The sequence below is a fragment of the Labrys sp. LIt4 genome, assembly GCF_017813775.1.
In the GTDB taxonomy this organism is placed as follows: Bacteria; Pseudomonadota; Alphaproteobacteria; order Rhizobiales; family Labraceae; genus Labrys; species Labrys okinawensis_A.
Window position 1 is genome coordinate 113,723 of the sequence record NZ_JAGIPY010000001.1, and the last position, 226,484, is coordinate 340,206.

211 protein-coding genes, 3 tRNA genes, 2 pseudogenes and 1 riboswitch (2 of these 217 running past the window's edge) are annotated in these 226,484 nt (G+C 64.9%); of the genes and pseudogenes, 89 read left to right on the forward strand and 127 right to left on the reverse strand.

What is annotated here, in order from left to right; all coding sequences use genetic code 11:
• Positions 1–46 carry the final stretch of a precorrin-4 C(11)-methyltransferase gene (gene cobM, locus J8I29_RS00500; protein WP_209430254.1) on the forward strand. The gene continues 716 nt to the left of window position 1, outside the view, so the window shows 46 of its 762 coding nt (coding positions 717–762); the start codon falls outside the window, past its left edge; it ends in the stop codon at positions 44–46.
• 10 nt (positions 47–56) lie between these two features.
• Here cobM and J8I29_RS00505 read toward each other — a convergent pair whose 3' ends face one another.
• Both J8I29_RS00505 and otnK read right to left on the reverse strand, forming a co-directional pair.
• Positions 57–698 (reverse strand): aldolase, encoded by a 642-nt coding sequence (locus tag J8I29_RS00505; RefSeq protein ID WP_209430255.1) that lies wholly within the window; start codon positions 696–698, stop codon positions 57–59.
• Between the two features lies 1 nt (position 699).
• Complete coding sequence (otnK, locus tag J8I29_RS00510; protein ID WP_209430256.1) at positions 700–1,953, reverse strand: 3-oxo-tetronate kinase; 1,254 nt, start codon at positions 1,951–1,953, stop codon at positions 700–702.
• Between the two features lie 556 nt (positions 1,954–2,509).
• Here otnK and J8I29_RS00515 point away from each other — a divergent pair.
• Positions 2,510–3,418 (forward strand): DMT family transporter, encoded by a 909-nt coding sequence (locus J8I29_RS00515; RefSeq protein ID WP_209430257.1) that lies wholly within the window; start codon positions 2,510–2,512, stop codon positions 3,416–3,418.
• A 19-nt stretch (positions 3,419–3,437) separates the two neighbouring features.
• Here the strand turns inward: J8I29_RS00515 and J8I29_RS00520 are convergent, their stop codons facing one another.
• The 3 genes from J8I29_RS00520 to J8I29_RS00530 all read right to left on the reverse strand — a co-directional run bounded on the left by J8I29_RS00520 (position 3,438) and on the right by J8I29_RS00530 (position 5,658).
• Entirely contained in the window at positions 3,438–4,325 is an 888-nt protein-coding gene (locus J8I29_RS00520; RefSeq protein ID WP_105864338.1) for a DMT family transporter, read from the reverse strand.
• Positions 4,326–4,669: 344 nt separating this feature from the next.
• A complete protein-coding gene (locus J8I29_RS00525) occupies positions 4,670–5,197 on the reverse strand; it encodes an SRPBCC family protein (RefSeq protein WP_105864339.1) in 528 nt (175 codons plus the stop codon).
• Positions 5,198–5,310: 113 nt separating this feature from the next.
• A complete protein-coding gene (locus J8I29_RS00530; protein WP_105864340.1) occupies positions 5,311–5,658 on the reverse strand; it encodes a metalloregulator ArsR/SmtB family transcription factor in 348 nt (115 codons plus the stop codon).
• 234 nt (positions 5,659–5,892) lie between these two features.
• On the opposite strand from J8I29_RS00530, the gene J8I29_RS00535 reads away from it, so the two are divergent.
• Both J8I29_RS00535 and J8I29_RS00540 read left to right on the forward strand, forming a co-directional pair.
• Positions 5,893–6,870: an L-carnitine dehydrogenase gene (locus tag J8I29_RS00535; RefSeq protein ID WP_209430258.1), complete on the forward strand. Its 978-nt coding sequence runs from the start codon at positions 5,893–5,895 to the stop codon at positions 6,868–6,870.
• 94 nt (positions 6,871–6,964) lie between these two features.
• Positions 6,965–7,429: a thioesterase family protein gene (locus J8I29_RS00540; RefSeq protein WP_105864342.1), complete on the forward strand. Its 465-nt coding sequence runs from the start codon at positions 6,965–6,967 to the stop codon at positions 7,427–7,429.
• A gap of 162 nt (positions 7,430–7,591) precedes the next feature.
• Here J8I29_RS00540 and J8I29_RS00545 read toward each other — a convergent pair whose 3' ends face one another.
• From J8I29_RS00545 to J8I29_RS00575, 7 genes are all read right to left on the reverse strand, one after another.
• Positions 7,592–8,632 carry a DUF3445 domain-containing protein gene (locus J8I29_RS00545; RefSeq protein WP_209430259.1) on the reverse strand — a complete coding sequence of 347 codons (1,041 nt, stop codon included), beginning with the start codon at positions 8,630–8,632 and terminating at the stop codon, positions 7,592–7,594.
• 92 nt (positions 8,633–8,724) lie between these two features.
• Positions 8,725–9,690, reverse strand: a complete 966-nt coding sequence (locus J8I29_RS00550) for a PDR/VanB family oxidoreductase (RefSeq protein ID WP_209430260.1) — start codon at positions 9,688–9,690, stop codon at positions 8,725–8,727.
• Complete coding sequence (locus J8I29_RS00555; RefSeq protein ID WP_105864345.1) at positions 9,687–10,292, reverse strand: dimethylamine monooxygenase subunit DmmA family protein; 606 nt, start codon at positions 10,290–10,292, stop codon at positions 9,687–9,689. The genes J8I29_RS00550 and J8I29_RS00555 overlap by 4 nt, the downstream gene beginning before the upstream one ends.
• A 203-nt stretch (positions 10,293–10,495) precedes the next feature.
• Positions 10,496–11,632, reverse strand: a complete 1,137-nt coding sequence (locus J8I29_RS00560) for an aminomethyltransferase family protein (RefSeq protein ID WP_245196519.1) — start codon at positions 11,630–11,632, stop codon at positions 10,496–10,498.
• A 159-nt stretch (positions 11,633–11,791) separates the two neighbouring features.
• Positions 11,792–14,065: an aminomethyltransferase family protein gene (locus tag J8I29_RS00565; protein ID WP_280869546.1), complete on the reverse strand. Its 2,274-nt coding sequence runs from the start codon at positions 14,063–14,065 to the stop codon at positions 11,792–11,794.
• 234 nt (positions 14,066–14,299) lie between these two features.
• On the reverse strand, positions 14,300–14,836 hold the full coding sequence (locus tag J8I29_RS00570; RefSeq protein ID WP_105864347.1) for a flavin reductase family protein: 537 nt from the start codon (positions 14,834–14,836) through the stop codon (positions 14,300–14,302).
• Positions 14,837–14,997: 161 nt separating this feature from the next.
• The gene (locus J8I29_RS00575; protein WP_245196520.1) at positions 14,998–16,410 is read right to left on the reverse strand and encodes an acyl-CoA dehydrogenase family protein; all 1,413 of its coding nucleotides are present in this window, start codon (positions 16,408–16,410) and stop codon (positions 14,998–15,000) included.
• A 355-nt stretch (positions 16,411–16,765) separates the two neighbouring features.
• On the opposite strand from J8I29_RS00575, the gene J8I29_RS00580 reads away from it, so the two are divergent.
• Together J8I29_RS00580 and J8I29_RS00585 are read left to right on the forward strand one after the other, a co-directional pair.
• Positions 16,766–18,478, forward strand: coding sequence for an APC family permease (locus J8I29_RS00580; protein ID WP_105864348.1), 1,713 nt, complete (start codon positions 16,766–16,768; stop codon positions 18,476–18,478).
• A gap of 236 nt (positions 18,479–18,714) precedes the next feature.
• A complete protein-coding gene (locus J8I29_RS00585) occupies positions 18,715–18,948 on the forward strand; it encodes a tautomerase family protein (RefSeq protein ID WP_105864349.1) in 234 nt (77 codons plus the stop codon).
• A 19-nt stretch (positions 18,949–18,967) separates the two neighbouring features.
• Here J8I29_RS00585 and J8I29_RS00590 read toward each other — a convergent pair whose 3' ends face one another.
• Positions 18,968–20,401 (reverse strand): DEAD/DEAH box helicase, encoded by a 1,434-nt coding sequence (locus J8I29_RS00590; RefSeq protein WP_209430263.1) that lies wholly within the window; start codon positions 20,399–20,401, stop codon positions 18,968–18,970.
• Positions 20,398–20,640 carry a DUF3297 family protein gene (locus tag J8I29_RS00595; RefSeq protein ID WP_105864351.1) on the reverse strand — a complete coding sequence of 81 codons (243 nt, stop codon included), beginning with the start codon at positions 20,638–20,640 and terminating at the stop codon, positions 20,398–20,400. Before J8I29_RS00595 ends, J8I29_RS00590 begins: the two co-directional genes overlap by 4 nt.
• Positions 20,641–20,891: 251 nt before the next feature.
• Between J8I29_RS00595 and J8I29_RS00600 the strand changes: the two genes are divergently transcribed.
• Positions 20,892–21,089 (forward strand): hypothetical protein, encoded by a 198-nt coding sequence (locus tag J8I29_RS00600; protein ID WP_068287917.1) that lies wholly within the window; start codon positions 20,892–20,894, stop codon positions 21,087–21,089.
• A 244-nt stretch (positions 21,090–21,333) separates the two neighbouring features.
• Positions 21,334–21,513 carry a hypothetical protein gene (locus tag J8I29_RS00605; RefSeq protein WP_105864352.1) on the forward strand — a complete coding sequence of 60 codons (180 nt, stop codon included), beginning with the start codon at positions 21,334–21,336 and terminating at the stop codon, positions 21,511–21,513.
• Positions 21,514–21,717: 204 nt separating this feature from the next.
• Here J8I29_RS00605 and J8I29_RS00610 read toward each other — a convergent pair whose 3' ends face one another.
• The 3 genes from J8I29_RS00610 to J8I29_RS00620 are packed head-to-tail and all read right to left on the reverse strand — an operon-like array spanning position 21,718 to position 24,238.
• Positions 21,718–22,482, reverse strand: coding sequence for an ABC transporter ATP-binding protein (locus J8I29_RS00610; RefSeq protein WP_209430264.1), 765 nt, complete (start codon positions 22,480–22,482; stop codon positions 21,718–21,720).
• On the reverse strand, positions 22,482–23,321 hold the full coding sequence (locus J8I29_RS00615) for an ABC transporter permease (RefSeq protein WP_209430265.1): 840 nt from the start codon (positions 23,319–23,321) through the stop codon (positions 22,482–22,484). Before J8I29_RS00615 ends, J8I29_RS00610 begins: the two co-directional genes overlap by 1 nt.
• Before the next feature lie 8 nt (positions 23,322–23,329).
• Positions 23,330–24,238, reverse strand: coding sequence for an aliphatic sulfonate ABC transporter substrate-binding protein (locus J8I29_RS00620; RefSeq protein ID WP_209430567.1), 909 nt, complete (start codon positions 24,236–24,238; stop codon positions 23,330–23,332).
• A gap of 376 nt (positions 24,239–24,614) precedes the next feature.
• On the opposite strand from J8I29_RS00620, the gene J8I29_RS00625 reads away from it, so the two are divergent.
• Complete coding sequence (locus J8I29_RS00625) at positions 24,615–26,786, forward strand: anthranilate synthase component I (protein WP_209430266.1); 2,172 nt, start codon at positions 24,615–24,617, stop codon at positions 26,784–26,786.
• A gap of 134 nt (positions 26,787–26,920) precedes the next feature.
• On the opposite strand, the gene fabI is transcribed toward J8I29_RS00625, so the two are convergent.
• From fabI to J8I29_RS00645, 4 genes are all read right to left on the reverse strand, one after another.
• A complete protein-coding gene (gene fabI / locus J8I29_RS00630; protein ID WP_209430267.1) occupies positions 26,921–27,760 on the reverse strand; it encodes an enoyl-ACP reductase FabI in 840 nt (279 codons plus the stop codon).
• A gap of 283 nt (positions 27,761–28,043) precedes the next feature.
• A complete protein-coding gene (gene fabB / locus J8I29_RS00635; RefSeq protein WP_209430268.1) occupies positions 28,044–29,270 on the reverse strand; it encodes a beta-ketoacyl-ACP synthase I in 1,227 nt (408 codons plus the stop codon).
• A 420-nt stretch (positions 29,271–29,690) separates the two neighbouring features.
• Positions 29,691–30,197: a 3-hydroxyacyl-[acyl-carrier-protein] dehydratase FabA gene (gene fabA, locus J8I29_RS00640; protein ID WP_105864357.1), complete on the reverse strand. Its 507-nt coding sequence runs from the start codon at positions 30,195–30,197 to the stop codon at positions 29,691–29,693.
• A 196-nt stretch (positions 30,198–30,393) separates the two neighbouring features.
• Complete coding sequence (locus tag J8I29_RS00645) at positions 30,394–31,767, reverse strand: caspase family protein (protein WP_209430269.1); 1,374 nt, start codon at positions 31,765–31,767, stop codon at positions 30,394–30,396.
• A 255-nt stretch (positions 31,768–32,022) separates the two neighbouring features.
• On the opposite strand from J8I29_RS00645, the gene deoA reads away from it, so the two are divergent.
• The 3 genes from deoA to J8I29_RS00660 all read left to right on the forward strand — a co-directional run bounded on the left by deoA (position 32,023) and on the right by J8I29_RS00660 (position 34,840).
• Complete coding sequence (gene deoA / locus J8I29_RS00650; protein ID WP_209430270.1) at positions 32,023–33,348, forward strand: thymidine phosphorylase; 1,326 nt, start codon at positions 32,023–32,025, stop codon at positions 33,346–33,348.
• Position 33,349: 1 nt separating this feature from the next.
• Positions 33,350–34,564 carry a phosphopentomutase gene (locus J8I29_RS00655; RefSeq protein ID WP_209430271.1) on the forward strand — a complete coding sequence of 405 codons (1,215 nt, stop codon included), beginning with the start codon at positions 33,350–33,352 and terminating at the stop codon, positions 34,562–34,564.
• A 138-nt stretch (positions 34,565–34,702) separates the two neighbouring features.
• Complete coding sequence (locus J8I29_RS00660; protein ID WP_181161300.1) at positions 34,703–34,840, forward strand: hypothetical protein; 138 nt, start codon at positions 34,703–34,705, stop codon at positions 34,838–34,840.
• 99 nt (positions 34,841–34,939) lie between these two features.
• On the opposite strand, the gene J8I29_RS00665 is transcribed toward J8I29_RS00660, so the two are convergent.
• From J8I29_RS00665 to J8I29_RS00685, 5 genes are all read right to left on the reverse strand, one after another.
• On the reverse strand, positions 34,940–35,356 hold the full coding sequence (locus J8I29_RS00665; protein ID WP_209430272.1) for a cytidine deaminase: 417 nt from the start codon (positions 35,354–35,356) through the stop codon (positions 34,940–34,942).
• The gene (locus J8I29_RS00670; protein WP_209430273.1) at positions 35,356–36,327 is read right to left on the reverse strand and encodes an ABC transporter permease; all 972 of its coding nucleotides are present in this window, start codon (positions 36,325–36,327) and stop codon (positions 35,356–35,358) included. The genes J8I29_RS00665 and J8I29_RS00670 overlap by 1 nt, the downstream gene beginning before the upstream one ends.
• A gap of 4 nt (positions 36,328–36,331) precedes the next feature.
• On the reverse strand, positions 36,332–37,504 hold the full coding sequence (locus J8I29_RS00675; RefSeq protein WP_209430274.1) for an ABC transporter permease: 1,173 nt from the start codon (positions 37,502–37,504) through the stop codon (positions 36,332–36,334).
• The gene (locus J8I29_RS00680) at positions 37,501–39,018 is read right to left on the reverse strand and encodes an ABC transporter ATP-binding protein (protein WP_105864364.1); all 1,518 of its coding nucleotides are present in this window, start codon (positions 39,016–39,018) and stop codon (positions 37,501–37,503) included. Before J8I29_RS00680 ends, J8I29_RS00675 begins: the two co-directional genes overlap by 4 nt.
• A 295-nt stretch (positions 39,019–39,313) precedes the next feature.
• Positions 39,314–40,324 (reverse strand): BMP family ABC transporter substrate-binding protein, encoded by a 1,011-nt coding sequence (locus J8I29_RS00685; protein WP_105864365.1) that lies wholly within the window; start codon positions 40,322–40,324, stop codon positions 39,314–39,316.
• A 178-nt stretch (positions 40,325–40,502) separates the two neighbouring features.
• Here J8I29_RS00685 and J8I29_RS00690 point away from each other — a divergent pair, with 178 nt between their 5' ends.
• Positions 40,503–40,889, forward strand: coding sequence for a methylglyoxal synthase (locus J8I29_RS00690; protein WP_105864366.1), 387 nt, complete (start codon positions 40,503–40,505; stop codon positions 40,887–40,889).
• Between the two features lie 74 nt (positions 40,890–40,963).
• Here J8I29_RS00690 and J8I29_RS00695 read toward each other — a convergent pair whose 3' ends face one another.
• Positions 40,964–41,431 (reverse strand): SRPBCC domain-containing protein, encoded by a 468-nt coding sequence (locus tag J8I29_RS00695; protein ID WP_209430275.1) that lies wholly within the window; start codon positions 41,429–41,431, stop codon positions 40,964–40,966.
• Positions 41,428–41,766, reverse strand: a complete 339-nt coding sequence (locus J8I29_RS00700) for a metalloregulator ArsR/SmtB family transcription factor (RefSeq protein ID WP_209430276.1) — start codon at positions 41,764–41,766, stop codon at positions 41,428–41,430. The genes J8I29_RS00695 and J8I29_RS00700 overlap by 4 nt, the downstream gene beginning before the upstream one ends.
• A 397-nt stretch (positions 41,767–42,163) precedes the next feature.
• On the opposite strand from J8I29_RS00700, the gene dnaK reads away from it, so the two are divergent.
• The 3 genes from dnaK (at position 42,164) to J8I29_RS00715 (ending at position 46,412) form a co-directional block, all read left to right on the forward strand.
• Entirely contained in the window at positions 42,164–44,065 is a 1,902-nt protein-coding gene (gene dnaK, locus J8I29_RS00705) for a molecular chaperone DnaK (protein ID WP_105864369.1), read from the forward strand.
• A gap of 213 nt (positions 44,066–44,278) precedes the next feature.
• Positions 44,279–45,424, forward strand: coding sequence for a molecular chaperone DnaJ (gene dnaJ, locus J8I29_RS00710; protein ID WP_105864370.1), 1,146 nt, complete (start codon positions 44,279–44,281; stop codon positions 45,422–45,424).
• 118 nt (positions 45,425–45,542) lie between these two features.
• Positions 45,543–46,412, forward strand: coding sequence for an SDR family oxidoreductase (locus J8I29_RS00715; RefSeq protein ID WP_209430277.1), 870 nt, complete (start codon positions 45,543–45,545; stop codon positions 46,410–46,412).
• Between the two features lie 54 nt (positions 46,413–46,466).
• On the opposite strand, the gene J8I29_RS00720 is transcribed toward J8I29_RS00715, so the two are convergent.
• Positions 46,467–47,105: an SH3 domain-containing protein gene (locus tag J8I29_RS00720; protein ID WP_209430278.1), complete on the reverse strand. Its 639-nt coding sequence runs from the start codon at positions 47,103–47,105 to the stop codon at positions 46,467–46,469.
• Positions 47,106–47,246: 141 nt separating this feature from the next.
• Positions 47,247–47,981, reverse strand: coding sequence for a pyrimidine 5'-nucleotidase (locus J8I29_RS00725; protein WP_105864373.1), 735 nt, complete (start codon positions 47,979–47,981; stop codon positions 47,247–47,249).
• A gap of 184 nt (positions 47,982–48,165) precedes the next feature.
• Between J8I29_RS00725 and J8I29_RS00730 the strand changes: the two genes are divergently transcribed.
• Positions 48,166–48,444: a hypothetical protein gene (locus J8I29_RS00730; protein WP_209430279.1), complete on the forward strand. Its 279-nt coding sequence runs from the start codon at positions 48,166–48,168 to the stop codon at positions 48,442–48,444.
• 6 nt (positions 48,445–48,450) lie between these two features.
• On the opposite strand, the gene argB is transcribed toward J8I29_RS00730, so the two are convergent.
• The 3 genes from argB to J8I29_RS00745 all read right to left on the reverse strand — a co-directional run bounded on the left by argB (position 48,451) and on the right by J8I29_RS00745 (position 52,248).
• Positions 48,451–49,341: an acetylglutamate kinase gene (argB, locus tag J8I29_RS00735; RefSeq protein ID WP_105864375.1), complete on the reverse strand. Its 891-nt coding sequence runs from the start codon at positions 49,339–49,341 to the stop codon at positions 48,451–48,453.
• Between the two features lie 93 nt (positions 49,342–49,434).
• A complete protein-coding gene (locus J8I29_RS00740; RefSeq protein ID WP_209430280.1) occupies positions 49,435–50,919 on the reverse strand; it encodes an MDR family MFS transporter in 1,485 nt (494 codons plus the stop codon).
• 195 nt (positions 50,920–51,114) lie between these two features.
• Positions 51,115–52,248: a cyclopropane-fatty-acyl-phospholipid synthase family protein gene (locus tag J8I29_RS00745; RefSeq protein ID WP_348535963.1), complete on the reverse strand. Its 1,134-nt coding sequence runs from the start codon at positions 52,246–52,248 to the stop codon at positions 51,115–51,117.
• 456 nt (positions 52,249–52,704) lie between these two features.
• On the opposite strand from J8I29_RS00745, the gene araD1 reads away from it, so the two are divergent.
• Positions 52,705–53,703 (forward strand): AraD1 family protein, encoded by a 999-nt coding sequence (araD1, locus tag J8I29_RS00750; RefSeq protein WP_348535964.1) that lies wholly within the window; start codon positions 52,705–52,707, stop codon positions 53,701–53,703.
• A 152-nt stretch (positions 53,704–53,855) separates the two neighbouring features.
• Here araD1 and dapE read toward each other — a convergent pair whose 3' ends face one another.
• Both dapE and dapD read right to left on the reverse strand, forming a co-directional pair.
• A complete protein-coding gene (dapE, locus tag J8I29_RS00755; RefSeq protein WP_209430283.1) occupies positions 53,856–55,025 on the reverse strand; it encodes a succinyl-diaminopimelate desuccinylase in 1,170 nt (389 codons plus the stop codon).
• A gap of 92 nt (positions 55,026–55,117) precedes the next feature.
• Positions 55,118–55,984, reverse strand: coding sequence for a 2,3,4,5-tetrahydropyridine-2,6-dicarboxylate N-succinyltransferase (gene dapD, locus J8I29_RS00760; RefSeq protein WP_105864379.1), 867 nt, complete (start codon positions 55,982–55,984; stop codon positions 55,118–55,120).
• 177 nt (positions 55,985–56,161) lie between these two features.
• On the opposite strand from dapD, the gene J8I29_RS00765 reads away from it, so the two are divergent.
• On the forward strand, positions 56,162–57,403 hold the full coding sequence (locus tag J8I29_RS00765) for an aminopeptidase (RefSeq protein ID WP_105864380.1): 1,242 nt from the start codon (positions 56,162–56,164) through the stop codon (positions 57,401–57,403).
• Between the two features lie 18 nt (positions 57,404–57,421).
• On the opposite strand, the gene J8I29_RS00770 is transcribed toward J8I29_RS00765, so the two are convergent.
• From J8I29_RS00770 to upp, 4 genes are all read right to left on the reverse strand, one after another.
• On the reverse strand, positions 57,422–58,045 hold the full coding sequence (locus J8I29_RS00770) for a tyrosine-protein phosphatase (protein WP_245196523.1): 624 nt from the start codon (positions 58,043–58,045) through the stop codon (positions 57,422–57,424).
• Positions 58,046–58,229: 184 nt separating this feature from the next.
• Complete coding sequence (locus J8I29_RS00775) at positions 58,230–59,555, reverse strand: ATP-binding protein (RefSeq protein WP_209430284.1); 1,326 nt, start codon at positions 59,553–59,555, stop codon at positions 58,230–58,232.
• The gene (locus J8I29_RS00780; RefSeq protein WP_209430285.1) at positions 59,555–60,223 is read right to left on the reverse strand and encodes a response regulator transcription factor; all 669 of its coding nucleotides are present in this window, start codon (positions 60,221–60,223) and stop codon (positions 59,555–59,557) included. The genes J8I29_RS00775 and J8I29_RS00780 overlap by 1 nt, the downstream gene beginning before the upstream one ends.
• 75 nt (positions 60,224–60,298) lie before the next feature.
• Complete coding sequence (gene upp, locus J8I29_RS00785; RefSeq protein WP_068288071.1) at positions 60,299–60,928, reverse strand: uracil phosphoribosyltransferase; 630 nt, start codon at positions 60,926–60,928, stop codon at positions 60,299–60,301.
• A 232-nt stretch (positions 60,929–61,160) separates the two neighbouring features.
• Between upp and rpoN the strand changes: the two genes are divergently transcribed.
• Positions 61,161–62,690, forward strand: coding sequence for an RNA polymerase factor sigma-54 (gene rpoN / locus J8I29_RS00790; protein ID WP_209430286.1), 1,530 nt, complete (start codon positions 61,161–61,163; stop codon positions 62,688–62,690).
• Positions 62,691–62,850: 160 nt separating this feature from the next.
• Positions 62,851–63,324 carry an MmcB family DNA repair protein gene (locus J8I29_RS00795; RefSeq protein ID WP_281062583.1) on the forward strand — a complete coding sequence of 158 codons (474 nt, stop codon included), beginning with the start codon at positions 62,851–62,853 and terminating at the stop codon, positions 63,322–63,324.
• Between the two features lie 14 nt (positions 63,325–63,338).
• On the opposite strand, the gene J8I29_RS00800 is transcribed toward J8I29_RS00795, so the two are convergent.
• Positions 63,339–64,031: an alpha/beta hydrolase gene (locus tag J8I29_RS00800; RefSeq protein WP_245196524.1), complete on the reverse strand. Its 693-nt coding sequence runs from the start codon at positions 64,029–64,031 to the stop codon at positions 63,339–63,341.
• A 227-nt stretch (positions 64,032–64,258) separates the two neighbouring features.
• Here J8I29_RS00800 and J8I29_RS00805 point away from each other — a divergent pair, with 227 nt between their 5' ends.
• Positions 64,259–64,765 carry a carbon monoxide dehydrogenase subunit G gene (locus J8I29_RS00805; RefSeq protein WP_209430287.1) on the forward strand — a complete coding sequence of 169 codons (507 nt, stop codon included), beginning with the start codon at positions 64,259–64,261 and terminating at the stop codon, positions 64,763–64,765.
• Positions 64,766–64,780: 15 nt separating this feature from the next.
• On the opposite strand, the gene J8I29_RS00810 is transcribed toward J8I29_RS00805, so the two are convergent.
• Entirely contained in the window at positions 64,781–65,635 is an 855-nt protein-coding gene (locus J8I29_RS00810; protein ID WP_209430288.1) for a hypothetical protein, read from the reverse strand.
• Positions 65,632–66,093: an ABA4-like family protein gene (locus J8I29_RS00815; RefSeq protein WP_209430289.1), complete on the reverse strand. Its 462-nt coding sequence runs from the start codon at positions 66,091–66,093 to the stop codon at positions 65,632–65,634. Before J8I29_RS00815 ends, J8I29_RS00810 begins: the two co-directional genes overlap by 4 nt.
• Positions 66,094–66,164: 71 nt before the next feature.
• Between J8I29_RS00815 and J8I29_RS00820 the strand changes: the two genes are divergently transcribed.
• Positions 66,165–66,839: a TetR/AcrR family transcriptional regulator gene (locus J8I29_RS00820; protein WP_209430290.1), complete on the forward strand. Its 675-nt coding sequence runs from the start codon at positions 66,165–66,167 to the stop codon at positions 66,837–66,839.
• Between the two features lie 116 nt (positions 66,840–66,955).
• On the opposite strand, the gene trmB is transcribed toward J8I29_RS00820, so the two are convergent.
• The 8 genes from trmB to miaB all read right to left on the reverse strand — a co-directional run bounded on the left by trmB (position 66,956) and on the right by miaB (position 75,676).
• Complete coding sequence (trmB, locus tag J8I29_RS00825) at positions 66,956–67,591, reverse strand: tRNA (guanosine(46)-N7)-methyltransferase TrmB (RefSeq protein ID WP_245196576.1); 636 nt, start codon at positions 67,589–67,591, stop codon at positions 66,956–66,958.
• 285 nt (positions 67,592–67,876) lie between these two features.
• Positions 67,877–69,073: a methionine adenosyltransferase gene (gene metK / locus J8I29_RS00830; RefSeq protein WP_105864388.1), complete on the reverse strand. Its 1,197-nt coding sequence runs from the start codon at positions 69,071–69,073 to the stop codon at positions 67,877–67,879.
• 203 nt (positions 69,074–69,276) lie between these two features.
• Positions 69,277–69,690 (reverse strand): helix-turn-helix transcriptional regulator, encoded by a 414-nt coding sequence (locus J8I29_RS00835; protein WP_105864389.1) that lies wholly within the window; start codon positions 69,688–69,690, stop codon positions 69,277–69,279.
• A 230-nt stretch (positions 69,691–69,920) separates the two neighbouring features.
• Complete coding sequence (gene lnt, locus J8I29_RS00840) at positions 69,921–71,480, reverse strand: apolipoprotein N-acyltransferase (RefSeq protein WP_209430291.1); 1,560 nt, start codon at positions 71,478–71,480, stop codon at positions 69,921–69,923.
• Positions 71,481–71,527: 47 nt separating this feature from the next.
• Entirely contained in the window at positions 71,528–72,667 is a 1,140-nt protein-coding gene (locus J8I29_RS00845) for a hemolysin family protein (RefSeq protein WP_105864391.1), read from the reverse strand.
• 11 nt (positions 72,668–72,678) lie between these two features.
• The gene (gene ybeY / locus J8I29_RS00850) at positions 72,679–73,182 is read right to left on the reverse strand and encodes an rRNA maturation RNase YbeY (protein ID WP_209430292.1); all 504 of its coding nucleotides are present in this window, start codon (positions 73,180–73,182) and stop codon (positions 72,679–72,681) included.
• Entirely contained in the window at positions 73,179–74,213 is a 1,035-nt protein-coding gene (locus J8I29_RS00855; protein WP_209430293.1) for a PhoH family protein, read from the reverse strand. Before J8I29_RS00855 ends, ybeY begins: the two co-directional genes overlap by 4 nt.
• Before the next feature lie 26 nt (positions 74,214–74,239).
• Positions 74,240–75,676, reverse strand: a complete 1,437-nt coding sequence (gene miaB, locus J8I29_RS00860; RefSeq protein ID WP_209430294.1) for a tRNA (N6-isopentenyl adenosine(37)-C2)-methylthiotransferase MiaB — start codon at positions 75,674–75,676, stop codon at positions 74,240–74,242.
• Positions 75,677–75,870: 194 nt separating this feature from the next.
• On the opposite strand from miaB, the gene J8I29_RS00865 reads away from it, so the two are divergent.
• Entirely contained in the window at positions 75,871–76,818 is a 948-nt protein-coding gene (locus J8I29_RS00865) for an alpha/beta hydrolase (protein WP_209430295.1), read from the forward strand.
• Between the two features lie 146 nt (positions 76,819–76,964).
• Here J8I29_RS00865 and J8I29_RS00870 read toward each other — a convergent pair whose 3' ends face one another.
• From J8I29_RS00870 to J8I29_RS00885, 4 genes are all read right to left on the reverse strand, one after another.
• Positions 76,965–77,507: a GcrA family cell cycle regulator gene (locus J8I29_RS00870; protein ID WP_105864395.1), complete on the reverse strand. Its 543-nt coding sequence runs from the start codon at positions 77,505–77,507 to the stop codon at positions 76,965–76,967.
• A 279-nt stretch (positions 77,508–77,786) separates the two neighbouring features.
• Positions 77,787–78,578 carry a transporter substrate-binding domain-containing protein gene (locus tag J8I29_RS00875; RefSeq protein ID WP_209430296.1) on the reverse strand — a complete coding sequence of 264 codons (792 nt, stop codon included), beginning with the start codon at positions 78,576–78,578 and terminating at the stop codon, positions 77,787–77,789.
• A gap of 211 nt (positions 78,579–78,789) precedes the next feature.
• The gene (locus J8I29_RS00880; protein ID WP_209430297.1) at positions 78,790–79,377 is read right to left on the reverse strand and encodes an SCO family protein; all 588 of its coding nucleotides are present in this window, start codon (positions 79,375–79,377) and stop codon (positions 78,790–78,792) included.
• The gene (locus J8I29_RS00885) at positions 79,378–79,830 is read right to left on the reverse strand and encodes a MerR family DNA-binding transcriptional regulator (protein WP_105864398.1); all 453 of its coding nucleotides are present in this window, start codon (positions 79,828–79,830) and stop codon (positions 79,378–79,380) included. It abuts the gene before it with no gap.
• 521 nt (positions 79,831–80,351) lie between these two features.
• Here J8I29_RS00885 and J8I29_RS00890 point away from each other — a divergent pair.
• On the forward strand, positions 80,352–82,655 hold the full coding sequence (locus J8I29_RS00890; RefSeq protein WP_209430298.1) for a tetratricopeptide repeat protein: 2,304 nt from the start codon (positions 80,352–80,354) through the stop codon (positions 82,653–82,655).
• Between the two features lie 72 nt (positions 82,656–82,727).
• Here the strand turns inward: J8I29_RS00890 and pdeM are convergent, their stop codons facing one another.
• From pdeM to J8I29_RS00915, 5 genes are all read right to left on the reverse strand, one after another.
• Positions 82,728–83,417, reverse strand: coding sequence for a ligase-associated DNA damage response endonuclease PdeM (gene pdeM, locus J8I29_RS00895; RefSeq protein ID WP_105864400.1), 690 nt, complete (start codon positions 83,415–83,417; stop codon positions 82,728–82,730).
• A gap of 1 nt (position 83,418) precedes the next feature.
• Positions 83,419–86,049 (reverse strand): ligase-associated DNA damage response DEXH box helicase, encoded by a 2,631-nt coding sequence (locus J8I29_RS00900; RefSeq protein WP_209430570.1) that lies wholly within the window; start codon positions 86,047–86,049, stop codon positions 83,419–83,421.
• Positions 86,050–86,216: 167 nt separating this feature from the next.
• Positions 86,217–86,570, reverse strand: coding sequence for a hypothetical protein (locus J8I29_RS00905; protein WP_146127000.1), 354 nt, complete (start codon positions 86,568–86,570; stop codon positions 86,217–86,219).
• Positions 86,571–86,709: 139 nt separating this feature from the next.
• The gene (locus J8I29_RS00910; protein ID WP_105864402.1) at positions 86,710–87,621 is read right to left on the reverse strand and encodes a methyltransferase domain-containing protein; all 912 of its coding nucleotides are present in this window, start codon (positions 87,619–87,621) and stop codon (positions 86,710–86,712) included.
• A 124-nt stretch (positions 87,622–87,745) separates the two neighbouring features.
• Complete coding sequence (locus tag J8I29_RS00915; protein ID WP_209430299.1) at positions 87,746–88,816, reverse strand: purine nucleoside permease; 1,071 nt, start codon at positions 88,814–88,816, stop codon at positions 87,746–87,748.
• Positions 88,817–88,961: 145 nt separating this feature from the next.
• On the opposite strand from J8I29_RS00915, the gene J8I29_RS00920 reads away from it, so the two are divergent.
• Genes J8I29_RS00920 through J8I29_RS00930 form a run of 3 tightly spaced genes read left to right on the forward strand, consistent with a single transcriptional unit; the run spans position 88,962 to position 91,923 of the window.
• On the forward strand, positions 88,962–89,975 hold the full coding sequence (locus J8I29_RS00920; RefSeq protein WP_209430300.1) for a ligase-associated DNA damage response exonuclease: 1,014 nt from the start codon (positions 88,962–88,964) through the stop codon (positions 89,973–89,975).
• Positions 89,972–91,642: a cisplatin damage response ATP-dependent DNA ligase gene (locus J8I29_RS00925; RefSeq protein ID WP_209430301.1), complete on the forward strand. Its 1,671-nt coding sequence runs from the start codon at positions 89,972–89,974 to the stop codon at positions 91,640–91,642. Before J8I29_RS00920 ends, J8I29_RS00925 begins: the two co-directional genes overlap by 4 nt.
• 2 nt (positions 91,643–91,644) lie before the next feature.
• On the forward strand, positions 91,645–91,923 hold the full coding sequence (locus tag J8I29_RS00930; RefSeq protein WP_105864406.1) for a DUF6460 domain-containing protein: 279 nt from the start codon (positions 91,645–91,647) through the stop codon (positions 91,921–91,923).
• Between the two features lie 28 nt (positions 91,924–91,951).
• Here J8I29_RS00930 and J8I29_RS00935 read toward each other — a convergent pair whose 3' ends face one another.
• A complete protein-coding gene (locus tag J8I29_RS00935) occupies positions 91,952–92,737 on the reverse strand; it encodes an aldolase/citrate lyase family protein (RefSeq protein WP_209430302.1) in 786 nt (261 codons plus the stop codon).
• Positions 92,738–92,851: 114 nt separating this feature from the next.
• Here J8I29_RS00935 and J8I29_RS00940 point away from each other — a divergent pair, with 114 nt between their 5' ends.
• The 18 genes from J8I29_RS00940 to J8I29_RS01025 all read left to right on the forward strand — a co-directional run bounded on the left by J8I29_RS00940 (position 92,852) and on the right by J8I29_RS01025 (position 114,196).
• The gene (locus J8I29_RS00940) at positions 92,852–93,634 is read left to right on the forward strand and encodes an IclR family transcriptional regulator (protein WP_209430303.1); all 783 of its coding nucleotides are present in this window, start codon (positions 92,852–92,854) and stop codon (positions 93,632–93,634) included.
• A 130-nt stretch (positions 93,635–93,764) separates the two neighbouring features.
• The gene (locus J8I29_RS00945; RefSeq protein ID WP_209430304.1) at positions 93,765–94,685 is read left to right on the forward strand and encodes a hypothetical protein; all 921 of its coding nucleotides are present in this window, start codon (positions 93,765–93,767) and stop codon (positions 94,683–94,685) included.
• Positions 94,686–94,729: 44 nt separating this feature from the next.
• Positions 94,730–95,677, forward strand: a complete 948-nt coding sequence (locus tag J8I29_RS00950; protein WP_209430305.1) for a DUF6282 family protein — start codon at positions 94,730–94,732, stop codon at positions 95,675–95,677.
• 184 nt (positions 95,678–95,861) lie between these two features.
• A complete protein-coding gene (locus tag J8I29_RS00955; protein ID WP_209430306.1) occupies positions 95,862–97,178 on the forward strand; it encodes an MFS transporter in 1,317 nt (438 codons plus the stop codon).
• Positions 97,179–97,271: 93 nt separating this feature from the next.
• Entirely contained in the window at positions 97,272–98,630 is a 1,359-nt protein-coding gene (locus J8I29_RS00960) for an MATE family efflux transporter (RefSeq protein WP_209430307.1), read from the forward strand.
• Positions 98,631–98,774: 144 nt separating this feature from the next.
• On the forward strand, positions 98,775–100,418 hold the full coding sequence (locus tag J8I29_RS00965; RefSeq protein ID WP_209430308.1) for an ABC transporter ATP-binding protein: 1,644 nt from the start codon (positions 98,775–98,777) through the stop codon (positions 100,416–100,418).
• Between the two features lie 271 nt (positions 100,419–100,689).
• Entirely contained in the window at positions 100,690–101,211 is a 522-nt protein-coding gene (locus J8I29_RS00970; RefSeq protein ID WP_105864412.1) for a MarR family winged helix-turn-helix transcriptional regulator, read from the forward strand.
• Positions 101,208–101,906 carry an SDR family NAD(P)-dependent oxidoreductase gene (locus tag J8I29_RS00975; RefSeq protein WP_105864413.1) on the forward strand — a complete coding sequence of 233 codons (699 nt, stop codon included), beginning with the start codon at positions 101,208–101,210 and terminating at the stop codon, positions 101,904–101,906. The genes J8I29_RS00970 and J8I29_RS00975 overlap by 4 nt, the downstream gene beginning before the upstream one ends.
• A gap of 1 nt (position 101,907) precedes the next feature.
• A complete protein-coding gene (locus tag J8I29_RS00980) occupies positions 101,908–103,239 on the forward strand; it encodes an FAD-binding oxidoreductase (protein WP_209430309.1) in 1,332 nt (443 codons plus the stop codon).
• Between the two features lie 80 nt (positions 103,240–103,319).
• Positions 103,320–104,993 carry a peptide ABC transporter substrate-binding protein gene (locus tag J8I29_RS00985; RefSeq protein ID WP_209430310.1) on the forward strand — a complete coding sequence of 558 codons (1,674 nt, stop codon included), beginning with the start codon at positions 103,320–103,322 and terminating at the stop codon, positions 104,991–104,993.
• 280 nt (positions 104,994–105,273) lie between these two features.
• Positions 105,274–106,224 (forward strand): ABC transporter permease, encoded by a 951-nt coding sequence (locus tag J8I29_RS00990; RefSeq protein WP_105864416.1) that lies wholly within the window; start codon positions 105,274–105,276, stop codon positions 106,222–106,224.
• A gap of 39 nt (positions 106,225–106,263) precedes the next feature.
• Positions 106,264–107,154: an ABC transporter permease gene (locus J8I29_RS00995; protein ID WP_105864417.1), complete on the forward strand. Its 891-nt coding sequence runs from the start codon at positions 106,264–106,266 to the stop codon at positions 107,152–107,154.
• An 11-nt stretch (positions 107,155–107,165) separates the two neighbouring features.
• Entirely contained in the window at positions 107,166–108,488 is a 1,323-nt protein-coding gene (locus tag J8I29_RS01000) for an FAD-binding oxidoreductase (RefSeq protein WP_209430311.1), read from the forward strand.
• A 337-nt stretch (positions 108,489–108,825) separates the two neighbouring features.
• A complete protein-coding gene (locus J8I29_RS01005; protein WP_348535965.1) occupies positions 108,826–110,214 on the forward strand; it encodes an aspartate aminotransferase family protein in 1,389 nt (462 codons plus the stop codon).
• The gene (locus J8I29_RS01010) at positions 110,214–111,602 is read left to right on the forward strand and encodes a glutamine synthetase family protein (RefSeq protein ID WP_209430313.1); all 1,389 of its coding nucleotides are present in this window, start codon (positions 110,214–110,216) and stop codon (positions 111,600–111,602) included. The genes J8I29_RS01005 and J8I29_RS01010 overlap by 1 nt, the downstream gene beginning before the upstream one ends.
• A gap of 1 nt (position 111,603) precedes the next feature.
• Positions 111,604–112,371, forward strand: a complete 768-nt coding sequence (locus J8I29_RS01015) for an SDR family NAD(P)-dependent oxidoreductase (protein WP_209430314.1) — start codon at positions 111,604–111,606, stop codon at positions 112,369–112,371.
• A gap of 15 nt (positions 112,372–112,386) precedes the next feature.
• Entirely contained in the window at positions 112,387–113,427 is a 1,041-nt protein-coding gene (locus J8I29_RS01020) for a histone deacetylase family protein (protein WP_209430315.1), read from the forward strand.
• Position 113,428: 1 nt separating this feature from the next.
• Positions 113,429–114,196 carry an SDR family NAD(P)-dependent oxidoreductase gene (locus tag J8I29_RS01025; RefSeq protein WP_209430316.1) on the forward strand — a complete coding sequence of 256 codons (768 nt, stop codon included), beginning with the start codon at positions 113,429–113,431 and terminating at the stop codon, positions 114,194–114,196.
• Here J8I29_RS01025 and J8I29_RS01030 read toward each other — a convergent pair.
• Both J8I29_RS01030 and rhmD read right to left on the reverse strand, forming a co-directional pair.
• Positions 114,193–114,879 carry a GntR family transcriptional regulator gene (locus J8I29_RS01030; protein WP_209430317.1) on the reverse strand — a complete coding sequence of 229 codons (687 nt, stop codon included), beginning with the start codon at positions 114,877–114,879 and terminating at the stop codon, positions 114,193–114,195. The genes J8I29_RS01025 and J8I29_RS01030 overlap by 4 nt on opposite strands.
• A 319-nt stretch (positions 114,880–115,198) precedes the next feature.
• Complete coding sequence (gene rhmD, locus J8I29_RS01035) at positions 115,199–116,377, reverse strand: L-rhamnonate dehydratase (RefSeq protein ID WP_209430318.1); 1,179 nt, start codon at positions 116,375–116,377, stop codon at positions 115,199–115,201.
• 187 nt (positions 116,378–116,564) lie between these two features.
• Here rhmD and J8I29_RS01040 point away from each other — a divergent pair, with 187 nt between their 5' ends.
• Positions 116,565–117,314: an SDR family NAD(P)-dependent oxidoreductase gene (locus J8I29_RS01040; RefSeq protein WP_105864425.1), complete on the forward strand. Its 750-nt coding sequence runs from the start codon at positions 116,565–116,567 to the stop codon at positions 117,312–117,314.
• A gap of 7 nt (positions 117,315–117,321) precedes the next feature.
• Here J8I29_RS01040 and J8I29_RS01045 read toward each other — a convergent pair whose 3' ends face one another.
• A complete protein-coding gene (locus J8I29_RS01045; RefSeq protein WP_209430319.1) occupies positions 117,322–117,567 on the reverse strand; it encodes a hypothetical protein in 246 nt (81 codons plus the stop codon).
• Between the two features lie 158 nt (positions 117,568–117,725).
• On the opposite strand from J8I29_RS01045, the gene J8I29_RS01050 reads away from it, so the two are divergent.
• On the forward strand, positions 117,726–118,739 hold the full coding sequence (locus J8I29_RS01050) for a histone deacetylase family protein (RefSeq protein WP_209430320.1): 1,014 nt from the start codon (positions 117,726–117,728) through the stop codon (positions 118,737–118,739).
• Between the two features lie 95 nt (positions 118,740–118,834).
• Positions 118,835–119,026 (forward strand): hypothetical protein, encoded by a 192-nt coding sequence (locus tag J8I29_RS01055; RefSeq protein ID WP_105864428.1) that lies wholly within the window; start codon positions 118,835–118,837, stop codon positions 119,024–119,026.
• Between the two features lie 150 nt (positions 119,027–119,176).
• Here J8I29_RS01055 and J8I29_RS01060 read toward each other — a convergent pair whose 3' ends face one another.
• The 5 genes from J8I29_RS01060 to J8I29_RS01080 all read right to left on the reverse strand — a co-directional run bounded on the left by J8I29_RS01060 (position 119,177) and on the right by J8I29_RS01080 (position 123,627).
• Positions 119,177–119,413, reverse strand: a complete 237-nt coding sequence (locus J8I29_RS01060; RefSeq protein ID WP_209430321.1) for a hypothetical protein — start codon at positions 119,411–119,413, stop codon at positions 119,177–119,179.
• A 260-nt stretch (positions 119,414–119,673) separates the two neighbouring features.
• Complete coding sequence (gene nagA / locus J8I29_RS01065; RefSeq protein ID WP_209430322.1) at positions 119,674–120,840, reverse strand: N-acetylglucosamine-6-phosphate deacetylase; 1,167 nt, start codon at positions 120,838–120,840, stop codon at positions 119,674–119,676.
• Complete coding sequence (locus J8I29_RS01070) at positions 120,837–121,847, reverse strand: SIS domain-containing protein (protein WP_105864431.1); 1,011 nt, start codon at positions 121,845–121,847, stop codon at positions 120,837–120,839. Before J8I29_RS01070 ends, nagA begins: the two co-directional genes overlap by 4 nt.
• 14 nt (positions 121,848–121,861) lie before the next feature.
• On the reverse strand, positions 121,862–122,644 hold the full coding sequence (locus J8I29_RS01075; protein ID WP_209430323.1) for a GntR family transcriptional regulator: 783 nt from the start codon (positions 122,642–122,644) through the stop codon (positions 121,862–121,864).
• A gap of 80 nt (positions 122,645–122,724) precedes the next feature.
• Positions 122,725–123,627: an N-acetylglucosamine kinase gene (locus J8I29_RS01080; protein WP_209430324.1), complete on the reverse strand. Its 903-nt coding sequence runs from the start codon at positions 123,625–123,627 to the stop codon at positions 122,725–122,727.
• A gap of 337 nt (positions 123,628–123,964) precedes the next feature.
• Here J8I29_RS01080 and J8I29_RS01085 point away from each other — a divergent pair, with 337 nt between their 5' ends.
• From J8I29_RS01085 to J8I29_RS01105, 5 genes are all read left to right on the forward strand, one after another.
• On the forward strand, positions 123,965–125,221 hold the full coding sequence (locus tag J8I29_RS01085; RefSeq protein ID WP_209430325.1) for an ABC transporter substrate-binding protein: 1,257 nt from the start codon (positions 123,965–123,967) through the stop codon (positions 125,219–125,221).
• A 113-nt stretch (positions 125,222–125,334) separates the two neighbouring features.
• Entirely contained in the window at positions 125,335–126,267 is a 933-nt protein-coding gene (locus J8I29_RS01090; protein WP_209430326.1) for a sugar ABC transporter permease, read from the forward strand.
• Positions 126,268–126,277: 10 nt separating this feature from the next.
• Positions 126,278–127,117 (forward strand): carbohydrate ABC transporter permease, encoded by an 840-nt coding sequence (locus tag J8I29_RS01095; protein WP_105864435.1) that lies wholly within the window; start codon positions 126,278–126,280, stop codon positions 127,115–127,117.
• A 149-nt stretch (positions 127,118–127,266) separates the two neighbouring features.
• The gene (locus J8I29_RS01100) at positions 127,267–128,268 is read left to right on the forward strand and encodes an ABC transporter ATP-binding protein (protein ID WP_105864436.1); all 1,002 of its coding nucleotides are present in this window, start codon (positions 127,267–127,269) and stop codon (positions 128,266–128,268) included.
• A 142-nt stretch (positions 128,269–128,410) separates the two neighbouring features.
• Positions 128,411–129,373, forward strand: a complete 963-nt coding sequence (locus tag J8I29_RS01105; RefSeq protein WP_209430327.1) for a pyridoxal-phosphate dependent enzyme — start codon at positions 128,411–128,413, stop codon at positions 129,371–129,373.
• A gap of 42 nt (positions 129,374–129,415) precedes the next feature.
• Here J8I29_RS01105 and J8I29_RS01110 read toward each other — a convergent pair whose 3' ends face one another.
• The 5 genes from J8I29_RS01110 to J8I29_RS01130 form a co-directional block, all read right to left on the reverse strand.
• Positions 129,416–129,568 (reverse strand): hypothetical protein, encoded by a 153-nt coding sequence (locus J8I29_RS01110; RefSeq protein WP_209430328.1) that lies wholly within the window; start codon positions 129,566–129,568, stop codon positions 129,416–129,418.
• 439 nt (positions 129,569–130,007) lie between these two features.
• Positions 130,008–130,082: transfer RNA gene (locus tag J8I29_RS01115), tRNA-Gly, on the reverse strand.
• A 162-nt stretch (positions 130,083–130,244) separates the two neighbouring features.
• Entirely contained in the window at positions 130,245–130,844 is a 600-nt protein-coding gene (locus tag J8I29_RS01120) for a nitroreductase family protein (RefSeq protein WP_209430329.1), read from the reverse strand.
• 157 nt (positions 130,845–131,001) lie between these two features.
• Complete coding sequence (locus tag J8I29_RS01125; RefSeq protein WP_105861361.1) at positions 131,002–131,493, reverse strand: acyl-CoA thioesterase; 492 nt, start codon at positions 131,491–131,493, stop codon at positions 131,002–131,004.
• A 67-nt stretch (positions 131,494–131,560) separates the two neighbouring features.
• A complete protein-coding gene (locus J8I29_RS01130) occupies positions 131,561–132,586 on the reverse strand; it encodes an NAD(P)-dependent oxidoreductase (protein ID WP_209430330.1) in 1,026 nt (341 codons plus the stop codon).
• 110 nt (positions 132,587–132,696) lie between these two features.
• Here J8I29_RS01130 and apaG point away from each other — a divergent pair, with 110 nt between their 5' ends.
• From apaG to J8I29_RS01185, 11 genes are all read left to right on the forward strand, one after another.
• A complete protein-coding gene (gene apaG / locus J8I29_RS01135; RefSeq protein WP_105861363.1) occupies positions 132,697–133,089 on the forward strand; it encodes a Co2+/Mg2+ efflux protein ApaG in 393 nt (130 codons plus the stop codon).
• A 268-nt stretch (positions 133,090–133,357) separates the two neighbouring features.
• The gene (locus J8I29_RS01140; protein ID WP_209430331.1) at positions 133,358–134,440 is read left to right on the forward strand and encodes a PspA/IM30 family protein; all 1,083 of its coding nucleotides are present in this window, start codon (positions 133,358–133,360) and stop codon (positions 134,438–134,440) included.
• A 13-nt stretch (positions 134,441–134,453) separates the two neighbouring features.
• Positions 134,454–135,119 (forward strand): OB-fold-containig protein, encoded by a 666-nt coding sequence (locus J8I29_RS01145; RefSeq protein WP_245196527.1) that lies wholly within the window; start codon positions 134,454–134,456, stop codon positions 135,117–135,119.
• Positions 135,120–135,125: 6 nt separating this feature from the next.
• Positions 135,126–136,865 (forward strand): flotillin domain-containing protein, encoded by a 1,740-nt coding sequence (locus J8I29_RS01150; RefSeq protein WP_209430332.1) that lies wholly within the window; start codon positions 135,126–135,128, stop codon positions 136,863–136,865.
• 317 nt (positions 136,866–137,182) lie between these two features.
• Positions 137,183–138,415 carry an aspartate aminotransferase family protein gene (locus tag J8I29_RS01155; protein WP_209430333.1) on the forward strand — a complete coding sequence of 411 codons (1,233 nt, stop codon included), beginning with the start codon at positions 137,183–137,185 and terminating at the stop codon, positions 138,413–138,415.
• A 2-nt stretch (positions 138,416–138,417) separates the two neighbouring features.
• Positions 138,418–139,338, forward strand: coding sequence for an ornithine carbamoyltransferase (argF, locus tag J8I29_RS01160; RefSeq protein WP_105861366.1), 921 nt, complete (start codon positions 138,418–138,420; stop codon positions 139,336–139,338).
• Positions 139,335–140,309, forward strand: coding sequence for an Hsp33 family molecular chaperone (locus J8I29_RS01165; RefSeq protein WP_105861367.1), 975 nt, complete (start codon positions 139,335–139,337; stop codon positions 140,307–140,309). Before argF ends, J8I29_RS01165 begins: the two co-directional genes overlap by 4 nt.
• 178 nt (positions 140,310–140,487) lie before the next feature.
• The gene (gene argE, locus J8I29_RS01170) at positions 140,488–141,654 is read left to right on the forward strand and encodes an acetylornithine deacetylase (protein WP_209430334.1); all 1,167 of its coding nucleotides are present in this window, start codon (positions 140,488–140,490) and stop codon (positions 141,652–141,654) included.
• A 4-nt stretch (positions 141,655–141,658) separates the two neighbouring features.
• A complete protein-coding gene (locus J8I29_RS01175; RefSeq protein ID WP_105861369.1) occupies positions 141,659–142,258 on the forward strand; it encodes a flavin reductase family protein in 600 nt (199 codons plus the stop codon).
• 142 nt (positions 142,259–142,400) lie between these two features.
• Positions 142,401–142,820, forward strand: coding sequence for a large conductance mechanosensitive channel protein MscL (mscL, locus tag J8I29_RS01180; protein WP_209430335.1), 420 nt, complete (start codon positions 142,401–142,403; stop codon positions 142,818–142,820).
• Positions 142,821–142,964: 144 nt separating this feature from the next.
• A complete protein-coding gene (locus J8I29_RS01185; protein WP_348535966.1) occupies positions 142,965–144,164 on the forward strand; it encodes a pyridoxal phosphate-dependent aminotransferase in 1,200 nt (399 codons plus the stop codon).
• Between the two features lie 158 nt (positions 144,165–144,322).
• On the opposite strand, the gene J8I29_RS01190 is transcribed toward J8I29_RS01185, so the two are convergent.
• Positions 144,323–145,549: a tetratricopeptide repeat protein gene (locus tag J8I29_RS01190; protein WP_105861371.1), complete on the reverse strand. Its 1,227-nt coding sequence runs from the start codon at positions 145,547–145,549 to the stop codon at positions 144,323–144,325.
• Between the two features lie 308 nt (positions 145,550–145,857).
• Between J8I29_RS01190 and J8I29_RS01195 the strand changes: the two genes are divergently transcribed.
• Positions 145,858–146,067 (forward strand): cold-shock protein, encoded by a 210-nt coding sequence (locus J8I29_RS01195; RefSeq protein WP_068286760.1) that lies wholly within the window; start codon positions 145,858–145,860, stop codon positions 146,065–146,067.
• 352 nt (positions 146,068–146,419) lie between these two features.
• Entirely contained in the window at positions 146,420–148,543 is a 2,124-nt protein-coding gene (locus J8I29_RS01200) for an ABC transporter ATP-binding protein/permease (RefSeq protein ID WP_209430336.1), read from the forward strand.
• Between the two features lie 77 nt (positions 148,544–148,620).
• Here the strand turns inward: J8I29_RS01200 and J8I29_RS01205 are convergent, their stop codons facing one another.
• The 5 genes from J8I29_RS01205 to J8I29_RS01225 form a co-directional block, all read right to left on the reverse strand.
• Positions 148,621–149,085 (reverse strand): META domain-containing protein, encoded by a 465-nt coding sequence (locus tag J8I29_RS01205; RefSeq protein ID WP_105861373.1) that lies wholly within the window; start codon positions 149,083–149,085, stop codon positions 148,621–148,623.
• A 153-nt stretch (positions 149,086–149,238) separates the two neighbouring features.
• Positions 149,239–149,676, reverse strand: coding sequence for a low molecular weight phosphatase family protein (locus J8I29_RS01210; RefSeq protein WP_348535967.1), 438 nt, complete (start codon positions 149,674–149,676; stop codon positions 149,239–149,241).
• Between the two features lie 3 nt (positions 149,677–149,679).
• Positions 149,680–150,168 carry a UPF0262 family protein gene (locus J8I29_RS01215; RefSeq protein WP_181161063.1) on the reverse strand — a complete coding sequence of 163 codons (489 nt, stop codon included), beginning with the start codon at positions 150,166–150,168 and terminating at the stop codon, positions 149,680–149,682.
• A gap of 60 nt (positions 150,169–150,228) precedes the next feature.
• Entirely contained in the window at positions 150,229–151,524 is a 1,296-nt protein-coding gene (gene hisD, locus J8I29_RS01220; RefSeq protein ID WP_209430337.1) for a histidinol dehydrogenase, read from the reverse strand.
• A 126-nt stretch (positions 151,525–151,650) separates the two neighbouring features.
• On the reverse strand, positions 151,651–152,091 hold the full coding sequence (locus J8I29_RS01225; RefSeq protein ID WP_245196529.1) for a DUF2948 family protein: 441 nt from the start codon (positions 152,089–152,091) through the stop codon (positions 151,651–151,653).
• Positions 152,092–152,303: 212 nt separating this feature from the next.
• Here J8I29_RS01225 and J8I29_RS01230 point away from each other — a divergent pair, with 212 nt between their 5' ends.
• Genes J8I29_RS01230 through J8I29_RS01240 form a run of 3 tightly spaced genes read left to right on the forward strand, consistent with a single transcriptional unit; the run spans position 152,304 to position 155,091 of the window.
• Positions 152,304–154,001, forward strand: a complete 1,698-nt coding sequence (locus J8I29_RS01230; RefSeq protein WP_209430338.1) for a thiamine pyrophosphate-binding protein — start codon at positions 152,304–152,306, stop codon at positions 153,999–154,001.
• A gap of 56 nt (positions 154,002–154,057) precedes the next feature.
• Positions 154,058–154,462 carry a cytochrome c family protein gene (locus tag J8I29_RS01235; protein WP_105861375.1) on the forward strand — a complete coding sequence of 135 codons (405 nt, stop codon included), beginning with the start codon at positions 154,058–154,060 and terminating at the stop codon, positions 154,460–154,462.
• Complete coding sequence (locus J8I29_RS01240) at positions 154,459–155,091, forward strand: hypothetical protein (protein ID WP_245196531.1); 633 nt, start codon at positions 154,459–154,461, stop codon at positions 155,089–155,091. Before J8I29_RS01235 ends, J8I29_RS01240 begins: the two co-directional genes overlap by 4 nt.
• A 25-nt stretch (positions 155,092–155,116) precedes the next feature.
• On the opposite strand, the gene J8I29_RS01245 is transcribed toward J8I29_RS01240, so the two are convergent.
• Positions 155,117–155,803 carry a Crp/Fnr family transcriptional regulator gene (locus J8I29_RS01245; RefSeq protein ID WP_105861376.1) on the reverse strand — a complete coding sequence of 229 codons (687 nt, stop codon included), beginning with the start codon at positions 155,801–155,803 and terminating at the stop codon, positions 155,117–155,119.
• 268 nt (positions 155,804–156,071) lie between these two features.
• Here J8I29_RS01245 and J8I29_RS01250 point away from each other — a divergent pair, with 268 nt between their 5' ends.
• The gene (locus J8I29_RS01250; RefSeq protein ID WP_209430339.1) at positions 156,072–157,274 is read left to right on the forward strand and encodes a hypothetical protein; all 1,203 of its coding nucleotides are present in this window, start codon (positions 156,072–156,074) and stop codon (positions 157,272–157,274) included.
• A 19-nt stretch (positions 157,275–157,293) separates the two neighbouring features.
• Here J8I29_RS01250 and J8I29_RS01255 read toward each other — a convergent pair whose 3' ends face one another.
• From J8I29_RS01255 to J8I29_RS01285, 7 genes are all read right to left on the reverse strand, one after another.
• On the reverse strand, positions 157,294–160,086 hold the full coding sequence (locus J8I29_RS01255) for a molybdopterin cofactor-binding domain-containing protein (protein WP_209430340.1): 2,793 nt from the start codon (positions 160,084–160,086) through the stop codon (positions 157,294–157,296).
• 94 nt (positions 160,087–160,180) lie between these two features.
• Positions 160,181–161,023: an FAD binding domain-containing protein gene (locus tag J8I29_RS01260; RefSeq protein WP_209430341.1), complete on the reverse strand. Its 843-nt coding sequence runs from the start codon at positions 161,021–161,023 to the stop codon at positions 160,181–160,183.
• A gap of 166 nt (positions 161,024–161,189) precedes the next feature.
• Complete coding sequence (locus tag J8I29_RS01265; protein WP_105861380.1) at positions 161,190–162,389, reverse strand: amidohydrolase family protein; 1,200 nt, start codon at positions 162,387–162,389, stop codon at positions 161,190–161,192.
• Between the two features lie 255 nt (positions 162,390–162,644).
• The gene (locus tag J8I29_RS01270) at positions 162,645–164,489 is read right to left on the reverse strand and encodes a monovalent cation:proton antiporter-2 (CPA2) family protein (RefSeq protein WP_105861382.1); all 1,845 of its coding nucleotides are present in this window, start codon (positions 164,487–164,489) and stop codon (positions 162,645–162,647) included.
• A 230-nt stretch (positions 164,490–164,719) separates the two neighbouring features.
• Positions 164,720–166,360, reverse strand: a complete 1,641-nt coding sequence (groL, locus tag J8I29_RS01275; RefSeq protein WP_105861383.1) for a chaperonin GroEL — start codon at positions 166,358–166,360, stop codon at positions 164,720–164,722.
• A gap of 42 nt (positions 166,361–166,402) precedes the next feature.
• Complete coding sequence (gene groES, locus J8I29_RS01280; protein ID WP_105861384.1) at positions 166,403–166,690, reverse strand: co-chaperone GroES; 288 nt, start codon at positions 166,688–166,690, stop codon at positions 166,403–166,405.
• A gap of 208 nt (positions 166,691–166,898) precedes the next feature.
• The gene (locus tag J8I29_RS01285) at positions 166,899–167,843 is read right to left on the reverse strand and encodes a DMT family transporter (RefSeq protein WP_209430342.1); all 945 of its coding nucleotides are present in this window, start codon (positions 167,841–167,843) and stop codon (positions 166,899–166,901) included.
• A gap of 475 nt (positions 167,844–168,318) precedes the next feature.
• On the opposite strand from J8I29_RS01285, the gene hemA reads away from it, so the two are divergent.
• The 3 genes from hemA to J8I29_RS01300 all read left to right on the forward strand — a co-directional run bounded on the left by hemA (position 168,319) and on the right by J8I29_RS01300 (position 171,922).
• On the forward strand, positions 168,319–169,545 hold the full coding sequence (gene hemA, locus J8I29_RS01290) for a 5-aminolevulinate synthase (RefSeq protein ID WP_209430574.1): 1,227 nt from the start codon (positions 168,319–168,321) through the stop codon (positions 169,543–169,545).
• Positions 169,546–169,958: 413 nt separating this feature from the next.
• Positions 169,959–170,993 carry a GH25 family lysozyme gene (locus J8I29_RS01295; RefSeq protein ID WP_105861386.1) on the forward strand — a complete coding sequence of 345 codons (1,035 nt, stop codon included), beginning with the start codon at positions 169,959–169,961 and terminating at the stop codon, positions 170,991–170,993.
• Between the two features lie 83 nt (positions 170,994–171,076).
• Complete coding sequence (locus tag J8I29_RS01300; protein ID WP_209430343.1) at positions 171,077–171,922, forward strand: alpha/beta hydrolase; 846 nt, start codon at positions 171,077–171,079, stop codon at positions 171,920–171,922.
• 80 nt (positions 171,923–172,002) lie between these two features.
• Here J8I29_RS01300 and J8I29_RS01305 read toward each other — a convergent pair.
• From J8I29_RS01305 to J8I29_RS01315, 3 genes and pseudogenes are all read right to left on the reverse strand, one after another.
• Positions 172,003–172,203, reverse strand: a pseudogene (locus J8I29_RS01305) (hypothetical protein); the annotation flags it as partial.
• A 52-nt stretch (positions 172,204–172,255) separates the two neighbouring features.
• Entirely contained in the window at positions 172,256–172,414 is a 159-nt protein-coding gene (locus J8I29_RS01310; RefSeq protein ID WP_209430345.1) for a hypothetical protein, read from the reverse strand.
• Positions 172,415–172,476: 62 nt separating this feature from the next.
• Positions 172,477–173,001: a DinB family protein gene (locus J8I29_RS01315; RefSeq protein ID WP_209430346.1), complete on the reverse strand. Its 525-nt coding sequence runs from the start codon at positions 172,999–173,001 to the stop codon at positions 172,477–172,479.
• A gap of 91 nt (positions 173,002–173,092) precedes the next feature.
• Between J8I29_RS01315 and J8I29_RS01320 the strand changes: the two genes are divergently transcribed.
• Positions 173,093–173,995 carry a LysR substrate-binding domain-containing protein gene (locus J8I29_RS01320; protein ID WP_245196533.1) on the forward strand — a complete coding sequence of 301 codons (903 nt, stop codon included), beginning with the start codon at positions 173,093–173,095 and terminating at the stop codon, positions 173,993–173,995.
• Positions 173,996–174,226: 231 nt separating this feature from the next.
• On the opposite strand, the gene J8I29_RS01325 is transcribed toward J8I29_RS01320, so the two are convergent.
• The 3 genes from J8I29_RS01325 to J8I29_RS01335 form a co-directional block, all read right to left on the reverse strand.
• Positions 174,227–174,874, reverse strand: a complete 648-nt coding sequence (locus J8I29_RS01325; RefSeq protein WP_209430347.1) for a glutathione S-transferase — start codon at positions 174,872–174,874, stop codon at positions 174,227–174,229.
• Between the two features lie 95 nt (positions 174,875–174,969).
• Positions 174,970–176,265, reverse strand: a complete 1,296-nt coding sequence (gene murA / locus J8I29_RS01330; RefSeq protein ID WP_105861391.1) for a UDP-N-acetylglucosamine 1-carboxyvinyltransferase — start codon at positions 176,263–176,265, stop codon at positions 174,970–174,972.
• Positions 176,266–176,423: 158 nt separating this feature from the next.
• Positions 176,424–176,585 carry a hypothetical protein gene (locus tag J8I29_RS01335; protein ID WP_181161114.1) on the reverse strand — a complete coding sequence of 54 codons (162 nt, stop codon included), beginning with the start codon at positions 176,583–176,585 and terminating at the stop codon, positions 176,424–176,426.
• A gap of 100 nt (positions 176,586–176,685) precedes the next feature.
• Between J8I29_RS01335 and J8I29_RS01340 the strand changes: the two genes are divergently transcribed.
• Positions 176,686–176,760, forward strand: a tRNA-Thr gene (locus J8I29_RS01340).
• Between the two features lie 231 nt (positions 176,761–176,991).
• Here J8I29_RS01340 and J8I29_RS01345 read toward each other — a convergent pair.
• Both J8I29_RS01345 and J8I29_RS01350 read right to left on the reverse strand, forming a co-directional pair.
• Positions 176,992–177,207, reverse strand: coding sequence for a hypothetical protein (locus tag J8I29_RS01345; protein WP_105861392.1), 216 nt, complete (start codon positions 177,205–177,207; stop codon positions 176,992–176,994).
• 224 nt (positions 177,208–177,431) lie between these two features.
• Positions 177,432–177,680 (reverse strand): hypothetical protein, encoded by a 249-nt coding sequence (locus J8I29_RS01350; RefSeq protein ID WP_209430348.1) that lies wholly within the window; start codon positions 177,678–177,680, stop codon positions 177,432–177,434.
• Between the two features lie 215 nt (positions 177,681–177,895).
• Here J8I29_RS01350 and J8I29_RS01355 point away from each other — a divergent pair, with 215 nt between their 5' ends.
• A complete protein-coding gene (locus J8I29_RS01355; protein WP_209430349.1) occupies positions 177,896–179,329 on the forward strand; it encodes a C69 family dipeptidase in 1,434 nt (477 codons plus the stop codon).
• Here J8I29_RS01355 and J8I29_RS01360 read toward each other — a convergent pair.
• Positions 179,286–180,617 carry a hypothetical protein gene (locus J8I29_RS01360; protein ID WP_209430350.1) on the reverse strand — a complete coding sequence of 444 codons (1,332 nt, stop codon included), beginning with the start codon at positions 180,615–180,617 and terminating at the stop codon, positions 179,286–179,288. The two genes, J8I29_RS01355 and J8I29_RS01360, sit on opposite strands and share 44 nt — an antisense overlap.
• Before the next feature lie 255 nt (positions 180,618–180,872).
• Between J8I29_RS01360 and gndA the strand changes: the two genes are divergently transcribed.
• Positions 180,873–182,297 (forward strand): NADP-dependent phosphogluconate dehydrogenase, encoded by a 1,425-nt coding sequence (gene gndA, locus J8I29_RS01365; RefSeq protein WP_209430351.1) that lies wholly within the window; start codon positions 180,873–180,875, stop codon positions 182,295–182,297.
• A gap of 216 nt (positions 182,298–182,513) precedes the next feature.
• Here gndA and J8I29_RS01370 read toward each other — a convergent pair whose 3' ends face one another.
• The 3 genes from J8I29_RS01370 to J8I29_RS01380 all read right to left on the reverse strand — a co-directional run bounded on the left by J8I29_RS01370 (position 182,514) and on the right by J8I29_RS01380 (position 183,716).
• On the reverse strand, positions 182,514–182,729 hold the full coding sequence (locus tag J8I29_RS01370; protein WP_105861397.1) for a hypothetical protein: 216 nt from the start codon (positions 182,727–182,729) through the stop codon (positions 182,514–182,516).
• Positions 182,730–182,976: 247 nt separating this feature from the next.
• Complete coding sequence (locus J8I29_RS01375) at positions 182,977–183,420, reverse strand: hypothetical protein (protein ID WP_209430352.1); 444 nt, start codon at positions 183,418–183,420, stop codon at positions 182,977–182,979.
• Positions 183,417–183,716, reverse strand: coding sequence for a transcriptional regulator (locus tag J8I29_RS01380; protein ID WP_105861399.1), 300 nt, complete (start codon positions 183,714–183,716; stop codon positions 183,417–183,419). Before J8I29_RS01380 ends, J8I29_RS01375 begins: the two co-directional genes overlap by 4 nt.
• Positions 183,717–184,009: 293 nt before the next feature.
• Here J8I29_RS01380 and J8I29_RS01385 point away from each other — a divergent pair, with 293 nt between their 5' ends.
• From J8I29_RS01385 to J8I29_RS01400, 4 genes are all read left to right on the forward strand, one after another.
• On the forward strand, positions 184,010–185,122 hold the full coding sequence (locus J8I29_RS01385; protein ID WP_209430353.1) for a mandelate racemase/muconate lactonizing enzyme family protein: 1,113 nt from the start codon (positions 184,010–184,012) through the stop codon (positions 185,120–185,122).
• Positions 185,123–185,139: 17 nt separating this feature from the next.
• Complete coding sequence (locus J8I29_RS01390; RefSeq protein ID WP_209430354.1) at positions 185,140–186,009, forward strand: substrate-binding domain-containing protein; 870 nt, start codon at positions 185,140–185,142, stop codon at positions 186,007–186,009.
• 83 nt (positions 186,010–186,092) lie between these two features.
• On the forward strand, positions 186,093–187,085 hold the full coding sequence (locus J8I29_RS01395) for a GntR family transcriptional regulator (RefSeq protein ID WP_209430355.1): 993 nt from the start codon (positions 186,093–186,095) through the stop codon (positions 187,083–187,085).
• Between the two features lie 233 nt (positions 187,086–187,318).
• A complete protein-coding gene (locus tag J8I29_RS01400) occupies positions 187,319–187,528 on the forward strand; it encodes a cold-shock protein (protein WP_105861403.1) in 210 nt (69 codons plus the stop codon).
• Positions 187,529–187,940: 412 nt separating this feature from the next.
• Here J8I29_RS01400 and J8I29_RS01405 read toward each other — a convergent pair.
• From J8I29_RS01405 to J8I29_RS01415, 3 genes are all read right to left on the reverse strand, one after another.
• A tRNA-His gene (locus tag J8I29_RS01405) sits at positions 187,941–188,017 on the reverse strand.
• A gap of 124 nt (positions 188,018–188,141) precedes the next feature.
• Complete coding sequence (locus J8I29_RS01410; protein ID WP_105861404.1) at positions 188,142–188,591, reverse strand: phasin; 450 nt, start codon at positions 188,589–188,591, stop codon at positions 188,142–188,144.
• Positions 188,592–189,242: 651 nt separating this feature from the next.
• Positions 189,243–189,623 carry a phasin gene (locus J8I29_RS01415; protein ID WP_209430356.1) on the reverse strand — a complete coding sequence of 127 codons (381 nt, stop codon included), beginning with the start codon at positions 189,621–189,623 and terminating at the stop codon, positions 189,243–189,245.
• A 181-nt stretch (positions 189,624–189,804) separates the two neighbouring features.
• Between J8I29_RS01415 and J8I29_RS01420 the strand changes: the two genes are divergently transcribed.
• The gene (locus tag J8I29_RS01420; RefSeq protein ID WP_245196535.1) at positions 189,805–192,837 is read left to right on the forward strand and encodes a PAS domain-containing protein; all 3,033 of its coding nucleotides are present in this window, start codon (positions 189,805–189,807) and stop codon (positions 192,835–192,837) included.
• Between the two features lie 22 nt (positions 192,838–192,859).
• On the opposite strand, the gene J8I29_RS01425 is transcribed toward J8I29_RS01420, so the two are convergent.
• The 11 genes from J8I29_RS01425 to J8I29_RS01475 all read right to left on the reverse strand — a co-directional run bounded on the left by J8I29_RS01425 (position 192,860) and on the right by J8I29_RS01475 (position 202,289).
• A complete protein-coding gene (locus J8I29_RS01425) occupies positions 192,860–193,171 on the reverse strand; it encodes a type II toxin-antitoxin system RelE/ParE family toxin (RefSeq protein WP_209430357.1) in 312 nt (103 codons plus the stop codon).
• Positions 193,171–193,449 (reverse strand): type II toxin-antitoxin system ParD family antitoxin, encoded by a 279-nt coding sequence (locus tag J8I29_RS01430; RefSeq protein WP_105861407.1) that lies wholly within the window; start codon positions 193,447–193,449, stop codon positions 193,171–193,173. Before J8I29_RS01430 ends, J8I29_RS01425 begins: the two co-directional genes overlap by 1 nt.
• A gap of 109 nt (positions 193,450–193,558) precedes the next feature.
• Positions 193,559–194,800 carry a Zn-dependent hydrolase gene (locus J8I29_RS01435; protein WP_209430358.1) on the reverse strand — a complete coding sequence of 414 codons (1,242 nt, stop codon included), beginning with the start codon at positions 194,798–194,800 and terminating at the stop codon, positions 193,559–193,561.
• Entirely contained in the window at positions 194,797–195,639 is an 843-nt protein-coding gene (locus J8I29_RS01440; RefSeq protein WP_105861409.1) for a BtpA/SgcQ family protein, read from the reverse strand. The genes J8I29_RS01435 and J8I29_RS01440 overlap by 4 nt, the downstream gene beginning before the upstream one ends.
• Positions 195,636–196,631 carry a ribokinase gene (locus tag J8I29_RS01445; RefSeq protein WP_209430359.1) on the reverse strand — a complete coding sequence of 332 codons (996 nt, stop codon included), beginning with the start codon at positions 196,629–196,631 and terminating at the stop codon, positions 195,636–195,638. The genes J8I29_RS01440 and J8I29_RS01445 overlap by 4 nt, the downstream gene beginning before the upstream one ends.
• Before the next feature lie 3 nt (positions 196,632–196,634).
• The gene (locus J8I29_RS01450; protein WP_209430360.1) at positions 196,635–197,405 is read right to left on the reverse strand and encodes a glutamine amidotransferase; all 771 of its coding nucleotides are present in this window, start codon (positions 197,403–197,405) and stop codon (positions 196,635–196,637) included.
• A 28-nt stretch (positions 197,406–197,433) separates the two neighbouring features.
• Positions 197,434–198,522, reverse strand: coding sequence for a phosphotriesterase (locus J8I29_RS01455; protein ID WP_209430361.1), 1,089 nt, complete (start codon positions 198,520–198,522; stop codon positions 197,434–197,436).
• A 16-nt stretch (positions 198,523–198,538) separates the two neighbouring features.
• Positions 198,539–199,546 (reverse strand): ABC transporter permease, encoded by a 1,008-nt coding sequence (locus J8I29_RS01460; RefSeq protein ID WP_209430362.1) that lies wholly within the window; start codon positions 199,544–199,546, stop codon positions 198,539–198,541.
• Positions 199,543–200,358, reverse strand: coding sequence for an ATP-binding cassette domain-containing protein (locus J8I29_RS01465; RefSeq protein ID WP_209430363.1), 816 nt, complete (start codon positions 200,356–200,358; stop codon positions 199,543–199,545). Before J8I29_RS01465 ends, J8I29_RS01460 begins: the two co-directional genes overlap by 4 nt.
• A gap of 231 nt (positions 200,359–200,589) precedes the next feature.
• Complete coding sequence (locus J8I29_RS01470) at positions 200,590–201,531, reverse strand: substrate-binding domain-containing protein (protein ID WP_105861415.1); 942 nt, start codon at positions 201,529–201,531, stop codon at positions 200,590–200,592.
• Positions 201,532–201,668: 137 nt separating this feature from the next.
• Positions 201,669–202,289 (reverse strand): cupin domain-containing protein, encoded by a 621-nt coding sequence (locus J8I29_RS01475; protein ID WP_209430364.1) that lies wholly within the window; start codon positions 202,287–202,289, stop codon positions 201,669–201,671.
• Positions 202,290–202,506: 217 nt separating this feature from the next.
• A riboswitch (cobalamin riboswitch) is annotated at positions 202,507–202,688 on the forward strand.
• A 42-nt stretch (positions 202,689–202,730) separates the two neighbouring features.
• On the opposite strand from J8I29_RS01475, the gene bluB reads away from it, so the two are divergent.
• Both bluB and J8I29_RS01485 read left to right on the forward strand, forming a co-directional pair.
• On the forward strand, positions 202,731–203,468 hold the full coding sequence (gene bluB, locus J8I29_RS01480) for a 5,6-dimethylbenzimidazole synthase (RefSeq protein WP_245196537.1): 738 nt from the start codon (positions 202,731–202,733) through the stop codon (positions 203,466–203,468).
• A 47-nt stretch (positions 203,469–203,515) separates the two neighbouring features.
• A complete protein-coding gene (locus J8I29_RS01485) occupies positions 203,516–204,151 on the forward strand; it encodes a TerB family tellurite resistance protein (RefSeq protein ID WP_209430366.1) in 636 nt (211 codons plus the stop codon).
• Here the strand turns inward: J8I29_RS01485 and J8I29_RS01490 are convergent.
• Positions 204,144–205,409, reverse strand: a complete 1,266-nt coding sequence (locus tag J8I29_RS01490; RefSeq protein WP_245196538.1) for a hypothetical protein — start codon at positions 205,407–205,409, stop codon at positions 204,144–204,146. The genes J8I29_RS01485 and J8I29_RS01490 overlap by 8 nt on opposite strands.
• A 139-nt stretch (positions 205,410–205,548) precedes the next feature.
• Positions 205,549–206,208, reverse strand: coding sequence for a DUF975 family protein (locus J8I29_RS01495; protein WP_348535972.1), 660 nt, complete (start codon positions 206,206–206,208; stop codon positions 205,549–205,551).
• Positions 206,209–206,843: 635 nt separating this feature from the next.
• Here J8I29_RS01495 and J8I29_RS01500 point away from each other — a divergent pair.
• Positions 206,844–207,497, forward strand: coding sequence for a tetratricopeptide repeat protein (locus J8I29_RS01500; protein ID WP_105861420.1), 654 nt, complete (start codon positions 206,844–206,846; stop codon positions 207,495–207,497).
• Positions 207,498–207,666: 169 nt separating this feature from the next.
• Here J8I29_RS01500 and J8I29_RS01505 read toward each other — a convergent pair whose 3' ends face one another.
• Complete coding sequence (locus J8I29_RS01505; protein WP_209430368.1) at positions 207,667–209,844, reverse strand: malate synthase G; 2,178 nt, start codon at positions 209,842–209,844, stop codon at positions 207,667–207,669.
• Between the two features lie 146 nt (positions 209,845–209,990).
• The gene (locus J8I29_RS01510; RefSeq protein WP_209430369.1) at positions 209,991–211,415 is read right to left on the reverse strand and encodes an MFS transporter; all 1,425 of its coding nucleotides are present in this window, start codon (positions 211,413–211,415) and stop codon (positions 209,991–209,993) included.
• A gap of 200 nt (positions 211,416–211,615) precedes the next feature.
• Here J8I29_RS01510 and J8I29_RS01515 point away from each other — a divergent pair, with 200 nt between their 5' ends.
• Complete coding sequence (locus tag J8I29_RS01515) at positions 211,616–211,891, forward strand: ArsR family transcriptional regulator (protein ID WP_348535968.1); 276 nt, start codon at positions 211,616–211,618, stop codon at positions 211,889–211,891.
• A gap of 140 nt (positions 211,892–212,031) precedes the next feature.
• Here J8I29_RS01515 and J8I29_RS01520 read toward each other — a convergent pair.
• The 9 genes and pseudogenes from J8I29_RS01520 to J8I29_RS01560 all read right to left on the reverse strand — a co-directional run bounded on the left by J8I29_RS01520 (position 212,032) and on the right by J8I29_RS01560 (position 223,130).
• A pseudogene (locus J8I29_RS01520) lies at positions 212,032–213,067 on the reverse strand (alpha/beta hydrolase).
• 77 nt (positions 213,068–213,144) lie between these two features.
• Entirely contained in the window at positions 213,145–214,440 is a 1,296-nt protein-coding gene (gene glcF, locus J8I29_RS01525) for a glycolate oxidase subunit GlcF (RefSeq protein WP_209430370.1), read from the reverse strand.
• Between the two features lie 135 nt (positions 214,441–214,575).
• Positions 214,576–215,751 (reverse strand): glycolate oxidase subunit GlcE, encoded by a 1,176-nt coding sequence (glcE, locus tag J8I29_RS01530; protein WP_209430371.1) that lies wholly within the window; start codon positions 215,749–215,751, stop codon positions 214,576–214,578.
• On the reverse strand, positions 215,748–217,214 hold the full coding sequence (locus tag J8I29_RS01535) for an FAD-linked oxidase C-terminal domain-containing protein (RefSeq protein ID WP_209430372.1): 1,467 nt from the start codon (positions 217,212–217,214) through the stop codon (positions 215,748–215,750). The genes glcE and J8I29_RS01535 overlap by 4 nt, the downstream gene beginning before the upstream one ends.
• 221 nt (positions 217,215–217,435) lie before the next feature.
• Positions 217,436–218,149, reverse strand: coding sequence for a type 1 glutamine amidotransferase (locus J8I29_RS01540; protein WP_209430373.1), 714 nt, complete (start codon positions 218,147–218,149; stop codon positions 217,436–217,438).
• A 90-nt stretch (positions 218,150–218,239) separates the two neighbouring features.
• The gene (locus tag J8I29_RS01545; RefSeq protein WP_209430374.1) at positions 218,240–218,890 is read right to left on the reverse strand and encodes a hypothetical protein; all 651 of its coding nucleotides are present in this window, start codon (positions 218,888–218,890) and stop codon (positions 218,240–218,242) included.
• A 161-nt stretch (positions 218,891–219,051) separates the two neighbouring features.
• Complete coding sequence (locus tag J8I29_RS01550) at positions 219,052–220,422, reverse strand: PepSY domain-containing protein (protein ID WP_209430375.1); 1,371 nt, start codon at positions 220,420–220,422, stop codon at positions 219,052–219,054.
• An 88-nt stretch (positions 220,423–220,510) separates the two neighbouring features.
• Positions 220,511–220,912 carry a hypothetical protein gene (locus J8I29_RS01555; protein WP_209430376.1) on the reverse strand — a complete coding sequence of 134 codons (402 nt, stop codon included), beginning with the start codon at positions 220,910–220,912 and terminating at the stop codon, positions 220,511–220,513.
• Between the two features lie 148 nt (positions 220,913–221,060).
• Positions 221,061–223,130 carry an acetoacetate--CoA ligase gene (locus J8I29_RS01560; RefSeq protein ID WP_209430377.1) on the reverse strand — a complete coding sequence of 690 codons (2,070 nt, stop codon included), beginning with the start codon at positions 223,128–223,130 and terminating at the stop codon, positions 221,061–221,063.
• Positions 223,131–223,385: 255 nt separating this feature from the next.
• Between J8I29_RS01560 and J8I29_RS01565 the strand changes: the two genes are divergently transcribed.
• Together J8I29_RS01565 and J8I29_RS01570 are read left to right on the forward strand one after the other, a co-directional pair.
• Positions 223,386–224,060 (forward strand): hypothetical protein, encoded by a 675-nt coding sequence (locus J8I29_RS01565; protein ID WP_245196539.1) that lies wholly within the window; start codon positions 223,386–223,388, stop codon positions 224,058–224,060.
• 280 nt (positions 224,061–224,340) lie between these two features.
• Complete coding sequence (locus J8I29_RS01570) at positions 224,341–226,206, forward strand: AsmA family protein (RefSeq protein ID WP_209430379.1); 1,866 nt, start codon at positions 224,341–224,343, stop codon at positions 226,204–226,206.
• A 7-nt stretch (positions 226,207–226,213) separates the two neighbouring features.
• On the opposite strand, the gene J8I29_RS01575 is transcribed toward J8I29_RS01570, so the two are convergent.
• Positions 226,214–226,484, reverse strand: the final stretch of a protein-coding gene (locus tag J8I29_RS01575) for a sugar ABC transporter permease (protein ID WP_245196540.1). The gene runs 635 nt beyond the window's last position; the window shows 271 of its 906 coding nt (coding positions 636–906); the start codon falls outside the window, past its right edge — the gene reads right to left on this strand; the stop codon is at positions 226,214–226,216.

The following is a 226,484-nucleotide window of genomic DNA, read 5'->3' on the forward strand; positions in this document are numbered from 1 at the left end:
CTACGACACCGACTACAAGCGGCGCTATCGCGGCTTCGAGGGGTGACGAGCCACCCTCAAGCCTTGCCGAACTGGCTTTCCAGGGCACCGACCTGCGCCGGCGTCAGGGTGCGCACCGCCATGCCGCGGGTGACGATGAAGAGGCGGGCGCTTTCCTCCAGCTCCTCCGCCGCATGGACGGCGGCCTCCAGCGTGGTATCGGCGATGACAGGGCCATGATTGGCCAGCAGGATCGCCTTGTGGCGGGGCGCCGCTGCGGCGATGTGGCGCTCCACGGCCGCATCGCCGGGCGCGGTATAGGGTACGACGGCAAGGTGCCCGATGCGCATGACGAAATAGGGTGTGAGCGGCGGCAGGGCATCGGCAGGATCGACATCGTCGAGGCAGGAAACGGCCGTCGCATGGGTCGAATGCAGATGGACAACCGCCCCGGCCTGCGGCCTAGCTGCGAGCATGGCGCGATGGAGGGGGATTTCCTTGGTGGGCTTGTCGCCATCCCGATGCCGCCATTCCGCATCGAGGCGCGATAGCCTGGCCGGGTCGAGCCGTCCAAGGCAGGAATTGGTCGGGGTCACCAGATAGCCGTCGGGCAGGCGCACGCTGATATTGCCGCTCGAGCCCACGGTGAAGCCGCGATCGAACAGGGATTTCGCCAGGAGGCAGAGCTGTTCGCGCAGGCGATCTTCTTCTTGCGGCATCTCACGCCTTTCCGGCCAGCAGGGTCACGGCCTTGGCAAAGAAGTCCGGGGCGCCGAAATTGCCGGATTTGAGTGCGATCGCAACCGGCTTCGTCCCCCGCAGCTGCAAGGCAGGCACGCCTGGATCGATTTCCGGTCCGATGGCGAGGACGGCATTGCCGAGCGTGCCGGCGACGGCACCCGATGTCTCGCCGCCTGCGGCGATGATCCTGGTAAAGCCGCGCTCGATGGCTATGCGGGCGAGTTCGGCGAACAGGCCTTCGATGCGCTCGGCCAGGACCTGGCGGCCGTGGCGGGCCTGGGCCGCTGCAACCGCTTCCGGATCGGCCGAGGAATAGAGCATCGGCGCGGCGTTCCTGTGAGTCTCGATGAAATCGATAAGGGCATCGAGCTTGAGGCTGCCATTCATCACGGCATCGGCATCGATGGCCCTGTGCGGATGGTCCTGGGCATAGATGTCGACCTGCCGGCGGGTCGCCTGCGAGCAGCTGCCGGAGAGGATGACGGCCGGGCCCTCGGCGCCGGCGAAAGCCGGCGTGGCCCGGTCCGGCGCGATGCCGTAATTGGCCGGCAGGCCCATGGCGATGCCCGAGGCGCCGGTGATGAAGGCGTGGTCGCGAAGGCTGGCGCCCAGCGCGATGAGATCGTCATTGCTGGTGGCATCCGCCACGACCAGGCGCTCGCCGCGGCCTGCGGCTTCCGCAAGCGCGCTCCGGATCGACGAGGTTCCGTCCCGCACCACGGCATGCGGCAGATGGCCGACCTTCAGCGGCGTCTGGCGCTGCAGCCAGCGGCGGATATCGGGATCGGTCATCGGGGTGAGGGGATGGCGCTCCATGCCCGATTCCGACAGGAGGCGATCATGGACGAAGAGATGGCCCTGGTAGAGCGTGCGGCCCGTGCCGGGAAAAGCGGGACAGACCAGCGCCAGGGGGGCGTCGAGCACAGCGAGAACCGCTTCGGCAACAGGACCGATATTGCCCGAAGGCGTGGAGTCGAAGGTCGAGCAATATTTGAACAGGATCTGGCGGGCACCGTTCGCCTTCAGCCAGGCGGTCGCACCCAGGGAAAGCCGCACCGCCTCGGCCGGGTCGATGGAGCGGGACTTCAGCGCGACCACCACCGCTTCGTCATCGTCGGGGGCAGGGCCGGCGGGAACGCCCAGGGTGAGCGAAGTCCGCATGCCGGCGCGCGCCAGCGTGTTGGCGAGGTCGCTCGCACCGGTGAAATCGTCTCCGAAGGCCCCCAACAGCATGGCGTTTCCTGCTTCCGTCGCGCTCTGGTGGCGCCCATCTTGTCGGACAATAGAAAGAGGGGGCGTGGCTGGCAAGGCAGGGCGCGACTCCCGGGCGCCCGATGACCCGTCCCTACAGCAAAGCGCGTTCAAGCGTGAACGCTTATTTGCTCTAACTCATTGTTATGACGCGTCTTTGCGATTCTAGGTGACTCCGTCTAATCGCAAAACGCTAGAGGCGTTAAGTTAGAGCGAATGAGGCGCGACAATACCCTCCCCTTGGGGAGGGTCGGCCTGAAAGGCCGGGGTGGGGTGAGGTGACTCAGCCCCTGATGACGAAAACAGTGAAGTCCTGTGAAGAAGTCATCCCACCCCGACGCTACGCGTCGACCCTCCCCATCGAGGGGAGGGTAAAGAACCAGTGCCTAGCAAAACTACCCTGTGCCCATGGAAAAGTCGTCCGCGCTTCCGAGAGTCTCATTTCCGGCTCGGATCAGCCAGAAATGTCGCGTTTGGACCATTCGATGTTCGCATTCCCGGCATTGTGGAGGTCCTTCGTCCTGGTTGCGTCCTCGTCATGTCTTCCCGCGGCTCCCACCTGTTCGGTGCGTTCCTCGCCCTTGCGGCCGGGACGGTGTTTTCGTTCGGCAGCATCACCATTCGCGAGTCGCCGCATCTGGACGCCGTTCAATATCTGATGTGGCGCAGCTTCGGCCTGCTGCCGCTCGTCGTCGGCGTGGCGCTGTTGCAGGGCAAGTCGCCGCTACGCCAGATGATCTCGGGTGGCTGGCTGGGCCTGGGCGGGGCGCTGTGCATGACGGTGATGGCGGATCTCTTCATCTTCGCCATGAAGACGACCACCATAGCCAATGCATTGCTGTTTTCGAGCGCGGCGCCGCTGATCGGCGCCATATTGGCCCGCCTGATCCTGAAGGAGCGCATCCTCGTCGCCACCTGGTGCGGCATTGCGATCGGAATCGCCGGCCTGCTGATCATGACCTGGGGGGAACTGGGCAGCGGCAATGCCATCGGCAATCTCGCCGCCTTCGGCGTGGGCTTTGCCTACGGCCTCTATTCCATCATTGCCCGGCTCGGGCGCGACAGGGACATGTCGGGTGTGGTGATGGGCTGGGCGGTGCTGACCATCATCACCTGCGGCGCCTTCATGGCGCTGAGGGGCATCACCATCGCCACGCCGATGCTGGAAAACACCTATGCCATGATCCATGGCGCCATCTTCATCGGCGGCGGCATGTATCTGCTCAATGCGGCGGCCCGGCATGTCGGGGCCGGGCAGCTTACCTTGCTGGCCCAGACCGAGATGATCCTCGGGCCGGTCTGGGTCTATCTCTTCTTCGGCGAGGTGCCGCGCCTGACCACCGTCCTGGGGGGCGCGGTGCTGCTCGTCGGTGTGCTCGTCGCAGCCCTCGGGCGCAGCTTCGCCCGCGAGGAGGAGCCGGAGGTGGCGGCGCGCGCCTCGGTGTGACCGGCAGGACTGTACGGGCTCAGGCCGACTTCAGGCGCCAGCCACCGAGAATGTGCCAGATCACGGCCGAGAGCACGATGGCGCCGCCGATGAGGGCGGCCGGGCCCGGATCCTCGGCGAAGATCAGATAGACCCACAGCGGCGCCAGCACCACGTCGAGCGTGGAGATCAGGCCGGATTCGGCGGCGGGAATCCGGCGTGCCCCGGCCAGGAACATGAAGAAGGCCAGGGGAATCGAGGTGAACGCGAACAGCGTCAGCACCACCCAGTCCTGCGCCGTGGCGGTGCCGGGCGAGGCGAAGGGCAGGCCCACCAGCGCCGTGAACAGGCAGCAGAACAAATTGACCGGCAGCATTTCCAGCCCCGGCCGGGCCCGCGCCACCACCGCCACGACGGCAAAGGAGGCAGCCATGCCGAGGGCCATGGCGTCGCCGAAGAGATGGCCGGAGCCGAAGGAGCCGCCCACCATCACGATGACGCCGACGAGTGCGCCGCCGGACGCGATCAGCGTGCGCCGGGAGACCCTTTCGCGCATGATCAGCCAGGCGAGGCCCGCCGCCAGGAAGGGCGTGGTGGCATAGATCACCGATACGTTGGCGATGGTGGTGTGGTAGAGCGCGCCGACATAGAACAGCATCGACAGCGAGGCGCAGGCCGCGATGACGAGGCCGAACCACCCGATCGAGCGGATCGCAGCCAGGCTGTCGGCGCGATGCACATAGACGAGACCGACCGCCATGTAGATTCCGCCGATCGCCGCGCGCAGCGACACGGTCGTCCAGGCATCCACCGTGAGCATGCGGGCGAAGATGCCGCTGATGCTCCAGGCGACGGCGGAAGCGAGGACGAGAAAAACACCGAGCCGATGAACGGAACGGGCGTCGGGCGAGGCGGTGATGGCGGACATCGGAGAACCGGAGGGTGGGAGGACGCAACTCACATGATTTTCAGCGGCACTCCCAACGGGCCGATGAAGGTGTGGTCAACCGCAATCTCCCTGTTTCCGATGCTTCGTTCAAGAGAGGAAAGCTATCTTGAACGACAAGAAGAACTTGATGGCGGCGGCGACACGCAGGCTGTTCTCCCTCTGTCTCGGCATTCTCCGACCGAGCTCCACGCGATTACGACATCGACAACTTCACCTATCCGATGGAGCGGCCGCAATCACTCGGGAGGCCATCCCGGACGCGGCGCAGCACTTCGCGCCGCGCACGGAATGACGCTCACTGGTCTTCGCGGATCATTCGTGGCTCAGCTCGCGCTCATCTTGCTCTCGTAATCGGCCTCGAGCCGGGTGTGCAGGCCCCAGAAGCTCGGCGGCGCGTGTCCGCCGAGGCGGGCGGCGAGAATGTCGAGATGGGTATGCCAGCCGGCGGCGACGCTGATCAGTTCGTCGCGCGTGAGGAGACGGCTATGGGTGATGGTGATATGGGTGCGCCCGAGTTCCGGCTTGAGGTCGATGCGCACCTGGGAGCCGTCCCCCCAGGCATATTCGATCAAAGTCGGCGGTTCGCACGCGATCACCCGTCCGTGCATCTCGACGGTGCCGTTCAGATGCACATATTTGGGGGGCGGCGGGTCGTCGGGTGAGGAGAGGTCGCCATTGCGGAAGACATGGTTGACCCGTCCGCCGGGCTGCAACTCCATCTCCCCGCCGGCCAGCCATTGCTGGCGCTTGTCGGCTTCGGTCAGGAAGGCCCAGACGCGTTCGATCTGTCCGGAAAGAACGCGTTCGATCCGCACGGTCTCGGTGTCGATGATCACGCCGTAGTCGGACATGGTTCAGCTCCCTAGAGTAAAGCGCGTTCATGAACGCTTGTTTTCTTTGACGCTTTGTTTCCACGCGTCTTTGCGAATCTACGGATTCCGGCAAATCGCGAGACGCTTCAGTCTCAGCTCTCTTGAGGATTGGCGATCGCATCCGCGATCAGCAAGGCATCAAGCGTATCGAGCCGCTGATTCCAGAGTTTTTCGTAGAAGCGCATCCATTCCAGGCCGGCATGCAGGGGGCGCGGGTTCAGCCGGCAGGTGTGGGTGCGTCCTTCTACACGGCGCTCCACCAGGCCGGCCTTCTCCAGTACCTTGATATGCTTGGAGGCGGCGGCCAGCGAGATGGCAAAGGGATGGGCGAGTTCGCCCACCTTGCGGGGCTCGGCGGCGAGGCTGCGCAGCATGGCCCGCCTGGTCGGATCGGCCAGGGCATGAAAGACGGCGTCGAGAGGATCCTGATATTCAACCATGTGGTTGAATATCAGCCTTAGTCGGGCAACTGTCAACCAGATGGTTGACTATGGTATCGGACGCGATTTCGAAGTTGGGTCCGATGCTCTGGTTTGCTGTTGCCCGAATGCCCGTGTCCGCTTTTCGGACGAGGCTCCATCTTTCCGTCGCGTTCGGCACCTGCGATGTCGCGCCATGCAAAGGCGTTTCCGGCAAGGCCTTGTCTATTCGCCACCAGCAAGAGGGAGAACTCCATGGCCGCAGCAGCCAAGACGTCCGCAATCAAGACATTTGCAATCGTCGGTACCGGCGTCATCGGTGCCGGCTGGGCGGCCCGGGCGCTCGCGCACGGCCTGGATGTCGTCGCCTACGATCCGGCGCCGGGCGCCGAGGAAAAGCTGCGCGCGGCCATCGACAATGCCTGGCCCGCCCTGGAGAAGCAGGGGCTCGCCGCCGGAGCGGACCGCAAGCGCCTCAGCTATGCCGGCTCGATCGCCGAAGCGGTGGCGAAGGCGGACTTCATCCAGGAGAACGCGCCGGAGCGAGAAGAACTCAAGCAGAACCTGCTGGCCGAGATCGATGCCGCCGCCAAGCCCGGCGCCATCATCGGCTCCTCCACCTCGGGCCTGCTGCCGAGCCGGCTGCAGGCCAAGATGGCCGACCCGACCCGGCTGGTGGTGGGTCATCCCTTCAATCCGGTCTATCTCCTGCCCTTGGTGGAAGTGCTCGGCGGCGAGAAGACGTCGGCGGAGACGGTCGAGGCCGCCAAGGCTTTCTACACCGCGATCGGCATGCGCCCTTTGCATATCAGGGTGGAGATCGAAGGCTTCATCGCGGACCGGCTGATGGAGGCGCTCTGGCGGGAGGCGCTCTGGCTGGTCAATGACGGGGTCGCCACCACCGAGGAGGTCGATGCGGCCGTGGTCTATGGCTGCGGCCTGCGCTGGTCGCTGATGGGCACCTTCCTCACTTTCCACCTCGCCGGCGGCGAGGGCGGCATGCGTCACATGCTGCACCAGTTCGGCCCGGCCCTGAAGCTGCCCTGGACCAAGCTGGTCGCTCCGGAACTCACGGAGGAACTGATCGACCGTGTCGCCGATGGCTGCGAGCACCAGGCTGCCGGCCGCTCGATCAAGGCGCTGGAGCGCCGCCGCGACGACTTCCTGATCGAGGTGATGGCGCTGGCCAGGAAGTACTGGCCGGAGGCCGAGGGGCTGGAGGGGCGGATTTGAGTTTCCGGGTGCGCGGACGTCTCGTCCGCTCTTGGAAGCGGAAAGTTGGTTAGCATGAAGAGCGGACGAGACATCCGCGCACCCGGAGACAGTCATGCACCTTCTCGACGAAACCGTTCGCCCGGAATGGATCGACTATAACGGCCATCTCTATGACGGTTACTACGCGGTGATCTTCGCCAAGGCCGTGGACGAGTTCCTTCCACGCGTCGGCCTGACGCCGGCGGTGCGCGAGACGACGCGCCACACCATCTACACCATGGAGACCCATGTCCGCTTCCTGTGGGAGGTCAAGCTCGGCACGCCCGTCTCGGTGACCTGCCAGGTGCTGGACCTCGACGCCAAGCGCGTCCGCATCTTCCTCAGCATGTACGACAAGGTGCGCAACCTCGTGGTGGCGACCTCCGAGCAGCTCCTGATGTCGATCGACCAGACCGATCAGCCCCATGCGGCGTCCTGGCTGCCGCAGAGCGCGGCGATCCTGGAGGCCCTGCTGAAGGAACATGCCAACCTGCCGACGCCGAAGGATGCCGGGCGCAGCATCGCGATCAAGCGGTAAGCGACGGGACTGCTCTTGAAGTCAAGAGGCGGACGGGACGTCCGCGGTCCCAGCCGCGCTGTTTCCTGCCCGACCTCGGCAAGGTTCGTGCTGGAATCGCCCAGGCTGGGACCGCGGACATCTTGTCCGCCTCTTTCTGTCCTGTGAGCGCGGTGCTCTGCCTCAATCCGGCCAGCCGCCGGGGCTGGTCTCGGCGCCGTCGTCATACTTCGACAGCCACTCCACCGCCGTGTCGCGGAAACGGCTGAGGCCCTTGTAGTCGACCAGTTCGGGCGGCAAGGTCTGCAGCACGCGGTGCAGGCGCCGGCCCCATTTGGGCACGGTCACCAGTTCCTCCAGCTTGATCAGGTAACAGCGGATCGGGAAGACGATGGCGTTGGAGCGCGGCAGGCGGAAGAAGCTCTGCAGCTCCACGCGCAGATGCAGCTTGTTGCCGATATTCTCCAGCGTCAGCGTGGTGCGGTCCTTGCCCCATTTGTGATAGTTCTCGGGCGAGGTATCGAGCCGCGGATTGACCGTCATCGTCCAGTTCAGCCGCCGCGTGGGCGAGCCCTGGCGTAGGTTCAGCATGAATTTGAGGGCGCGCTCGAACACGCCGAGCTGATGGGCCAGCGGCACCGGGCCATGCCATTCCATGAAGTTCATGCCGATGTCGAAATCGAGCGACCAGTCGGCCTGCGTGGTGACGATGCCGGCATCCATCCACAGATTGCCGTCGCGCTGGTCGAGCAGGCAGAAATCGCCCTGGGCCTGGCGGGTGATATATTCCATCGGCCCATAGGGCAGGGTGGCGATGTCGCCGAAGGTGAAGCGGTCGTCGATATCAAGGGGACGGTTGATCCAGTGCCACTGGTCGCCGTTCCGCTCGAGCGTGAAATGCTCGGGATAGGAGGTCGACATGCTCTCCATCAGCAGTTCCAACAGGTCCCAGCCCGCCAGCGTCATGTGCGGCAGGGACTGGCAGCGCAGCGGATCTTCCTTCAGCACCAGCGCCCGGTCGGCCATCTCGGAAACGTAGTGCTCGTCGACGTCGATCGGATGCTCGAAGACCGAACCCTTCGGGCCTGCCGTATGCGGTTCGATATTGACCGCATACATGTAGGTGTCCTTGTCGAAGGGGAAGGGAAAGCGGCGGATCGCGGTTTCCGAATTGCGGAAGGTGAAGTCGTCGCGGAAGGTTTCCTGGCGGAATTGGATGCCCATGGGGATGTCCTTTCCTGGGACCGCCGGCTTTCAGCCGGCTCTTGAAACGGAAGGTTTGGGAAGAGCCGGCTGAAAGCCGGCGGTCCCGGGGATTACAGATCCAAGACCAGCTCCCGGCCCTCGAAGCGCGAGACGCAGGGCATGACCTTGGTGCCGGAGGCCTTGTCGGCTTCCGAGAGGTAATGGTCGTTGTGCAGGAGCGTGCCGTCGCAGGAGAGCACCCGCGTCTCGCATTGGCCGCAGGCGCCCCCGCGGCACAGATAGGGCGCGTCGACGCCGGCAGCCTCGATCGCCTCCAGCATGCTCTGGTGCGGCCCGACCTGGGCCCGCTTGCCCGATTGGGCCAGGGTGATCTCGTAGGGCTTGCCGGAGGCCGGGGCGAGGAATTGCTCGTTGTGCAGGTTCTGCTCGGGCCAGCCTTCATTGCGGGCGGTGTCGAGCACCCATCTGATCATGCCGCCGGGCCCGCAGACATAAAGATGCGTACCGAGGGGCTGGCGGGCGAGCAGGTCGACCAGCGGGATCGCCTCGCCCTTGGCGTCGCGATAGATGTGGACCCGGCGGCCATAGCGCTCGGCCAGATGGGCGAGATAGGCGCCGTGCTCGTCCGAGCGCACGGCGTAATGCAGCTCGAAGGGGCGGTCCTCGTCGGAAAGCTGCGCCATCATCGCCATGAAGGGCGTGATGCCGATGCCGCCGGCAAAGAGCAGGTGCTTCCTGGCGCGCTGGTCTGGCGGGAAGAGATTGACCGGATGGCTGATGCGGATGATGTCGCCGGGCCGGACCCTGCCGTGCAGGAAGAGCGAACCGCCGCGGCCATTGTCGTCGCGCCTGACGCTGATGGTGTAGCAGGCCGTGTCGCCCGGGCGGCTCATCAGCGAATAGGGGTTGCGCCTGAGCGTGGCGCCGTCTTCCATCTCCACCACGACATGGGCGCCGCCCGAGAAATTGGGCAGGGGCGAGCCGTCGACGGGCTTGAAATGGAAGCGCTTGATCTCGGGCGTGACCTGGTGGATCTCGCTGACGCGCACCTCGATTTTCGGGGTCTTGTCACTCATGGAAAGGCCTCCTCGGTCGGCGGAACGACGCCGGGCTCTTCGGCGTCGATGCACACGCCCTGGAATGCGGCGATGCGGCGCGAATAATGGTCGCGCACCAGCAGGGTCAGGCCGCAATGGGCACATTTGACCGGCTGCGTGCGCACATGCTCGGTGATGCCCTTGCAATGCACGCATTGCACCCGGCGTTCCTGCGAGCCGCGATGCTCGGTCTGGATGGAGAGATGGTCGACGCCGGCTTCGATCGCAAGCTTCATGGCCTGGCCGATCAGTCCTTCCGTGCCGGCCAGATAGATCTGAGTGCCCATATGGGCGGTCGCCAGCGTCTGGGCCAGGCGCGGCAGGGCGGCGGCGATGCTCGGGCCCTCATAGTACATGTCGGGGCCGAGTGCCCTGAGCGCCTCGCCCAGATTCTTGGGAGCGGCTCCGCCGGGCACATAGATGATGTGGGCCCTGTCGAGGAAGGCGTTGTCGGCCGTCTTGGCCGCGTCGAGGATCGCCTGGCCACCCTCGGCATCCGCCACGAACAGGTGCCGCTTGGCGCCGGGGCGGATGGCAAGCGTGCCATAGACAGGACGGCTCTTGATGCCGGATACGAGCATGGTTCTTGCAAGTCTCCCAAATGGTGGCGGTCCGGCTATACCCTCCCCTCGACGGGGAGGGTCGGCCTGAAAGGCCGGGGTGGGGTGGAAAGCGCTACGAGGACTAATGAAGGCGCGATTTCGCAAAACGGGTAAATCTCGCGCAACCACCCCACCCCGACGCTACGCGTCGACCCTCCCCATCGAGGGGAGGGTAGCCCGCGTCACGCCGCCGTACGCTTCTTCTTCTCCGGATCGTCGAAGGTGATGGTGTGGGCGATCGCCGGGCATTGCACGTTCTTGCCCTTGACCTCGAGCTTGGTGCCCTGCTTGGCGACGTCGACATCCATGCGGGCGATCGCCATGGAGCGGTTCGTCAGGCGCGAATACATGCCGCAGGTGACCACGCCGACCTTCTTGCCGTTCGCCCACAGTTCGTCGCCGGCGTCGAGGATCTTGTCGGTGTCGGCGAGGACGCCGAAGATCTTGAAGCGCTCCTTGCCCTTGAGGCGGTAGTGCTCCTCGGCGCCGCGGAAGCCGGTCTTGCCGGGCGAGACGGTGAAGGTGAGGCCGAGTTCCCACAGCGTGTCGCCGGGGCCCTCGTTTTCGAAGGGATACATCTGCGAATTGTCATAGGGATAGAACAGCAGATAGCTCTCCACCCTGAGCCAGTCGAGCGCGGTGAAGGAGGCGGGCACGATGCCCATGCGCTTGCCTTCCTTCAGGATGGTGTCCCAGATCTCCACGGCGTCCTCTGCCTTGCAGAAGATCTCGTAGCCGCGCTCGCCGGTATAGCCGGTGCGCGAGATCATCACCGGCTTGCCGAACAGCGTTGTCTGCATGTGGTGGAAATATTTGAGATCCTTGATGCCTGGCACGTGCTTGGCAAGGTATTTCACCGCCAGCGGGCCCTGCAGCGACAGGTCCTGCAGATCGTCGTCGAAGAGAACGGCGACGTTCTTGCCGACGGCATCGCGGGCCATGTCCTCGAAGCCGGTGCCGGAGCCATAGACCGTCATCCAGCTGTTTGGGCCGGTGCGATAGAGGATGCAGTCGTCGGTGAACTTGCCGGCGTCGTTGAGCACGCAGGCATAGGCCGACTTGCCGGGCACGATCTTGCGCACGTCGCGCGTGGTCAGGCGCTGCAGCACCTGGTGGGAATGCGGGCCGACCAGATGGGCCTTGCGCAGGCCGGATACGTCCATCAGCGCCGCCTTGGTGCGGATCGCCTCATGCTCGTCGGCGAGGTCCGACTTGGTATAGGTCCAGGCCGTCTCCATCCCGTTCCAGTCTTCCAGGGTGGAGCCGAGGGCTCGGTGACGGGCTGCGAGCGGCGAACGCCGCCAGGACATGACACTCATGGATGTTCCCTTCTATGGTTTGTCATCCCGTGCTCGTCGCAGCATGAAGTGGTGCGTTGCAGACACAGGACCGTTTGGTTGTCGTGATGCCTTCTTCTTGTCGCGGCCCCGCATCTGCGGAGCAGCATTGCTTGCTGCACCGCGTGCGGGATGACCGCGTTACATCCTCACCCTCGTCTTGTCGGGGTCGTAATGGGCGAAGCGTACGACCTTGGCCTTGAGGCGCTTCTGGTGACCGTCGAGCTTGCCGATTTCGAGTTCGGTGCCGATCTCGCTAGAGCCGATATCGACGCGGGCGAGGGCGATGGTCTTGTCGAGGATAGGCGAACGCATGCCCGACGTGACCACGCCGATGCGGGCGCGCCCGGCATAGACATGATCGCCGTGATGGGCGGTCTCGCGGCCCTCAATCTCCAGGCCGACCAGCTTGCGCTGGGGCTCGGCCTTGCGCTTGACCAGGGCCTCCCTGCCGACGAAGTCCCCCTTCTTGGAGACCAGCGGCACGGTGAAGGCGATGCCGGCCTCGAACGGATCGGTCTCGTCGGAAAATTCGTAATGGGCGAAGATCAGCCCCGCCTCGATGCGCAGCATGTCGAGCGCTTCCAGGCCCATGGGCACCACGCCCAGCGGCTTGCCGGCCTTGAAGACGGCATCCCAGAGAGCCTCGCCATCGCGGGGGTGGCAGAAGATCTCGTAGCCGAGTTCGCCGGTATAGCCGGTGCGCGAAACCACCACGGCCGGTCCCTGGGCATGGCCGAGGCGGCCGACGGTGGAGCGGAACACGCCGATCTCGTTGGCAGCCGGCTGGGCCGGCGGGGTCCAGATGATCTTGGCGATGAGGTCACGGCTCCTGGGGCCCTGCACGGCTAGATTGTGGAGCTGGTCGGTCGAGGAGCGGATCCAGACCTTGAAGCCCTTCTCCTCGGCGAGCTGACGCAGATGCACGCCAACATAGGGATCTCCGCAGACGAGGCGGAACTGCTGCGGCCCCAGGCGGAAGACGGTGCCGTCATCCAGCATGCCGCCATGCGGATAGCAGATGGCGGTGTAGACGACCTGGCCGACCGAAAGCTTGGTGATGTCGCGCGTCACGGCATAGTCGAGCAGCGCCTCGGCATCGGGGCCGAGCACCTCGAACTTGCGCAGGGCGGAGAGATCGATCACCGCCACCTTTTCGCGGCAGGCCCAATATTCGGCCACCGCGCCGTCGGCGAGGAAGGAATTGGCAAGCCAATAGCCGCGATATTCGACCATGCGGCGCGAAAGAGGAGCGACCTTCGAATGGAACGCCGTCTCCTTGGTGAAGACCGGAGGGGAATCGGGTGTCATGCGCGTAGCGATCGCCTTGGGGAATTCGTGATGCGCGTCATAGACGCGGACCTGGATGTCGGTGGGATCCCAGCCATTGGCCGGATCGATGTCGTCGGCACAGGAGGAGGCGGCGCAGGTGAGGTCGATCAGGGCTCGCAGGAGCACATAGTCGCCCGGGCGCGACCAGGGCTCGTCGGCGCTGATGGTGCCGTCATGGTTGACCTGGGTGTTGAAGAAGAAGTTGATCGCCGGCCAGCCGGGACGCGGGGCGATGCCGTCCTGCGCCAGCACCTTGTTGAAGTTCTCCGAGCAGGAATCATGGCCCGGATAACCCATGTCGTCGTAATATTTCATGGTGCAGGCGAGGCCGAAAGTGTCGTGCCGCCCGCAGGTATCCTGCACCACCTCCACCGTGGCGCGCATGCGCTGGTCGAAGAATTTCGAAAACAGCCCGGGCCCCGGATAGGCGCGGCCCATCAAAGTGCGGGTGGCGGTGGCGTCGAGGCCGCATTCGATGCCCTGCTTGAGCAGTTCGCTGTCGAAGGCGAGGAAATCCGAGCATTGGCGCCCGTCGATGTCCATGATCTGGATGTATTGGCCGGCCTTGACCTCGAAGCGCTCGGCGGTCGCGGCCTTGACGCGGAAATCCTGGATGGGCGTGGCCAGAGGCGGTGCCGGCTGGCCCCGCGGTGCGCGGTTCGCCGGCTCGTCGCTGCGGGCGATCTCCAGGTGGAAGTCGGTGGCGGGCACCACCGCATCCGCCGTCGAATTGCCGGCCGGCACGATGAGCACGCAGGTCATGTCCCGCTCGGCCGACAGCGACAGGGCCTCACCAGCCGGGGCATCGGGTCCCGAGATCAGGATGCCGCTGGCGCTGGCCAGATCCCGGCCGGCGAGCTGGTGATGGGTGGCGGCGGCATTCTCATTGGCCGCGATCAGCCCGGCCAGCGCTTCGCGCGGAGCGGCTGGATGGCCAGATGGCAGGCTCTCCTGCGCCGCGAAGGCGTAGAGCAGAGCATTCTGGCCACCTTCCAGATCGGTCAAGCGCAGGCGGTCGCCCTTGCCGAGGGCGAAGACCTGGCTCGATCCGCCGGCGACACGAAGCATTTCGGCTTCAGGCATGATGGGGCCTCGTTGCATAGGAGGAGGAGACTTCAAAGCAGGCGAAGGCAGTGCTGCCCCTCACCCATGCCCTTTCCCCGTCAGAACGGGGCGAGCGGGAGGTCGGCGTTTGCGCGAGATAACAACGGCTGCAGAAGAGGTGCGACGAAAAAGTCCCCCTCGTCCCGTCTACGGGGAGAGGGCAAGGGCGAGGGGCGGCGCAACAGCTGGCGAGATGCCCAACGCCATTCCCCCTCACTCGGCTTCCTCGCCCAGCACCCGGTAGCGGCCGCCGAAGAAGAGCAGCGGCTCGCCCTCGACATTGTGCTCCATGTCGACCACCCGGCCGACGATGATGCGATGGTCGCCACCCTCGTACTGGGCATGATGCAGGCAGTCGAAGGCCGCCATGGTCTCGGGCAGGATCGGTGCTCCGAAGCGCCCGGCCGTATAGGCCACGCCCGACCACTTGTCCTGGCTCTGCCGCGCGAAGCGGGAGGAGAGGGCGCGCTGCTCCTTGCGCAAGACGTTCACGCAGAAGCCCGGCGCTTCCAGGAAGGCCGACAGGCTGCGTGCCGTGTTGGCGATCGAGAACAGCACCAGCGGCGGATCGAGCGAAACCGAGGAGAACGAATTGGCGGTGATGCCGATCAGCCCGGCGGTCGGATGGGCGGCGGTCACCACGGTGACGCCGGTGGCGAACAGGCCGAGCGCCCCGCGAAAGCGCAGGGGATCGATGGTTTCCGGGACGATATCCGCCTTCGCCGGCTTTGTTGCAGAACCCTGGACCATCGTGCCTCATACCCTTACCGACGTCGGCGCTTGCGCTCCGACCCCGGTATATCCCGGATTCGCGTGAATCCGGGAGGTGGTCGGAAACCATAGTGGCCTCGTCGATGCGGAAACCGGAATGGACCGCATGTCCTGCCGAGGATTGCGTCGCCGGCCGCATCTTACGCCGTCTTCCGAATGGCAGGGGGATTGATTTCGGCCAAAAGCCGCTCCGCCAGAGCGCGCTTGGCGTCCACATCCATCTTCTTGATCTCGTTGTTGAGAACGCGCTCGTTGATCGAGGTGTTCCAATAATCGACCGCCTCGAAGCCGAGCAGCGAGGTCTTGCCGACGAATTGCCGCAGCACCTCGTTGGTGGGGCCCATCACCCAGCCGGCCTTGGCATCGCGCAGATAGCGCTCGATCTGCAGCTCCGGCTTGTAACCGGTGCCGCCGCAGGCATGCAGCATCTTGTCGGAGACCGCGGCGACGTTCTTGGCGGCAGCGAATTTCAGCTGCCACAGCCAGTGCAGCAGGCCGGCGCGCGGCAGGAAGGAGACGTCGTTCTTGTGGATCGACCAGTCATTGTTGCCGGTGGCGTCGTCCAGCGCCTTGGCGATGAGGAAATCCATCGAGCGCACCACATTGGTGTCGATGATCGCCTCGCCGACATAGTCCTGGATGGTGGCATAGTCGGCCACCCGCATGCCGACATCCTTGTGGGTCTTCTTGGTGGTGTGCGCCTTGGCAATGTCGATCATGCCCATGGCGATGCCGCTCCAGCAGGCCGAGGAGCACAGCAGGAAGAAGGGATCGACCACCTCGTCGTTGGAACGGGCGCCATCCCCGACCGGGCCGACCAGGCGGTTGCGCGGCACCACCTTGTTGACCTCCAGCGGGCCGGACTGGTTGCCGCGCAGGCCAAGGCCGTTCCAGCTGCCCGGATCGCTGGTGATTTCGTCGCCGAGGATCAAGAAGCAGGAAAGATCGGCGTAGTTGCCGTTGAAATTGGGAGAGGTCGTCTGCACGATGTACCAGTCGGCAAAGCCGCCGGAGGTGGTCCAGGACGCCTTCTTGCGGACGTGCCAGCCCTCCTTGGTCTCCTCGGCGCCCGAGGAGATCGGATACCAGAAATGCGAACCGGTCTCCGGATCGGAATAGGAGAGGGTGCCGATCAGGCAATCCTTGTCGAGACGGCGCAGAATGTCCTTCAGGGCCGCATTGTCGTGGTGGCGCAGCAGGGCTGCGGCGACGGCGCCGGTATGCATGGTGTAGCACATGGCCGTGGAAGCGCAGCCATAGCGGGCAATGGTCTCCACCACCATGGCGACGCAGACGTGATTCTCGCCCTGGCCCCCGAGCTCCCGAGGAACGATCAGGCCCAGAAAGCCGTGTTCGGCCAGGATCTGGAAATTCTTGCGCGGATACGCACGGTTCCTGTCGCTCTCGACGGCGTTGGCGCGCATCTCCGTCTGGCACAGCTCTATCAGCTTGGCCTGCAAGGCCTTCTGGCGGTCGGTCAGCATCCATTGCGGATCCCACTCGAAACCGAGGCCCCAGAACGGCTCATTCCCCCACATCTTGCGTGACGACATACGGGCATCCTTCGAATGGTTCGTCCCGTGCATTTTGCCTGCGCGGTGACGTCTGAAGTTTCCAGAGAAGAAACAAGTTTGTCCAGCAGGAAATTTTGTCAGCTTGAATTCTTTTTGCGAAGCGGCTGCCTACCTCTCTCAGTCCGCTCGTAGAATTGCTCAAAAAACAGGCAGAAAACCGTCATTTTACGGGGAACCGCCAAAAACTAAAGGTTGACGCTTCCTGAGAGTGTGTCAATCTTCACTCATAGGAAAAAAGAGAGACGGTGGGTAAAGACGAGAGCCGCCATGGAACTCTCGCGGCCCATACCGCCCCCAAAGCATCCAGTGCAGTCGATCAGATCCGGGGAACACAATGACGGCGACAACTGACGTAAACGCGAGCGCAGGTGGCGAGAGCCAGTTGCTGCGCCATATCGATTGGCGGGGAGCCTTCTGGGTGGCAAGCGGCGTGCCGCCGCTCGTGCTGTTCTCGATCGGAGGCATCGCCGGAACCACCGGCACGCCCGCCTTCCTGATCTGGACAGCGTCCATGATCATGGGCTTCATCCAGTCCTTCACCTATGCGGAGATCGCCGGCCTGTTTCCCAACAAATCTGGCGGCTCTTCCGTCTATGGCGCCACGGCCTGGCTGCGTTACTCCAAGTTCATCGCGCCGTTGTCGGTCTGGTGCAATTGGTTCGCCTGGTCGCCGGTGCTGTCACTCGGCTGTTCCATCGCTGCCGGCTACATTCTCAATGCGCTCTTTCCAATCCCCGTCTTCACGGATAGTTCGCCCGAAGTCGCGGCCTATATCGCGGCTCATGCCGGCACCGCCCCGGCTGACGCGATCGCGGCGGTAACGGCAGCGGCGACACCGGCGATACGGACCTGGACGCTGTTCAGCCACACCTTTCCGCTTTTCGGTTTCTCCCTCAACTCGGTGTTCTTCATCGGCGCCGCGCTGATGCTCCTGACCTTCGCGATCCAGCATCGCGGCATCCTCGGCACCGCCAACACCCAGAAGATCATCGGCCTGATCGTCATCATCCCGATGCTGATCGTCGGCATCGTGCCGATCATCACCGGGCAGATCAACTGGGCGAATTACTCCCCGCTGGTGCCGCTCGCCACCGCCTATGCGCCGGCGCCCGGCAGTTGGAACGTCGCGGGCTGGACCCTGGTGCTCGGCGGCATGTTCATTGCCGCCTGGTCGACCTACGGGTTCGAGACGGCCGTCTGCTACACCAGCGAGTTCAAGGATCCCGGCCGGGATACCTTCAAGGCCATCTTCTATTCCGGCCTTTTGTGCATGCTGCTCTTCATTCTGGTGCCTTTCACCTTCCAGGGCGTGCTCGGATTGAACGGCATGCTGGCGACCCCCATCGTGGACGGGTCGGGCGTAGCGGCGGCCATGGCCGACATGGTGCATGGCGGCGCCATCATCAGCCAGTTGCTGGTCATGCTGATGATCCTGGCGCTGATCCTGGCCATCATGACCGCGATGGCCGGTTCCTCCCGCACCCTCTACCAGGGCTCGGTGGATGGCTGGCTCCCCAAATATCTGAGCTATGTGAACTCGCACGGCGCCCCGACGCGGGCGATGTGGACCGACCTCATCTTCAACCTGATGCTGCTCGCCATCGCCTCGGCGGACGCCACGAGCTTCTTCTTCATCCTGGCCGTGTCGAATTGCGGCTACATCATCTTCAACTTCCTCAACCTCAACGCCGGCTGGATCCATCGTATCGACAACGGTCACATCAACAGGCCCTGGAAGGCGCCGACCTTCGTCATCGCCATTGGCGCCATCTTTGCCTATGTGAACGCCATGTTCATGGGGGCGGGCGCCAAGGTCTGGAACCCGCTGGCGCTGTGGGCAGGCCTCTTCACCGCCGCCCTCATCATCCCGGTGTTCTGCTACCGGCACTACATCCAGGACGGCGGCAAGTTCCCGGAGCATATGCTGGACGATCTCGGCCTCAAATCCGCCGACCTGCAGCAGAAGAAGGCGGGCATCCTGCCCTACCTCACCCTCGCGGCCGGCCTGGCCGTGGTGCTGCTGGCGAACTGGTACTTCGTCCTCTGACAAGCCATGCAGGCTTGACGTGAACGGGGCGCTTCGGCGCCCCGTTTTGCGTGATGCGCTGCCGGGAAGGGGCCGCTCTCGGACAGGCCGGCCTTGCAGAGCCCCGGTATCAGATCAGAGCGCGGCCAAGCTCCCTGCCGTTTGTCGGAAGTGGCCCTGGCCTGGCCGGCTCAACCGGTTTATGAGCGCTGCTGCATCGTGCCCGTATCGCGGGGCACCGGAAAGCGGAGAGAGCCATGCCCCACCTCATCGTCAAGATGCTGCCCGGCAGGTCCGAGGAGCAGAAGCGCAAGCTCGCCGACGCCCTGACCCAAGCCGTGATCGACAGCCTGAACAGCCAGGAAAAGTCGATCTCGGTCTCGATCGAGGACGTTGCGGAGGACGAATGGACCCAGAAGGTCTACATTCCCGACATCCAGGACAAGCCGGCCCTCGTCTACAAGAAGCCCGGCTACGATCCGTTCGCCTGACGGCGGACATGGCCGGCTCTCAGCGCGCTTCGGCCGCTTCCTCGATCACTCCGGCGATCGCGTCGAGCATGGCGGTGTCGTCGCCGGCCATGCCGTCCATGTCGGCCATGCGGCCGATCACCGTGGCGGCGATCTTTTCCTCCACCGTGTTCTCGGCATAGGCGTAGTAGATCACCGCGCGCTGGCCGTCGCGATGGCAACGTCCCTCGATCTGCTGGAGCTGGATGGCGCTGTGGCGCATGTCGTGCACCACCAGCGAACGCTCGCGTTCCCCGCCCGGCATTTCGCCGCGATGCAGGGAGATCGCCTCGGTGACGGTAAACACCACGGCATCGAGCTCGCCGCGCTGGAAGGCTAGGCGCACCGCCTCGTTGCGCTCGCCGCTCTGGGTGCCGTTGATGGCGTCGACGCGCCAGCCATGGCCCCGCAATTTTTCGACCAGAAGGGCGCTGGTCTCGAGGAAGGCGACGGATATGGCAACCTGCTGGCCGTTGCCGATGAGATCATCGGCGAAATCGGCGGTGCCGGCGATGCGTATGAGGCTGCCCTTCTGACGAAAGCGCAGATCGGCCGCCCAGCCCGCCGCCCGCCGCGTCGAGCCGCCGGCCAGGCCGAGTTCCCGGCGGAATTCGCGCCAGGTCGCCTCGTAGAGGCGACGGCTCTCGGCATCGAGCGCGGTCGGCGTTATCTCGCGCTGCACTTCCGGCCATCCGGCGATCTCCTCCGGCCGGCGGCGCAGGCCGATGGCATTCGGTCCCTTGTAGAGCAGGAAGGACATGGTGCGGCGGTCGTCCTCGTTCGGCTCCCAGGACCAGTTCTTCCAGCGCCCCTTGGCGCGTCCGATGCCGAGCCGCTTCATCAGGGCGCGGAAGCCGTCGAGATCGGCACCGAGGCCCTCGCCCTTTCGCCTGTCGCCCCCTTGCACGAGCAAGCGGGCGAGGTAGGAAAGCTCATGCGGCGCCTGCCCGGCCGTTGCGCTCATATAGAGGGTGAAATCGGCGGCGGCCGCCATCTGGCGGCAGACCAGACCCTGCTGCGAATTGGGGTTGCGGATGCGATGGGCCTCATCGATCACCACCAGAGGCCAGACACGCTTGGGCGTGCCGAGCTTGGCGAGTTCGTTGTTCCTGGCCCTGGTCGAGCGCTTGGTGCTCACCGCAGGCGGCGCCATCAGCGTTTTCGTGCGCTCGAAATTCATCAGGGTGACGGATTTGGCCGGCAGGCCGGCCTGCGCCATGGTCAGGCGCCATTGCGGAATGGCGCCCTTGGGGCAGATCACCAGGATCTCCTCTTCGGGCATGGCACTCAGCGCCAGCCAGGCCGACAGCGTCTTGCCGAGGCCCGTCAGGTCCCCCAAAAGAAAGCCCGGCCGCCCGGCACGGCGGGCGGCGAGGATGGCCTCGCTCGCCTCGATCTGGTGCGGGCGGGGGACGAGGTGGGGTGCCGGGCTCACGCCTCGTCGCGGAAATAGGGCTCGACCGTGCCCTTGAGCTTGATGGTCAGGGGATTGCCGCGCCGATCCTTGGCATTGCCGGCGGCGACCCGGATCCAGCCCTCGCTGACGCAATATTCCTCGACATTGGTCTTTTCGGTGCCGTTGAAGCGAATGCCGACGCCGCGTTCCATCAGGGCCTGGTCGAAATAGGGGCTGTCGGGATTGGCGGCGAGGCGGTCGGGCGGGCTATCGGTCATCGCGTTTCTCTCATGAAGGTGTCAGACGCCGGATTAGCGCCCCGAGGGCGGAATGCCAACGCCTGATGTGAATTTTATGCCGGCGGGCGTGCCTTTCGCCGCAAGGACGTCCAGAGCGTTTTGCGATGTGGTGGAATTACCAGGAATCGCAAAGACGCGTCGAATTATGGAGCTAGAGCAAAGCAGCGTTTCCGTCTAAACGCGCTTTGCTCTAGGAAAGGCTTTGATCTAACGAAACAAGGAGTGGCGCGATGGATGATCGGCCCATGAAGAAGGCCCGTATGCTCGCCGAGATCGCCAGCATCCAGAAGCAGGCCAAGGTCCTGGCGGTGCAGAAGAACCGCGGCGCCCATTACGAGCGCCTGGCCCGCGAGGCGGAGGAACGCGTCGCCAAGTTGCGGGAATCGATCGCGGCCATTGAAGCGGAGCTCGCCGCCGCCAAACAGTGAGGCGCGATGCCATTGGAGTGGCAGGTTGCTGCAAGGCGCGGCATGGCCTGCCTGCGAAGATGTCAATTGCATTGCGGATTTGTGTCAGGAATGCAATATTGCATACGTGTTGAGCCGATTGGTTAAGAACTCGCCATAATCACCCCTTTAGCCATGCGAGCTATGCAATTCGGCATTGCGACGATGGATGTTGCACCGCAACATAGGAAGGTGGATACTCCCTGATAACAAAGGAGTAGTCATCATGATCTTCGCAAGCATCATTGCTTATTTTAAGGACCGCATGGCCAAGCAGGCTGAGTTCCTGCGCCTGCTCGATGAGATCAACAGCCTGTCCGACCGCGATCTGCGTGATCTGCGCGCCGACCGCATGGAAATGATCCGTCACGCTCGCCAGCAGGTCTACGGTGCCAAGGCTGCCTGAACCCCGCCAGCCGTCACCCGACGAATTCCGAACGCGCCGCCTTCTTCCCTGAAGGTGGCGCGTTCTGCTTTTGGAGGGCCAGTCGTTCCCCGTGGGCTTCCGGCATAGGGCGGCTCCATGCCGTGGGCAGGGACCTAGAGCAAGCGCGTTCAAGCGTGAACGCTTATTTGCTCTAACTCATTGTTCTGAAGCGTCTTTGCGATTCTAGGTGACCCCGTCTGATCGCAAAACGCTCTGGCCGTGCAGGGAGCGATCGAGAGCCTTGCGCAAATCGCGCCTGGCCTGTTCGAAGGCCGGGTTATCGCGATCGCGCGGGCGGGGCAGGTCGACGGTAACCATCTCTTCGATGCGCCCTGGCCTCGGCGCGAGGACGATGATGCGGTCGGCGAGCAGCAGCGCCTCCTCGATATCATGCGTGACGAGGAGGAGCGTCTGCCGGTCCTCCAGCCAAAGCCTGGCGACATGGTCCTGCAGGCTGGCGCGGGTCAGCGCGTCGAGGGCGGAGAAGGGTTCGTCAAGGAGAAGAATGCTTGGCCGTGCCGCCAAGGTCCGGGCGATGGCGACGCGCTGGGCCATGCCGCCGGACAATTCCTTGGGCCATCTTTCGCCCTGTCCCTCCAGACCGACGCGCGCGAGGACCTCGTCCACCCGCCTGTCGCGGTCATGCCGAGGCAGGCCAGCCAGGCCGAAGGCGACGTTCCCGGCGACATTCAGCCAGGGCAGCAGGCGCGGTTCCTGGAAGACGAAACCAACGGTCTCGGCCGGGGCGGCGACGGGTACGCCATCGATCTCCACCTGCCCGCGGGTCGCGGTTTCCAGGCCGCCGATCAGGCGCAGAAGCGTGCTTTTGCCGCTTCCCGAGCCGCCGATGATGGCGACGGCCTGGCCGGGTGCGACCGAAAGGTCGATACCGCGCAGGGCCTGCGTGCCGTTGGCATAGATCTTGTCGAGACTGCGTAGCGACAGCATCAGCGGCCCTTGCTGGCGAAACTGTCTACGTGGTGCAGGAAGGGGCGGCTGAGCGCAACCAGGAACATGTCGCTCGTCTTGCCGATCAACGCGAACAGGATGATGGTGGCGACGATCTCGTCGGGTTTGCCCAGTTGCTGGCCATCGACGAGCAGATAGCCGAGCCCTTCGGAGGCTCCCATGATCTCCGCGGCCACCACGAACATCCAGCCGAGGCCGAGGCCAACCCTCAGGGCCGTGACGACCTGTGGCAGGATGGCGGGCAGTAGGATGCGCCGGACCAGCTGCGGCCCCTTCAGCCGGAAGACCTGGCCGACCTCGACGATCTTGCGATCGACCGAGCGGATCGCGCTGGAGACGCCGAGATAGACCGGAAAGAACACGCCGGCAGCGATGAGAATGATCTTTGATTCCTCGAAAATGCCGAACCACAGGATGAAGAGCGGCACCCAGGCGAGGGACGGAATGGCGCGCAGACCCTGCAGCGTAGGGTCGACCAGGGTGCGGAACAGGGACGAATAGCCCGCGGCAGCCCCGAGCACGATGCCGGCGGCAGAGCCGAAGAAAAAGCCGGCTCCCACACGGGCCAGGGTGGCGAGGATGTGGGTGGCCAGATCGCCATTGCGTGCCAGCTCCAGCAGCGTCGCAGCGATGCGGCTTGGCGGCGGCAGCAGCCGCCCGTCGCTCCAGCCGGCATGGACGGCATATTCCCATGCCAGGCCGAGGGTCAGCGGCAGGAGCAGCCCGGCATAAGGCCGGGCGAGGCGAAGGGAGGGCCTGGTCGCCGGTGGCCGTTCTGTCACCGCCTCGCGTGTGGCCGGGCTTTCGAATGCCGTCATGGCCCGGCCTACTGTGTCCGGGCGCCGTAACGCGGGTCGATCAGCCCATCTACCGCCGCGGGCACGTCGAGCTCGGCCTTGATCACGCCGACGCCCTGCAGGGCTTGCCCGGCGGCCACCAGCGTCTGCCGCTGTGCGTCTCCGATCGTGCCGGTCGACAGGTCCGTACGGGTGAGCTGGCGTTCGATCACCGCATGCGGCAGCTTGGCGGCCGTGATCAGGCTCTGCTTGAGATCGGCGGGGTTGGCGAGGGCGTGCCGGCGACCCTTCTCATAGACGGCCAGCACGCGGCGCACCAGTTCGGGATGGGCCACAGCAAAGGCTTCGCGTACATTCAACACGCCCCAGCTGTTGAGGGCGGGATCGCGGAAGAAGAGTCTGGCCCCGTTTTCGACTTCGGCGCTGGCCATGATCGGATCGAGCCCCGCCCAGGCGTCGACATCGCCGCGGACCAGGGCGGCTTTGCCGTCGCCATGCTGAAGCGGCACGAGCGTGATGTCCTTTTCCTTCAGCCCGGCGGAAGCCAGCGCGCGGATGAGGAAGATGTGAGGATCGGTGCCGCGCGTTGCCGCTACGCGCCGGTCCTTGAGATCGGCGATGGCGGCAATGCCGGTGTCGGGGCGTGTCACCAGCGCCGTCCATTCGGGGCGCGAATAGACATGGACGGATTTGATCGGATTGCCGTTGATACGGCCGACCAGGGCGGCCGCCCCCGCCGTCGAGCCGAAATCGATGCTGCCGGCATTGAGAAATTCGAGGGCTTTGTTGGAGCCCAGGGATTGGACCCAGCGCACCGCGATGCCATCGGCCTTGAGCTCCTCCTCCAGCCAGCCCTTGTCGCGGATCAGCAGGCCGACCGGATTGTAGGTCGCGTAGTCGATGCGCAGTTCGGATGGATTATCGGAGGCCCTGGCCATCCCAGCAGCGGCAACGCCACCTGCGGCGAGGGAGGCAAGGCCGGCAATGAAGCGGCGGCGGGTCGGCAGAGCGGGGCGGGACACGGCATATCTCCCAAACGGATCCTCGCTCCATTAATACATAAAGATGGTAGATAAAATAGACAAAAATGGTCTCTTCGTTTTCCGGTGGGGGATTGTTCTCTCGGGGTATGGCTGTTAGCATCCCCTCATGCGCATTTCGTCTTTCTCAGCAAGCTGGTGGTGGCCCGTCTAAGCACGGACGGCCACGCATGATCATTGCTCATCTGGCCGTCCCGGGAGGGGCGGCTTTTGATTTTTGAAGATCAGCGCAGGAGCACCCAACCCGAGACGGCCGTAACTCGGAGTTGGCTCCATGACGGACCATATCTACCACACGGCCGGCGGCATCCGCGTCCATCGCGCCTGCCAGGATCTCGACTACCCCCATGACATGTCGGCCCTCGCTCAACGCCTGGACCGGCAGCGGGGCCTGCTGTTCTCCTCCAGCTACGAGGTGCCGGGGCGTTATCGGCGCGGAGAAATCGGCTTTGCCGATCCTCCGCTGGTCATCACCGGCAAGGGACGGCGCTTTCGGATCGAGGCTCTCAACCAGCGCGGCGCCTGCCTCGTGCCGGTGATCGAGAGGCGCCTGCGCCCGCTTGGCCTCTTGGAGGCTTTCGCCAAAAGCGAGGGCTGTCTCGAAGGCGCGGTACGCGAGGCGGAAGGCGCGTTTGCCGAGGAAGAGCGCAGCCGCCAGCCGAGCCTGTTCTCGCTGCTCCGCGTCGTGATCGAGCTCTTTGCCGCGCCCGATGAGCCCTATCTCGGCCTCTATGGTGCGTTCGGTTACGATCTCGTCTTCCAGTTCGAGCCGATGAGCCTGACATTGCCGCGGGCCGACGACCAGCGCGACCTCGTGCTCTATCTGCCCGACGAGCTGGTGGTGGTCGACCACGCCCGCCAGCGGGCGCAGCGCTTGAGCTACGATTTCAGCGTCGATGGGCGTTCGACCCGAAACCTGCCCCGCGCCACCGAGCCCCATCCCTATCGCCGGCTTTCCGGTCCCGACCTGCCACCCGAGAGCGATCATGCACCCGGGGAATATGCCGCCATGGTCGAACGGGCCAGAGCGGCCTTCGCGCGCGGCGACCTGTTCGAGGCGGTGCTGGGGCAATTGCTTTCGAAACCCTGCCCGGACGCTCCGAGCGCGGTCTTTCGCCGGCTTGCCAATGCGAATCCCTCGCCCTTCGGCGCCTTGATCAATCTCGGCGAGGGCGAGTTCCTGGTGGCGGCCTCGCCGGAGATGTTCGTGCGGGTCGAGGGCCAGCGCGTCGAGACCTGTCCGATCTCGGGCACCATCCGCCGCGGCGCCGATGCGCTGGAGGATGCCGAGCGCATCCGCGAGCTCCTGAATTCCGCCAAGGACGAGGCGGAACTGACCATGTGCACCGATGTCGACCGCAACGACAAGTCGCGCATCTGCGAGCCCGGCAGCGTCAAGGTGATCGGCCGGCGCCAGATCGAGCTCTATTCGCGCCTGATCCATACCGTCGACCATGTCGAGGGGCTGTTGCGGCCGGGCTATGACGCTCTCGATGCCTTCCTCAGCCATGCCTGGGCCGTGACGGTGACGGGCGCGCCCAAGCGAGGCGCGATCCGCCATATCGAGGCCGAGGAAAAGAGTGCCAGGCGCTGGTATGGCGGGGCCTTCGGCTCGATCGGCTTCGACGGTGCCCTGAATACCGGCCTGACGCTGCGCACCATCCGCCTGCAGGACGGCGTGGCGGAAGTCCGCGTCGGCGCCACCTTGCTGCATGACAGCGACCCGTGGGAAGAAGAGGCGGAAACCCGGCTGAAAGCCTCCGCCATGCTGGCCGTGCTGGAGGAGGGAACCTCAACGGCCGATCAAGCGACGGCTCCGGTCCGCAAGGTCGGCTCCGGACCGCGTCTCCTGCTCGTCGATCACGAGGATAGTTTCGTGCACACGCTGGCCGGCTATTTCCGTGCCGCGGGCGCCGAGGTGCTGACCCTGCGCCCGGCTTTGGCGCGGCAGAGGCTCGCGGATGGCGAGCCGGTAGACCTCCTCGTGCTCTCGCCCGGTCCCGGACGGCCCGAGGATTTCGCCATGCACCGAACCCTGGAGCTTGCCTTGCAGCGCGGGCTGCCGGTCTTCGGCGTCTGTCTCGGGCTGCAGGGTATGGTTGAATATTTCGGTGGTCGGCTCGACCTGCTCCCCAGGCCCATGCATGGCAAGGCCTCGCGGGTGGAGGTCGAGGAAGGCAGGCTCTTTGCCGGCCTGCCCGGCAGCTTCTCGGTGGGGCGCTACCACTCCATCCATGCCGACCCGCAGGTCCTGCCGGCGGAACTCCGGGTTACCGCGCGCGACGGCAACGGCATCATCATGGCGGTGGAGCATGCCAGCCTGCCTCTCGCCGCCGTGCAGTTCCACCCGGAATCGGTGATGACCAGGCCGGAGATCGGGCATCGCCTCATCGCGAATGTGCTGGCGATGATCGGCGGTGGAGTCGTGTCGATTGCGGCGGAATGACGGGCTGCACAGCGGCCTGTGGCGCACAATTTCCCAAAAGAGCGGACGCCCTCGTCCGCTCTTGAAAACACCATATCTCGAAAAAGAGGTCGATGGAGGTGCCCGCCTCTCAGGGCCGACGCCAACGCCCCCGCTTACTCGGCGGCGGCCTTGGTCGCCACGCTCGCCTCGGCGGCTTCCTGGGCCTTGAGGGCATCCGGATGCGGCATCGAGATGATGTTGTAGCCGGAATCGACGAAATGCACTTCGCCGGTGACGCCGGTGGACAGATCCGACAGCAGGTAGAGTGCCGAACCGCCGACCTCCTCGATGCTCACCGTGCGCCGCAGCGGTGCATGGGCGCGCTGATAGTTGAACATCAGCCGGGCATCGGAAATGCCGGCGCCGGCGAGGGTGCGGATCGGGCCGGCCGAGATCGCATTGACGCGAACGCCCTGCGGGCCGAAATCGGAGGCGAGATAGCGTACCGAGGCTTCCAGCGCGGCCTTGGCGACACCCATGACATTGTAGTTCGGCATCACCCGCGTGGAGCCGCCATAGGTGAGGGTGAGGATCGAGCCGCCATCATGCATCAGGTCGGCGGCGCGCTTGGCGATCTCGGTGAAGGAGAAGCAGGAGATCACCATGGTCTTGGTGAAATTGTCGCGCGTGGTGTCGGCGTAGCGGCCCTTGAGCTCGCTCTTGTCCGAATAGGCGATGGCGTGGACGAGGAAGTCGATCTTGCCCCATTCCCGTGCCAGCGTGGCAAAGACGCCGTCGACGGAGGCGACATCCTCGACGTCGCAGGGCACCAGCAGGCTGGAGCCGACGCTGTTGGCCAGCGGCTCCACGCGCTTGCGCAGGGCCTCGCCCTGATAGGTGAATGCCAACTGGGCGCCTTGGTCGGCGAGGCTCTTGGCGATACCCCAGGCGATCGAATGATCATTGGCCACGCCCATGATCAGACCGCGCTTACCTTGCATGAGCCCTGTCATGGCCTGCAACTCCAAATCCTGGTCATCGGTGACCGGAGCAAAGCGTCTGGCATGAACGCTGCTTTGCTCTGGCTCCTTGGTGGGACGCGCTTTGCGATTTGACGCGATCTCGTCAAACCGTAAAGCGTTTCAGGCGCAATACGACCAGAATCGGCCGATCAGCCCGCATTTCCGCCTCTTTACCACGTTTCGACAAAGTATCCGGGGTTTTGCTTGGTTCCTGGATCACTTTATCTGTCTCTTTGTTACGCGATATTCCGGCCGGAACAGGCGGAAACTGATCTCAGGCGTCGAGGCGCTTGAAGACCAGGGCCGCGTTGGTGCCGCCGAATCCGAAGGAGTTGGACAGCACATGGCTGAGCTTGGCATTGTCGATACGCTTGCGGACGATCGGCATGTCAGCAAAGGCCGGATCCAACTCCTCGATATGCGCGCTCTCGCAGATGAAGCCATTATTCATCATGAGGAGTGAATAAATTGCTTCCTGCACGCCCGTTGCGCCCTGCGAATGGCCGGTCAGCGCTTTGGTCGCGGCGATCGGCGGGCATTTGTCGCCCGAGCCGAACACCTTGCGGATGGCCTCGATCTCGGGAGGATCACCGGCCGGCGTCGAGGTGGCGTGCGGGTTGATGTAGTCGATCGGCGCCTTGATGTTGGCCAGGGCCATGCGCATGCAGCGCTCGGCGCCCTCGCCCGAGGGGGCGACCATGTCATGACCGTCGGAAGTCGCGCCGTAGCCGGCGATCTCGCCATAGATGCGGGCGCCGCGGGCCTTGGCGTGCTCCAATTCTTCCAGCACCAGCACGCCGGCGCCGGCGGAGATCACGAAGCCGTCGCGATTCTTGTCGTAGGGACGGGAGGCCGTGGAGGGGGTGTCGTTGTATTTCGACGACATGGCGCCCATGCCGTCGAACAGCACGGCCAGCGTCCAGTCGAGTTCCTCGCAGCCGCCGGCGAACATCACGTCCTGCTTGCCGTACTGGATCTGCTCATAGGCATTGCCGATGCAATGGTTCGAGGTCGCGCAGGCCGAGGAGATCGAATAATTGATGCCCTTGATCTTGAACCAGGTCGAGAGCGTGGCGGAGGCTGTGGAAGACATCGCCTTGGGCACGGCGAAGGGGCCGACCTTCTTGGAACTGCCCGACTCGCGCGCCTTGTCTGCGGCCTCGACGATGGTGCGGGTGGAGGGGCCGCCGGACCCCATGACGATGCCGGTGCGCTCGTTGGAGACCTCGTTGGCTTCGAGGCCGGAATCGAGGATGGCCTGTTCCATGGCCACATGGTTCCAGGCGGTGCCGCCGCCATGGAAGCGCATGGCGCGGCGATCGACCACCGAGGCTGGGTCGAGCGTGGGCGCACCATAGACCTGCGAGCGGAAGCCATATTGGGCGAACTGCTCGGCGCGCGTGATACCGGATCTGGCCTCGTGCAGGCTGGAGAGAACCTCCTGCGTCGAGTTGCCGATCGAAGACACGATACCCATGCCGGTAACGACGACACGTCTCATGGCGATCCCTTCCAGTTTCGTCACCCACCCACGATCCTCTCCGAGGAGACCGCCGGGCCGGCACTGCGTTCCCTAGAGCAAAGCGCGTTTAGAGGGAAACGCTGGTCTGCTCTAGCTCTTTGGCTCGACGCGTCTTTGCGATTTGAGGCAACTCCGCCTCATCGCAAAACGCTTGCGCAGAATTTCGCAAGCGGCCCGGTTTTGGGCAAGCTCGGAAATTATGCTCATTGCCCACGAACGGGCAGAGCCCGATCATGGACGATCCAACAAGGCATCGCCCCCGCCGGCGCGTCGAGCGTCAACGGGGCCGCACCCTGCATGTTTCAAGGCGCATTGCAATAGGCGAGCCGAAGCGGGCACGTCCGAAAATGCGCCGAACCGGCGCTGCGCATGGCCAGAAATCAGGCTTTCTACCAGAAATCAGGCCTGGAACAGGCCGACGCGCAGATCCTTGGCCTCATAGATGGTGCGGCCATCGGCCTTTAGCCAGCCGTCCGCGATGCCGAGAATCAATTTACCCTTGAAAACCCGCTTGAGGTCGACGCCATACTCGACCTGTTTGACGCCGGGCAGCACCTGGTCGGTGAACTTGACCTCGCCGACACCGAGGGCGCGGCCCCGACCGGACTGGCCGAGCCAGCCCAGGAAAAAGCCGGTCATCTGCCAGAGGGCGTCGAGGCCGAGGCAGCCCGGCATCACCGGATCGCCCTGGAAGTGGCAGGAGAAGAACCACAGGTCCGGTTTGACGTCGAGCGTGGCGCGTACGCAGCCCTTGCCGTGCGGACCGCCGGTCTCGGAGATTTCCGGGATGCGATCGAACATCAGCATGGGGGGAAGGGGCAATTGCGCATTGCCGGGACCGAACATCTCGCCGCGCCCGCAGGCCAGGAGATCTTCATATTCAAAGCTCGAACGGCGTTCCGCCATTGCGTCTCAGTCCTCATCGACCAGTCAAAACCGTGTGGCCGGGCAGGCGAGCCTGTCCGCTCCACGGCCTCCCCTTAACATAGCAATCCCGCAGCCGAAAGCGGGGGGAGCGCCGCAGGGCCGATGTTGCCCCCTTAAAAAGGACTCAAGCGGTCTTGTCGGACCACCGACGGGCTGGCCGGGAGGGCCTTGCCTGCTATCGCGCCGCCGAATCGTAGCGGAATACCAGCGTATCGTCGCGCCAGCCGGTCTGAGCGCAATCCCTGGCGCGCCGCGGCGCCTTTCCGCGCAGAGTGATGATCGGCGGTTCCCCGGCCGCCGAACCTTCGACGGGATAGGAGATCGGCCCGCATTCGCGCGAGAAGACATAGGCCTGGCCGCGATAGACGCCGCCAGTGGCCGTTCCCTTGAACAGCAGGGCTCCCTTACGGACCCCGGCCTCGGCCAGGCCAGGGCGGGGCGCCTCGTAATAGAACAGGCGGTTGCCCTCGCTCGCCGATAGCGCCACGCGCGAACCATTGTGATTCCAATAGCTCGAGACCGTATAGGGCGGCGGGTCGGCTTTGGCCGGTGCGGGCGCTTGCGAGGCCGGGATCGCTGCCGGCGTGCCGCCCGGTTTGGCCATGGCTTCCAACCGCCGGCGCACCGAGGCGGCGCAATAGCCCTTCGGAAAATTGTCGAGATAGGCCTCGAGCTTGATCGGTGTGGGATCGGTGCCGAGATCGCTGCAGGCGGCCAGGTCCGCCCTGTCGGGGACCGGGCTTCCCGGCGCCAGGGGAGGCTGCTGCGTGGCGATGGGCTCCGACGTGGATATGGCGCTGCCCGACAGATAGAGGTCGCCGAGCAGGGCTTCGTCGACCCACGGTGTCTGACGCTGGCTGGTGGCGGCATGAACGTCCTGGCGCACCAAAGCGAGCATGCGGCGAATTTCGATGCCGGGCTCCGGCAACCGCTTCAGCAGGGCGGCTGCGAAGGGAGAGTGGCCGCCGTCCCCGTCATCGGCGACGGCGTTGGGGCCGGTGGCGAAGGCGACCAGTGTGCCGGTGGTGGCGGCATCGAGCCGGGCAAGGCCGCGCGAGGCGCCGCGGCTTGCGCTCGCCGGCAGCGGATTGTTGCGGCAGGCATCGACCAGCAGGATCTTGGCCTTGGCGCCGGAGGCGCTGAGGATATCGCTGATATCGTCGAGCCTGACCGTCTGCGTGGTGAGATCCACGCGGCTTTTGATGTCGGCGCCGGCGGGGATGAGGAAATTGCGTTGGTCGACCTGCATGCCGTGGCCGGCATAGAACACCAGCGCGATGTCGGCGTCGGTAGCCTCGTTGCCGAACTCGGCCATCGCCTTGAGCATGGCGGCATGGTCGGCGTCGGTGGCGCGGATCACCTTGAAGCCGAGCGGGCCGCCGGCGAGCAGCCGGGCAATGGCATCGGCGTCGGCGACCGGATTGGCGAGGCGGCCGAGCGTGCGATAGTCGCCATTGCCGATGACGAGGGCAACGCGCTTGTCGGCGAGCGCGGCGGTGGTTCCGGCCAGCCAGAACAGACACAACAGCATCAAGCAACGCCGGATCATCGCCCCACCCCGGATTCACGGCAGCACCGGATTAATTGTGGCACGCCTGCCGGGCGCTGGCCAGATCGGCGGGAACAGGCCTATGAGGGCATCAATGACCCAAGCCACATTTTGGTCGCCCGGCATGAGACGCCGGGGCGTCGGTTTACTCGCACACTTTCCTCCGCATGACTTTCTTTCGCGGATCGTGGAGGCTATCGTCGCCGGCTCCATCAACCGGGGCCGCGCGGGACGGGGCCTCCAGGGAGCCTTTCCGTGACCCTTCTTCCCCAGGAAATCATCCGCAAGAAGCGCGATGGCGCGGCTTTATCCGCGGCTGAAATCGAGAGTTTCGTGCAGGGGCTGGTCGCCGGCAGCGTCACCCATGCCCAGGTCGCGGCCTTTGCCATGGCCGTGTTCTTCCGTGGCATGGCGATGGATGAGCGCATCGCCCTGACGCGGGCCATGACCCAATCGGGCAGCGTGCTCGACTGGGGGAGCCTCGACCTGCCGGGGCCGGTGGTGGACAAGCACTCGACGGGCGGCGTCGGCGACAATGTCAGCCTGATGCTCGGGCCGCTGGTGGCTGCCTGCGGCGGCTTCGTGCCGATGATTTCGGGGCGGGGCCTGGGCCATACCGGCGGCACGCTCGACAAGCTCGATTCGGTGCCCGGCTACACCACCCAGCCTGATCTCGACCTGTTCCGCCGCGCCGTACGCGAGGCCGGCACCGCCATCATCGGCCAGACCGCCGACCTCGCCCCCGCCGACAAGACCGTCTATTCGATCCGCGACGTCACGGCCACGGTCGAATCGATCCCGCTGATCACCGCCTCGATCCTGTCCAAGAAGCTCGCGGCGGGCCTGCAGGCCCTGGTGATGGACGTGAAGACGGGTTCCGGCGCCTTCATGCCCACCCTGGAGGGCTCGCGCGAACTGGCCGAATCGATTGCGACCGTCGCCACGGGCGCCGGATTGCCGACCACCGCGCTGATCACTGCCATGGACCAGCCTCTCGCCAGCGCCGCCGGCAATGCCCTGGAAGTCCGCAACGCGGTGGATTTCCTCACCGGTGCGCATCGGGACGTGCGCCTGCTGGAGGTCACCGTCGATCTCTGCGCCGAGATGCTGGTGCTCGGCAAACTGGCTCGGGACACCGCAGAGGGCCAGGCCCGCATCGAGCAGGCTTTGGCGAGCGGACGGGCGGCCGAGCACTTCGCCCGCATGATCGCGGTGCTGGGTGGCCCGGCCGACTTCCTTGAGCAGCCCGAACGCCATCTGCCGGCTGCCCCTGTGGTGAAGCCCGTTTTTGCCGGGACCGCGGGCCGGGTCGGCGCCATTGATACCAGGGCCGTCGGCCTCGTGGTCGTCGCCTTGGGCGGTGGCCGCACCCGCCCGCAGGATGCGATCGACCATGCCGTGGGTCTCACCGGCCTGGCGGAACTCGGTGCCGAGGTCGGGCCCGACCGCCCCCTCGCCTTCGTACATGCCCGCAGCGACGCGGCGGCCGAGGCGGCGGAAGCCGGCCTGCGCGCGGCCTATCGTATCGGAGAGGGCGGGGAAGCCCTGCCGCCGGTACTCGAACGCATCGGAGGAAGCTGAGATGGCCCGCGCACTCGTCCTGGTGATGGATTCCTTTGGCATCGGCTCGGCTGACGATGCCGAACGCTATGGCGATGCGGGGGCCGATACGCTCGGCCATATCGCCGCGGCCTGCGCGGCGGGACGGGCGGGCGAGAACGAGCATCGTACCGGCCCCCTGCGCCTGCCCGTGCTCACGAGCCTCGGCCTCGGCGCCGCGGCGCAGGCGGCGACGGGTACGCTGCCGCCCGGCCTGGAAGGCGGCGTCGCCGAGGGCCTGTGGGGCTATGCGGCCGAGACTTCCAAGGGCAAGGACACGCCCTCCGGCCATTGGGAAATCGCCGGCTATCCCGTGCCGTTCGACTGGGGCTATTTCCCGAAGGAGGTCCCCTGTTTTCCTCCCAAGCTGATCACCGCCATCGTCAAGGAGGCCGGGCTTGCCGGCGTGCTCGGCCAGCGCCATGCCTCGGGGACGGAGATCATCGCCGAGCTCGGTGCAGAGAGCATCGAGACCGGCAAGCCGATCTTCTACACCTCCACCGACAGCGTGCTGCAGATCGCCGCCCATGAGGAGGCGTTCGGTCTGGAGAGATTGCTGTCCCTCTGCGAGATCGCCCGCCGCCATGTCGACCATCTCAATATCGGCCGGGTGATCGCGCGGCCTTTCGTCGGCGACGCCGCCAGCGGTTTCACCCGCACCGCCAACCGGCGCGACTATGCCGTGCCGCCGTCGGCCGATACGCTGCTCGACGTGGCCGAACGCGCCGGGCGCGGCATCATCACCATCGGCAAGATCGGCGACATCTTCGCGCATCGCGGCACCGGCGAGGTCGTCAAGGGCCCGAGCAACGACGCCCTGATCGACCGCACGCTGGAGGCCATGGGGCGCCTGCCCGATGGTGGACTGCTCTTTGCCAATTATGTCGATTTCGACACGCTCTACGGCCATCGCCGCGATATTCCCGGCTATGCCGGCGCCCTGGAGCAATTCGACATGCGCCTCCCGCAGATTCTCTCCCGGCTGGCCGAGGATGACCTGCTGATCATCACGGCCGACCATGGCTGCGACCCGTCCTGGACGGGAACGGACCACACGCGCGAATTCGTGCCGGTGCTGGCGCGTCTCGGCAAGCGTACGGGACCGATCGGCCGGCGCGACAGCTTCGCCGACATGGCCGCCAGCGTGGCGGAGCACCTCAGGCTGGATTGGCAGGGAGCCGGAAAGTCGTTTCTGTAGTTTCGGGTGAGCGGGCGCCCGGAGGCTTACTCACCTCTTCTCAACCATGATTCCAGACGGCGTGGCGAAATCGCGCCGCGTTAACGCCCGAGCACCTGCCGCACTCTCATCATGACCCCCGTTTCGAGGTGGTCGGTGATGATCGAGCGTATGCACATGGTACTCAAGGGCGGCATTTCCGCCGAAGACAGGGCTCAGTTCTGGGTGGGGCTGACGCTCGCCATCGCCACCGTCGTGCTGCTGTTCGCCAGCTTCCTCGATCTGGTGTCGATCTGATACCGACGGTATTGATGCTTGACCGATCGAGCACCGTCATTGCGAGCGCAGCGAAGCAATGACGCCTGAGTCAAACATCGCGACTATTGGTATGAGAGGCTATTCCAGATTTTCAGGGCCGAAGCTCTCGGGCAGCAATTCGTCGAGTGTGAAACTGCGGCGGACGCCTTCGGGACCGGCGACGTGAATGGGGGTCGACGGCGCAGCGAATTCGCGGATGCGCTGGCGGCAGCCCCCGCAGGGCGTGGTCAGGCCCGGCGCGTCGGGATGGGCATCGGTCCAGCCCAGCACCAGGATTTCGGCGATTCCCGTCTCGCCATCCGCCACCATGGCCGAGATGGCGCCGCCCTCGGCGCAGGCCCCGACGGGATAGGCGGCGTTCTCGACATTGCAGCCGGCATAGATCCGGCCCGAACGGCCGCGGATGGCCGCTCCCACCTTGAAGCGCGAATAGGGCGCGTGCGCCTTCTCGCGCACGGCCCTGGCGGCTTCGAACAGATCGGCGAGCGCGTCCATCAGCGTTCCTTGAGGTAGGGGATACCCGCGGCCTTGGGCGGGGTCGCCGCACCGACGAAGCCGGCCAGCATCAGCACGGTGAGAATGAAGGGCAGCGCCGAGATCAGCTCCGAGGGCACCACAATGCCCCCGACGACGAAGCCCGAGCCCATGCGGATCGAGATGGCGTCGAGCAGGCCGAAGAGCAGGCAGGCGCCGAGTGCGGGCCAGGGCCGCCATTTGGCGAAGATCAGGGCGGCCAGGCCCATATAGCCGCGCCCGCCGGTCATGTTGGAGACGAAGGCGGCCGAGTCGGCCGTGGAGAGATAGGCGCCAGCGATGCCGGTCAGCAGGCCGCAGATCAACACGGCCCGGTAGCGCAGCCAGGCCACCGAGATGCCAGCGGTGTCGACGGCCTGCGGGTTCTCGCCGACGGCGCGCAGGCGCAGGCCGAAACGGGTCTTGTAGAGGACCCAGGCCGTTACCGGCACGCAGATGAAGGCGAAATAGACCAGGACCGAATGGCCGGAGAGCACGTCGGCATAGAGTTCGCCGATCACCGGCACGCCCTTGATCGCCTCCGCTCCCGGCAGCGCGATCGGTTGGAAACGGCCATCGCCGCTGAGGCTGGGCGTGCGGCCGCCCTCGCCATACCAGGCATTGCCGATGAAGGCGGTCAAGCCGAGCGCCAGGATGTTGATGGCGACGCCGGAGACGATCTGGTTGCCGCGATAGCGGATGGAGGCGATGCCGTGCAGCAGCGCAAAGCCGATGGAGACGATGATGGCGGCCATCAGGCCGAGCCAGGCCGACCCATAGGTCGCCGCGGTGACTGCGGCGGCGAAGGCGCCCACCAGCATCTTGCCTTCGAGGCCGATATCGACGATGCCCGAACGTTCCGAATAGAGGCCGGCGAGCGCGCAGAGCAGATAGGGCGTGGAAATGCGGATGGCAGCGGCCGCCACGCTGGCGAGCATGATCACGTTATCCATGGCGTCATGCTCCCTTGCCGGCGGGGGTGAACACTCGGAACAGGGCGGCGAGCTGCGGGCGGAACATGGTCTCGAGCGCGCCGACGAAGAGAATGATGATGCCCTGGATCATCACGATCATGTTCTTGTCGAAGACGGGGTTTTCGAAGGAGAGCTCCTGCCCGCCCTGGATCAGCGCGCCGAACAGGATGGAGGCGAGCACGATGCCGGCCGGATGGGAACGTCCCATCAGCGAAACCGCGATGCCGATGAAGCCGGCGCCGGCGGTATAGTCGATGATCATGCGGTGCTGTTCGCCCATAAGCACATTGGCGCCCATCAAGCCAGCCAGGCCTCCCGAGATCAGCATGGCGACGACGATGATTTTCGCGGGTGAAATGCCGGCATAGACGGCGGCCGTCTGGTTGTGGCCGACGGTGCGCATCGCATAGCCGAGCCGCGTGCGCCAGATCAGGGCCCAGACCAGCACGGCTGCGATCAGGGCGATCGGGAAGGCGAGATTGACGAGGGTGAGGTCGAGCTCGATGCCCATGCCGGCCAGGATGTCGCTGACCAACGGCATGCCCGTCGAATCGGGGAAGAGTTCGGACCTCGGCTCGCCGGAACCCGGCTTCATCATCACATTCACCAGCAGATACTGCACCAGCGCGGTGGCGATATAGTTGAACATGATGGTGGTGATGACGACGTGGCTGCCGCGCTTGGCCTGGAGATAGCCGGGAATGAAAGCCCAGGCGGCGCCGAAGACCATGCCGGCGACCATGCCGAGCGGGATGGCGAGGAACCAGGGCAGGCCGCTCAGATGCAGGCAGGCCCAGGCGATGCCGATGCCGGCGATCTGGCCCTGGCCGTCCGCGCCGATATTGAACAGGCCGGCGTGGAAGGCGACTGCCACCGCAAGGCCGGCGAAGATGAAGGTGGTGGCGTAATAGAGAGTGGTGCCCAGGGCGTTGGCGTCGCCGAACGCGCCGCCGATCATGGTGACGCCGACCGTCAGGGGGTCGGCGCCGACGATGATCCACACCGCGATGCCGGAGACGATGAAGGCCACCAAGACGTTGAGCAGAGGCAGGATGATGGTGTCGGCCCACCAGGGCAGGGTGACGAGGCTGGCGCCGCTGCGCCCGGAGAAGATCGCCCCCAGAAGGGCGCCGGCAGTGGTGGTCTGTCCGCTCATGCCGCCTCTCCCGAAACACCCGCCATCAGGAGGCCGAGGCCGTTCTCCGTGGCGTCCTTGGCCAGGCACTCGCCGGTGATGCGCCCGCCGCACATCACCAGGATGCGGTCGCTGAGGCCCATGATTTCATCGAGCTCGACCGAGACCACCAGGATGCCCTTGCCGGCATCGCGCATGCCGATCAGGCGGCGGTGAATGAATTCGATGGCGCCGATGTCGACACCGCGCGTCGGCTGCCCCACGATCAGCAGGGCCGGGTCGCGCTCCATCTCGCGGGCCAGCACGATCTTCTGGGCATTGCCGCCCGAGAAATTGGCCGTCTTCAGTTTCGGGTCGCGCGGACGCACGTCGAAACGTTCCATCTTGTCGGTGAGGTCGGCGATGATGCGCCGGTAATTGAGGAAGGGGCCGCTGCCGAGCTTGCGGTCCTTCTGATAGCCCAGGATCGCGCTTTCATAGGCGGCGAAGGGCTTGACCAGGCCCATCTTCATGCGGTCTTCGGGCACATGGGCCAGCCCGAGCTCTCGCAGCTCCGCCGGGTCCGCGGCAGCGGCATTGCTGCCCCGCAGCCTGATCTCGCCGGAAAAGACCGGCCGGATGCCGGCAATGGCTTCCAGCAGCTCCGACTGGCCGTTGCCGGCCACACCCGCGACGCCGACGATCTCGCCGGCGCGCACCGTGAAAGAGACGTCGTCGACGCGGGTAATGCCCTTTTCATCCTTCACGGTAAGGTTCTTCACCTCGAGGATGACGTCGCCAGGCTTGGCCTCTGCCTTGTCGACGCGCAGCAGCACGCGGCGCCCCACCATCAATTCGGCAAGCTCGGTGGGATTGGTCTTGGGGGTATCGACGGTGGCTACCATCTCGCCGCGCCGCATCACGGAGACGCGGTCGGTGATCGCCATGATCTCGCGCAGCTTGTGGGTGATCAAGAGGATGGTCTTGCCCTGTTCGCGCAGGACCTTGAGGATTTCGAAGAGCTGGTCGGCCTCGGCCGGAGTGAGCACACCGGTCGGCTCGTCCAGGATGAGGATGTCGGCGCCGCGATAGAGCGCCTTTAGGATCTCGACCCGCTGCTGGGCGCCGACGGGCAGTTCGCCCACCACGGCATCCGGATCGACCTCCAGGCGATAGCTCTTTTCCAGCCGTGCCAGTTCGGCGCGGGCATGCTCGCGCCCTTTTGCCAGCAGGCTGCCGCCCTCGGCGCCGAGCATGACGTTTTCCAGGACCGTGAACGGGTCCACTAGCATGAAGTGCTGGTGGACCATGCCGATGCCGGCATCGATGGCATCCTGGGAGGAGCGGATCGCCTTCGCGGCGCCGTTGACGTGGATTTCGCCGCTGTCGGCCTCGTAGAAGCCGTAGATGATCGACATCAGCGTGGATTTGCCGGCGCCGTTCTCGCCGATGATGCCGTGGATGGTGCCTCTCTCGACCACGAGGTCGATCGCCTTGTTGGCGTGGACGGGGCCGAAACGCTTGTCGATTTGCTTCAGTTCGAGGGCAGTTGCCAAAGGGAGCCTCGCGGGAGCAATAGGGGCCGATCCCGGACCGGCGAAGACGGCAGAGTGTCGACGAAAGGCAGCTCCACGGAGCCAGTGCAGTTCACTTGAGGAGAAACACTCCGAATTGCCCTAGCCCGGCTTGATCCGGCTATCCAGGAACCCCACGCGCAACCGGTCGGGGAGCTGGATTGCCGGGGCAAGCCCGGCAATGACAAAGGTCGTGCAAACTCGAAGACGCTTTAAGTAAACGGCACCAAATCCGGGGACCCGCCTTTCGGGCTACGAAAAACGGTTTGAAGCCTGCTCAGTTCACCGGGCAGACATTGTCCTTCTCGTAGTTGTGCACCACCACTTTGCCGTCGGCGATGTCCTTGGTCACCGCCTCGATGGCGGCCTTGTTGGCGTCGGTGACCAGGGGCTTGTTGTTGTCGTCCATGGCCAGGGCCACGCCGCTGTCCTTGATGCCGAGCACGTGGGTGCCGGCCTTGAACTTGCCTTCCTCGCCGTCCTTGAAGCCCTGATAGATCGCCTCGTCCACCCGCTTGAGCACCGAGGTCAGCACCTTGCCGGGATGCAGGCCGTTCTGATTGGAATCGACGCCGATGCCGAGCTTGCCGCCGTCGGCAGCCGCCTGCAGCACGCCCAGGCCCGTCTGGCCGGCGGCGGCATAGACGATGTCGGCGCCCTGCGAGATCTGCGCCTTGGTGAGTTCCGCGCCGCGGCCGGGGTCGTTCCAGGCGGCGGGCGTGGTGCCGGTCATGTTCTGGATGACCTTGATCTGCGGATTGGCGGCCTTGGCACCCTGGACATAGCCGCAGCCGAAATTGCGGATGAGGGGCACGTCCATGCCGCCGATGAAGCCGATCGTGCCCGTCTTGGTGGTCTTGGCGGCGAGATAGCCGGCGAGATAGGAGCCTTCGTCGGCGCGGTAGACATAGGAGGCGACGTTGGGCAGGTCGACGACGCTGTCAACGATGCCGAAATGCACCTTCGGATAGGCCTTGGCCACCTTCGCCAGCACGTCCTCATAGGCAAAGCCCATCACGATGATGGGATCGTTGCCGTCCTTGGCGAAGCGGCGCAGCGCCTGTTCGCGCTGGGACGCATTGGTGATTTCGAAGTCGCGATAGGTCTTGCCGCTTTCCTTCTTCCAGCGCTCGGCGCCGTTATAGGCTCCCTCGTTGAAGGACTTGTCGAATTTGCCGCCGAGGTCATAGATGACCGCCGGGCCAGGCTTGTCGGCAGCCTGTGCCGCGCCAAATCCCGCAGTGCCGGCCGCCAGCAGGACAGCCAGGCCAAGAAGGGTCGATTTCATCACGCTCTCCCGCGCTCGTTCTCGCTCTTGGATGGGGCCGCGCGGGAAAGGCTTCCCGTGCAGACCTTATGGTCAACATGGCATGCCGATTGCGCTATTGAGAAGAGGCGTTGTGCGGTTGCCCCTGATTTTCACATGGAATCAGGTGGGAAACGCCGGTTGGAAATGAGGGTATGAGATGGCAAAGCTGGTCCGGCGCACTCTGGCGCTCGTCGCGCATGATCTGAAAAAGGACGAAATGGTCGAGTTCGCGCGCACGCACCGGACCATTCTGGCCCGCTTCAATCTCGTCGCCACCGGCACGACCGGCGGGCGCGTGCTGGCCGCCTGTCCGGAATTGTCGCTGACGCCGCTCAAGAGCGGCCCGCTCGGCGGCGACCAGCAGATCGGCGCCCTGATCGCCGAGGGGCAGGTGCATGGCCTGTTCTTCTTCGTCGATCCGCTCTCGCCCCTGCCGCACGATGTCGACGTCAAGGCGCTGACCCGGCTGGCGCTGGTCTACGACATCCCCATGGCCCTAAATGCCTCGACGGCGCACATGATCGTGGGCCAGTTGGTGGATTGAGGAGGGAGCGGCGAATGTCGCGCTCTCGCATCGAAGCCTTCATCTCGCCCGACCCTTAAGGTCAGCATCGATCCTCACAAAATACCCTCGAGCCGGACATAGCTGGCTTCCATGCCATGTTCCATGCCGGTTGCCAGCATCTGTTCGCGCACTGCGGCGCTGGGGAGGGTCATGCGCAGGGTCATCAGCGTGCCTGCGCCGTCCGCCTCCAGGCGGGTCTCGACATGGTTGTCCGGCGTGGGGTCGGGCAGATGCATGCGCTCGACATGCACGATGCGGCTATAGGGTTCGAGTTCGACATATTCGCCTGTCAGGTAGAAGCCGCCGCTCCCCGAGGCGTCCTGCCACTCGAAGCGGATTTTGCCGCCGGGCCGGGCCTCGCTGATGCAGACCGGCATGGTGTAGCCGTCCGGCCCCAGCATCCATTGCTGGATGAGCTTGGGTTCGGTGTGGGCGCGATAGACCGCCTCGGGCGGGGCGGCGAAGCGCCGGGTCACCACGACGTGGGTTTCGCCTTCGGTTCGGATCGTGAGCTTGGTCATGGGCTTTCCTCTTCTTTTTCAGGCAGGCCTTGGGCCAGGAGTGCGTCCAGCCGTTCGTAGTTGCGGGCCAGGGCCTCGCGCAGCATGCCTAGCCATTGGTCGATGGCTGCGATGCCTTCCGGGGCAAGCCGGCAGGGCCGTCTCGTTCCCTCCGCGCGGCGGACGATCAGTCCGGCGCCTTCGAGAACCTTGAGATGGCGCGAGATGGCGGGCTGCGTCATCGCGAAGGGCTCCGCCAGCTGCATCACCGTCGCTTCCCCGAGTGCCAGGCGGCTGAGGATGGCCCGGCGGGTCGGATCGGACAGGGCGGCAAAGGTGTAATCGAGGTCCGGCATCGCGGCTGCGCCTCCTTGATAACGAATTTATTATATAACAAAACTGTTATGGTCAAGCCGGTTTTTGCGCTACGCCATGGTCAGGGACGGCGGTAAAATCGAGTGACCGCGGATGCTGGCTGATGTATCGCTATATCGCCTGTTGGCTTGCCTCGGCCGGAGACGGTCGGCACTTCGTCCAAGAATTGTGACGAAGACGCAAATTCCTTAGCGGACAGGCAGCTTTCGCGCCTTGCGGCCCGTGAAAGCCCCCCTTATATACCCGCCGAACCCGTGATTAATCTCAACGCAGTCATGGAGTTTCCGATAGGGACCGGCCGGGTTCCTGAGGGCTTTCCCGGCCTAGGCGCTGCTGCTTCGGGGCGCGCCGGTCTGCTGAATAGGAAGGATGAGAACTATGGCTAAAGTTATTGGTATCGACCTCGGCACCACCAATTCGTGCGTGGCCGTCATGGAAGGCACGAGCGCCCGTGTCATCGAAAATTCCGAGGGCATGCGCACCACGCCCTCCATCGTCGCCTTCACCGACGATGGCGAGCGTCTCGTCGGCCAGCCGGCCAAGCGCCAGGCTGTGACCAATCCCGAGCGCACCTTTTTTGCGATCAAGCGCCTGATCGGCCGCACCTATGACGATCCGATGACCAAGAAGGACATCGGCCTGGTGCCCTACAAGATCGTGAAGGCCAACAATGGCGATGCCTGGGTCGAGGCGGACGGCAAGTCCTACTCCCCGTCGCAGATTTCCGCTTTCACCCTTCAGAAGATGAAGGAAACGGCCGAGGCTCATCTGGGTCAGCCGGTGACGCAGGCCGTCATCACGGTTCCCGCCTACTTCAACGACGCCCAGCGCCAGGCCACCAAGGATGCCGGCAAGATCGCCGGCCTGGAAGTGCTGCGTATCATCAACGAGCCGACGGCGGCTGCGCTGGCTTACGGTCTCGACAAGAAGAAGGCCGGCACCATCGCGGTCTATGACCTCGGCGGCGGCACTTTCGACGTCTCGATCCTGGAGATCGGCGACGGCGTGTTCGAGGTGAAGTCCACCAATGGCGACACCTTCCTCGGCGGCGAGGACTTCGACATGCGCCTGGTCGAATATCTGGCGGATGAGTTCAAGCGCGAGCAGGGCATCGACCTCAGGAAGGACAAGCTCGCTCTCCAGCGCCTGAAGGAAGCGGCTGAAAAGGCCAAGATCGAGCTGTCCTCGACCGCCCAGACCGAGATCAACCTGCCCTACATCACCGCCGACGCTTCGGGTCCGAAGCATCTGGCGCTCAAGCTCTCGCGCTCCAAGTTCGAGAGCCTGGTCGACGATCTCGTTCAGCGCACGGTCGAGCCATGCCGCAAGGCCTTGAAGGATGCCGGCCTGGCCGCTGGCCAGATCGACGAGGTGGTGCTGGTCGGCGGCATGACCCGCATGCCCAAGATCCAGGAAGTCGTGAAGCAGTTCTTCGGCAAGGAACCCCATAAGGGCGTCAACCCGGACGAAGTCGTGGCCATCGGCGCCGCCGTCCAGGCCGGCGTGCTGCAGGGCGACGTCAAGGACGTGCTGCTGCTCGACGTGACGCCGCTGTCGCTGGGCATCGAGACGCTGGGCGGCATCTTCACCCGTCTGATCGAGCGCAACACCACGATCCCGACCAAGAAGAGCCAGACCTTCTCGACCGCCGAGGACGGCCAGACGGCCGTGACCATCCGCGTCTTCCAGGGTGAGCGCGAAATGGCGGCCGACAACAAGGCTCTCGGCCAGTTCGATCTCGTCGGCATTCCGCCGGCGCCCCGCGGCATGCCGCAGATCGAGGTGACCTTCGACATCGATGCCAACGGCATCGTCAATGTCTCGGCCAAGGACAAGGCGACCGGCAAGGAGCAGCAGATCCGCATCCAGGCTTCCGGCGGTCTTTCCGATGCCGACATCGAGAAGATGGTCAAGGACGCCCAGGCCAACGCCGAGGAAGACAAGAAGCGGCGTGAGCTCGTCGAGGTCCGCAACCATGCGGATGCGGCGGTGCACCAGGCCGAGAAGTCGATCAAGGAGCTTGGCGACAAGATCTCCGAGGCCGACAAGTCGACCGTCGAGTCCGCGGTCACCGCTCTGAAGTCCGCGCTGGAAGGCGAGGATGCCGAGCTGATCAGGACCCGCACCAACGACCTGCAGCAGGCTGCCATGAAGCTGGGCGAGGCCCTGTATCAGCAGCAGCAGGCGGCCGGCGCGGCGGAGGGCGAGGCCGGCACGAAGAATGACGATGTTGTTGACGCCGACTTCGAGGAAGTCGACGACGACAAGAAGCGTGCGTAATCTCTGACGATCGTGTGTGAGCCCTCGCCAAACGGCGCGAACCCTCGCGGTTCGTGCCGGGTATGGCGGGGGCTTTCGCACACCTTCAGGAGCAAGGTGCATTCAAGCGGAAGCACCCTTCGCTCGAACTGGTTGTTTCAACACGTCTTGTGAGCGCCGGCGCGTTGCCGCCGTTCGCAAGACGCTTTCGCTGGGATGCTTTGAGCGATTCCGATGGCCAAGCGTGACTATTACGAAGTGCTCGAGGTTACTCGCGAAGTAACCGACGTCGAACTCAAGGCTGCTTTCCGCAAGCAGGCCATGAAGCATCACCCGGACCGCAATGCCGGCGACAAGGAAGCGGAGGCCAAGTTCAAGGAAGTGAACGAGGCCTATGAAGCCCTGAAGGACCCGCAAAAGCGCGCGGCCTATGACCGCTTCGGCCATGCCGCTTTCGAGCAGGGCGGCATGGGCGGCGGCGGAGGCGGCTTTGGCGGGGGCGGAGGCTTCGGTTCCTTCTCCGACATCTTCAACGACATCTTCGAGGATCTGGCCGGGCGCGGGCGCGGGCGCAGCAATTCGGGCGGGCGCGAGCGCGGCGCGGATCTGCGCTACAACATGGAGATCACGCTGGAGGAGGCCTTCAACGGCAAGACCGCCACCATCAAGATCCCGACATCCGTCACCTGCGACGCCTGTTCCGGTTCCGGCGCCAAGGCCGGCTCCAAGCCCAAGACCTGCGGAACCTGCGCCGGCCATGGCCGCGTGCGCGCCACCCAGGGCTTCTTCTCGATCGAGCGCACCTGCCCGACCTGCCAGGGCCGCGGCGAGGTCATCGACAATCCCTGTCCCTCCTGCGGCGGCGCCGGCCGCACCACGCGCGAGCGCACCCTCTCGGTCAACATTCCGGCCGGCGTCGAGGACGGCACGCGCATCCGCCTCGCCAATGAAGGCGAGGCCGGCGCGCGCGGCGGGCCGTCGGGCGATCTCTACATTTTTCTGTCGCTGGCCCCCCACGAGTTCTTCCAGCGCGACGGCGCGGACCTGCATTGCCGGGTGCCGATCTCGATGGTGACGGCGGCTCTCGGCGGCGAATTCCAGGTGCCGACTGTCGATGGCGGCAAGGCCAAGGTGGCGGTGCCCGAGGGCACGCAGACCGGCCGGCAGGTACGCCTGCGCGGCAAGGGCATGCCGGTGCTGCGCTCGCGCGAGCATGGCGACATGTATGTGCAGCTCTTCGTCGAGACGCCCAAGAATCTCACGCGCCGCCAGCGTGAATTGCTGGCCGAGTTCGACGCGCAATCCTCGAAGGAGACCCAGCCCGAAAGCGCCGGCTTCTTCGCCAAGGTCCGCGATTTCTTCGACGGGCTCGGACAGTAAGCCTGGGAGCGCGGACTTCCAGTCCGTTCCTGGAAACACGGCATCTGCGAAGAGAGGAAGAGCGGATATCGCGACATGTCTGAATGTCGCCGAGAAGTCCGCGCTCCCGGGAAAGTCCATGAATCTTCTGATTTTCGGCCTCGGCTACACCGCCTCGCATTTCGCTGCCCGCTACGGCGAGCGCTTCGCCAGGATCACCGGCACTTTCCGCTCGACGGCGCCCCACGAAAAGCTGCCGGATCTGCCTGGTGTGACGCGGCTGGCCTATGACGGCCTTGCCGGCTCGCCGGCCGTCGAAACGGCGATTGCCGAAGCGACTCACATTCTTACCTCCATCGCCCCCGACGATGACGGCGATCCCGTCTTGCGGCATTTCGCTGCCGCCCTGCGGCAGGCGCCGAAGCTGCAATGGATCGGCTATCTCTCCACCGTCGGGGTCTATGGCGATGCCGGCGGCGCGTGGATCGATGAGGCCGCACCTTTGCGCCCGACCATGGCACGCAACGCCATGAGGGTGGATGTCGAGAAGGAATGGCTCGAGCTCGGCCGCGGCAAGGCCGTGCCCGTGCAGCTTTTCCGGCTGGCCGGCATTTACGGGCCGGGACGCAACGCCGTCGTCAATCTGAAGCGCGGCACCGCCCGGCGCATCGTCAAGCCGGGGCAGGTGTTCAACCGTATCCATGTCGAGGACATCGCCGGCGCCGTCGCCGCCGGCATGGAAAAGCCGTTGGCGGGGCCGGCCTTCAACGTCACCGACAATGAGCCGGCGCCGCCCCAGGACGTGGTCACCTATGCGGCCGAATTGCTCGGCCTGACGCCGCCGGCCGAGATCGCTTACGACGAGGCGCAGATGACGCCGATGGCCCGCTCCTTCTATGGCGAGAACAAGCGTGTCTCGAACCGCCGGGTTCGCGAGGAGCTTGGCTACACCCTGCGCTATCCGACCTATCGCGAGGGCATACGCGCCTGTGTCGACGCGGATGCGTGACGGTTTTTCGCGGCCGCGACGATAACAAGGCCGCTCAGGTAGCCCTTGCCCGGCTCATTGCGGAATGATCGGCCGTGTGCTGCCGATCGGCCTTCCCGGCCGGCCGGGACGGAAGACCGGCTTCGGTCGCGGGCCGCCATGATGGGGAGGCCTCACGCCGGGCGGGCGAACGCCTGGCGGGCGGACCACCGGAGGGCGCGTTCCGGGCGGACCGATGACGGGGGGACGTGGGCGCCAGCCCGGCCCGTGATACGGCGGCCGTGGCCGACCATGGCCCCACCAGGTGTTGTACCAGGGACGGCGCGCATAATAGCGGTCCCAATAGGCATAGCTGAAGACGATGGCAGGGATCGCCAGCGCACCGATGCCGACATTGCGGTTCGCGGCGGCCGACAGATATTTGTTCGCCGACCATCCCCGCTCGCCACGCACGGAAATGTCGCACCAGGACCGATCGCTGAGGCAGCCATGAATGAGCACGGCTTCGCCCGGCCGCAATGTGGTGACGGCGGGATATTGGGTGCCGGGGCCGGCACGCAGATTGACATTGGCGGTGGCATAACCCCGCACGGCTGCCTGTGCTCCGCCCGCCAGCAGGAAGATGCCGCCGCTGGCGAAGATGGCGATGAGCAAAGTCCGCAGGAGCGGGATACGAATGAGGATGCCCGTCAGACCGGGCTGAAATAAGGGCATGATGCAACCCCATGCGGTATAGCCGCCCTGCGGGAAAGCCGGAGCGGCCCGAGGGGCCGACAATGCAACGCGCGGGCCTCTTCGCCAAGCGGGCAAGACGACTAATTCGGTATTATTCGGTAGGGTGCCGATGATGGCGGGTCAGAGCGACGCCGACAGATCGGTCAGGAAGCCGGCAATGTCATCCGTGACATAGTCGATATGCTCGGCCTGCACGCGTTCGATTTCCCAGGCATCGCGCACGATCTCGATATCCTGCTTGGGAACCACCAGGACGGTACGCATGCCTCGCTCATGCGGCACGACCAGATTGCGGGAGAGGTCTTCGAACATCACGGCCCGGCTGGGATCGACGTCGTGGCGGGCGAAGAAGCTCGCATAGGTGTCGGCCGCCGGCTTGGGCAGATAATTGGCCGAGACGATGTCGAAGACATCGGCGAAATGCTCCTCGACGCCCAGGCGTTTGACGATGTTCAGGGCGTGCCGGGTGGTGCCCGAGGTGAAGATCAGCTTGCGCCCGGGCAGCAGGCTGAGCGCTGTGCCGAGCAGCGGGTTGGGCTCCAGCGGCGAATGGTCGATGTCATGCGCGAATTCGAGGAAATGCGCGGGATCCAGACCCTCGTCGATCATCAGGCCGCGCAGCGACGTCCCGTAGCGGTGATAGTAGTATTTCTGCAGCCCGCGCGCCGTGAGCCCGTCGACGCCGTAGTAATTCGCCATCCAGGTGGTGATGCGGTTGTCGACCTGCTCCCACAAATTGGCATGATGAGGATAGAGCGTGTTGTCGAGATCGAAGACCCATGTGTCGACATGGGCGAAGTCCCGGGCAAAATCCGCCGCCAGCTTTTCCCTGATTGTTGCTACGCTCTGATCCATGTTCGTCTCTACCATCCTTATGGCAGCATCGGGTGGCAAAGTTAAGGATGGATTGCCTGGCGGCCGGCCAAAATGTCCGAATGCGGATAGCCAGGAGCCTTCGCCTGTAACAACGCTTCTCCGCTCGACGTAGCAGGTTGAGGTTGTGCCACGTCCTCTCAGGTTGGTCGAAAGGCTTCACGCTATGCAGGCGGCCTTGCTCTACGTCTTCCGTAAGAACGCCATCATCACCTTCGCTTTCATGGGCATCTTCGGCGGGATGTTCGCCGTCAGCTCCTACAACCTGCTGGAGCTATTCCGAGCCAATTTTAATTACATCACGAGTTATGGCGTCATGGGTCTGATAGAAGGCGGCATACGGCAGTTTCTAGAGCTGGTATTCTATGGCTATGTCAGTATTGCCTGCTACATTCTCTTCAAGGGCTGCCTCTATGGCCTGCTGGACAGGATCAGCAGGCACTGACGCGCCTCAGCGCCGGATCAGCGTACCCGCGCCGTGATTGGTGAGGAGTTCCAGCAGCACGGCATGCGGCACCTTGCCGTCCATGATCACCACCGCCTCGACGCCCTTTTCTAGGGCATAGATGCAGGTTTCGACCTTGGGGATCATGCCGCCGGTGATGGTGCCGTCGGCGATCAGGCGGCGGATGCCTTCCACGTCGATTTCCTCGATCAGGTTCTTGTCCTTGTCGAGAATGCCCGGCACGTCCGTCATCAGCAGGAGACGGGTCGCGCCGAGCGCCCCGGCGATGGCACCGGCGAACGTATCGGCATTGACGTTGAAGGTGCCGCCGTCATCCGACGCGGCCACCGGCGCCAGCACCGGAATGATCTGCGAATGGATGATCTGGTCGAGCACGGTGGTGTCGACCTTGTCCGGCTCGCCCACGAAGCCGAGATCGACCACCTTCTCGATGGCGGAATCCGGGTCGTAGATCGTGCGCGTCGCCTTTTTGGCCGTGAGCATGCGGCCATCCTTGCCGGAAAGGCCGACCGCGCGGCCGCCGGCGGCGTTGATGAAGCCGACGAGCTGCTTGTTGATCGAGCCGGCCAGCACCATTTCCACCACCTCGACGCTGGCGGCGTCGGTGATGCGGTGTCCGGCGGCAAATTCCGACTGGATGCCGAGGCGCTTCAGCATTTCCGAGATCTGCGGGCCGCCGCCATGCACCACCACCGGATTGAGGCCGGCCTGTTCGAGCAGCACGATGTCGCGCGCGAAGTCGCGGGCCACCTGTTCGCTGCCCATGGCATGGCCGCCATATTTGACGACGATGGTGGCATCGTCGTGCTGCTGCATGTAGGGCAGGGCTTCGGAGAGGACTTCAGCCTTGTCGTGGACGCTCAAATTAGGGCTCATGATGCGGAATCCGAAAGAGACTGGAAGCGCTTTTACAGCATGTTGCGGGCATGAAAAGAGGCGATTGCGCCAAATCGCAAGATGCCCCGGCGGTCATTCCATCGCCATCGAGGCTGGTTCCACCTTGGTTCGCAGCGGCCGCTCTTCCATGCGCAGCAGAGCGCAAAGCGTGGCGAGCGATCCGAAGGCCGCGGCCAGGAACACCCAGCGGAATACCGAGCCGATGTCGCTGCCGGCGGCAGCGATCGATTTCGCCAATGTCTCGATGGTGACGTTGGCGGCGAGATCGGCCGGCAGGCCTCCCATCACGATGGCGCCGAACACTGCGACGATCAGGGCGCCGCCGAGCGAGCGGAAGAAGTTCATGGCCCCGGTGGCCGTGCCCATCTGGTGCTGCAGCACGGCGTTCTGGATCGCGACCGTGGTGACAGGCAGCATGGTGCCGATGCCGAGCGAGGCGGCCGTCAGCAGGATCTCGAGCACCGCCAGGGGCAAGGCCTGCGGGTTGATCGCGATCAGGCCAAAGCAGAGGGTTGAAACGGCAAGCCCGATCAGCGGCGGGCGCTTGTAATGCGTGATGCGCGCCATCAGCCGGCCCGACAGCGTTGCGCCCGTGACGGTGCCGACCATCATCGGGATCAGGGCGAGGCCCGACTGGCTCGCCGTCAGGCCATAGACGCCTTCCAGCAGGATCGGCATGTAGATCGTCATGCCGATGAAGACGCCCATGCCGAAACAGGCGGCGATGGTGCCCGCCGCCACCACCGGATTGGCGAGGATTTCGGTGGGGATCAGCGGCTCCGGCGCCGTGCGCAGGCGAATGACGAAGGCGATCCAGAACAGGGCGGAGAGGCCGAACAGGCCGAGGATCGGCGCGGAGGTCCAGGCGTAATGCGGCCCGCCCAGGCTGAGGGCGAGCAGCAGGGCGATGGTGGCCACTGCCATCAGCCCCGATCCGAGAAAATCGAGCCTGTGCGGCCTTTCATGGCGCGGCAGTTTCCTGAGCACCGAGTTCGTCATCCAGAACGCAAGCAGGCCGAGCGGCAGATTGATCCAGAAGATCACCGACCAGTGGAGCTTTTCGGCCATGAAACCGCCGAGCACGGGGCCGGCGATGCTCGAGGAGACGAAGACGGTGGCAAAATAGGCCTGGTAGCGGGCGCGCTCGCGTGGCGGGATGATATCGGCGATGATGGTCTGGGCCAGCGAGATCAACCCGCCGCCGCCAAGGCCCTGCAGGGCTCGCGCCAGGATCAAGGTCAGCATGGTCGGGGCGAGGGCGCACAGGATCGAGCCCGCCACGAAGGTGCCGATCGCCACCAGCAACGTCACGCGGCGGCCGGCGATATCGGCCATCTTGCCGTAGAGCGGCGTCACCGCGGTCGAGGTCAGCAGGTAGATGGTGACGACCCAGGGCAGGTTCTCGAAATCGCCGAGCACGCGGCCGATCGTCGGCATCGCCGTGGCGACGATGGTCTGGTCGAGCGCCGCAAGGAACATCGCCACCAGCACGCCGATGATGATCGAGCGTATCTCGTGGGGGCTCAGCGCGGAACTGGCCGGTGCGGACTGGGTCATGACTGCTTTCCGGAAGCCCGGTCGCGGCTTCCTATCGTATGCGGAGTTTCTTGCGCATTCCTCCCGCTCACGGCCTTGGACGACAAAGAGGAATGTGCCTGGAGCGGAAAGAAGAGGCGGGCCCGAAGACCCGCCTCTTCCTGCAAATGGCCTGGAGGGGCCTTCAACGACCCGCCGTCGAAAATCTGTGAGCGTTTATTCGGCGGCCTCGCGGGTCGGCGCCGGGATCGGCTGCAGGTCGAGCGGCAAACGGCGCTCGGCCTCGCCGATATAATCGCGCGTCAGCGGTACGGCGTTGATCGATTTCGCCACCTGGATCTGGAAGACCATGTGGCCGCCCCAGCGGAAGGTGGCCTCGGAGGCCGCCAGATACATGTCCCACATCCGGCAGAAGCGCTCGTCATAGAAGGAACGGATCTGGTCGCGATGATGGTTGAAGCGCTCGCGCCAATGCTTGAGCGTCTCCGCATAGTGGAGCCGGAGGATCTCGATATCGGTGACGATAAGCCCGGCGCGTTCGATCGCCGGCAGCACTTCCGAAAGCGCCGGCGAATAGCCGCCGGGGAAGATATATTTCTGGATCCAAGGATTGGTGGCGCCGGGTCCGTCGGAACGGCCGATGGCATGCACGAGGCCCACACCGTCCTCGTTCAGCAAGGCGGCGATCTTGCGGAAATAGGCATCGTAATGGTTGACGCCGACATGCTCGAACATGCCGACGGAGACGATGCGGTCGAATTTCCGGTCGAGGGCGCGGTAGTCGATCAGCTCGAAGCGCACGCGATCGGCGATGCCGGCGGCCTGGGCCCGGGCGTTGGAAACCCGGTGCTGCTCCTCCGACAGGGTGATGCCGGTGACATCCGCCTTGGTCACATCGGAGATATAGAGGCCCATGCCGCCCCAGCCCGAGCCGATGTCGAGGACCTTCACGCCGGGCTTGAGCAGCAGCTTGGCGGCGATATGCCGCTTCTTGTAGGCCTGCGCTTCTTCCAGCGTGATGTCGAGGCTGGGAAAATAAGCACAGCTATACTGCCGGTCCGCATCCAGGAAGAGGTCGAACAACTCGTCCCTCAGATCGTAGTGATGGGCGACGTTGTTCTTCGACTTTCCGGCCGGATTATACTGAGCGATGCGCCGGCCGACCTTGCGGGCGGTCGAGGCGAGATTGCTCAACGGCCCGATCGAGGTGGACCAGCCGATATTCTGCATGAACAGGGCGAGCATATCGTAGACATCGCCCTTTTCGAGGACGAGGCGTCCATCCATGAAGGCTTCGCCCACTTCCAGTTCCGGATTGGTGAGAAGCTTCCAGGCTGTTGCCTTGTCCACAATTCGAATGGTGCTCGAAAAACCCTGGCCGGTCCCGTAGGTATGAATATGGCCTTCAGGATCAATAACCGTAAGTGCACCCTTATTAATCAGGCGCTTCAACATAGTATCGAGAATAAACATCTGCGAAAACCCCAGCGGATTCGCATCGCGGGAGCCCACTCGGTCGCCTGCGGCACGTGTCACGCAGGGAGGACCACCATTTGCCGGCTGGCAGATTCGACACGATCCGTTCCCAAATTGAACGCAATTTGAGCAGGGATGCAATTGTTTTTCTGCCCACCCTAAACAAAATCAAAAAGCGCGACACGATGCCGCCTTCGAATATTTCCCCGGAATCAGAATTCGGCCCGTCGTCGTGGGGCGGCAATTGATGCCGGCGCGCATTTTACCGTTGCGCTCTGTCGAATGCTTTCTATGATGCGCGTCCGCTAATTTGTCTGAGGAATGCACAGCGTGTCTCCTACTCCCCTCCGCCTTGCCCAATTGCGCCACCAGGGCCGTCGCGCCGTCGCCGCCACCAGCGAAGGCGTTTCGCGCCTCATTCGCGACACCGCGACGGTGCTGGACCTCGCCAATGCCGCGATCGCTTCAGGTTACGGCCTGCGGGCCGAGATCGAAAAGCGCGGCCTGGGCGAAACCGTCGACCTTGCGGCCGCTCTTGCTGCCGGTGAGGTGCTGGCGCCGATCGATCACCCCGATCCCAGCCATGTCATGGTCGCGGGCACCGGCTTGACCCATCTCGGCAGCGCCGAGGGACGCGACAAGATGCATCAGGACCTCGCCGACCTGTCGAAGGCCACGGACTCCATGAAGATGTTCCGCATGGGGCTCGACGGGGGCCGGCCGGCACACGGCAAGGAAGGCGTGCAGCCCGAATGGTTCTACAAGGGCGATGGCTCGACGCTGATTCCCCCGCAGGGCAGTCTGCCGTCACCGTCCTTCGCCCTCGACGCCGGCGAGGAACCGGAACTGGCCGGCATCTATGTCAACGGCCCGGACGGAACGCCGTGGCGCATCGGCTTCGCGCTCGGCAACGAGTTTTCCGATCACGTCACCGAACGGCAGAACTATCTCTATCTCGCCCATTCCAAGCTGCGCGTTTCCGCCATCGGGCCGGAGCTCCTGGTCGGCGAAGCGCCCGCCGATATCCGCGGCACCTCGCGCATCCTGCGCCAGGGCAAGGTGATCTGGGAAAAGCCCTTCCTCACCGGCGAAGCGAACATGTCGCATACCATCGCCAATCTCGAGGGCCATCACTTCAAATACCAGCTCTTCCGCCGGCCCGGCGACGTCAATGTGCACTATTACGGCACGGCGACGCTGAGCGTCTCCGACGGCGTGGTGACGGAGCCCGGCGACGTCTTCGAGATCTCGGCCGAGCCGTTCGGGCTGCCCCTGGCCAATCCGATCGGGCGCGTGGATGCGCCGTGGCCGGTGGTGAAGGTGCTGTGAGTCTTACAATTTCCTTCGGATGACGAAATAGTCTCCAAGCCGTCATTGCGAGCGCAGCAAAGCAATCCAGAAGCCGGGAAACGAGGTTCATGAAGGTATTGGATTGCTTCGCTGCGCTCGCAATGACAAATTTGACCTGAAAGCGTCGAATCTCAGGCGAAATACTGCCCGAGAATGCGCTGGTAGATTCGGGTCAGGCTTTCCAGGTCGAGGATATCAACGCGCTCGTCGATCTGGTGCATCGTCTTGCCGACCAGGCCGAACTCCACCACCGGGCAGACATTCTTGATGAAGCGGGCATCCGAAGTGCCGCCCGAGGTCGACAGCACAGGCCGGCGGCCGGTTTCCGCTTCGATCGAGGAGACGATCGCATCGACGAAGGCGCCGGGCGGGGTGAAGAAGGATTCGGAAGCCGAGCGTTCGAAGGCGAGATCGTAGGCCACCTCGTTGCCGGCGGCGCCGTCGAGCTTGGCGCGTATCCATTCCTCCAGGCTTTGCCGGGTCCAGCGATCGTTGAAACGGATATTGAAGGTCGCCCTGATATCGGCTGGGATGACGTTGAAGGCCGGATTGCCGACATCCACCGACACCACTTCGAGATTGGAAGCATCGAAATGGTCGCTGCCCTGGTCGAGTTCGCTCTGGGTGAGGGTGGCCAGCAGGCGCACCATCTGCGGCACGGGGTTCATGGCCAGATGGGGATAGGCGACATGCCCCTGCTTGCCATGCACGGTGATGATGCCCGACAGCGAGCCGCGCCGGCCGATCTTGACCATGTCGCCGAGGGCCTCGGGGTTGGTCGGCTCGCCGAGGATGCAATGGCCGATGCGGTCGCCCTTGGCGACGGCCCAGTCCAGCAGCTTCACCGTGCCGTTGATGGCCGGGCCTTCCTCGTCGCCGGTGATCAGGAAGGCAATCGGCGCCTCGGGATGGGCATCGAGATGACGCAGGCTCGCCGCGACGCTGGCGGCTACGCCGCCCTTCATGTCCACCGCGCCGCGGCCGTAGAGCTGCCCGTTGACGATATCGCCCGAAAAGGGCTGATGGCGCCAGCGCGCTTCGTCGCCCGGCGGCACCACGTCGGTATGGCCGGCGAACATCAGGGCCGGCCTGTCCGGCGGCCCGATGCGGGCGTAGAGATTGAGGACATCCGGCGTATCCTCGTCGCTGAACGGCACCAGATGGGTGGCGAAGCCGTTTGCCTGCAGCACATCGGCCAGCAGCGTCAGGGCGCCGCCTTCGGCTGGCGTGACGGACGGACAACGGATGAGGGCTTGGGTGAGGGCGACGGGATCGCGGGGATCGAAGCTGAGATCAGTCATGGGGGGTTTGGGGGGGGGGGTCTTCAGACCCGCCTCTTTCTTGACAAATGATGCAGTTCCAGGCGGGTCTGAAGACCCGCCCCCGATGCGGATCAGTGGTTTCCGTCGCGCAGCAATTCGTTGATGCTGGTCTTGGAGCGCGTCTGCGCATCGACCGTCTTGACGATCACGGCGCAATAGAGCGAGGGGCCGGGGCGGCCGTCCGGCAGGGGCTTGCCGGGCAGGTTGCCGGAGACCACCACCGAATAGGGCGGCACATAGCCTTTGTAGGTCTGGCCGGTGGCACGATCGATGATGGTGGTTGAGGCGCCGATATAGACGCCCATCGAGATCACCGAGCCTTCGCCGATGATCACGCCCTCGACCACTTCCGAACGGGCGCCGATGAAGCAGTCGTCCTCGATGATGGTCGGGTTGGCCTGCAGCGGCTCGAGCACGCCGCCGATGCCGACCCCGCCGGACAGATGCACGTTCTTGCCGATCTGGGCGCAGGAGCCGACGGTCGACCAGGTGTCCACCATGGTACCGGTGGAGACATAGGCGCCGAGATTGACGAAGGAGGGCATCAGCACCACGCCGGGCGCGATATAGGCCGAGTGGCGCACCACGCAATTGGGTACGGCGCGGAAGCCGGCCTGGCGGAATTCGGTCGCGCTCCAGCCTTCGAACTTGGAGGGAACCTTGTCCCACCACAGGGTGCCGCCCGGGCCGCCGGCAATGGTGGTCATGTCATTGAGGCGGAAGGAGAGCAGCACCGCCTTCTTCAGCCATTGATGGGTGTGCCAGGATTCACGGCCGGTCGCGCCGGGAACCTTCTCGGCCACGCGCAGCTTGCCTTCATCGAGCAGGCCGAGCGTATGGTTGACGGCTGCCCGGATCTCGCCCTTGGTCTCGAAATTGCACTGGGCCCGGTCTTCCCAGGCGGCGTCGATCACGGTCTGCAGGCGGGCGATTTCCATGGCGTCTCCTCACATAATCCCGGCGCAAATGCCGCGCGAAAGCCGGAACTGTCAAGTTCCAGACCGTCTTGAAATGGCCTAATCCCGCTCGTGTCGCCATCGAGGCGACAAAGGGCTTGACGGCGCGGGGCATCATTGCTGGTCTGCCCGCTCGATTGTTCCCTTTTGAGGTTTGCCATGTCCAGTTCCTCCGAGAGCCATTCCAAGCGTCTCGACAAGCTCGCCGAGACGGCCGTGAAGGTCGGCCTCGGCCTCGCGCCCGGCCAGGAATTGGTGATGACGGCCTCGATCGAGGCCCTGCCGCTGGTGCGCCGGATCACCGAACACGCCTACAAGGCCGGCGCCAGCCTGGTCACCACGCTGTTCTCCGACGAGGAATCGACGCTGGCGCGCTACCGCTTCGCGCCCGACGGGGCCTTCGACACCGCGCCGGGCTGGCTGTTCGACGGCATGGCCGCGGCCTTCGATCGCGGCGCCGCCCGCCTCGCCATCGCCGGCGAGGACCCCTCGCTGCTGGCGGGCCAGGATCCGGCAAGGATCGCGCGCGCCAATCAAGCGCGCTCGGCTGCCTACAAGCCGGCGCAAAAACGCATCGTCGGCTTCGACATCAACTGGAACATCGTCTCCTACGCCTCCGCCGCCTGGGCCAAGGCCGTGTTCCCCAACGAGCCGGAGGAGATTGCCGTCGCCAAATTGTGGGACGCCATCTTCGCCGCCTCCCGCATCGATTCGAATGATCCGGTCGCCGCCTGGGCGGAGCATAACCGCAATCTGCACGCCCGCGCCGCCTATCTCAACGACAGGCGCTATGCCGCCCTCCATTATACCGGGCCAGGTACCGACCTCACCATCGGCCTTGCCGACGGGCATGAATGGCTCGGCGGCTCCTCCAAGGCCAAGAACGGCATCACCTGCAATCCCAACATCCCCACCGAGGAAGTCTTCACCACGCCGCATCGCGACCGGGTGAGCGGCCATGTCTCTGCGACCAAGCCCCTGTCCTATCAAGGCACGCTGATCGACAAGATCACCGTGCGTTTCGAGGAAGGGCGTATCGTCGAGGCCGACGCCGCGACCGGCAAGGATGTTCTCGCCAAGGTGCTGGATACCGATGCGGGGGCCCGGCATCTGGGCGAAGTCGCGCTGGTACCGTTTTCCTCGCCGATCTCCCAGAGCGGCCTGTTGTTCTACAACACGCTGTTCGACGAGAATGCCGCCAGCCACATCGCGCTCGGACAGTCCTACAGCCAGTGCTTCGTCAATGGCGGGTCGCTAGGCCCGGAAGAGCTGGCGGCGCGCGGCGCCAACAACAGCCTGATCCATATCGACTGGATGATCGGTTCCGGCGAGATCGATATCGACGGCATCGGCGCCGACGGCAAGGCCGAGCCGCTGATGCGCAAGGGCGAGTGGGTATAGCCGATCTCGCGGACGGCCTCAGCTCTTCGTATAGCCGAGGCTCGCCTCAAGGTTTTCGAAGGTGTCGTCCATGGCGTAGCTGCGCAGGAAGGGCAGCGAGAAATGCCCGAAGCGCAGGGACATCTGGCTTTCCGCCTGCGCCTCGCTCGCCTTGCTGATCGCGGCGAGATAAAGCGCGGCGGCGAGGCCGCTGCGGTCCGCGCCGCCTTCGCAGTGAATCAGGATGGGTTTTTCCGCGTTGCGCAGCACATGCACGAGGGCGTCCGCCTGGAGGCCGCTCAATTCGCGTGACGCGGACATGGCGAAATCGATATGCGCAATGCCGAGCCGGGCCGATTCGGCGACCTCGGCATCGTACCAGGCGGCACCGGCATTCCTGCCGCGCAGATTGATCACCGTGCGGATACCTGCCTCGCGGACATAATGCCTGAGACGCCCGGGCGTGGGCTGGCCGGAGCGATAGAGCTCGCCGGCGACCACGGTGTGGAAATTGCCGCCGAAATATTGCAGGCCTAGATAAGTCGCGCCGGCGGCCAGGATGGCAGCGCAGCCCAGGCTCGCGGCCAGAAGAACGCCTCTCAACCGGGCAGCAGCCGTTACGCCGTGCCCGGCCAGGGATTTGTACACAGAACCGCTACGCAACCTTCGCCTCCGACCACCTGTCGTCGGCGTGTTCTAACCCTGCAGACTTAGGGCAGACTTATACCGGGGACCATAAAGACAGGCCGGTCATTGCGAGCGAAGCGAAGCAATCCAGGGGCCGTAAACTCTGCGCATTCAAACCCCTGGATTGCTTCGCTTCGCTCGCCATGACGGAGTTGGTGGGTCAAACTTTATGCGAGTTTGTATTCCATGCCGCCACGCGTGGGATCACGAGCTCGGCCACCAGCCCGCTGCGGTCCGCCCGATTGGCCAGGGTGAGGGCGATGCCGTGGCGGTCGGCGATGGACCTGGCGATCGCCAGCCCCAATCCGGTGCCTTCGACATGCTGCGGCGCGGCCCGGAAGAAGCGTTCGAAGACACGTTCGAGCAAGTCAGGCTCGAGCCCCGGCCCGCTATCCGTGATGCGGATGCCGCGCCTGCCATCATCGAAGGTCTCGACGGTGATTGCGCCTCCCAAGGGGGTGTAGTGCAGCGCGTTCTCGATCAGATTGGTGAGCAGCGTCCGCAATTCCCTGGTGTCGCCGACAAGCGGAACCTCACCGTGTCGCTGCATACTCAGAAGCAGTCCGCGGGCCTCGGCGATTGGTTCGAGATCGGTAACGCAAGCCTCGGCCAGTACGCCGAAGTCCAGGGGCGTGCGGTCCTGGCCGCCCGTGCCGGCTTCCAGGCGGGCGAGCTGGAGCATCTGGTTGGTGAGATGGGTGGCGCGCCTGGCGCCTGCCTCCAGGTCGTCGATCCTTGCGTTCAGCGCCGCACCGCGGGCGAGGGGGCGGAGATTGCCGATCTGCAGGGTGAGCGCGGCGAGCGGGGTGCGCAGTTCATGCGCGGCATCGGAGATGAAACGGCGCTGACGTTCGAGTGTTTGTTGCAGACGGGACAAAAGGGCATTCATGGCGGCAACGAGCGGCAGGACCTCGGAGGGAACACCGGCGACCGGAATGGGCGTGGTGTCGGCCGCGGACCTCTCGGACAGGGTGGCGGCGACGCGGCCGAGCGGTTTCATCACCACATAGATGACCAGGCCAAGAAAGAGCCAGGCCACCGGAATGAGAATGATGATCGGCAGGACCGCACCGAGGGCGGCATGCTCGGCCAGCTCGGTGCGTGCTTCGATCTGTTGGGCGATCTGAGCCGTGCGTTGTCCCTCGACCAGGGTGTAGACCCGCCAGTCATGCCCGGCGACGGTCTCGTTCGAGAAGCCGGTGCCGCTGCTGCGCGGAATGGCGATGGCGGGATTGGTCGAGCGCATCGGTAGGTCGGCGCCGTCCCAGACCTGGACGAGGAGATCGTCCTCGCGGTTGCGCGTGCTTTTGACGGCGGGGCGCAGGCTGCGGGCATCGAGAGCGTAGACGGCGACCTGCTGCAGCTGCTTGTCGAGGAAGCGATGGGCTTCGCGCCGCACGGCGAAGTAGGAGGCGAGGGCAGCGCCGACGCCGACCACCAGCAGCACGGCGGCGATGGCGATCAGGCTCGACCAGCGCAGCGACATCAGGGAGCGTCCTTTGCGACCATCCAGCCGGCTCCGCGCGAATTGCGGATGATGTCCTTGCCGAATTTCTTGCGGATGGCGTGGATCAGCACCTCGACGGCGTTGCTTTCGACCTCCTCGCCCCAGCCATAGAGGCGTTCCTCCAGCTGGCTGCGCGAAACGATCGCCCCGGGGCGTTCCATCAGGACCAGCAGCAGGGAAAACAGCCGCGCGGTCAGCACATGGCTTTGGCCGCGATAGGTGACGCGGTGGCTTTCGAGATCGAGCTCGAGGTCGCCATGGACCAGCGTGGAAACGGCCTGCCCACCATGGCGCCGGCGCAGCACGGCGCGGATCCGCGCCTGCAGCTCGCGCATCTCGAAGGGCTTGACGATATAGTCGTCGGCGCCGAGGTCGAGCCCGTCGACGCGATGGTCGAGGTCGTCCCTGGCGGTGATGATGAGGACGGGCGTGGTGTCGCCGGCCCGCCTGAGATCGCGGAGCAATTCGAAGCCGCTCTTGCCGGGCAGGCCGTTGTCGAGCAGCACGACGGCATAGCCGTGTTGCCGCAGGGCGGCTTCACCGTCCGGGCCGTCGCGGACCCAGTCCACCGCCATGCCGGCATCGCCAAGGGCCTGCAGCAGCGCCTTTCCGATCATCGGATCGTCCTCGATCAGAAGAATGCGCATGCGGCCGCCGTGGAGACAATGTGAACTCGGCGAGGATGGCAAGCAATTAAGGGCTGATCAAGGAAGCGGCCCGCCTCACTTCGTCCCGTAGATACGGTCGCCGGCATCACCCAGGCCCGGCACGATATAGCCGTGGTCATTGAGATGGCTGTCGATCGCCGCCGTCCAGATCGTCACGTCGGGATGGGCCTCGCGCAGATGCTTGATGCCTTCGGGCGCCGCGAGCAGGCAGACGAAGCGGATATCCTTGACATCGCGCGCCTTCAACCGCTCGATGGCCGCGACGGCGGAATTGGCCGTGGCCAGCATTGGGTCGAGCACGATCACCAGGCGCTCCGCCACATCAGGCGGCGCCTTGAAGTAATATTCCACGGCCTTCAGTGTTTCCGGATCGCGATAAAGCCCGATATGGGCGACGCGCGCCGAGGGCACGAGGTCGAGCATGCCTTCGAGAAAACCCTCGCCGGCACGCAGGATCGGCGCCAGCACCAGCTTCTTGCCGGCCACGCGCGGCGCCTGCATCTTGGTCAGAGGCGTTTCGATCTCGACCATCTCCAGCGGCAGGTCGCGGGTGACCTCGTAGCAGAGCAGGCGGCCGATCTCGTTGAGCAACTGCCGGAACCCCTTGGTCGAGCGGTTCTTGTCGCGCATCAAAGTGAGCTTGTGCTGCACCAGCGGGTGATCGACGACGATGACGCCTTCCATCGGAGTTTCCCTTCTTCACATTCCGTTCTTACCTAGCCGATTTCTCGGCTGGGGTAAGGCATCATAGCGCGCCTTCCACGCCTTTCATCGCCGTCGATGCCGGCTCGGACCGCCGGTGTCCCTATTTTTGCCGGTTTGCCTGCCGAAAAATCTGGCGTGAAACTTGCTTCTGGCCGCCGTCCATGCAGGATGCTGCCCGCAACAAGACCAATAATCAGGATCGTGCGCGTTCATGGCGTTGTCGCAAAGGCTTGAGTTCCGCCAGACCCAGTCGCTGGTGATGACGCCGCAATTGATGCAGGCGATCAAGCTTCTGCAATTGTCCAATCTCGATCTCACCACTTATGTCGAGGCCGAGCTGGAGCGCAATCCGATCCTGGACCGCGCCGATGGCGAGACCTCGCGTGAACCCGAGACGCTTGCGGCCGAACCCGCCGATCCCGCTGCGGGGGATTGGCTCAAGGACGACATGGCGCCCTCCCGCGAGGCGATGGAAGAGGGGCTGGGCACCGATCTCGACAATGTGTTTCCCGATGAACGCCCCGCCGACAGGCAGGAAGCGCCTGCGGCGATCGAGCAACTGGCCGGGAGCGACCCCTATGTCTCGTCCTGGTCGAATGTCGGCGCGGGCGGGCATGGCGGTGACGACGACGTCAATTACGAGGGCATGGCCGCGGCCGATCTTTCATTGGCCGATCATCTCGAGACGCAGCTCAATCTGGCGACCCGCGATCCCGGGCGCCGGCTGATCGGCCGCTTCATCATCGATATGATCGACGAGACCGGCTATCTCGTCGGCGATCTCACGGAGCTCGCCGAACGACTGGGGGCCTCGCCCGACGAGGTGGAGGCCGTGCTCGCCATCGTGCAGGGCTTCGAGCCGAGCGGCGTCGGCGCACGTTCGCTGAAGGAGTGCCTGGCGCTCCAGCTCAAGGAGCGCAACCGGCTCGACCCGGCGATGGCGACGCTGCTCGACAATCTGGAACTGGTGGCCAAGCGCAACATTCCGGCCCTTCGGCGCCTGTGCGGTGTCGACGAGGAGGATGTGGCCGAGATGATCGCCGAATTGCGCGGCCTCACCCCCAAGCCGGGCCTGGCTTTCGGCTCCACGCCGGTTCAGCCGGTGGTGCCGGACGTGCTGTTGCGCGCGGCGCCGGATGGCACCTGGATGGTGGAGCTCAACCCGGATACCTTGCCGCGCGTGCTGGTCAACCAGAACTATTATGCCCGGGTGGCGCGCACGGCCCGCAGCGAGGCGGACAAGACCTTCCTGACCGAAGCGCTGCAGACGGCGAACTGGCTGACCCGCAGCCTGGAGCAGCGCGCGCGCACCATCCTCAAGGTCGCCACCGAGATCGTGCGCCAGCAGGACGCCTTCTTCTCCCTCGGCGTGCAATATCTGCGTCCGCTCAATCTCAAGACCGTGGCGGATGCGATCGGCATGCATGAATCGACGGTGTCGCGCGTCACCGCCAACAAGTTCATCGCCTCCGCCCGCGGCCTGTTCGAGCTCAAATATTTCTTCACCGCCTCGATCTCGAATGCGGAAGGGGGCGAAGCGCATTCGGCCGAGGCGGTGCGCCACCGCATCCGCCAGATGATCGACGCCGAGGCGCCCGATGCCATCCTGTCCGACGACACCATCGTCACGCTGCTGCGCAAGGACGGCATCGACATCGCCCGGCGCACCGTGGCCAAATATCGCGAATCAATGCGGATCGCCTCCTCGGTGGAACGGCGGCGGGAAAAGGCGGGACGATGAGGCCCAACACCCGGCCATCCGGAAGCCACGCGCGCAACCGGCGGAAGATCTGGATGGCCGGGTCAAGCCCGGCAATGACAAGGTCGTGCAAACTCGAAGGCGCTTGAATGAACTGCATCGGGCCGATATGGCCGGTTTTTCGAAGCGAGGGAACCTGACGGTGTCGCTGCCGGTCCTGCCCATCGATGGCCGCCAATCCGCGATGGCCCTGACGATCCAGCGTGGGGCCAGCCGGCTGCTGCGCCAATACGGCCTGACGCCGGTGCCGGAGGTGACGCTGCCCAATGGCCGTCGTGCCGATCTCCTGGCCGTCGGGCGCAGGGGCGAGATCTGGATCGTGGAGATCAAGTCATCGGTGACGGACTTCCAGGTCGATCACAAATGGCCGGAATACCTCGCCTATTGCGACCGGCTGTTCTTTGCCGTCGGCCCGGATTTTCCACTGGTCCTGCTTCCCGAGGAAGCCGGCAGCATCGTGGCCGATGCCTATGGCGGCACGCTGCTGCGGGACGCCCCCGAACAGCGGCTCGCCGCGCCGACACGCAAGGTGCTGACCCTGCTGCTCGCCCGCCTCGCCGCGGGGCGGCTGCATCAGGCCATGGATCCCGAAGGTGCATTCGGCTTCGGCGAATGACCTGCCTGAAGGCGCTATTGTCCCGCAAAGGAAGTGACGAGCGAGACCAGCTCCGCATCCTGACCGTTGAAGCCGTGATGCGCGCGGGACCGGCAGGGATTGCCGGTTTGCCGGCCGCCCTCCAGCCATTTCACCGTGACTCGCTCGCCGGCCCAGGCCTGAAAGGGCGCGACGCCGGCCGGCTTGGTGAAACGGCAGCCATCCTGAGGGTGATGCACCACCAGGGTGGGAGGCAGCAACCTTGGGGAACCGAGGATGGCCATGACGCTCGGGGAGGGACCGGACTCCTTGCTGAGGAAGCCTGAAATCAGCACCAGCCGGTCCGGCTTGGCGCCCTTCGCAAGGCCCTCTGCCGCCCGCGGCGTGCCGGCCGAGGTCGCCACGATCGTGACCGGCCGTTTATGTCCCGCCATTGTGTCGACCGCCGTGGCAAGATTCGTGCCCTTGTCGACCAGCAGGACATTGTAGCCCTTGGCCGCAAAGCCGTCGCGATTGCGGATGAGGATATTGTCGGCGCCGGTACGGAAATAGCCGTTAGGGCCGACTTCGAGCCGGCCATCGCCGCCGGTGAGCAGGATGATGCTGCCTTTGGCTTGGGGATGCCGGATCAGGATATTCTCGATGCCGGCAATGGTCACAGTCTCGCCGCCGCTGGAAATGGGAGCCGTCTGGGCAAAAGCGGGACCACTCAGCGGCAACAGGGCCAAGAAACAGAGTGCTACGGCTGCCCATTCTCCAGGCAATATGTTCCGATTCATGATTCGAACTGTCCTCCTTGCGGGCCATCGATAGGCAACAACGGTTGCGACTGGATTACGGGAAGCCGAGCGCGATGACAGCAGGCAGCACTCAAATTTACATCCTTGCCTTGCTCCCTGGCGGCCGGTCATGATCTATGAATCAAAAGGGCATATGGCCCGGGAGGAGCAGTTCCATGGATATGAGCGGTTCGCAGCGCATCGAGGCTTCGCGCGAGAAGGTCTGGGAAGGCCTGAACAATCCCGAGGTCCTCAAGCAATGTATTCCGGGCTGCGAAGCGATCGAGCAGATCTCGCCCACCGAGATGACCGCCAAGGCCGTGCTGAAGATCGGGCCGGTGAAGGCCTCCTTCAACGGCAAGGTCACATTGTCGGATCTCGATCCGCCCAACGGCTACACCATTTCGGGCGAAGGGCAGGGCGGTGTCGCCGGTTTTGCCAAGGGTGGGGCCACCGTGCGCCTCGAGGCCGATGGCGAGGATGCGACCATTCTCCATTACGAGGCCAAGGCCGATGTCGGCGGCAAGATCGCCCAGCTCGGCGCGCGCCTGATCGACGGCACCGCCAAGAAGCTGGCCGGCGACTTCTTCGAGAAGTTCGGCCAGGCGATCTCGCCCAAGCCGGAAGGCGAGGAGGCCCCGGCTGAGCCGGAAAAGAAGGGCTGGTTCGGCCGCAAGAAGTGAAACGATCGCCCGTTCTCACGCCGGTATGAAGGGAATCCCCCGCAAGGCCTGGACGAAAACGAAGAGGGTGGCCACGCCATAGGCGAGGGCTGCGGCGCAGACGATGAAGGAGGCTGCCCGGCCCGGCGCCCAACGCTCCGCGATCAGGCCCAGCACAGGCATGATCTGCAGGGCGTGCAGGCCCAGGAAGTGGGCCACCCTGAGGTCGCCGCCGGTGCGCGACCAGCCGAAGATCGGCACGCCCGTGGCGTCCGTGCGCACGCCACCGATCCAATGACCATTGCCGGCAGAAAGAACACCGCCCGAGCCTGCCCCGAGCACGAAAGTGAGCGTCAGCCCGAGCAGGACCGACAGCCAGAAGGCCGTCGACCAGGCCTGGGGGCGGTGCCGCAGCAGCAGGACCGCCAGCGCCGGACTTGCCGCCGCGAGCGTCACCGCACCGATACCCATCAATGTGTACATCAGCCGGTAGAAGGGATCGGCCACGTTGTAGTGCGAGGCAAGGCCCCTGGCGGCCTGAAGGGTGATGTAGCCGATCTCGAAGGCGCTCGTGGCAAGGGCGAGGGTGACGAGGATCCTGACCGCCCGTCCGTGGCGCGTCTCTACGGGCAAGGCGCCGACGAACCACGCCAGTGTCAGGAGATAGAGGCCGACGGAGAGCTGGAACTTCAGCGGCTTGATCCAGACCGAGATGCCGTTGAGTGTCCTGTCGTCGATCGCCAGGGCCATGGCGGTCGGAACCATCAGGGAGAGGATGACGAAGCCGCCGAGCGCCAGCCTGTATTCGCGCCGGAGCAGGCCGTCGGCCAGGCGCCAGGCAGTTTCGTGGGGGCTGCGGGCAAGATGCAGGCGGGACGCATTCGTCGTCATGTAAGCTCTCCTTGGCGGCGCGAGAGGCCCCGCAGCCAGAAGCCGCGCAGGGCCAGGAAGATCAGGAAGCCGATCGGGCCGAACAGGAAGGTGAGGGCGAGGCACGGCAGGACCGCCAGATGCGGTAATCCAGAGCGTCTTGCCGCGCGCACTTCCCAGGCGCCGACCAGCAGGTCGAAGGCGAGGTAATGCAGCCAGCCGGCGAGAAGCAGGCCGCGATGGCCGAACAGCGCGCCGACCTCTTCGAGCGAACCGAAGCCACCCGGGGCCCCGCCCCAGAAGCGAAGGATCAGGAAGGCATAGGCAAGGGCGAGGGTCGCCGGAACGAAGGCGCCCGCAATCGCCTGTGACAGGGCAGGGCGCAGGGGTGACAGGGCCAAGGCAGCCCAGCCGAAGAGGGCGAGGAACCCGGCCCAGGAGAAGGCTTGGTCAAGCGTGAAGGCTTGGTCCAGAGTCATGTCGGCTTCTCCAACTTGACAGTGTCAAGATAAGGATGCCAGCAATTTTGACATTGTCAAGATGGGGGTGAATGGTAGCATCTGCCCTGCACAGCGAGCGGCTGTGGGTGAATGGCTGGAGTGGGAACGGCGTGGAGCAGCAAGCACAGAAGGGGAGCTATCACCATGGTGACCTGCGGGCCGCGCTGCTCGCTGCCGCCGAACTGGTCCTGGCCGAACGCGGCGTCGAGGGTTTCACCCTTCGCGAATGCGCCAGGCGGGCGGGCGTGTCACATGCCGCCCCGGCGCATCATTTCGGCGATGTCGCAGGTCTCCTGACCGCCGTGGCGGCCCTGGGCTTCGAAACATTGACGCGCTTCATGCGCGAGGCGCGGGCCGGCATCGAGGAGCCGCAAGCGCGCTTGCGGGCGATCGGGCGGGGCTATGTCGCCTTCGCCCGCCAATATCCGGAGAGGTTCCGGCTCGCCTTCAACCGGCATCGGCTGAATGGCGAGGACCCGGCCCTCCGGGCAGCCGGACAGGAGGCGTTCGCCGAACTCGAGACGGCCATTCGGCTGGTGACCAAGGCTGGCGACGGTCCTCTTGCGAGCGACCAGCTTCACGTCCTGCTGCATACCTGGTCGGTCGTGCACGGCTATGCCCATCTCTTGCTGGCGGGACAGCTCGACAAGCCTCTCGAGGGGGAAGGCGATGGAGCTGTCGAGGCCGCTCTGGCAGGCGTCCTGGCACGATTGACCGAGCGATAGGCAGCTTGCCGGGAAGAACCAATCCTGGATCGCCGGCATCCCTGCCGGCTCTTGCCAACCCGCAACCGCAGCGCTTCGAAGAGGCCGGCAGGAATGCCGGCGATGCCGCTACCAACCTAAACTCGCCTGAAGGTGAAATAGGCGCCGCGCCGGCCTTCCCTGAGCGCCTTGGCCTCATAGCGGGTGGAGCGCCAGCCCTCCCAGGGCGTCAGCCAGTCGGCCTGGCGCTCGGCCGTCCATTCGAACTCGGAGGAGCGTGCCACCCGCGCCAGGGCATAGGCGGCATAGTCGTCAATGTCGGTGGCAAAACGCAGCTCCCCGCCTGGCTTGAGGATGCGGGCCAGGCGCGCCAGCATCTCCTCGCCCAGGAAACGGCGCTTGCGATGGCGGCGCTTGGGCCAGGGATCGGGATAGAGCAGGTAGATGCGCGCGATCGAGCCGGCCGGCAGCCAATCCACCACCGCCTTGGCGTCGTCGTCCCACAGGCGGATATTGGCGAGCCCGTTCTGCTCGATCTGGGCCAGCATCTTGGCGGTGCCGTTGACATAGGCCTCGCAGCCGATGAAGCCGATTTGCGGGTTCTCGCCGGCGCGTTGGGTGAGGTGTTCGCCGCCGCCAAAGCCGATTTCGAGCCAGACCTCGCCGACAGGCTCCGGGAACAGGGAACCGAGGTCCGAAGGAGCCGGGACAGTGAGGTCGAGACGCAATTGCGGCAGCGAGCCGGACACCAGGCCTGCATGCCCCGGCCGCAGGGTCTTGCCCTTGCGGCGGCCGAAGAAGGCGCCATGGCCACGGGGCGGTGCATCCTTGCCGTCGCCGGACTTGTCCTCATCGTCTTGCGTCACCGCACACACCCACCAGAGCAAAACGTTCAAGCGTGAACGCTTATCTTCTCTAACTCTCTGTTTCCAAACCAATCCGAGGGATTGGCAAGAGCGTCTTTGCGATTTGAAGCGATTCCATCAAAACGCGAAACGCTATGAAAAAAGCCTTCCCCGACGAGCGGGAAAGGCTTTCCGTCGATTGTCCGTTCCGGATCAGGCGCGCACGGCCTTCTTGATCGCGTCGGCCAGATCGGTCTTCTCCCAGGAGAAGCCGCCGTCGCGAGCCGATTTGCGGCCGAAATGGCCATAGGCGGAGGTACGGGCATAGATGGGCTTGTTGAGGTTGAGGTGCTCGCGGATGCCGCGGGGCGTCAGGCTCATCACGTCGCGCAGGGCCTTCTCCACCTTCTCCTCGGCGACATTGCCGGTGCCGTGCAGGTCGACATAGATCGCCAGCGGCTCGGAAACGCCGATGGCGTAGGCGAGCTGGATGGTGCAGCGGTCGGCCAGCTTGGCGGCGACCACGTTCTTGGCGAGATAGCGCGCAGCGTAGGCGGCCGAGCGGTCGACCTTGGTCGGGTCCTTGCCGGAGAAGGCGCCCCCGCCATGGGGAGCAGCGCCGCCATAGGTGTCGACGATGATCTTGCGGCCGGTCAGGCCGCAATCGCCGTCCGGACCGCCGACCACGAACTTGCCGGTGGGATTGACATGCCAGACCGTATCCTTGCTGATCCAGCCTTCCGGCAGGGTCTTGCGGATATAGGGCTCGACCAGCTTCTTGATGTCGCCTGAGGTCAGCTTCTCGTCGAGATGCTGGGTGGACAGCACGATCTGCGTCACGCCGACCGGCTTGCCGTTCTCATACTTCACCGTGACCTGGCTCTTGGCATCGGGGCCGAGCATGCCGAGCTCACCCGACTTGCGGGCCTTGGTGATGTCCTCGAGAATCTTGTGGGCGTAGTAGATCGGCGCCGGCATCAGCTCCGGCGTCTCGCGGCAGGCATAGCCGAACATGATGCCCTGATCGCCGGCGCCTTCATCCTTGTTGCCGGAAATGTCGACGCCCTGGGCGATGTCGGGAGACTGGCCGTGCAGCAGGACCTCGATCTTGGCCTTCTTCCAGTGGAAGCCGTCCTGCTCATAGCCGATCGCCTTGACGGCGCGGCGGGCGGCGCTCTTGATCTTGCCCTTGGTGACGGTCTCGGGACCGCGATATTCGCCGGCGATTACCAGGCGGTTGGTGGTGGCAAGGGTTTCGCAGGCGACGCGCACCTGGGAGGGGTCCATTCCGGTCTTCGCCGCCTCGCGATAGAACAGGTCGACGATTTCGTCGGAGATGCGATCGCAGACCTTGTCGGGGTGGCCTTCAGCGACCGACTCGCTGGTAAACAAATAGTCGGAACGGGACACGAATGTTTCTCCACGCCAAAATGGAACTTGGTATCGTCTCGTTTTGGCGAGGGCCGGGTTCGCCGTCAAGCGGCAAATCGTACGTTTCGTTCGTTTAAAGGAACGCTGGCGATTTTCCATCACGCTCCCTGGTTTGGCGACATCGCCAAACCAGACAGGGTGCATTGTAACCGAAAGGGCGTTTTACGAGCCCGTTCCGCGGCTCAGGCCGCATGTTCCTGGCTGAGGGTAGAGACGAGGTCGACGACGCGGCGCCGCACCTTCGGGTCCTTGATACGGGCAAAGGCCTTGTTCAGCTGCAGGCCTTCGGTGGTCGACAGGAACTCGATGACATGCGAGGTGTCGCTCTCGTCGGCATGTTCGGCCGCATGGACGGCGCCGGTTTCCGGCGGGAGGCCCTCGAAGAAGAAGGAAATGGTGACTCCCAGGATCGAGGCGATCTGCTGCAGCCGGCTTGCACCAATGCGATTGGTGCCCTTTTCATATTTCTGTACCTGCTGAAAAGTGAGGCCGAGGGCTTCGCCGAGCTTCTCCTGGCTCATGCCCACCAGAACACGCCTGATACGCACACGGCTGCCGACGTGCTGGTCAATGGGATTGGGTACTTTCTTGATCATAATATTAACTCCAGGTCACTAGCAAATATTTGAAAATACAGCGACGAATTTGAAAATGAATTGCGGCCGTAACGTGGCGGAAGCACGGCGTGCCGGAGATACAATTGCGGCAGCGCAATCTGAAGTAGTTCAAATGCATCCTGCAACCAGTTGGGTGACTATACCTCCTTATGCGGGAAAATCCAGTCGGTCTCGCGCTTCCCGCTCGGCGCCGATGTAACAAATATGTGTTACCGGGGCTGTCGGCGAGGGTTCAGCCGGCCGAGACCGGCGCCGATTAAGGCAATCAGAAACAATCCGGCAACAATGCCTGTGCCGGCCGTGGCGAACACCGGCGGTGGCAGGGTGGTTGGCAGCCGCGAATCGAGGACGCCGCTGGTGCCCAGCGGCAGGCTGGCGACGATGCGTCCCACCGGGTCGATCACGGCGGAAATGCCATTGTTTCCGGCACGGACCACGGGCAGCCCTTCCTCGATCGCACGCGCCCTCACCTCGGCGAAATGCTGGTAGGGGCCCGGGGTCATGCCGAACCAGGCATCGTTGGTGACGTTGAGCAGCCAGCCGGGGCGGTTCGCCGGATCGATCACCTCTCCCGGAAAGATCGCCTCGTAGCAGATCAGGATGCCGGCGGGCGGCGCGTTGGGAATGTCGAGCGTGCGCAAGCCGGGCCCGGTCGAAAAGCCGCCGCGCTGCTGGGTCAACTGCTCGAAGCCGAGGGATTCGAGCAGGGATTGATAGGGCAGATATTCGCCGAAGGGGACGAGGTGCACCTTGTCGTAATTGCCGATGATGGTGCCGGTGGCATCGATGACATGCAGGGAATTGAAGAAACGCCAGCTGCCGTCGTCGAGATTCTCCTCCGCCCGGCCGGCCCCGGTCAGCAGCACGGCCTTGGGCGCCACCAGCTCGCCGAGCACCTTGAGGGCCTCGGGATCCTGCGCCACCAGGAAGGGAAAGGCCGATTCCGGCCAGATCAGATGGGTGACCTTGGCAAGGCCGTCGCTGCCGTCGGCGGCCGGCTGGCGCGACAGCGCCAGATAGCGCGTGAGCACCTCATTGCGCAGGGCCGGGTTGAACTTGGCATCCTGGGGCAGATCGGGCTGCATGATGCGCAGCTGCACCCCGTCGACCAAGCCGGTGGGGTGTTGGTCAAGGCGCCACATGCCGAAGCCGGCCATCGCGGCCAGGACGGCGACGGACAAGGCCGGCCAGCGCCAGCCGCCCCGCCGCACGAGAGCCACCGGCGTGGAGAACAGGACGAGTGCCACGAGGGTGAGCCCATAGGCCCCGATCAGGGACAGGCTCTGGGCCAGATGAAGTTCCTCGGCGAGGGCATAGCCGAACAGGTTCCAGGGAAAGCCGGTCAGGATATGGCCGCGCAGCCATTCGAAGGCGGCCATGGCGACGGCGAAGGCGAAGATGCGGGCCATGCCTCGCGACCACAGGAGCCGCGCCAGGGCAAATCCGGCGGCGTGGAAGAAAGCAAGGCCGGCGGGCAGCAGAACCACCGCGAAGGGCAGCAGCCAGGCGAATTGGTCGGCATCGACGAGGAAGGCATTGCCGATCCACCACAAGCCGGCAAGGAAATAGCCGAAGCCATAGCACCAGCCGAGCCGGGCGGCCGTAGCGATGCTGCGCCACAGCCTGGGCGCCGGGTTCTCCGGAGTGGGGACGGCAATGCCGTCCAGCAGCCAGACCGCGACCGGAAAGCTGACGGCCAGCACCGGGAAGGCATCGAACGGAGCCATGGCCAGTGACGCAAGGGCACCCGCCAGGAAGGCGCCGGCCATGCGCCGCCAGCCTCTCAGTCCGGCCAGACGAGACGCAAACGCAGCAATCACGTGGCGCCGTCACCGCTGGTTTCGCTTGCCGGACTCCTTTCCTCGCCGGCGGCAGTCGCCGCTTCACCGACGGGGGAGGCCGCTTTCTTCTCTCGCTTTCGTCCGTCGCGCGGCCGGGCGATGCCGCTGCCGGCCGTGTGGATGCGGACCCGCTTCACCCGGCGCGGATCAGCGTCGAGGATCTCGAATTCGAGCTGGCCCGGTCCCTGCACGATCTCGCCGCGCACCGGCACGCGGCCGGCCAGAGTCACCAGCCAGCCGCCGAGCGTATCGACGTCGGCCTCGATCTCGTCCTCGTGCATCTCCAGGCCGATGGCGGCGGCGACGTCGTCGAGATCGGCGCGGGCATCGGCGGTGAAGATGCCTTCGCCCGAGGCGACGATCATGTCGCCATCGTCCTCGTCGTGCTCGTCCTCGATGTCGCCGAGCACGATTTCGACGATATCTTCCATCGAGACCAGACCGTCCGTGCCGCCATATTCGTCGATCACCAGAGCGAGCTGGGTGCGGGTGGCCTGCATCTTGGCGAGCAGGTCGATCGGAGGCATCGAAGGGGGCACGAACAGGACGTTGCGCGTGAGGGATTTCACAGAACTGAGCGGGGTCGACAGGGTGATGTTGCCCAGGGCGAGGGCCGCTTCCTTGGGCGAGGGCTTGGCGGTCTCGCCGTCCCTGGCGGCTTCGCTCTCGCGGACCTTGCGGCTCCGGCGTGCGGCGATGGCGGCCCGTGACGCCAGCCAGGCCACGAAATCGCGGATATGCACCATGCCGCGCGGATCGTCCAGCGTCTCGTTGTAGACAGGCAGGCGCGAATGGCCCGCGGTCTGGAACACCTTGAGCAGGTCGCCCAGGGAAATGTCGAGCGGTACGGCCACGATGTCGGCGCGGGGCACCATCACATCGTCGACGCGCTTGCCGCGCAGGCCGAGGATGTTCTTGAGCATGGCGCGCTCTTCCGGAGAGAAACTGGAATCCTCCCCGGCGCGGGTATTCTCGAGGGCGTCGGCAAGGTCCTCGCGGATGGAGGGAGCGGACCTCAGCCCGAGCGCGGACTTGATCCGTCCGAACAGGCCTTCATGCTGGGGTTCCTGGGAAACGCCGGGTTGGCTGCTACTTCGATCGTTGCTGTCGGACATGGCTCTGCGCGCTAGCTGGCTTCGCGCAACAAGGGCGCGTCGGCATAGGGGTTGGCGATACCGAGATCGGCGAGAATGCGCACTTCCAGTGCCTCCATCACCTCGGCTTCGGCATCGGTCAAATGGTCATGGCCGAACAGATGCAGAAGGCCATGTACGGTGAGGTGGCTGAGATGGTCGGCAAAACTCACGGACGCCTCCTCGGCTTCCCGCGCGATCGTCTCATGGGCAAAGATGATGTCGCCCAGCATCGGCGCCGTCGCGACCGCTTCTCCCACGGCCTGCGGGAAGGAGAGCACGTTGGTGGGCTTGTCCTTGCCGCGCCATTCGCCATTGATTTGGCGGATGGAGGCATCGTCCGTGAGGACGATCGAGAGTTCGGCTCCCGGCGCGTGGGCAAGCGCCGCGACATCGACGCTCCTGGTCACGGCGCGCGTGATCAGGGCTTCGATGGCATCAGTATCCTGCCAGAGATCGCTCTCGAGAGCGATCTCGATGGTAATGGCATCGCTCATGACTTGGCTTCGCCCGAAGGCTTGCTGGAATCCCTGGCCTCATAGGCCCGCACGATCTTGGCGACCAGCTCATGGCGCACGACATCGGCGGCGTTGAATCGGCAGATGGCGATCTCGGGGATGTCTTTCAACAGGTCGATCGCTTCGATCAGGCCCGATTTCTGCCCGGGCGGCAGGTCGATCTGGGTCGGGTCGCCGGTGATGATCATGCGCGAACCCTCGCCCAGGCGGGTGAGGAACATCTTCATCTGCATCGAGGTGCAGTTCTGCGCCTCGTCCAGCAGCACCACCGAATTGGCGAGCGTGCGCCCGCGCATGAAGGCGAGCGGCGCCACCTCGATCATGCCCGAGGTCAGCCCGCGCTCGACGCGTTCCGGCGGCATCATGTCGTAGAGGGCGTCATAGAGCGGCCTGAGGTAGGGATCGACCTTCTCGCGCATGTCGCCGGGCAGGAAGCCGAGCCTTTCGCCCGCCTCGACGGCGGGGCGGGACAGGATCAGCCTGTCGGCTTCGCCCTTCTCGATCAGCGCCGCGGCATGGGCGACGGCCAGATAGGTCTTGCCGGTGCCGGCCGGGCCGGTCGCGAAGACGAGCTCGTGCTTCTGCAGCGCCCTGATATAGGCGTCCTGCGCCAAGGTACGGGCGGCAATCGTCTTCTTGCGGGTGCCGACGGAGGCCGCGCCACCGGTCGGCGCCACCTTCGGCTTGCCCTCCGGCGTGAACAGCACGCCTTGCGAGCCGGCCATGCGCAGGGCGCCGTCGACATCGCCCAGCACTATCTGCTGGCCGGAGCGCAGGCGCTGATAAAGGCTCTCCAGCACGCGCTTGGCCTGCTCGACGCTGTCCCGGGCGCCGCGCAAGGCGACATGATTGCCCCGGGCCGTCGCCTCGATGCCGAGCTTGCGCTCGATGAAGGCGAGGTTCTGGTCATGCTGGCCGAACAGGAGCGTGGCCAGGCGATTATCCTCGAAGGCGGTGACGATTTCCGCGGTGGCGTCTGCCGTCGGCAAAGATGGGGTTTGCGTTGTCATGCGTGTCCGTCGTTCCTCGTCCACTTTCAAGCAACGGCCTCCCGCAAATCGGCGCCGGCCAATACGCCATGCAGCGACCAGGCACCCGTGGCCGTGATCTCGACGGGAGCCACCGTGCCGATCAGGCTGTCGTCCGCCTCGATCTGCACGGCCTGGAGATAGGGGGTGCGGCCGGCGATCTGGCCCGGGCGCTTGCCCTTGCGATCGAACAGCACATCCATGGTGCGGCCGATGCTGGCCTGGTTGAAGGCCTTCTGCTGGCCCTCGGTCAGGGCCTGCAGCCTGGCGAGGCGCGCGGCCTTCACCGCTTCGTCGACCTGATCCGTCATGCCGGCCCCCGGCGTACCCGGGCGCGGTGAATATTTGAACGAATAGGCCGAGACATAGGTGACCTCTTCGATCAGTCGCAAGGTCGCCTCGAAATCGGCATCGGTCTCGCCGGGGAAGCCGACGATGAAGTCGGAGGAGAATGCCATGTCGGGCCGGGCATGCCGAATCTTCTCGATGAGCTTGAGATATTCGGCTGCTGTATGCTTGCGATTCATGACATCCAGAATGCGGTCGGAGCCGGACTGCACCGGAAGATGCAGGAAAGGCATCAGTGCCGGCAAATCGCGATGGGCCTCGATCAGGCTGTCGTCCATGTCGCGCGGATGGGAGGTGGTGTAGCGCAGCCGCACCACCGGCTCGATACGGGCGAGGCGATGCACGAGCTGGCCCAGCGTCCAGGCGCGCCCGTCCGGGCCTTCGCCGTGATAGGCGTTGACGTTCTGGCCGAGCAGGCTGATCTCGCGCACGCCGGCCTCCGCCAGGCGCTCGACCTCGGCGACGATGGCAGCGACCGGACGCGAGGTCTCGGCGCCGCGCGTATACGGCACCACGCAGAACGTGCAGAACTTGTCGCAGCCTTCCTGCACGGTGACGAAGGCGGAAGGGCCGCGTGCGAGGGTCTTGTCCCGGCGCGGTGGCGGCAGGATGGAGAACTTGTCCTCGACCGGGAAATCGGTGTCGACGGGCTTGCTGGTGCCATCGGCCTTGGCGAGCAGGTCCGGCAGGCGGTGATAGGCCTGGGGGCCGACGACGAGGTCGACGGCGGGCGCACGCCTGAGGATCTCCTGGCCCTCGGCCTGGGCGACGCAGCCGGCGACGGCGATCTTGAGGTCGCCGCCCTGGCGGCGGCGCTCGTCGCGGGCCACGCGCAGGCGGCCTATCTCCGAATAGACCTTCTCGGCGGCCTTTTCGCGGATATGGCAGGTGTTGAGGATGACGAGGTCGGCCTCGTCGGGATTGGAGGTCTCCACATAGCCCGTCGGCGCCAGCGAGTCGGCCATGCGCTGGCTGTCATAGACGTTCATCTGACAGCCATAGGACTTGATGAAGACGGTTTTGGCGCGAGTGTCCCCGGAGCCGGCGTCACCATGCGGGTTCTGCGGGCGTTCGATCTCGGTCTCGTCAGGAATCATGGGTCTCGCTATTGCCACCTTTCAAGGTGCTAGGGATAGCGGTTTTCCGGCCTGATGAGAAGGGTTGAGTTGCCGCGCGCCGGCCCTTCCTGTTGGTGGGCCTTCGACGAGACGGCCGGCCGGATGGGTTGGCCCTTGCCGACCCGATACGATCCCGGCACTGTGCCCCCATCCCATCGAGGCGATTCAAGCTCATGCCATCTGTCGATCCCGCCGTGTTTGCTCCCGATGCCGTGGCCGAGACCACCGCGGCCCTCAATGCCGACATCGTCGCCAAGATGAGCGCTTTGCCGGATCTGTGGTCCTTCCCGCCCGAACTGATCCGCGAGACCCGGCGCCAGGGCCGGGGGATCTTCCCGCTGCAGGCCAAGAGCCCGCGGGCGCAGGTGCTGGAAATCGAGGGCAAGCAGGGCAAGGTGCCGATCCGTGTCATCGCGCCGGAAGCTGCGACCGGCGTCTACATGCATATCCATGGCGGCGGCTGGATGTTCAACCAGTCCGACTTCCAGGATGAGAGCCTGGAGAAGATCGTCGCGGCCACCGGCATGGCCTGCATTTCGGTCGAATACCGCCTGGCGCCGGAACATCCCTTTCCCGCCGGGCCGGACGATTGCGAGGCGGCGGCGCTGTGGCTGGTGTCGGAGGGTCGCAAGCGCTTTGCCACCGAGCGTTTTTTCATCGGCGGCGAGAGTGCCGGCGCCCATCTCTCCGTGTTGACGCTGCAGCGGCTGCGCGATCGGCACGGCCTCCGGCCCTTCGCGGGAGCCAACCTCATCGCCGGCTGCTACGATCTCGGCATGACCCCGAGCGCGCGCAGTTTCGACAGGGGCAAGTTGATCCTGACGCCGCGCGACATCGCGCTGTTCGTGCGGGCCTGCGTGCCTGCCGGCGTCGATCTGCGCTCGCCCGATGTCTCCCCGCTCTATGGCAGTCTCGAGGGCATGCCGCCGGCCCTGTTTTCCGTCGGTACCTACGACGCCGTACTCGACGACAGCATGTTCATGGCGGCGCGCTGGGAGGCTGCCGGCAATGCCACGACCCTTAAGCTGTGGCCGGGCGGCTGCCATGTCTTCCAGGGCTTCGACTTTCCGATGGCGCACGAGGCCTTCGCCGCCGAGATCGCCTTTTTCAACGGGCATTGACGGCAGCGCCGGGGAGCCGATTTCGGTATCCGACGATCGATGTTCTCGGGCGGGCACGGCCTGTCCCGATACAGAAGGCCCGATCGCCGGGAAAGAAAAAGGCAGGGAAATCCCTGCCTCTGAATGGATCGGATGGAATGGCGCGATCAGGCGCGGGCGGCACGACGCTCCTTGTCGCGCTCGCGCCGGCGGTCGAGCACCGGCTGATAGGCGATCGAAGCATGATGGGTGCAATAGGGGCCGGAAGGCCCGACACGGCTGCCGCAGAAACGGAAATCCTCACGCCCGGGGTCGCCCAGGGGCCAGCGGCACATATGCTCGCGCAGCTCCATGATGGTGACGCGCTCGGACATCGGGATGACGACTTCCTCGACCGGGCGCAGGGCAGGTTCGGGGCGTTCTTCGATGGCGACGAGCGGCATGATCTGCGGAGCGAGAGCGGTGTTGCCCCGCACCACCGGTGCGGAGGTCTGGGTGCGGAGCGGATGCGAAGGGGCCCGCGTGGGCTTGATACGACGCTGTGGCGCCGGCGCGGGAGCTTTGGCCCGGCCAGACAAACCGAGTCTATGCACCTTGCCGATCACGGCATTGCGTGTGACGCCGCCAAGTTCTGTGGCAATGGCGCTAGCAGACAGACCTTCTGACCACAGCTTTTTCAGAAGTTCTACCCGCTCGTCTGTCCAGTGCATCAGCCTCTCCTGCCTTCCGCCTTGTTTTCGCCCGAATTCGCTACGCCGAATCCTTTCCCATCAGCCACGATGTCGACAGAACATCGTTGCGCATGCACGCCATGAGCTGACAGGAGTTACGAGACGCCGCACGAGATGTCGTGCTTAACGAAGCCTTAACTACAATAGGCAGTGACTCTCGCGCAAGAGTCCTGCTGAGGCGGGGTGCGTTTTCCCCAGCTTCGGCGCCAAAGTGAGTCTTTTCGGTAACAGCGGAGGGTCGATAAGTTTCCGTTTACGTCACGGAAGGTCTGCAAAGGGATCGACAGGAAACCAGCGGCGGACGAGGTCGGCATAGATGCCCTGCTCCCAGATCTGGAAAAGGGCGTAGTCGATCGCCTGCTTGAGGTCGCCGTCCTCGCGCCGCATCGCCATGCCGATACCGTCGCCGAAGAAGTGGCTGTCGAGATAGGGGCCGCCGGCGAAGGTGCAGCAATTGCCGGCATCCGAGCCGTTGAGCCAGAGCGACAGGCCGATGCCGTCGGCGAAGGCCAGGTCGATTTCCCCGCGCTTGAGAGCTTCGCGCAGTGCGGCGTCATTGGCCAGGGATACCAGGCTGGCGGTCTTGAGATAGGCCTTGGCATAGGCGGCATGCGCCGTGTCGGCGACGACGCCGATGCGGCGGCCGGCCAGTCCCTCCGGCGTGAAGGCCGGCAGCGGATCCTGGCGCCGCATGGCGAAACGGGCGGGGCGCATATAGTAGGGCTGGGAGAACTGCAGCCGTTCACGGGCTTCCTTGCTCGGCACGAGCGAGGCGGCGATGACATCCGCCTGGCCCTCCTCCAGAGCTGCGACGATGGTGTCCCAGCGCCGGGCCTGAATGGTGCAGGGGACCTTCAACTGCCGGCAGACCGCGCGGGCAAGGTCGACATTGAAGCCTTCCAGGGCGCCGCTGGAGCCCTGGAAGTCGAAAGGCGGAAAATCGTCCTCGGTCAGGAAGCGGATCCGGCGTACCGATTTCAGGTCCGGCCGCTCCGGCCGCCGATGCGGATCCCACAGGCCGAAGGGGCCGGTGGAAGTCTGGGCCGCCATGGCGTCGCCTTGAAAAGGGATGGCGAGCATCAATGCGAAGAGGAGTATCGAAAGGGCGCCGAATTTCAACAGCTCGTGTTCCTATTGCAGCAGGAGCCGGCAGCGTTTCCGGGCGAGGTTCATGCCGGGCTTCGGTCGGCCATCGTCTGGGCCGGGGGCGTCCGGCCCGCTCCGGGCGATCGGTTGCAAGACCGATCCTCGATCCCGCACTCTATCGACCCTGCATGAGAGCTTCCAGGAGTGCAACCACTTCGTCCGAAGAAGCATGCAGGTCGAAGCTCGACCGCACGCGGCCGCCCCTGTCGAGCACGAATACAGTATTGGTGTGGTCGATATTGTAATTCCTGCCCGTCCCAGCCAGAATTCTTGCATCTATGCCGTAAATAACACGCAGCGCGGCGAGTTGTGCGGGATCGCCGGTCAGGCCGCGCAGATGCGGGTCGTAAGCGGCGAGGCTTGCCTTCAATTGCTCGGGCGTGTCCCGGTCGGGGTCGACGGTGATGAAGAGGGCGTTGATCCGCGCGGCATCCGGCCCGAGTTTCTTCAGGACCTGCGCGAGCAGGAACAAGGTCGTCGGGCAGATGTCGGGGCAGTGGGTGAAGCCGAAATAGACCAAGCTCGGCTTGCCCTGCAATTCCCTGGAGTCAAAAATGCGGCCCTCGGCATCCGTCAGCTTGAACGGCTTGTCGATCAGGCCGGGCCTGTGCTGGGACAGGAAGAGAGCCCATAGACCAAGACCGGCAAACACCAGGAAGGCTGCGCTGCCGATCAGGTACTTTCGACGCTGGAATGCGGCCACCTAGCGCGGCAGGGCGTTGGCCAATCCGTCATAGCTGCGGCGCAATTCGGCCAGGGCCTCATCGATTTCACGGCGCTGGCGTTCCAGATGCTCGATCTGCTCGCGGACGGTGCTGGCGCTGATGTCGAGACTCGCCGTCTTGCCTTCACCGTGATGGGCGATCATCTCGCCGATTTCCACCAGGGTAAAACCCAGCCGCTTACCCTTAAGGATAAGTTGCAGATGCTCACGATCACGTGCACTATAAAGCCGAGTCAGGTTGTCGCGCGTAGGATTGAGAAGGCCCTTGTCCTCATAGAAACGCAGGGTTCGCAAGGTGACGCCAAACTCTCGCGCAAGGTCACCTATTGTATAGGTGGTCGTACTATTCGTAGCGTTTTCTGTTTCTGCTACGAATACCGTCACCGGTTGGCCTTTTGTGTTTGTCGCCGACCTGGCTTCCAACTTTGACATGGTCTCTCTCTCGCGCCCGTTACAGGCTAGCAGCGCCGCTACTCATTCGTTGCAACAGGTACCATAATACGAAATCCGGGGGGCGTCAGCAATTAATATATTACCAAGCGAACGCCCAAATCTCCAGCTTGGAGATCATAGCCCTCGCTCTGCTTCCTTTCAAGGGTAACGTATTAAATTAGGGCGGGTTGAGCGTTTCGAACAACACGGACATCAACAGAATTCTGACCCTGTCGCAAAGTCTAATGCCGCTTCCAGCAAGGTATCCCACTTTCCTGTCTGCTTTGCAGCTTGGATAGCAAGGTTTTTAGTAAAAAAAGCGCTTTGGATGCTCTATAATGTTGTTGCCGCCGGGAAGAGCGTTAGGGCAGTGGGAGTTAACAGGATATTTACCCTGTTGCGCGAAACCTGCTGTTGCGGGCACTGCGTACCGCCCTCTCCATGCGTTTCCAGTCCGGTTTTCCGGGGAAAAAACTGGGAGAGGCGTGAGAATCAGGCCGTTCGCCGGCATGGGAAGCCAAATGAGCCAAGTAGCGTCATGGAGTGTCGAGGGCGTCGATTCCCAGACGCGCGAGGCTGCCACCATCCTGGCACGCCGCTCGGGCATGACGCTTGCGCAATGGCTCAAAACCACTGTTGCCGAGCAGAAATTGCATGAACCACCGCTTTTTGAGGCGCAGAGCGACCTGCCGGAATCGCCGTTGGCTGCGATCGCACGGCGGCTGGCCAAGACTGAAGGAAGGTATTCAGGTAGTGATTCCGAAAAGCCGATGCTGGGGAGCCGGACGGTAGAAGTCAGTGCGGCGGTGCTCGCCCGCCACATCCGCGCGAGCGAAGCCAGAATGGCGGGGCTGATCGAGCAGCTTATCCACAGGCAGGAGCAGAGCGAAGCCCAGTTGGCCGCCCTGGTCGATGCCCTCGTGGATGGTTTCGCGGGCCGGCCCGCCTCTGCGGCGCCGGCCGGCGCAGACGACGCTCTCGATGCCTTGACGCGGGATCTCGAGCAGCGCATTGCCGGCATGGCGGACAGGATCGGCTCGTCCGTAGCCGCGCCATCGGCCTCGCCTGCGCCCCGCGATGATCTGAGTGAGCAGATTGCGGCGCTGACGCGGGAGGTCGCAGAACTCAGGCGCAGTCATCCTCCGGCTGCATCCGGCCAGGAGGATCTCGCCGGCTTGCGCGCTGAGGTGGCGGATCTCAGCCGGCACGTTGCCGACATCCGTTCCCCGGAACAATTTGCGCGTCTCGACAAGAAGCTCGATCTATTGGCACGCCAGGCCCAGGATCCGGCCGTGCTGGCCGCGCTTCAGCGTGAGACGGCCGACATCCGTGCCCGCCTCGGCGATCTCGTCCGCCACCCCGAGAGCGCCCACGATCTCCACGAGAAGATCGATGCTCTGCGTCAGGTCGTGGACGATATGCAATCCTCGACCGATGCGTCGCTGACGGGGCTCATGGCCAGGCTCGAAGGTCTGAATGGGCGTGTCGTCGACGAGGCGGCCTTCTCCGCCTTGGAACGGCAGATCGCAGCCATGGCCGGCAGCATCGAGGGGCTCGCCGGTGGCGGGCCCGGTCCCGCGCAGATGCGGGAGGCATTCGGCGAGACATTGGCTGGATCGGCGCTGGCCGCCTTGCCGGAGGAGTTGCAGCGGATCTATCGCGAACTGCGCCAGTATCAGCAGGACGATGTCCGAGACACCCGGGCGGCTCTCGACGCCTTGCAATCGCTGCTGCACCAGCTCGGCACTCGTCTGAGCGCCGTCGAGGACCTGATCAGGAGCCGCGGGGGAGCGGTCGTCGCTGGACCGCCGGATCTGTCGGAGGTCCCGCCCTTGTTCGGCCGCGAACGCCCCGACGACGTCACCTGGTCGGATGACTTGCCGCGGTCCCTTGCGGGTGACGGGCTCCGCAGCTCATTCGCCGACACGCCGCACAATTCCAGCCGCCCCAGCCAGGTTTCCGCACTCGGGGCAGGCGGTTCGCCGCCACCGGGCGGAACACGCAGCGCCTTCATAGCCGCAGCGCGGCGGGCGGCGCGAGCTGCAAACGAGGCCGAGGGGGCCATCACGCGCGAGGAGAACGATCCCGTGACCGGCGGTGAACCTTTCTACAAACGGCACAAGCGCCCGATCCTGCTGGGCCTGGCGGCCGTGACCATGATGCTGGGCGCGCTGCAGGGCGGCAAGGCCGGCGCGGCACCCAGCAGCCGGCCCGTGACGCGCCTGAGCACGTCGGCTGCACCCCAGATGCGTCCGGCAATCGCCGTTCCCAAACCCGAGCAGGCCGGTCAGGCTCTGGCCTGGTTCGAAGAAGCGCGCCGGCTCGATCGGCCCGATGCTCCCACCCAGGATCTCGCCAAGGCGGCCGGGCTTTATCGCCAGGCTGCCCAGATGGGCTATACGCCGGCCTTGTTCCTGCTGGGGCTGGCCTATGACAAGGGCAGGGGCGTTGGCCAGGACGCCGTGCTCGCGGGGCTGTGGTATCAGCGCGCGGCCGAGCACGGCTCCGTGAATGCGATGTACAATCTGGCCGTGCTCTATGCCAATGGTTCCGTGATGGGCGCTCCCGATTACGAACAGGCGGCCCGCTGGTTCCACCAGGCCGCCGAAAAGGGCCATGTCGCCAGCCAGTACAACTATGCCCTGCTGGCCGCACGGGGCCTCGGCACGCCGCGGGACCTCGCCGTTTCCTACCGCTTCCTCGCGCTGGCCGCTGCAGCGGGGGATGCCGATGCCCTGATGGAGCTGGCGGAGATCGAGCCGCGCCTGACCCCGTCGCAGCGTGCAGCGCTCGATAGCGGCAAAGCTGCGCATCATCCCTGCTGAGGGTGGCGTTATTGCAGCAAAATGGGATGCAGCGAGCCTTCTCCCGCAAGGGGAGAAGGACATGGCACCCTCTCACCCGCCCAGGCAGCGCGCCTTCGGAAAGGCGAAGACGCGTTCATCGCCCATCAGATGGGCCGTGAAACCGTCGGGAAAGAGCGGCGCGAAGGCGGCGTCGCGCACATTCAGCCCGCCGGCATAGGCGCCGAAGGCCGGCAGGATGGCGCGCCGGCCATCACCGGCGAAGCAGCGCCGCCTCAGCGAGCGCCCGCGCGTCGCCACCCGCGCAACCGGATGCAGGTGGCCGGCGATCTCGCCCGGCTCGGCTCTCGCCGACGGCTCGTGGCGGAACAGCACCGGCCCGATCGCCAGTTCCGGCGTTGCGGTGCCGCCGAGGCCCGCCGGGGGATCGGGATCGTGATTGCCGGCGATCCAGAATATGTCGCGCCCGTGGATGCAGCGCTGCAGTGCTTCCCGATCGCGCGGGGCGAGGCGGGCATCGGCGCGGCGGTCATGGAAGCTGTCGCCGAGAAAGATCAGCCGCCTGGCGCCGAAGCGGGACAGAAGCCGTATCAGGCGCTTCAAGGTCTCGGCCGTATCGTAGGGCGGCAGCAGCACGCGGCGCTCGGCGAAGGAGGATCCCTTTTCCAGATGCAGGTCCGATACGACGACCAGGCTTTCCTCCGGCCAGACCAGCGCGCCGTCGGCGGTGGCGAGGAATTCGACGCCGGCGACGGCCAGCACGGCTTCGTCCCGCCGGATCATCTCAGGCGCTTTCTCTATCGTCGGCTCGATCCTGCCGTCCAACCATGGCCTCCGCGATCAAATCATCCGCTGCCTCGGCGAGGACGCTGTCCGTCGCCTCGCCATAGACCGGCTCCCGGCCGATCTCCAGCATGATCGGCACCGCCAGGGGCGAAATGCGATCCAGCCTCTTATGGATGATTCGGCCCCTGATGCGCGAGAGCATGGTGGAAAGACGCTGGAGGTCGAGCAGACCGGTGCGCGCATCCTCCCAGGCCGCGCGCATCAGGATGTGATGGGGTTCGTGCTGGCGCAGCACGTCATAGACGAGGTCGGTCGACACCGAGATCTGGCGCCCGGTCTTCTCCTTGCCGGGAGCGCGGCGCTCGATCAGGCCGGAGATGATGGCGCAGGTCCGGAACATGCGCTTCATCAGCGCGGATTCCGCCAGCCATTCCTCGAGATCGTCGCCGAGCATATCCTGGTCGAAGAGCTGGTCCATGGCGGCCCGGTGCATGTCCGAGACGCCCCACACGGCGAGCGCATAGTCGTTGGCGACGAAGCCCATGGGCTTCAGCTTCGCCCGTTCCAGCCGGCGGGTCAGCAGCATGCCGAGCGTCTGGTGGGCGAGGCGGCCCTCGAAGGGATAGCAGACGAGGTAATGGCGGTTGCCGCGCGGAAAGGTCTCGACCAGAAGGTCGCCGGCCGGCGGCATCCGGGAGATATCGCGCTGCAGGCGCAGCCAGTCGGCGACCTGGTCGGGCAGGCCGCCCCAGCTGTCGGGGTCGGCCAATATCGAGCGGACGCGGATGGCGAGATGGGTGGAGAGCGGAAACTTGCCGCCGGCGAAGGAGGGGATCTTCGGGTCCCGGCCGGGCGGAGCGCGGGTGACCAGCACATCCTCCTCCTGGATGCCCTCGAAGCGCAGGATCTCCCCGGCGAACAGGAAGGTGTCGCCGACCGACAGCCCCTCGGCGAAATATTCCTCGACCTCGCCGAGCACCCGGCCGAAGCCGCGCCGGGCCGTCGTCTCGCCTGGCTTGCGCTTGGGCGGGCCTGAGGCTTTCGGATCCATGAACCAGGGCAAATAAGGCGTCGGCCTGTCGGCGGCCATGCGCGTCGGCTCACGCGGGCCGCGATTGGAGAGGCGTACCTTGAGCAGGGCTTCCTCGACGATGGTGCCGACATTCAGCCGGTAGGCCTGCGCCACCATGGGATTGGCGACCCGCCAGAGGCCATCCTTGCCTTGGCGGATCTTGGCGAAGCGGTCATAGGTCTTCAGGGCGTAGCCGCCGGTGGCCACGAAAGCGAGCACGTCGTCGAAGGTCGCGCGATCGAGCCCGGCATAGGCTTCGGCGGATGCGATTTCCTGAAACAACGCATCGGCGTCGAAGGGCGACCCGCAGGCGACGCCGAGCACGTGCTGGGCCAGCACGTCGAGGGCGCCTGTACGGGCGATCGGCGTGTCCTGCTCGCCCGCCTTGGCCGCATCGACGGCGGCCTTGCATTCCAGCACCTCGAACCGGTTGGTCGGCACCAGGATAGCCTGCGAGGGCTCGTCCAGGCGGTGATTGGCGCGTCCGATGCGCTGCAGCAGGCGGGAAGCGCCCTTGGGCGCGCCGACATTGATGACGAGATCGACGTCGCCCCAGTCGATGCCGAGGTCGAGGGTTGAGGTACAGACCACCGCCTTGAGCCGCCCGGCGGCCATGGCCTCCTCGACCTTGCGGCGCTGGCCGACTTCCAGCGAGCCGTGATGGAGTGCGATGGCGAGGCTCTCCTCGTTCACCCGCCACAGTTCCTGGAACACGAACTCGGCCTGCATGCGGGTGTTGACGAAGACGAGCGTGGTCTTGTGGGCCTTGATCAGGGCGTAGAGCTCGGCCATCGCGTGGCGGGCGGTGTGGCCGGCCCAGGGCAGACGCTCGGCGGTTTCGAGAATATCGAGCACGGGCGCGGCACCGCCCTCGGCGACCACCAGGTCCGCCATATCAGGGCGCCCGGGATGCTGGGGCACGATCCAGCGCCGGAGTTCATCCGGGTCGCGCACCGTGGCCGAGAGGCCGACGACTTCGAGGTCCGGCACGAAATATCTCAGGCGCGCCAGGCCGAGGGCAAGCAGGTCGCCGCGTTTGGAGGTGACGATGGAATGGAGTTCGTCGAGCACCACGCGTTTGAGGCTGCCGAACAGGTCGGCGGCTTCCCGGCTTGCCAGCAGCAAAGCCAGCTGCTCGGGCGTGGTGAGCAGGATGTCGGGCGGGTCGCGCTTCTGGCGCTGGCGTTTGGCCTGGGGCGTGTCACCGGTGCGGGTCTCGATCCGGATGGGCAGTCCCATCTCACCGGCCGGGCGCTCCAGATTGCGGGCGACGTCGACGGCGAGGGCCTTCAGCGGTGAGATGTAGAGGGTATGGAGCGCGGAGGGGGCGTTGGCGCGGCGAGGAGCGAGATCGATCAAACTCGGCAGGAAACCAGCCAGAGTCTTGCCGGCGCCGGTGGGGGCGATCAACAGGGCCGAACGTCCGCTGCGCGCCTTCTCGACGAGCTGGAGCTGATGCGGCCGCGGCGTCCAGCCGCGGGCCACAAACCAGTTCGCGAAGATCGCCGGAAGAGTTGGGAGGGGAGCATTGGAGGCCGGATTTCCTGTCTCCTGCATCCCGGTCTGTTCATTCATGCCATTATCGCCGATTCCTGCGGAGATATTGGCGTGCCGGGGTCAGATGTCCACTGCCGGCCTGAATGAAGCAAGGTGCGTTTGGGTGAAAACGCAGTTTTACTCTCGCTCCTTGGCCCGAGGCATCTTGCCGCGATCTGGCGAGGGCATCAGTCGCAGTCGTAGTGGCCGATAATGCGGTAGGCCGAGGTGTAGGTGCCCCAGCGGGCGCTGACGCTGCTGCGCGTCGGGGCATTGCCGTCGAGGCAACCGGCGCGGCGGGCCCGGATGTCCATGTCACGCAGGATTGGCGCCGTTACCGGTTGCGGCCGATTCCAGTAGTAGAAATTCGACACCATCAAGTTGCCGGCCAGGATGCCGCTGGTGATACGGGTGGTGTTCTTGATGACCCGGCCGCGCGATGTCTGATCGGTCGTCCTCGTCAGGGTCTGCAGGCCATCGCTGGTGGCGCAGCTTGCGCAGGCAAGACCCGCCAAGGCGACCACGGAAATTCTCGAAAACATAATACCCCCTTCTAGCGCGTGACTCTCCTCTGGCCGGCAAGCGGCCAAGTCCCCCGAGCCCTCCTTACGCTGGGGAAGTCATTTCGCCAAGTCGCTTGGCGTACCGGGAGCGGCGCGGCTGTCTTTCCCTCAGGCGCGGCTATCGCCCAAGCACGGCCACAAGGCCCGGCACCGGCGCGCCTCGGTCGGTGCGGGCCCAGGCATCGTCGAGATGGCGCAGCTGCAGGCCGGCCGCGACCGCCCAGCCCTCGATGCCCTGGCGTGAATGGGCGTACCGCAAATCGTGATTGAGAATGAAGGCGGCAGGTCCGTCCTGGCTCTGGACCGTGAAGGCGAACCGCCCGCCGGGCGCCAGCACGCGCGCGGCCTGCCGGAAGACGGCGTCGAGATCACCGAAATAGATGAAGACGTCGGCTGCCAGGATCAGGTCGACGCTGCCGGCGTCCTGCCGCAGGAGAAAATCGCCGATCTCTGCTTGCTCCAGATGCCGGTAGATCTGCTTGGCCCGCGCTTTGGCCAGCATGGCGGCGGACAGGTCGACCCCGACGATGTCCCGGCAGATGGAGCGGAAGGTCTCGGCCACCAGGCCTGTGCCGCAGCCCAGATCGAGGACGCGTTCGAACGGTCCGTCCCGTCCAGACCTCTCCAGAGCCATGCGCAACAGCGCAGGCCCGCGATAGGAAAGATTATCCACCAGGGAGCGCTCGAAGCGTGGGGCATATTCGTCGAACAGGGCGGTGATGTGGGCCGGCGTCATGGCACCATCCGCCGGTATCTCGCCAAGCCGGGCCAGGCGCGCGCCGGCGCCGGCTTCATCGTCCGGATCGAGATGAAGCGCCTTGCGATAGGTGTCGATGGCTTCGCCCCGGCGTCCGAGCGTTTCGTTGAGATCGCCGAGAGCCAGCCAGCCGGCGGCCCAATCCGGCGCTTCATCGAGGGCCTGCATCACCAATTCGGCAGCGGAGAGGGGATCACCCCCCGCCTTGTAGTCCATGGCATAGGCGAAACGCCGATCGGCAATGGCGTTGCCGGAGGAACGGGCTTTGAGCATGGTAGGGCTGCAGGAAAAAGCCGGGCGGACAGAACGGCCTGTCGGGCCCTATACAGATCGTGATGCCCACAGCCCTCATCAAGGTTGCGAGCACCACGACGTCCCAGGACGCGCCAGAAGGCGCTTATTGCTTTCCCGCCGACCATGATGGCCAGTTCTTGATGACCGCGTCGGCGAAAGCCGAACCGACGCGATAGGCATTGGTGACGGACGGGCCGAAGCCGCCGGACGTGGCCGAGAGAGATTCCGCCACGCTCTGGCCGGGCGCTTCGCGATCGAAGTTGGAAGCTGTGCGCAGCACGGCGATGCGTTCGAAGTCGAGCAGGCCCTCATCGGCGCCACGCTTGAGGGCGGTCAACGTGGCATTGTCTTCCATTTGCGTGGTGCAATAGTTCGCCTTGCCGTCCGTGGCATGCTTGGCCCAGCGTTCCATGGCATCGCCGATCTTCGATCCATGCCAATAGGTGTCGATCGAGACGGTGTCGCACAGCTTCACCGCTGGCTTGGCGCGGGCGGCCTCGTCCTGGTAGCGGGCGCGATAGGTCTCGGCCTCCTTACCGTCGGCGAGTTCGACGGAGCGAGTAAGCTCGAAGGCCTTTTCCGCGAGCTTCGGATTGAGCGCATAGACCTCGGTGCCGGCATTCCAGCCCGCCTTGTCGCCCGGCTTGGCGGCGCCGAGCGGCAGCATGCCATCGGGCCAGTCTGACGGGATCTGGCGCGGATCGATATCGTGGCGCAGCCCGCCATCGATGACATAGCGCGCCCACAGCGCCGATCCCAGCGTACCGTCCCTGGGATCGACGCCGGCGATGCCGTCTATCAGGAAATAGGTCTGCTTCAGATCGAACTTGTCGCCGAGGACGAGCGCCGCCGTCGAGCTGGCCGCGTTGGCATAGCCCATGGCCGTCGTCATCACGCACAGGCCCTGCGTGTCGCAGGCGACTTCGGGATAGTCCTTGGACAGGCCGGGAACCTTGATCTTCGTCGTCAGCTTGCGGGCTTCCAGCCAGGGCTTGGTTTCCTCGCCGAACATGGTGATCACCATCACCTTGGGGGCGATGCGCTCGGCGGCGCTGGCATGGCCGCTGCCGAAGACGGCGAGGGCTGCCGCAAGGCCTACGCCGACAAAATGTTTGCGCGCGGATGGTGCCGGCGATCGGGCATTGACCAGCGTCAGCGTCGGGTTGAGCAGCATCGGGATTTGACCTCCAGGAGTGTCTCTTCCGGTATCGCATGGCCGCGGCTGTGTCATCCTGTTCGGGACGCCATACCCAGCGAAGATCGAGGCGCCCTGCCGGTGACATCTTGGCCCTCTGCCTGTTCCACCCTATGTTCTCGCCATGCGGCCTTCGGACTTGCTTATTCCGACGCCGTCGGGGCTGTACTGCCCGCCGGCGGACGTCCATGTCGATCCCGTGAGGCCGGTCGAGCGGGCTCTGATCACCCATGCCCATTCCGATCACGCCCGCGCCGGCCATCGCCAGGTGCTGGCTACCGCCGAGACGCTGGCGATCATGGCGGCGCGCTATGGCGATGATTTTTGCGAGACCCGCCAGACCGCCATCCTCGGCCAGACGCTCGATCTCGGCGGCGTTGATGTGACCTTTCATCCCGCCGGCCACGTGCTGGGCTCGGCGCAGATCGCCTTCGAGGCGCAGGGCCTGCGCATCGTGGCCTCCGGGGATTACAAACGCCAGGCCGATCCGACCTGCCTGCCCTTCGAGCCGATACGCTGCGATGTCTTCATTTCGGAGGCCACCTTCGCCCTGCCGGTGTTCCACCATCCCGATCCCAGGCACGAGATCGGCAAGCTCATGGATTCGCTGGCGCTTTTTCCCGAGCGGGCTCATCTCGTCGGCGCCTATTCCCTCGGCAAGGCCCAGCGCATCATCGCCATGGCCCGCCAGGCCGGGCATCAGGCGCCGATCTATCTGCATGGCGCCATGGAAAAGGTGACGCGCCTCTACCAGGACTTCGGCATCGAGCTCGGCGCGCTGCAGCTGGTGCGCGACGTCAAGCCGGCCGTGCTGGCCGGCGCCATCGTGCTCTGCCCGCCCAGCGCAGCCCAGGAAGTCTGGTCACGCAAGATGCCGGATCCCCTCAGCGTGTACGCGTCGGGCTGGATGCGCATCCGGGCACGGGCACGCCAGAGTGGTGCCGAACTGCCGCTGGTGATCTCCGACCATGCCGATTGGCCCGATTTGCAACGCTCGATCCTGGAAACGGGCTGCTCGGAACTGTGGGTCACCCATGGCCAGGAGGATGCGCTGGTGCATTGGGCCCGCAGCCGGGGGCTGAAGGCCCAGCCTTTGCACATGATCGGCTATGGCGACGAGGAGGCGGAGGAGGCATGAACCGCTTCGCAGAATTGCTCGACCGCCTTGCCTATGAGCCGGGCCGCAATGCCAAGCTGCGGCTACTGACCAGCTATTTCCGCGAGACCCCCGATCCGGACCGCGGTTATGCGCTGGCGGCGATCACCGGGGCACTGTCTTTCCGCAATGCCAAGCCGGCCCTGCTGCGCGAGCTGATCGGCGAGCGTGCCGATCCCGAACTCTTCGCGCTGTCCTACGACTATGTCGGCGACCTCTCCGAAACCATCGCCCTGATGTGGCCGGTCCGGCCGGGCATGAATCATGCGCCCACCTTGTCGGAGGTGGTGGAGGCCCTCAGCCAGGCCGGGCGCTCTGAGATGCCCGCCCTGATCACCCGCCATCTCGACGCGCTGGACGAGACGGGGCGCTGGGCCTTCCTCAAGCTGATCACGGGTGCACTCCGGATCGGTGCTTCCGCCCGCCTCGCCAAGAGTGCGGTGGCGGCGCTGGGCCCCCTGTCTGCCGATGATATCGAGCTTGCCTGGCCGGGCCTGCAGCCGCCCTATGAGGGGCTGTTCGCCTGGGCGGAAGGAAAGGGGGAGCGGCCGGAAAGCGGCAATCCCGCCCCGTTCCGGCCGGTGATGCTGGCCCACGCCCTGGAAGAGGGCGACCTCGCGGCCATCCTGCCGGACAGCCATGTGGCGGAATGGAAATGGGACGGCATTCGCGTCCAGGCCGTCGGAGCGCTCACCGCCAACGGGCCCGTGCTTCGCCTTTATTCGCGCACCGGGGAGGATATCGCGCCCGCCTTTCCCGATCTCGTCGAGGCTCTCAACTTCGAAGGCGCCATTGATGGCGAGTTGCTGGTGCGACGTTTCGGTGAGGATGGCGAAGGCCGCATCGAGAATTTCAACGCTCTCCAGCAGCGGCTCAACCGCAAGAGCGTGACCCCCAAGCTCATCGCCGACTATCCGGCCCATATCAGGGCCTATGATCTGCTGGCGGAAGGGGGTGAGGATCTGCGCGGCCGCCCCTTCATGGAAAGGCGAGCCCGGCTGGAAGCCTTCGTGGCCCGCCTCGCTTCGCCGCGCCTCGACCTCTCGCCGTTGGTAACCTTCGCGACGCCTGATGCCCTGGCCCTGGCTCGCGAGAATCCGGCCGGTGCGGGCGCCGGTCCCGATGCGGCAGCGGTCGAGGGGCTGATGCTGAAGCGGCGCGACAGCCTCTACGTGCCGGGCCGGCCGAAGGGGCTGTGGTTCAAATGGAAGCGCGAGCCGTTCCGCATCGACGCCGTGCTGATGTATGCCCAGCGCGGCCATGGCAAGCGCTCCTCCTTCTATTCCGACTATACGTTCGGCGTGTGGAAGGGCGAGGAGCTGGTCCCGGTCGGCAAGGCTTATTTCGGCTTCACCGACGAGGAATTGCGCGACATCGACCGTTTCGTCCGCAACAATACGGTGAACCGCTTCGGGCCGGTGCGGGAAGTCGTCCACACGGCCGAAAAAGGCCTGGTGGTGGAAGTCGCCTTCGAGGGACTGGCGCGTTCCAGCCGCCATAAATCCGGCGTCGCCATGCGTTTTCCTCGCCTGGCGCGCCTGCGCTGGGACAAGCCGCCGGGCGAGGCGGACAGGCTGGAAAGCCTCACCGCCATGCTTGACCGCGCGGCCGTCACGCCCGAAATAGGGGCGGACACGACAGGAGGCTAGGTATGGCTGGGCTGGAGAAGTTCATGGGCGGTTCGGTGATGGGCACGATCATCAAGCTGGTGGTGGTTTCCGTTGCCGTCGGGCTCGTGCTGGCCTGGCTCGACCTGACGCCCTGGGAGCTCCTTGCCAGGCTTCGGCACTTCCTCGAGCGCCTGTCGGCGCAGGGCTTCGGCATGATCAAGGACCTGTTCGGCTATTTCCTGCTCGGCGCGGTGATCGTGATTCCGGTCTGGCTCGTGCTGCGCCTGCTGAAATCCGCGCCCTCGGGCGGGCGCAAATAAGAGGCTGGAGCCTTGCGGTGCGGCGCCGTTACGCGGCGAATTCCTTGGAAAAACTGCCCAGGCTTTCGGCCGCTGCCTTGCGCATGAAGGCCTGGTCCGAAGCGATGATGAAGGCAGAGGCGCCGAGGGCATGGTAGCGCTTCGCTTCGGCGGCGCTGGCCACCATCATGCAGACGGGTTTGCCGGCCCGCCTGGCCGCGGCGCAGATCGTCTCGACGGCGGCCTGGACAGGGGGCGCGTCGGGGCTCTCGGCCTGCAGGGCCACGGTGAGATCGCCCCGACCGATGAAGACGGCATCGAGCCCCTCGGTTGCCAGGATGACATCGATCTCCGTCAGCGCTTCCGGGTCCTCGATCATCGCGATCAGGCTGACATGCGCATCCTGCCGGTCGACATGCGGCCAGATGCCGAGGCCGCCATAGCGCCCGGCACGCGGCGAATTCGAAAAGCCGCGCCGGCCGCCGCGATAACGGCAGGCCGTGGCGGCTTCCCGCGCCCTGGCTGCGGTGGAAATGTGCGGGACGAGCACCCCAGCCGCTCCGTCGTCGAGGGCGCCGAGGATGCGGTCGATCTCGGGCACGCGGACGATCGCGGCGGTAGCCGCCGCGCTTGCGGCCAGCAATATCAGTTCGGTCTGGCCGCGGTCGAAGGGGGCATGTTCCTCATCCACGACAACGAAGTCGAAACCGAGATCGCCGAGGATCTCGGTCGCGTGGACGGTGGGAGTCTTGATGAACGATCCGAGCAGGGCCTTTCGCGACAGCAGGCGCTGGCGGAAGGCTTCGGCCGGGCGTGCGGGGACGTTGTCGTGCATGACGATCATTTTCTCTTGTTTCGTTAGTCGAAACATTGTTTCTGTAATTAGGTTCAACCCAAAGGGCACCCTTGTCAATGGCCAAGCGCGCCCTTCCTCGTGAGGGAATGAAGAATGCCTCGTGTCAGCGGTCCGGGCGGTGACGGTGTGCAGGCGGTGGTTCTGGCCATGCGCATTCTGGAGCTGCTGGCGGAGGAGGGGCGGCCCATGGGCGTATCGGCCATGGCCGCTGCCCTGGAGACCACCAAGAGCCGGATCTGGCGCTATCTGCAGACGCTGGTGCAGCATGGCTACATCGTCCAGCTGCCGGAGACGGAGCGCTATCAGCTCGGCAGCCGCCTGATCAAGCTGGGGCAGGCCGTGGGGGAGGGGCGCGACATCGTCTCGGCCAGCGCGCGGGCCCTGCGGGACTTGCGCGACAGTCTCGGTCATTCCGCCGTCATCGCCCAGCTCGAGGCGGATGGGGTGCGTGTGCTCACCACCGTGCCGGGCAAATCCGCGGTCGAAATCGGCGTACGGCCGGGATCGCTGCTGGAGTTTCACAGTTCGGCCCAGGGCAAGATCGCCCTTGCCTTCGGCAACGACGCCTTGCGGGCCACCGTGTTCGGCATGCGCCTGGAGCGCCGTACGCAGGCGACGATCGTTACGCCCGCCGGCTTGCGCAAGGAAATCGAGCGTGTGCGCCAGGCCGGCTGGGCGATCGCGCCGAACGAGATCCTGATCGGCCTGAACGCGCTGGCTGCCCCGGTCTTCGATGCCGCCGGATCCCTGGTCGGGACGCTGGCGATCGTCGATTCCGTGCAATACATCACCGAAACGCCCACCGCCGAGCAGATCGAGCGGACGGTCAGGGCGGCAAGGCAGGTTTCCGAAGCGCTGGGCTACGTGCTCGATTGACGGCCGTTGGCGGCCCTCTTGACAAGGGAGGACTTTGCTTCAAAAATAAATGGAACATCGTTTCATCTAGTGAAACAAAAAAGAAATAGCCGATTTGGCGCGAGCTGCGTCCGGCTCAGGGGAGGTTGCCATGTATGACGCTTCGGATCCGCGTTCGACGCTGGCGTCGGTCCAGCCCGGGCCGGTGGCGACCGCGTTCGCCGGCGCCGATTGCGGCAAGTTCTACGAAACCGCGCCTCAGGAGGAGGATGCCAATGGCCGCAGCTGGCTCATCCGCAGCCAGCATTGCGTGGTCGCCTATAGCGAAGCGCGGGATGGCGCCTGTTTTATCCGTTCCGCTCAGCCGGACGAATATGTGCTGCTGCTGCCCGATGCCGGCGTGAGCGCCGAGGTCGAGACCGCCGGCGGCAAGGAGCTCGTGCCGGGCTATTCCATCGCCTTCGTTCCGCCCGGCCCGAGTGCCATCCGGATCGTGGGATCGGGGCCAGTCGTGCGGCTGTTCACCACCAGGGCCGAGGATCTCGTGGCGCGCTGCGCGAACACGGCATCCTATGCCGCGCCGCATCCCAATGTCGCACCGTTCCAGCCCTGGCCGGAAGCCACGGACGGGCCCCGGCTTCATGTCTATTCGCTCGACGTGCCGGACGAGCCGGGGCGGTTCGGGCGCATCTGGCGCGGCTCGACCATGATGGTCAACGTCCTGCCGGCACAGCACGGCCCGCGCGACGTCACCAAGCTCTCGCCGCATCACCATGACGATTTCGAGCAGATCTCCCTCGCACTCGAGGGAGCCTTCACCCATCATCTGCGCTGGCCCTGGACCACGGATCTCAACGCCTGGCGCGACGACCAGCACGAATATTGCGAAGCGCCGTCGGTGATGGTGATCCCGCCGCCGGCGATCCATACCTCCCGCGGCATGCTGGCCGGGGTGAACCAGCTGGTCGACATCTTCTGCCCGCCGCGCCTGGATTTTTCGCTGAAGCCCGGCTGGGTGCTGAACGCCGCAGACTATCCCATGCCGGCCGAGGGTATTGGCGTCGGCTCCTAGAGCAGCGATCGCATGGCGGAACCGACAGGCAAGGAGTCACGAGCATGGATGCACTCACCATCGATACCGGATCGGCCGGGGATAACGGGCGTATCGACGCGCTGCTCAAGGGCGCGATCGATCCCCATGTGCATAGTGGTCCCTCGATCGCGCCGCGCGGCCTCGACCACCTGGAACTGACCCGTGAGATGTCGGAGGCCGGTTTTGCGGCGGTGGTCACCAAGGATCACGACTATGCCGGCGTGGCGACGGCTGCCCTGATTTCCCACCACCATCCGGACCTGACCACCAAAATCTTTTCGGGCATCGTGCTGAACAATGTGGTGGGGGGCATCAACCCCTATGCCGTCGAGCATACGGCGGCGATGGGCGGCAAGATCGTCTGGATGCCGACTCTGGCCGCCGAGAACCATCTCGAATGGGAGAAGACCTCCGCCTGGTCGCATCCGGCCTCGACCCAGAAGATGCGGCCGGCCCGGGCGGTCCCGGTTCTCGATGCCAACCGGCGGGTGCTGGATGACGTGAAGGAAGTTCTGGACGTCATCGCCCGCAATCGCATGGCGCTTGCCAGCGGCCACCTGCATGTCAGCGAAACCTGGATCCTGTTCGAGGAAGCGCGGCGCCGCGGTGTCGAGCGCCTGATCTTCACCCACCCCGAGGACATCGTCGGCGCGAGCCTGGAGGATGTGAAGGGGATCGCCGCCATGGGAGCCTATGTGGAGCATTCGCTCTGCATGTTCCTGGAAGGATCCAAGTTCAAGACCCGCTCGGGGGAGGACCTGCGCCAGCAGATCGAGGCGGCCGGTATCGACCGCACCATCCTGTGTTCGGATCTCGGCCAGGTCGGCGTGTTCCGCCCGCTGGAAGGGTTCCGGCGCGGCGTGCGCCTGTGCCTGGAGCTCGGCTATTCCGACGAGGCAGTCCGCCGGATGGTCTCGACCAACACGGCACGCGTGCTCGGGCTGGAGGAACTCGTGGCCCAGGCGGCTTAAGGCGCGGGCCCTGAGGCGTGGTCTGTCTCTGCGGCGCCTTCCGGCCGCCGAAGGCAGGCGCCTGTCCTGCATCCGCGCCGTGTCGATCTATGCGTACAGACATAACCGGCCCCCATCGCTCGCGCCTTGCCCATCGGGCCGGACGTGCAGCCCCAATCACAAGGCCGGAAGCAGGGAGGAAGGCATGTTCACCTGGTTCACCAGTCTCGATCGTACCGAGCGCAAGACGCTCTATGCCTGTTTCGGCGGCTGGGCCGTCGATGCGCTCGACACCCAGCTCTACAGCTTTCTCATCCCCACCCTGATCGCGGTGTGGGGCATGACCAATGCCGAGGCCGGCTTTCTCGGAACTTCGGCCCTGATCTCCTCCGCCATCGGCGGCTGGGCGGCCGGCATCCTGAGCGACCGCATCGGGCGCGTGCGCGTCATGAAGCTCGCCATCCTCTGGTTCTCATTTTTCACCGTGCTGAGCGGATTCTGCAACTCCTTCGAGCAACTGCTCGCCGCCCGCATCCTGTCCGGCATCGGCTTCGGCGGCGAATGGGCTGCCGGGTCCGTGCTGATGGGCGAGATCATCCGTTCCGAATATCGCGGCAAGGCCGTCGGCACCGTGCAGAGCGCCTATGCGATCGGCTATGCCATTGCCGCGATCCTCTCCTCCATCCTGTTCGCGACCCTGCCGGATACGCAGGCCTGGCGCTGGATGTTCTGGCTCGGCGCGGCGCCGGCCATCCTTGTCCTGCTCGCCTTGCGTGGCGTGCCCGAGCCGGCCGTCTTCCTGGCGGCCCGGGAGAAGAGGGTGAAGGCCGGCGAAGCGCCCGTCAGCCCGTTGATGATTTTCCACCGGCGCTATCTGCGCACCACCAGCCTGACCTCGCTCCTGGCCTTCGGCGTGCAGGCCGGCGGCTTTTCCATGGTGATCTGGCTGCCGACCTTCCTGAAGACGGTGCGGGAGATCTCCACGGTGGGCGTGGGCTATCACATGTTCGTCCTCACCGTGGGCTCCTTCGTGGGCTATATCGTCGCCGCCTATCTGTGCGATGCCATCGGCCGCCGGCGCAACTTCCTGCTCTTTGCCTTGCTGAACTGGATCTTCATTCCGGCCTTCCTCTATCTGCCGGGCGGCGGCGCGGTGATGTTTGCGCTCGATTTCGTGCTCGGCTTTGCGGCTCTGGGCATCTACAGCGCGCTCGGGCCCTATTTCACCGAATTGTTCCCCAATGCCATCCGGGGCAATGGCCAGGGCTTTGCCTATAATTTCGGCCGGGCCGCCGGCGCGTTCTTTCCCACGGTGATCGGCCTGATGACGGCAGGCGGGCACCTCCCGCTGCGCGACGCCATGGCCGTCACCGCGGTCAGCGCCTATTTCTTCGTGCTCCTCGCCATCGCCCTGTTGCCGGAAACGCGGGGCCGTGAACTCAGCGAAGAGGTGGAGAAGGATAATGCCGGGCAGGGGGCGGCTTTGCGCTTGGCGCAACCGGTTCCCGGGAACGGCTCGTAACGGGGACGGGCAAATCGGCTCGGAGTATCTTGGGCGGGCACCTTGGAATGACTCTTGATTGGGGCTACCAAGGCGCGAGGAAAATCACCGCCCATGCCCGCCGCTTCGATCGACATCCCCGTCCGCCCCGTTCCCGTCAGCCACCGCATCGTCATCGGCATCGCAGCGCCGATGACTCTGGCGCATCTGTCCACGCCGCTGCTCGGGCTGGTCGATACCGCCGTGATCGGGCAGATCGGCAGCGAGGCCTTGCTCGGGGCGGTGGCGCTCAATGCCCTCCTGTTCGATTTCCTGTTCTGGGGCTTCGGCTTTCTGCGCATGGGCACCGCCGGCTTGACGGCGCAGGCCGTCGGCGCCGACGACAGGCTGGAACAGCGGGCGGTGTTCCTGCGGGCGTTGGTGATGGCCGCCGTGCTCGGCTTCGCCATGGTGGCGCTGCAACGCGCGATTGCGGCTGTCGCCTTCCCGCTTCTCGGCGCCTCGCCCGAGGTAACCCATGCGGCGGAAATCTATTTTGCCATCCGTATCTGGTCGGCACCCTTCGCCTTCGCCAATTATGCCGTGCTCGGCTGGCTGGTCGGCCTGGGACGCACCACCACCGGCCTGTTCCTGCAGATCGGCATCAACGTGGTCAATATCCTGCTCTGCATCCTGTTCACGCTGGGAATGGGCTGGGGCGTCGCCGGCACCGCCTGGGCCACCACACTGGCGGAGACGGCTGGCGTCGGTGCCGGCCTGACCGTGGTGATCGCCCATTTCGGCGGACATCTGGGCGTGCCGAGCGCCCTCGTCTTCGACAAGGCCAAGTTTGTGCGCATGATTGCCATCAACCGCGACATCATGCTGCGGACCTTCGCCTTGCTGGCCGCCTTCGTCTTCTTCGGGCGCCAGGGTGCGCTGGCCGGCGACGTGACGCTGGCCGCCAACGCCATCCTCAACAATTTCTTCCTGGTGGGCGGCTATTTCCTCGACGGCATCGCCACAGCGGCCGAACAGCTCAGCGGGCGCTCGATCGGCGCCAACAACCGGCGGTCCTTCGAAAAGGCCGTGCGCTATTCGGTGATCTGGAGCCTGGGGTTGGCGATCGCCATGTCCGCCGTGCTGTTCGCGGCGGGCGGGGCCTTCATCGATTTCATGACCACCAGCGCCTCGGTCCGCGAACTGGCCCGGCAATTCCTGCCCTATGCCGCTGTCACGCCCATCGCCGGTGCGCTCGCCTTCACCTTCGACGGCGTCTATGTCGGCGCCACCTGGAACGCAGCCATGCGCAACCTGATGGCGGTGGCGCTCGCCTGCTATTTCGGGCTGTGGTGGCTGCTGCAGCCCCTCGGCAATCATGGCTTGTGGCTTGCCTTGATCGGCTTCCTCGTGGCACGCGGCGCTGGGCAGGGACTGGCCTATTTCCGCCTGCTGCCGGGTTCGTTTTCCGGCACCCGGCCGAACGCGGCCTGACCGGCCTGCTGTCTATTGCGGCAATAAGATACCTTCCCTGCCTGAAATTTCCACTTGGCGCCGCCGGCAAAATTAGTTGTAATCGTCCACTATATCGAGGGCGGGTTACTGACCTCCCGCCGGTGATTGGGAAGGATGGTCACGATGCTGGTCTCCGACGCCGAGCCGAAAATCCCGGGCGCCACCATCCTGTCGGTCGAGAAGCTCACCGTCAGCCTGCCGCGCAACATGGAACGGCCCTACGCCGTCGAGGACATCTCCTTCGAGCTCAAGGCCGGCGAGATCCTCTGCATCATCGGCGAATCCGGCTCGGGCAAATCCGTTACCGCCAACACGATCATGGGGTTGCTATCGTCGTCGCTGACGGTGACGGGCGGGCATATCCTGTTCAAGGGCATGGACCTGCTGGCGACCCGGGAGGAACAGCTGCGCGACCTGCGCGGCCGGGCCGTCTCGATCATCTTCCAGGATCCGCTTTCCGCTCTCAATCCGCTGATGACCATCGGCGACCAGATCGCCGAAGCGATGGAGGCCCATGGTGTGGGCACGCCGGCCGCCCGGCAGCAAAAGGTCGTCGAACTCCTCGGCGAAGTCGGCTTGCCCAATCCCGCCGCCATTCGTCACCAATATCCCTTCCGTCTCTCGGGCGGCCAGCGCCAGCGCGTGATGATCGCCATTGCTCTCGCCCTCGACCCGGACGTGCTGATCGCCGACGAGCCGACCACGGCGCTCGACGTCACCACTCAGGCCCAGATCCTCGAGCTCATCCGCAAGATCCAGCGCCGCAAGGGCATGAGCGTGATGTTCATCACCCATGATTTCGGTGTGGTGGCCGAGATCGCGGACCGCGTCGTGGTGATGGAAAAGGGCCGGCTGGTGGAGCAGGGTACCGCCGCCCAAGTTCTGCGCGACCCTCAGCACCCCTATACCAAGACGCTGATCGCGGCGGTCCCGCGCATGGCCTCCCAAGATGCTGCGCCTGCCGCACTGCCACCCGTCATCCTGGCGGCCGAGGGGATCAGCAAGACCTATCAGGGGCAGGGGCGCTTCTTTACCAAGGGCGCGCCGGTGCGTGCCGTCGACGATGTGAGCTTCTCGATCCGGCAGGGCTGCACGCTCGGGCTCGTCGGGGAATCGGGCTCCGGCAAGTCGTCGCTGGGGCGGGTGCTGATGAAGCTGATGGGCAGCGATGGCGGCCGCATCCTGTTCGAGGGGCGGGATATCGCGCCGTTGCGCGAGGACGAGTTCCGCCCGCTGCGCCCGCGCATCCAGATGATCTTTCAGGATCCCTACGCCTCGCTCAATCCCCGCCACACGATCGGGCGCATTCTCACCGTCGGGCCCATCGCGCAGGGCATGGCCGCCGGCAAGGCCAAGGAAAAGGCGATCGGCCTGCTCGGCCGCGTCGGCCTCGATGCCGGTGCCTATGACCGCTTTCCGCACGAATTCTCCGGCGGCCAGCGCCAGCGCATCGGCATTGCCCGGGCGCTGATGTTCGATCCTGTCCTGCTGATCGCCGACGAGGCGGTTTCCGCGCTCGACGTCTCGATCCAGGCCCAGATCCTGCAATTGCTGGCACGCATCCAGAAGGAGATGCATCTGGCGATGATCTTCATCACCCATGACCTGCGCGTCGCCAGCCAGATCTGCGACGAGGTCGCGGTGATGTTCAAGGGCCGGATCGTCGAGTCCGGGCCACCGGCGCAGGTCTTTCGGAAGCCGCAGAACGACTACACCAAACGCCTGGTGGCGGCCATTCCGGGCAGCGAGTGGGAGCCTGCCGCCTGAACCCGGAGAACCGGAGCAACGGAAAAGGAGAACCTGTCACCCAAGCGCATGCCCAAATTAGTTGTGTTTGTCCACTATCTGTCGTTTGATACCGTCACCAGCCTGATATGACGGCGGTTCGCCGCCGCACCGGGAAACCTGCCGGTATCCAGACCAAATGCTTGAAGCGTCTGCAATTCGGCGGGTTCGCCATGGATCGCAAGACGCGCCGAACAGGAATGAAAGCAACGGGCGTTCGGTCGTGAACGCGCCATGTTGCAGGGGGTGCTCGATGAAGGGAACACGGGCTAAACCGCCGACGCTGCCCGAGCATATCGATCTCGATGTGCTGGAGGATACGTTGAGCTTCTATATCCGGGTGATCAGCCTGGCCGTATCGCGGGACCTCGACGAATGGCTCGACGGTCTCGAAGTCGCCAAGGGCACCGGCAAGGTCACCACGCTGCTGCTGGTGGACAGCCATCCCGGCATCCGCCCTTCGGTGATCGCCCATCTGGTGATGAAGGACCGTTCCGCCATGGGGCGGCTGGTCGACCATATGATCGAGCAGGGGCTGCTCACCCGCAGGATTTCATCCGACGACAGCCGGGCTCACGAACTCTATATCACGCCTGCCGGCGCCGAGCTGGCCGCCAAGGTGCGTGTGCTGGCGACGGAGCAGTCGAAGCGCTTTTTCGATTTCATTCCCGAACATGAGCAGAGACAGGTCATGGACATCCTCAAGCGGGCCTATCGCCGCTTCGTGGGCCTGCCGCCTCAGCATGGTGCCGACAAGGAAGGAAAGGTTGTATGAGCGAGCAGAGGGTGGCCCTGGTCTCGGGCGCCAATCGGGGGATCGGGCAGGCGGCGGCGGCCGAACTCGCGCGCCGGGGATGGCGGCTCTCGCTGGGCATGCGGCATCCGGAACAGCCGGCCTGGGCGGATCCAGAGCGGGTGCATCTCCAAGCCTACGACGCCACCGATCCGCAAGCCGAGGCGAACTGGACCGGTGCGGCGCTGCGGCGTTTCGGGCGCATCGATGCCGTTATCGCCAATGCCGGCATCATGATCCCGAGAAACGTCATCGAGGCCGAGGACGAGGATCTCGACGCCATGCTGGCCGTGAACGTCAAGGCACCGCGGCGTCTGGCCAAGGCGGCCTGGCAGGCATTGTCGGAAAGCGGGAGCGGGCGGGTGGTCGTCATCGCCTCGCTCTCGGGCAAGCGGGTCAAGTCCTCGCAGGCCGGGCTCTATTCCATCTCCAAATATGCGGCCGTCGCCCTGGCGCACGGCATCCGTCACGAAGGCTTCGAGCGCGGTATCCGCGCCACCGCGATCTGCCCTGGATTCGTCGCCACCGACATGGCCCTCGGTCTGACTGACCGCGCCGCCGAGAAGATGACCTCGCCGCATGACCTGGCCCGCATCATCGCCATGCTGATCGAACTGCCCAACGAAGCCAGCGTCGCCGAATTCACCATCAACTGCCAGCTCGAAGAGTCCTACTGACATGCCCGGCCCCACCGTCATTCCCGTTCAAGGCGATGCGACGCTGCCCGCCAAGGTTGATGTCGTCGTCATCGGCGGCGGCATCATCGGTACCTCGACGGCGCTCGAACTGGCCGAGCGGGGCCTCAAGGTCGCGCTCTGCGAAAAAGGCGGCATCGGCCAGGAACAGTCGAGCCGCAATTGGGGCTGGGTGCGCATCTCGCGCCGTGACCCGCGGGAAGTGCCGCTGATGGCCGAGGCGCTGAGGATCTGGAAGACGCTCGACCAGCGGGTCGAGGGCGACACCGGCTATACGCGCGCCGGCATCATGTTCACCTGCGCCACCGACAAGGAATATGCCGACCACGAGCGCTGGAACCGCAATCTCGACGGCTACCAGCTCGATTCGCGCATGATCTCGGGCAGCGAGTACAGGCGGATGTTCCCTGGCACGACCATGGATATCAAGGGCGCGCTTTTCACCGCCGAGGACGGCCGGGCCGAACCGCAGCGCGCCGCGCCGCTGATCGCGGAGGCGGCGCGGCGCAAGGGGGCTGCCATCCTGACCGAATGTGCCGTGCGCGGCGTGGAGACGTCGGGCGGGGCGATCAGCGGCGTCGTCACCGAACGCGGCCCGATCGCCTGCAGCGCCGTCGTCCTGGCCGGCGGGGCCTGGTCGAGCCTGTTCTCGGGCCGTTTCGGCATCCGCCTGCCGCAGTTGAAGGTGAAGAACTCGGTGCTGCGCACCAAGCCGCTCGAAGGCGGGCCGGAACCGGCGATCTGGTCCAACGGCTTTGCCGTGCGCAAGCGTGCCGATGGCGGCTACACCATCGCCTCCGGGCACGAGAACGTCGTCGACATCGTGCCCAACAGCTTCCGTTTCTTCTTCGACTTCCTGCCGGCGCTGCGCAAGGAATGGCGATCGCTCAATCTGCGCATGGGGAGCCGCTTCTTCGAAGAAGCCCGCGTGCCGAAGCAATGGGCGATGGACGAGGTCAGCCCTTTCGAACGCTGCCGCGTGCTCGATCCCGAGCCGGCGAAAGAACTGACGGACGTCGCCCTGGCCAATCTCACCAAGGCCTTCCCCGTCTTCGCCAAGGCGGAGATCGCCCAGCGCTGGGCCGGCTATATCGACGTCACGCCGGATGCCGTGCCGGTGATCTCACCGGTCGAAGCCATTCCGGGCTTCCACATCGCCACCGGTTTTTCCGGCCACGGCTTCGGCATCGGCCCGGCCGCCGGCAAGCTGATGGCCGATCTCGTCACGGGGCGGCCGCCCTTGGTTGACCCGGCCAATTTTCGTTTTTCCCGCTTCTCGGACGGATCGAAGATCGAGCTGATCAGCGGGTTCTGAGCCGTCGGTCCGGGCAGGCCCGGGCCGGCAACCGACTGAAAACAACTATAAAAAACCGTCACTCTCCAGAGGAACTCATCATGTCGAAACAAGAGCGGAACCAGTTCCCACATCCCAATCGGCGGCAGGCCCTCGGCCTTATGGCGACCGGCGCCTCGGCGCTGCTGATGCCGGCCCTGCTCGGGCGGGAGGAAGCCCTGGCGGCCGGCAAGGACAAGCCGTCGGGCCAGATGGTCATCAGCTTCTCGCAGGAGCCGACGGTCTTCAATCCGCATCTGCTGCACATCGAGGTGGACGAGGGCATCCATTACAGCGTGTTCAACCCGCTGTTCGACGTCGATCCGGACGGCAAGTTCACGCCATCTCTCGCCGTCGAGGTACCGACCGTGGAGAATGGCGGCATTTCCGCCGACGGCCTCACCTGGAAGGTCAAGCTGCGCGACGGCGTGAAATGGCATGACGGCAAGCCCTTCACGGCCGAGGACGTCAAGTTCACCCTGGAGCTGATGGTCGATCCCAATTTCCGCAGCTGGCGGCGCACCGGTCACGAGCATGTCCGCGACATCAAGGTGGTGTCGCCGACCGAGATCACCTGGCGCATGGACAAGGCCTTTGCGCCCTATCCCTCGATCCTCGCTTCCACCTTCATCGTGCCCAAGCACATACTGGGCGAAGCCGCCGACAAGAACACGGCGCCCTTCAACAATGCGCCCGTCGGGACCGGGCCCTTCAAGTGGAGCAAGCGCGTTCCCGGCGATTATATCGAGCTCGCCGCCAATGAGGACTATTTCGGCGAGGGCCCCTATCTGGAGCGTGTGGTCTACAAATACATCCCCGACATGACGGTGATGTACACCCAGTTCAAGACCGGGGATGTCGACCTCGTCGGCCTGCAATGGATCACGGCCGACCACTATGAAGAGGCCAAGACCCTCGAGGGCAAAATCGTTGACGTCGTGCCGAACGCAACCATCGAGTCGGTCGGATTCAATATGGAGCGCCCGCAGTTCAAGGACCCGGCCGTCCGCAAGGCGCTCTATCACGCCTTGGACAAGAAGACGATTATCGAGGCGCTGTATTACGGCCTGCCGGCCCCGACCGAATCCTACATGCCGCAGCAGTCCTACTATTACAATCCGGACCTGCCCAAGCAGGAATACGATCCCGAGAAGGCCAAGAAGGTTCTCGACGAGGCCGGCTGGGTGCCCGGCGCCGACGGCATCCGCGCCAAGGATGGCGTGCGCCTGTCCTTCAGCAACTCGACCACCGCCGGCAATCATCTGCGCGAGCAGGCGCAGCAGTTCATGCAGCAATCCTTCAAGGATATCGGCGTGGAGATGACGATCTCCAACCTGCCGCCGGCCGTGATGTGGGGCGACTACTGGATGATGTCGAAGTTCGACAGCGTCGTCGTCGGCATCAATTTCATAACCGGGCCGGATCCCGATACCTCGGACTATTTCATGTCCACATCCAGCGGGGCGAAGGGCGGCAACGGCCAGAACACCTGGCAATATGCCAATCCCGAAGTCGACAAGCTGCTGAAAGAGGCCGGCAATACCTTTGTGCGGGAAGAACGCCGCAAGCTCTATTTCAAGATCCAGGAGATCATGCGCGCCGACTTGCCCTTCCTGCCGATGTATCAATACGCCACCGTGCGCGGGCGCAAGAAGGGGGTGGAGGGCTTCCGGCCCAACATCAACAACCGGATCGACAGCTGGAACGTCAACACCTGGCACTGGGCCAAAAAATAGGCCTGCCACCCCGGGGTAACGGCCCAGGGTAAACGAGCGCCGTCTTACCCTCCCCTGGAGGGGGAGGGTCGAGGCAAAGCCTCGGGGTGGGGTGGTTCTTCGCTTAGCGGTCTGTTCGCATGATCACGTCAGAGCTCTTCACCCCACCCCGGCCTTTTCAGGCCGACCCTCCCCCTCCAGGGGAGGGTAGTGGTGCCTCCGCGTTAACCCGAAGTGGTTGGCCCGGCCCGCCACACTGCTGACAGCCGGCCCTTAAGGCCGGCCGAGTGGAGACGATCCCATGCTGCGCTATCTCGCTGGCCGGCTGTGGCAGAGCCTCATCCTGCTGCTGCTGGTCTCGGTCATCGGCTTTGCCGTGCTCAATCTGGCGCCCGGCGGCCCGCTTTCGCAATATACGCTCACGCCGGGCATGACCAAGGAGGCGCTCGACCGCATCGCCGAGCAGATGGGCCTGAATCGCCCGTTGCCGATCCAGTATCTCGACTGGCTCTGGCATCTGGTGCAGGGCGATTGGGGGCGGTCCTATCGCGACGGCCAACCGGTGCTCGCCATCATCGGCGGGCATCTCTTCGCCACGCTGCTGCTGATGGGCTTTTCCACCCTGATCTCCATTGTCCTCGGCACCTGGATCGGCGTGATGGGGGCGACGCGCCGCTATTCGCTGTTCGACACGCTGGCGACGGTGGGGGCGATGGTGGCGCTCTCCATTCCCACCTTCTGGTTCGGCCTGGTGGCGATCTACCTCTTCTCGCTGAAGCTGAAATGGCTGCCGGCGGGCAATATGTACACGGTGGGAGACGGCAGCTTCGCCGACTACGCCATCCATCTCATCATGCCGAGCATCGTGCTGGCGCTGGTGAACGTGGCGGTGTGGAGCCGCTACATGCGCACGGCCACGCTCGACGTGATCAACCAGGATTTCGTGCGCACGGCCAAGGCCAAGGGGCTGAAGCCGCGCCGCGTGCTGGTCAAGCATGTGATCGGCAATGCGTTGCTGCCGATGATCACCCTGGCCGGCCTGCAACTGCCCACCATCCTGAGCGGGGCGCTGGTGACGGAGACCGTCTTCACCTGGCCGGGCATGGGCCGGCTGTTCCTCGATAGCCTCGGCTACAGCGATTATCCGGTGATCATGGGGCTTTTGATGTTCTCGGCGATCCTGGTGCTCATCGGCAATCTGATCGCCGATCTACTCGTCGCCTTCGTCGATCCCCGCATTCGGCTCGGCTAAAGCGTTTTGCGAAACGCGCTTTGCTCCTGGGAGAAAAAGATGGCTTCAGCGACCCTTTCCCCCGCATCGCCCTCACCCAAGCCGCGCTGGTGGCGCAATCGCACGGTGCGGCGCTTCTGCCGGCATCGGCTCGCCATGGTCGGCCTGGCGATGATCATCCTCCTGACGCTCGCCTGCATCCTCGGCCCGCGCCTGCTGCCCTATGACGAACTCTTCATCGATCTGAGGGCCCGATTCGCGCCGCCTTTGACCGGCTACCACATCTTCGGCACCGATCCGCTCGGCCGCGACCTTGCCGCGCGCCTGTTCATGGCCGGGCGCATCTCGCTGCTGGTCGGTTTCTTCGCCATGCTGCTGAGCACGGCGCTCGGCACGGTGATCGGCGTCACCGCCGGCTATTATGGCGGCTGGGCGGGCTCTGCCCTGATGCGCTTCGTCGATGCCTTCCTGTCCTTCCCCAGCATCTTCCTGCTCCTGACGCTGGCGGCCTTCATCAAGCCGAGCCCGCTGATGATCACGGTGATCATCGCCGTCACCAGCTGGATGGAGGTGGCACGCATCGTGGAGGCGGAAGTGCGCTCGCTGCGCGAGCGTGACTTCGTGCTGGCGGCACGCATGGTGGGGCTGTCGAACAGCTGGATCATGTTCCGTGAATTGCTGCCCAACGTCATCGGGCCGATCATCGTGGCGGCGACGCTGACAGTGGCCCGCGCCATTCTGCTGGAAGCTTATGTGAGCTTCCTGGGCTATGGCATCCAGCCGCCGCTGCCGAGCTGGGGCAACATGCTCAACGGCGCCCAGCAATATCTCGCCAATGCCCCCTGGCTCGCCATCGTCCCGGGCGTGGCGATCACGCTCGCCGTCACCAGCTTCAACTTCATCGGCGACGGGCTGCGCGATGCCCTCGATGCCCGAAGCGACCTGAACTGAGGGGCACGGCCATGGCGAAATTCTCTCCCTTCGACACGACGCTCTGGTATGCGACCGCTCCTCCCGCGCCGCAGACCGTGCCGCTGGCCGGGCGCGTCCAGGCCGATGTCTGCATCGTCGGTGCCGGCTATACCGGTCTGACGACCGCGCTCGAACTGGTGCGCAAGGGCGTCAGCGTGGTGCTGCTGGAGGCCGAGCAGGCCGGTTTCGGCGGCTCCGGCCGCAACGCCGGCCATTGCACGCCGACCTTCACCCATTTCAGCCTGCCCCAACTGCGTCGGCTGCTCGGTGAGCCCTGGGCCGAAAGGCTGATTGCCCGGCAGACCCAGGCCAATGCCCGCGTCAGCGCCATGATCGAGCGCTACCAGATCCAGTGCGAATGGCAGCAGAACGGCTATGTCCAGGCGGCGGCCCGCCCTGGTGCCATCGACGCCATCAAGCGTAAGGTCGAGCAATACAATGCCGTCGGCGCCCGCACCCGCTTCGTCGACAAGGCGGAAGTGGAGGCGATCACCGGCAGCCCGCGCTTCCATGGCGGCTGGTTCCACAGCGAGGCTGGCCATCTCAATCCTTTGGGCTATGCGCGCGGTTTGGCGCGGGCGGTGCTGCAGGAAGGCGGCGTGCTGCATACGGGATCAAAGGTGACCAACGTCACCCGCGAGGGCTCGCGCTGGGGGGCCCACACCGCCGATGGCAGCGTGGTTGCCGACAAGGTGATCTTCACCACCGGCGCCTATACGGTCGAGGGCTGGCCCAGGCTCGACCAGAGTTTCAAGATCATGCGCGTCTTCGTGGCGGCAACGCAGCCGCTCAGCGAGGAGGAGCGCCGCTCCGTCCTGCCTGAGAACACCACCATGCATGATGGCCGCGGTGACATCTATGTCTACAAATACAATGCCGAGGGCCGCATCGTCGCCTCGATGTTCCCGATGGGGCGGCGCGGGCGCGATCTCGCCTATACCCATCAGGTGATGAGCGATCGCCTGAAATGGCTGCATCCCCAGATCAGGCAGGAGATCCGCTGGGAGTATTTCTGGTTCGGCGAGCTCGACATGCAGGCCAGGACCATCCCCCGCCTCTACGGCCTGGCGCCCGGCGTCGTCGCCCTGACGGGACTCTCCGGGCGCGGGGTGCCCACCGGCAGCATGCTCGGCGGCATCCTGTCGGAATGGGCGCTGGACGTGCCGGAGCAGGAGCTCTCGCTCAAGGTCGAGCCCCTGCACAAGGCGCCCTTCTATATGAGCTTCGGACCCCAGCTCACGCTGCGCTACTACCGGGCGCGCGATTGGCTGAGGACGCGGCTGGACGGCGCGCCCCTGCCGCCGCACGCCTGAGCAGGGAAAAGCGCTCCCCTGCCGCTGGCCTGATCTCTCATCCCTCCCCGCCACCAGCGGTGGCGCGGGGACAACAGTGGGGCATGGAGGGCGGTCAAAACGCACCACAGTTATACCATGCATCGTAGTTTGCCGGCGGCCGCTCGGCCTGCTGGCCGGGCCTGTCGCCCTCGAAAAAGAAGGACATCGCTCGCGCACTCGCAACGTGATCACAATTTATGAATTTATTGGATATCCGGTTGACAATGCAGTCTGTATTCTGCTGATTGTGATCACAATAATGCTCAATGTCTCCTGGCGACGAGCGGTGTGGCAATCCATTCAGCGGAGATTTCTCGTGTCCAGCACGCCGATCGACAATGCGGCCATCGAGGCGCGGGTGAAGACCCTGCTGCCGGCCGAACGGCAGCTCTACGCCGAGCGCCGGCCCAAGGCGCGGGCGATGGCGGAGCGCAAGGGCAAGGGCCTCTTCGACAATGTGCCGATGCACTGGATGCTCGATTGGCCGATGCCCTTCCCGATGGTGATCGAACAGGCGAGCGGCGTGCATCTCACCGACATCGACGGCAATGCGGCGGTCGATCTTTGCCTGGGCGACACCGGCGCCATGTTCGGCCATGGGCCCGAGCCGATCCTGGACGTACTGTGCAAGGCCGGTCATCGCGGGCTGACGACGATGCTGCCATCCGCCGATGCCGAGATCGTCGGCGAATTGCTCGCTGCCCGCTTCGGCCTGCCGCATTGGCAGATCGGCGCCACGGCGAGCGATGCCAACCGCTTCGCCATCCGCGTGGCCCGAGCCGTGACCGGCCGGCGCAAGATCCTGGTGTTCGACGGCTGCTATCACGGGGCGGTCGACGACACGCTGGTCGATCTCGTCAACGGCCGCACCTTCTCGCGGGCGAGCCTGCTCGGGCAGGTGGTCGATCTCGGCGAGACCACCATCGCCATTCCCTTCAATGACGAGGAAGCGCTGCGCAACGCCTTGGCGTCCGGCGAGGTGGCCTGCGTGCTGGCCGAACCGGTGATGACCAATTGCGGCATGATCCTGCCCGCGCCCGGCTTCCACGACACGCTGCGGCGGCTGACACGCGAACATGGCACGCTGCTTTTGATCGATGAGACCCACACGATTTCGACCGGCCTCGGCGGCTACACCATGCTCCACGGCCTGGAGCCCGACCTGATGGTGATGGGCAAGCCCATCGGCGGCGGCGTGCCCGTGAGCGTATGGGGCATGAGCGCCGCGGCGGCCGAGGGGCTCGACAGGGCGCGGCGGGCGCGCGACAGCCACGGCCATTCCGGCATCGGCACCACCCTGTCCGGCAGCGCGCTGCAGCTTGCCTGCCTGAGGGCCAGCCTGGAAAAGGTGATGACGGCTGAGACCTACGCCACCATGGCCGCCCGCACCGACATCATCGAGGCAGGCCTGATCACGGCGATAGCGGCGCAGGGCCTGCCCTGGCACGTCACCCGTGTCGGCGCCCGGCTGGAGGTGGTGTTCAGCCCCGAGCCGGTGCGCAACGCGGTGGAAGCCCGGCAAGCCGCCTCATCGGTGATCGAGGAGGCCTTGCATCTTTCCCTGCTCAATCGCGGCTTCCTGCTCACGCCCTTCCACAACATGATCCTGGTCAGTCCTGCCCTGGCCGAGGCGGAAGCTCAGGCGCTGGTCGCCGCCTATGGCGAAATCCTCGCCCGCTTCTGCCAGGCCGCGGAGGCCGCGTGATGTCAGCCTCTTCGACCCGGCCCGCCCAGGCCGCCAATATCGCCGAGGCCGAGGCGTTCCTGGCCGATCACCCCGAGATCGGCGCCTTCGATCTCGTGCTGATCGACATCAACGGCATTGCCCGCGGCAAGATCATAAGGCGGGAGGAACTGCTGCCTTTGTTCCGCGGCGGCCGGCATCTGCCCGGCTCCATTCTTGGCCTCGACGTCACGGGAGAGGATGTCGAGGAGACCGGCCTGGTCTGGTCGGATGGCGATGCCGACCGGCGCGCCTGGCCGATCGCGGGCTCGCTGGTGCCGCTGCCGTGGACTTCGCCGCCGCGCGGCGAGGTGCGCGTGTCGCTGTTCGAACTCGACGGCTCGCCGATGGCCGCCGATCCCCGCCATGCCCTGGCCGCCCAGCAGGACCTGTTGCAGGCCGAGGGCAGGCAGCCCGTCGCCGCCTTCGAGCTCGAATTCTACCTGCTCGACCGCGAGGCGGCGGCTGATGGCCGCCCGCAGCCGCTCCGCATGCCGCTGACCGGCGAGCGCCTGAGCGGCATCCATGTCTATTCGGTCGATGAACTCGATCGCCTCGAGCCCTTCGTCGATGCGGTCTATCGCGCCGCCGAGGCGCAGGCCCTGCCGGTGCAGACGCTGATCTCCGAATATGCGCCGGGCCAGTTCGAATTGACCCTGCGCCATCGCGAGGATGCGCTGCGGGCCGCCGACGACCTCATCATGCTCAAGCGCCTGTTGCGCGCACTCGCCGTGCGCCACGGCATGAAGGCCTGCTTCATGGCAAAGCCCTTTGCCGGCCGCGCCGGCTCGGGCATGCACGCCCATGCGAGCCTGTCGGCCCGCGACGGTGCCAATCTTTTCGCCGACCGCGACGGTGCGCTCGCGCCGGCCCTGCGTCATGCCATTGCCGGCCTGCTGGAGACCATGACGGAGAGCATGCTGGTCTTCGCGCCCCACCTCAATTCATGGCGGCGCTTCGCGGCGCAGAGCTATGCGCCGACGGCGCCGAGCTGGGGCGTCAACAACCGGGCCGTCGCCGTGCGCGTTCCCGCCGGTTCGCCGCAGGGCCGGCATCTGGAGCAGCGCGCCGCCGGCGTCGACGCCAATCCCTATCTGGTCGGCGCGGCCGTCCTGGCGGGCATCCGCCGGGGCCTTGCCGCCCAGCGCGATCCGGGCCCGCCGGCCACCGCCTATGCCAGTGCGGCCGATGACGCCCTGCCGGCCGATTGGCGCAGCGCCATCGAGGCGGCGGCCGGCTCGACCTTCCTGAAAGAGGCCCTGGGCGAGCGCCTTCACCATGTGCTGCTGGCGCTCAAGCGGGCGGAATACCGGCGTTTTGCCGCCGATATCACCGCATTGGAGCTGCAGCTTTACGGGGAGGTCGTCTGAGATGGCCAGGCGGACCATTCTGATTGCCGGTGGCGCCGGCGGCATGGGTCTGGCGACCGCGCTGCGTTTCGCCCAGGACGGCGCGCGCGTGGTCCTGGCGGATCTTCCGGGCTCACGTCTCGAAGAGGCCCGGGCAAGGGTAGAGGAGGCCGGCGCCGAGGTCCTCGCTTTGCCGCTCGACATCCGCTCGGCCCAGGCCTGCCGCGAGGTGGTGGCGAAGGCGACCGAGGCCGGTGGGCTCGATGTGCTCGTCAACGCCGCCGGCGTCTGGCTGGAGGGCCCCGCCACGGGAGTCGCCGAGGAGGACTGGGACCGCGTGCTCGACGTCAACCTCAAGGGTGCCTTCTTCCTGATCTCGGCCGCCATTCCCCATCTCGCCGTCTCTCGCGGCGTGATCGTCAACATCGCTTCCGATGCCGGGCTGGTCGGCAACAAGGGCGCGGCCGTCTATTGCGCCTCCAAGGGCGGGCTGGTGCTGCTCAGCAAGGCCCTGGCGCTGGAACTCGCACCGCAGGGCATCCGCGTCAATGCGATCTGCCCCGGCGACGTCGCCACGCCGATGATCGAATACCAGGCGGCGACCTATGGCGGCGGCGATCCCGACGCCTACAAGCGCCGGCTGCTCGGCAATTACCCGCAGGGCGAGAACGCCCGTTTCATCAAGGCCGAAGAGATTGCCGGCCTCATCCATTATCTCTGCCAGCCCGGTGCCGCACCGATCACCGGCGCGGCTCTTTCCATCGATTTCGGCATTACCGCAGGCTATTGAACCCGAGCTTTTGGCATGAAGACCTTCTACACCGCCGACCATCATCTCCATCACAGCGGCATGGAGCTTTCCTTCGGCAAGATCGTCGAAACCTTCGAAAAGCCGGAGCGGGCCGAGATCATCCTGGCGCGCGTCAAGGAGGTGGGACTCGGCCCGGTACTCACCCCGCGGGACTACGAGATCGAGCCGATCAAGCGTATCCATACCCCCGATTATGTCGACTTCCTCGAGGGCGTGTATGAGGAATGGCGGGCAGCCGGCCGCGACGGCGAGGTCTGGCCCTATAGCTGGCGCCATCGCTCCATGCCCCCTATCGACAAGGCGCCGAAGGGCCTCGATGCCCGTCTTTCCTATTATTCCTTCGATATGGCCGGCTCGATCACCGCCACCACCTGGCAGGCGGCCAAGCGTGCCGCCGACACCGCGCTCGCCGGCGCCGATGCCGTGCTCGGCGGCGAGCGTACGGCCTTCTCCCTGTGCCGCCCGCCCGGCCATCATGCGGGCCGCGATTTCTTCGGTGGCTATTGCTATCTCAACAATGCCGCCATTGCCGTGCAGCGTTTCCGCGATGCCGGCCGCTCCCGCGTGGCGGTGCTCGACGTCGACTATCATCACGGCAACGGCACGCAGGAGATCTTCTACGACAGGGCCGACGTGCTGGTCGCTTCCATGCATGGCGATCCCGATTTCGAATTTCCCTTCCATCTCGGCTATGCCCGCGAGCGCGGCGAGGGGGCAGGCGAGGGCTTCAACCTCAACTATCCCCTGCCTTCCGGCACGCAATGGCCGGAATGGTCAGCCGCCTTCGAGGATGCCTGCCGCAGGATCGGCACCTTCGAGGCGCAGGCCCTGGTGGTCTCGCTCGGGGTCGATACCTACAAGGACGACCCGATCTCGCAATTCAAGCTCGACACCCCGCATTTCAGCGAGATCGGGGTGCGGATCGCGGCTTTGGGCCTGCCGACCCTGTTCGTGATGGAAGGCGGCTATGCCGTCGGGGCGCTCGGGGTCAACGCCGTCAATGTCCTCACCGGCTTCGAACAGGCGGGAGGGTGAAATGACTTCGGAACCTTTCCTCCGTTCGCGCTCGGTCCTGGTGACGGGGGCGGGCGCGCCCGACGGGATCGGCTTCGCCATAGCCAGGGCCTTTGGCCGAGCCGGCCTCTCGGTTGCGATCACGGCCTCGACCGACCGCATCTATCGCCGCGCGGCGGAACTGGAAGCCGAGGGGATCGAAGCCTGGGCGGCCGTGGCCGACCTGACGCGGCCCGACGAGGTGCGCCGATTGCGGTCGGCGGCTGGTGACGTCGACATCCTCGTCAACAATGCCGGCATGGGGAGCGTCCTGCAGCCGGCGGTGCAGAAGCGCTTCGTCGAACTCGACGAGGCCGAATGGAGCCGCGGCATCGACGTCAGCCTGAAGACCGCCTTCCTGGTGACGCGGGCCTTTCTGCCCGCCATGATTGCCGGGCGGCATGGGCGCATCGTCAATGTCGCTTCGGTCACAGGCCCCTATGTCTCCAATCCCGGCGAGGCCGCCTATTCGGCGGCAAAGGCGGGCATGGTCGGGCTGACCCACGCCCTCGCTTTGGAGGTGGCCGGGGACGGCGTGACCGTCAATGCGGTGGCGCCAGGCTGGATCGAGACGGGAGCGTCCACCGAAGAGGAGCGCATCGCCGCCCGCGCCACACCGCCGGGCCGGGCGGGAACGCCAGACGAGGTCGCCGCCGCAGTGGCCTTCCTGGCCTCCGACGGTGCCAGCTACGTCAACGGCGCCGTGCTGGTGGTGGACGGCGGCAACATCCTGCAGGAGCGTAAAGCCTAGCTCGCCCCCAGGCCGAGGGTATGCCGCAGCAGGTACATGCCGTCGAGAATGTCGGCCTCGATGGCGGTGCGCAGCGAATCCGCATCGTTCCGGCGGATCGCCTCGATCGCCATCTTGTGCTTGTCGATGATCTCGGCGCCGTCGACTACGTCGTAGATGGTGCGCATGAACGGGCCGAACTGCACCCAGACGCTTTCGAGCAGGGGAACCAGCACGTCCGAATTGCCGGCACGATAGAGCTCGAAGTGGAAGTTGTAATTGGCGAGCATGTAGACGTCGGCGCTGCCGGTCTTGTAGTTCCGGTTCATCGTCTCGTCATGGGCGATCATGCGCTCCAGCCTGTCGCTATCGACAAAAGGCAAGGCGCGCCGGGCGCAGAGCGGTTCGAGGGCGAGCCGTGCGCTCATCAGCTCCTCGAAGCGGGTCACCGTCAGATGCGGCACGCAGACGCGCCGGTTCTGCTGGACCTCCAGGGCGTTTTCGGCGGCCAGGCGGCGGATCGCCTCGCGGCAGGGCATCACGCCCACGCCCAGCATGTCGCTGATGCCGCGCAGGCTCATGCTCTTGCCGGGATGGAGATTGCCGATGATCAGTTGCTCGCGCAGCGTCCTGTAGACCTGCTGGTGCAGCGGATTGGTCGCGGTGTCGGCCGGTTCGACGGCAGCGAGGCTCTCGGTGCTCATCTCTGACTGTGATCACATTGGCGGGCCGAGAGCAAGCGCCGAAGCGGGGCTCCGAATTCAGGTTAACGTGACGCTACACTTTACCCTCCCCTCGATGGGGTCGGTCATTCCTCTTGGAATGACCTGGGGTCGACGCGCAGCGTCGGGGTGGGGTGATGGCGCGACAGTTCCAAGAGGTCGCTCTCCCATTGTTTTTTAATGGATGGCGTTTCTCACCCCACCCCGGCCTTTCAGGCCGACCCTCCCCATCGAGGGGAGGGTAGTAACGCTTGGCGTTAACCTGAATTCGGAACCCTGAGCAGGGCAGGGCGTGCCACTGCTACATCCCGGCCTCGACCAGCACCGCCGCGGGATTGCGGGTGAGGCCAAAGCCCGGTGTATCGGGAACGTCGAGGCGTCCGTTTTTCGGCACCGGCTCGTCGCTGAAGAGGGGGCCGAAAACCGGCAACACGTCCTGCCCGTCGGCGCTGTTGGCGACATATTCGCAATAGGGCGAGTGGGGCTGCGACATCACGAAGTGGTAGCTGAACGGGCCGCTGCCATGCGGCACGACGGGAATATCGTAGGCGCCGGCATGGGCGGAGATCCGCAGCAATTCGGTGAGGCCTCCGACCCACATCACATCGGGCTGCAAGATGTCGATGTGGCGGCCTTCGATCAGCCTTCGGAAGCCGTATCGCGAATATTCATGCTCGCCCGTGGTCCATTTTATAGCCGGCAAAGCTCTCTTCAGCAGCGCATAGCCCTCGACATCGTCGGGATGCAGCACCTCTTCCCACCAGTAGATATCGAGGTCCCTGCAGGCGGTGGCGAGCTCGATCGCATAGGGCACGTCCAGCGCCATGTAGCAATCTACCATCAGCGGATAGTCGGGGCCGACGGCCTCCCGGTGCGCCGCGAGGAAGGCGAGGTTGGCGCGCAGGCCAGCGATGCCGTCGGCCGGGCCGTGGGGCAGGGGTACCTTGCCGCCCCAGAAGCCGAGCCGGCGGGCCGCTTCCGGCCGCGGACCGGTACAATAGAAGCGGATCTCTCCCTTAGTGCGCCCGCCGATCAGCTTGTAGACCGGCTCCTCCCGCATCTTGCCGATGAGATCCCACAGCGCGAGGTCCACTACGGAGATGGTGGCGAGCGGCAGCCCCTTGCGGCCGTAATACATCGAAGCTCGGAACATCTGGTCCCAAAGGCGATTGAGGTCGCGCGGGTCGGCGCCCTCGAGGAAGCGGCGGAAATGATGCTGGATCAGCCAGCAGGCGGGCTCGCCGCCAAAGCCTGTGGCAAGGCCGACATGGCCGCTTTCAGCCTCGATCTCCACCACGATCGATCCCATGACGTTGATGCCCCAGCTGGTGCGTGAGGCCTTGTAGTCGGCATAGCCCGACATCGGATTGGCGATCAGCGTGTCGATCAGCCAGTGCCCCTGCTTCTGGCTGAAATAATCGCCACCGCCTTCGCTGCGAACCAGATAGGTCCTGACCTGCTTGATGCGGGCAGATGCCATGCCTCGTCCTTCCTGCGTTTTGTTGCACGGAATAGTGACGCAAGAAACTTGTCAGTCAAGTTTACAAATTCCGGAAGGCACGCTCTCTTGTTGTCTGACAAATAATCCGATATCACCCCTGTTGCCTCAAAAAATGCGAAGGCGCCGGCAGCTTGGCCGGCATTTGGAAGGCAAGGGAAGGACCGGCATGACCACGATCATTCGCTTTGAGGGCCGCGGCGCCATCATCACCGGCGGAGCCTCCGGCATCGGCCTCAAGACGGCCGAGCGCATCGTGGCCGAGGGGGGCTCGGTCTCGATATGGGATGTGGACGCCGCCCGTGTCGCGACGGCTTGCCAGGCCTTGGGGCCGCGGGCCCACGGCATTGCCATCGACATCACCGACGCCGCTGCCGTGGAAAAGGCAGCGCAGCAGGCCGAAAGCCAGCTCGGCCGCATCGACGTCCTGGTCTGTTCGGCCGGCGTGGCCGGGAAGAACGAACTGCTGGTCAATTATCCGATCGAGGAGTGGAAGCGGGTCTATGACATCAACGTCAACGGCCTGTTCTACTGCAACCGCTTCGTCGCGCCGCTGATGCAGAAGCATGGCTATGGCCGCATCGTGAACGTCGCCTCCATCGCCGGCAAGGAAGGCAATCCCACAGCCTCGGCCTATTCCTCGTCGAAGGCTGCGGTGATCGGCCTGACCAAATCTCTGGGCAAGGAGCTGTCGAAGGAAGGCATCACCGTCAACGCCATCACGCCCGCGACGGTCGACACGCCGATCCTCCAGCAGGTCAGTCAGGCCCATATCGACTACATGCTGTCGAAGATCCCGATGGGCCGCTTCGGCACTGTGGAGGAACTGGCTGCCATCATCACCTGGCTCGCCAGCGAAGAGTGTTCCTTCACCACCGGCGCTGTCTTCGATATTTCAGGCGGCCGCGCGACCTATTGATAATATCTCAGGGCCGGCGGGCCATCAGCACCCGCACCAGTATCACGGCGAGCGCCGCCAGCCCGACGGCGGCGGCCACGACGATGACCGCAAGGCTCGTCGTCACATGGCAGGGGGCGGAATTGGCAGGATCCTGCCGGCAGGGAAACCAGCCATTGATCAGCCGTGCCAGATAGTGTCCCCGCGTCTCGAAGAAGACCAGCACGGCGCAGCCGAAAGCCAGCAGCGCAGGGAAACCGGTGCTCGGACGCATGAAACAAGTCCTCGGGAAACAATGCCGCTTTCTTGCATCGATTGACCTGTCCGGCAGTTTCGCGGGTCACAGCCAGCGGCAATTTGCCGGACACGGCTCCTGCCGGATCGGCTAGACAAGAGGCGGATCGAGTCGCAGCGGACGGAGGAATGGCGGGCATGAAGGTCGTATTCAGCGAAACCCAGAGGCGCCACGACCCGAGCTTCTTTCTGTCGAGCGGCACGCAACGGCCCAATCCGGAGGTGCCGCGCCGTTGCGATATCCTGCTGCGGGCAGCCCTTGGTGCCGGGCTGACGCAGATCGCCCCCGACGATGCCGGGCTGGCGCCCGTCGCCGCCGTGCACAAGCCCGACTATATCCACTTCCTGCGCCACATCCATGCGCGCTGGCTCGAGATCGACGGGGCTTCGGCCGAGGTGATCCCCAACATCCATCCCGATCGCCGCAACGGGGCCTATCCCGCCTCCGCCGTGGGGCAGGCGGGCTATCACATGGCCGACACCGCCTGCCCGATCTCCGCCGGGACCTATGAAGCGGCTCTGGCCAGCGCCCACACGGCCTATCATGCTCCCGGCCTCGTGCTCGACGGGGAACGCGCCGCCTATGCGCTTTGCCGGCCGCCGGGCCATCACGCCTTCGCCGATCTTGCCGGCGGGTTCTGCTTCTTCAACAATAGCGGTATCGCCGCCCAGGCCCTGCGCAGCCGCTACGACCGCGTCGCCATTCTCGATGTCGACCTGCATCATGGCAACGGAACCCAGGGCATGTTCTATGGCCGTTCCGATATCTTCACCGTTTCCGTCCACGCCGATCCCATCCGCTTCTATCCCTTCTTCTGGGGGCACGCGGACGAGCGGGGTGAAGGCGAGGGGCTCGGCTACAATCTCAATCTGCCCCTGCCACGCAAAACGGGGGACGAGGGCTTCCTCACGGCCCTCGACGTGGCCCTGGATCGCATCGCCGCCTTCGCACCGGGCGCGCTGGTGGTGGCGCTCGGCCTCGACGCTTTCGAGGGCGACCCTTTCCAGGAATTGACGGTGACCACCAAGGGGTTTGGCCGGATCGCCGCCCGCATCGCCAGCCTGGGGCTGCCGATGGCGATCGTGCAGGAGGGAGGCTATGTCTGCGATGCGCTCGGCGACAATCTCGCCAGTTTCCTTGGCGAGCTGTGAGGCATTTTTTCGTCCCCCTCGGGTTACGACATTAAATTGCCGGGGTCGGGGCGTAGGTTCGTTGTTGGTTTGGGACGATTGAGGGAGTTGTTCCGATGACCAGTCTCGCAGCCGATGCCAGTGCGCTGCTGGCAGCCCTCTGGATGCCGGCTTTGTTCAAGGTCCTGGCCGCCGATATCATCATCGGCGCGGTCATCCTGTCGGGCTACCTCTGGCACAGGAAACAGGAACGCTGCAACGCCGAGCTGTCCGAGCGCAAATGGGGCGGGCGACACCTGCATGGCTGAGGCCGAGCCTCAAACTCCACGGACCGTTTTCCTTCCAACCTCTCGCTGGCCCCGTCGGTATAACAGCTTATATCAAGCCCCGAAAATAGTGGCCCGCTTGAGTACTCCCGGGAGTACTGGTCCGTGTGTCGGCTTCTTCGCGGGCTGGTGTCAATGCACGACGGCGCTGGTCGCGTTACCCTTGGACATCCATACCACCAATGCATCGTTGAAAGAGGCCACGGCATCGCAGGCAATCGGGATGCGGATGATGGCCCCGTCCGCGAATTCGAATTCGGCCACGGCGAATTGCCGATGCCCCGGTGAGGTCAGGCCGCGAAATTTCGTGAGAAGCGGCGTGACGACCGAGCCGTCGCCGCTTTCGAGCGGGTCCGAAGGATCGCTCATTCAATCATCCAATTCCCAAATCCAGTAATGGCCCTCCCTATGACGAAGGGCTGTGACATGGGCGTGATACGAAATATATCATTTGAGAATTTTGTTGAACTGGATAGACAGCAGAGATATCAGGCTGCCGCAAAGGCAAGAAAAACATACTATGAAGCTGTCGTAACCGCGACTGAGCGTAAGCTGAGGATGAAGGCGCCCTCTGAGCAAATCTTCGCAGAAAGCGCATTGAAAGAAAATCCTAATTTATTGTATTGACGCTACGTATTTGATCGGAAAACAACCGATCCACTGATCCAGACCGAGGCAATCGCCAGATCATCCGTCAGCACCACCATGTCGGCTCGGCTGTCTCGGCCCAGGCGGCCATAATGCCGATCCATGCCCACGGCCAGGGCGGGGTAAAGCGAGGCCATGCGCAAGGCTTCGCCGAGATCGACGCCGATCCGCTCATGCATGAAGCGCACGGCCGAAATCATGTCGAGGTCGGCGCCGGCGAGCGTGCCGTCATCCAGGGTCAGGCGGCCGTTTTCGCGTTTGATCACGCGGCCGTTGAGCGTGAACTGCCGCATGTCCGTGCCGATCGTGGCCATGGCGTCGGTGACCAGGAAGATGCGGCCGGGCGGCCGCTTGGCCCGCAGGGCGATGTCGATCGTGGTGGGATCGACATGGATGCCGTCGGCCACCAGGCCGGCGGAGAAGCCGCCAAGGGCGATCGCGGTGCCGGCGAGCCCCGGCTCACGGTTCTTGATCTGGCTCATGGCGTTGAACAGATGCGTCGCCATGGATGCTCCCGCCTCCGCCGCCGCGACCACGTCACCATACTCGGCGTCGGAATGGCCGATGCTGACGACCAGCCCGGCTTCGGAGAGCCGGCGGATCTGGGCCGGCGTCACCGATTCCGTGGCCACCGTCGTCAGCAGGACGGGGACTTGGCTCCTGGCCGCGACCAGCCTGGCGAGATCGCTCTCCTCCATCGGTCGGATCAATTGCGGGTCGTGGGCGCCCTTGCGTGAGACGGCCAGGTGCGGGCCCTCGATATGCAGGCCGAGGAAGCCCGGCACCTTCTGCCGTGCGGCCTCAGCGCCGGCCTCGAGGGCCTCGGCGGTGATGGCGGGCGTGTCGGTGATCAGGGTCGCGAGCAGCGCCGTGGTGCCGAACTGCGCATGGGCCGCGCAGATGGTGGCGATGGTTTCGGCGTCGCGGCGGTCGTTCAGCATCACGCCGCCGCCGCCATTGACCTGGAGGTCGATGAAACCGGGTGCGATGAAGCCGGCCTCGACCGTCTCGACCGCAATGCCCGCCGGGATGGCGGTGCGAGGCACGATCGCCTCGATGCGCTCGCCATCGACGATCACGGCTGCATCCTGGTGCCAGCCTTCGCCGTCGAAGATGCGCGGGGCCAGCAGGGCCGATTGCGTGCTCATACCGTCTCCGTGACCTTGCGCAGATTGCGGGGCTCGTCGGGATTGAGGCCGCGACGACGGGCAAAGGCCTCGACGAAGGCGTAGAAGGAAGCGATCAGCACCAGCGGGTCGGTCAGCGGGTGGCCGGTGGCTGCGAAAGGCAGGCGGGCGGCCTGCTGGGCGCCGTCGGCGGTGATGAAGGCGGCGGCTCCCTTGGCGGCGAGCGCGTCGGCGGTTCCGATGATGGAGCTTTCGGCCTTGTCGCGCGCGGCGAGGGCGAGCACGGGAAAGCCCGGCCCGACCAGCGCCATCGGCCCGTGCATGACCTCGGCGCCGCTATAGGCTTCCGCGTGCACGGAGCAGGTTTCCTTGAACTTCAGCGCCACCTCGTTGGCGATCGCCAGGGCAGGGCCGCGGCCGAGCACGAAGACCGAGGAGGTGCCGTCCAGGGCGTCGGCCAAGGCGGTCCAATCGCAGGCAACCGCCTGTTCAAGCTGGCGAGGCAGGTCGTGCAGGGCGGCGAGCAGCGCTGTGTCGCCGGCCCAGTGGGCGAGGATGCCGAGACCCGCCACGGCGGAATTCACGAAGGTCTTGGTGGCGGCAACGCTCTTCTCGGTGCCGGCAGCGATGTCGATGGCATGATCGGCCGCGAGCGCCAGGGGCGAGCCCGCCGTGTTGGTCAAGGCGATGGCGACCGCGCCGCTACGGCGCACGGCCTCCGCCATGGCGACGATGTCGGGGCTCTTGCCCGATTGCGAGATGGCGAGACTGGCGGCGCCGGCGAGCTTGAGCGGCGCTTCGTAGATCGAGGCGATGGAGGGGCCGAGCGAGGCGACGGGGACGCCGGTGGTCAGCTCGACCGCATATTTGAGAAAGGAGGCGGCATGGTCCGATGAGCCACGCGCCACGGTGACGAGGACGCGCGGGTCGACGGCTTTCAGCGCGGTGCCGGCCCGCTCCATCTCGGCCGCCGATTGTTCGAACAGCCGTGCGACGGCCTGGGGAATTTCCAGCACCTCGCGGCGCATATGGGTTTGGGATGTCACGGTGCTTCTCCTTCGCTGGGCTCGGCCAGCCGCAATTCCGCCACGAAATCATAGGTATCGCCCCGATAGATCGATCGGGTGAATTCAACCACCTTGCCGCTCGGCAGATAGGAGACGCGCTCGATGTTGAGGCTGGCGGCCCCGGGAGGCACCCGCAGGAGCTGGGCGTCTTCCGGTCCGAGATTGGCGGCGGAGATGCGCTGGACGGCGCGTACCGGCTTGTTGCCGTGCTCGGCAAGGGCCGCATAGAGCGAGGAGCCGACCGCCTCCGGATTCGGCAGCAGCGAGGCGCCGATCGAGGCACGCTCTATCGCAACGGCGGCTTCATTGGCAAAGCGCAGGCGGTTCACGCGCGCCACCATCTCGTTGGCGGTCAGGCCGAGCACCATCGTCTCCTGCGGCGAGGGCACGTAGAGGCCCCGCTCGAGCCAGACCGACTGCACCAGCTTGCCGCGCCGCGCCATATCTTCGGTGAAGGAGGTCAGGCGGGACAGGGATTGCTCGACGCGCTCGATGCGGGGCGCCACGAAGGTGCCGGAACCATGGCGCTGGATCAGCACGCCCTGTTCCACCAGGTTCTGCAGCGCCTTGCGGACGGTGACGCGCGAGATGTCGGCCTTGATGGCGATGTGGCGCTCGGAGGGGAGTGCGTCACCGGGCGTCAGGACGCCGTCCCGGACCGCTTCCTCGATCGATTTGCGCAATTGCAGGTAGAGCGGCGCATTGCTGCCCTTGGCATCGGCGAGGGAGCGGAAGATGAGGTCGACGGCGTCACTCATGGCTTGCCTTTCCAAGCCGAATTCCCGGACCTGTCCCGTGAAGGAGGGCAAGAGTTCGGCGTCACTCAACGCTCTGGCGATCATGGCTGGATCAGCCCTCGTATGCCATCCGACATTGACCGCTCCAGGCCGAATAGTCGGGCAGCCATCGTCACCGCACCGCCCAAAGCGTCCTGCAGGGGCGGCACGAGCCGCTCACTGTGCCTTGCGGAGAGGCGAGGCCCGATCAGCGTTGCCAGCCCGCCCAATAAGCAACGGGGCGTTGCATTGGCAAGCCCGAGGGCATCCAGCGATGCCTCGACCGCCGCGACGGCTCGACGGACGATTCTGGCCGCCGTCGGATCGCCGCGGTCGAGATAGTCGAAGACCATTGGCGCGAAGGTGCCGAAATCGCGCGGCCGGGCGGCCTTGGTGAACTCGACGATCTCCTGCGGGTCGTCATGATGGGCGGTCAGTACTGCCCCGACGAGGGGCGAGCGGGGGACGATGCCGTCATAGGCGAGCAGGGTCTCCTCGAGCAGGTCGCGGCCGATCCGGGCCCCGCTGCCCTGGTCGCCGACGGCAAGCCCCCAGCCCCCGAGATGACGGACCTGGCCCGACTGGCGTGCCAGATAATGGCTGCCGGTGCCCAGAATGCCGATGGCGCCGTCTCCCGCGCCGATCGCGCCTTCCAGGGCGATGAGCACGTCGGTTTCGATGCGGCATTGGCGGAAGGGAAGGCGGGCGAGCAGCCTGGTGGCATAGGCTGCGATATTGGCGCCGGCCATACCGAGCACGATGGGCGTATCCGGGATGCGGGCAGGGTCCTGGCCGGCATTGGCGAAGGCCTGGCTCACCGCGGCCATGATGTTCTCGCAGGCTCCGTCCAGATCCGTGCGGATGTTCGCCGGTCCGGCCTTGGCGCGGCCGATGATCTGGCTCTGGGCCGTTGCGAGCGCAGCCCTGCAGCTTGTTCCTCCGCCATCGATGCCAAGCACCATCATTGCCGTCTTCTCCTATGGCGTAACAATACCAATAAGCTACCACTCGTCAAGGAGAATTCGGGCATGAAAAACAATATGAAGCAATATCAATGATTTAATTGGATTTTGGCGGCTTGCTAAGAAAAGTACCGCAAGACCACTGGACAAGTGGTATTTATTTGGTATTGTACGCGACCGTCGAAGGGGGGGCATGGCGACGCAGGATCGCCGGGTCTCCGGACAGCGGGCCAGCCGCCGGCCGGTAGGGCAGCGCAAAGCGTGCGTTCCGGTGGGGCTGGATTACCCCGACATCGACCAGAGCCGGCCCTGGCAGTGGCCGGTACAGGGAGGAAGACGGATGAAGAAGCGACTTTTGGCGGCCCTTTTGCTGGGCTCCGCTTTTCTCGGTGCGACGGCCGCCTCGGCCGAGGACGCAACGCTCACCATCGAAAGCTGGCGCAACGATGATCTCGCCATCTGGCAGGAGAAGCTGATCCCTGCCTTCGAGAAGGCAAATCCCGGCATCAAGGTGAATTTCACCCCGTCGGCGCCGCCCGAATATAATGCCGCGCTCAATGCCAAGCTCGATGCCGGTACAGCCGGCGACGTGATCGCCTGCCGTCCTTTCGATGCCTCGCTCGAGCTCTACAAGAAGGGGCAGCTGACGGATCTGTCCGGCCTCGCCGGCATGGACAATTTCACCGACGCCGCCAAGTCTGCCTGGCAGACCGATGATGGCAAAACGACCTTCTGCGTGCCGGTGGCATCGGTGATCCACGGCTTCATCTACAACAAGGACGCCTTCGACAAGCTCGGCCTCAAGCCGCCGCAGACGGAGGAGGAATTCTTCGCCGCGCTCGACAAGATCAAGGCCGACGGTACCTATATCCCGATGGCGATGGGCACCAAGGATCTGTGGGAAGCCGCCACGATGGGCTACCAGAACATCGGTCCGAACTACTGGAAGGGTGAGGATGGCCGCCTGGCGCTGATCAAGGGCACGCAGAAGCTCACCGATGCCGATTGGGTCGAGCCCTTCGTCACGCTGGCCAAGTGGAAGTCCTATCTGGGCGATGGTTTCGAAGCGCAGACCTATCCCGACAGCCAGAACCTGTTCACCCTCGGCCGCGCCGCCATCTATCCGGCCGGTTCCTGGGAAATCTCCCCGTTCGGCGCCCAGGCCCAGTTCAAGATGGGAGCCTTCCCTCCGCCCGTGCGCAAGGCCGGCGACACCTGCTACATCTCCGACCACAACGATATCGGCTTTGGCCTGAACGCCAAGAGCAAGAACCCGGAAGCGGCCAAGAAGCTGCTCGCCTGGATGGCTTCGCCCGAATTCGCTACGCTCTACGCCAATGCGCTTCCGGGCTTCTTCAGCCTCGCCAAGAACGAGGTGAAGCTCGACAATGCCCTGGCTCAGGAATTCGTGTCCTGGCGCAACAAGTGCAAGTCGACCATCCGCTCGACCTACAAGATCCTCTCGCGCGGCACGCCCAATCTCGAAAACGAGAGCTGGGTCGAATCCGCCAATGTGATCAACGGCGTCGACACGCCGCAAGCCGCTGCCGAGAAGCTCCAGAAGGGGCTCGACAGCTGGTACAAGCCGGCTAAGTAAGTTAGCTCCGACCTTCACCCTCCCCCTCCAGGGGAGGGTGAAGGAGGCCAAGACACGTCTCCCGTCATATCGCCATCTCCGGCCACAGCAACGCACAGGCGAGGATTGCTGCGATGTCTCTCGAAGATTCCCAGGCCAGAAAAGCGTTCCGCTGGCACATTCCGATTTTCCTGGCGCCAGCCGTCATCATCTACACGCTGGTGATGATCCTGCCGCTGGTCGGCACCCTGCAGCTTTCGCTGTTCCGGACCGCCGACGGTGCGTCGCATTTCGTGGGGCTCGACAATTTTCGCACGCTGTTCGGCGATCCGCGCTGGGCCTCCAGTTTCTGGAACGCCCTGCGCAACAATTGCTGGTTCTTCCTCATTCACATGGTGGTGCAGAACCCGATCGGCGTCGTGCTGGCGGCGCTGCTCTCCCATCCCAAGCTGCGCTTCGCCGCGTTTTACCGCACGGCGATCTTCATCCCGACCGTGCTGTCCTTCGTGATCGTCGGTTTCGTGTGGAAACTGATCCTCTCCCCGCTCTGGGGCGTGGCGCCCTCGATGCTGGACCTGATCGGCCTCAAGAGCTGGTTCACGCCGCTGCTCGGCAAGGAAGCCTATGCGCTGACCACGCTCGGCCTCGTCTCGGTCTGGCAGTTCGTGGGCATTCCGATGATGCTGATCTATGCCGCCCTGCTGTCGATCCCCGACGAAGTGATCGAGGCTGCCGAAATGGACGGCATCACCGGCATCGCCCAGTTCTGGAAGATCAAGCTGCCGCTGATCCTGCCCTCGATCGGCATCATCTCGATCCTTACCTTCGTCGGCAATTTCAATGCCTTCGACCTGATCTATTCGGCGCAGGGGGCTCTGGCCGGGCCGAACTACGCCACGGACATCCTCGGCACCTTCCTCTACCGCACCTTTTTCGGCTTCCAGCTGCAGCTCGGCGATCCGAACATGGGCGCCACCATCGCCTCCATGATGTTCTTCATCATCCTGGCGGGCGTGTGCGTCTACCTCTTCGCCATCCAGACGCGGCTCAGGCGGTATCAGTTCTGAGGAGATCGACATGAGCAAAGCCACGCACTCGCCGGCCCGGTCGATCGCCGCCCATGCGGTGCTGATCGCCTACACCGTGATCGCCCTGTTTCCGGTGATCCTGATCCTGATCAACTCCTTCAAGTCGAGGGATGCGATCTTCCGCTCGCCCCTGACGCCGCCGGGGCCGGCAACCTTCGACGCCATCGGCTACAAGACCGTGCTCGCCCAGGGCGATTTCTTCCTCTACTTCCAGAACAGCATGATCGTCACAGTGGTCTCCCTGTTCTTCGTGCTGCTGCTCGGCGGCATGGCGGCCTTCGCGCTGGCCGAGTACCGCTTCAGGGGCAACACCCTGATGGGGCTTTATCTGGCATTGGGCATCATGATCCCGATCCGGCTCGGCACCGTCGCCATCCTGCAGCTCATGGTCGCCTCGGGCCTGGTCAATACGCTGACGGCCCTCATCCTGGTCTATACGGCGCAGGGGCTGCCCCTGGCGGTGTTCATCCTGTCCGAGTTCATGAAGCAGGTCTCGGACGATCTCAAGAATGCCGGCCGCATCGACGGATTGTCGGAATACCGCATCTTCTTCCGCCTCGTCCTGCCGCTGGTGCGGCCGGCCATGGCCACTGTCGCGGTCTTCACCATGATCCCGATCTGGAACGATCTGTGGTTCCCGCTGATCCTGGCGCCGGGCGAGAGCACCAAGACCATCACGCTCGGTACCCAGGTCTTCATCGGCCAGTTCGTCACCAATTGGAATGCCGTGCTCGCCGCGCTGTCGCTCGCCATCCTGCCGGTGCTGGTGCTCTATGTGATCTTCTCGCGGCAGCTCATCCGCGGCATCACCTCGGGCGCCGTCAAATAGCGGCCTCTATTGAGCCGGCTTACGGCAACCTCGTCATCGTCCGCTGGAGCAAAGTGCGTTCAACCGTAGACGCCTGCTCGGTCCCATTCTTTGGCAGCGGATGAAAAAGCGCGCATGCGCCCCACAGTCACAATTCCAGGGGAGATATCATGGGTTCGCTGAATATCGAGAATGTGAAGAAATCATTCGGCTCGGTCGATATCCTCAAGGGGATCAATCTGGCGGTGGAGGACGGGGAGTTCGTCGTCTTCGTGGGGCCGTCGGGCTGCGGCAAGTCCACGCTGTTGCGCATCATCGCCGGGCTTGAGGACACCACCTCCGGCGTGGTGAAGATCGACGGCCAGCGAGTCAACGACGTGCCGCCGGCCAAACGCGGCATCGCCATGGTGTTCCAGAGCTATGCGCTCTACCCGCATCTCACCGTGCGCAACAATATGGGCCTCGGCCTCAAGCAGGCCGGCGAGGCGGCGGCGGAGATCGACAGGCGCATCAAGACGGCCTCGGGCATGCTGGCCCTCGAACCCTATCTGGAACGCCGACCCTCCGAGCTCTCCGGCGGCCAGCGCCAGCGCGTCGCCATCGGCCGCGCCGTGGTGCGCGAGCCCAAGCTCTTCCTGTTCGACGAACCGCTGTCCAACCTCGACGCGGCATTGCGCGTCAACACCCGCATCGAGATCGCCCAGCTCCACCAGCGCCTCAAGTCGACGATGATCTATGTGACGCACGATCAGGTCGAGGCCATGACCCTGGCCGACAAGATCGTGGTGCTGAATGCCGGTCATATCGAGCAGGTCGGCGCGCCCATGCAGCTCTATAACGATCCCGACAACACCTTCGTCGCCGGCTTCATCGGCTCGCCCAAGATGAATTTCGTCGACGGGGCGCGCCTCGGCGAAAGCGTGAGGACCATCGGCGTGCGGCCCGAGCATGTCACCGTCAGCCGCGAGGCCGGTGTCTGGAAGGGCACTGTCGTCTATGCCGAGCATCTGGGGGCGGATACCTACCTCTATCTCGATACCGAGAAGGCGGGGTCGATCACCGTACGTCTCTCGGGCGAGTATCGGGTCGAGCCGGGCGAGACCATCCATGCTACGCCGGATCCGGCGCGAACCCTGCGCTTCGACGAGAACGGCAAGCGCCTGCGCGGCTAAGGCGCGGGAATGCGGTGTGCCGATCTCGGTATCGACGTTCTTGGAAACGGTGCGTCCATCGGTAAAGATGCCGGTCGGAAGGCCGGTACACCACACGGCACATGGAACCCATGGCAAAGCATCGGCCAAGGAGAACAATGTCATGAACCCCGACGTTCTGGCCTCGGCCGCCCGTTCGGTACAGGCTCGCCAGCGCATCAAGGCCCATATCTATGAAACGCCGCTGCTACCGTCCCGGCAGATCGGTGCCGACATGGGCAGCCGGCTCTTCTTCAAGGCCGAGAACTTCCAGCTCACAGGCTCCTTCAAGATTCGGGGCGCCAGCGCCAAGATCTCCGCTATGGCGCCGGGCCGGCATCTCGTCACCGCTTCTTCCGGCAATCACGGTATCGGCTCTTCCCAGGCCGCCCGGTCCTTCGGGCGGGACCTGACCGTGGTGCTGCCCGAGACCGTTGCAGCCGCCAAGCTTGCCCGAATCCGTTCCTACGGCGTGGAAACGCTGCTGCATGGCGCGGAGACCTGGTATGCGGAGCAGCATGCCCTCGAACTCGCCCGCGATAGGGATTATGAATATATCTCGGCCTATGACGATCCCGACGTCGTCGCCGGGCAGGGCACCATCGGGCTGGAGCTCCTGGATCAGCATCCCGATATCGACAATGTCTTCATCGCGATGGGCGGCGGCGGCCTGATCAGCGGCATAGGCAGCGTGCTCAAGGCTTTCCGGCCGCGCACGCGCATCTACGGCGTCGCCGCGCGCAATTCCTGCGCCCTGGCCTTGTCGATGGCGGCGGGCGGGGTAATCGAAACCGAGCATCTGGAAACGCTGGCGGATGGGGTTGCCGGTGGGCTTGCCGAGGAAACGATCACGCTCGGCTTGGCGCGGGCAGTCGTGGACGAGACGATCATCTGCACGGAGGAAGAGATCGCCGCGGCACTCCGCGATCTCGCCTTCAAGGAGAACATGCTGGCGGAAGGCTCGGCTGGCCTGGCCTTGGCAGGGTTCGCCAAGGTGGCGCAGGCCTGCCGCGGCCAGGTCAATGTGGTGCTGCTGTGCGGGGCCAATTACGACCGGAACAAGCTGGTCAAGGCCGTGTTCGGCTGAAGAGGCGCTTCCGATTCACTGATCGAGCCGGAGCCCTGGCAGTTACGCGAACGAACCTCCACTGCGTATGGCTGCGTGGGCCTGGCTTTGCGGGATGGCGGTGCTGTCGCCCGCGGGCTCAGCCGAAACAGACGTCAGCGTAATCGCGGTAACAGCGCTGAGAAATAGAAAAATAGACGTGATGAGGATCTTCATTGCTGGAATCCTTGAAAATATTTTTGAAGTAAAACTCTGAAAACTGAAACGTATTCCGCTGCCATGCGAAATGTCGCATGAGCTAAAAATGAAATATTATTTCGTTATTGAATAGGAAGGAGCCGAAGCCCTGCCGCTTCAGCACGTGATTATGCACGCGCCATACAAGCCGGAATGCCTTGTCGGTCCTTGGAATTTTTTGAAATCGGCGAGAACCCCCTTCCCCCGAAAACCTTCTGATTCTCCATGAATGTTACTTACCGGTAACACCCTAGAGCGAAATAGTCAAGACTGTTGGGAGGGGAAGCGGCCATCCCGAAGCCGAATGAAACGGCAATGGGCGGGAAGCGCCCTAAGAGGCCGTACGAGGCCGAGCAACGACATCCTATGGACGGCCAGCATGGCTGGTCTGTGATGGCCGGAAAATCGTGTTGGTTTTTGGAGCGGGCGATGGGAATCGAACCCACGACATTCAGCTTGGGAAGCTGACGTTCTACCTCTGAACTACGCCCGCACAGATTGCTGCGATCTTGTAGCCTGTTTCTCGGGCGTGGATCAAGGCCGCCCATATGCTTTTCGTTGGATGTGACAAGGCCCGGCACAAGGCCGGGCCTGACGCTCTCGTCATCATTGGCTTATCGTGCCGGTTCGCGGCGGCAGCAGTGATCGCCGACCCTCAGCTGAAGACCTTGAAGCGGTCGTTGTCGTTCATGAAGCTCTTCTCGGGGAAGGGCTGTTCGTTGGAGCCGAAGGGCATCTGGGCGCGCAGCTTCCAGGATTTCGGCACATTCCATTCCTTCTGCACGGCCTCGTCGACCAGCGGCGCGTAATGCTGCAGGCTGGCGCCGATGCCATGCTCGGCCAGAGCCGTCCATACGGCGAACTGGGCCATGCCGCCGGACTGCTCGGAGAAAGCGGGGAAGGCATCGGCATAGAGCGGGAACTGCTCCTGCAGGCTCTTAACCACGTCCTGGTCCTCGAAGAACAGCACGGTACCGGCGCCGGCAGCGAAGGAATCCATCTTGGCCTCGGTCGAGGCGAAGCTGTCGGCCGGCACGATCTTGCGCAGGATTTCCTTGGTCAGATGCCAGAACTTGTCGCTCTGCTTGCCGAACAGGATCACGGCGCGCGAGCTCTGCGAATTGAACGAGGAAGGCACATGCTTGATCACGTCCTGGATCAATCTGCTGATCTCTTCCTCGCTCTTGGGCAGCGTCTTGCCCAGGGCATATTGCGTGCGGCGGGTCTTGATATGGTCGATGAAGGACTTGGACATGAGAAGAATTTCTCTCTCAATGAAAATTTGCCAATCCGGAAGAGGTGCTCAAGCAACCTCGACGGCAGACTTGCATGCCCTGAAACGGACATGTCGAAAACCTGCATAATCTCGATCGTTAAGTTCGATGAAATTGATATGTCGATCGCGGCGCCCGTCAGCCGCCACTGTCGACACCCGTCTCGGCCACGGCTTCCAGGCGGGCGGCGATTTCGCGGCGTAGGGTGCGGCGCAGTTCCGCGGCCTTGTAGCGCCGCTCCTCGGTCGGACCGCTGACTTGGAGCGTCGGCACGGCCGAGGGGCGCCCCTCGTCATCCACCGCCACCATGGTGAAGTAGCACGAATTGGTATGGCGACGGGTGCCGGAGCGGATGTTCTCCGCCTCCACCCGGATGCCGACCTCCATCGAGGTCCGGCCGGCATGGTTGATCGACGCCAGGAAGGTGACGAGTTCCCCGACCTGGATCGGTTCCTTGAACATCACCTGATCGACGGAGAGCGTCACCGCATATTGGCCCGAAAAGCGCGAGGCGCAGGAGAAGGCGACGCGGTCGAGCAGGTTGAGCAATGCGCCGCCATGCACCTTGCCGCTGAAATTGGCCATGTCCGGCGTCATCAACACGGTCATTTCCAGGCGGCGGCGATCCATGGTTCTTCCCCTGATCTCATTGCTCGCCGCCGAGTGTAATGAAGAGACCGTGGATGAAAAGCCGCGATCAGGTCTTGCTCACCGGTTGGGAACGCAGGCGGCTGGCGATGGCCGGGTCGGCGCGGCGGCACAGCTGCGGCGGCAGTCCCTTGAGGATGAGTTCGAGATCGGCGACCGCCATGCTGCCGATCTCGAACAGGGCGTCCCTGGTGCCGCCGGTGCGATGGGCCGAGAACACCATGTTCGGTGTGGCGCGCACGGGATCGTCGGCAGGCACGGGTTCGACCGGGAAGACGTCGGTGGCCACGCGGATGTGGCCGCTGCGGGCGGCCGCGATCATGGCCTGGAAATCGACCACCGCGGCCCGGCTCATCAAGAGGAAGGCCGAACCCCTTTGCATCAGGGCAAATTGCGGTGCGCCGAGGAAATGGGCGTTTTCCGTGGTGGGGGCGGCGAACACGACGACGAAACGGCTGCGTTCCAGCAGCGTATCGAGGTCGCTTTGCCGGCAATCCAGCCGCTCGATGATCTCGGCCGGCAGCCAGGGGTCGTAGACCCTGACCTCGTTGCGGAACGGGCGGATGAGCTCGCGAAATTTGCGGCCGAGATCCCCGAAGCCGATGATGCCGACCGGGGCGCCCTCGAAGCGGATGGTATCGAGATTGGCTTCGAGGCCATAGGTCTCGGAGCCCGCGCGGAAGGCGCGGTCGGCGGCGCTGATGCCCCGGGCGAGATCGAGGGCGAGGCCGAGCGCCGCTTCCGCCACCGGGGCCGCGAAGGCAGAGGCCGGTGTCAGCACCCAGACGCCGCGCCCCTGGCAGGCGGCGTAATCGATATTGGGCAGGAAATTCGTTTCGACATTGATGATGGCCTTCAGCTGCGGGGCTCGCTCGAGCCGTTCGCGCGGCATAGCCGTCTGCCCGATGATGGCCACGGCGTGGGGCAGCAGCGCCTCGATCTCGTCGTCATGCATCGGCCTGGCCTCGCTGGTGACAAGGCGTCCGAGGCTTTCGAGCCGGGCTCGCACTGCCGGCGTCATGATCTGCTCGAGCGTACGCGGGAGGGGATCGACGAGAATGACGGGGGCGGCCATGGCGGGTCCTGTGCACGGGAATCGGCAAAGCATGAAGTGTTGCGAAGGACTCCGCAATGGTCAGACCATAAGGGTTTGACGGCGGCGCCCGTGAATGCGTAAATCAAGGCATGTACAGCGCCACCACACGGCATATCAAAGTGACGGTCCGCCCCCGTTTCCTTGCCGAGGAATCGCGGCCGGCGGAGGGGCGCTATTTCTGGGCCTATACGGTGGAGATCGCCAATATGGGCCCGGAAACGGTACAGCTCCGGTCGAGAGCCTGGGAAATCACCGACGAAAACGGCCGGCGCGAGGACGTCAGGGGCGCCGGCGTGGTCGGCGAGCAACCCGTGCTGGAGCCCGGAGAGCGTTTCGAATATACCTCCGGCTGCCCGCTGGGAACGCCATCGGGCCTGATGGTCGGCACCTATCTCATGGTGGCGGAAAGCGGTGAGACTTTCGAGGTCGCCATTCCGGCTTTTTCTCTCGACAGCCCCTACGCCAAGCGCAGCGTGAATTGAGGCCGCAGACAGCCTCAGATTCAACGCGGTTCGGCTGATGGCTAACGCTTCGATTTGTCCCGGCCATCCAAAACCTACCCTACGGCCAGGCAGGAAGGCTGGATTGCCGGGCGTGCGAGCTCGGATGAGCTTTGAGTGAGCTGCCTGATCTGCAGCCGTGTTCTCGTTCCGATTTTGACCTAGTACACTCGAAAATGGGGCTTGTTTCCTTGAAAGCAATAAAGAAGTGCTTTATGTATCGAAAATGATCGGAAAGTCTGATGCCACAATGGTTTTCGTCCTGGCGCCAACCGCTGAAGATCGTGGCGCATTGCAGGCTACCCTCATCGCCTATCGCCAGGCGATGGCTATTCTCGACAGAACCAAGGGAGCCAATCTCGTCGCCCTTCACGAAGAAGCCTACGAGGAAATCCGCCTGAAGACGGGGCTGCCTTCGCGCATGGCGACCCTGGCCTTGCGCGATCACAGCCGGCGGCAGCCGGGCGAGCTGATCGGCGACATTCCGCTCGACTCCAAGCTGTTCTCCGTGAAGGGGCCGGACAGTGTCAGCATCGCCACCATCGAGGGCCGGGTGGTCATGCCCTATTCGGTCAGCGGCTATCACGACGGCTGGGATGACTTCGCCGAAGCCCGCCTCGTCTTCGAAGGCCTGTCGCTGCGCATCGACGTCGGCGTGCAGGCTAGCATCCACTCTCAAAAGGAGATCCCGATGTCTAACGAAGGTATTCTCGCCCGGCTGGGGCGGGTCATCGCCGGCGTCGTCAACAATGCGGTCGATACGGCCGAAGCTTCCAATCCCACCGCCGTCGCCCAGCAAGCCGTGCGTGAGATCGGCAAGATCGCCGAGGAGGCCCGGGCCGCGCTCGGCGTCGCCGTCGCCGCCGGCCACCGCCTCAAGGCCAAGGCCGACGACCTCGACGCCGAGATCCGCGACCTCGACGGCAAGATCAAGATCGGCCTGGAGAAAGGGCGGGAGGATCTCGCCCGCGCCGCGACGGGTGTCCAGATCGATCTGGAAGCCCAGCGCGAGGCACTCTCCAAGGCAATCGCCGAGAATGCCGGCGAGATTGCCGAAGCCGAGGCAACCCTGCGCAGCATCGCCTCGGCTCGTGCCGACGCAATGAAGCGGCTGGAAGATGCCAAGCGGGCGGAGCGTGCCCTTCCTGCCGCCGTGACGCCCTCGCAGCGCAACGACCAGCGGCTCGCCGACGCGCTGGCCGCGCTAGAACGCGTGACCGGCGTGCCGGCCAAGCCCACCACCGGCGCCGCTGAAGTGGAGGAACTCGGCCGGTTGCAGCGCCAGGACGCGATCGAGGCGCGGCTCAAGGCTTTTAGGGAAGGCCAGCGCTGATGGAAGCCCAGTGATGATGGAAACCTTGGTCCAGCCGGGCACGGCACCCTTCTGGGTGGCATTGTTGACGGTGATCGGCATCGGCGTGGTCGAGCTCGTCTCGATGCTGCTCGGTGCCTCCGTCTCAGCCTTGCTCGACGATAGTTTCGGCTTTCATGATCTGGGCCATCACGCCTCCGGCGATCACGAGAGCAGCCTTCTCGGCGCGTGGTCCTCGTGGCTCAACGCCGGCGGCGTACCGCTCCTGGTGCTGATCGTCATCCTGCTTTCAGCCTTCGCGGCCTTCGGCTTCGCCATCCAGTCGGTTGCCCTCGGCCTTGCCGGGCCGCTGCCGGCCCTGATTTCCGTTCCCGGCGCGTTGGCCGCGGCCGTTCCCACCACGCGCTGGATCAGCCGGGGCATTGCCCGCATCATCCCGCGCGACGAAACCAGCGTGCTCAGCCAGGATGAGTTCATCGGCTTGGTCGGCACGGTGACCATCGGCCCGCTCGACCAGGGCAATCCCGGTAGCGTGCGGGTCAAGGACCGCTACGACAATTTCCACGCCCTGCGCGCGAAGGCCGCGCCCGGGCATGTCATCGAAACGGGCGCGCTGGTGTTGATTGTGGATGGAGCAGACGGTCTCTTCCAGGCCATTCCCGCACCGCAGGCACTCGATAGCGACAGCAACAGGAGCTGAACGACCATGGACTTCTTTTCGGTGGGCCTCATCGCCGGTGTCATCGTGACGGCCATCGTCGTCATCGGCATCATCATGACGACCCTCTACACAAGGTCCACGCGCGACAAGGCCTATGTGCGGACCGGGCTCGGCGGCAAGAAAGTGGTGCTCGACGGTGGCTCGGTCATCCTGCCGATCTTCCATTCCTATTCCTGGGTGTCGCTGAGCACGCTGAGGCTCGAGGTCAAGCGTTCCGAATACGAATCGCTGATCACCAAGGATCGCATGCGTGCCGACATCACGGCCGAGTTCTATGTCCGGGTGAAGCCCGACGCGGAGAACATCGCGTTGGCCGCCCAGACCCTGGGCGATCGCACCAATGATGCCGATGCCCTGAAGACCCTGGTGGAAGCCAAGTTCGTCGACGGCCTGCGCTCGGTGGCGGCGACCATGTCGCTGCGCGACCTGCAGGAGCAGCGCGCCGAATTCGTCAAATCGGTGCAGGCGGCGGTAGCGCACGACCTGCAATCCAACGGCCTCGAGCTTGAATCGGTCTCTCTGACGCGGCTCGACCAGACCGATATCAAGCATTTCAACCCGAACAACAGCTTCGACGCCGAAGGCTTGACGGCGCTCACCAAGATCACTGAGGAACGCAAGCGTGAGCGCAACCAGATCGTGCGCGACAACGAGGTGGAGATCGCTACCAAGGACCGTGAAGCGGCTCTGCGGCGCCTGACCATCGAGCGCGAGCAGCGCGACGCGGAGCTCAACCAGGAGCGCGACATCGCCAATAAGACGGCGGAAACGCGCGCCGAGACCGCCAAGGCCGAGCAACTGGCGCGCCTGAGCCAGGAAACTGCCAGGCTCGATACCGACCGGGGTATCGCCGAGCGTGACGCCGAGGCCCGCCAGGCCCGCGAGGCGGCCCGCATCGGGGCAGAGCAGGGCATCGCCGAACGTGAGGCTGTGGCCCGCAAGATCACGGAGACCGCCCGTATCGACGCGGCGATCACTGTGGCCCGCAAGATCGAGGAAGAGCAGGCCGCCCGCGCCAAGGCCGATGAGGCGAAAGCGGCCGCCATCACCGCCGAGGAACAGGTGACCACTGCCCGTGAGGTGGAGATCGCCGAGCGCGCCAAGCGCATCGCCGTGATCGATGCCCGCAAGGCCGCCGAGCAGGAGGCGACCGCCATCACCGTCAAGGCCGAGGCCGAAAGGCAGGCGGCGGAGAACCTGGCCGCCGCCGTCAAGATCCAGGCCGATGCCGAAGCGCAGGCCGCCAAGATCCGCGCCACGGGCGTGATCGAACTCGGCGAGGCCGAGGCCCGCGCAGAGCGGGCCAAGAACGAAGCGCGCAATGCCCTCGCGGAAAGCGTCATCGGCTTCGAGCTTGCCAAGGCTCGCGTGGCGATCGTGCCGCAGGCACTCGAACAGGCGATGAAGCCGATCGAGAAGATCTCTGACATCAGAATCTTCAGTGCGGGCGGGTTGGCCGGCGCTCTTGGCGGTATGGGTGCTGCCGGTGTCAATGGCGGCGGCCAGGCCGGGCATCCGATCGGCGACCTGTCAAGCCAACTCCTCAGCTTCACCGCTCAGAAGCCTATCCTCGACGAGATCCTGGCTCAGGCCGGCTTCAAGGGGGCCGACCCAACCCAGGCGCTGCTGACAGCTTCACTCGCAAGCGCGGGGCACAAGGCGCCTCCCGTCAGTCGCCCGGACGGCATCGCGCCGCCTGTGGACGACGTCGAGCACAAGGGCTGAGAGGGGATTTGACGAGGACATGATGCGGGCTGAATGGCCCGCACTTGCCGGCACAACGCTGCCATTGACACCATCGCCCTCGCGCCTAATATATTTTTCGTCGAAACAGCCGCCCTCAAGCAGCAACCTTGGGGCGGCGTTTTGATTTTTTGGCCCAGGCATTCTGCGTTTTGGCGGCACCGCCAAGGATCGCAAGACGCTGGGGAACCAGAAGTTGGAACAAAGGGCGGATTTGTCAAAACGCGCTTTGCTCCTGTCATCATGATGTTCCAGGACTGCCTCAAACCTCTAGAATTGCCAACCTGAAAGCCACACCCGTGAACGCCTCCGTCAAACCTCAGCCGTCCCATGCTTCCGCCCCATCGGCCATCCTGCCGACTTATGCCCGAGCGGACGTGGCTTTCGAGCGAGGCGAGGGCGTGTGGATGATCGGCTCGGATGGCGAGCGCTATCTCGATTTCGGCGCGGGTATCGCCGTCAATTCGCTCGGCCATGCCCATCCCCATCTGGTCTCGGCCTTGACCGAGCAGGCCCAGAAGATCTGGCACACCTCCAACCTGTTCCAGATGCCGGGCGGCGAGAAGCTTGCCCGCCGGCTGGCTGACGCCACCTTTGCGGACAAGGTCTTCTTCACCAATTCGGGTGCGGAAGCGCTCGAATGCGCCATCAAGATGGCCCGCAAATACCAGTCGGCCAACGGCCATCCGGAGCGTTTCCGCATCATCACCTTCGAGGGAGCCTTCCACGGCCGTACGCTGGCGACCATCGCCGCCGGCGGCCAGGCCAAATATCTCGAAGGTTTCGGCCCCAAGGTCGACGGCTTCGACCAGATCGCCTTCGGTGACCACGAGGTGCTGGACCGGGCGATCACGCCGGAGACGGCTGCCATCCTGGTCGAGCCCATCCAGGGCGAGGGCGGCATCCGCACCCTGCCTCATGCCTGCCTGAAGGGCATGCGCGAGCTCTGCGACGCCAAGGGACTGCTGCTGATCTTCGACGAGGTGCAGACCGGCGTCGGACGCACCGGCAAGCTGTTCGCGCATGAATGGGCCGGTGTGACTCCCGACATCATGGCGGTGGCCAAGGGTATCGGCGGCGGCTTCCCGATGGGCGCCTGCCTCGCCACCGACGAGGCGGCCAAGGGCATGACCGCCGGCGTGCACGGCACCACCTTCGGCGGCAATCCGCTCGCCATGGCCGTGGGCAATGCCGTGCTCGACATCGTGCTCGAGGAGGGTTTCCTGGAGCACGTCGCCAAGGCCGGCCTGCTGTTGCGCCAGCGCCTGGCCGAACTCAAGGACCGCTTCCCCGATATCGTCGAGGAGATCCGAGGCGAGGGACTGATGCTCGGCCTGCGCACGCGCATGACGCCGGGCGAATTCGTCGGTGCTCTCAGGGCGCAGAAGCTGGTGGCCATCCCGGCCGGCGACAATGTCACCCGGCTGCTGCCGCCCCTGATCATCTCGGATGAAGAACTTCTCGAAGGCGTGCGTCGAATCGAGGCTGCCTGTGTCGCCCTCTCGCGCAAGCCAATGACTGCCGGACATTGACGATGGTAAAGCATTTTCTCGATCTTTCCGATCTTCCCGCCCAGGATCTGCGGGCCGTTCTCGATCTGGCCGCCTCGATCAAGGCCAAGCGCGTGAAGGGCGAGCTCGCCCGCGAACGCCCGCTCACCGGCAAGGTCCTAGCCATGGTGTTCGAGCAACCCTCGACGCGAACCCGCGTCTCCTTCGATGTCGGCATGCGCGAGTTGGGCGGCGAGACCCTGATGCTGACCGGCGCCGAGATGCAGCTCGGCCGCGGCGAGACCATCGCCGACACCGCCCGCGTGCTTTCGCGCTATGTCGATGCGGTGATGATCCGCATGCTCGATCACACGGCGGTGCGCGAGCTCGCGGCCAATGCCTCGATCCCGGTGATCAACGGCCTCACCAAGATCTCCCATCCCTGCCAGATCATGGCCGACATCCTGACCTATGAGGAGCATCGCGGCCCGATCAAGGGCAAGACGGTGACCTGGACGGGGGACGCCAACAATGTGCTGACCTCCTGGATCGAGGCGGCGCAGCGTTTCGACTTCACCATGCGCGTCGCCGCGCCTCAGGATCTTTCGGTGCGCAAGGAAGTCGTCGACTGGGCCCGTGCCAACAAGGCGCGGCTGGAGATCGGCACCGACCCCCGCGAGATGGTCGAGGGGAGCGACTGTGTCGTGACCGATTGTTGGGTCTCGATGGGCGATTCCGAAGGCTATCGCCACAATCTGCTGCGGCCCTACCAGGTCAATGCCAAGCTGATGGCGCTCGCCAAGCCCGATGCCCTGTTCATGCACTGCCTGCCGGCCCATCGCGGCGAGGAGGTGACGGACGAGGTGATCGACGGGCCGCAATCGGTGGTGTTCGACGAGGCCGAGAACCGCCTGCATGCCCAGAAGGGTGTGCTCGCCTGGTGTTTCGGACAGGCCGCGGCATGAGTGAGCCCCATCTGACGGAAGACGATCATATCCTGCCCTTCCAGGCGGAGGGGCTGGACGTGCGAGGCCGCGTCGTCAGGCTCGGCCCTGCCATCGATACCATTCTGCGCCGACACGATTATCCGGCGCCGGTGTCGCGCGCCGTCGGCGAGGCGACGGCGCTGGCACTGCTGCTCGGCACCACGCTGAAATTCGACGGCCGCTTCATCCTGCAGACCCGCACGGATGGCCCGGTGAGAATGCTGGTGGTGGATTTTCAGGCGCCGGACCGCGTGCGGGCCTGCGCCACCTTCGACAAGGACGCCGTGGCTGCCGCCATCGAGGCCGGCAAGACGAGCACGATCGAACTGCTCGGCAGCGGCCACCTTGCCATGACGATCGACCAGGGGCCGGACATGGCGCGCTACCAGGGCATCGTCGCCCTGGAAGGCGAGAGCCTGGAAGCGGCAGCGGACCAGTATTTCCGTCAGTCCGAGCAGATTCCCACCCGCGTCCGCCTGGCCGTGGCCGAGAATTACGTGGCCGGGGAGGGGGCGAGCTGGCGCGCCGGCGGCATGATGATCCAGTTTCTGCCGTCCTCGCCCGAGCGCATGCGCATGGCCGACCTGCCGCCAGGCGATGCGCCCGAGGGCGCCGAGGTGATGCAGCATCGCGAGGACGATGCTTGGGTGGAAGCCAAGCTGCTGATGGGGACGGTGGAGGATCACGAGCTGACCGATCCAAACGTATCGGCCGAGGAACTGCTCTATCGCCTGTTCCACGAACGCGGCGCCCGCGTATTCGAGAGCTCGGCCATCATCGAGAAATGCCGCTGCTCGCGCGAGGCCGTCACCACCATGCTGCGCAATTTCTCGCAACAGGATCGCCGCGACATGGTCGCCGACGACGGGTCGATCACGGTGACCTGCGAGTTCTGCAATGCCCGCTACGATTTCGACAAGGCGGAGACGGAAGAACTCGTGAACGCGTAGGGGCGGCCAGGAAAGAGCGGACGGGACGTCCCGTCCGCCTTAAGGGACGTTCAAGAATAAGCGCGCTGTCATTCCCGGCCCCTGGATCCCCTTCCCGCCGCCTGCGGCGGCGCGGGGGATGACAATCGATAGAGCGCCCATTTTTGAACGGTCTCCAAGGAAACGTCTTGCTCCCAGGATGAACATGCCCCTTCGCTATACGCCCGCCGAACTCACCGCCAAGCTGGTCTCCTTCGATACGGTCAGTTCGCGGTCCAATCTGGAGCTGATCGATTTCGTTGCCGATTACCTGGCCGGGCATGGCGTCGAGAGCGTTCGCCTGCCCAATGCCGCCGGTGACAAGGCCGCGCTTCTGGCCACCATCGGCCCGGCGGACAGGCCGGGCGTGGTGCTCAACGGCCATGTCGATGTCGTGCCGGTCGAGGGGCAGTCCTGGAGCGCGCCGGCCTTCGAAGCGCGGGTGGAGGGAGAGCGCCTTTACGGCCGCGGCACCTGCGACATGAAGGGCTTCGTTGCCACCGCACTTGCCCTGGTGCCTGATTTCCTGGCGATGAATCTGAAGGCGCCCCTTCACATCGCCATCTCCTATGACGAGGAGATCACCTGCCTCGGCAGCCTCGACATGATCCGCCGCTTCGGCAAGGACCTGCCGCTTCCACGCGCCTGCATCGTCGGCGAGCCGACGCTGATGGAGGTGGTCGACGCCCAGAAATCCCTTGCCTCCTATGTCACCCGCATTTCCGGCCGCCCGGCTCATTCGGCCATGCCGGCCCTGGGGGCCAACGCCCTGCATGCGGCTGCCCGCGTCATTGCCCATCTCGACGATATCGCCGATGAGCTCCAGGCGGCGGGCGATCCTTCGGGCCGCTTCGAACCGGGCTATTCCACGGTGCAGGCGGGGTTGATCCAGGCGGGGAAGGCGATCAACATCGTGCCGGACGAGGCGCGCATCGTATGGGAATGCCGCGGCCTGCCCTCCCTGCCGATTGCCTTCGTGCCGGATCGTATCCGCGCCTTCAGCCAGGAGATCGTGTTGCCGCGCCTCCGGCGCAATGCGCCCGAGGCCGAGATCGTCACGGAGCTCGATATCGCGGTGCCGGCCTTGTCGCCCGAGCCCGGCTCCTATGCCGAGACGCTGGCCCTGCGTCTTGCCGGGCGCAACCATACCCAGGCCGTTTCCTACGGCACCGAGGCCGGCCATTTCCAGCTCGCCGGCATTCCCACGGTGATCTGCGGCCCGGGCTCGATCAAGCAGGCGCATGGAGCCGACGAATGGATCGCCCTGTCCGAGCTCGAGGCTTGCGCCGGCTTTCTCAGGCGGCTTGGCCAAGCGCTGGAGGTCTGATGGAATGTTCTACGAACCGCGCAAGGGTGACCACGGCCTGCCCCACGATCCGTTCAAGGCCCTGGTGACGCCGCGCCCGATCGGCTGGATCACCACACAGTCGGCGGCCGGAGCCATCAATCTGGCGCCTTTCTCCTTCTTCAACGCCTTCCAGTCGCGGCCGCATCTCGTCGGCTTCGCCGCCGATGGCCGTAAGGACAGCGTCGTCTTCGCCGAGGAGACGCGCGAATTCGTCTGCAACCTCGTCACCGAGGATTTGATCGACGCGATGAACGCCACCTCCGCGAGGCTGCCGCGCGGACAGAACGAAATGGAGCATGCCAGGCTCGAAGCCGCATCCTCGCGCCTGGTGAAGCCGCCGCGCGTGGCCCGGGCCGCTGCCGCGCTGGAATGCCGCTGGACGCAGACGATCCATCTCGTCGATTCGGAGGGAGCGCCGAGCGACGCCTGGCTCGTCTGCGGCGAAGTGGTCGGCATCCATGTCGACGACCGCTTCATTCGCGACGGGCGTGTCGATACCGCCGCGATGCGCGTGGTCTCGCGTCTGGGCTATCGTGACTATTCCGTAGTGGAAAGCACGTTCGAACTGGAGCGTCCGGGTTAACGCGGCTTGCATCCCCAGTCGCGGGAGGTAATTGTTACCTCTCTACGGCGACGGATCTTGGGGCGGCGCTGGTATGTTAGGGGGCCGACGCAAGATGTCGGTTGCGTCGATGCCGACCCAGATACGTACAAGCGGAGGCTGCATGCTCAAGGAATTCAAGGAATTCGCCCTCAAGGGCAATGTCGTCGACCTCGCCATCGGTGTGATCATCGGTGCGGCGTTCGGCAAGATCGTAGACTCGCTCGTCGGGGATGTGATCATGCCGATCATTGGTCGGATCACGGGTGGGCTCGACTTTTCCAACATGTATGTCCTGCTTTCTGGCAGCGTACCGGAAGGAACTTCACTGGCAGACGCTAAGAAAGTTGGCGCTGTTTTCGCCTATGGCAATTTCATTACGGTGGCCGTCAATTTCATCATCATTGCCTTTGTGTTGTTTCTGGTGGTCAAGGCCATAAACCGCGCCAAGAATATCAAGCCGGCGGCCGAGGCCGCACCGCCTCCGCCACCCGCCGACGTGCAATTGCTGACGGAAATCCGTGACCTCCTCGCCAAGAGGTGAGGCCATCCTGCGGCACCGTTTGTGACTGGTCTGGAAGGCTGCCGGCATTCATGCATACGGGCGATGGAAACCATTCCAAGTTTTGGTTTCTGCCGCCCGCACTGATGTCATAAAGTCCGGCATTCCCATTGCAAGGATGATGCCGTGACTGCCGCCGTCGAGTCGATTCCAGCCGCCCCCTCCTTCCTCGATGGCCTCAGGCCGGAAGCGCTTGGCGCACCGGAAAGCGGTATCGTCGAGGTGATGAATTACGGGCGTACGCGCCAGGGCATGATCCCGCTCTGGGCCGGCGAAGGCGACGTGCCGACGCCCGCTTTCATCACCGAAGCGGCAACGCGGTCGCTGGCCGCGGGCGAGACCTTCTATACTTGGCAGCGTGGCATTCCCGATCTGCGTGAGGCCCTGGCGCGTTACCACACCAATCTCTTCGGCAAACCCTTTGCGGCCGATCGCTTCTTTGTCACCCAGTCCGGCATGCATGCGATCCAGACCGCGGTTCGCCTGATCGCCGGCGTCGGCGACGAGGTGATCGTGCCGACACCGGCCTGGCCGAACTTCGCGGCCGCCATCGGCGTGGCCGGCGCCAAGCCGGTGATGGTGCCGCAGATCTTTACCGAGCAGGGCTGGAAACTCGATTTCCAGCGGCTCGCCGATGCCATCACGCCGCGCACCCGCGGCATCTTCATCAATTCGCCGTCCAATCCCACCGGCTGGGTCGCCGCCGCGGAGGATATCGCCTTCGTGCTCGATCTCGCGCGCCGGCACGGGCTGTGGATCTTCGCCGACGAGATCTACACGCGCTTCCACTATGCCGGCGGCCGCGCGCCCTCCTTCCGCGACATCCGCACGCCGGAGGACCGCATCATCTTCACCGATACCTTCTCCAAGAACTGGGCGATGACGGGCTGGCGCATCGGCTGGATGGAAGCACCGCCCGAACTGGGGCAGACCATCGAAAACCTCCTCCAATATTCCACCTCGGGCGTGGCCACCTTCCTGCAGCGTGCCGGCATCGCGGCGCTCGAGCGGGGCGAGAGCTTCGTCGAGCACCAGATCGCCCGCGCGCGCCAGGGCCGCGACATCGTCATCAAGGGCCTGAGCGCCACCGGCAAGGTGCGCTTCGCCCCGGCGAGCGGCGCCTTCTACCTGTTCTTCTCCGTGGAAGGGAAACCTGACGTGCGCCGCCTCGGGCTCGAGATCGTCGACCAGGCCAATGTCGGTCTGGCGCCCGGCACAGCCTTCGGCGCCGGCGGCGAGGGCTTCATGCGGCTGTGCTACCTGCGCAGCCCCGAGCAGCTCCAGGCCGCCACGCAGCGCCTGGTCGACTGGCTGGAGAAGATTTGAGCGACGTCCGCGGCCCCAGCCTCGGCGGTCGCATCGCAGACCTTGCCGAGGTTACGCGGGAAACGGCGTGGCTGGGACCGCGTATATCTTGTCCGCCTCTTGCTTTCCCATAAGTCCGGTGCTTCCGGGAGAGGACGAGAGGTCCGCTCTTCCCGGGTTTACGGCTTCGCCCCGAGCCGGGACAGGCCGCCCTTGGCCGGTTTGTTGGCGGGATCGAGTTCCAGCGCCTTGTTGAAATCGGCAATGGCGTCGTCGCGCTCGCCCCGGCTCTCACGGATGCGGGCGCGCGTGACGAAATAGTCGGCGACTTGGCTATCGGCTGCGATGGCGGCATCGGCATCGCGCAGCGCCTCGTCATAGCGATCGGCGGCGAGATAGGTCAGGGCCCGTTCATTGAGGGTATCGGGCTTGTCCTTGGTGAGCTCGAGTGCCTTGGCGAGGTCCGCCAGGGCATTGTCATAGTCCCCGAGTTCGCGCCAGGCGATGCCACGGGAGACATAGGCCTGGTCGCTGCTGGGCTGTTCGCGGATGGTCTCGTCGTAATCGGCCATCGCCTCGTCATAGCGATGCAGGGCGGCGAAGAGTTGTCCGCGTTCCAGGCGGGCGGAAGGGAAATTGGTATCGAGCGCGAGCGCCTTGGTATAGTCGGCGATGGCAGCTTCGGTGTCGCCGAGCTGCCACTGCACGAAAGCGCGGCTGAAATAGGCGGAATCGAACTCGCTGTCGAGGTCGAGCGCCTTCTGCAGGTCCTCCAGGGCGCGGGTATAGTCCTTCATCTCGATGAGGGAGCGGGCCCTGGCGTAAAAGGCGTTCTTGTAGGTCTTGTCGAGGCGGATGGCCTGCGTGTAGTCGTCGATGGCCGCCATATGCTCCTCGAGGGCGCGGTGGGCATCGCCACGGCCCTTATAGGCCTCTTCCTCACGCCCGTTGAGGGCGATAGCGGCATCGAAATCCTTGATCGCCTCTTCATTGCGATCGAATTGGAGCAGCGCAAAGCCGCGATTGATCAGCGGGAGGGCGGAGCGCCGGTTGACGGCGATCACGGCGGCATAGTCGGCCAGCGCGGCATCCATCTCGCCGAGGCGGGACTGGGCGTCGGCCCGCGCGGTCAGGCTGGCGGCATCGCGCGGGCGCACTTCCAGCGCCGCGCTGAAATCCGCCACTGCCTTGGCGTCGTCGCCGTTTTCCGCGTAAGCCTGCCCGCGCCGGAAATACACCAGCGCGCGCGTCGACTTGGCCAGTTTCCGGTCGAGCAATTGCGTGCAGGCGGGAATGCGCTGCTCGGCCGCCCCTTTCGAGCAATCCCGGTCGGCGCTGTCGGCAAAGGCGGGCGTACTGGCCGCAACAGCGAGCAGAAGGAGAGCAGGGCGCAGAGAGGCGATCATACCGGATGGGGTTCCGTAGGCAGGTCAGGAGGGCAGGCGAAACAGGAAGGCTGTAGACCAAGCCGTGGCAGCTGGGAATGGCAGAACTGTGATCTTTCTCGTCTCTTGGGCCGGCTTCGGGCTCGCCCTTGTGAATTTCGACAAACCTGTGTTATCGATTTAGCGTCATTTGGCCGGACGACTGGGCCGGTGCGTCCATGCTCGAGCAGGGCGCACGTTCAGGACACCTCCCCAAATTTCGCAAAACCCGGGCGGAGCACGGATTTCCGTGGGACGTCCATGCTTTGGAACGAAGTAAAGGACTATCTATGAGCACGGGAACCGTAAAATGGTTCAACACCCAGAAGGGTTACGGCTTCATTCAGCCTGATGACGGTGGCCGCGACGTGTTCGTGCACATCACCGCCGTCGAGCGCGCCGGTCTGCCCGAACTGCGTGAAGGCCAGAAGATCGGTTACGAGATCCTGACGGATCGCAAGACGGGCAAGGCTGCAGCCGGCAACCTCAAGGCTGTGTGACCCGACAAGCATCTTCAGGCGGAGGGGTTACCGGTTCGCGTGAAGGCAATCGACGATAACAAGAATGGAGAGCCTCTCCGGGTCGCATGACCGGAAGTCCTCTCACCCAATCCCATTCAGAGGCGCGCCCCGGCGCGTCTTTTTTATTGGCCGCAGCAGCGCGTGCCGAGGATAGCGCTTCACGAAGTGCTGAACCACCTTACCATTTGATCATTTGTGATGGCCGGCAAAGGATGCTCAATATCCGTTCGCTCGGGGGCGGACGACAGGGTTGTATTAACCTTAATTCCGCATGGTCGAAGGCAATGGATTCCTCGCCTGGCCGATGGCGTATTTCTGAAAGGCCGTCTTCATGATCAGACTTCTTGCGGGCCTCTCCGGTCTCGCTACCCTCGCTTTTGCGACCGGCAGCGTATTGGGAGGGGTGCCCTTCTACCTGCCCATCCTATCGTTGGTCGTCACAGGGGTATTATTGATCGCGGACGGCGTGCCTGTATCGACCAGCCGCGTACCATTGGTGGTACGCTTTTTGATCGGGCTGTTCGCTTTTTCTTTCATCGTGCTTGCCGGCCTCGTCTGGGCCGATGAAGCCGGCTTGGTACCGGAGGCCCTGCAGTCGTTTCTGCCGCGGGCTTCGTCGCCCATTATCGCAGCAATCCTGGTGATCGTGCATCTGGTGATCTGCTACGTCCCGGTGGTCCGTCGGATCATCGACATGGCCAACCCATTTTTCGAGGCCAGGACTCCGACACGCCTGAGCATGGGCTATCTCGGTTCCTGGCCGATGAGCCTGCGTACCCTGGGTCTCGGCCTGTTCGCGATCATCATCGTTCTCAATGTCGTCCAAGTCTATCTGTTGGTACGGTTCAACTACTGGCAAAATCTGTTCTTTACCGCGCTCCAGCAGAAGGACGGGCCCGTATTCTGGACCCAGTTGGCCGTTTTCTCCATGCTTGCGACGGTGTGGGTTATCCGCGGTATGCTGGAGATGTATTTTACGGGCGTATTAAAGCTCTATTGGCGCCAGTGGCTTTCAGAACGGTACGTCGCACAATGGCTTTCGGATAAGGTTTCCTATCGATTGGCACTCGACAGGAAATCCACCGACAACCCCGATCAGCGTATTTCCGAAGACGTCAGGGATTTCATCGATCAGGTATTCGATTTCTATGTAAATATATTCATGACGTCTCTTAGTCTGTACGCTTTCGTGCAGATACTTTGGCAAATATCGGCAAACTTCCCCTATAGTATTGGGAGCTTTGATCTCAGTTCCATACCCGGCTATCTTGTCTGGGTGGTGTTGATCTATGCAATTGGCGTTACCTATCTCACGCATTTGGTGGGTCGCCCACTTATCGCTCTGCAGTTCCGGTTCCAAAAAGTCGAGGCCGATTTTCGCTACAACCTCGTGCGCGTGCGCGAGAACAGCGAGCAGATTGCATTGCTCCACGGCGAGGAGGTGGAACAGAGGGGCCTCAAGGAACGGTTCGGCGCCATATTTGGGACCGGCCTCAGCGTCCTCTACCGTCGGATCAAACTGACTTGCGTGACCCTGGCCTATGCCCAGGCCAATGTCGTGCTGCCATATCTTCTGCTGGCACCGGCTTATTTTGCCACCCAAAACATGACATTCGGTGTTCTATCGCAGACCTCCGATGCTTTTGGTAATGTTCAGAGCGGGGTCTCGTTCTTCATTACCTCCTACGCCTCGCTCGCTGTCTTCAAAGCCGTCGTCGACCGCCTCACGACTTTCGATCATGCTATTGAGGAGGCTGACGCGGCACGCAATCAGGGGGTCAAAATCGAGCGTTCCGTTGATGCCAACGCCTTGTCCGGCAGCGCGGTCGACATTTTGCTTCCGTCCGGCGAAACGCTGCTGGAGAAGGTCGGATTCGATATCCGTAAGGACGAACGCACTCTGGTGACAGGTGCGTCGGGATCCGGCAAGACCACTCTGTTCCGAGTGCTCGCCGGCATTTGGCCCTACGGCAAGGGCAAGATCTCAGAGCCTGACGAGGGTGCCATTATGTTGCTCCCGCAGCGTCCCTACTTTCCATTGGGTACACTGGCCAGGGTGATGGCCTATCCGCTGAATGCGGACTCCTTCAGCAAACAGGAACTTGCGGAGGTGTTGAAAAAAGTAGGGCTCTCGCATCTCACCGACATGCTGGATGTGGAGCAGAATTGGGCGGGCATATTGTCCGGCGGCGAACAGCAACGGGTGGCAATCGCGCGGGCAATCCTGCGTAAGCCCACCTGGCTTCTCCTGGACGAGGCAACCTCGGCGATGGACGAGAAAAGCGAAGCAAGCGTTTACAACCTTATCAGAGAGGCGCTGCCTGAAACCACGATCGTTTCCATTGGTCATCGCTCGTCCCTGGCGGCACACCACGATCGGCGGTTGGATGTCGTCAGGGAAAATGGTCAATCGCGCATCGAGGAGCAGCCACTGGCGGCATTTGGAACAACTTGACCCGCGAAAACGGCGACGATGCAAAAAAGGCCGGTCTCTCGCGGACCGGCCTTTTCAATTCTACCCCAAGCCTGTTCTTACGCCGCCGGCTGGAACTTCATCTCGCCATAGGGGCCGCGCAGGGTCAGCGTGTAGCCGTCATAGGACCAGTCGGTGGAGGTGCGCATCACGAACAGGAAGACCTGCTCGTTGTGCATCAGGCGGTCGGCGCATTTGCGCTTGCTGATGGCCACCGGCCCGATGGCCATGCGCTGGTCGGCGCGTGGAATGATGGTGGCGGACCAGTTGTTGCAGGCCGAGAAGCCGGTGCCGCGATAGCTGTCTGAGACCAGGATCGTGGGCCGGTCGTCCTTGAACTGCTGATCCTTGTAAGAAATCGCCGCAAAGGTGCGGTTCATCGGGAAGGGACGGGAGGCCTTGCTGTCCATGGGCTTGGGCAGAGTCGGCGGCACGTTGTTCGGCGGCACCGAGCCGAACATCGAACAACTCGTCAGGGTCACGGCCGACAGGGCGGCAAGGGCAAGGGAACGCAGAACGCGCATCAAATCCTCCGGTTCATTGCCGCGCACGATAGAGGCGGAGCTGAAAAATCGCAACGCGGCTTATACAGGATACACGGCCCGGAGAGAAAGATGTTCGCCGCCTTCGGCCTGTTCCGGCGGATACAGTCCGAAGGCGGCGCGGCAGCAGCGGTCTCAGCCCAGTCTCTCGGTGATCCTGTCGATCAGGCTGTCACGCAAGGCGCGATAGGCGTCGAGCTTCTGCTCGCGGTTGCCGCTGACGATGCTTGGGTCCGGCGTCGGCCAATATTCGACGTCGGCGGCCAGGGTGCGCGTGAGGTCGAGCGCCTTGTGGTGGGCCTGCGGAGCGAGGGTGATGATCAGGTCGAAGTTCAGCCCTTCCAGTTCTTCCAGATCCTCGAAGCTCTGAGGGCGGTGCTTGCCGAGGGAGATGCCGATCTCGTCCAGCGCGGCGGCGACGAAGGGATCGGGCTCCCCCGGGCGCACGCCCGCCGAACCGAAAAAGATGGACCGTCCGAAATAATAGCGCGCGATCGCCTCCGCCATGGGCGAGCGGACGACATTGTGCGCGCAGGCGAACAGGACCGACTGTGGACGGCGGCCCTCCTTCACGCCTCAGCCTTTCCAGTAGAGTGCGGAAACAAGGGTGAACAGCCGCCTGGCGGTGGAAAGGTCGAGGGCGATCTTGCCGGCCAGCCTTTCGCGCAGGATTTCAGAGCCCTCATTGTGCAGGCCGCGCCTGGCCATGTCGATCGTCTCGATCTGGGAGGGCGTGGCGCTGCGAATGGCCGCGTAATAGCTGTCACAGATGGTGAAATAGTCGCGTACCACGCGCCTGAGCGGCGTGAGCGAAAGGATATGCACCACCACCGGCTGGCTGTCGGCGTCGCGAATGTCCAGGACGAGGCGGCCATCCTGCAGGGAGATATGCAGTCCGTAAGGGCCGGAATCATAGCCGACCGGCGAGAACACATTCTCCTCGATGAGGTCATAGGCGGCGACCCGCCGCTCATGTTCTTGATCCTGGCTGCCGCGCCCGATGCTGCGCTCATCGAGATGAACGGCGATCAACCGGCAGGTGGGGCTGAATTCCTCATTGTCCATGGCATCTCATAGCATGGTGCATGGGCTCTCATAGAGCAAAGCGCGCTGAAACGACACGTCCTAGAGGCGATTGCTGCGGATCGAGACCGAGCGGGCATGAGCGGCAAGGCCCTCCGCCTCGCCGAGCGCGACCGCAGCCGGGCCGAGAGCCGCAAGCTGCTCCGGCCCGCATTTGAGGATGGACGTGCGCTTCATGAAATCGAGCACGCCCAGACCCGAGGAGAACCTGGCCGAGCGGGCCGTCGGCAGCACGTGATTGGAGCCGCCGACATAATCGCCGATCGCTTCCGGCGTGTGCGGCCCCAGGAAAATGGCGCCGGCGTTGCGGATGCGGTCCGCAAGGGCTTCGGCGTCTCGGGTGATGATCTCCAGATGCTCGGCAGCGAGGCGGTCGGCCAGCGGCGGGGCCTCGTCCAGCGAGGACAGGGTGATCAGGGCGCCATAGTCGCGCCAGCTCGTTCCCGCGATCCCGGCGCGGGGCAGGGTAGCGAGCTGGGCTTCCACTTCGCGCTCCACCGCCTGCGCCAGGGCGGGGCTGTCGGTAAGCAGGATCGATTGGGAGGCCGTGTCGTGCTCGGCCTGGGCCAGCAGGTCGGCGGCGATCCAGGCCGGATTGGCGCTGTCGTCGGCGATCACCAACACTTCGGAGGGACCGGCGATCATGTCGATGCCGACATGGCCGAAGACGCGGCGCTTGGCCGCGGCCACATAGGCGTTGCCCGGTCCGGTGATCTTGGCGACCGGCGCGATGGTCGGCGTGCCATAGGCCAGGGCGGCGATGGCCTGCGCGCCGCCTATACGATAGACCTCGTCGACTTCGGCGAGCCTGGCTGCCGCCAGCACCAGAGGGTTGAGGAGGCCGCCCGGACTCGGCACCACCATCACCAGACGAGGGCAGCCGGCGACCTTGGCCGGAATGGCGTTCATCAGGACTGAGGAGGGATAGGCGGCCGTCCCGCCGGGAACGTAAAGGCCGACGGCCTCGATTGCCGTCCAGCGCCAGCCAAGCTCCACCCCGAGGGCATCCCTGAACAGCGTATCGGTCGGCTTCTGGCGCTCATGATAGGCGCGGATGCGGCTGGCCGCCAGTGCCAGGGCCTGGAGCGCGCCGGCATCACATCGGGCCTGCGCCGCTTCGATCTCCTCCTCGGTGACCCGCATGGTTTCGGGGCTGAGCGTCAGGCGGTCGAAGCGGGCGGTGTAGTCGATCACCGCCGCATCGCCGCGCGCGACCACATCCTCGATGATGGCCTTGACGGAGGCGTCGACATCCTCGGAGATCTCGCGCTTGGTGGCGAGCAGGGTAGCGAAGGCGTCGGCGAAATCGGCCTGGGCGCTGTTGAGCCGAACCGGCATGGCATTTCCTTGTGCGGCGGGAAGAACGAAGTCAGCGGGCCGCTAATGACAAGAAACGGGGGCCGGCTTCAAGAGAAATGCGTCGAGGGCGCGATCCCGCGGCGTGTTCCGGTTACGGACGAGGCGCTACACCCGCGCGGGTGGCGGGGAGCCGCAGGGCCAGGCCGGACCGAGATCGGACATCGCGGCCTCCAGGCATTCCACTTCGAGGCGGATGGCGCCGCCGCCCTCGAAATAGAGCGTCACCAGTCCAGCTGGCTCGTCCACGACTTCGAAGGAGACGGAAAGCAGCACGGCCTTCTGGCTGGCGTTCTGCTCGAAATGCGAACGCTTGACCCCGAGAACCCGTTCGAAATGCAGGCCCGAGCGCCGTCTCGTGCGTTCGCCGCTCTGGTCGCCGCACCAGTCATAGCGGTCCATCACCAAAGCGAAGCGTTTCTCGTGCGGCAGCCAGGCGATTTCGGCCGGCGCGACGGCGGCGTCCTGGAGATGGGTGGAGATGACCTCCAGGTCCTCTCCATCGAAAGCGAGCAGCTTGAGGGGTTCTGGCGACAACATGAGCTGCATGTAATGTCCCGCGGCCCGCGCGGCAAGAGGTCGCGGAGGAAACGGAATGCCGGCCTCTCGGCGTCGTCGATCGATGGAGCGTGGTCGGCATGGGGCTCGGCGTCAGAGAGGTCGTCCCGAGAATGTCGACCTGGAGGTCGACACTCCACCGTCACCCGGCGTATGACAGGGCGATCCATCCAAGAGTGCCAATGCCCAGAGTGACAATGTCCATGCCGGTGTCCACAGCAGAGCCCAGCTCCAAGTCCCAATCCCGCAATGGCGGCCGCCTGATCGTCGATGCGCTGGTGGCGCAGGGCGTCGAACATGTCTTCTGCGTGCCGGGAGAATCTTATCTCGCCGTGCTCGATGCCCTCCATGATGCCCCGATCAACGTCACTGTTTGCCGTCAGGAGGGCGGGGCGGCCATGATGGCGGAAGCGGCCGGCAAACTCACCGGGCGGCCCGGCATCTGCATGGTCACGCGCGGGCCTGGCGCCACCAATGCCTCCCATGGCGTCCATATCGCCATGCAGGATTCCACGCCGATGATTCTGTTCATCGGCCAGATCGAAACCGGCATGCGCGAGCGCGAGGCCTTCCAGGAGATCGATTACAAGGCCTTCTTCGGCTCCATGGCCAAATGGGTTGTGGAGATCGACAAGGCCGAGCGCATTCCCGAACTGGTGACGCGTGCCTTCCGGGTTGCAATGCAGGGGCGTCCTGGGCCGGTGGTGATCGCCCTGCCGGAAGACATGCTGGTCGAAACCGCCACGGTTGCCGATGCGGCCTTCGTCGAGCCGGCGCAGACCTGGCCGGGCCGCGCGGAGATGGCCCAGTTGGAGGCTCTGCTCGGCGAAGCGAAGAAGCCCTTGCTGATCGTCGGCGGCTCCGGCTGGTCCCAGGGGGCCGTGGCGAGCCTCGTCCGCTTCGCGGAGCGTTTCGACCTGCCCGTGGGCACTTCCTTCCGCCGTCAGATGCTGTTTCCGGCCGACCATCCCAATTATGCCGGCGATGTCGGCATCGGGCCCAATCCCAAGCTGGCTCAGCGCGTCAAGGAGGCCGACCTCCTGATCCTGGCGGGCGGACGCCTCTCCGAAATGCCGTCCTCTTCCTATTCGCTGGTGGACATCCCGACGCCGCGCCAGAGGCTCGTGCACATCCATGCCGGTGCGGAGGAATTGGGCCGGGTCTACCAGCCCACCCTCGCCATTCACGCAACGGCGCAGGCCTTCGCCTCGGTGCTGGAGGAACTGCAGCCGCCCGGCAGCCTGCCCTGGTCGGCCGAGACGCGCCAGGCAAACCGGGATTTCCACGACTGGACCGACGAGCCCAAGCCCATCCCCGGAACGTTCCAATATGGCGAGGCCCTGCTCTGGCTGCGCGAGCGCCTGCCCGAGGATGCGGTCATCTGCAACGGTGCCGGCAACTACGCAATCTGGGTCCAGCGTTATCTGCGCTTCCGGCGTTACGGTACACAACTCGCACCCACCTCGGGCTCGATGGGCTATGGTGTGCCGGCGGCTGTGGCCGCCAAGGCCCTCGACCGTTCAAAGACCGTGGTCTGTTTTGCCGGCGACGGCTGCTTCATGATGAACGGCCAGGAACTCGCCACCGCCGTGCAGTATGATCTGCCGATCATCGTGGTCGTCGTCGACAACGGCATGTACGGCACCATCCGCATGCATCAGGAACGCGAATTCCCCGGGCGCATTTCGGCGACGAAGCTCAAGAACCCGGATTTCGCCGCCTATGCCGTCGCGTTTGGCGGCCATGGCGAGACGGTGACGACGGCGGCCGAATTCGGGTCGGCTTTCGAGCGGGCGGCCGCCTCAGGCAAGCCGGCCATCCTGCATTGCCGTATGGATCCGGAAGCGATCACGCCGATGACCACGATCACCCGGATCCGCGAGCAGGCGCTGGCGAAATGAAGGATCTTTCCCGGGACCGCCGGCTTCCAGCCGGCTCTTCCCGTCCTGCAGGCTCGATGTTTCCAAGAGCCGGCTGGAAGCCGGCGATCCCAGGGCTTCTCGCCTTTCTTCTCCTGGCTGCGCCTGCCTTCGCCGGCGATGCCGTCAAGGGAAAGGCCGGTTTTGCCCGTTGCGCGGCTTGCCACCGGGTCGGCGAAGGCGCCAAGAACGTGGTGGGCCCCCAACTCAACGGCATTGTCGGACGTCCGGCCGCCACCGCGCCGGATTATGCCTATTCGCAAGCGATGAAGGCCTCGGGCAAGATCTGGGACGAGGCCTCCCTGCGCCTCTTCCTCACCCGTCCTTCCGCTGCCGTTCCCGGCACCAAGATGACCTTTGCCGGCGTTCGCGAGGCGGCGACGGTGGACGACATCATCGCCTATCTCGCGACCTTCGACGCCGACGGGAGGGTAAAGCCTTGAGCCGCCCGCTCCAGAATCGTGTCACGCCCTTCGGCGACATCGTCGCCATGGCGGCGCGCGGCACGATGATGGGCATTCGCGGCGGCCGCATCCATGACGAGACCAAGCGGCTGACGCGCCGGCGTTGGACGTCCAGGCGCTGGATCTGCTGCGAGCTTTCTTTCAAGGGGCGCTGGCGGGAGGTCATGGGCCCCGGCTACACGCATCTGTTCTTCCTGGACGAAGTCACGGCGCTGGCGGCCGGCCATCGCCCCTGTTTCGAATGCCGCCGGCCCGATGCGCTGGCCTACCAGGCCGCCTTTCCAGAGCCCGGGGCAAGCGCCGATCGCATGGACGAGATCCTGCACGCCGAGCGGCTCGGCGAACATCGGATGGAAGACACCGCGAACCTTCCCGACGGCGCCGTCTGGGCCGATGGCGAGGAGGCCTTCACACGCCGCGAGGGCAGGGTGCTGCGTTGGTCTCCTACCGGCTGGGAGGAGGCGCAGTGGCAGGACCGGCCGGCACGTTTGCTGACCCCGGCGGCAAGCGTCGCGGCGCTCCGCAACGGCTTCAAGCCGAGATGGCATCATATGGGGGATGGGTCTTCAGACCCGGCGGGAAACACCACGCCGGCTGCCAAGGATTAGGCGGATCTGACGATCCGGCCCCCGGTCAGTCCGCCAGCGCTGCCGAAATCCGTTTGTTCAGCTCTTCCGGATTGACCAAAGCGAGGGCCCCGCGGGTCTTGCTGACCAGGCCTTCCTTTTCGAGCGCCGAAAGCTCGCGTGACACCGCCTCGCGGCGGCAGCCGATGCGGGCGGCGAGGTCGTGGTGGAAGGGCGGCGGCGAGAGCACGCGCTGCCCGGGATGGCTCGCGCGAGGTTGGGAGAGGCGGATGAGCTCGGCGTAGAGCCGGTGCTTGGTTTGCAGGAAGGAGTGCTCGGCCAGCTTGGTGTTGAGCGCGCGCACCCGGCTGGCGAGCAGTTGCAGGATCTGCTTGCATACCGAGGCGTTCTGGGTGAGCAGCTCCATGAAGACCGGGCCGGAGATGATGCACATCTGCGAGCGGTTGAGCGCGGTGACGTTGGCCGAGCGGCCGACGCCGTCGATGGCCGACAATTCCCCGAAGAACTGGCCGCCGCCAAGCTCGGCCAGGATCACTTCCTTGCCGGTGATGGTGCGATAGAGCACGCGCACCTTGCCGGAGATCAGGAAATAGACGTCGTTGGAATTGTCGTCATAGTCGACGACCAGCTCGTTCTCCTCGAACTTGGCCCAACGCACCCGGCCGTCGAAGGCCTTGATCGTGGCTTCGTCCAACGCCTGGAACAATGGAATCTGGGACAGGGTATTCGACATCGTTCCTCCGCTGAAGCGCCTGCCGAGCCGTAGAGCAAAGCGCGTCATTCCATGAATGTCACGACCGGATCTCGATCGTGGCGGGCCTCCATCGCCGCGCAAAGTGCTTCATGGCGCGCCTCGTGGCAAGTCCGCGCATCCAAGATCCTGCTACCGCCGGCCTGGCCACGGAATTTCCATGGAACGGCGACGAGATCGCAATTTGCCTGCCGGCTCCCGGCACTTTATTTTCGAGCCAACGATTCGGTTCAATTTCCAAGGAAAAACGATGTCGAAAACGCGCGTCGCGGTACTATTCGGTGGGCGCTCGCCGGAGCATGATGTCTCCATCGTTTCAGGCCTGCAGGCGCTCAATGCGCTCGACAGCTCGAAATATGACGGTTTTCCCGTCTATGTCGCGGGAGACGGCGCCTGGTTCACAGGCGATGCCCTGCGCAACCGCGCCAGCTATATTCCGGATGAGGAGGCCCGGCGCGGGCTCACACGGGTCGATCTCGACCTGTCGGCCGGCAAGGGGCTCCTGATCCCTCGTGGCAAGACGGGGCTTTTCGCCAAGAAACCCGAGCCGATCGAGTTCGACGTCGCCCTGCTCGCCTTCCATGGCAATATCGGCGAGGACGGCCAGATGCAGGGCGTGTTCGAGACCGCCAACGTGCCCTATACCGGCGCGCGCACCCTGGCTTCGGCCGTCCTGATGGACAAGGCCATCACCAAGCGGGCCTTTGCCGGGCGCGGTATCGGCATGCTGCCGGACGTAGTGGTCTCGCGCCCCGCGACCGGCCTGGTGCCTGACAAGGCAGGCCTGGAAGCCTCGCTCAGGAACATTACCTTCCCGGTGATCGTCAAGCCGGCGCATCTGGGGTCTTCGATCGGTGTCGCCAGGGCCGAGGACGTCGACACCGTGCGCCAGGTGCTGCCCGGCATCTTCAAGTTCGACACCCACGCGATCATCGAGCCTTTCGTCGAGAATCTGGTCGAATACAACGTCGCCGTGCGCCGCGAGAAGGGCGAGATCGTCACCTCGGCCATCGAGCGCCCCAAGCGCGAGACAGACCTGCTCGATTTCAAGACCAAATACATGTCCGGCGGCTCCAAGAAGACCGGCGGCGGCAAGCAGCCGGGGGCTTCGAGCCAGGGCATGCTGTCGCTGACGCGCGACATCAATCCCGAATTGCCGGCGGCCCTGGAGAACACGATCCGGCAATGGGCAACCGAGGCCTTCGACGCCGTAAACGGCACCGGCGCGCCGCGGATCGACTTCCTGTCCAATGAGCGGACGGGCGAGGTCTGGCTCAACGAAGTCAATCCCTGCCCGGGTTCCTTCGGCTATTTCCTCTGGGAGGCCGCGGCCAAGCCGGTGCTGTTCACCGCCCTGCTCGACCAGCTCATCGAGGAAGCCAAGGCCTGCCACCGCGCCGCCCAGCTGCCGAGCGATCCCACGCCGGCGGATGCGCGTCTGTTCAAGCGGTGATTCCCAGGACCGCCGGCTTTCAGCCGGCACTTCCTTCCTTAGAAATGGCCGGCTGAAAGCCGGCGGTCGCAGAAAGGTTGCGCTCCAAAATCGCGGCCCGGACCCGGTCCGGTGTCGCCGGCACCCGGCGAAGCCTGATCCCGGCCGCGTCGTGCAGCGCGTTGAGGATGGCCGGGGCGGTGGGAATGAGGGCTTGCTCGCCGACGCCCTTGGCGCCGAACGGGCCGACGGGCGAGGCATCCTCGATCAGGATCGTCTCCACCGGCGGCACGTCGCCGATGGTGGGAATGAGATAGTCGTGCAGGTTCTCGCCACGGCCGGGGTGGAATTCCTCCATCAGGGCAAGGCCGAGGCCCTGGGCGACGCCGCCTTCGATCTGGCCCTCCACCAGCGTGGGATTGATGGCGCGGCCGACATCATGCGAGGCCGTGATCTTCAGGACCCGGACCGTACCGAGCTCGCAATCGACCTCGATCTCGGCCATATGGGCGCCGAAGCCGTAGAGGGCGTAGGGTTCTCCCTGGCCGTTCGCGTCGAGGGGGCTGGTAGGCGGATCGAAGGTCTGTTCGGTCGACAGGACATAGCCGAGGTCGGTGGCCGGTAGGTCCGCCAGCCTGAGCGTGCGTACCCTCTCGCCGTCTTCCACCGTCAGCACCGCATCGCCGAAGCGGATCGTGGCCGTCTCGCCGGCGTTGGTCTGGCGCAGGATCTGGGCGCGCAGGTCCCGCCCGGCGAGCTCCGCCGCCTTGCCGGTGACGAAGGTCTGGCGGGAAGCCGAGGTCTTGCCGCAATCGGGCGAGAGGTCGGTGTCGGCGGAGACGAGGTCGAAGGCCTCCACCGGGGCGCCGAGCGCTTCAGCGCAGATCTGGGTGATCACCGTATTGGAACCCTGGCCGATATCGACGGCGCCCTGGTGCAGCGCCAGGCGCCCATCGGGCTTGAGCCCGAGCCGGATGGTGGAGGGATTGGGCAGGGAGGTGTTGCCGCAGCCATACCACATGCCGGCAACGCCGACGCCGCGGCGCAGGGAATCGCGCCGATCGCTGTTGAAGGCGGCGGCCACCTCGCGTGCGCGCCGCCAGGGATCGCGCAGGGCCTCGAGGCATGCCTTGATGCCGACACCCTCGCCGAGCACCTGGCCCGTTACGGTCGGCAGCTCGTCGGTGAGGGCGTTGCGGATGCGGAATTCCAGCCGGTCGATGCCGAGCCTGTCGGCGAGCGCGTCGTAGAGCTGTTCCTGGGCGATCGAGGATTGCGGCACGCCGAAGCCGCGGAAGGCGCCTGCCGGCACCAGATGGGTATGCACGGCGCGGGCAACGGCGCGGTAATGCGGGATGTAGTAGGGGCCTGAAGCATGCACCGGCACCCGGTTCGCCACGGTCGGGCCCCAGGAGGAATAGGCGCCGGTGTTGAAGTCGCCGGAAAAATCCATGGCGGCGAGCTTGCCGTCCCTGGACGCGCCGATCCGCACCCTCATCCTGGCCGGATGCCGCTTGGTGGTGGTGGCGATCGATTCGGAGCGCGAATAGACCATGCGGACCGGGCGGTCGAGATGCCAGGCGGCGACGGCGATAAAGGGCTGGATCGACAAATCGAGCTTGGAGCCGAAGCCGCCGCCGACGGCTGTCGGGATGATGCGAACATTTTCGGGCGGGATACCGAGGAGACCGGCGACATCGTCGCGGTCCATATAGGGCGCCTGGGTGCAGGCCTGGATCTCGATGCGGTCTCCGACACGGCGGGCAAAGCCTGCCTCCGGCTCGATATAGGCATGCTCGACGAAACCCGTCTCGAACTCTCCCTCGACCACGGCATCGGCGGCGGCCAGGGCGGCCTCGACATCACCGCGTGCGACGCGTCCCCGCGTGAGGATATTCTCGGGGCGGGCAGGATGGAGGAGCTCAGCCGAAGCGAGGGCCTCGTCCATGGCCGTGATGGCGGTGAGTGCGGTCCAGCTGATCGGAAAGGCCGAAAGGTCGAGGGCCTCGACGGCGGCCGGCTCGCCGACCACGGCAGCCACGGCCTCGCCACGAAAACGGGTTTCGCCACTGGCGAAGACGGGCTGGTCGGCAAAGGCCGGGATGACGCCGTAGCAGTTGCGGCCAGGCACGTCGCGAGCCGTGAAGACCCTGACGATCCCGGGATGTGCGGCGAGGAAAGCCTCGATGTCGCCGATCTCGAAGGCGGCGCGATGATGGGGGCTGCGGATGGCGCGCAGCGCCAGGACATCGTTCGGTGCCTCGTCCGCCCCGAAAATGTCGCGCCCTTCCACCTTGGCCATGCCGTCGAGACGATCGATACGCGAGCCCACCGGGTTTGCAGGACTGGTTGGCTGGAGGGTCGCGGAGCCTTCCGCCACGGCGAGCACCGCAGCGATGATCTTGCGATAGCCGGTGCAGCGGCAAAGAACCCCGCCGAGGGCATCGGCAATGCGGCCTTCCGTTACCTCGGTTCCGCTCTGCAGCAGCGCCGTCGCGGCCGTGAGCATGGCCGGCGTGCAGATGCCGCATTGGGCCGCGCCATAACGCAGGAAGGACGCCTGCAGGGCCTGGGTGAGCGCGTTGTTGCGGGTCAAGCCCTCGATGGTGTCGACGGTATGTCCCTCGACTTGCGCTGCGGCGACGAGGCAGGAACAGGCCGCCTCGCCGTCGAGCAGGACGGTACAGGCCCCGCAGTCGCCGGCATCGCAGCCGACCTTGGTGCCCGTCAGCCCGAAGGCTTCACGCAGGACCTGGCTGAGGCGCGACCCGGGCGCGGCGGCAATGGTGGCGGTTTCGCCATTCAGCGTGAAGCCGGGCAGCCTCTGGTCCATCCGCCTCTCCTCGAGCAAAGCGCTTTGGCAGAAGCGCCCTTTTGCTCTCTCTTCGTTTCGACGCGTCTTCATGATTCTAGGCAAGACCGTCGAATCACGAAACGCTTTGTTGCAAGGCCGCATCGAGCGTGCGGGCAATCAAGGTTTTCACCGCGTCACGCCGATACTCCGCGCTGGCACGGACATCGTCGATCGGCGCAAGGCCCGCGAGATGCTCCGGCCGGATCAGCACGCCGAGGCCGGGCTCAGCCTTGGCGCCGATCAGGGTAGCTTCCAGGCCGGTAAGGCGCCGGGCGATTTCCGAGCAGGCACCGACGGCGATACGCGCCTGGCTGATGGTACCCTCATCGTCGCAAGCGATGATGACGGCCACCATCGCAATGGAGATGACGAGATATTTGCGGGCTCCAAGCTTCAGGAAGGCCGAACGGCCGGTCTCGATGCTGCGCGGCACCAGGATCGCGCTCACCAATTCGTCGGGCCGTCGGGCGGTTCTGCGATAGCCCGTGATGAAATCGCCCAGGGTGAGTTCGCGCCCGCCCTTTGTCGAGCGCAGTTCCACACGTGCGTCGAGCGCGAGCAGAGGCGGCACGCCATCGGCCGCGGGCGAGGCATTGCATAGATTGCCGGCTATGGTTCCGGCATTCTGGATCTGGATGGCGCCGACCTCGCGGGCGGCCTGCTGCAGGGCATGCAAAGCCGGCGGCAGCGCAGCCCCGGCGATGGCCGACCAGGTCGTACGGGCGCCAATGCGGATGACGTCGGCGCCGAATTCAATTCCCGACAACCCGTCGATGGCGGAAAGATCGAGCACGGCGCCGGTGAGCGGCCTGTCGCCGAGAGCGGGGAAGATGTCGGTGCCGCCCGCGAGAATGCGCATCGGCTCAGCTGCGAGGGCTTCGCAGGCTTCGTCCACCGTTCTGGGGCGCAGATACATCCCCACCTCGCGCAGTGAGAAATTGTTAGTGTACTAATAAATTATCGAGGTGTCGGAGTCTGTCAAGTGAAGGTTGGGAGCTTGGGGGTGGGTCTTCGACCCGGCTCTCCTCCGCAGCCGGTGCGGCGGTTCCAGGCTGATCTGAAGACCGGCCCCAAGCTAAGCCTCAAGCCCTCTCGATCACCGGCACCTTGGTGGCCGGCGGCGTGTTGCGGCTGCGCTGGGTGCGCACCACGCCATCGATCACGGTCATGCCGATGCCGGGCAGGTCGCCGAGCTCGATACTCTCGAGCAGGTTCTTGCCGGCCGAATGCTGGGCCTTGTCCATCAGCACGAAATCGGCGGCACGGCCGACTTCGATCAGGCCGCAGTCGAGCGAGCGCATGCGGGCGGTGTTGCCGGTGGCAAAGCACAGGGCGATCTCGGCCGGCACGTCGCCGAGCGAGGACAGCATCGAGACCATACGCAGAATGCCGAGCGGCTGCACGCCCGATCCAGCTGGTGCATCCGTGCCGAGGATGACGCGTTCGAGCTGGTTCATCTCGCGCGCGGTGCGCAGCGTATAGAGTGCGGCCCGTTCGTTGCCGTTGTGCACCAGTTCGAGGCCGCGGCCGCAGCCCTCGCAGATACAGCGGATCTGGTCGAGGGGCAGGGCGGTATGGCCGCCATTGATATGGCCGACGACGTCGGTATCGGCTTCCAGCACGACGTCCTTGTCGATCAGACCCGAGCCGGGAATCGACGGGCCGCCGGTATGGATGGTCGACTGGATGCCGTATTTGCGCGCCCAGCTCACCATCTTGCGCGCGGTGGGGCCATCCTTGACGCCGCCGAGGCCGACCTCGCCGAGCAGTTTCACGCCGGCGGCGGCGAGTTCCTTGAAGTCGTCCTCCACCATGTCGGGTTCGATGACCGGCGCGCCGGCATGGATCTTCACGCCGCTGGGCCGGAAGGCCGAGAAGGTGCGCTGGGCATAGATGGCCATCGCCTTGAGGCCGGTGACGTCGCGGGGGCGGCCGGGGGTGTGCACCTCGCCGGCCGATATCATGGTGGTGACGCCGCCATGGAGGTTCGATTCGATCCAGCCGAGCTGGTTCTGCCGGGGCGTCCAGTCGCCGGCGACGGGATGGACATGGCTGTCGATCAGGCCTGGCGTGACGGCGGTGCCCAAGGCATCGATCACGCTGGTGGCCCCGGAAAGGTCGAGATCCTTCTCCCGGCCGATGGCGGCGATGCGGCCGCCGACCGCCACGATCGTGTCGGCATCGAGGATCGGATTGGCGATGTCGCCGCTCAACAGCAGGCCGATATTGCGAATGACGAGCTTGTCATCGGCCCCGCCGTCCCTAGCTTCCTCATGCGCCATGATGCGCTCCTCCGATGGTTCGAGATCGTTAGTCTACAAACAATTCAGGAGAGCTCAAGCCTCGAACGGCAGTTGCGTTTGCATGAGGGAGTGTAGGATAGGCGGAGTGTCAGCCTCCGGCTGACATTCTACATCTTGGCGGACGACAAGCGTTTGGCTTTCAAGATGTCAGCCGGAGGCTGACACTCCCAATCTCGCTGGATGCGGCTGTAGCGCCATGTCCTGCACGATCTCCAGGTGAAGGAGCAGTGCCCCTCAGCCGGTCTCTTCCTCTTCCTTCGCCTCCTCGGCCGCGTCGATGGCTTCCTTGTTCAGGGTGACGCCCACCGTGTCCGGACGTTCCAGCGGCTCGGGCTTCATCAGGCGCTTGGAATTGATCAGGTCCATGCCGGCATAGATGCCGCCCTGCTGCTGCGCCACGATGCGCCTTGCATCCCGGTCGCGGACGTCCTCGATGATCTCCTCGGCCTCGATATTGTCGACACCGAGTGCTTCCAAGGTCGATCGCCCGAAGGCGAGGGCGCTCTCATAGGTCTCGCGCATGTGGAAGTCGACACCGGCGCTGAGCAGGGCCAGCACATGCTGGCGGTCATAGGCGCGGGCATAGACTTCGGTGAGCGGGAACTCGGCCTTGATCATTTCGACGATCTTCACTGCCGTGGCCCGGTCGTCGATGGCCACGCAGATCACGCGGGCCTCGCCGGCACCGGCCGCGCGCAGCACGTCCAGCCGGCCCCCATCGCCGAAATAGACCTTGGCGCCGAAGCGGGCGGCGACGTCGATCATCTCGACATCCTTGTCGATGATGGTCGTCTCGATGTCGGCGGTGCGCAGGACCTGGGAGACGACTTGGCCAAAGCGGCCGAAACCGATGACCAGGGCCTTGCCGTGGGCGTCGGAATAATCCTCTTCCCGGGTCAGCTCCGCCGGTGCGAAACGGGTGAGCAGGCGCTCGGACCCGGCGGCGATCAGGGGGCCGAACAGCATGGTGAAGGCTGCCAATGCCTTGACGAAGCCGGCCTGCTCGCCCTGGAGGAAGCCGTAGGACAGCCCGAGCGGGATCAGCACGAAAGCGAATTCGCCGGCCGGTGAAAGCAGGATGCCGGAGCGGATGGCATCGAGCTTGGTGGAGCCGGTAAGGCGGAAGACGGCGGCGACCGAAACCGACTTGACCAGGATGAGGCCGAGGGCTGATATCACCAGGGCCAGCCAGTGCTGCAGCACCAGCGCGCCGTTGATGTCCATGCCCACGCTCATGAAAAACAGGCCGAGCAGCAGCCCGCGGAAGGGCTCGATGTCGGCCTCGAGCTCGTGGCGGAAATTCGACTCCGCCAGCAGCACGCCGGCGAGGAAGGCGCCGAGGGCCATCGACATGCCGGCCCATTGCATCAGGAGAGCGGTGCCGAGCACCAGCAGCAGGGCGGCGGCCGTCATCACCTCGCGGGCGTCGGTGGTGGCGAGGATGCGGAACAGCGGGTTGAGCAGATAGCGTCCCGCCAGCACCACCACGGCGATCGAGCCGATCATGATGCCGGTACGGGTCCAACCGCCGCCATCATTGGCGGCGTGGGCCGCTTCGACGGCGAAAAGCGGGATCAGCGCCAGGATCGGCACCACCGACATGTCCTGGAACAGCAGGACTGCGAAACTGCGCTGGCCGTAGGGCGCCTGCAGCTCGCCGCGCTCGCCCAGGACCTGCAGGGCGATGGCGGTGGCGGAGAGGGCGAGGGCAATGCCGGTGATCGCGGCGCCCATCATCGAGAGGCCGAGCGCATGGGCGATACCGCCGATCACCAGGGCGCAGACCACGAGCTGCAGGCCGCCGAGGCCGAAAATGTCCTTGCGCATCGCCAGCAGGCGCGAGAGCTGCAATTCGAGCCCGATGACGAAGAGCAGCAGGACGATGCCGATCTCGCCGATATGCTGGATGGTGACGGTGTCGGTGAACAGCGCGAAGCCGGACGGCCCGATCGCCAGACCGGCGATCAGATAGCCGAGAATGGCGCCGAAGCCGATGCGCTTGAAGATGGGAACCGCGACGACCGCGGCACCGAGGAAAAGCAGAAGGCTGGGAAGAAAACTGGCGTTGGAATGTTCCATGAGCCTTCATGCAATTGGAGAGCGGCGAGGTCAATTCTTTAGGGACAACCAGTGTCCGGAAAGGAATTGGAGGTGCACAGGGACGGTAGGAAAAAGAGAGGGTTATCTCCCAGATTTAATCTCCCCGCATGCCGGTTCAAGAGCGCTCTCGATCGGCCCGCTTTCGGCAAAGAAAAAGGGCGGCGCCTTGCGGCACCGCCCTCTCGTCATCAGCCGGTTGGCTGGACTTCTTAGAAGTCCATGCCGCCCATGCCGCCGCCCGGCATTGCCGGAGCAGCAGCGGCCTTGTCCTTCGGCGCTTCGCCGATCATCGCTTCCGTGGTGATCAGGAGCGAAGCCACCGAAGCGGCGTCCTGCAACGCGGTGCGCACGACCTTGGCCGGGTCGACGATGCCCTTCTCGAGCAGGTCGACATATTCCTCGTTCTGCGCGTCGAAACCGAAGGTCTTCGACTTGTTCTCGAGGATCTTGCCGACGACGATCGAGCCTTCGACGCCCGAGTTCTCGCAGATCTGCCGGATCGGGGCTTCGAGAGCCTTCTCGACGATCTTGATGCCGGCGCGGATGTCCGAGTTGTCGGAGGAGAGCTTGGCGACCGCAGCCTTGGCGCGGAGCAGAGCCGTGCCGCCGCCGGGGACGATGCCTTCCTGAACGGCCGCGCGGGTGGCGTTCAGAGCGTCGTCAACGCGATCCTTCTTCTCCTTGACTTCCACTTCGGTGGAGCCACCGACGCGGATGACGGCAACACCGCCGGCGAGCTTGGCCAGGCGCTCCTGGAGCTTCTCGCGGTCGTAGTCGGAGGTGGTCTCTTCGATCTGGGCCTTGATCTGAGCGACGCGGCCTTCGATGTCCTTCTTCTTGCCGGCGCCGTCGACGATCGTGGTCTTCTCCTTCTCGATCGACACCTTCTTGGCGCGGCCGAGCATCTGGAGGGTCACGGTCTCGAGCTTGATGCCGAGGTCGTCGGAGATCACCTGGCCGCCCGTGAGGATGGCGATGTCTTCCAGCATGGCCTTGCGGCGGTCGCCGAAGCCCGGAGCCTTGACGGCAGCGATCTTCAGGCCACCACGCAGCTTGTTGACGACGAGCGTCGCAAGAGCTTCGCCTTCGACGTCTTCAGCGACGATGAGCAGGGGCTTGCCGGTCTGAACGACGGCTTCGAGCACCGGCAGCATGGCCTGCAGGCCCGAGAGCTTCTTCTCGTGGATGAGGATGTAGGGATCCTCGAGGTCCGCGATCATCTTCTCGGCATTGGTGATGAAGTAGGGCGACAGGTAGCCGCGGTCGAACTGCATTCCTTCGACGATGTCGACTTCGGTGTCGAGGCTCTTGGCCTCTTCGACCGTGATCACGCCTTCATTGCCGACCTTCTGCATGGCCTTGGCGATTTCGCCGCCGATGAAGGCGTCGCCATTGGCCGAGATGGTGCCGACCTGGGCGATCTCGGAGGAATTCGCGACCTTCTTAGAACGGTCGGCGATGTCCTTGACGGCAGCTTGGACAGCCAGATCGATGCCGCGCTTGAGGTCCATCGGGTTCATGCCGGCGGCAACCGCCTTGGCGCCTTCGCGGACGATGGCCTGGGCGAGAACGGTCGCCGTGGTGGTGCCGTCACCGGCGGTGTCGTTGGTCTTGGAGGCAACCTCGCGGACCATCTGGGCACCCATGTTCTCGAACTTGTCCGAGAGCTCGATCTCCTTGGCGACGGTGACGCCGTCCTTGGTGATGCGGGGCGCGCCGAACGACTTCTCGATCACGACATTGCGGCCCTTCGGGCCCAGCGTGACCTTGACGGCATTGGCGAGAATGTCGACGCCGCGCAGCATCTTGTCACGCGCGTCGGTGGAGAATTTGACTTCCTTGGCAGCCATGTGGGTGTCCTCAGAATGAATGGGGAAAGCGGTAGCTGCCGATTAGGCAACGATACCCATGATGTCGGATTCCTTCATGATGAGGTAATCCTCACCATCGAGCTTGATCTCGGTGCCCGACCACTTGCCGAACAGGACGCGATCACCAGCCTTGACATCGAGGGGGGTGAGCTTGCCGGATTCGTCGCGGCCACCCGGGCCGACGGCGATGACCTTGCCCTCCTGGGGCTTTTCCTTGGCGGTGTCGGGGATGATGATGCCGCCCTTGGTCTTTTCTTCGGCATCGACGCGCTGGACGACCACGCGGTCGTGGAGCGGACGGAACTTCATGGTTGTCTTCCTCTTGTGCGAGGGGGCTGGCCCCTGGTCCACATCGAAGGGATTTTTATGATAGGTCGTTAGCACTCACCGACGGCGAGTGCTAACGACTGACCCGCATTTAGTCAGGGCCCTGCGCACTGTCAAGGAGCGCCTCCGCAAACAATTCCGACCAAAATGAATTTGGTGAATGGGGGGCAGGGGCAAACCGGGCACGACCTCAGGCCGCGCGGGCCCGCGGTACGCTGAAGGTGGCGAAAAGGCAGGCTGCCATGATCAGCGCAGCGCCCGCGAGCGTCCAGTTCGTCGGCACTTCGGCGAAGAGGTAATAGCCGAAGATCATCGCCCAGACGAAGGCGGTATATTCCATGATGCCGAGCCGGGCGGCATGGCCGCGCGCATAGGCCCAGGCGAGGCACAGATGACCGAAAGTGCCGAACAGGCCAACCGTGGCCGTGATCAGCCAATGCTCCAGCTTGACCGGCTGCCATTGCCACGCGCCGGCCGGTAGCACGAACACGAAGGCGAAGCAGTTGGAGAGCAGCACGATGGTCAGCGTCGAATCCTGGCTCGACTGCTGGCGCATCAGCACCATCGACAGGGCATAGAAGAAGGCGCAGCCGAGCGCCGCCATCAGGCCGATCACGTCGAAGGCGTGGGCCCCGCCCGCCTCCTGGCCGCGTGCGATCACCAGCACGCCGGCAAAGCCGACCAGGATGGCGACCAGCGCGCGTACGGCGATCGCCTCCTTCAGGATGATGCGCCCCAGCACCGCCATCAAAAGCGGGGCGAGGAAGGTGAGGGTGATCGCCTCGACCAGCGGCAGCCGCGAAATCGCGGTGAAGAAGCAGGCCGCCGTCGCCAGCACCACCACGGCGCGCACAGCGTTGCGCCGCAAGGCGGCGGGGCTCGGCCAGCCCTTGGCGAAGAGGAGATAGATCACCAGAGCCGTCACGGCGCCGGCGCCGTAGCGCATGGTGATGGCCTGCATGAGGGGATAGGTGGTCGAGATCACCTTCATGCCGGTGTCGAGAAAGGCCAGGAAGGTGACCCCCAGCCCCGACATCAGGATGGGGCGCAAAGAAGCCTCGTTCCTCATGGCCACACCGGCCGCCACGGCCTCGCCCGAAGGGCCGGCAAATGTCTGATGTCTTGCAGATTCCATTCGATCACGCCCGCGGCATGCTCGAGTGGAATCTGCCTGGCGATTGCACCATCCCTGCGAAGGGCTTCAGGGGTCTCGATATCGGGGAGGAACACGGGGGTAGCCGCCGAGCATCAGGAAATCTTGTTTCCTTTCATTAATAAGGATGGAGGTGAATCGTCTATCGGGCGCCGAAAATATTTCTGATCCCGACCCGTTGGCGATCCTGCTGGAAGCACTTTCCAGCAATCGGAGCAAGCCGTCCCCATGGCTATGGCTTATTTTCGCGCGGCAGGTTGCGCTGCGTGCCAAAGCGCAGGGACCCGCGACCAATCGCCGTCTTTACTGCCCATCATGGTGCATCGGCCCGAAATCCGGGTTATGACTGAGCCAGATTGGAAGAGTTCGAAGCGGGCGACGGCCTCTCGGGGCCGGCAACGCCGGATACAGGCCATCGCCGGCCAAGGTCGGCTGAAGGCGAGTTTGGGTTGAGATGATGAACTATACTGCGATTTTCGAAACGGCCGTCGACGCTCTCCGGCGCGAGAAGCGCTATCGGGTCTTCGCCGACATCGAACGGATCGCGGGGCGTTTTCCCCATGCCCTCTGGCATGCGCCCGATGGCCCGCGCGAGATCGTGGTGTGGTGCTCGAACGATTATCTCGGCATGGGGCAGCATCCCGCCTCGATCGCGGCGATGGTGGAAGCGGCCCAGCAACTCGGCGTCGGTGCCGGCGGTACACGCAACATCTCGGGCAACAGCCATCAGGTGGTGATGCTGGAGCATGAGCTGGCCGATCTTCACGGCAAGCCGGCGGCCCTGGTCTTTACCTCCGGCTATGTTTCCAACCAGACCGGCATCTCCACCATCGGCAGGCTGCTGCCGGATGGCCTGATCCTGTCGGACCAGCTCAACCACAATTCGATGATCGAGGGCGTGCGGCAATCGGGCCGCGAGAAGGCGATCTTCCGCCACAACGATCTCGACCATCTCGAAGACCTCCTGCGCAAGGCCGGCAAGGAACGGCCCAAGCTGATCGCCTTCGAGAGCGTCTATTCCATGGACGGCGACATCGCACCGATTGGCCGGATCTGCGATCTGGCCGAGCGCTACAACGCCATGACCTATCTCGACGAGGTCCATGCCGTCGGCATGTATGGCGCGCGCGGCGGCGGTATCGCCGAACGTGACGGCGAGATGGGACGCGTGGACGTGATCGAGGGCACGCTCGCCAAGGCTTTCGGCACGCTCGGCGGCTACATCGCCGCCAATGCCCCCATCATCGATGCAGTGCGCTCGCACGCGCCGGGCTTCATCTTCACCTCGGCGCTGCCGCCGGCGGTGGCGGCGGCGGCGCAGGCTTCCGTGCGTCATCTCAAGGTCTCGCAGAGCGAACGCGCGGCCCAGCAGGCCAATGCCGCCCGCACCAAGGCGGCGCTGGCGGATGCCGGCCTGCCGGTGACGATCTCCGAGACCCATATCGTGCCGGTGACCGTGGGCGATGCCGAACGCTGCAAGGCGGCCAGCGACCTGCTGCTCGCCGAGCATGGCATCTATATCCAGCCGATCAACTATCCCACCGTGCCGCGCGGCACCGAGCGCCTGCGCATCACGCCGACGCCTTTCCATGACGAGGCCTTGATCGCCGAACTGACGAAGGCGCTGGTGGCGGTGTGGCGCAAGCTCGACCTGCCCTTCCGGCTGCGGGCCGCGGCGGAATAAATCGGCTTCACGCAGGCAATTGCAGTTCACTTGAACGTCGAGGTTGCACGACCTTTGTCATGGCCGGGGCACGCCCGGCGATGACAAATCGGAGCGTTTTTCCCCGAATGAAATGCATTGGCATTCGGCACCAGGCTTTTCATCGTTACGAACGGCGGCGTCGCGGGTGGCTGGCGGCGCTTGCGACGACGGCATTGACCGGGATGGGGCGACCAGCCGAAACGAGCTGCGGCGGTAACCATGATTGCTAGCCGAAAACTTACCATATTCCGGGAATGGCGCGCCTTGTGGCCCGAAATCAACGGCTCTGCCTTTTGATTCAATCTTTGTTGGCGATTTACGCACAAACGTTTGGTTACGGCTTCCGGGGGGACTGGGGCCGATCGTTCCGGCGTTTGTTGACGTGAGTATCCATGCGCGTACTGGGCCTGCCAGCCATTCTCGTCGCCTGTCTCGCCCTCGCGAGCTGCAGTGCCATCAGCGGCGATCCTGACCGGCCCATCCGGCCGCCGGAGACCACGGGCTCGGTCGCTTCCTCCATTCCGGCGCCGCCGGAGCCGGAACCGATCCAGCAGCCCCTTCCCGAAAGCGTGCCGCCGGACACGGTGGCCATGGCGCAACCGCCGATTTCCAGGCCGCCGCTGCGGCCTGTTGCGCTTCCCGTCGAGCCAGCGGCAGCGACCATGACCGCGCCGGTGATCAGGCAGAGCCTGCGCGAGCGCATCTATGGCCGCCGCTTCCGGGATGCCAAGCCGATCAATTTCGGGAAGGCCTCGCCCCGCGCCTTCGCGGTCCACGGTGTCGACGTCTCGCGCTGGCAGGGCGACATCGACTGGCAGACGCTTCGCCAGCAAGGCGCCAACTTCGCCTTCATCAAGGCGACCGATGGCGGAGACCATCTCGATCCCCTCTTCAAGCGCAATTGGCGGGCTTCGCATGAGGCAGGCCTCAAGCGCGGCGCCTACCATTTCTTCTACTGGTGCCGCAGCGGCGCCGAGCAGGCACGCTGGTTCATCCGCAACGTACCGCGTGTCGACGGGGCACTGCCGCCGGTGCTCGACGTCGAATGGAATGCGGACTCCGCCTGCAAGCGGCGGCCATCGCCGACCGAGATCCGTGAGAAGATGCGCGTCTTCCTCACCATGGTGGAGCAGCATTACGGCCAGCGGCCGATCATCTACACGGCGCCGGGCTTCTACCACGACAATCTCGAAGGCGCCTTCCTCGATTATCCCTTCTGGCTGCGCTCCGTCGCCCAGCACCCCTCCAAGGTGTTCGAGGGCCGGAAATGGATCTTCTGGCAATATTCCGGATCGGGTCTTTCGCACGGCGTCAGCGAGAAGATCGATCTCAACGTCTTCAACGGCAGTGCCGAGGCCTGGTATCGCTGGGTCGACCAGAATACGGGCGGAGGAGGCGCAGGCTCCGACCGGTATGCTTCCCGATAGAACACTATTTTAATGCGCTTTGACGTCGGTGCCCAAATGACGGATCGTCGGCTCGATCGGATTTCGAGTCGACGGATCCTCCAATGCGCATCATTCTTGCCGCCTTTTCCGCCTGCCTCCTGTTTCTCGCCCCGCTCGGGGCGGTCCGGGCGGCCGAGCGCTGGGAGACGCTGCCGCCGACGCCGCCCCCGGTGGCCAAGGGCGGTTTTGCCGACATCAACGGCATCAAGCTCTATTACGCCACCCTCGGCAAGGGAGCGCCGGTCGTGCTGCTGCATGGCGGGCTCGGCAATTCGGACTATTGGGGCCTGCAGGCCAAGGTCCTGGCACGCCGCCACAGGGTGATCCTCGTCGACAGCCGCGGCCATGGCCGCTCGAGCCGGGACGGCAAGCCCTTTGGCTATGACCTGATGGCCGATGACGTCGTCGCCCTGCTCGACAAGCTCAAGATCCGACAAGCCGATATCGTCGGCTGGAGCGACGGCGCCATTCTCGGCATCGATCTGGCCATCCGCCATCCCGACCGTGTCGGCAAGATCTTCGCCTTCGCGGCCAACACCTTGACTTCCGGCGTCAAGGAGGGGGTCGACAAGAATCCCACCTTCGCCGCCTATATCGAACGGGCCGGCAAGGAATACGCCAAGCTGTCGCCGACCCCGAAGGGGTATGAGGCCTTCGTCGGGCAGATCAGCCAGATGTGGGCGACCCAGCCGAGCTGGACCGACGTGCAGCTCAAGGCGATCAAGTCACCGGTCCTGGTGGTCGATGGCGATCATGACGAGGCGATCAAGCGCGAGCATACCGAATATATCGCCGCCACCATTCCCGGCGCCGGCCTTCTGATCCTGCCCAATGCCAGCCACTTCGCCTTCCTGCAGGACCCGGCCCTGTTCAACGCGGCTCTGCTGGCCTTCCTCGACGGGAAGTGAGCGCAGGCCCGGACGTTTCCTGACCGCCGGCATCCTGCCGGCTCTCGACCGCTGGGCGAACCGCCCTTATCGGTCCGCACCTACGGCATGAATGGTGCCGTTTCCTGGAGGCCAGCAGGATGCTGACGGTCCCAGGGACGCAGTCTCAGGCCTCGCTCGATCTGGGTGCCGCAGGCCGCAAGCTTGCGCTCCAAGCTCTCGAAGCCGCGATCGAGGCGATAGACGCCGTTGACGATGGCACCGCCCTGGACCGCCAGGCCGGCGATCACCGGCGGCACCGAGCCAATGCCGCACGCCGGGCTTGTCCGGACATGACCGGTTGACGGGGGGATGTCATTCAACCGCCGTCCACCATGCCCTGAGACGTTGCAACAGCCGACGAACGATGCCTGGCGCTGCCGCCCCGCCGGTCTCGATGATGAAGCCATTGCGGCGTGGGGCATGGCACCAATGCCGGCCCCAGGGATCGTCCTGATAGTCGGTGCTGGACATCCGTCGAACTCCCAAAACGGTTGTCTGACGGAGTATAGGCTTTGCTTGCTGACCGCGGCTTGTCAGCAGTCGATGTCGCCCCGCCATGCCCGGCGTTCCGGCTCCGAGCGATGCAGGTAGCCGGCGAAGACGTCGACCGAGGCGGCTGGCGCGACCTCAGGCAGGAGACGGCCGATCTCGCCGCGGTGATAGCCGCCATGCGTGATGACATGGGCCAGCATTTCCTCACGCGACATCCGGCCCGGCTGCCCGTCCGTGAACCGGAAGCGGATGGGTACCTGCAAGTCATCCGCCGACAGGCCGGCGACGTAATCGATATAGGCTCTGTCCGTCTGCCGAATGTCCGCGGACAGGTCTGTCAGGGGCGGCAGTTCGTCCGGTTCGTTGTCGTCATAGGCATGGCTGTACCCCTGAAGATGCGCCATGAAGATGCGATCGACGATGTGAGCATGATTGAGAAGGCGCAGCGCCGTGTCGAAATTGGAGGCCGGCCCGGCTTGGACGAGGTCAACCATCGCCTCGAGCAACAGCCCGTCGGCCCAGGCCTTGTAGCGATACAGCGACGTCAGAAGGGACTGCGCGCCCATGCGCTTTTTCCTCTTGCTCGGCTGCCCCAGACTTGCATTGCCCATGCATTCGCGCAAATTCGAAATCGGCCTTCAAGGATAAGCAGATGTTATGAAGTCTCCCATCAATCTGAGACAGGTGCAGGCCTTCAGGGCCGTGATGCGCACCGGCCAAATGACACTGGCGGCCGACCTGATGGCGGTGACGCAGCCGGCCATCAGCCGCCTGATCGCCGATCTGGAGCGAGCGACCGGCCTGGATCTGTTCGAGCGCAAAGGCAATCAGATCAGACCGACCCGTGCCGCGACCGAGCTGATGGAGGAGGTGGAGCGGGCTTTTGTCGGCCTGGACAGGATCGTCTCGCGCGCCAGGGAGATCGGGCGGCATTCGGCCGGAACCTTGCGGATTGCGGCCATGCCGGCCCTGGGCAACGGCCTGCTGCCGCGCTTCCTGGCTCGTTTCCTGCGCGACAAGCCGGGTCTGAACGTGTCCCTGGATACACTGCCCTCCGCCATGGTGATCGAGGCGGTGGCTGTCGGACGGGCCGATCTCGGCTATGCGGATGAGCCGCTCGACAGGAGCGGTTTCATCATCGAGGCCTATCCTGCCGCCGCACTCGCCGCGCTTCCGCAGAGCCATCCTCTGGCCCGCAAAACCGTTATCGAACCTGGCGATCTAGCCGGCGAACGCGTCATCAACCTGGATCCCGGCACCCTGTTTTCGATGCGGGTGGAACTGGCGCTTGCCGGCGTACCACGCCTTGCCGCGCTTGAAACGAGGCTCTCCTACACGGCCCTTACCCTGGTGGCCGAAGGTGCGGGCATCGCCCTGGTCGATCCGGCTTCGGCGAGCGAGTTCGCGGGCCGGGACATCGCCTTTCGCCCCTTCGGCGTTTTTATCGATGCCGGTTTCCAGATGATCCGCTCGGCGAACCGGGTCCGCCTCGACGTGGCGGAGCGCTTCGCCATGGAATTCGACGCCTATCTGAAGGAACGCCTCGGCAAGGCGCTTTGATATCGCCTGGCAAAAGGATCGATCTCTCGTGCGACGGCCCTGTCATCCCGGCCGTGTCGCAGACCCGAGAAGGGGATTCGGGGCTACAAGTCGCGCCCCACGGCCCCAGTCACAAGCAAGGCTTGTGACGGTACCCCACTCTCTCGCTGTACTCGCGAGCGGCTCGGCCAGGGATGACCGGTGAGGGATGTCGGCCCTTTATAACTTGCGGAATGGGAGGAGACCCACCTCTCAAAAGGCGAGCCGGCCACGCAGGTCGTCGAACGGAATCATGACATGGTCGCGATAGGGCGCCCGTGCCTCGAGGCGCTCATACCAAGCCCGCACATACGGAATTTCAGGGCGGGAGATATCAAGATTGAAATAGCGATAGAGCGTGGTCCCGACGGCAATGTCGGCCAGGCTGAGATCATCACCCAGCATATGGCGCCTGCCCTCCAGCCAGTGGTCGAGCAGCCGGAAATAAGCGCTGCAGTCTTCGATGCCCCGACGGATGCGGGGCCAGTCCCTTTGGGTTTCCGGTGTGCGATAGAAGCCCCAGAACACGTCCGTGAGGAAGGCCGGTTGCAAGGCTGTCTGCGACCAGTCCATCCAGCGCTCGAATAGGGAGCGCTCGCCCGCATCGTCAGGCCAGAAACCTGCAGTTCCGAAGCGAGCTGCGAGGTAGCGCAGGATCGTGTGCGATTCCCATACGATAGTGCCGGCGTCGTCGATGACTGGCACCCGGCCATGCGGGTTCAGCGCCAGGAATTCGGGTCGATCCAGGCCGCCGAAATCGCCGCCTGCGGGAATATGCTCATGGACGATGCCGAGTTCGCCCACTAGCCACATCACCTTCTGGACGTTGAAGGAGTTGCGGCGTCCCCAGATCTTCAGCATGCCTGCCCGTCCGTAATGTCAAAGGGGCGCGAACCGGCGTGGTTGCGCCCCGATTGAAAGACCGTAAAAGCGGCGCCGCCGCCAGGCGGAAGGCCTCAGCCCTCGCCGGAGATCCGCTCGATCTGGGCGCCGCAGGCCGCGAGCTTGCGCTCCAGGCTCTCGAAGCCGCGATCGAGATGGTAGACGCGGTTGACGACGGTATCGCCCTGGGCCGCCAGGCCGGCGATCACCAGCGACACCGAGGCGCGCAGATCCGTCGCCATCACCGGGGCGCCCTTGAGGGTGGAGACGCCCTCGACGATCGCCGTCTGGCCGTCAAGATGGATATGGGCACCGAGGCGGGCCAACTCCTGCACATGCATGAAGCGGTTCTCGAAGATCGTCTCGGTGATGCGCGACTTGCCCTTGGCCTTGGTCATCAGGCCCATCAGCTGGGCCTGCAGGTCGGTCGGAAAACCGGGGAAGGGCTCGGTCGTCACGGCCACCGGATCGATGCCATGGCCGTTGCGGCGCACGCGGATGCCCTCATTGGTGGCGGCGATCTCGGCACCGGCCTCGCGCAGCACATCGAGCGCGTTCTCGAACAGCTCGGGCTGAGCGCCTTCGAGCATGACGTCGCCGCCGGCCATCGCTACGCACATGGCATAGGTGCCGGCCTCGATGCGGTCGGAGATCACGCGGTGATGCGCGCCCTGCAGGCGGGAGACGCCCGATATCTCGATGGTCGAGGTGCCGGCGCCCTTGATCTTGGCGCCCATCTTGATCAGGCAGTCGGCGACATCGACGATCTCGGGCTCGCGCGCCGCATTATGGATGACGGTGGTGCCTTCGGCGAGCGTCGCCGCCATCAGCGCGACATGGGTCCCGCCCACGGTGACCTTGGGGAAATCGATCTCGGCGCCCTTCAGGCCGTTCTTCGCCTCGGCGACGGCATAGCCGTTTTCGATTTCGATCTTTGCGCCGAGCCGCTCCATCGCCATCAAGAGGAAGTCGACCGGACGCGTGCCGATGGCGCAGCCGCCGGGCAGGGAGACGCGGGCATGGCCCATGCGGGCGAGCAGCGGACCGAGCACCCAGAAGCTGGCGCGCATGCGCGAGACGAGCTCATAGGGCGCGGTGGTGTCGACGATGGAGCGGGCATCGAGGCGCACCGTCTGGCCGGTGAGTTCCAGCTCGCCCGGGCGCTTGCCGGCAATGGTGACGTCGAGGCCGTGATTGCCGAGGATGCGGGCCAGCAGGGCGACGTCGGCCAGACGCGGCACATTGGTGAGGGTGAGCACGTCTTCGGAGAGCAGGCTCGCGATCATCAGCGGCAGGGCAGCGTTCTTGGCGCCGGAAATCGGAATGACGCCGTGGAGCGGCGCGCCGCCGGTGATCTTGATTCGATCCATGGTCGATCCTTCGGAATGGCTTCGGCCTCGCCTGCGACTGGGCGTCGGCGGCCGGGAGGCAAGCAGTCGAGCAACGTAAGGGATAAGGTTAACCGGTTTGAGTAAACGAAGCGCAAAGGCCGGACAAGGGCGAAGCCGGGGCAGAATCGCGGCGGCGGCTATTCGCTGTCATCCTGTGGCATTTTCGCATCGGCATCGGCGGTTTCCCGGCCTTCGCTCGACAGTGCGTCACGCCCGCGCGTCTGGCTCTTGCGCCGGCCGAGATTGGCACGCAGGGCCTTGGCAAGGCGCTCGGCCCGCTTTTCGGCTTCGGTTTTCACGGGTGTTTTCATCAAATGACGACTTTATGCAGCAACCGGCTTGCGCCGGAGCCTCCCTTGTGGCACTAGAGCGCCGCGTCGGGCAAGTGCCTCGGCAGAAGCTGCAGTAGCTCAGTGGTAGAGCACTCCCTTGGTAAGGGAGAGGTCGAGAGTTCAATCCTCTCTTGCAGCACCATCTCGATCCCCGAAATATTTGGTCGTCCCGGTGTTTTGCGCCGTGCCGTTGCGCCGGTAGTCCTCGATGGCTCTGCGAAATCGGCAGGACGGTGCTGCCTCCGGGAGCCCTCGAGGCAAGCGGATTCGCGAGGAACCGTCGTGGGGGGCGAAACCGCTGGACAAAATGAAACGGGCCGGATGTCCGGCCCGCAAAAGCATCGTCCCTGGCTTGATGAACGCCGATATACCCTCAAATCTCCGGGCGAACCAATTTCTTGGCCGGCGGACGCAGATCATAGATCGCTTCCAGCTCTGCCAGCACATCCGGCAAGGACTTGGCCCCGGCTGCGAGAGAAGGAGCTTCCTCGGTCACGTCGCCATTGCGGATATGCTCCTGCCATTGAGCTTCGCTCATCTGGCCGGAAAGATAGCAGGCGCGAAGGAGATTGGCTTGTTCGCTGGTCATCGCCGTCGATTGCTGAAAGGGAAAGGACATCGCCATGATAGAACGAGGCGTCGCGCGGCCAAGTCAGCAATTAGGGGTTGGCCTGCCACGAAAGGACTAGACTGAAGGGAGTAAGCCTCGTCCGGGGCCATGTTGAGGCCATATCAAGGAAAGTCTGTGATACCGAATGCGATGGCGGCGAGGGGGAGGGCTGTCCCCGAAGGGGGCGAGCCCGAATTTTCCGCTCAGGCGAGCGCCGCAGGACGTATGGCGATGCCAGGCAGATGCGCCTCGATCTTTTCCGGCGTCGTTGAAGTTGTCGGCGTGATTGACGTTGCGTTAAGTTTCCGCTCATTCAAGACGAACCAGCGGTGAGCAATTAAAATTACGAGAGCTACAATAAGATCGAGGACGATCATGCTGAGCATGGTCGAATTAAAAAAATAACTGAACCAGTCGCTGGAAATCTGAGCGTTTTGCGAAATATCTGTCATTCCCTGGTTGAACTCCAGTTCACCTGCAGCGCCCCGCCGCCCAGTAGCCTTACGCTAGGGATGATTAGGTTGCACAAAGGTTAACGCATGTCTCGTTATTCCGCCGTGACCGAGCGCACAATCCGCGCGGCACGATGCCGCGCCATGGGCGACGCCGCGGCGGCCTACCTTGTCGGCGCCCGTGATGGGCCTGAACGTCAGAGCGGAGACGAGCGGTGAGCTACGGACTTTATATCGGCCGGAACCATACGGCGGACGGCGTCGCCTATCTCGCCGGCTATGGCGACGAACCCTCGAGCCACTGGCTCGAGCTCCGGCCGCGCTGCCGGCATGAGGCCGACGCGCGCATCCCGGTCGGCGTGACGCCGCAGGCCGATCTGCCCGGGCGGATGAGCGAGATTCCGCAGGTGCCCGAAACAGCGCGGCATCTGCGTGTCAGCTACAGCTATTATAAGGGCGTGCCGGCGCCGCTCACCAATGGCGGCCTCAACGAGCATGGCGTCGCGGTGCGCGACATCTGGTCGTCCTCGCGTGCCGAACTGGTGGCGATGACGCCGGCGGACCAGACTGGCCCCAATTATAGCGATCTTGCCTGCCTCGTGCTGGAGCGGGCGCGTAGCGCCCGCCAGGGGGTCGAGATCATCGCCGACCTGATCGCCCGCCATGGCTATGCCGACTATGGCGGCAATTCGCACCTGATCGCCGACGCCGGGGAGGCCTGGGTGGTGATCGAGTTCTCGGGCGGCCAGGGCCTGTGGGTGGCGGAGCGGCTCGGACCTGATGCCATTCGCGCCTCCCGGCCGGGCTATGTCGGGCTGGTGCCGGTCGAGGATCCCGCACGGACGGACTTCCTCTATCCCCCTCATTTCGTCTCTTTCGCGCAGGAACAAGGCTGGCATCGGCCCGGCACGCCTTTCGATGCCAATGCCGTCTATGGCGACGCCAAGGGCCGCTGGGCCGGCGTGCAGTGGATCGAGGCGGAAATGGCGGCGCGCGCGGCCCGGCCGGAGAAGATCGGCCTTGCGGACGTCTTCTGGGCGGTGCGCACGGAGCGGCTGACGGGCGACACCGCCGGCTATGGCCAGGTGGTGCCCTTGCTGGGCGCGGTTCCCGATGCCCTGCGCCTGATCTGGCATACCCCGGTCGGGGCGGTGGCGGCGCCCTTCGTGCCGGTGTTCCTGGGCAGCGCGGCCGTGCCGGAGGAATATCGCCAGCACCGTTATCTCAGCGATGGGGAGGCCTCGCGCTTCCTCGATAGCCGCCATGCCGAGAACGGGCGCCCGCAGACGCTGTCGGCGGTGCCGCAGGGCATCGAATCGACCCGTTCGGCGAGCTTCGCCGGCAAGCGGCTGCTCAACCTGCTCTTCCAGAACCATGAGGCCTTCCTCGCCGAAGCGCTGGCGCTGTGGCAGGCGATCGAGGCGAGGTTGGCAGTGGAGCAGGCGAGAATCACGCGCAGCGCCGCGGTCCTGATCGAGGCCGGCGAGCCGGATCTCGCCGCGCATCTGCTTACCTATTTCACCGACACGGAGCTGCAGCGCGCCCTCGATGCGATGGAGCAGCTGGCGCAGGCCCTGGAGGTCAGGACCCGCTACCTCTTCGGCTTCAGGACGGAACCCGTCCCGCGTGCTCCGGCGCAACTGTGGTGACGGGACCGGCGCGCCCCAGCATCGCTGCCATCCCCGCAAGACTCAGCACCAGGGCGATGGGGATCAGGCGGAAGGTGAAGGAGGCGTGCTGGATGGTGTGGTTGGCCTTCACCTCCAGCACCAGCAGCGGCAGAAGTGTCAGCGCCAGGACGGCAAGCGCGCCCGTCGCCCGTCCACGCCGCAGCGCCAGCGAAAGCAGTGCAAGCCATGCCAGCAGGCAGGCTGCGATCGGCCACCAGCCCAGAGGCATGCTGGCGCTTTCCAGGATCAGTTCGTAGAGGCTTTGCAGGGGCCGATAGACCCCGCCGCCGCCTGCGAACCAGCGGGCGAAATCCTGGCTCGGCACCGAGGTCTGTTCCCCGAAAATCCGGCCGGCGGCGACCACCAGGCCCCATTTCGCCGCCCACATGGCGAAATAGCCGGCGATGACGGTGCCCTGCAGAAGGATCGCCTGCACCAGGCTGGCGCCGAGCGGGCGCCGCTCCGCCAGCGCGGCACGCAGCAGAAAGGACCAGCCGATCACATAGGCCAGCAGGTCGGGATTGTAGAGAAAATCGAAGAAATTATAGATCGCCCCCATGGCGAAAGCCCACGGCGCGAAGCCAAGCAGTTCCATCGGCCCCCGCTTGCGCAGTGACACCGCCCAGCACAACAGCAGGACGGAAAGCGAGACCATGTGGGTCGGCGTGAGGCCTGATAGCGGCAGATCCGTCATCGCCAGGCCCAGGGCCGTCGTGGCGAGGAGCGTGGCGATCCGCGCCCGGCTCGCCGTGCCGCGGAGGACGGGGGGCAGGAACGGCGCCAGCACCAGAAAGGCACACAGGATGAGAAAGCCGCCGCCCCAGAGCTGCAGGCTGTGATAGGAGAAGAACGACAGGAAGGGCTCGGTAACGAGGCGATAGCCGTGCCAGTAGCGCGAATAGGCATAATGCGGCTGCTCGGTACCGGCGAGTTGGTCGCGCAGGCTGTCGCAGATTGATTTCGGCGGCTGCCACAGCAGGGCCGGGGACTGCAGCGTGAAGGTAATCGGGTTGACCGCGATCGGCGCGATCGCCGTCGACAGGCCGACGCATTCGCTGAAATGGCTGAGCCGGTGCCGGCCGATGCGCTCAAAGGTTTCGTGGTCGCCGAAGGACTGGTCGGCGAAGGCCTGCCGGACGGCACCCTTAATGGCTTCGGGCCGGCGCAGGCCGTCGGCCAGCCCCAGCGAGAGGCAGGCCAGCAAGATGACGACGGCGAGGGCGGCGAGCGCCTGCGCGACGGTTTTGGCGATGGCGGTCAGATCCACGCGGTGGGCCCCGAGTTCCGCTAGCAAGGCGTCGGAACTGGCGGCAAATGCCGCATTTTGTCAATTCATTCGAGGTGAAGCGCGAACAAGTGGCACGGCCTGCCGGTTTGCTGGAAACAGTTTACGGTTCGATTGCCCAAACATTGGGCGCTCCCATAGATCGGGAGGCCTGTACATCCAGGGACAAAGGCGGCATAGCGCAGGGAAAGGATCGATGCGCCCGGGGCTTGCCGGGCAAACAGGGAGAAGCCGAAAGTGGCACAGGCAGATATCGCAGTCATCGGCATGGCGGTCATGGGGCGCAACCTCGCCATGAACATTGCCGAGAAGGGATTCAAGGTCGCCGTCTACAACCGTTCCTCGGCCCGCACCGACGAGGCCTTGGCCGAAGCGGGCGATCTCGCCGGCAACATGATCCCCTGCCATTCCATCGAGGAGCTGGTCGCCGCCCTCAAGCCGCCGCGGGCGCTGCTGCTGATGGTGAAGGCGGGCGTCGCCGTCGACGAGACCATCGCCCAGCTCAAGCCGCATCTGGCCAAGGGCGACATCATCATCGATGCCGGCAATGCCAATTACCGCGACAGCGTCGCCCATGACCAGGCCCTGTCGGCCGAAGGCTTCGAGTTTCTCGGCGTCGGCGTCTCCGGCGGTGAAGAGGGCGCCCGCCACGGCCCATCGATCATGGTTGGTGGCAGCAAGGTTGCCTGGGAGCGCGTCCAGCCCGTGCTGACGGCGATCGCCGCGCGTTATCAGGGCGAATCCTGCTGCGCCTATATGGGTCCGGCCGGTGCCGGCCACTTCGTCAAGACGCTGCATAACGGCATCGAATATGCCGACATGCAGATGATCGCCGAAGCCTATGGCCTGATGCGGGCCGGGCTCGGCATGACGCCATCTGCCATTGCCGACGTGTTCGAGGGCTGGACCAAGGGGCCGCTCGCCTCCTACCTCACCGAGATCACCGTGCAGGCCCTGCGCACGACCGATCCCGCTACCGGCAAGCCGCTGGTCGACATCATTCTCGACAGCGCCGGCCAAAAGGGCACGGGCCGCTGGTCGGCCATCGAGGCGCTGGATCTCGGCGTGCCGGCGAGCGCCATTGCGGCGGCCGTCGAGGCGCGCGGCCTGTCCGGCATGCGCAGCCTGCGCCAGGCCGTGAACGGCGCCCTCGGCGATGCCGAGCGGGCTGCGATCGGCACGGCGACGCCCGAGATCATCGCCGAGATCGAGAAGACCCTGCTCACCGGCAAGATCCTGGCCTATGCCCAGGGCTTCGACGTGTTGGCCGCCGGTTCCAAGCAGTTCGGCTGGAACCTGCCGCTCGCCGAGATCGCCAAGATCTGGCGTGCCGGCTGCATCATCCGCTCGCGCATGCTCGACAGCATGTCGCGCGCCTATTCGGCGACGCCGGCACCCGAATCGCTGATCCTCGATCCGGATTTCGCCGGCGAGCTCAAGGCGAGCCTGCCGGCCGCCCGCAAGATCCTCGGCCTTGCCGTCGCCAACGGCCATCCGGTCCCGGCGCTGACCTCGGCCCTCAATTATCTGCAGCAATTGCGCGCCAGCCGGGCCACCGTGGATCTGGTCCAGGCCCAGCGCGACATTTTCGGGGCCCATGGCTTCGAGCGCGTCGACCAGCCCGGCGCGCATCACGGCCCGTGGCATACCGGCGCCGAATGATCTTGAGTAAAGTGCGGTTCAGCAGAATCGTACTTTACTCCAATTCTGTATGTTAACGCGTTTTCCTGGCCGACGTGCCTGCCCGCTCTTCCGGAAAATGCTCATGAAAAAGAGGGCTTGGTCCAAGGCGGTTCGCTTGAGGGTCTTCGAGCTTGCACGACCTTAAGCGAACCGAATGAGACCATGCCCCCTTCAATATCGGCAGCGACGCCTTCGTCAGAAGCGATTGGGAACGCAGCGCCGGCCGGACGGGGTCGGATGCGTGCCGCGCGGGCAGATCGGGCGGCGATAGGCTGGGCCGGGCCGCTGGAAGCGGTCGGCGCGGCGGAACTCGCAGCGCCCGAAGCGGTTGCGCTCCATGCCCGGACCGCAGCGGAAGGCAATTTCGTTGACGACCAGCGAACCCTTCGTCATCGGCGCGGAGGCAGGCATGGCCTGCGCGGCTCCCGATGCTGCAGCAATAAACCCGAGAGCAGCAGCAATCTTTACAATTCTTAACATAGTATCGGTCTCCATTAGGGAATATTAATAGCCGCCCAGCCAATGTAACGTAAGGGAAAGTTACATCATCGGGTATATGGAGACGGGCGAAAGGTGTCAACGCATACCGATTGATCGGGCGTGACTGCGCACACGCGCCGGCATGCGTGGTAAATTTTTGGTTTTCGCCAGCGCGCGCCTATTTGTTCGGGCTGGCCATCTTTTTGAACACGCTGTCTATGGCGTTCATCAGCAGCATGTCGGGCTGGTGCTGACAGACGCCTTTCACCGCCAGGATGATGCCATTGCCGTCGGTACGGCTGCCGACCCAATGATTGTCGTTGCGGCTGTTGAGCCCAGTCCACCAGCCGAGAATCCAGCTATTGCCCTCGCCTTCGAGGCGCGTGGTGGAGAGCCAATATTTGCACGGCATCGTGCCGACCCCGAGCGCCATATAGTCGTAAGCCTTGGCCGGCGTGCCGATGAAAGCCGCCGCTGCCGCAAGGCAGAGCGCCCCGGCAAGGCCCGTTCGAAAGCCTTTTTGGGACGTTCTGCGAAGGCTCGCTCCCAAACAGATCTCGCCGGCTCGTGCCGGCGGCTCGGTCGGGTGAACTCTGCCGGGGGCCAGATCGAACTTCCTCACCCTTCATTCCCGTCGCTGACATGGTCGAACTGCGCGCCTCGCAGCAGGCGATGGCGTGCCAGCCGGACGCCGACGCCGCGGCCATGCTCCGAAATGAACTCCACCCCGCCGGTCTCCAGCGCCCGGCGGATGGCGGCGGCGTTTGCGCTGGTGATCTGCGGCACATCGTCAAAGGCATCGGCTCGCCGGATCGTCGCCACGCCGAGGCTGGAGGCATCCGCCAGCTTCTGGGCAGTCCAGCGCAGCAGGGCACGGCCGGCCCGGATCTGCGCACCGGTAATCGGGGTAGCATGCATGACGTCAGTCCCCTCTCTTATCGGATGATCGGATAGCGATCAGGACTATACGCCGCCGGCTGTTGGGACGAAACCGGTTGCTAGGCCCGCGCGCCAACAAATCCGCCGATTCCCACGGTACCGCTTCAGCGATGCGTCTATAATGCATATTCCATGCACTATGCTTGACTTTGCTGGAGCGGGCCGCTCTGATGGCTCGGGAAGAGAGCCGAAATATAGTCTCCTTCCCGGCGGTATCCGTACGGCCGGGTGGTGGAATATGCGAATGCCTCGGCGAAATGGAGGAAGCCCGCATGGCCAGGATCGAACGCGTCGAATTGTCGATGGTGGTGCTCGAACCCAAGGTGAAGCGGGTCGATGCCATCCAGTCCTTCGTGGCACAGGAGACGCCGATCGTTCGCGTCTTCGACAGCGATGGGGCGATCGGCATCGGCTATAGCTATACGATCGGCACGGGCGGGCATTCGGTCCTGGAGCTCCTGGCGCGCACCTTCGCGCCGGCCCTGATCGGACGCGAGGCCGCCATGGTGGAGCAGATCTGGCGCGATCTGCTCTTCCTCAGCCATGCCACCTCCGTGGGGGCCATCACTTCGCTCGCGCTTGCCGCAGTCGATACGGCGTTGTGGGACCTGCGCTGCCGCAAGGCCGGTCTGCCCCTCCATGTCATGGCCGGGGGCGCCCAGGACAAGGTCCGCCTCTACACCACCGAGGGTGGCTGGCTGCAGCTCGATCAGGCGGCCATCGTCGCCGATGCCCTCAAGGCCCAGGCGGATGGTTTCGGCGGCTGCAAGATCAAGGTCGGCCGGCCGGTGCGCGAAGACGTGGGCCGCCTTATCGCCGTGCGCGAAGCCGTCGGCGACGGTTTCGAGATCTTCACCGATGCCAACCAGGCTTTCGCGGTGGATGAGGCGATCCGGCGCGCCCATCATTATCGCGAGGCGGATATCGGCTGGTTCGAGGAGCCTCTGCCGGCCGACGATGTCGACGGCCATGTGCGCCTGGCGGCTTCCACCTCGATCCCGATCGCGGTGGGAGAGAGCATCTACAGCCCGTCGCATTTCCGCGACTATCTGCAGCGGCGCGCCTGTTCGGTCGTGCAGGTCGATGTGGCCCGCATCGGCGGCATCACGCCCTGGCTCAAGGTGGCGCATATGGCGGAGAGCTTCAATGTCGCCGTCTGCCCGCATTTCCTGATGGAGTTGCATGTCGGCCTGTGCTGCGCCGTGCCGAATGCGCGCTGGGTGGAATATATTCCCCAGCTCGACGGCGTGACGGGCCGGACCATGCGCATCGAGGGCGGCTATGCCCTGCCATCGCAGGAGCCGGGCCTGGGGATCGACTGGGATGAACAGGCCCTTGCGGCCTTGCAGGCGGAGGGCTCGGCGAGGCGGATCACGGCTCGCTGATCGGGGGGAGAACTGTCATGGCAAGGCGGCTGAAGCTTCAATTCGTCGCCGTGACCTGCGACGAGGATTTCTTCCGTCCGGTCCGCAAGGGCATGGCGGATGCCGCTGCGCTGATGGATGTCGAAGCGGTGTTCACGGGAACGAAGGGGGTGGACGCCGCAGAGATGGCCGCGCTCGCACGCCAGGGCATGGCCGATGGCGTCGACGGGCTGGCATTGGTTGCGTTTGACGCCACCGCCTTCGCGCCATTGGTGGCCGAAGCCCATGCCAGGGGCGTTCCGGTGGTGGCTTTCAACATCGATCAGGGCAAGGGCAGTGCCGGTACGCTCAGCGGTATCGCGCAGGATTTCGGCGCGGCCGGCCGGGCCCTCGGCCGGCGCGCGGCAGCGTCCATCGCGCCCGGCAGCCGCGTGCTGCTCACCCTTCACGATGCCGGCATCTCCGCGCTGGAGGAGCGCCGCGACGGCATCAAGGCTGCCCTGGAGGGACATGACATCGTGTGGATCGAGACGGTGACAGGCCATCAAATCAAGGAGGCCGCCCGACGCATCCTGGCGGTCCTGGCCGAAGAGCCTGGCATTTCGGCGATACTCGCCACGGGGCAGGCCGATACAGAGGGAGCCGGGTTGGCGGCGGAGCAGGCGGGCCGCATGCTCTATGCCGCCGGCTTCGATCTGTCGCCCGGCATATTGCGCCTTGTCGAAACAGGACACCTTGCCTTCACCATCGACCAGCAACCCTATGCCCAGGGCTTCTACCCGGTGATTCAGCTCGTGCTCAATCTGCGGTATGGCTTGATGCCGGCGAGTCTCGACGCTGGAGCGGCGATCGTAGACCGTGCCAATGCCCGCCGAATTCGGGCCCTGTCGGAAGCGGGTTATCGTTGAGATCGTGAGGCCAGGAAGAGTATTCTGAGCCGCGCCGCGGGTAAGATCAGGAAACGCTGCCTGCGGGCGAGGAGAGGGGCGGCATGGGCATCCCGGCGACAAGACGGCGATTGAACGAGATCGTCGCCGAAACGCTGGCCTCCCATATCCGCTCGGGAGCCTTGCCGGCCGGCTTCGTCATTCGGGAAAAGGCGGTCACCGATCTTTTCGGGGTTGGCCGCATGCCGGCCGTGGTCGCCCTGGCCCGTCTGGAGGCCGAACGTCTGGTCCATCGCCGGCCGGCGCTGCGAGGGGTGGTCGTGGGGCTCAGCCGAACGGTGCCGGCAAGGCCGGGCGATCTTGCCGGCCATGTCGCCCTGCCGGAGGGGCTTGGGCGCGAACTCAGACAGCGCAATTGGCGCAGCCTGATCTATCCCGCTTTGGAGCGCCAGGTGGCGTCGTGCCTGCTGTTCGGGCGCTTCCAGATTCGTACCCCGGCCCTGGCCGAGCATTTCGGCGTCAGCCGGACCATCGCCCATGAGCTGCTGCTGAGGCTCGAACGCGTCGGCCTGGTGCGCCAGGAAGTCAATGCGCGCTGGTATGCCGGCCCGCTGACGCCGGCTCGAATCGACGAGCTTTACGAAATGCGCATCCTGTTGGAGCCTGCGGCTCTGCGCCAGGCCGTCGGGCGGCTCGAACCCTCGATCATTGAGGAGAGGCTCGAGCGGGTGTCGCAGGCACACACGGCCGAGGCGCGGGCGGATGCTTCCCTGCTGCACCGGCTCGAAACCGATCTGCACCAGGATGTCGTGCTGCGCTGTGCCAATGAGGAGTTGCGCGCCACGCTTTACCGCTGCCAATTGCCGCTGATTTCCGTCCATCTGTCCTTCGGCAGCTATGGCGAGCGCACCGACATTCCTCACATGATCGGCATGCACAAAGCCGTGCTCGAGCATCTTGCCGGGGGACGGGTGGAAGCGGCCGCGTCTGCCCTCGAAAGCCATTTGCGGCACTCGCGCGAGGACAATCCGGCGCGCCTTGCGGATCTGCCTGCACTCGCTCCGTCGCAGCTGGATCCCTATCTCGACCCGATTTGACCCTGAAACCGCTCAAATCGACCTAAAATCAATGTCAAATATGACGGGCGCGGCCACGCTTGCATTTCTGCGCCGATGCCAGCATAAAAGCCCATCGATCTCGGCCGGACGTTTTGGCTGTGTGGTCTCCTGACCACGCTTGCTGATGACCTTCCTACCAATTTCGACCCATGGAGCTTCGTGCCGCCGGTCGGTTGCAGGAAGTTCGATCGTGCCCATAGGAAAGGTTCGTCATGAGCACAGGTACTGTCAAGTGGTTCAACTCCCAGAAGGGTTATGGCTTCATTCAGCCGGATGATGGCTCGAAGGACGTCTTCGTTCACATCAGCGCGGTGGAGCGCGCCGGCCTGCGTGATCTGCAGGAAGGCCAGAAGGTCACCTATGAGCTGACCGAGGACCGCCGTTCCGGCAAGCTGGCGGCTGACCGCCTGCAGGCTTCCTAAGCCCTGCCCCCGCGTCGCAGGACGCGCCTGAATTCGAGTTAGGACGGGTTGATGCCCGTTCGACGCCTCCGGCAGCACCGGGGGCGTTTTTGTTTGCATGGATGCGGCTGGATCGATTCGAGTCCGCGGCGGTCGGCTATTCGACGATCCAGGGATATCAAGCTTGGGTTTTTCGCCGACCCGCCGGCAGGAGCGTCTGGGGAAAGCTGACTGGCCGCCAAGACATTGGCAGGCGCGAGAAGGCAGGGGGGCCGATGCCGTATTTCTTGCACCGCCCCGATGTCGCCGCGATTTATAGGCTCAAGAGGCGAGAAGACACTCTCTGCGCGACCAAGCCGGCAGTGCCTCGGCGAACGGGGTTTTTAGAGTGCGAAATGGATATCGGTACCATCGCGGCATCAAGGCTTTGCGATGGTACAGTTGGGTGGACTCGAACCACCGACCTTCGGAGCCACAATCCGACGCTCTAACCAACTGAGCTACAACTGCATCTGGGCATGCGTTTAGCGGGATCGTTCCGCTATTTCAAGTGTGCAGGCAGGGGATTTTTCGTCCAACCAAAGAAAAAGGCCCGGACAAGTCCGGGCCTCGAAACGTCAGCGGACCTGAAAAATCAGGCAACGCTCTTGAAGGTCTTCTCGACCTGAGCCTTGACCGGAGCGATCGTCTCGTTGGCGACCTTCTGGGCGAGCTCGCCGAATTCCTTGGCCTGGGCCGAGACGGCTTCAGCCTGCTTGCGCAGGAAGGCGGTGTTGAGCTCGATCACATCGGAGAAGGTCTTCACGCCGAACAGGGCGATGGCATGATCGAAGGAAGCGTTGGTGTTGGTGCGAGCGGACTCCAGGACCTTCAGGCCGAGGGTCGAAACGCCCTTGGAAGCAGTGCTGTAGGCGCCTTCGAAAGCGCTGGAGGCTTCCTCGGTAGCAACCTTGATCTTGGCATAGGTGTCCTTGGCCTGGGCGGCGCCCTTCTCGGCGAAGTCACGGACGGAAGCAGGAATTTCAAGTTTGGAGAGATTTTCGAAGGCCAGTTCAGTTTCAGTCTTGTTCTTGGCGGCAACCATAGAACGCTCCTTGGGAGTAAGGGTGAAATTGGACTTAACGAAACGTCTGGAGGAGCCTTCGGCACGACATGCTGCAACGAGGGGCAACCTCACCTGCCACAATCTATATCAAATGCCCTTGTGCGATGCAATAACTCTGTTGCAGTGCACAATCGTCAGATAAAAGCATAAATTTTGGGCGATTCATGCCCAAAGTTATGCCTTTCGGTGAATTTTGGCGGCCAGCCGAAGCACAGGCAATTGACGCAATATCGACCGATATTGCGTTGCAATAGCCCTTTTGTGGCAATTTCCGGCCGAATTGACGCTCTTTCGCTCCGAGGAGGGAAGGGGGCATTACGCAAGGGAAAGTAAAAGCCGCCGTCCGTACGAAGAGACATGCGTCATTCGCAGGACAGGACTGTCTTTTTGCGATGACCGCAAGAATAGTTCAGTTATGTTGAATTATTGTCGTGTAAATCCTGAGCAATATTTTACCTCGCGCCGAGCGGATTTTCCACCGAAGGCCCGGCTCGGGGCCTTTTCGTGAGGTCTTGCAGTCATCTCGGCCACCCGGCCGGCTGGCAAGCCGGTTCCGTGGAGTCGAGGAGGCCGCAGCCTTGCCAGGCTGCCTGGCGGCAATCCGGGCAAGGCCGATTCGCCGAGGCCTGTCTATTTCTTCGGCTTGGTGACGTCAGTGGCCAGCTTGCTCGCCGTGGCGCCGATATCCTTGGCCTGCTCGCCGAAGGCCTGGAGCTGGGCCTTGATGAAATCGCTCTGCAATTGCAGCACTTGCTGGGGGTCCTTCGCCTTGACCAGGCTCGAGGCGAAATCCAGGGCGGCCGCAACGTTCTGCTCGGCATAGGTCAAGGCCTTGCGGCCGATATCCTTGCCGCCGGATTGAATGGCATCGCTCGTGCCTTCGAGGGTGCCGGCTGCCTTGTAGGCCGCGCCCATGAAACCATCGAACGCCTTCTTGGCCTGATCGACGCTCTTTTCCGCCAGGTCGCGCATCTCGGACGGAATTTCGAAGTTCGGCGGCTTGGTTGTCATTGGCGTCTCCTCCGTTGCCCCGTCCCCTGGCCGGTGACGGTGAGGTGACGATAGCGCAGGCTCGGCGTTTTAACCATGCCTGAGATCAGCGGGGGATGACGGCGGAGGGGCGATTTACCCTTTTGTTTTCCATCTGTATTCATACTTTGTTAGTCATTTCGGCAGGTTCTTGGAAAACGGCATGATCGAGGCGATGTTGCGGACGGCTTTGATGGCCGATCAGCGCCTGCAGGCGCTGATGGATGATCCGCGCCCGGCCTTTGTCTGGCATCTGGACGGGCGTGCGCTCGCCTGGGCCAACCGTGCCGGCGCCCAAAGCCTGGGGCTGCTGCCGGCCGACATCCTGCGTCAGCAGTCGAGCCCCGCTCTGGTCTCGCTCTCGCCCCAGATCGCGGCCATTGCCCGGAAACTGCCGAGACCGGGGGCCATGCGGCTCGACCGCCTGCGCCTGCCCGGCATGGGGGCCCTCGACACCCTGTCCTGCGCCTGCCGGTCTTTCGACGGTCCGGAGGGATTTCTCGGGCTGCTGGTGCAATCGCTCGATCTTCCGCGCGGACGGCGCCAGCAGAGCTGGGCGCCGCCCTCGGTGACGGACACGCTGCCGCCCTTGCCGGGCACGGAGCCGGCCTCGACGGCTTCCGGTGAGCCGCCCGTCGCCAAGCGCTTCGAGCAGAGCGGCGCCTGGCGCTGGGTCGAGGCCGATGGCGAAAGGGCAGAGCCGGCCAGGCCCGATGCCCCACTGTCTTCGCCGCCGGAGCCCATGCAGAGACAGCCGTCCGAGCCGTCGCCGGCGGCCCGCACCAAGCCCTTGCGCTTCGTCTTTCAGACCGATGCCGAGGGACGTTTCGTCTCCGTTTCAGCCGAATTGGCGCAAGCCCTGGGCCCTCGGGCCGCCGATTGGACGGGCCGGCGCTTCGCCGACATCGCTGCGGCACATGGATTGCGCGACACCACGGCCATTACCACGGCCTTTGCCGGCCAGCGCACCTGGACGGGCCTGTCCTTCCTGTGGCCCGATTCAGTCACACGCCAGGAAACGCCAATCACCTTGAGCGCGTCGCCGCAATTCCGGGGCGAGGGGCAGTTTGCCGGTTTCCGCGGCTTTGGCATGGCCGGCTTGCCGCGGTCGCTGTCGACCCCGCCCGATGCCGAAGCACCATCGCCCAAGCCTGCGATCGTCTGGCAGGACGCCGATCCGGCGGAGGAAGAGGAACCGGCAGCGGCGCCTGCTCCGGAATCGCCGGCGCTTCGTGCACCCGCCGGGAAGGCCGGCAGCAATGTCGTGCGCTTGCCGAGCAAGCCTTCCCAGGAACGGCAGGTTTCCGAGCGGCCTGTATCAGAAAAACCCGCGTCGGAGCGGTCGCCCCTCGAACGGCACAGCCTGACGCCGACGGAACGTATCGCCTTCCACGAAATCGCGAAAGCGCTCGGAGCGCGTATCGAGGGCGAGCGCCGGGTGGAACCGGCAAGGCCGGAACCACGCCCTGCGCCTGCGCCGGATCATGGCGACCGGGAGGAAGCCGGAACCACGCCGGAACCGGAAACCCGCGCCGAAAAGCCTGGCGCGGAGATATCTCCTGTCGAGCCGGATCCCAAGCCCGCCGAACCCGCCATCGCGCCGGTCTTGAGCGCCGACGAGATCCGCTGGCTGGAGGACGTCGCTGCGGAGCCGGAGGAGACCTCGGGCGAAGCGGCGCCTGCCGGCGAGCCGGAACCTGTGGCACGGCCGATCAAGCTCGGGCGTCTCGACAAGGTGCCGGTCGCCCTGATCGACCGGCTGCCGATCGGCATCTTCATCGCCCGTGGCGAGGATCTGCAATTCGCCAACCGCACCATGCTCGAACTGCTCGGCTATCCCGATGTCGAGGCGATCCGCCAGGCCGGCGGTCTCGACCATGTCTTTGCCGGCAGCGGGCCTGTCGCAACCGGCGATGATGCCAATCCCGGGGTGCTCCTGAAGACGGCCTCGGGCGAAACCATTGCCGTCGATGGCCGCGTGCAGACCACCCATTGGGATGGGGAAAGCGCTCTGCTCATCTCCGTTCGCCGCCCGCTCGGCGAGGTCAGTGCCGACAAGCTCCGGGCCGCCGAGCGTCGGGCCGACGAACTTCAGGCCGTGCTCGACACGGCCACCGACGGTGTGGTGATTCTCGATCGCCAGGGCCGCATCGTCAGCGTCAACCGCAGCGCCGAGGCGCTGTTCGGCTATGAGCAGCGCGAGATCATCGGCAAGGACCTCCTGCTGCTGTTCGCGCCGGAAAGCCACAGGGCCGCCTTCGACTATCTCGACAGCCTGCGCTCCAACGGCGTGGCCAGCCTGCTCAACGATGGCCGCGAAGTGATCGGGCGCGTGCGCCAGGGCGGTTCCGTGCCGTTGTTCATGACCATCGGGCGCCTCGGCGGCGAAAGAAATGGCGAGGAGGCCAAGCGCTTCTGCGCCGTGCTGCGCGACGTCACCAGTTTCAAGAAGGCGGAGAGCGAGCTGACGGCGGCCAAGCGCCAGGCCGAGGAGGCCTCTTCGCAGAAATCCGACTTCCTCGCCAAGATTTCGCATGAGGTGCGTACGCCGCTCAACGCCATCATCGGCTTTGCCGAGGTGATGATGGAGGAGCGCTTCGGCCCGATGGGCAATGAGCGCTATCGCTCCTATGCCCGCGATATCCACACCTCCGGCGAGCATGTGATCAGTCTGGTCAACGACCTGCTCGATCTGTCCAAGATCGAGGCCGGCAAGCTGGATCTCAGCTTCTCCAGCGTCAATCTCAACGAAGTCGTGCAGCAGTCCGTCAGCCTGATGCAGCCCCAGGCCAGCCGTGATCGCATCATCATCCGCATGGCGCTGGCCGGAAACCTGCCCAATGTGGTGGCCGATGGCCGCAGCATGCGCCAGATCGTGCTGAACCTGTTGTCGAACTCGATCAAGTTCACCCAGGCGGGCGGGCAGGCGATCATCTCGACCACTTTGTCGGAGCGTGGCGAGGCCGTGCTGCGCGTGCGGGATACAGGCGTCGGCATGACCGAGCGCGAACTCGCCATCGCCATGGAGCCCTTCCGCCAGGTCGCCTCGACCACTTTGGGCGGCACCGGCCTCGGCCTGCCCCTGACCAAGGCGCTGGTGGAGGCCAACCGCGCGGCCTTCACCATCCAGTCTACCAAGAATTCGGGCACGCTGGTGGAAGTGACCTTCCCCTCGACGCGGGTCTTGGCGGAATAGGGCGGGATGTATTCATCAGAATTCAGAACAAGGCTGCAAGATCGCGCCGCCCGTCCACGATGCGTATGATTTCGACCTCGCTTACCGGCCCCGCTTCATCGTCGGGCCTGACCCGGTAAAGAATGAGATAGGGCGGATGCACAAGAATGCGTGCGAATTTACCGACTTCGGGACGAGCGGCGCCTAGTCGGGGATTGTCGCATAGTAAGCGTATTGCGTCCCTCAACCGGTCGTAGATTCGGTCTGCGGCAGTCGGATTGTCGATGCCGATCGTCACATAGATATCGAGCAGATCTTCTTCCGATTGCGGCGTCCAGATCAGGGACGCCGGCATCAGAGCGCCGCCTTGATTGCCGCGAGCCGGCGGCGGCCTTCCTCTCTGAGTTTTTCGAGATCGGTCTTGCGGCTGGGGCCGCTGGCGATGCCCTCTTCCCAGGCCTGGCGCAGCCGGTTGATCTCCTCCAAACGAGCCTCACGCTTGAATTCCCAATCCCGTAGTGCCTCACGTACGATCTCAGAGGTCGACGCGTATTCACCTGCTTCGACCGCATTTCTGAGACTGGAAATCTGTTTGGTTGTCAGGGCGACGCTTACTTTCTCAACCGAGGCCATGAAGGGTCCTCCCATTACCGCGCAATCTTGCTACTTCTTCCTACCATGGCGCGGCGGCAGGCTCAAACTGTCCATGGCAAGCCGCCGGTGTCGTAGCTTTCTGACTCCCCTATGTGGTCGTAGCGGCAATCGTCGCCTCCAACAGCAGGCGGGCGCCGTCCCTTATGCTGGCGGGCTCGACATATTCGGCCTCGTTGTGGCTGATGCCGTTTCGGCAGGGGACGAAGATCATCGCCGTCGGCGCAACGCGGGCGAGGAACAGCGCGTCGTGGAAGGCGCCTGACACCATTCTCTTGCAGGGCAGGGACAGGCGGCGGGCCGCGGCTTCTATCGTATCGATCATCTCAGGCGCAAAGACACCGGGCGCCATGTCGAAGGCGGTGGCGATCTCGACCGAGCAGCCCTGCTTCGCGCCCTCGGCACGGCAGATCGCCTGCACCTCGCCCACGATGGCATCGAGCCTGCCAGCGGAGGGATGGCGGATGTCGAGGCTGAAGGTCACGGCCTTCGGAATGGCGTTGACCGATCCCGGGATGGTGGCGATCCGCCCGACCGTCAGCCTTGCATCGGCATCGGAGGGCATCACGCTCGCCTGGAGCTGATGCATCATGCCGACGGCCGCCACCATCGGATCGCGGCGATAGGGCAGGGGTGTGGTGCCGGCATGGCCGGCCTCGCCGGTGACGGTGACCTTGAGCCAGCGGGTGCCCTGGACCCCCGTCACCACGCCGATGGCGAGGCCCTCTTTTTCGAGGGATGGCCCCTGCTCGATATGAAGTTCGATATAGCCGGAGAGGGGCATGCCGAGCGGGCGCATCGCTGCTTCGGGCAGGGCTGCGAGCGTGGCGGCCAATTCGTCCGCGAAGGAGGCGCCGTCGCTGCCGGCCAGAGATTGCCATTGGGCCGGATCCGCCGCGCCGGCAAAGGCCATCGATCCCATCACGCCGGGCGCGAAGCGGCTGCCTTCCTCATTGGTCCAGGCCACCACCTCGATGGGGCCCGGCGTCTGCGCGCCTGCGTCCTCCAGCGCCTCGAGAACCTCGAAGGCAGAGAGCGTGCCCAGCGCCCCGTCAAAGCGCCCCCCCGTCGGCTGGCTGTCGAGATGACTGCCGATCAACAGAGGCGGTAGGTGGTCGTCACGGCCGCTGCGGCGGATGAAGAGATTGGCCATCGCGTCCTGGAAGACCCCAAAGCGCCGAGCCTTGGCCAGTTCGGCCAGCAGGCGCCGCGCTTCCCGGTCCTCCGGGCTGAGCGCCTGGCGGTTGACGCCGCCCGCCGGCGTGGCGCCGATGTCGGCGAAGGTTTCCAGACGCTGCTGCAGCCTTTCGGCCTTGATTGCCGGCGACGTCATCTCGCCAGCCCGGCGATGAAGGCTGTCACGCGGGCGGGATCGACCGGGTTCCACCACACGCCGTCATGCTTGAGCGCGCTGGCGATGATCACGCCATCGACGATGCCGAGGATGTCGTTGGCATTGTCGGGCGTAACGCCGCTGCCGACCAGGGTCGGCAGGCCGGCCGCCTCCTTGATCATGCGGATATAGCTCAGATCCGCGGCATGGCCGGTGCGCTGACCGGTGGCGATGATGGCATCGGCATCGAAGAAGACGAGGTCCTTGACCAGTTCCTCCACCGGCCGGTCGGCGACGATGGCATGGGCGCCGTGCTTTACATGGGCGTCGGCGAAGATGCGGATGCCATGAGCGCGCAATTTGGCCCGGAAGCGCATGGCGCGGGCGGCTTCGCCCTCGACGAAGCCTTCATTGGCGACATAGGCATTGGCCCATTGGTTGACCCGGATGAAGCCGGCGCCGGCGGCGCTGGCAATGGAAAGCGCAGGAATGGCGGCATTGGCGAGCACGTTGATGCCAATGGGGCGGCCGAGCGCGCGCCGGATGCGGTCGGAGACCACCGACATATAGGCCGAGGTTTCCGGGCCGATGTCATCGGGCTTGGCGAAGGGGATGTCGCCGTGGTTCTCGACGATCACGCCGTCGCAGCCGCCATGCAGATAGGCCTTCGCATCGTCGAGGCCGCGCTGGTAGATGGCCTCGACAGCCTCGCCCTGATAGCGCGGAGAACCGGGGAGCGGGGCAAGATGCACCACGCCGATGACGACCTTGGATCTGCCATAGAGGCTCGTCAGCGCGTCGCCGGCAGCCTGGCCGATGGGTTTGGGAGAGGGTGTCATGGCTTTTCCGTTTCCAATGTCCTGATGAGGTTCCCGATTTCTGCCGTGCTGGGGCAGGAATCCGAGGTGCCGTTGCGGCTGACGGCGATGGCAGCCGCGGCAATGGCAAGGCTGGCGGCGTCGGCCGGCGTCATGCCGAGATCGATGCCGCCGGCGAAGACGCCGCAGAAGACATCGCCCGCTCCGCTGGTGTCGACGGCGATGACCGACGGGGCCGGCAGGCGGCGGGTGCTTCCCGTCTCGTCTTCGGCAATGAGGCAGCCACGGGAGCCGAGGGTGACGAGAACCACGCCTGCTCCCTGCCGGAGGAGTTCCGCGGCAGCCTGCGCGGGATCGCCGCAGCGGGTCAGCGTGCGGGCTTCCCCCTCATTGACGATGACGATATCGGCCAAGGGCAATGTGGGAGTGTCAACCTTCGGGTCGACGTCACTGTAGTCGCGCGACGATATGTCGATCTGAAGATCGACACTCCGATTCCGTGCCTTCCCCGCATCTGCGGGCAGCGGGCTGGGGTTGAGAATCGTACGGGCACCACGATGCCGGGCCAGTTCCAGGCAGGCCGCGGTGGCCCGGGTCGAAAGATTGCCCTGCATCACCACGATATCGCCGGACGTGATCCTGGCTGCAATATCCGTTTCCGCGAGCGGATCGAAGGCTTCCGCGCACAGGCTCCCGGTGACGATGATGTTCTCGCCGCCGGCTTCGACCAGCACCGCCGAGCGATCGGTGGGCGGGGGCTTGGCCGTGAGGCGGCAGGTCAGGTTTTCAGCCGCGAGACGATCGGCGATCCAGCCTCCCGCCGCGTCGTCGCCCACGGCCGTCCACAGCGTGACGTCCGCGCCCGTGCGGGAGGCGGCAATGGCCTGGTTGGCGCCCTTGCCGCCGACGCCGTCGGCGTGACCGGAGGCATTGAGCGTCTCGCCGGGAACCGGGAAACGCTCCAGCCGGAAGGTCGTGTCGACACAGACATTGCCGACGACATGCACGGCCATGGCTCAGCCCTTCGTGGTCGCCCAGACCAGCATCTGCTCGAACAGTTTCTTGTAGCCGTCCCAGGCGATGAAGCCCGGCGGCAGCCAATGCGGGCCGACATCGGAGGTCCAGGCCACGGTGCGGCCCCTGCCATAGGTGCCGGTCACCAGCAGCGGCTGGGCGCCATAGTCGGACGAGACGGTGGCGAGTACCTCGGCGTCCGGCTTGAGCGTCACCTCGTTATAGCCGAGCAGGATGGGCCATTCCGTGCCCAGGCCCTGCAGGATCGGATGGTCGGCCGGGCCGATGACGACGGGAGCGTAGCCCTCGGGCACTTCCACGCGGTCGTCGAAGGCGAGGCATTCGACCGGCAGCACCTCCTCGACCGGGGTCTTGCGGTAGCGCGCGCCGCCATTGATGCCCTGGAAGCTGAAATAGCCGCCGAACATCAGGAGGCCGCCGCCGTTCTGCACATAGTCGCGCAGGAGGCGCAGGCGGTTCGGCGTAGGCTTGGAGTGGATCCAGGTATCGGGATGGAGCAGCAGCGTGTTGGCGCCGATATCGGACAGGACCACCGCGTCATAGGCCGAAAGCGCCTCGATATCCTGCGGAAAATGGCGCTGCGCCTCATGCGCGGGCATGAAGGTGATGTCGAAGGCGCTGTCCTTCAGGGCGGCGAGAAGCTCGTCGGCGCCGGTGTGGTAGGTCGCGGTCGGGAACTGGTCGAAGCCCTTGATATGGGTCGAGGTCGAGACCCAGGATTCGCCGGCGAGCAGGATCTTCTTCTTGGACATGGTCACTCCTTGAAACGGATGGGTGCGCTCACGCCGCGGCGGAGAACACGGATCTGGGATTGTCGACGAGCATGCGGTCGATGGCGGCCTGCTCCACGCCATGGCGGAGGAGGCGGGGCACGAAATGCTTCAGGATGAAGCCGTAGCCGAAGCCGCCATAGCGGGTGAGCATGATCTTCAGGAAGACGTCCTGCGACAGCAGAAGACGGTCGGTGAACCCCATGTCGACCAATGCGCGGATCGCCGTCGCATTCTGCTCGTCGGAGGGGGACTGGGCGTCCTGGTCGGCAAAATAATAGTCCATGCCGATCATGTCGTATTCGAGGAAGGCGCCGCGCTCGGCCAGGGCCCGCTGATAGGGCAGGTCGGCATGGCTCGGATTCATGTGGCAGAGCACGGTGTGGCGGAGATCGGCCCCTTCGGCCTCGACGATGTCGAGCACGCGATGACCGAGACGCTCCCAGCCGGGCAGATGGATGGAAAGCGGCAGGCCGGTGATCCCGGCCGCGCGCGCCGAAGCGCGCAGGGACTTCTCTTCCTCGGCCGTGAAATCCTTGCTGACGCCGACTTCGCCGATGATCCCGGCCATGATCGGCGGCTGCTCCTCCCCGCCGCCGACATCGTCGACGATGAACTGCGTCACCTCTTCGACATCCATCGCCTTGAGCCAGTCGGGATGGGTCGGCTCCAGATAGAAGCCGGTGCCCATGATGATCTTCATGCCTGAGGCGCGGGAGATGCGCGCCAGCTTCTCGGGCGCCCGGCCGATGCCGATATTGGTGGCCTCGATCACCGTATGGCCGCCGAGCGCCTGGAAACGCTTGAGCTCGGACAGAGCGAGGTCGCTGTCATCGAGCGAGACATTGTCGCGGTTCATATAGGGGTTCATCCGCAATTCGCCGATGATCTCGATATTCACCGCCTGCTCGGCGATCGCCTTCTCGTCCGGGTGGCACGGGCATTTCCAGGTGCGGGCGCCGTCGAGCAGGATGTGCTCGTGCATCAGGGTGATGCCGAGGTCGTCCACCGGCGCGGGGCCGAGCACGGTCATGGCGGTGCCGGATCGGATGCCGATCGGCTTGCGCTCGGCGGGACGGGGCTGGAACAGGTGATCCATGCTCAGTGGCTCCAGTTCAGTGGCTTCTCATGGCGCCCTTGAACAGGCGGAAATTGAGCCAGATGGCGATCAGGATGATCGAGCCGGTGACGATGGGCGTCAGAAAGGGCGACATATGCGCCAGCACCAGGCCGTTGGCGATCACCGCCACCGTCAGGGCGCCCAGCACCGTGCCGATCACGGTTCCGCGCCCGCCGAACAGGCTGGTGCCGCCCAGCACCACGGCCGCGATGACATCGAGCTCGAAACCCTGGCCCGCATTGGAGGAGCCGGAACCGAGACGCGCGGCCAGGATGACGCCGGCGGCGGATGCCGCCATGCTGGAGAGGATATAGACGCACAGCACCACCAAGCGGGTGTTGACGCCCGCCCGCCTCACGGCCTCGGCATTGGCCCCCACACCGGTGACATAGCGTCCGAACGGCGTCCGGTTGAAGACGAGGAAGGCGATCACCAGCACCACGAGGGCGATCAGGGCCGGTACCGGCACGCCGAGGAACCAGGCGCGGCCGATCGCCGTGAAGGGACTCTGCGCCTCGACCGGGATCGAATAGCCGGCGGTGATCAGAAGGGCGAGGCCGCGGATCACCGACAGGCCCGCGAGGGTTACGATGAAGGCGGGGATGCGCTCATAGGCGATGAAGAAGCCCTGTATGGCGCCGATCACCCCGCCCATTGCCAGCATCAGCACGATGACGAGTGGCCAGGGAATGCCGGCCTGGAGCGAGGCCGCCGACAAGGTCGCCGCGAGCGCCAGCACCGAGCCGACCGAAAGATCGATGCCGCCGGTGGTGATCACGAAGGTCATCGCGGCCGCCACGATCAGCAATGGCGCCGACTGGCGCACGATGTTGAGGAGGTTGGGGGCCGTGAGGAAAGCGCTGGTCCAGATCGAGAAGACCAGGCAGACGAAGATGAAGAACAGGGCGATCGAGATGATGCTGCCATTCGCTATCGCCTTGTCACGCCAGCGGGCCTTATGCACACGGGGGCGATGGGCAGGAGTGGTGGATGAGGCCGTCATGCGCGGGCTCCATTGTCCTGGTGAGAGCCGTTCGTTTGGGCGCCGGCGGAGCGGGCGCTGAATTTGCGGCCGACGATGAGGTTGACCACCTCCTCGATATTGGTGTCCTCGATCCGCCGCTCGGCAACGTTGCGGCCCTCATACATCACCTGGATGCGGTCGCAGACGAGGAAGAGATCCTGCAGGCGGTGGGTGATCAGGATCACGCTGACGCCGCGGGCACTGACGGTGCGGATCAGGTCGAGCACCGCCTCGACTTCGGCAACGGCGAGGGCCGCCGTGGGCTCGTCCATGATCAGCACGGAAGGGTTGAAGGAAGCGGCGCGGCCGATGGCGATCGACTGGCGCTGGCCGCCGGAGAGATTCTCGACCTTCAGCCGGGTGTCGGCGATGACGATGCCGAGCTTGTCGAGCATGTCGCGAGCCTCGCCATGCATGCGGCGCTGGTCGAGGAAGGGGACGCCGAGGATGCGGTGCCGGGGCTCGCGGCCGAGGAAGAGGTTGCCGGCGACGTCGATGCTGTCGCACAGCGACAGGTCCTGATAGACCATCTCCACCCGCGCGGCGCGGGCATCGGCGGGCGAAGAGAAGGACTGTACCTTGCCGTCGATCTCGATCGTGCCGGAGTCGGGGATCACAGCGCCCGAGAGCACCTTGCTCAAGGTCGACTTGCCGGCGCCGTTGTCGCCGACCAGCCCGAGCACCTCGCCGGGCCTGAGCATCAGCGATACGTCATCCAGTGTCTGGATCGTGTTGTATCGCTTGGAGATACCGGTCATCCTGACGCGGTAGGGTTCGCCACTGTCCATCATGGTTCCGCCTGGCAATAAAAGGTCTGTCCCGAATTGTGCGGGCTTTTGCCGAATGAGGCTCAGGAAGCCTTCTCCCCTTGCGGGAGAAGGTGGCGCGAAGCGCCGGATGAGGGGAGATGCGCGACCCTGGCAGGAGATGCCAACACCCCTCATCCACCCCTTCGGGGCACCTTCTCCCGCAAGGGGAGAAGGGAGTCGCGCCTCGCTCAGAAGGGTAGAGGGCCGCCGCTCCTACTTGAACATGCCCCGGAACTTGTCGACGTTCTCCTTGGTGACGATGGTCACGGGAACGTTGATGATCGGCTCGATCTTCTCGCCCTTCTTGAGCTTGGTCAGGGCCTCTACCGCGGCCTTGCCTTCGCCGGCCGGGTCCTGCTGGATCACGCCCGTCACCCAACCCTGGTCGATGCCTTCGATGGCCTGCTTCGTCAGGTCCCAGCCGAAGACCTTGACGCCGTCCGTGCGTCCCTGACTGGTCACGGCGGAGACGGTGCCGAGCAAGGCGGGCTCGCCGGTGGCGTAGAGCGTGGTCATGTCGGGATTGGCAGTCATCAGGTTTTCGGCGGCGCTCAGCGCTACGTCCTGCACGTTCTGGCCGTCAACGGTATCGAGAAAGGTGACCTTGAGGCCGCTGGCGGCCACGGCCTTCTTGAAACCATCCAGCCGCTGGTTCTGGATGTAGGAATTGAGAGCGCCGACCACGCCGATCTTCGCGGTGCCGTTGAGCTTGGACTTGACGTAGTCGGCGTAGAACTTGCCGATATCCTCGCCGGCCTTGAGATTGTCTACGCCGACGAAGGAGACATTGTCGCCGTCGGGGATCTGGGCATCGATGGCGATGACGGGGATGCCGGCCTTCTTGGCGGCGGTGATTGCGGGCTTCACGCCGTTGACGTCGATGGCGATCAGGATGATGCCGTCGACCTTCTGGGTGATGTAGTTCTCGATCGCGTCGTTCTGAGCGCTCGGGACGTTGTTGGCGTTGAAGATGACGAGCTTGGCGCCGGCCGCCTTGGCGGCTGTCTCAGCGCCTTCGTTGATCTGGTTGAAGAACAGGGCCTGCTGGTTGATGGTGACCAGGGCGAAGGTGTCGGCCAGGGCGGACACCGATCCGAGGGACAGCGTCAGGGCTGCCGCTGCCGCGCAACCGGCGAGATAGTTTGAAAGCCGCATTTCAGTTCCCTTCATGGATGGCCCGTGCCGGGCTCATTCTCAGTTCTAACATCCGCATAATTCAAGAGACTTGAATTCATGTCAAGTTACTTGAATGATGGTTGCAAGGATTCTTGAAACGCCGGCGGCGTGAGACCTCAGAAGGTGGCGGGCGTATTGACCCAGAAGATGCTGGCGCGCTCCGTCCCGGTGTTGCGGTACCAGTGCGGCAGTTCGGACTTGAACACGAAGGTATCGCCAACGGAGAGCTTGAAGGTGCGCTCGCCGACCATCAGCTCCACGGCTCCGGCCAGGACATAGCCGACTTCCTCGCCCTGGTGCTGGATCGGCCCGGCGCTCTCGCCCCCGGCCTCGATATGGTGGATGTTGCACTGGAGGAGATGGCCGGGCGAATAGGGGATCACCCGTTCCAGCGAGATGCCTTCGCCGCGCCGGAGCGGATCCAGCGAGATCAGCGGGCGCGTGCCGGCGCGAAAGACGATGCCCTCCTCGCTGTCCGTCTCCTCGAACATCCAGCCGATATTGGTGCCGAGCACCTCGACCAGGCGATGCAGCATGGGCAGGGAAGGCGAGGCCTTGCCGTTCTCGATCTTGGACAGCAGGCTTTCCGAGCAGTCGGCGGCCGTGGCCAGGGCCTTCAGCGTCAGCCCTCTTGTCTGCCGCGCCAGGCGCAGGCGTGTGCCGAGGCGCACGGGATTGGCCTGTTCCAGGGGATCGGGCTGATCGCCGGCGTGCGGTTTGAGATCGATCTTGTTCATTTTGCTGTTGCCAGGATGCTTATTGCCCGAGAGCCTAGCAGGCGATTCTAGGCCACAAGCCTGCACCCTGTCCACTTTGCTGCCCGCCGACCTAGGGCTCCGAATTCAGGTTAACGCCAAGCGCGACTACCCTCCCCATGGAGGGGAGGGTAAGTAAAGCGCTCATTGAGCCCTGCATCGACGCCCCGGATGGCTGGGCAGCCGCCACCTCCCATGCTACACCCGCGATACCTTCGGTGCCCGCTTGCGGGAGAATCGGGAACGCGGTTCGAAACCGCGACGTGCCCAACGCTGTAAGGGGGACTATCCGGGCAGGTTTCAGGCCACTCGTTCTGCGGGGAAGGCGTCCGGATGGGAGGATCCCGAGTCAGAAGACCGGCCGGAGGCGATAGATCGGCGCGCGCGGACGGCGCGGCGATTGCCATCGCAAGGGGAATGACGATGGACCCAACCAAGGGAGCGCTCAAGCCCTCCGGGCCGTTTTTGCCGGCCGAACGTGAAGCCGTCTATCGCGCCATCTTCACCCGGCGCGACGTCCGCAGCCAGTTCAGTCCGCAACCCGTGCCGGACGACGTTCTCGCCCGTATTCTCACGGCTGGGCATCACGCCCCCTCGGTCGGTTTCATGCAGCCCTGGAGTTTCCTGGTGCTGCACTGCCCCGACACCCGGCACAAGGTGCGGGCCCTCTTCGAGGAGGCCAATGCCGAGGCCGTGGCGATGTTCCCGCCCGAGAAGCAGGCGCATTATCGCTCGCTGAAGCTGGAGGGCATCGTCGATGCCCCGGTCAATCTGTGCATCACCTGCGACCCCGACCGCGCCGGCCCCGTCGTGCTCGGCCGCACCCATGACATGGCCATGGACCGCTACTCCACGGTCTGCGCGGTGCAGAATATCTGGCTGGCAGCGCGGGCCGAGGGGGTAGGGGTTGGCTGGGTCAGCATCGTCGATCCCATACGCCTGCGCCAGGTGCTGGGCATTCCCGAGCGCGTAATTCCGGTTGCCTATCTGTGTCTTGGCTATGTGCACGAAGCCTATACCCGGCCCGAACTGGAGGTGAAGGGCTGGCGCCGGCGCCTGCCGCCCGAAGACATATTGAGCTTCGACGGCTGGGGCGGCCAGCGGCCCGACCATCCCTTGCTCGCCGCCATGCGGGCCGCTATGGGAGAAGCAGGTTCCTAGGATGGCTGGCGCGGGATGCGCGCCGTGCCGATCGGATGAGACGGCCGATGGATTTCCTGCGTAAGAATGCAATCTGGATCATCGCGCTGCTGATCGCCAGCCTGGTCATGCTGGAGGGGCCGAGAGCACTCTTGATCGGGGCGTTCGTGGCCGCCGTCGGCGGCCTGTTCTGGCTGTTGCGCGGCAAGGCCCGCAAGCCGGCGGCAGCCCGGCGCATCGAGGCCGTGCCGAAAGTGGTTCCCCTTCCGCTTGACCGGGGATCGGACACGGTCCGGCCGCAGGTGCTCGAGCGCGTCTCGCTCAAGACCATCGACGATCCCAGGCTGGCCGCGGTCGTCCTGATGATCCAGCTCGTCCGCACCAATGGTCTGCTGACCAGGGCCGAGCGGGACACCATCCTCACCCTGATGAGCGACCCGCTCGGCATCGGCGACCGCGAACATGTCTATGAACAGGCCCTGCAATTGACGGATCGCGGCCGGGTGTTCACGCCGGTCGCCGAGGATCTGGTGCCGCTTTTCCGCGCCCGCCTGTCTTTGCCGGAACGCCAGCAACTCATCGATATGCTGGGTCAGGTGGCGAGTGCCTATGGCGACGCCAGCGATCTGCAGCGCGAAGCGATCGTTCGCCTGAAGCGACGCCTGTTCGCGCCGGATGCCGCAGCTGGACGTCCGCTCAATTGAAGTAGAAGGCGTAGCTCGCCACGTCGCCACCGAAGAGGCGGGTCGCCTGGCTCCAGGCCTCGGCATCCATCACCTTGCCATTATCAAGGAACGGCAAAGCGCCCGGGCCGGTGATCCACAGCATCAGGTCGAAATTGCCGGGCTGCTCGAACACCCTGGCGAGATTGACGCCCTTGGTGAAACGCCAATGCGGCATCAAGAGCTTGCCGTCCAGCACCTGATCGACCTGACCGAGCAGTGCAAGCCATGAGTCGATGCGCTCCTGCGTCACATCGAGGGAAGGCAGGACGCCGCTCTTCTGCCGGGGGCCGGGCAGCCACTCGTGGTCGTCGTCGGTTTCCCTGGCGATCAGCGCCCAGGTTTCATGGTTGAGCCGGATCACCCTCTTTAAATGGCCGCGTACCTCCAGCCACATCGCTTGGTCGGCCACCGGCCAGTCGATGGTGTGCACCAGGCTGATCAGGTCGGCGATGGCCTCGGCGTCGCGCTTGCTCGTGCCGAACAGGGTCACGCCCGATCCGTCGTCGACGCCGACGCCATTGGCCGTGGCAAGGCCTGTGACGGCGCGCGGAAACAGGCTGCCGAAGCCGGCGTCCCAGCTGCGCGACATGTCGTGCGACAGCAGGGTCTTGGTCAGGGCCATCAGGATATTGCAATAGCCGCGCAGCCATTTGGCGTCCGCCGTGTCGAAGGCGACGACGAAAGGCCTGGGCTTGCCGGAGTCGTCGAGATCGGAGATGGCAGCGCCGATATGATCCCGTTCGTCGATGATGCCGTCACCGTTCCAGTCGAAGCGGGTGACGGAGAGGTCGACTGTGAGCTTGGCCTCGATGTCGCCGACCTCCGCCAGGGTCTGGTCGGCCTTGTCGAGATCGGCCGCGAAAGTGGTGAGGATGCCACGAAAATCCTGATAGGTGACGGGTTGCGGATCGGGATTGGTGCTGAACACGGTACCCGACAGGCCCAGCAGCCGCATCGCCGGTATTTCTGAGGCGAACCCATATTTGTAGAGGGCCTGCGACAAATGCTCGAGGGCGCGGGCTGTGCGCACCATGCCGAGGCCGAGCCTGGCGTCGGCATTGCCGCTCGCCTTGGTGGCGAGAGCCAGCATCTGCTCGTCCGCCTCGCTGATGCGCCCCTTGCCGAGATAGCTCTGGAACAGGGCAGAGGCCGCGCTGTCGGCCTTGGCCGGCGCGGCGCTCCAGCCGAATGCAGCAGTCATCAGCATGACGGCTGCCATCTTGAAGAGAGAACGCATTATTACCCCCCCGGGGGACCGGCACATCTGGGAATCGAGTGCCGCCAACCCCGAGCATCTCTGATAGGCTGGCCACGGTGCTTGCCGCAAGGGCATCGCCAGACTCGATCCTCGATGGAGGCTGTTTCCCGGCTTGCTCTCAGTCGAAAATGTTCGCCACGGTACCGTTCAGGTCGATGCCTTCCTTGAGCACACGCAGGCGGTAGGCGGCGATCGAATAGATCCCCGCCATCCAGGCATACATCAAGGGAAAGGCCAGTAGCATCAGGATGATGGCCACAATGTTCCCGTTCGTGCCAAAAGCCCGGCCCAGAAGATCGGACACCACCAGATAGGCAAGCCAGATCACGAAGGTGAGCAGCATCATGCCGAAAAGAGGCCAGCGATAGCCCTCGCTCAAAGAACGGCTGCGGCCGAGCGCGCGGATCGGCCCCACGCCCTCATTGATGCAGATGACGAAGGATAGCAGATAGGGGAAGACGAGATAGACGGCAAAACAACCGGTGGCCAGGAATACCAGGATGAGCGCGAACGCCGGTGGCCCGAAGGTTGCGAACATGAAAACGAACAACGTCACGGCCAGGTGGATCAGGAAATAAGCAAGAAAATAGATCAGAACGAGGCCGAAGGTCGGCAGGAACCTTTTGGCACCGGCCAGGCAGGTCGTGTGTACCGGTCGCGCCGCATCGACATGCCGATCATGAACCAGGCGTATCATCGCGCAATAGAGGGCGAGCGCGACGAGGCCGGCGACGAAGAACAATAGGTAGAACAGCCAGATATTCAGGGTGGTGTCCACGGGCAAGAATAGCGAGTCTTCGGTGAATGCGGCCCAGGAAAACGAATCGAAAAAGCCGAAAAGAGCGGCGAAGACGCCCAGATTCAACAGGAGTGCCCAGCCGTAATTCCGCAGGCTGACAGCAAAGGCATCGGAAATGATCTGCCCGATCCTCAAAGGTGCGTTGCTTGTTTGGCCTGGCGACGAGGAGGCGACGGACATGCGGGTTCCCGTGCTCTTGATTGGTTTCGGCAGGAGGAATGCGATGACGATAGTGATCTTATCTTCAGTCGATCAGGAATAGAGTGCTGTGCGGCACAGAAAAACATTGCGAAGCGTGCCATGGGCGATGAGGTGTTTCGCGCCGCTTGGTGTTTCTTCGCAAGCGGTGTTTGTCGGCGCGTGCACGGGACCCGTGCCGGAGCCCGCCTCGAACGATTATCCGTTAGGCCGGCCGGCCAGGAAGTTGGGGCATTTCAGGCAAAACGCGCTCAAGCGTTCTGTCTGTTTTCTCTAACGCCTTATTTTGACGTGCCTTTGCGTTCCGGGGGAATCCGACAGATCGCAAAACGCTTCGATGCGGGGCCGATTGACCTTTGTACCCCGATCCGCCACAAGGTCCGCCGATCCCTCACGCCCCACCCGGACAATGCAGCATGGCCGCCGAAGCAAAGTTGAAGAAAGCCGTCGAGCATCATCGCGCAGGCCGGCTCGATGCCGCCGAGGCGGCCTATCGCGAGATTCTGGCCGGTCGCGCCGGGGACTTCAACGCCCTGAACCTGCTCGGCACGCTCCTGCTGCAGCGCGGCGCCCATGACGAGGCCGAGAAGGTGCTCCGACGGGCGGTCGAGGTCAATCCCGGCAGCGCCGACGCGCAGATGCGGCTAGGGCTCGCCAATCGCGGCCTCGGCAATGAGTCGCGTGCGGAATATTGCTTCCGCTCTTCCCTGAAGCTCGACCCCAAGGCGGCCGACACCCATTACAATTACGGGAATCTGCTGGCCGCGCTCGAGCGTGGCGACGAGGCGCTGCAGGCCTATCTTGCCTGCCTGAAGCTCGAGCCGAACCATGTCGAAGCCCATATCGGCCTGGGCGATCTCCTCTTGCACAACGAACGGGCCGAGCCCGCCGCCGCGCATTACCAGCAGGCCGTGGCCCTCAGGCCCTCCTCACCGGAGGCCCTTCGCGGCCTTGGCCTTTCGGCCCGCGCGCTCGGCAAGACCAAGGAAGCCCGGCAGGCCTTCGAGAAATTGCTGGCCCTCGATCCCGAACACGATCTGGCCAAGCAGAACTTGGCCGAATTGGGGTAACCGCCCTGGTAGCGCTGTGTTTTCACCACAACGCGTTTTGCCTCACCGCGTCGTTTGCCTATGGGGGTGCTGCCCCTCACCTTACCTCTCCCCGTAAGAACGGGGCGAGGTAAGGTGAGGGGCAGCGTCACGGTGCGTGAACATGCTGCCAGGCTTTCTGGATAATGCGCTAAGCTTGCGCCGCCTTGAATTCGCGCCGTCGCGCATGAAGCAGCGGCTCGGTATAGCCGGATGGCTGCGAGCGGCCCTCGAAGACCAGATCGCACGCCGCACGGAAGGCCACGCCGTCGAAACCGGGAGCCATAGCGCGGTAGTTGGGATCGCCGGCGTTCTGGCGATCCACGACCTCCGCCATGCGCCGCATGATCTGTCGGACCTCGTCCTCGGCAACGACGCCGTGATGGAGCCAATTGGCGATATGCTGCGCCGAGATGCGGCAGGTCGCGCGATCCTCCATCAGCCCGACATCGTTGATGTCAGGCACCTTCGAGCACCCGATGCCCTGGTCGATCCAGCGCACCACATAGCCGAGGATGCCCTGCGCATTGTTCTCGACCTCACGCCGGATCTGCTCGGGCGTCCATTTCTGGTAGCTCGCGACCGGGATTTCGAGGATCGTCTCGACATAGGCCCGCCTGCCGCCCTTCGCCAGCGCGGCCTGCACCGCGAAGACGTCGATCTTGTGGTAATGCAAGGCATGGAGCGTGGCCGCCGTCGGGCTGGGTACCCAGGCGCAATTGGCGCCGGACTTGGGATGCTCGATCTTGGCTTCCAGCATGGCCGCCATCTTGTCCGGCATCGCCCACATGCCCTTGCCGATCTGGGCCTTGCCCGAAAAGCCGCATTGCAGGCCGATGTCGACGTTCTGGTTCTCATAGGCAAGAATCCAGTCCTTGCGCTTGATGAAGTCCTTGCGGCTGAACGGGCCGGCTTCCATCGAGGTATGGATCTCGTCCCCCGTCCGATCGAGGAAGCCGGTATTGATGAAGACGATGCGATGCTTCGCTGCTCGGATGCACTCCATGAGATTGACGCTGGTGCGCCGTTCCTCGTCCATCACCCCCAGCTTGACCGTATGCTTGGGCAGGCCCAGCACCGCTTCGACATGGGCGAAGACCTCGTCGGCGAAGGCGACTTCTGCGGGGCCGTGCATCTTGGGTTTGACGACATAGATCGAGCCGGTGACCGAATTGCGCAGGCCCTCGGACTTCTTCAGGTCATGTTTTGCGATCAGGGTGGTCACCATCGCATCCAACAGGCCCTCGAAGACTTCTCCGCCATCCTGGTCGAGGATGGCCGGATTGGTCATGAGGTGGCCGACATTGCGCACCAGCATCAGCGCCCGGCCCTTGATCGTGACCTCGCCGCCGTTCGGTGCGGAGAAGGTCAGGTCGGGGTTGAGCTTGCGTGTCACCTCGGTGCCGCCCTTGCGGAACGTCTCCGTGAGGGTGCCCTGCATCAGTCCGAGCCAGTTGCGATAGGCGACAACCTTGTCCTCGGCATCGACGCAGGCGACCGAATCCTCGCAATCCATGATCGCCGAGATGGCGCTTTCCAGCCGGATGTCGGCGAGGCCCGCCTGATCGCGGCTGCCGATCGGGTGGGTCCGGTCGAAGATCAGCTGGACATGCAAGCCGTTGTTGCGCAGCAGAACGGCGTCGGGCGCGCGCGGATGGCCGCGATAGCCGATGAATTTCTCCGGCTCGACCAGCGGCATGTCGTCGACCAGGAGCGCACCGTTGCGGATATGATAGCGCCGGGCATCGGCATGGCTCGTACCTTCGAGCGGGAAGGCCTCGTCGAGGAAAACCCGCGCCCTTGCCACCACGCGGGCGCCGCGGCCGCGGTTGTAGCTGCCGGCAGGCGGCGGGCCGCCTCCCGCGTCGGTGCCGTAGAGACTGTCATAGAGGCTGCCCCAGCGGGCATTGGCAGCGTTCAGCGCGAAGCGCGCATTGGTGATCGGCACCACGAGCTGGGGGCCTGCGACCGTGGCGATCTCCGGATCGACATTCTCGGTCTCGATGGTGAAGTGGTCACCCTCGGGTAAGAGATAGCCGATTTCGGTGAGGAAAGCCTTGTAGGCGTTGCGGTCATGCGGCTGGCCGCGGCGCGCGAGATGCCAGGCATCGATCTGGGCCTGCAATTCGTCGCGCCGCTGCAAAAGCGCCTTGTTGCGCGGTCCGAATTCGCGGACCAGCGCAGAGAAGCCATCCCAGAAAGTCTGTGCCTCTACTCCCGTGCCGGGCAGTGCCTCCTGCTCCAGAAAGGACGCGAGCTCGGGGGCAACAAGCAGGCCGCCGCGTGCCACGCGCGTGGCCAAGTGTCCGGCTTCAGCCTTATCGTTCATGGTGATCCCTTATCAGTCTGCAATTGTCACGGCGGCTCCGGTTGTGGATACGCCAAACATCCCTGGTTGGGTACCGAATTTCCACCTGATGATGACACGTGCCCAAGCGCCCGGCTTTGGAAAGACCGCTGAAGTCGAAGCCGGCCTTACGATGCCGGCATCCGCCTGATGCACAAGGCGCCGAGCAGCAGGGCGACGAAGAGGCCGATGGCGGCGACCCACATGGCCGTGCTCATGCCGGATAGCGAGCTGCCGCCGGCGCCGATCACGCCGAACACCGCAACGCCGACCGCGCCTCCGGTCTGGCGGAGGGCGTTGAGAACGCCGGAAGCGATACCGGCCCGGGTCTTCTCCACCGTGGCGAGCAGGGCGCCGATCATGGCAGGTACGGCGAGCGCCATGCCGAAGCCGATGAGCAGCAGTGGCCACCAGATATGGGCGTAGCCGGCATCTGCCCTCAGCTGCAGCGCCAGGCATACGAAACCGAAGGTGTCGATGGCGAGGCCGAGCACGATGGGCAGACGATTGCCCCACCGCACGGCCACGCGCCCGGACATGATGTTGGTGATCGCGATGAGGCCGGTCATCGGCAGGAAGGCGAGCCCTGCGCTCAGGGGAGACATGCCGAGCCCATCCTGGAAATACAGGCTGAGCAGGAAGATGGCGCCGTAGAAGCTGACATTGAGCAGGGTGCCGATCAGGGCCGCGGCCGTGAAGATCGGGTTGCGGAACAGGCTGAGCGGCATCATGGGCTCTGCCGTGCGGGATTCCACCGCCAGGAACAGAGCGCCGGCCAGGAGGAAGACGGCGACTGCGCCGAGAATGGCCGGGTGGTTCCAGCCCAGGGGCTCGCCCTCGATGATGGCCGCCGTCAGCGCCACCACGGTGAGGATGCCGAGAATCTGGCCCGGCAGGTCGATGGCGCGCGCATGGCGCTCGGTCGTTTCCTCGGTAAAGCGCAGTGCCATCCACAGTGCGAGCAGGCCGACGGGCAGATTGATCAGGAAGATGCTGCGCCAGCCAAACAGGGCGATCAGCAGGCCGCCGAGCACGGGACCTGCCACCATGGCCAGGCCGCCGACGGAACCCCAGACGCCGATCGCCTTGGCGCGCTCGGACGGGTCGCGATAGGCATGCACCACCAGGGCCAGCGACGGCGGCATCAGCAGGGCGGCGCCGATGCCTTGCAGAACGCGCGCGGCAATCAGGGCGGTGCCGCTCGGCGCAAGGCCGCAGGCGAGCGAGGCGAGCGTGAACAGCGCCAGGCCGAGAAGGTAGAGGCGCTTGGCTCCGAAACGGTCGCCGAGCGCACCTCCGGTGAGCAACAGGCCGGCAAAGGCGAGCGTATAGCCGTTCACCACCCATTGCAGCCCGGCGACGCCGCCGGTCATCAGACCACGCATCTGGTCGAGCCCGACATTGACGATGCTGACGTCGAGCTGCACCAGCGCGACACCGAGACTGAGGGCGGCCAGGCGCGCCGCGCGGCGGACCGGCTTGCGCAGATCCGAGTCAGCGGGCTTGCTTGCCGTCCTGCATGATTCCGGTACTGCCGGCTGCAGACTGGTCATGATGAAAATCTCTTCTTGAATAAGTATCGCGTCGGCGATGACATTTGAGTATGATATTATTCATACCTAGAAGTGGTTCGATTGGCAATCGACCAGTGCAGGATACCCTGGCAGCAGGGGTTCGGACGCGGATCGCAAGGGAGGCGATAATATCCAACGAAGACGATCACCCAAGCCGGGAAGAGATCACTCTCGGCCTCGTGTTGGCAGCCCTTGCCGATCCGCACCGGCGGCGCGTGGTGGCGACACTCGTGCTCGCCCCCGACGGTACGGAGATCGGCTGTTCGTCCTTCGGCCTGCCGGTGACCAAGGCCACGCGCACCTATCACTTCCGCATGCTGCGCGAGGCTGGCCTGATCGGCATGGTCGACTACGGCAATTGCCGCAAGACCTATCTGCGCCGGGCGGATATCGAGGCGAAATTCCCCGGCCTGCTTGGCTGGCTCGTTGCCGAGGTCGAAGCCGCGTCGGGCTGAGAATGGCCTTCGGGGGGTGAGCGGCGATTTGGGTTTGGTCCATCCATCGGGCAGCTCCGCGAGCGAAGAGTTATCGAGATACCCGGATTTAACGGCCCGAAGACAAGGACGCTTCGGTAGCAACCGAAACATGGGTCGTGTCAGGGCGTGGCCTTTGCCGCCGGGCAGCCCGGCTGGTCGAACAGGGCAGCGAGCCCGCAGGACGAGGTCAGCATCTTGTCGCCATTGTGCCCCACGCCCTCCACCAGCCACAGGCTGTGATGCGGCGTGCCGCCGTCGCGCTGGCGCATCGCAGAGACATAGGCCTCGCCGCGCGCCAGACGGTAGGGGCCCTGGGCTTCGGCCATGCAGGTCTTGTCGAGCGCGGGATGGTTGGGATCGGTATCATTCGTGCCGAGGAGGTAGATCACGCGCCGGGCGGCATAGGCCTTTTCCAGAGCAGCCGGTGAGGGTGAGGCGAGATAGGACGGGCGGGCCTGCATGCCGTATTTCCAGTCGTCGAAGCCCTTGCAGCTGGCGGCGATCTCCTGCGCGGGCCGTTGCGATGTGAAATAGGCAGGAAGAGGGATTGGCGACGACATAGCGCACGTTGATCCCCGCGGCAGCCAGGGCAGTTTCGCCCTTGCTGGCAATGGCGTAGCGCTGCACGACCTGCCCGCCGCCGGAATGGCCGGCGACCACCACGTCCCGCAGATGCGGGAACAGCCTGCGGTCGGCGAGGCGGGCGAGGATGGCATCGAGGGCTGCAAACGAACTCACCGGTTTGGGCCCCAGCGCATCTTCGCCGCCCTGCCAGCTTGTCAAGGTCCAGCGCAGGACTTCGGGCGGCAGGCCGAAGGTCTCGGCGTCAGCCTCGGCGAGGAATTGCGGCGCGATCATCAAGGTGGTTTTCCCGGCCGCGCCCGCGGCGCCCTGGGCCTTGAGGGCGGAGCGGAAATAGACATCGGCGTCCCGCAGCCTGCCATGCAGCACGAGCACGGCGCGATCGATCTGCGGCAGGGGCTTGGACCAGTCGGTCGAGACATAGAGCGGCAGTTCGCCACCTCCGGGAACGGCGATGCGACCGTCGGCGATGACCTTGACCGGCTTCTCGTTGGGAGCCCGTTCGTCCTGGGCTAAGGCACTGCCGGTCATGGCAAGGAGCATGGCGAGGAACAAGCCGCCGAGCTTCGTCATCGAGTTCTCCTTTTTTGGAGCGTGACATCTCAGCGACATGCATTCATGTCGCTGAGATGTCACGCTCCCAGCAAAAGTTACAGCCCCTTCGGTTTCGGCCCTCCCGTCGCCCAGTCCAGCAGTTCCACCGTGTGCACGATCGGCGTCGTCGTTCCCTGCGCCAACTGGGTCATGCAGCCGATATTGCCGGCAGCGATGATGTCGGGCCGGGTGGCGGCGATATTGCCGAGCTTGCGCTCGCGCAGGCGCTCCGAGATCTCGGGCTGCAGCATGTTGTAGGTGCCGGCCGAGCCGCAGCATAGATGGGCTTCCGCCGCCTCCTTCACCTGGAAGCCGGCGCGCTTGAGCAGGGTCTTGGGCGCGGCTTTGATCTGCTGGCCGTGCTGCAGCGAGCAGGCCGCGTGATAGGTCACGCTTTGGCCGGTCTCGACCGTCACCGGCAGCGCCGGCAAGGTTTCCAGATATTCGCTGATGTCCTTGGCGATGGCCGAAACCGCGGCGGCCTTGTCGGCATAGGCGGAATCGCCGCGCAGCATGAAGCCGTAATCCTTGATGGTGGTGCCGCAGCCCGAAGTGGTGATCAGGATGGCATCGAGCCCCTTGGCCATCTCCGCCGTCCAGGCGTCGATATTGGCCCTGGCGTAGGCGAGCGCGGCGTCTTCCATGCCCATATGATGGACGAGGGCGCCGCAGCAGCCTTCGCCCCTGGGCAGCACCACTTCGATGCCATGCCGGTTGAGCAGGCGGATCGCGGCCTCGTTGATGCCGGGCGCGAGCTCGGCCTGGGCGCAGCCGGTCAGCAGCGCCACCCGCCCCTTCTTCTCTGCCTTCGGCGCGAAAGTGCCGGGGCGCGTGGCGGAGGAGGCGGGCGGCAGCGAGGCCGGTGCGAGCGCCAGCATGGCAGCAAGGCGCCTGCCCTGGGGCAGCCTTGCCGCCAGCCCCGCAAAGGGGCGGCCCAACCGCGCCAGCGCCATGCTCCAGCGAAAGGCCCGGCGATTGGGCAGGACCTTGGCCATCAGGGTGCGCAGAAAAGCCTCGCTTGCCGGGCGGCGATAGGTCCTGTCGATATGGGCGCGGGCATGGTCGACCAGATGCATGTAATTGACGCCCGAGGGGCAGGTCGTCATGCAGGACAGGCAGGAGAGGCAGCGGTCGACATGCTTGACCACCTCGGCCGTGGCCGGCTTGCCGCCTTCCAGCATGTCCTTGATCAGGTAGATGCGCCCGCGCGGGGAATCGAGCTCGTCGCCGAGCAGCACATAGGTCGGGCAGGTGGCGGTGCAGAAGCCGCAATGCACGCAGGTGCGCAGGATCTGCTCCGATTCCTTCATATGCGGGTCGGCGAGCTGGGCCGGGGAGAAATTCGTCTGCATGCGTTGATCCGGTCCAGTTATGCCGTCATTGCGAGCGTAGCGAAGCAATCCACAGGCCTGCAAGCACCGTATCTGGGGCTGCTGGATTGCTTCGCTGCGCTCGCAATGACGCGACACAGATTGTGTTGTTGCCACTCAACCCAGCCGCCCGGTATTGAGGATGTTGGCGGGGTCGAAGGCCTGCTTCACCCTGGCGCTCAGGGCGGCGAGCGGCCCCTCCTGCGCACCGAAGTGAAAGGAGCCGGTCCGGAAATCGGCGCTGGCCTTGATCAGCATGGCATGGCCGCCTTCTGCCTTGGTCGCGGAGACGATCGCCTTGGCGAATTCCGCCGTCTCGGGTGCCAGCAGCCAGATCAGGCCGCCGCCCCAATCGTAGAACAGCCTGATCTCGCCGAGCCAGCGCAGAGAGGCGCCCAGGGCGGCGGCCTTGGAGGGTGCCACCGAAAGGCGCCAGATCATGCCGTCCTGCTGGGCCAGCGGTGCGACATCGGCGATGTCGAACCAGAAGCTGCGGCAATCCTGCTGCCCGAGCACCGCATAGTCACCGAAGCGCTTGAGCAGGCTGCCGAGCCGCTCCTGCCGATAGGCGATCGAGCTTTCGAAATTTTCCAGCCGCAGCACCGTCAGGGCCGTGCCGGAGGCAAGATCGGCCGGCACGTGTGCGGCCGCCGAAACCTCGAAGGGGCTGCCCAGGCCCGAAGACATCAGGGCGACGGCCTGGCCATCGTCGAGGCCCTGCCAGACCAGGCTGGCACTGGCCTCGGGCTTGGGCAGCACCTTGAAGATCGCCTCGGTCAGGATGCCGAGCGTGCCCCAGGAGCCCGCCATCAGCTTGGTCAGGTCGTAGCCGGTGACGTTCTTCATCACCCGACCGCCATTCTTGATGGTCTCGCCCTTGCCGTTGACGAAGCGCACGCCGATCAGGCTGTCCCGGCAGGCGCCGGCGACGATCCGGCGTGGCCCGGAAAGATTGGCGGCGACCAGGCCGCCGACCGTGGGTTCGTTCGGAGCGGTGTCGAGCAGCCGCCGCCAGTCGCCCGGCTCGAAGGGCAGCATCTGGCCGCGGGCATCGAGGGTTGCGGTGAGCTCGGTCAGGGACGTGCCGGCCCTGGCGCCGATCACCATCTCGGCCGGTTCGTAAAGCGTGATGCCGGTGAGGTTTTGCGTATCGAGCTGAGTTGCGGCGCTGACGGGCCGACCGATGCCGGCCTTCGAGCCGCCGCCGGTCACGGCGAGGGGAATCGTATTCCGGAAGGCTTCGGCGACGATGCCGGCCATTTCCGCTTCGCTGCTGGGCGAGAACACCGTCATGCCGCCCAGCCTCCCGGACGCATGTCGAGGGGGAAGACCTTGGCCGGATTGAGCAGCCATTTCGGATCGAAGGCGAGCTTGAGGTCACGCTGCTGGTCGAGATCGGCCTGAGCGAATTGCTCGCGCATCAGATCGCGCTTTTCGATGCCGACGCCGTGCTCACCGGTCAGGCAGCCGCCGGCCTCCACGCAGAGCCGCAGGATGTCGAAGCCGCAGGCCTCGGCCTTCTCGCGCTGGTCGGCGTCGTTGACGTTGTAGAGCACCAGGGGATGCAGATTGCCGTCGCCGGCATGGAAGACATTGGCGACGCGCAGGCCATGGCTTTCGGTAATCTCATCGATGCGCTTGAGCACCATCGGCAGCTGGCCGGTCGGGATGGTGCCGTCCATGCAGATATAGTCGGCGATGCGGCCGGTGGCCCCGAAAGCCGATTTCCGCCCCTTCCAGATCGCCGCGCTTTCGGCTTCGGACTTCGAAATCTTGATCGTGGTGGCGCCGTGCTGGCGCGCCATGGTGGAGATCAGGCCGAGCAGCCGGTCGATCTCGGCATCCGAGCCCTCGACCTCGATGATCAGCATGGCGCCGGCATCGAGCGGATAGCCGGCATGCGCAAAGCCCTCGGTGATCTCGATGGCGAGCTTGTCCATATATTCGATGGCGACGGGAATGATGCCGGAGGCGATGATGGCGGCGACGCAGCGCCCCGCTTCCTCGGGCGTGGCGAAGCCCACCAGCATGGGGCGGGCGCCTTCGGCCATCGGCAGGATGCGCACCGTGGCCTCGGTGACGATGCCGAACTGGCCCTCCGAGCCGATGACCACGCCGAGCAGGTCATAGCCGTCGGCATCCATGGCATCGCCGCCGATGTCGAGGATCTCGCCCGCCATGGTGACCAGCCTGACGCCGAGGATGTTGTTGGTGGTGACGCCATATTTCAGGCAATGCGCCCCGCCGGAATTCATGGCGATATTGCCGGCGATGGTGCAGGCGAGCTGGCTGGAGGGATCGGGCGCGTAGAAGAAGCTCTCATGCGAGACGGCGCCGGAAATGCCGAGATTGGTGATGCCGGCCTGCACGCGCGCCAGCCGGTCCTCGAAGCGCAGTTCCAGCACCTTGCTCATCTTGGACAGGCCGACGACTACGGCATCAGCCTGGGGCAGGGCGCCGCCGGCGAGCGAGGTGCCGGCGCCCCGGGGAATGACGGGCACGCCTTCCTGGTTGAGGAATTTCAGGATCGCCGCCACCTCCTCGGTGGTCTCGGGCAGCACCACGGCAAGCGGCACGGCGCGATAGGCGGTGAAGGCGTCCGTCTCATAAGCGCGGCGCTCGTCCTCGCTGACGATCAGGTTCGCCGGAGGCACCAGCCCGGCCAGCCCGTCGACGATCGCCTGCCGTCGCGCCAGGATGGCCGGATCGGGAGGCGGCATCGGAATGCCGGTGGTCAACGGGGTGCCTTCAGGCATGGTCGATTTCCTCCTGCAGCGCCGAATCCGGCACCGCGCCGATGCATTCAGCTCTACCAGAGCAAAGCGCGTTCAAGCGTGAACGCTTATTTGCTCTAACTCCTTGTTCCAACGCGTCTTTGCGATTCGAAGTGCCTCCTTCAAATCACAAAACGCTATAGGGGCCATTTTTACGGCCTCAAGGTAGTAATCATGCATGTCCTATTGAATTTTTGCCGCCATTATCGCGCGAGCCGCATGAAATTTCGATAGACAATGGCGGCGTTGGCCTCGAAGCCCTCGGCATGGGCGGCGATGTCGGCCTGCAGGCGTTCCATGGCGCCTTCGCCATTGGTGCGCTCCAGGGCGGCCCTGTATTCGGGCACGCAGCCCCATTGCTGCACGGCGGCATTCTCGGCCTCGACGTGATATTGCATGCCCCAGGCGCGCGGCGCGGCACGGATGGCCTGAACCGGGCAGAGGGGCGAGGAGGCCAGCACCTCGGTGCCCTCGGGCGCTTGGGCGACGCGCACCGAATGCCATTGCAGCACCGGAAAGCGCGGCGCGAGGCCGTCGAAAAGCGGGTCTGCCCGGCCGGCCTGCGTCACCTCGACATCGAAGACGCCGACTTCGGGCGGGATCTGCGGCCCACAGGTGCCGCCGAGCGCATCGGCGAGCAATTGGTGGCCGAGGCAGATACCGAGATAAGGCCTGCCGAGTTCGCGTACCCAGCGGCGGATGACACGCTTTTCCTCGATCAGCCAGGGAAACTGATCGACGTCCCAGACATCCATGGCGCCGCCCATAACCCAGAGCGCATCATAAGGTTCGAGCGCCGGGATGGTGCCGCCCTCGTCGAGTTCCACCGCGTCCCATTCGACGCCGTCGCGGGCGAAGAAGGAGCGGAAAATGCCGGGATGCTCGGAAGAGAGGTGCTGGAGGACGAGGATGCGCATGGCAGAATGAAAGCCGTCGGAAATCGAATGGTCAGACCATCCGACAGGCAATCATCGCTTCGTGCAAGCCCTATTGTCGTCCGCAAACCCTCATCCGGCCGGCAGGGGACCCGTAACGGGCGCGGTGCGTCGCCGCAGGCCGAGCCAGAGGGCTCCGCCGATCAGAAAGGCGAGACCGCCGAAAGTCGCCAGGCTCGGGGGATGCCCGGGCACCTCGCTCCAGCGCGGCGACACCACGTCGGCGGTGCTGAACGCCTCGCCGCTGAAGCGGCAAAGCACCAGCGCGGCATTGTTCCTGGCCATGTCGAGCCCGACCTTCTCGACGAGGGCGCGCACCTCCGCGCGGTCTCCACGCGTCTGCCTGAGTTCGAGAAGCAGGGCCTGCGTGCCGGCGAGATAGGCATGGCTGCATTCGTTGAAGGGGCTTTCCTCGTCCTTCAGGCTGCCCGGGACCAGCCCGCGGAAGCAGAAGAAATACTGCCAGTCGACGAAGGCGCGCAGCCGGCGCGCGGTCTCGTCGAGCCCCGTCTGACGATCGGCGAGGGCAAGAATCGCGGGCATGTTGTCGGCAATCACGGCCATCTGGCCATGGGTGAGATTGGGGATGGGAATGCCGGCCCCGCTGCCATCGCCGGAGGGGTGGTGGGCAAAGGCGGCCGGCGCCTGGGCGCCGGCAAGCAGCAGGGCGCACAGCCAGAACAAGGCCGTCCGCCAGTGCTTTACCGTCCGTTTGCCCGCCAAGCCTGTTGCTCCCCCGTTTCAGGCAGAGCCAAACCGCGAAGCGGGCCTCATGTCAACTGCGCCACCGTTCCGGGAAACGCCGACGTCCTTGTCCGCCTTTCAAAAACGGCATGCTCGCAAGTGGAAGATGCGGACGGGACATCCGCGCTCCCGGGATTCCTCTATCCGAAGGCGCGGCGCAGAGGCGGCACGGTGCGGATGACGAGGAGATCCAGCGCCACCATCACCATGATGGCAAGGCCGGTGACCGGGAAGGCGAGGCCGACGGCGATGGCGACAATCCACAGGCCGCGGTAGACGCGCGAGTCGCTGGGATAGGGCGGCACGCCGAGCTTGCCGGTGGGGCGGCGCTTCCACCACATCATCACGCCGGAAACGCTGGCGAGGACGACGGCCAGGCACGTCGCCAGCATCACGAGCTGGTTGGCAAGGCCCCATTGCTGGCCCTGATGCACGTTGATGCCGAACTCGATCGCCTTGGCGACGCCGCCGAAATCCTCGAATTTGAGGTCGACGATCGGCCTGCCCGAATATTGGTCGATATGGATGGTGCGCTCCTTGGACAGATCGTCCGGGAAGATCGCCGCGGTGTAGACGCCGTTTTCTTCGGTCGGCAGCGCCATTTCGAAGCCGGGCGCGATGCCGAGGCCGCGCGCGACGGCGACGGCGCGATCGAGCCCGATCGCATGGGTGTAAGGCAGGGCCGATTGGGGCACCGGCGAATTCTCCACCGTCCAGCCGGCCTTGCTGACGACGTCCTGCAGCGGCACGGTGGAAGTGGGGGTCTCATCCCAGAGCTGGGTGGGATAGCCGAGGCCCGCCTGCGTCGCGAACCCATTGAGCTGCTTGCCCCAGAAACCGGCCCAGGGCAGGCCGCTGGCCGCCAGGAAAAAGATCACCAGCCCTGCGAAGGCGCCGGTGACGGCATGGAGGTCGCGCCACCACACCCTGCGTGCCGGGGTGCCGCGGACAGTCACCACGCCCCCGCTCTGGCCGCGTGGCCACCACAGATAGATCCCTGTGATCACCAGGATGAGGGCAAAGCCGCCCACGGCCTCGATCAGCCGGTTGGTGAAGGTGCCGAACAGTTCCAGGCTATGGATCTTCTTGATCAGCCACATCGGTTCGCGGTCGGCGCGCAGCGTGTCGAGCACGGCGCCGCTATAGGGATCGAGGTACACATAGTATTTGCCGCTGTCGTCCCTGTAGGTGACCTTGGCCGAAGAGGTGGCGTCGGCGGGCTCGGCATAGGCCGTGGCGGCGGCTTCGGGCCTGCCTTCGAGAGCCTTGTCGACCAGCTCTTCCGGCGACAGGGCCGGCGTGCCGGGATTGGCGACGACGGTTCGATAGGCAAAGAGCGTGTGGTTGATCTCGTCCTTGAACAGATAGAGCGAGCCGGTGACGGCCAGCAGGATCATGAAGGGGACGCAGAGGAGGCCGGCATAGAAATGCCAGCGCCAGATGGCGCGCTGCAGCGACAGGCGCGAGGGCGGAACGACCGCGAGGGTGTCCGCGCCGTGGGAGATGGTCATGGCGGTGTCCTGAGTTGCCGTCCGCCTGCTCGCAACCGAAAGCTGCGGGCGGCGTCAGGCCGAAAGCGAAGGGGTGGTCGTTCTCAGGTCACGCCATCGGCGGTCCGCGCGGGTGGGCAGCCGCGCGATGGAGGGAAGGGGGAATGCGGCTGTCCGCCGCCCAGGGGGCGAGGGCCGCCAAGATGGAAAGGCGCCGCGGCAGGTCGATGCCGGCGGGTGAGGCCGGCCCGCCGAAGCCGGGGCAGAGGATGCAGCACTCCGCCTCATGGCCGCGATGGTCTGCGGGCGGGACTGATCCCGCATCGGTGATGCCCATGCCGTTGCCGGCGCAGACGATTTCGAGCGCGGCGAGATTGCGGTCGAGCGTGTCGGCCCGCAATTGCGGCGCCATCAGTACGCCCATCAGCAGGCTGTTGACCAGCAGCGCATAGACGGCGAAGGCCGTGACGGCGGCCTTCGTGATGTCCCTGCCTATGCGCGAAGCGTGCACTGTTGCCGGTTCCTGATGGGTTTTGAGGCGCGCCGGACATGCCGGCGCGAGGATCATCTTGTCATTGCCGGGTCGGCCCCGGCAAGAAACAACATTGTCGCGATTTTGAACCTGCCGATCCGAACGGCTCGTAAGCGGGGCCTCTTTCTTAATCCCTCAGCGCCGGCAGGTCCTTGTAGAGAGCCAGCGCTTCGGGGTTGGCCAGGGCCTCCTGGTTCTTGACGGAACGGCCGGCGACGATGTCGCGCACGGCAAGCTCGGTGATCTTGCCGGATTTCGTGCGCGGAATGTCGGTGACGCCGATGATCTTGGCGGGCACATGGCGCGGCGAGGCACCGGTGCGGATCTGGCGCTTGATGCGATCGACGAGGGCGTCGTCCAGGGCCATGCCTTCGCGCAGGCGCACGAACAGCACGATGCGCACGTCGCCCTGCCAGTCCTGGCCGATGGCGAGCGATTCCAGCACCTCGGGGATCTTCTCTACCTGGGCGTAGAGCTCGGCGGTGCCGATGCGCACTCCGCCCGGATTGAGGGTGGCGTCCGAGCGGCCGTGGATGATCAGTCCGCCATGGCGGGTCCATTCGGCGAAGTCGCCATGGTGCCAGACATTGTCGAAGCGCTCGAAATAGGCAGCCCGGTATTTGTGGCCCCCTTCATCGTTCCAGAACATCACTGGCATGGACGGGAAGGGACGGGTGCAAACCAGCTCACCCTTCTCCTCGCGCACGCTCTGGCCATCGTCGTTCCACACATCGACCGCCATGCCGAGGCCGGGCGCCTGGATCTCGCCGGACCATACCGGCGAAGTGGGGTCGCCGAGCACGAAACAGGAGACGATATCGGTCCCCCCCGAAATGGAGGCGAGGTGGAGATCGCTCTTCACGTCCTCATAGACCCAGCGGAAACCCTCCGGCGACAGGGGCGAGCCGGTCGAGGTCATCAGCCGGATCGCGCTCAGATCATGGGTTTCGCGCGGCACCAGTCCGGCCTTGTGGGCTGCGTCGATATATTTGGCGGAGGTGCCGAACATCACGCCCTTCTCGCGCGTGACGAAACCGAACAGCACGCTCGCATCCGGGTGGAAGGGTGAGCCGTCATAGAGCAGCAGCGTTTCGCCATTGGCCAGGCCTGCGATCAGCCAGTTCCACATCATCCAGCCGCAGGTGGTGAAATAGAAGCTGCGCTCGCCCGGCCGCAAGTCGCATTGCAGGCGATGTTCCTTGACCAACTGCAGCAGCGTGCCGCCGGCGCCATGCACGATGCATTTGGGCACGCCCGTGGTGCCGGAGGAATAGAGGATGAACAGAGGCTGGTGGAAGGGCAGCGCTTCGAACGCCACCGGCTTGGCCCGGTAGGGCGCGGTGAGGATGGCCAGCGTGGTGCCTTCCGGGATCTTGGCCGCCACCGTCTCGGCCTCGCCGAGATAGGGCACCACCACCGTCTTGCAGCCGAGTTCGGCGGCGATGGCGATCACCTTGGCGCCGTTGTCGATGCGCTTGCCGGCATACCAGTAGCCGTCGATGGCGAAGAACAGCTTGGGCGTGATCTGACCGAAGCGGTCGAGCACGCCGCGTTCGCCGAAATCGGGGGAGCAGGAGGAGAAGATCGCGCCGATCGAGGCGGCCGCCAGCATGATCGCCACCGTCTCGGGCCGGTTCGGCATCATCGCAGCGACGCGATCGCCGACCTGTACCCCTTCGGCCCGCATGGCCTGCTGCAGGCGCGAGACGAGGTCGGTGAGCTCACGCCAGCTCAAAGAGAGGCTCGCCTTGTCCTCGCCCTGGAAGATCAGGGCAGGCTCGTCGTCGCTGCGCGGCAGCAGGTTCTCGGCGAAGTTCAGCTTGGCATCGGGAAAGAAGCGGGCCTTGAGCATGTCGTCGAGATCGCTGGCGAGCCGCTCGCCCTTCTCGCCCTTGATGCCGCTGTCGTCCCAGATCAGGTTCCAGAAGTCGGCGGCGCTTTCGACCGACCAGCGATGCAGGTCGCGATAGGTCTTCAGGCTCAGGCCGTGGCGGGCATTGGCGGCGGCGATGATGGCGGCGATCTGCGTTCCCGCGACGCGTGCGGGCGAGGGGGTCCATAGCGGCTTGTTGTCGGCCGGATCGGCAGGGACCTCGATGTCACCCGCCAGCACCTCGTCCGACGCCGGCTTGCCGGCGGGTTCCTTGGCAGCGGCTTCCTTGGCAGTGGTTTCCTGGGCAGTGGTTTCCTTGGCCATGTCCTCGGCTGTTTCCCTTTGCTTCGGCGCTTCCCTTTGCAGAGTTTCCGGCATTGCCGCATCGCTCTTCGCAACTGCAGTATGACGATTTCGCGATCTAAGGAAGAGGGTAATGCACCAATCCGTTTCGACCGGGATCCGAGCTTCGCTCGAAAACCCCTCGGCGGCGCCGGCCGATCGCAGGCCCGCGGCAAGGGCTGAAGCCTTTGCCGTCGCCCCTGCTATAAGACCGTCTCCTGTAGGATGGAGCGGGTGATGGAGATCTGGACGGAACTCGACAGCGTGGTGACGGCGCACGGAGACCGGATCGTCCTGCGCCGCCGCGGCGGTCTCTTCGACATCCGCTTCAATGGCTGGGAGCTGATGTCGAACCATGATCCCCGCTCGGAGATCGTGCTGGCCGAGACCGTCTGCCGCCGCCTCGGGACGCAGGCGCCCCGCATCCTGATCGGCGGCCTCGGCATGGGCTATACGCTGAGGGCGACGCTCGATGGCGTCGGTTCGCAGGCGCATATTCTCGTCTGCGAACTCCTGCCCGAAATCGTTGCCTGGAACCGGGGCGTCCTCGCGCCGCTCGCCGGCCATCCGCTGGCGGACGGCCGCGTGACCGTGCGCACCGGCAGCGTCGCCGAGATCATCGCCGCCGAGCCCGCCGGCTTCGACGCCATTCTGCTCGACACCGACAATGGCCCCGATTATGTCGTGCACGAGCCCAACCACGCGCTCTATTCGGGCGAGGGGATCGATCGCATCGCCCGCGCCCTTGCCCCGGGCGGTGTTGCCGGCCTGTGGTCGGCCACCCGGTCGGCGGCCTTCGAGGCCAGCCTGACGGCCTCGGCGCTGCCGTGGCGGTGCGAGAGAATATCGCTCGGGGAGCCGGGGCAGGAGCCGTTTCATATGGTGTATCTGATCGGGTCGCCTGCCCGATAAACGCAGAAAAGCCCCATGGAAGAGGCGCGCGCCGGCTCTTCCGGCTTTCTTAACCATGGCGGCCCATGCTGGCGGAATGGAAGGCACGCGATTGTATCGTACCCGTCATGGCCGGCGACCGCTGCTTTTCCCCGCATGGCGGCTTTGCCATAACCAAGCCTCGCTTTTACCACGATGGACTGCCATTTATAATGCATCGAGTTTGTGATTCAGCTCCGTCGCCCGGGCGCATGGCAGAGGTCACCAACCACCCTTTGATCGAGCGAGGCGCGGAAACGGCATGAAGCGTATTGGGCTATTCCTGGCCGCTATCGCTGCTGCGCTCCTTGCCGTGGTGCTGACGGTGCCGTGGATGACGCCGGAAAGCGTGCTGCGTGATACCTTCACCCGCGAGATCGTCGCCCTGACCGGCCGTACGCCCGTCATAGAGGGCCAGGTCCATCTGGCCTGGGCGCCGTTGCCGACGCTGATGATCGAGAAGGTCACCATTCCCGGTGCCGAAGGCCTGCCGCCGCTGCTGGTGGCCGACAAGATGCAGGGCACGCTGCGCCTGGCGCCGCTGGTGATCGGGCGCATCGAAATATCGGGCCTGATGCTCAAGCGTGCCAGCATCGGCCTCACCGCGGGCAAGAATGGCGCGCGCTCGTGGGAATTCAAGGAGGGCGTGTTGGCCGAGGCCGCCGCCGGGCGCTTCGACAAGCCGATGCCGGTCAAGACCATTCGTCTCGTCGACGGCACCATCCGTTATGACGACAGCGCCCTGGGCCGGGTCACCTCCGTTTCGGTCGATGACGTCACGTTCGCCTGGGCCGGCCGCAGCGATGCGATGTCGGCGGCCGGCGTGATCAATTGGCGCGACCGCGAGGCCGAAATTGCCGTGGCGCTCGCCGATCCCGCCAGCCTGATCGCGGGTGGCAAGTCGGACATGCGGGCGCGCATCAAGGGCGATACGCTCAATCTTGCCGCCAGCGGCACGCTGGACGGGGAGGGGCGGCTGGACGGCAAGGTCTCGGCCAGCGGCACGTCGTTGCGCGACACGCTGCGCTGGCTCGGCTTCGGCCTGCCGGCCGGGCGCAGCCTCGCCGCCTATGACCTGCAGTCGCCCCTGACGCTCGATCACAGCGCCATTTCGCTCAACGAGGTTCAGCTCTCGCTCGACGGCAACGAGGCGGAAGGCTCGCTCACCGTCGAATTCGGCAAGGAGCGCCCCAAGGTCAGCGGCACGCTTGCCGCCGATACGCTCGACCTCAGCGCCTATTCCAATGAACTCCACCTTGCCGATGGCCGTCCGCGCAAATGGCGTGCCGATCATATCAGCATCAACAGCCTACTGGTCAGCGACCTCGATCTGCGCATTTCGGCCGGCGAGACGACCATCGATAAGGTCCGTCTCGGCCGCGCCGCGGCAACCGTCTCCACCCGCAACGGTCAGCTCGAGCTCGCCCTCAGCGAGGCCGTCGCCTATGGCGGCACGCTCAAGGGCACCATTGCGCTCAAGCCTTCCGACAAGATGACCGAACTCGCCGCCGCCGCCAGCTTTGAGGGCGTCGACATGGGCGGCGCACTCGGCGATCTCTTCGGTTTCCGGCGTCTGGAAGGAACCGGCACCGGGACGATGGCCGTCAGCGGCACCGGCGCTTCCATCGCCGACCTGTCGCGCTCGCTGCAGGGACGGGCCGATATCAGCGTCGCCGGCGGCTCCCTGGTCGGCATCGATCTCGCCAGTCTGATGCAGAAGATCGAGCGGCGGCCGCTCTCGGCCCGTTTCGAATCCTCCTATGGCGGCCGCACCACCTTCGACCTCGCCAAGGCCAGCTTCAAGATCACCGATGGCATGGCCAAGACCGCCGACTGCCGCATGGAGAACGGTTCCCTTTCGGTGTCGTTGACGGGGGATGCCAATATCGCCCTGCGCAGCCTCGACATGGCCGGCGTGGCCAATTGGAGCGATGCCGATGCTGCCAATCCCTTCCGCCTGCCCTTCCGCGTCTATGGCGGCTGGGAGGTGCCGGTGGTCGAGCCCGACACCGAGGCTCTGATCCGCCGTTCGGGTGCGGCCGCTCCATTGCTGCGCAGCTTCATCCGGCCGGGGCGGGACGTCACGCAGGACACCGGCAAAACGCCACCGGCTTCGGCGGCGCAGTAGGCTCCGTTCAGCGCCCGGTTTCGCCGGCCTGCGAGCGCTCCAATACGGCGAAGAAGATCACCGTGAGGGCGAGCACGATCACCAGGAGCACGAAGGCTGCTGCCGCTCCCTCATTGAGCGAGAGGCCGAGGAAGGCCCGGCGATAGGCGAAGAAGCTCAGCACCTCCGTGGCGTTGCCGGGCCCGCCCTTGGTGAGCACATAGGGCAGGTCATAGGTGCGGAACTCGTTGATCAGCTGGATGATGACGGTGATGGCCGCCACCGGCCGCAGCATCGGC

Coding starts and splice junctions, on each gene's coding strand:
- J8I29_RS00505 (WP_209430255.1), bottom strand. CDS start 698: ATGCCGCAAGAAGAAGATCGCCTGCGCGAACAGCTCTGCCTCCTGGCG.
- otnK (WP_209430256.1), bottom strand. CDS start 1,953: ATGCTGTTGGGGGCCTTCGGAGACGATTTCACCGGTGCGAGCGACCTC.
- J8I29_RS00515 (WP_209430257.1), top strand. CDS start 2,510: ATGTCTTCCCGCGGCTCCCACCTGTTCGGTGCGTTCCTCGCCCTTGCG.
- J8I29_RS00520 (WP_105864338.1), bottom strand. CDS start 4,325: ATGTCCGCCATCACCGCCTCGCCCGACGCCCGTTCCGTTCATCGGCTC.
- J8I29_RS00525 (WP_105864339.1), bottom strand. CDS start 5,197: ATGTCCGACTACGGCGTGATCATCGACACCGAGACCGTGCGGATCGAA.
- J8I29_RS00530 (WP_105864340.1), bottom strand. CDS start 5,658: ATGGTTGAATATCAGGATCCTCTCGACGCCGTCTTTCATGCCCTGGCC.
- J8I29_RS00535 (WP_209430258.1), top strand. CDS start 5,893: ATGGCCGCAGCAGCCAAGACGTCCGCAATCAAGACATTTGCAATCGTC.
- J8I29_RS00540 (WP_105864342.1), top strand. CDS start 6,965: ATGCACCTTCTCGACGAAACCGTTCGCCCGGAATGGATCGACTATAAC.
- J8I29_RS00545 (WP_209430259.1), bottom strand. CDS start 8,632: ATGGGCATCCAATTCCGCCAGGAAACCTTCCGCGACGACTTCACCTTC.
- J8I29_RS00550 (WP_209430260.1), bottom strand. CDS start 9,690: ATGAGTGACAAGACCCCGAAAATCGAGGTGCGCGTCAGCGAGATCCAC.
- J8I29_RS00555 (WP_105864345.1), bottom strand. CDS start 10,292: ATGCTCGTATCCGGCATCAAGAGCCGTCCTGTCTATGGCACGCTTGCC.
- J8I29_RS00560 (WP_245196519.1), bottom strand. CDS start 11,632: ATGAGTGTCATGTCCTGGCGGCGTTCGCCGCTCGCAGCCCGTCACCGA.
- J8I29_RS00565 (WP_280869546.1), bottom strand. CDS start 14,065: ATGCCTGAAGCCGAAATGCTTCGTGTCGCCGGCGGATCGAGCCAGGTC.
- J8I29_RS00570 (WP_105864347.1), bottom strand. CDS start 14,836: ATGGTCCAGGGTTCTGCAACAAAGCCGGCGAAGGCGGATATCGTCCCG.
- J8I29_RS00575 (WP_245196520.1), bottom strand. CDS start 16,410: ATGTCGTCACGCAAGATGTGGGGGAATGAGCCGTTCTGGGGCCTCGGT.
- J8I29_RS00580 (WP_105864348.1), top strand. CDS start 16,766: ATGACGGCGACAACTGACGTAAACGCGAGCGCAGGTGGCGAGAGCCAG.
- J8I29_RS00585 (WP_105864349.1), top strand. CDS start 18,715: ATGCCCCACCTCATCGTCAAGATGCTGCCCGGCAGGTCCGAGGAGCAG.
- J8I29_RS00595 (WP_105864351.1), bottom strand. CDS start 20,640: ATGACCGATAGCCCGCCCGACCGCCTCGCCGCCAATCCCGACAGCCCC.
- J8I29_RS00600 (WP_068287917.1), top strand. CDS start 20,892: ATGGATGATCGGCCCATGAAGAAGGCCCGTATGCTCGCCGAGATCGCC.
- J8I29_RS00605 (WP_105864352.1), top strand. CDS start 21,334: ATGATCTTCGCAAGCATCATTGCTTATTTTAAGGACCGCATGGCCAAG.
- J8I29_RS00610 (WP_209430264.1), bottom strand. CDS start 22,482: ATGCTGTCGCTACGCAGTCTCGACAAGATCTATGCCAACGGCACGCAG.
- J8I29_RS00615 (WP_209430265.1), bottom strand. CDS start 23,321: ATGACGGCATTCGAAAGCCCGGCCACACGCGAGGCGGTGACAGAACGG.
- J8I29_RS00620 (WP_209430567.1), bottom strand. CDS start 24,238: ATGGCCAGGGCCTCCGATAATCCATCCGAACTGCGCATCGACTACGCG.
- J8I29_RS00625 (WP_209430266.1), top strand. CDS start 24,615: ATGACGGACCATATCTACCACACGGCCGGCGGCATCCGCGTCCATCGC.
- fabI (WP_209430267.1), bottom strand. CDS start 27,760: ATGACAGGGCTCATGCAAGGTAAGCGCGGTCTGATCATGGGCGTGGCC.
- fabB (WP_209430268.1), bottom strand. CDS start 29,270: ATGAGACGTGTCGTCGTTACCGGCATGGGTATCGTGTCTTCGATCGGC.
- fabA (WP_105864357.1), bottom strand. CDS start 30,197: ATGGCGGAACGCCGTTCGAGCTTTGAATATGAAGATCTCCTGGCCTGC.
- J8I29_RS00645 (WP_209430269.1), bottom strand. CDS start 31,767: ATGATCCGGCGTTGCTTGATGCTGTTGTGTCTGTTCTGGCTGGCCGGA.
- J8I29_RS00655 (WP_209430271.1), top strand. CDS start 33,350: ATGGCCCGCGCACTCGTCCTGGTGATGGATTCCTTTGGCATCGGCTCG.
- J8I29_RS00660 (WP_181161300.1), top strand. CDS start 34,703: ATGATCGAGCGTATGCACATGGTACTCAAGGGCGGCATTTCCGCCGAA.
- J8I29_RS00665 (WP_209430272.1), bottom strand. CDS start 35,356: ATGGACGCGCTCGCCGATCTGTTCGAAGCCGCCAGGGCCGTGCGCGAG.
- J8I29_RS00670 (WP_209430273.1), bottom strand. CDS start 36,327: ATGGATAACGTGATCATGCTCGCCAGCGTGGCGGCCGCTGCCATCCGC.
- J8I29_RS00675 (WP_209430274.1), bottom strand. CDS start 37,504: ATGAGCGGACAGACCACCACTGCCGGCGCCCTTCTGGGGGCGATCTTC.
- J8I29_RS00685 (WP_105864365.1), bottom strand. CDS start 40,324: ATGAAATCGACCCTTCTTGGCCTGGCTGTCCTGCTGGCGGCCGGCACT.
- J8I29_RS00690 (WP_105864366.1), top strand. CDS start 40,503: ATGGCAAAGCTGGTCCGGCGCACTCTGGCGCTCGTCGCGCATGATCTG.
- J8I29_RS00695 (WP_209430275.1), bottom strand. CDS start 41,431: ATGACCAAGCTCACGATCCGAACCGAAGGCGAAACCCACGTCGTGGTG.
- J8I29_RS00700 (WP_209430276.1), bottom strand. CDS start 41,766: ATGCCGGACCTCGATTACACCTTTGCCGCCCTGTCCGATCCGACCCGC.
- dnaK (WP_105864369.1), top strand. CDS start 42,164: ATGGCTAAAGTTATTGGTATCGACCTCGGCACCACCAATTCGTGCGTG.
- dnaJ (WP_105864370.1), top strand. CDS start 44,279: ATGGCCAAGCGTGACTATTACGAAGTGCTCGAGGTTACTCGCGAAGTA.
- J8I29_RS00715 (WP_209430277.1), top strand. CDS start 45,543: ATGAATCTTCTGATTTTCGGCCTCGGCTACACCGCCTCGCATTTCGCT.
- J8I29_RS00720 (WP_209430278.1), bottom strand. CDS start 47,105: ATGCCCTTATTTCAGCCCGGTCTGACGGGCATCCTCATTCGTATCCCG.
- J8I29_RS00725 (WP_105864373.1), bottom strand. CDS start 47,981: ATGGATCAGAGCGTAGCAACAATCAGGGAAAAGCTGGCGGCGGATTTT.
- J8I29_RS00730 (WP_209430279.1), top strand. CDS start 48,166: ATGCAGGCGGCCTTGCTCTACGTCTTCCGTAAGAACGCCATCATCACC.
- argB (WP_105864375.1), bottom strand. CDS start 49,341: ATGAGCCCTAATTTGAGCGTCCACGACAAGGCTGAAGTCCTCTCCGAA.
- J8I29_RS00740 (WP_209430280.1), bottom strand. CDS start 50,919: ATGACCCAGTCCGCACCGGCCAGTTCCGCGCTGAGCCCCCACGAGATA.
- dapE (WP_209430283.1), bottom strand. CDS start 55,025: ATGACTGATCTCAGCTTCGATCCCCGCGATCCCGTCGCCCTCACCCAA.
- dapD (WP_105864379.1), bottom strand. CDS start 55,984: ATGGAAATCGCCCGCCTGCAGACCGTGATCGACGCCGCCTGGGAAGAC.
- J8I29_RS00765 (WP_105864380.1), top strand. CDS start 56,162: ATGTCCAGTTCCTCCGAGAGCCATTCCAAGCGTCTCGACAAGCTCGCC.
- J8I29_RS00775 (WP_209430284.1), bottom strand. CDS start 59,555: ATGTCGCTGCGCTGGTCGAGCCTGATCGCCATCGCCGCCGTGCTGCTG.
- J8I29_RS00780 (WP_209430285.1), bottom strand. CDS start 60,223: ATGCGCATTCTTCTGATCGAGGACGATCCGATGATCGGAAAGGCGCTG.
- upp (WP_068288071.1), bottom strand. CDS start 60,928: ATGGAAGGCGTCATCGTCGTCGATCACCCGCTGGTGCAGCACAAGCTC.
- rpoN (WP_209430286.1), top strand. CDS start 61,161: ATGGCGTTGTCGCAAAGGCTTGAGTTCCGCCAGACCCAGTCGCTGGTG.
- J8I29_RS00805 (WP_209430287.1), top strand. CDS start 64,259: ATGGATATGAGCGGTTCGCAGCGCATCGAGGCTTCGCGCGAGAAGGTC.
- J8I29_RS00810 (WP_209430288.1), bottom strand. CDS start 65,635: ATGACGACGAATGCGTCCCGCCTGCATCTTGCCCGCAGCCCCCACGAA.
- J8I29_RS00815 (WP_209430289.1), bottom strand. CDS start 66,093: ATGACTCTGGACCAAGCCTTCACGCTTGACCAAGCCTTCTCCTGGGCC.
- J8I29_RS00820 (WP_209430290.1), top strand. CDS start 66,165: ATGGTAGCATCTGCCCTGCACAGCGAGCGGCTGTGGGTGAATGGCTGG.
- J8I29_RS00835 (WP_105864389.1), bottom strand. CDS start 69,690: ATGATCAAGAAAGTACCCAATCCCATTGACCAGCACGTCGGCAGCCGT.
- lnt (WP_209430291.1), bottom strand. CDS start 71,480: ATGGCCGGCGCCTTCCTGGCGGGTGCCCTTGCGTCACTGGCCATGGCT.
- J8I29_RS00845 (WP_105864391.1), bottom strand. CDS start 72,667: ATGTCCGACAGCAACGATCGAAGTAGCAGCCAACCCGGCGTTTCCCAG.
- ybeY (WP_209430292.1), bottom strand. CDS start 73,182: ATGAGCGATGCCATTACCATCGAGATCGCTCTCGAGAGCGATCTCTGG.
- J8I29_RS00855 (WP_209430293.1), bottom strand. CDS start 74,213: ATGACAACGCAAACCCCATCTTTGCCGACGGCAGACGCCACCGCGGAA.
- miaB (WP_209430294.1), bottom strand. CDS start 75,676: ATGATTCCTGACGAGACCGAGATCGAACGCCCGCAGAACCCGCATGGT.
- J8I29_RS00865 (WP_209430295.1), top strand. CDS start 75,871: ATGCCATCTGTCGATCCCGCCGTGTTTGCTCCCGATGCCGTGGCCGAG.
- J8I29_RS00870 (WP_105864395.1), bottom strand. CDS start 77,507: ATGCACTGGACAGACGAGCGGGTAGAACTTCTGAAAAAGCTGTGGTCA.
- J8I29_RS00875 (WP_209430296.1), bottom strand. CDS start 78,578: ATGGCGGCCCAGACTTCCACCGGCCCCTTCGGCCTGTGGGATCCGCAT.
- J8I29_RS00885 (WP_105864398.1), bottom strand. CDS start 79,830: ATGTCAAAGTTGGAAGCCAGGTCGGCGACAAACACAAAAGGCCAACCG.
- J8I29_RS00890 (WP_209430298.1), top strand. CDS start 80,352: ATGAGCCAAGTAGCGTCATGGAGTGTCGAGGGCGTCGATTCCCAGACG.
- pdeM (WP_105864400.1), bottom strand. CDS start 83,417: ATGATCCGGCGGGACGAAGCCGTGCTGGCCGTCGCCGGCGTCGAATTC.
- J8I29_RS00900 (WP_209430570.1), bottom strand. CDS start 86,049: ATGCAGGAGACAGGAAATCCGGCCTCCAATGCTCCCCTCCCAACTCTT.
- J8I29_RS00905 (WP_146127000.1), bottom strand. CDS start 86,570: ATGTTTTCGAGAATTTCCGTGGTCGCCTTGGCGGGTCTTGCCTGCGCA.
- J8I29_RS00910 (WP_105864402.1), bottom strand. CDS start 87,621: ATGCTCAAAGCCCGTTCCTCCGGCAACGCCATTGCCGATCGGCGTTTC.
- J8I29_RS00915 (WP_209430299.1), bottom strand. CDS start 88,816: ATGCTGCTCAACCCGACGCTGACGCTGGTCAATGCCCGATCGCCGGCA.
- J8I29_RS00920 (WP_209430300.1), top strand. CDS start 88,962: ATGCGGCCTTCGGACTTGCTTATTCCGACGCCGTCGGGGCTGTACTGC.
- J8I29_RS00925 (WP_209430301.1), top strand. CDS start 89,972: ATGAACCGCTTCGCAGAATTGCTCGACCGCCTTGCCTATGAGCCGGGC.
- J8I29_RS00930 (WP_105864406.1), top strand. CDS start 91,645: ATGGCTGGGCTGGAGAAGTTCATGGGCGGTTCGGTGATGGGCACGATC.
- J8I29_RS00935 (WP_209430302.1), bottom strand. CDS start 92,737: ATGCACGACAACGTCCCCGCACGCCCGGCCGAAGCCTTCCGCCAGCGC.
- J8I29_RS00940 (WP_209430303.1), top strand. CDS start 92,852: ATGCCTCGTGTCAGCGGTCCGGGCGGTGACGGTGTGCAGGCGGTGGTT.
- J8I29_RS00945 (WP_209430304.1), top strand. CDS start 93,765: ATGTATGACGCTTCGGATCCGCGTTCGACGCTGGCGTCGGTCCAGCCC.
- J8I29_RS00950 (WP_209430305.1), top strand. CDS start 94,730: ATGGATGCACTCACCATCGATACCGGATCGGCCGGGGATAACGGGCGT.
- J8I29_RS00955 (WP_209430306.1), top strand. CDS start 95,862: ATGTTCACCTGGTTCACCAGTCTCGATCGTACCGAGCGCAAGACGCTC.
- J8I29_RS00960 (WP_209430307.1), top strand. CDS start 97,272: ATGCCCGCCGCTTCGATCGACATCCCCGTCCGCCCCGTTCCCGTCAGC.
- J8I29_RS00965 (WP_209430308.1), top strand. CDS start 98,775: ATGCTGGTCTCCGACGCCGAGCCGAAAATCCCGGGCGCCACCATCCTG.
- J8I29_RS00970 (WP_105864412.1), top strand. CDS start 100,690: ATGAAGGGAACACGGGCTAAACCGCCGACGCTGCCCGAGCATATCGAT.
- J8I29_RS00975 (WP_105864413.1), top strand. CDS start 101,208: ATGAGCGAGCAGAGGGTGGCCCTGGTCTCGGGCGCCAATCGGGGGATC.
- J8I29_RS00980 (WP_209430309.1), top strand. CDS start 101,908: ATGCCCGGCCCCACCGTCATTCCCGTTCAAGGCGATGCGACGCTGCCC.
- J8I29_RS00985 (WP_209430310.1), top strand. CDS start 103,320: ATGTCGAAACAAGAGCGGAACCAGTTCCCACATCCCAATCGGCGGCAG.
- J8I29_RS00990 (WP_105864416.1), top strand. CDS start 105,274: ATGCTGCGCTATCTCGCTGGCCGGCTGTGGCAGAGCCTCATCCTGCTG.
- J8I29_RS00995 (WP_105864417.1), top strand. CDS start 106,264: ATGGCTTCAGCGACCCTTTCCCCCGCATCGCCCTCACCCAAGCCGCGC.
- J8I29_RS01000 (WP_209430311.1), top strand. CDS start 107,166: ATGGCGAAATTCTCTCCCTTCGACACGACGCTCTGGTATGCGACCGCT.
- J8I29_RS01010 (WP_209430313.1), top strand. CDS start 110,214: ATGTCAGCCTCTTCGACCCGGCCCGCCCAGGCCGCCAATATCGCCGAG.
- J8I29_RS01015 (WP_209430314.1), top strand. CDS start 111,604: ATGGCCAGGCGGACCATTCTGATTGCCGGTGGCGCCGGCGGCATGGGT.
- J8I29_RS01020 (WP_209430315.1), top strand. CDS start 112,387: ATGAAGACCTTCTACACCGCCGACCATCATCTCCATCACAGCGGCATG.
- J8I29_RS01025 (WP_209430316.1), top strand. CDS start 113,429: ATGACTTCGGAACCTTTCCTCCGTTCGCGCTCGGTCCTGGTGACGGGG.
- J8I29_RS01030 (WP_209430317.1), bottom strand. CDS start 114,879: ATGAGCACCGAGAGCCTCGCTGCCGTCGAACCGGCCGACACCGCGACC.
- rhmD (WP_209430318.1), bottom strand. CDS start 116,377: ATGGCATCTGCCCGCATCAAGCAGGTCAGGACCTATCTGGTTCGCAGC.
- J8I29_RS01040 (WP_105864425.1), top strand. CDS start 116,565: ATGACCACGATCATTCGCTTTGAGGGCCGCGGCGCCATCATCACCGGC.
- J8I29_RS01045 (WP_209430319.1), bottom strand. CDS start 117,567: ATGCGTCCGAGCACCGGTTTCCCTGCGCTGCTGGCTTTCGGCTGCGCC.
- J8I29_RS01050 (WP_209430320.1), top strand. CDS start 117,726: ATGAAGGTCGTATTCAGCGAAACCCAGAGGCGCCACGACCCGAGCTTC.
- J8I29_RS01055 (WP_105864428.1), top strand. CDS start 118,835: ATGACCAGTCTCGCAGCCGATGCCAGTGCGCTGCTGGCAGCCCTCTGG.
- J8I29_RS01060 (WP_209430321.1), bottom strand. CDS start 119,413: ATGAGCGATCCTTCGGACCCGCTCGAAAGCGGCGACGGCTCGGTCGTC.
- nagA (WP_209430322.1), bottom strand. CDS start 120,840: ATGAGCACGCAATCGGCCCTGCTGGCCCCGCGCATCTTCGACGGCGAA.
- J8I29_RS01070 (WP_105864431.1), bottom strand. CDS start 121,847: ATGCGCCGCGAGGTGCTGGAAATTCCCCAGGCCGTCGCACGGCTGTTC.
- J8I29_RS01075 (WP_209430323.1), bottom strand. CDS start 122,644: ATGAGTGACGCCGTCGACCTCATCTTCCGCTCCCTCGCCGATGCCAAG.
- J8I29_RS01080 (WP_209430324.1), bottom strand. CDS start 123,627: ATGATGGTGCTTGGCATCGATGGCGGAGGAACAAGCTGCAGGGCTGCG.
- J8I29_RS01085 (WP_209430325.1), top strand. CDS start 123,965: ATGAAGAAGCGACTTTTGGCGGCCCTTTTGCTGGGCTCCGCTTTTCTC.
- J8I29_RS01090 (WP_209430326.1), top strand. CDS start 125,335: ATGTCTCTCGAAGATTCCCAGGCCAGAAAAGCGTTCCGCTGGCACATT.
- J8I29_RS01095 (WP_105864435.1), top strand. CDS start 126,278: ATGAGCAAAGCCACGCACTCGCCGGCCCGGTCGATCGCCGCCCATGCG.
- J8I29_RS01100 (WP_105864436.1), top strand. CDS start 127,267: ATGGGTTCGCTGAATATCGAGAATGTGAAGAAATCATTCGGCTCGGTC.
- J8I29_RS01105 (WP_209430327.1), top strand. CDS start 128,411: ATGAACCCCGACGTTCTGGCCTCGGCCGCCCGTTCGGTACAGGCTCGC.
- J8I29_RS01110 (WP_209430328.1), bottom strand. CDS start 129,568: ATGAAGATCCTCATCACGTCTATTTTTCTATTTCTCAGCGCTGTTACC.
- J8I29_RS01120 (WP_209430329.1), bottom strand. CDS start 130,844: ATGTCCAAGTCCTTCATCGACCATATCAAGACCCGCCGCACGCAATAT.
- J8I29_RS01125 (WP_105861361.1), bottom strand. CDS start 131,493: ATGGATCGCCGCCGCCTGGAAATGACCGTGTTGATGACGCCGGACATG.
- J8I29_RS01130 (WP_209430330.1), bottom strand. CDS start 132,586: ATGGCCGCCCCCGTCATTCTCGTCGATCCCCTCCCGCGTACGCTCGAG.
- apaG (WP_105861363.1), top strand. CDS start 132,697: ATGTACAGCGCCACCACACGGCATATCAAAGTGACGGTCCGCCCCCGT.
- J8I29_RS01140 (WP_209430331.1), top strand. CDS start 133,358: ATGGTTTTCGTCCTGGCGCCAACCGCTGAAGATCGTGGCGCATTGCAG.
- J8I29_RS01145 (WP_245196527.1), top strand. CDS start 134,454: ATGATGGAAACCTTGGTCCAGCCGGGCACGGCACCCTTCTGGGTGGCA.
- J8I29_RS01150 (WP_209430332.1), top strand. CDS start 135,126: ATGGACTTCTTTTCGGTGGGCCTCATCGCCGGTGTCATCGTGACGGCC.
- argF (WP_105861366.1), top strand. CDS start 138,418: ATGGTAAAGCATTTTCTCGATCTTTCCGATCTTCCCGCCCAGGATCTG.
- J8I29_RS01165 (WP_105861367.1), top strand. CDS start 139,335: ATGAGTGAGCCCCATCTGACGGAAGACGATCATATCCTGCCCTTCCAG.
- argE (WP_209430334.1), top strand. CDS start 140,488: ATGAACATGCCCCTTCGCTATACGCCCGCCGAACTCACCGCCAAGCTG.
- J8I29_RS01175 (WP_105861369.1), top strand. CDS start 141,659: ATGTTCTACGAACCGCGCAAGGGTGACCACGGCCTGCCCCACGATCCG.
- mscL (WP_209430335.1), top strand. CDS start 142,401: ATGCTCAAGGAATTCAAGGAATTCGCCCTCAAGGGCAATGTCGTCGAC.
- J8I29_RS01190 (WP_105861371.1), bottom strand. CDS start 145,549: ATGATCGCCTCTCTGCGCCCTGCTCTCCTTCTGCTCGCTGTTGCGGCC.
- J8I29_RS01195 (WP_068286760.1), top strand. CDS start 145,858: ATGAGCACGGGAACCGTAAAATGGTTCAACACCCAGAAGGGTTACGGC.
- J8I29_RS01200 (WP_209430336.1), top strand. CDS start 146,420: ATGATCAGACTTCTTGCGGGCCTCTCCGGTCTCGCTACCCTCGCTTTT.
- J8I29_RS01205 (WP_105861373.1), bottom strand. CDS start 149,085: ATGCGCGTTCTGCGTTCCCTTGCCCTTGCCGCCCTGTCGGCCGTGACC.
- J8I29_RS01215 (WP_181161063.1), bottom strand. CDS start 150,168: ATGGACAATGAGGAATTCAGCCCCACCTGCCGGTTGATCGCCGTTCAT.
- hisD (WP_209430337.1), bottom strand. CDS start 151,524: ATGCCGGTTCGGCTCAACAGCGCCCAGGCCGATTTCGCCGACGCCTTC.
- J8I29_RS01225 (WP_245196529.1), bottom strand. CDS start 152,091: ATGCAGCTCATGTTGTCGCCAGAACCCCTCAAGCTGCTCGCTTTCGAT.
- J8I29_RS01230 (WP_209430338.1), top strand. CDS start 152,304: ATGCCGGTGTCCACAGCAGAGCCCAGCTCCAAGTCCCAATCCCGCAAT.
- J8I29_RS01235 (WP_105861375.1), top strand. CDS start 154,058: ATGTTTCCAAGAGCCGGCTGGAAGCCGGCGATCCCAGGGCTTCTCGCC.
- J8I29_RS01245 (WP_105861376.1), bottom strand. CDS start 155,803: ATGTCGAATACCCTGTCCCAGATTCCATTGTTCCAGGCGTTGGACGAA.
- J8I29_RS01250 (WP_209430339.1), top strand. CDS start 156,072: ATGTCGAAAACGCGCGTCGCGGTACTATTCGGTGGGCGCTCGCCGGAG.
- J8I29_RS01255 (WP_209430340.1), bottom strand. CDS start 160,086: ATGGACCAGAGGCTGCCCGGCTTCACGCTGAATGGCGAAACCGCCACC.
- J8I29_RS01260 (WP_209430341.1), bottom strand. CDS start 161,023: ATGTATCTGCGCCCCAGAACGGTGGACGAAGCCTGCGAAGCCCTCGCA.
- J8I29_RS01265 (WP_105861380.1), bottom strand. CDS start 162,389: ATGGCGCATGAGGAAGCTAGGGACGGCGGGGCCGATGACAAGCTCGTC.
- J8I29_RS01270 (WP_105861382.1), bottom strand. CDS start 164,489: ATGGAACATTCCAACGCCAGTTTTCTTCCCAGCCTTCTGCTTTTCCTC.
- groL (WP_105861383.1), bottom strand. CDS start 166,360: ATGGCTGCCAAGGAAGTCAAATTCTCCACCGACGCGCGTGACAAGATG.
- groES (WP_105861384.1), bottom strand. CDS start 166,690: ATGAAGTTCCGTCCGCTCCACGACCGCGTGGTCGTCCAGCGCGTCGAT.
- J8I29_RS01285 (WP_209430342.1), bottom strand. CDS start 167,843: ATGGAATCTGCAAGACATCAGACATTTGCCGGCCCTTCGGGCGAGGCC.
- hemA (WP_209430574.1), top strand. CDS start 168,319: ATGAACTATACTGCGATTTTCGAAACGGCCGTCGACGCTCTCCGGCGC.
- J8I29_RS01295 (WP_105861386.1), top strand. CDS start 169,959: ATGCGCGTACTGGGCCTGCCAGCCATTCTCGTCGCCTGTCTCGCCCTC.
- J8I29_RS01300 (WP_209430343.1), top strand. CDS start 171,077: ATGCGCATCATTCTTGCCGCCTTTTCCGCCTGCCTCCTGTTTCTCGCC.
- J8I29_RS01310 (WP_209430345.1), bottom strand. CDS start 172,414: ATGTCCAGCACCGACTATCAGGACGATCCCTGGGGCCGGCATTGGTGC.
- J8I29_RS01315 (WP_209430346.1), bottom strand. CDS start 173,001: ATGGGCGCGCAGTCCCTTCTGACGTCGCTGTATCGCTACAAGGCCTGG.
- J8I29_RS01320 (WP_245196533.1), top strand. CDS start 173,093: ATGAAGTCTCCCATCAATCTGAGACAGGTGCAGGCCTTCAGGGCCGTG.
- J8I29_RS01325 (WP_209430347.1), bottom strand. CDS start 174,874: ATGCTGAAGATCTGGGGACGCCGCAACTCCTTCAACGTCCAGAAGGTG.
- murA (WP_105861391.1), bottom strand. CDS start 176,265: ATGGATCGAATCAAGATCACCGGCGGCGCGCCGCTCCACGGCGTCATT.
- J8I29_RS01345 (WP_105861392.1), bottom strand. CDS start 177,207: ATGACCAGCGAACAAGCCAATCTCCTTCGCGCCTGCTATCTTTCCGGC.
- J8I29_RS01350 (WP_209430348.1), bottom strand. CDS start 177,680: ATGACAGATATTTCGCAAAACGCTCAGATTTCCAGCGACTGGTTCAGT.
- J8I29_RS01370 (WP_105861397.1), bottom strand. CDS start 182,729: ATGCCTGCCTCCGCGCCGATGACGAAGGGTTCGCTGGTCGTCAACGAA.
- J8I29_RS01380 (WP_105861399.1), bottom strand. CDS start 183,716: ATGCATGCTACCCCGATTACCGGTGCGCAGATCCGGGCCGGCCGTGCC.
- J8I29_RS01385 (WP_209430353.1), top strand. CDS start 184,010: ATGGCCAGGATCGAACGCGTCGAATTGTCGATGGTGGTGCTCGAACCC.
- J8I29_RS01390 (WP_209430354.1), top strand. CDS start 185,140: ATGGCAAGGCGGCTGAAGCTTCAATTCGTCGCCGTGACCTGCGACGAG.
- J8I29_RS01395 (WP_209430355.1), top strand. CDS start 186,093: ATGGGCATCCCGGCGACAAGACGGCGATTGAACGAGATCGTCGCCGAA.
- J8I29_RS01400 (WP_105861403.1), top strand. CDS start 187,319: ATGAGCACAGGTACTGTCAAGTGGTTCAACTCCCAGAAGGGTTATGGC.
- J8I29_RS01410 (WP_105861404.1), bottom strand. CDS start 188,591: ATGGTTGCCGCCAAGAACAAGACTGAAACTGAACTGGCCTTCGAAAAT.
- J8I29_RS01415 (WP_209430356.1), bottom strand. CDS start 189,623: ATGACAACCAAGCCGCCGAACTTCGAAATTCCGTCCGAGATGCGCGAC.
- J8I29_RS01420 (WP_245196535.1), top strand. CDS start 189,805: ATGATCGAGGCGATGTTGCGGACGGCTTTGATGGCCGATCAGCGCCTG.
- J8I29_RS01425 (WP_209430357.1), bottom strand. CDS start 193,171: ATGCCGGCGTCCCTGATCTGGACGCCGCAATCGGAAGAAGATCTGCTC.
- J8I29_RS01430 (WP_105861407.1), bottom strand. CDS start 193,449: ATGGCCTCGGTTGAGAAAGTAAGCGTCGCCCTGACAACCAAACAGATT.
- J8I29_RS01435 (WP_209430358.1), bottom strand. CDS start 194,800: ATGACGTCGCCGGCAATCAAGGCCGAAAGGCTGCAGCAGCGTCTGGAA.
- J8I29_RS01440 (WP_105861409.1), bottom strand. CDS start 195,639: ATGACACCCTCTCCCAAACCCATCGGCCAGGCTGCCGGCGACGCGCTG.
- J8I29_RS01445 (WP_209430359.1), bottom strand. CDS start 196,631: ATGGCCGTGCATGTCGTCGGCAATGTCTGTGTCGACACGACCTTCCGG.
- J8I29_RS01450 (WP_209430360.1), bottom strand. CDS start 197,405: ATGTCCAAGAAGAAGATCCTGCTCGCCGGCGAATCCTGGGTCTCGACC.
- J8I29_RS01455 (WP_209430361.1), bottom strand. CDS start 198,522: ATGGATCACCTGTTCCAGCCCCGTCCCGCCGAGCGCAAGCCGATCGGC.
- J8I29_RS01460 (WP_209430362.1), bottom strand. CDS start 199,546: ATGACGGCCTCATCCACCACTCCTGCCCATCGCCCCCGTGTGCATAAG.
- J8I29_RS01465 (WP_209430363.1), bottom strand. CDS start 200,358: ATGATGGACAGTGGCGAACCCTACCGCGTCAGGATGACCGGTATCTCC.
- J8I29_RS01470 (WP_105861415.1), bottom strand. CDS start 201,531: ATGCGGCTTTCAAACTATCTCGCCGGTTGCGCGGCAGCGGCAGCCCTG.
- J8I29_RS01475 (WP_209430364.1), bottom strand. CDS start 202,289: ATGAACAAGATCGATCTCAAACCGCACGCCGGCGATCAGCCCGATCCC.
- bluB (WP_245196537.1), top strand. CDS start 202,731: ATGGACCCAACCAAGGGAGCGCTCAAGCCCTCCGGGCCGTTTTTGCCG.
- J8I29_RS01485 (WP_209430366.1), top strand. CDS start 203,516: ATGGATTTCCTGCGTAAGAATGCAATCTGGATCATCGCGCTGCTGATC.
- J8I29_RS01490 (WP_245196538.1), bottom strand. CDS start 205,409: ATGCGTTCTCTCTTCAAGATGGCAGCCGTCATGCTGATGACTGCTGCA.
- J8I29_RS01500 (WP_105861420.1), top strand. CDS start 206,844: ATGGCCGCCGAAGCAAAGTTGAAGAAAGCCGTCGAGCATCATCGCGCA.
- J8I29_RS01505 (WP_209430368.1), bottom strand. CDS start 209,844: ATGAACGATAAGGCTGAAGCCGGACACTTGGCCACGCGCGTGGCACGC.
- J8I29_RS01510 (WP_209430369.1), bottom strand. CDS start 211,415: ATGACCAGTCTGCAGCCGGCAGTACCGGAATCATGCAGGACGGCAAGC.
- glcF (WP_209430370.1), bottom strand. CDS start 214,440: ATGCAGACGAATTTCTCCCCGGCCCAGCTCGCCGACCCGCATATGAAG.
- glcE (WP_209430371.1), bottom strand. CDS start 215,751: ATGACGGTGTTCTCGCCCAGCAGCGAAGCGGAAATGGCCGGCATCGTC.
- J8I29_RS01535 (WP_209430372.1), bottom strand. CDS start 217,214: ATGCCTGAAGGCACCCCGTTGACCACCGGCATTCCGATGCCGCCTCCC.
- J8I29_RS01540 (WP_209430373.1), bottom strand. CDS start 218,149: ATGCGCATCCTCGTCCTCCAGCACCTCTCTTCCGAGCATCCCGGCATT.
- J8I29_RS01550 (WP_209430375.1), bottom strand. CDS start 220,422: ATGACCATCTCCCACGGCGCGGACACCCTCGCGGTCGTTCCGCCCTCG.
- J8I29_RS01560 (WP_209430377.1), bottom strand. CDS start 223,130: ATGGCCAAGGAAACCACTGCCCAGGAAACCACTGCCAAGGAAGCCGCT.
- J8I29_RS01565 (WP_245196539.1), top strand. CDS start 223,386: ATGGAGATCTGGACGGAACTCGACAGCGTGGTGACGGCGCACGGAGAC.
- J8I29_RS01570 (WP_209430379.1), top strand. CDS start 224,341: ATGAAGCGTATTGGGCTATTCCTGGCCGCTATCGCTGCTGCGCTCCTT.